This is a genomic window from Trinickia dinghuensis (assembly GCF_003367175.1).
Classification (GTDB): Bacteria; Pseudomonadota; Gammaproteobacteria; order Burkholderiales; family Burkholderiaceae; genus Trinickia; species Trinickia dinghuensis.
Genome location: NZ_QRGA01000006.1, coordinates 114,045 through 344,730, shown reverse-complemented (window position 1 = coordinate 344,730; position 230,686 = coordinate 114,045). Strand labels below are relative to the sequence as shown.

Here is a 230,686-nt window from a genome sequence, read left to right as displayed (position 1 = left end):
GGCCGACCTTCGCCGGGTCGAACGGCAGCTTTCGCTTCTCGATGTTGGCCGTCTGCAGAAATTCCATCGCGTCGAGCAGCTGTGTCTGGGCCGCTTCGTCGAGGCCGCCCGCCGCGCGTTGCCACAACGTCCACCATTCGGACCACACGCGGCTTTCGTGGATGTACTGGATGCCGTCGTCGAAGATCGACCAGATTTGCCCGACGCGCCAATCGTCGAGCGGATGGCCGAATCCCGGCCGCAGGCAGAATCCGGCGAGGTTGAGCCAGAGCCGCTCGTGATCGGCCGAACGCCGCCTGCGCTTCGCACGTTCCCAGAGGGCGTCGAACAATTCGCGCAACAGTGCGACGTCCCAGGTCTCGGTCGGCCCCAGCATCTGCGTCAGATGCGCGCGCAGCCGCTTGATTTCGGCAGGCGCCACCCCAGCGGCACGCGCGCCAAACACTCGCTCGATCAATCCGATGGCTTGATCGAGCGACGGATGCCGCTCGCCCTGCGATCGAGCATCGGCCCCATCGGCGGATGCCGCGGCTTCATCGCGCCGCAACTCGAATTGAAGCAGCCAGCGCTGCGCCGGATCGTCGATCGAAATGCAGTTCATCTCCAATGTGCCGACCTCCGTGATCGAGGTCGTGAGCCGCACGCGACGTTCGTCGGGATCGGAGGCGCGCTGACGTTGCACGACAGTCGCGAGCGGCGGCAAGCGAACAAAGTCGCCTTGCGAAAGATCGGCAAGCTCGCCCGCGCGAAACGTCGTGTCCGCGGACGTCGAGACGAGCGGAAAGCGCACCGGTTGGCCGAGCCGCAGTGCAAACGCGCGCTCGTCCAGATGAATTTCATGCGCTTCTTCGGTGCCGCGCGGCAGCAGGCAGATCCCTCGATCGCCATCGAGCACGAGAAAGTAGCTGCGCGCCGAGCCGCCGCCGATGCGCGGTGCAGAACCGGCGCGCGCGAGGACATAGGCGGCCGCGCCGCGCGCAACGGCCACGTCAGGATGATCGTTGTTCAGCACGTGCACCGGCGCGCCGCGCCATGCGCCGAGTGTCTGCGCCAGCCGTGCGGTCAAAGCCGGTGCCCGGAAAACGCCGCCGTTCAGCAGCAGCGTATCGGGTACCGGCAGTTTGCCGTCTTCGTCCGCTTCGACAGCGGCCCCCAACGCCTGTCGCGATGGCGTGGCGTGGCGGGCAAGAAACCCGGCTACGTGCCGCGTGACGGCCGGATCGCTCGCATAGGGCAGACCGAGTTCGACGATCGCCGCACGCGAGCGGCGGGGCGTTTCGTTCGCGGCCACTCGCGGGAAGAATCCGTCGACGACGACCTGCTCGACCTCCCCGCGAGTAAGGAGCGCGGTGCGCGCACCGCCGATCACGCGCGCACCGGCGCCGAGCAGCGTGATCGCCACGGACTCGGGCGCGTCGTGGGCCAGCAACCGCTCCTTCGCGACGCGGCAGCGTTCGACCAGTTGAGACAAGCTCGACGCGGACAGCCGCGCGCCTTCCTGTTGGCCCTGCGTAAGACGCGTCTCGACCAGCCGCGCAAGCGCGAGGTCCATGTTGTCGCCGCCGAGCATCAGATGATTGCCGACGCCGATGCGCGTGAGTTGCGGCGTGCCGGCGGCGTCCATCCGCACCTGGATGAGCGTGAGGTCGGTGGTGCCGCCGCCGACGTCGCAGATCAGCACGAGCCGCGTATCGGGCAACGCTTCCGCAAGACTCGTGCGGTGCTGATACAGCCAGTCATAGAAAGCGGCCTGCGGCTCTTCCAGCAAACGCAAGGCCGGCAGCTGTGCGAGCCGCGCCGCTTCGAGCGTCAAGGCGCGCGCGCCTTCGTCGAACGAAGCAGGCACCGTGAGCACCACGTCCTGCTCCTCGAGCGGCGCATCGGGAAAACGTGTGTTCCACGCGGCGCGCACGTGCGCGAGGTAGCTAGCGCTGGCTTCGACGGGGGAGACCTTCTCGACATCGTCCGGCGCACCCCAAGGCAGGATCGGCGCGAGCCGGTCCACCGCGGAATACGAGAGCCAGCTTTTTGCGCTCGCGACGAGACGCCCCGGCACCTGCGCGCCGAGCGTACGCGCAAGCTGGCCGACGATCGGAGGTGGGGTCTTGTCCGTGTCGTGGTTGTTGCGCTTGTCGTGCGTGCCTCGCAGCGCGGCATGGTGCCACGGCAGCCGCAGGTCTCCGGCGTTCAGCTCTCCCGCGGCGGGGTGATAACGCACGGACGGCAAGAGCGGACGTGTGCCGACCTCGCCGAGCGCGACGAATTGATCGACTTCGAACACACGAATGTCGTCCGAGCCCATTTCGATGAACGCGACGACCGTATTGCTCGTGCCGAGGTCGATGCCTACCGCGTAGCGCTTCATCCGTCGTGCCTTGCGATGAGATCAGTCCTGCGCCGCGCTGCCGCGAACGTCAAACTCGACCTTCCAGCGCTCGGACGACTCGCGCGGTACCGCCTCGAGCTGCAGCATGCCCGTCTCGGTCACGTACGCGTGCAATTTGACGGGGACGACGTCGCCGGCACTGCGGCCTTCCGTCGGGAGCGTGGCCTGGATCGCTTCGAGTTCTTGCAGCTCCTCGGGCGGCCAGTAATCGAGCATCGAGCCGACCTGGTCTTGTCGGCGTACGGACGAACCGAAGAAGCGAAACTGCACGGGCTCGCCCACGACGAGTCCGAACTCCTGCGCCGGCAGCGGTGCGCCGGTGCCTTCTTCCATGCCGAACGGTGCGACGCACAGTGCCGAGATGGGCGGCTCCAATCCCGGCACGGCGGGCATCGCCGATTCGATCGCGATGTAGTACGAACGCGCGGTGCCGCCGCGAATCCGCACGCCGCGGCCGCGCTTGACGAAACCGTAGTAAGCAGCGCCGCGTGCCACCGCAAGATCGAGGTCCGCGCCTTCGAGCAGACGTGCCGGTTCGCCGCCATCGGCCGCGAGCCAGCCGTTGAGTGCGGTCATGACCCGGTCGACGAGGAGCTGCGACTTGAACACGCCGCCGTTGAACAGGACGGCGGTCGGATGCAGGAACGTCGCGTTTGCGTTGAGCGCGAATTGCGCGGCCAATTGCGCCTCGCCGCCGAGCTCTTCCAGCGCGCCGACCTGGCGTGCGAGAAATGCCGCGAGATGGCGAGTCATGCCCGCGTCCTGCGCATAGGGCAGGCCCAGTTGCGTGAGACCGGCACGCGTGCGGCTCATGGGCCGCGCGCTCGCCTCCACTTGCGGGAAGAATCCTTCGAGGATCGTTTGCGTGAGTTCGTTGCGCGTGAGTTCGGTGCGGATGGAGCCGCCGATCAGCTTCGAACCCCGGCTCGGCACGACGAGCGGCACCGTGTCCGTCGAGGGGTCCGACAGCAGCGTTTCCTTCGCGCCGCGGCACGCGTAGGTGAGCGCGCGCAGTTGCCACGGGTCGGTCTGCGTGCCTTGCCCTGCGAGCTTGCGCGCGACGATGTGCGCGAGCGCGAGGTCCATGTTGTCGCCGCCGAGCAGGATGTGATCGCCCACCGCGACGCGATGCAGTTCGAGATTGCCGTCGCGCTCGATCACCGCGATCAGCGACAAGTCTGTCGTGCCGCCGCCGACGTCGACGACGAGGATGATGTCGCCGACCTTGACGCGCTTACGCCATGCGCCGCCGCTTTTCTGGATCCAGCTGTAGAGCGCGGCCTGCGGTTCTTCGAGCAGCGTCATGCGGCCATAGCCCGCGGCGTTCGCGGCTTCAGCCGTCAATTCGCGCGCGGCGGGGTCGAACGACGCGGGAATCGTGACCGTGACGTCCTGCTCGTCGAACGGGGCGTCGGGGTGGGCATGGTTCCACGCTTCGCGTAGATGGGTCAGATAGCGAACCGATGCTTCGAGCGGCGAGATGCGCGCGACTTCGGGCGGCGCATCGGCCGGCAGGATGGCTGCGCGGCGGTCGACGCCGGGATGGCAAAGCCAGCTCTTCGCGCTCGACACGAGGCGGATCGGTGTGCCGGCGCCGCGGCTGCGCGCCATTTCGCCAACCGCGAAGTCGCGCTCGCTCGTCCACGGCAGCGTGAGATCGCCGGGGGGCAACTCGCTCGCGTGCGGCAGGTAGAGGAACGACGGCAGCAGGTCGCGTTCCTCGATTGCGCCGGGCGCCGTCAATTGCGCGACGCGCATGACGCCTTGGGAAAGGTTTTCTCCGTCGCTGGTTGCGAGTTCGACGTATGACAGCGCGCAGTGCGTGGTCCCAAGATCGATACCGATCGAATAGCGCGGCTCGCTCATAGCTCGACCTCCGCCGGCGCGAGCACGCTGGTGTCATGGCTTTGCGTGAGCTTCGGCAGGCGCACGTCGGTGGCGCGCCACCCGCGATGGCTGATGCTGCCGTTGAACGGTGCCTTGCCCACGACGTTGCCGGTCAGGCGGATGGTGGACGCGTCGAAACCTTCGGCGATCGTCACGCGGCTGCCTTCGGCTTCTTCCCGCACAGGGCGGATCGTGAAGTGCTCGCGCAGCGTCGTGCGGCATCCGTCGTGCACGAGACGCGCGGCGGCACCGATGTCGGCATCGGAGTAGTTGGCGATGTCTTCTTCGATGAAGTCGATGAAGCGGGCGTCACGCTGGAGCAGGCCGAGCAGCTGCAGCGCGGCCTCGGGGGTGGCTTCTTTCAGCGTGGGAGCGGGGGCCTGGGCCGGAGCCGGGGTGGCCACGGGCGCGGCTGCCGCCGGGGCTGCGCCGCTGCGCAGGCGCTGCACGCCGGCGGCGAAGTCGCGATCGCCGAGGATGCCGAAGAAGGCGCCGATGGCGAGCGACAGCCTGCTCGTCCACGAGAGATTCGTGTCAGTCATGCGAGAGTGCTCCTTGTTCTGGCTGCGGCCACGGCTGCGACAGGCAGCGGGATTCGGCCGCGTGATGGACGGCAAGGCGGCGAGGCGCGTTCGACGCTCACGCCGGTCATCCGTCAAAACCCGTATTGTGCCTTGTTGCGGGGCGGGGCAGCCAAGCGCGGGCATCGTGCCGATGATAAGAAGGAACTCGTGCGGGAATGTGACCGCTTCACGCGATCCGATGGAGGTTGCCTGGCGCGGGGTGGTGTTTCTGCTTCATAACGCCTATCTTCGCGCAATTTTTGCCCCGAAATCGGTGTTTCCACGCACGCCTAACGAAATCTTATTTCGCGGGCTGGACCGTACACTGTCACGCACGTAACGGTTGGGTGGGAGTCGTCCTCCTTCGTAGACGGAAGGGCGCTTTCCACTTGGCGTACCATCGATTTTCTTCAAACAAGCGACTTGACCATGTTCGAACACGTTGACGCGTACCCCGGCGATCCCATCCTGAGCCTGAACGAGAACTTTCAAAAAGATCCGCGCGCGGAAAAGTTCAACCTCAGCATCGGCATCTATTTCGACGACGATGGCTGCTTGCCTGTCATGAAGGCGGTGCGCGAGGCGGAGACGGCCATGGCGAGCGATCTCGGTCCCAAGCCATATTTGCCGATGGCCGGCTATGCGCCTTACCGCGAAGCGGTGCAATCGCTCGTGTTCGGGGAGCAATGCGCCCCCCGCACCGAAGGGCGCATCGCGACGGTGCAAACGCTCGGCGGCTCGGGCGCGCTGAAGATCGGGGCCGACTTTCTCAAGCGCTATTTCCCGCAGGCGCAGGTTTGGGTCAGCGATCCGACCTGGGAGAACCATCGTTTCATTTTCGAGCGCGCCGGTTTTACGGTGAACACGTATCCGTACTACGACGATGCAACGGGCGGCCTCAAGTTCGACGCGATGCTCGCGGCGATCGATGCGTTGGAAAAGCGCAGCATCGTGGTGCTGCACGCGTGCTGCCACAACCCGACGGGCGTCGATCTCGATCGCGCGCAATGGGAGCAGTTGAGCGAAGTGCTGCAAAAGCGGGAACTGTTGCCGTTCGTCGATATGGCTTATCAAGGATTCGGCAGCGGCCTCGACGACGACGCGTTCGCCGTGCGCGAACTCGCGCGCCGCAACGTACCGATGCTCGTCGCCAACTCCTTCTCGAAGAATTTCTCGCTCTATGGCGAGCGTTGCGGCGGGCTTAGCGTGCTGTGTGAAAGCGCCGTGGAAGCCGATCGCGTCCTGGGCCAACTGACGGGTGCCGTGCGCTCGAACTACAGCAATCCGCCCACGCACGGCGCGAAAATCGTCACGAAAATCCTGACGACGCCGGCCTTGAACCAAATGTGGCGCGATGAGTTGGCGTCGATGTGCGGGCGCATTGCCGACATGCGCGCGGCGATCCACGAGCGCCTGAGCCGGCACGTGAACGGCGAATCGCTTTCGCGCTATATCAAACAGCGCGGCATGTTTACCTATACGGGGCTTGGCGCCGAGCAGGTCGATCGCCTGCGCGAGCAATACGGCGTCTACATTTTGCGTTCGGGCCGGATGTGCGTGGCGGGCTTGAATGCGCGCAATGTCGACCCGGTAGCCGAGGCGATCGCCAAGGTGCTGGTGTAAGGCGAGTAAGCGCTGGCCTGCGCTGCACCGAGTTCGAAGAGTGCTGACGCAACCGCCGCCAGCCCTGCCAAGGGCGGACGCCCGCCCTTGGCCCCATTGCGACGGGCGGCTTCTGCCTTGCTCGCGCTACGTGCGATCAACCCCGCCACGTCTCCCGCATCACCATCAGCCGGATCTCGGTCATATCCTCGATCGCATAGCGGATGCCCTCGCGTCCAAGGCCTGAATCCTTAACACCGCCGTACGGCATGTTGTCGACTCGGAACGACGGCACATCGTTGATCACGACGCCGCCCACTTCCAACCCGTCCCACGCCTGATGCGCATGGGCGAGCGAGTCCGTGAAGACGCCCGCCTGCAGACCGAAGTCGCTATCGTTGACGGCACTCAGCGCGTCGTCGAAGCGGTCGAACTTCTCGAGAATCGCAACGGGTCCGAACGCTTCCTTGCGGTACAGATCCGAGCCGCGCGGCACGCCCTCCAGCAGCGTTGCCTCGAACATCGCGCCGTCCACCTTGCCGCCCGCGATGATCTTCGCGCCTGCCTGCACCGCAGCCTCCATCCAGCCGGCAAGGCGATTCGACTCGGATTCGGAGATCATCGGCCCGACAAAGGTTTTCTCGTCCTTCGGGTCGCCCATCTTCAACGTCTTCACCTTGGCGATGAGCTTCTCGCGCAGCGTGTCGTAAATCGAAGCATGCACGAGAATGCGCTGCACGCCGATGCAACTCTGCCCCGACTGGTAGTACGCGCCGAACGCGAGGCGATCGACGACATAGTCGAGCTTGCCGCTTTGATCGCCGTCCACGATCGCGGCCGCGTTGCCGCCCAACTCAAGGATCACTTTCTTCTTTCCAGCCTTCCTCTTCAGATCCCAGCCCACCGCGGGCGAGCCCGTAAACGACAGCAGCTTGAAGCGCTCGTCGATGGTGAAGAGGTCGGCGCCGTCGCGGTGCGCGGGCAGGATCGAGAACGCACCCTTGGGCAGATCGGTTTCGGCCAGCACCTCGCCGATGATCAGCGCACCCACCGGCGTACGGCTTGCTGGCTTGAGCACGAACGGCACGCCCGCCGCGAGCGCGGGCGCGACTTTGTGCGCGGCCAGATTGAGCGGGAAGTTGAACGGCGAGATGAAGGAGCACGGGCCGATCGGCACACGCTTGACGTAGCCGTGGTAGCCCTTCGCGCGCGCCGAGATTTCAAGGTTCAGGACTTCGCCGTTTAGGCGCACGCTTTCCTCGGCGGCCACGCGGAAGGTGTCGATGAGCCGCGTGGCCTCGCCGCGCGAATCGTTGATGGGCTTGCCCGCCTCGATGCACAGTGCCATTGCCAGCTCGTCGAAGCGCTCGCGAAAGCGCGCGACGCAATGATCGATCACGGCCTGGCGTTTGAACGGCGGGAACGCGCGCATGGCGGGCATCGCCGCTTCCGCCGCCGCAATCGCTTGGTCGATCGCCTTCGCATCGGCAAGTGCGACGCGCGTGGCAACTTCGCCGCTGTATTTGTCGGTGACGGCTAGATCGGTGTTGGCGGCGACGGCCTCGTTTGCCAGGTAGTACGGATAGGTCGGTTTCAGCATGACGTGTTCTCCAAGTCATGAGCATGACGCCGCGCTCGCGCTTGCGGAGCGGCTTCGATGGAACTCGCATCGGCGCGCGCCGTGAGCCGCGCGCACCGATGCGAGCGGGTTCGTTCAAACCTGCGCCGAAAGCCGCTTGATCTCGCGATTGAGTACGCGCTCGTTGTCGGAGTAGTCGATCGCCAGATCGATCACGTGAACGCCCGGCGTCGCGAAGCAGTCGCGCACGAGCGGCGCGAACTCGGCCGCGGAAGCCACGCGATGGCCGTGCGCACCGTAGCTCTTCGCGTAGTCGACGAAATCGGGATTCTTCAGCGTCATCCCGTAGTCGGGGAAATTCATGTTTTCCTGCTTCCAGCGAATCATGCCGAAGGCGTCGTCGCGCAGGATGAGCACGACGAGATCGAGCTTTAGTCGCACCGCCGTTTCAAGCTCCTGCGAGTTCATCATGAAGCCGCCGTCGCCGCAGACCGCCATAACCTTGCGGTCGGGGTGCACGAGCTTGGTCGCGATCGCCGACGGCAGACCCGCGCCCATCGAGGCGAGCGCGTTGTCGAGCAGCAGCGAGTTCGGCTCGTGCGCGCGGTAGTAGCGCGCGAACCAGATCTTGTACATGCCGTTGTCGAGACACAGGATGCCGTCCTGCGGCATCGCCTCGTAGACGTCGTTGACGATCCGAACCGGATACATCGGGAAGCGATCGTCGTGCTGGCCCTTCGCCAGATGCGCGTCGAAATGCTCCTTGATCTCGATGAAGCGCGAGAAGTCCCAGTGCTCGCCCCGGCCCTTCAGGCTTTCCTTCAGTTGCCACACGGCGTTCGCGATGTCGCCAACCACCTCGATCTGCGGGAAGTACACCGGATCCACTTCCGCGCCGAGGAAGTTCACGTGTATCACCGTTTTGTCACCCGCATCGGCACTGCGCATGAAAAACGGCGGCTTTTCGATCACGTCGTGGCCGACGTTGATGATGCAGTCCGCGTGCTCGATCGCGCGGTGCACGAAATCGCCGTCCGACAGCGTTGCGTTGCCGAGCCAGAGCGGATGCGACTCGTCGATCACGCCCTTGCCCATCTGCGTCGTGAAGAACGGAATGCCGATCTGCTCGACGAATTCGCGCAGCATCTTGGTCGTCGTCTTGCGGTTGCCGCCCGCGCCGATCATCAGGAGCGGATGCCGCGCCGCGGTGATCGCCTCGACCGCGCGCGCCACGGCTTTCTCTTCGGCAACCGGCCGGCGGCTGTAGCTCTTCGGAATCGGTTTGCCGTCGCCTTCCTCGTCGGCGATGTCTTCGGGCAGTTCCAGATGGACCGCGCCCGGCCGCTCTTCCTCGGCACGGCGGAACGCCTCGCGAATCGCCGCCGGAATGTGGCCGATCGACACGAGCTGGCGCGTGTACTTCGTGAGCGGCTCCATCATCCGCACCACGTCGACGATCTGGAAATGCCCTTGCTTGCTGGTCTTGATCGGCTTCTGGCCCGTGACCATCAGCATCGGCATGCCTCCAAGCTGGGCATAGGCGGCCGCGGTAACGAAATTGGTCGCGCCGGGCCCGAGCGTGGCCAGGCATACGCCCGTGCGGCCCGTGAGCCTGCCGTAGGTCGCGGCCATGAAGCCCGCGGCCTGTTCGTGGCGCGTGAGGATCAGACGAATTTTCGAGCGCCGCAGCGATTCCAGCAGATCGAGGTTTTCCTCGCCTGGGATGCCGAATACGTGGTCGACACCTTCGGCTTCCAGCGACTTCACGAACAGATCGGATGCTTTCATGGATGGTCTCGCTTGATGTACGCGCGGTATCCCAAACCCGCGCAACGCGTTGCAAAGAACAGATGATCGCTGTTGGGAGGCTACACACGAATCGTGCGCGGCGCTAGCTGCAAATAGTCGGACGGAAGCCAGCGGTGCGGCAAAATTCGCGGGGCAGGTTGTCAGCCTGTACGACCTGCGCATCCGGTACCGAATCCCGTAGTTCGACAGGGCGCTGAAGCGGCGGCAGCAATCGAGATCCGGAGCCGTGGGTCAGTCTACGCCGTGAAAACAGCGCGTTTGCTACAATTTGGTGCAAAGCTTGCTATCAAAGCTAAGTAAAGCAGGAGCATCGCATCAATGGCAACACGCGCAGAAAACAAAACGCTGACAGTTTCGCACCCCGCATGCTTGATCGACGGTTCGGACCGCGAGTTCCGCCATCTCGTGAACGGCCTCCTGCCGTTCGCCGCGAGGCTGCTCTCCGTGCGGGACGGTTTCGGCAGCCTTATCGGCCTAACGGGCGTGCAGTACTCGCTGATCCGCTCGGTATCGCACCTATCGCAGCAAGGAGAGGTGACGGTCAACCAGCTAGCCGATCATCTGCACCTGAGCGGCGCGTTCGTCACGATCGAGACCAACAAGCTGAAAAAGCTTGGCCTGATCGACAAGAAGGCGCACCCCGAGGACAAGCGCAAGATGCGGCTGACCGTCACGACGGCCGGAGTCAAACTGCTGAACGAGTTGCTGCCGATACAGCAACGGATCAACGACGTATTGTTCGAAGGCGTTTCGCGCACCGAGTTCAAGGTGCTGTGTTCCGTTGTCGATCGGCTTGTCGCCAATGGAGATCACGCCTCGCTCGACCTCGGCCACTTATTGGCACGCAGGCAAGCGGACAAATCCGCATCGGAGCGGTAGCGACGGCAAGATCAGTGCGGGGCCCACTGGATGGTACTGACGTCGATTCCGTCCTGGTGCATTTCCCATAAGGGGCTGAGCGTGCGCAAACGGGACACGGTTTCGGTCACGACGCGGACGACCTCATCAACCTCCCGTTCGGTTGTATAGCGGCCCAGTGTGAAGCGGATCGAACTGTGTGCAAGCTCATCGCTGCGGCCGAGCGCACGCAGCACGAACGACGGCTCGAGCGAGGCCGACGTGCATGCCGAGCCTGAGGAAACCGCTACGCCCTTGATCCCCATGATCAGCGATTCGCCTTCGACGAAATTGAAGCTGATATTGAGGTTGTGCGGAACCCGGTGCTCCATGCTGCCGTTGACATAAACCTCCTCCAGCCGCTTCAGCCCGTGCAGTAGCCTGTCTCGCAGCTCGCCGACGCGATGGGCTTCCTCCTCCAGTTCCAATTTTGCGAGCCGGAACGCTTCCCCCATTCCCACGATCTGGTGTGTCGGCAACGTCCCGGATCGCATCCCGCGCTCGTGCCCGCCGCCATGAATTTGCGCTTCGAGCCGAATTCGCGGCTTGCGTCGGACGTAGAGTGCGCCGATGCCTTTCGGACCGTAGACCTTATGCGCCGTAACGGTCAGCAAATCGATTTTGAGCAGCGCTAGATCGATGGGCACCTTCCCTGCCGCTTGCACCGCATCGCAATGAAAAACGATGCCCTTTGAACGGCAGAGTTCTCCGATCTCGGCAACCGGCTGAATCACACCGATTTCGTTGTTGACCATCATCACCGATACAAGGATCGTGTCCTCGCGCATGGCTTGTTTCAAAGCGTCGAGATCGACCAACCCATCCTCCCGGACATCGAGGTAGGTGACTTCGAATCCCTGGCGCTCCAGTTCGCGGCAAGTATCGAGCACGGCCTTATGCTCGGTCTTGACGGTAACGATGTGCTTACCCTTGCCGCGATAGAACTGCGCTGCCCCCTTGATGGCCAGGTTGTTTCCCTCGGTCGCGCCCGACGTCCAGACGATCTCCCGCGGATCCGCATTGAGGAGCGCGGCCACGTGGGTCCGTGCATCCTCGACGGCCTCCTCGGCATGCCAGCCATAGGCATGGCTGCGCGAGGCCGGATTGCCGAATTGCTCATGGAGGAACGGCACCATCGTGTCGACGACTCTCTTGTCCACGGGCGTCGTCGCGCTGTAGTCCATATAGATCGGGAACGTATTCGGCCCGTTTTGCATGATGTTTTTGTCCTTACCGCACATAGGTGGGGGCCTGTCCTTAACACTCGACAGCCCAAGAAAAATTGAGCCGAGTCTAGCAGCGGGCCGGCACGGATCCGCCTTCCGCCATGTCGCCGATAGGGTTGCTTCGCGAGCATCTAGGCGTCCGTCAGCCTCTTTCAATCGTCGTCTGTCCGTCCTGGAACCCTTGCCCGTCAAAGGGTTCCGGGTCGCCCACTCTGCGCGGAGCACGTCGCGTCACCGATCTCATAGGGTTTGTTCTAGGTTGAATGGCAATGTTTATTAGCATTGAATAATAGCTAAGTAACAAAGCTAATCAACAAAGCAAATATCGACGGAAGAACATGCATAGGAGGCATCATGGCTGAATCTTCTGCCCTTTGCGGGGCCGATCAAGACGAGCGGCGCCACTTCAGGAACACGCTTGCGATGTTCGCCACGGGCATCGCCGTGATTACCGCGCCGCGCAATAGCGGGGCGCCCGTCGGGATTACCGTGGCCTCGTTCAACTCGGTTTCGCTGGATCCGCCGTTGATCCTGTTTTCCGTGGATCGCCGCTGCCAGAGTCTGGATGATCTTTGCGCGACGTCCGGGTACGCGGTCAACGTGCTCTCCGAGGCGCAGCAGGATCTGTCGAACCGATTCGCCAAGGCGAATTCCGGGAAATGGGATGGCATCGATGCCGCCGCACGGGCCATCCACGGCCACGTGCTGCTACCCGGTGCGTTGGCCACGTTCGAGTGCGAGCCCTACGCCCGCCATGACGGGGGCGATCACGTGATCTTCATCGGGCGCGTTGTTCGCCATCGAGCCCGGCATGACGGCCGGCCCCTTGTCTTTTTTGGTGGCAAGTATCGGGCGCTCGACGACAGTCCGATCACTGCCTGAACGAAGCGCATTCTGATTTTCAGGAGAACATGATGGTCAAGAACGGCAACCAGCACATCGCGATGCTGCGCGATGGACGCGAGGTTTATCTGGACGGCAAGCGGGTGCCCGACGTCACCGCACACCCGGCGTTTCGCAATTCGATCCGCAGCTACGCTAACTTATACGACTTCCAGGCTCGCCCGGAAAACGTCGAGAAGATGACGTTCCGGCCGGAGGGAACCGACAAGCAAGTCAGCCGCATGTGGCAACTGCCGACGAGCTATGACGAACTCGTCGAGCGTCGTGCCGCGCTCGAGGCGTGGACGGAACTGCACTACGGCTTCATGGGCCGCTCGCCCGATCACGTCGCCTCTTGCATCTCAGGAATGTATATGGGGATCGACGTGTTTGAACAGTACGACCCCGCACGCGCCGGAGCATTGCGCGACTACTACAAATATGCGCGCGACAACGACCTGTTCCTGACCTACGTCATCGTCAACCCGCAGGCGAATCAAGCGAAGGCCGCGCACGAACAGGAGGACAAGTACCTCGCGGTCGGCATCGTCGATCAGGACGCGGAAGGAATCACGGTTCGCGGCGCGAAGATGCTCGCCACGAGCGGCATCATGGCCAACGAAGTCTTTTGCAGCTGCGTTCAGCCGCTGCGTGAAGGCGACGAAATGTACGCGCTGTCGTTCGCGATTCCGATGAACGCGAAGGGCATGAAGGTGCTGTCGCGCAAGTCGTACGAGGAGAACGCGCAATCGATATTCGACAACCCGCTGTCGAGCCGCTTCGACGAAAACGACGCGGTGCTCTATTTCGATGACGTGAGGGTGCCCTGGGAGCGGATTTTCGTCGCGGGCGACACGGCGATGTGCGCAAAGCAATTCCATGCGACGCCCGCGCATGCCTATCAGAACTACCAATGCCAAGTTCGCTTGATGACGAAGCTTCGGTTCCTCGTCGGCTTGGGGTTGAAGATTGCCGAAGTCAACGGCACGAATGGCTTTCCGCAAGTGCGCGAAACATTGGGGCAACTCGCGGCGGAGGCGTCGATGGTCGAGGCCTACGTCTACGGCATGGAGGCGAAAGGACGCGTCGTCAACGGCTACTACGTGCCCGATCGCAACATGCTGTACAGCTCGCAGGTGCTGACTCAGCAGCTCTACTCGAAGATTTTGACGACGCTGCGCGAGCTTGCGGGCGGCGGAATGATCATGCTGCCGTCGAGCGTGCACGACTTCGAGAACCCCGAGCTGCTGCGCATCATCGAGAAGACGCAAAGGTCGCCCGTTTGCGGTGCCGAGGATCGCGTCAAATTCTTCAAGCTCGCATGGGATGCAGTCGGATCGGAATTCGCCTCGCGGCACAACCAATACGAACTGTTCTACGCGGGAGCCTCATTCGTGACGAAGGGCCATGCCTATCGGACCTATGACTGGCAGCACGCGACGGGCCTCGTCGACAACTTGCTGGGAACTTACTCGCTGGACGCCGAGCTTGCAACGCCGCGCGCCGCCTGAGCCTTCCGCCGGATTTCCGATTTCTTATTTCTTGCTTTGCATAACCGTACCTGATTGAGGAGCGCCTCATGGCAATCAATAAGCTTCACGACGAGTTTCATCCGCTGGACATGAGCGAAGGCTGGCAACTGCCTGAAGGATACGATCCGGCCTCCGGCGCGCAGGAGCTGATTCTGTCCGGCTCGCTCGATACCGACGGCAAGAAAGGTAGCCGTACGCGTCTTCTGCGTCTGCCGGCGGGGCTCTATACGAAGAAGCCCTTCGTCCACGACTACTGGGAGGAAGTATTTCTTGTCGAGGGCGATCTGACGGTCGGCAACGACGAGCACGGTAACGGCGGCGCGCCGTTCAAGGGGTACACCTACGCGGTGCGGCCGCCCGGGGCCTGGCACGGCCCGTTCAAATCGAACGACGGCTGTGTGCTGCTCGAAGTCCACTATTACGACCCGGCTTGATCATGTTCCCTACGATCGATGAATTGCGTGGTCGTCTCGCCGCGTCAAGCGTCAGTGCGAAAACGCTGCTCGCCGCCTGTGCAGCGCGGATCGAGAACGAGCAAGGCGAAGGGGCGCGGGCTTTCCCATACGGCGTGAGCAAGGCAGCCGCCTCGCAAGCCGCGGCGAGCGATGCGCTGCGGCGACATGGGGTTGCGGGCCCGCTCTCCGGGATTCCGATCTCGGTGAAGGATCTGTTCGACGTGCAAGGAGAGATCACGCGGGCCGGCAGCCGGATCCTGCCCGAGATGGCGGCAACGCGTGACGCGACCGCGATCGGCCGGCTGCGCGCGGCCGGCGCGGTATTCGTCGGCCGCACGAATATGACCGAGTTCGCCTATTCCGGGCTCGGCATCAATCCGCACTACGGAACGCCGGCGAATCCCTTCGACCGAGCCGTTGCTCGGATACCCGGCGGTTCGTCGTCGGGCGCGGCCGTGTCGGTCGCCGACGGGATGGCCGCGGCTGCGATCGGTTCGGATACCGGCGGCTCGTGTCGTATTCCGGCGGCGCTGTGCGGCATCGTGGGCTTCAAGCCAACCGCGGCGCGCATTCCATTGGCAGGTGCTGTCCCGCTTTCATCGAGTTATGACTCCGTAGGTTCGATGGCGACGAGCGTCGCGTGCTGTGCGGCGCTCGATTCGATCATGGCCGGCGGCACCGAAACGCTGCCGCTCGATCCGGTGCCGCTCCAGGGGTTGCGGATCGCGGTGCCGGCGAAATCGATGTTCGACGGAACCGACGCGCATGTCGCGGCGGCATTCGAACGCGCCATCGCGCGGCTCGCCGGCGCCGGTGCGATCGTTAGGGAGGTCGCCTTCCCTAGCTGGGATGGACTGGCGCAACTGGGCCAGAACGGAGGGCTGGTCGCGATGGAGGCGTGGGCGTGGCACGTCAAGCTCATGGCCGATCACCCAAGCGACTATGACCCGCGCGTGATCGCTCGTATCCGGCTCGGCAGCCAATCGAGCATCGCCGAATATTTGCGGGCCCGTGCGCGGCGCAGTGACCTTTGCCGGCAAGCCGACGACGAGTTGCGTTCGTTCGACGTGGTCGCATGCCCGGCCGTGCCCATCGTCGCACCGAGGATCGCCGAGCTGGACGATGAAGCCGCATACGCGTCGGCCAATCGGCTGCTGCTTCGCAATCCGGCCGTCGCAAACATGCTCGACCTGTGCTCGCTTTCGATTCCGTGCCACTCGCCGGGCGACGCACCGGTCGGGCTGATGTTGATGAAGCGGCACATGCACGATCGGGAGTTGCTGTCGATCGGCGCCGGCGTCGAAGCCGTACTGCGCCGTCTCGACTGACGGAGCAGGGCCTAGTCCATCCCTCAATCCAATACTTATGCTTCACAGGAGACAGCAATGTATAAGCGCATCGCATTTTCCGCCGTGGCTGCTGCCGCATGCTTCGGCATCGGCATCGGCGTCTCGAACGCCGCGTCGGCTGCCGATATCAAGGATGGCGTAGTGAAGATCGGCGTGCTGACCGATATGTCGTCGATTTTCTCGGACATTGGCGGCAAAGGGTCGGTCGTCGCCGCGCAGATGGCCGTCGACGACTTCGGCGGCAAGGTGCTTGGCGTTCCCGTCAAGGTGATCAGCGCCGATCACCAGAACAAGACCGACGTTGCCGCGACGATCGCGCGCGACTGGTTCGACAATCAGCACGTCGACATGGTCGAGGACTTGTTGCCGTCGTCTGTGGCGCTGGCGGTATCGAGCGTCGCCAAGGAGAAGCATCGAATCGCAATCGCAAGCGGTGCCGGCACGACGAAGCTGAGCAACGAGGCGTGCTCGCCGTACACGGTTCAATACTCTTACGACACATATGCGCTCGCCACCAATCTCGTGAAGTCGATGGCGCACGCCGGTGACACCTCCTGGTTTTTCGTGACGGTCGACTACGCGCTCGGGGCGTCGCTCGACAAGGACGCGCGAGACGCGTTGAAGTCGGCCGGCGGAACGATGACGGGCGATGTGAAGCACCCGATGAATACGCCCGACCTTTCGTCCTATCTGCTGCAGGCGCAGGCGTCGCACGCAAAGGTGATTGGACTTGCGAACGCGGGAGCGGATACGGTGAACTCGATCAAAACCGCGCGCGAATTCGGCGTGATCGGGCCCGGCAAGCAAAAGATCGCCGCCTTGCAAATGTTCATCAGCGACGTGCATAGCCTCGGTTTGCAAGCGGCTCAAGGCATGCAACTGACGACGCCGTTCTACTGGGATCGCAACGCGGCGAGCCGCGCGTGGTCGCAGCGGTTCTACGCGAAGACGGGCCGGATGCCGACCTTCATTCAAGCCGGCGTCTATTCGTCGACGCTGCATTACCTGCAGGCGGTACAGGCCGCCGGAACCGATGCGGCCGATCCTGTGATGGCGCAAATGAAGAAGATGCCGATTCACGATTTGTTCGCCGATAACGGGCGGATCCGCGCCGATGGACTGATGGTGCACGACATGTACGTCGTCGAGGTGAAGCGCCCGGAAGAATCCAAGAAGCCTTGGGACTACTACAAGATCAAGCAGACCATTCCGGCATCGGAAGCCTTTGCGCCGCTAAGCGCGAGCCGCTGCCCCCTCGTCGCGAGAAAGTAATCGATCAATCGCGGAGCGAGCATCGCTCGCCCGCTCGAAGGAGTTTTTGATGAAGACCATTACGTTCGCCGTCGAACACGGCACCGGCAAGACGGAACGCGCCATTACCGTCGACACGCTCGTCATCGCGGGCTGGACTGGGCGAGACACGGTCGCGATGGAAAGGCATATCCGGGAACTGGAGGAACTCGGCGTGAGGCGCCCGGAATATACGCCTGTTTTTTACCGCGTCGCGGCCGACCGTCTCGGGCCGTTCGCGCAGATGCAGGTGACGGGCGACGAAAGCAGCGGCGAAGTCGAATTCGTGTTGCTGCATGACCGGGGCGAGATCTTTGTCGGCATCGCTTCTGATCATACCGACCGTCAGGTGGAAACGTATGGAATCACGGTATCGAAGCAGATGTGCGACAAGCCGTGTGCGAATACGTTATGGCGGCTCGCCGATGTGGCTGACCATTGGGACGATCTGGTGCTGCGCTCGTACGCAACGATCGACGGCGAGCGTGTGCTGTACCAGGAGGGCAAGGTCACCGCCATGCGCTCGCCTGACGATCTACTCCGGCGATTCGGTTCGCGCGGCGGCCAATTTGCCGACGGCACGGCAATGCTGTGCGGCACGCTTGCGGCAATCGGCGGGATTCGTCCCGCGGAGCGGTTCGAGATCGAACTCCACGATCCGGTGCTCGGGCGCACGCTAAAGCACGGCTACGCGATCGAAACGCTGCCGGTTGCAGGCTGACACCGGTCAACCGAAGCAGGCATCGACTAGATAGGAGAGCCGCAATGGCAGGTGGAGATCTGATTTTGGAGACGAAGCGCCTGACCAAGGCGTTCAATGGCTTCACAGCGGTAAACGGCGTCGATCTGAGCGTGCGGCGCGGAGCGATACACGCATTGATCGGCCCCAACGGCGCCGGCAAGACGACGTGCTTCAACTTGTTGACGAAGTTTCTTACGCCGACCTCGGGCCAGATTTTCTTCGACGGTATCGAAATCACCGGCGCGGCGCCGGCTTCGATCGCGCGCCGCGGTGTGATCCGGTCGTTTCAGATTTCGGCTGTGTTCCCGCATCTGAGTCCGGTCGAGAACGTGTTGATCGGATTGCAGCGTGGGCTGGGCGTGTCGTTTCGTTTTTGGTCGAGCGGCCGCATGCTTGCCCGGTTGCGCGCACGAGCGCTCGAACTGCTCGATGAGGTCGGTCTAGCCCGGTATGCGGATGCGAAGACCGCCGACTTGTCGTACGGCCACAAGCGGGCGCTCGAGATCGCCACCACGCTGGCGATGGATCCGGTGCTGATGTTGCTGGACGAGCCGACGCAAGGGATGGGGCATGAAGACGTCGATCGTGTCACCGCGCTGATCAAGAAAGTGTCCGCCGGCCGCACGATCCTGATGGTCGAACACAACATGAAGATCGTCGCGCGTATTTCGGACACGATCACGGTATTGCAGCGCGGCGAAGTGCTGGCGGAAGGCAGCTATGCGGAGGTGTCCGCAGATCCGCGCGTCAAGGAAGCCTACATGGGAGCCGAGAGTGAATCGCTTGGATAACAGGGCGCTCGCGCTCGGCGTGGAGCATGCCCCGCAGGCGCTGAACGTCGAAGCGCTGCATGCGTGGTATGGAGAGTCGCACATTCTGCACGGGGTCAACCTTCGCGCCGGGCGAGGCGAAGTGATCACGCTGCTCGGGCGCAACGGTGCGGGCCGCAGTACGTTGCTGAAGGCGATCATGGGACTCACCGACACACGACGCGGTTCGATCCGCATCGACGGCCACGAGACGCTCGGGCAATCGCCCCAGCGCATCGCACGGCTCGGCGTCGGCTACTGCCCCGAGGAGCGAGGGATCTTCGCGGGGTTGTCCTGCGAGGAAAATCTGCTGCTGCCGCCGATGCGGCCGGATGCGGGACAAACGGCCATGTCTCTCGGCGAGATCTACGAGATCTTTCCGAACCTTTACGAGCGCCGGGCGAGTCCCGGTACGCGCTTGTCGGGCGGCGAACAGCAGATGCTTGCCATTGCGCGGATTCTTCGCACAGGCGCAAACCTCTTGTTGCTCGACGAGATTTCGGAGGGGCTCGCGCCTGTGATTGTGCAAGCGCTGGCACGTGTGATCGCGCTGCTCAAATCGCGTGGGTTCACGATCCTGCTCGTCGAGCAGAACTTTCGCTTTGCCGCTCCGCTCGCCGATCGCTTCTATGTCATGGAGCACGGCCGGATCGTCGAATCCTTCGAATCCGCAAGCCTTCCTGAAAAAGCGGCGACGCTACAGGCATTGCTCAACGTCTGAACGGGACCATCATCATGGAACTCTTGGGTATGCCGCTCGGCGCGGTTGCGAGCCAGCTCGTGCTCGGCTTGATGAACGGCTGCTTCTACGCGGTATTGAGCCTCGGCTTGTCCGTGATCTTCGGGCTGCTGAACGTCATCAATTTCACACACGGGGCTTTCTTCATGCTCGGTGCGCTGTTTGCATGGATGGGCACGAACTACTTCGGCTTCGGCTACTGGCCGATGCTGATCGTCGCGCCGCTGGCCGTGGGCGCGGTCGGCATGGTCATCGAGCAGACGATGCTGCGCCGAATCTACAAGCTCGATCCTCTCTACGGGCTGCTGTTGACGCTCGGCTTGACACTGATCATCGACGGACTGTCGCGTTCCGCATACGGCGTATCGGGCATGTCGTACGCGGGTCCGGACAGCCTGATGCGCGGACTCGACCTCGGATTCATGGTGTTGCCGGCGTATCGTGCGTGGGTCGTCGTGGCATCGCTCGTGGTCTGTGCGGGCACCAGGGGGGTGATCGAGCGTACGAACCTTGGCGCGCTGCTGCGTGCCGCGACTGAGAATCCGCGCCTTGTGGCGGCCTTTGGGGTAAACGTGCCGCGCATGGTGTCGCTGACCTACGCCGGCGGCGTCGCGCTCGCGGCGCTGGCCGGCGTGCTCGCCGCGCCGGTCGTGCAGGTCTCGCCGCTGATGGGGCAAAGCGTGATCATTACCGTGTTCGCGATCGTCGTGATAGGCGGGATGGGGTCGATCGCGGGTTCGGTGCTGACGAGCCTGGCGCTCGGTGCGATCGAGAGCTTGACGAAGCTTTTTTATCCGGAAGCCTCCGCGACGGTGGTGTTCGCGGTCATGGCGCTCGTACTCCTGGTGCGTCCCGCCGGGCTGTTCGGTAACTCGAAGTGAGGAACATGATGAGCAATCGATTTTCAGGTGTCGTCGTATTGGCAGCGCTCGTCGCGGCTCCGTGGCTTGGCGCCTATCCCGTGTTCTTGATGAAGTTGATGTGTTTCGCGCTGTTCGCGTGCTCGCTGAATCTGCTGCTCGGGTACGTGGGTTTGCTGTCGTTCGGTCATGCGGCGTTCTTCGGTGCGGCGGCCTATGTCGCGGGAGGCATGCTGCGCGATCACGGGATGCCGCCTGGAGTCGCGCTGCTCGCCGGCGTGGGCGTGGGCGCGGCACTCGGGCTCGTGTTCGGTTTGTTTGCAATACGCCGTAAGGGAATTTACCTCGCGATGGTCACGCTGGCGCTCGCGCAAATGGTCTATTTCGTCTGCGTGCAGATGCCGTTTACCGGCGGAGAGGACGGCTTGCAGGGCGTGCCGCGTGGAAAGCTGTTCGCTGCGCTGTCACTCGACAATGATCTGGTGCTGTACTTCGTCGTGCTAACGATTTCCGTGTCGGCGTTTTGGTTTATCGGGCGCGTCCTCGATTCCCCATTCGGCAAAGTGCTGGCCGCATTGAAGGAGAACGAGGCGCGCACCATCTCGCTCGGCTACGACGTCAATCGCTTCAAATTGCTTGCTTTTGTGCTCTCGGCTGCATTGGCAGGGCTTGCCGGGGCGATGAAAACGCTGGTGCTCGGGTTCGCGACGCTTTCCGACGTCTACTGGACGATGTCCGGAACGGTCATCTTGATGACGCTGCTTGGCGGGCTCGGCACGCGGCTCGGGCCGGTCGTCGGCGCGGTGATTGTCGTGGGGATGGAGTCGAAGCTCGGCACTTTCGGCGCATGGCTCGCGGACATCACGCATATCACGTGGTTCCAAGGTCTGGGCGAATCGGTCAGTCTGCTCACCGGTGTGATGTTCGTGTGCTGCGTGCTGCTGTTCCGCCGTGGGATCGTCGGAGAATGCCGGCATCGGTTTGGTCAAAGCGCCTTCGCTGAGCGTCCTGTGCTCGTCAACACCTAGCGTGCCGTTTGGCGGTGTGAAGAATTCGGCCTTCGCGATGAGCATCCCCATCGTCGACAGCATCGATTACCTAGGTAACCGATGCGTATAGACCTAAGTAATTTGAGCACCTACGCTGTTTTCAATGTCTGACTCAAAAGGGGGAGGATCATGACAGCGCGAGAAGCTCAAGAGGTCGATACCAAGACGCTAGGCCGCGTCATCGCGGCGGCATCGATAGGAAATTTTGTCGAGTGGTTCGACTTCGCCGCGTACGGATTTCTCGCAACGATCCTCACGCGCGAATTCTTTCCTAGCGGCGATCTACGGATCGGGCTTCTAAAGACGTTCGCGGTCTTCGCCGTCGCGTTCGCGCTCCGCCCGCTCGGGGGGCTTTTCTTCGGTGTTGTCGGCGACCGGATCGGCCGCAAGCGTACCCTCGCGTTCACCATTCTGACGATGGCCGGCGCCACGACGCTGATCGGCTTTCTCCCGACCTATGCCCGCGTCGGTTACTGGGCGCCGCTCTTGCTGACGGTCGTGCGCTGCGTGCAAGGGTTCTCCGCCGGCGGCGAGTATGCGGGCGCTTGCGCGTACGTGATGGAACACGCACCGCGTCGCCGCCGCGCGTTCTTCGGCAGTTTCCTGCCGGTGTCGACGTTCTCGTCGTTCGCGTGTGCGGCGGTCGTCGCTTCGGCACTCGAATCGTCTTTGTCGTCCGCGGCCATGGTCGATTGGGGGTGGCGCGTCCCGTTTCTTATCGCGGCGCCGGTTGGCCTCATCGGCGTCTATCTGCGCGTGAATCTGCAGGAAACGCCTGCGTTCAAAGCACTCGAGGGCAAGCACGAGATCGCGCATGCGCCCCTGGCGGAAACCCTGCATTCGCAGTCGTGGAACATGCTGAAGCTCGGTGCGTTCATATCGGTGACGGCACTATCGTTCTATACCTTCACGACGTATTTCTCGACCTATCTTCAAGTGGCCGGGCACTTGTCTCGCGTGACGTCGCTGCTCGTGACTGTGCTGGCGCTCGTTTTCGCAGCGGCTTTGTGCCCGCTCGCAGGCTTGTTCTCGGATTGGGTCGGACGCCGTGCGACGATCGCGAGCACGTGCATTTTCATCATCGTGTCCGTGTATCCGGCTTTCTCGCTGGGCGGTTCGGGCGTCTTGTCGAAGTCCTTGCTTGGCGTTGCGCTGCTTGCGATAGGGGCCGTCGTGTCCGGCGTCGTCACTGCGCCGCTTCTGTCGGAAGCCTTCGCCACGAAGACGCGATACACCGCATCCGCGATCACGTACAACGTTGCCTATACGATTTTCGGCGGCACCGCGCCGCTTGTCGCCACCTGGCTGATCTCCGTCACGGGCACGAATTTGTCGCCCGCCTACTACCTGGTTGCCGTTTCGATCTTCGCGATGATCGGCGGCCTGGCGCTGAACGAGACGTCGAAGACCTCGCTCGACAAAGCCGGGATCGCATCTGCCGATGCGAGCGATGCGACGCGGGTCGAGCATGCGATCAAGCGAACGATCTGAATGCTGATCTGACCCACCCGACCCATTAGGACCGTACGAGAGGTTAGATGAAATGAGTACGCTTCACGATTCGAGCATTGTCATCGACGGCCTGAATATTTCGAAATTCGAGCGCTCCGTGTTCGAGGACATGCGCAAAGGCGGCGTCACCGCCGTCAACTGCACGGTCTCCGTCTGGGATGACTTTCAGAAGACGATCGACAACATCGCGGAAATGAAGCAGCAGATCCGCGAGCATAGCGAGATCTTGACGCTCGTGCGAACGACCGACGACATCTTGCGAGCGAAGAAGGAGAACAAGACCGGCATCATCTTCGGCTTTCAGAATTCCTACGCATTCGAGGATAACCTCGGCTATATCGAAGTGTTCAAGGAACTGGGCGTGAATGTCGTACAGCTGTGCTACAACACGCAAAATCTGGTGGGCACCGGCTCCTATGAACCGGATGGGGGCTTGTCCGGATATGGCCGGGAAGTGATTCAGGAGATGAACCGCGTCGGCATCATGGTGGACCTTTCGCATGTCGGCGCCAAGACGTCGTCGGACGCCATCGCTTGTTCGAAGAAGGCCGTCACGTACTCGCACTGCTGCCCATCCGGATTGAAGGAGCATCCGCGCAACAAGACCGACGATCAACTGCGCGAGATCGCCGAGGCGAACGGTTTTGTCGGCGTGACGATGTTCATGCCTTTCTTGCGGCGAGGCGCGGATGCGACCGTCGAGGATTATCTCGAGGCAATCGAATACGTCATCGACGTGATCGGCGAAGACAAGGTTGGGATCGGCACCGACTTTACTCAAGGGTATAGCACTGAGTTTTTCGACTGGATTACGCACGACAAGGGCCGATATCGCCGCCTGACGGACTTCGGCAAGGTCGTCAATCCGGAAGGCATCCGCACGATCGGTGAATTCCCGAATCTAACGGCCGCGATGGAGCGGGCGGGATGGAGCGAATCGCGCATTAGGAAGGTCATGGGCGAAAACTGGCTGCGCGTGTTCGGCGAAGTTTGGAACGTCTGAGGCAAATGGCGCTGCGCCGTTGCCATTCACGTCGCTTGCCTTGACGGCTTCGCATACGCACTACAATCACATAGGAGACTACGTATCGAGCGTGCCGAGGGGTGAGACCGTCGCGGGCCTTGGCCGCACACCAGCCCACAGCGATGGAAAGCATGCCGAACATGACCGACACAACGCCCCATCTCGACTACGAGGATCTCTTCAGGCACCTGCCCGTCGCTGCCATCGTGGCGCGCGAAAGAATCATGGTGGACTGCAACGAGAGAGCGCTCGGACTTTTTAGAGCGGAGCGCAGCGATCTCATCGACCAGTCGTTTTCCGTGCTCTACCCGCAGCAGAAAGATTTTTCAACGACGGGCCGCCGCCTGGGGCCGCTCATCGCCAAGCGTGCGGTCTTTAGCGACGATCGCATCATGCGTCGCATTGACGGCAGTCATTTCTGGGTTACCGTACGCGGCTTCGGCTACAACCCGAAGCGGCCTTTCGAGCTGGCGGTTTGGACCTTCACCGACTTATCCGAGACCACGAAGCGGCCCGACGTCGTGAGCACATTGACGGAGCGCGAGCGGGATGTCGCCGCATTCGTCGTTCACGGCTTGACGAGCAAGGAGATCGGCAAGGAGTTGAACATCAGCCCACGCACGGTCGATATCCATCGCGCGAGCCTCTTGCGCAAATACGGCGTGCGGGCGACGCCCGATCTCATTGCTCGCTTGCTGGCTTGAAGCAGCCTTCAGACGCTCGGCGAAGATGATTGCAGCGTTGCGGAAGATTCGATCGCGTCGAGCGCGCTTTGCATCTCGTCGTCGTCGAACATGCCGATGAGAACGATCGTGGTGTCCGCGATATCGCGCTTGCCGTGAGCCGAAAGATGCCAGCGCTTGCCGACGACGTGGATCTCTGCGTAGGTGCCGTCCTCGAGACACACGAAACCCTTAGCGCGCAAAAGTCGATCGGAAAGCGACACGAGCGTCGTTTTGAGTCGCTTGCGATCGAAGCGCGCAGCGGAGCGGTAAGTGAAGCTGCGCAGGTTCTCGGGCAAGTGCGAGGGCAAGGAGTGAGAGAGGCGAAATGCCGTCTCATTCTCGGGAAGAGGCCTTGCTCCACCGAAAAAAAGTTCCCGCGGCACAGTGCCCTGGTGCGATTCGAAGACGAGGCGCGTGTGCGCAATGTCCCGCACGCGCTTATAAGCGTCATTCAAGTCCTGCCCGGCGATCAGGTCGGATTTTGTGAGTACGAGCGCGGTTGCGCCCACGATCTGCCGGCGCGCCATGTCGCCGACATAGGCATCGTCGAGGGTGATGCGGATTTGCTCCGCATCGACTGCGACGACGATGCCTTGCAATTGAAATGCGCGATCGAGCATGCCGATCTGCGCGATACGTACCGGGTCGGATACACCGCTCGCTTCGATCACGAGTAGATCGGGCCGCGACGCTCGCGCGCTGATTTCCAGCAGCGTCTCCACGAGCTTCCCGCCGATCGAGCAGCACACGCATCCATTTTCTAAGCCGATCACGTCGTCGCTGCGCTCGCGAATCAGCGTGGCGTCAATGTTGATCGAGCCGAAGTCGTTGACCAACACCGTGATGCGGTGCGCCTCCGCATGGGTTAGGAGCGCGTTGATCATCGTGGTTTTGCCGGCGCCTAGATAGCCGCCCAGCACCACGAGCGGAATCGGCGGCCGGGCGTCGGGGCAGGTGTTGCCGGATCGTGCGGTGGAATTCATGCGGGAGAACGAAAGACGCGCCCGCCTACGATCGTCCCCCACACCGCAAGCCGGTTGAGACGCTGCGGCGGCACTTCATAGGGATCTTCGTCGAGCACGGCAAAGTCGGCAAATTTTCCGATCTCGATGCTGCCGACCTGGGTGTCCATGCCGATCGTGAACGCCGCGCCGAGTGTGATCGCCCGAAGCGCATCGGCAACGGGCAGGCGCTCCGCTTCGCCCAACACCCTGCCGGATGCGGTCTGGCGCTGTACGGCGCACCACGCCGTGAAAAGCGGATTGAGCGGGGTGATGGGCGCGTCGGAGTGCAGGCCGAAGGTAATGCCGAGCGCGTTCGCCGTTCCAGCCGCGTTCATGCGGTTGGCGCGGTCGAAGCCCATGGTCTGGGCGTAATGCGCGTCGCCCCAGTAATAGATGTGGTTCGAGAAGAAGTTGATACACATGCCGAGGCGAGCGGCACGCGCAAGCTGACGGGCGTCGGCCATCTGGCAATGCTGCAGCGTATGCCGGTGATCGGCGCGCGGGTGCCGGTTCACGATCGTTTCTATCGCGTCGAGTACGAGCTCGGTCGCTTCATCGCCGTTCGTGTGAATGTGCAACTGCAGACCCGCGAGATGGAAGGGCAAGAAGGTTTCGACGAACTGTGCCGGCGGAATCAGCCAGAGCCCGTTCGGCCGGCCGTTCACATAGCCGGGCCAGCGCAGCCGCGCGGTGAAGCCCTGGATCGATCCGTCGACGATGAATTTCACTAGCCCGAACCGCAGCTTGTCCGAATTGGAGCGCGCGGCCTCGAGCACGCGCGGCGGACCGCCTTCGGGATTGCGCTGTGGTCCGAACGCCGGGACCAGCCGGATGGGAAATCGCTCGTCGGCCGTGATGTCGACGAGGTTTCGCATGGCCTTTTCGGAGAGATCGTTGAGCAGATCGGTGGCGGTGGTCACGCCGGCAAGCTGCGCAACTTTGCCGAAATTCCAGATTGCGTCCGGATTGTCGGCAGCGGACAGCGACAGCCTCGCACCGATTACACGATATACCGGAAACATGGCGGCGAACTCTTGCAACTCGCCGGTGAGCTTGCCATTCGCGTCGCGGTCGAGGCCGTCTATGTCGGCATCGTCGTCGATGCCGGCGGCATCGAGCATTGCCGAATTCACATTCATCAGGTGAACGCTTGCATGCAGGACCGCAATCGATCGAGTGGCCGAAACGCGATCGAGTTGCGTCACCGTGAGGCGTTCGCTGCCGAAGAAGATCGGATCGAAACCCCACGCGAGCAAGGGGGCTGAGGCATCGGTCATTTGCCGTTCAGCCTCCCGCAGACGCTCGATCACCGCGTCGAGCGTCCGCAGGCCCGGCCAGCGCTTGCCGTCCGGGCCGCGCCGCTCATAGTAGCCGACATACGCAGCGCTCCACATCGCGCCTTCCATCAGATGCGAGTGACCTTCGACGAGGCCGGGCATCAGTATTTTGTCGGAAAACGTCGAGTCGGGCTCCGCGTCGGTCCATTGACGCATCTCGTCTTGCGTACCCACGGACAGAATCCTCCCGTCGCGAATTGCCACGTGCGTGGCGACGGGTTGGTTCGGATTCATCGTTAGAATCTTGCGGGCGACGAGTACGGTTACGGCGTGACGATCGGTTTTGTCCATGGGGTGTTCGGGTTAAACGGATGTCGTCCGCTGTTGGGGGCACGCGTGGATGCCGGCTCTACGGCCGCGCGTGAACGTGATGGCTGCGGCCGATGCCCAGATTCACGGCAGTCGCGACCAGCACGTTCATCGCCAGGCACACGAGCCCCAGATTCAAGCCGGCCAGGTCCGGATTCAACTCATAGAGGACAATTGCCAGCAATTGCCCGGTCAAGAGACCTGAGGCGATGGCCCGCGCGCTCACGCGCAATCCGAACACGATCGCGATTACGCCGGGGAAAAACTGTGTGACGCCGTAATACGTCATGTTGATCAGCGTAAGCATCAGTTTTGGCGTGGCGAGCGTCATGCCGATCGATAGCAGCAGATAGATAACGATCACCACCTTGGCACCGGTCTTCTGGCGAGTTTCCGCCATTTTCGGCAGCAGGTTGCGCGTCACCACCGGCCCAATGGCGAGGCAGATGCCGGCTAGCACGAGCAGCCCGGAAAGCGATGCCCCGGCGGCGACCAGGCCGATCAGCCAGGGCGGCAGCAAATGCACGACCGCCGCGAAGAAGGCCTCGTTGGGCGAAGCGAGCTTGACGTTTTGAGCGATGGCGTAATACGACGCGACCACGAGGAACGGATACATCAGCATGTACAGCGGCATCATCACCTGCGAACGGCGGATCGTGTTGGCGCTCTTGGCCGTGAAGAAGTTCTGGACCGAAAACGGCATCACGTAAAAACCGAGCGACTGAAAGAAGATCGTGCTCATCGCAAAGGAGAGCTGATGCGTATTCATCGCGTTCGACACATGCTGGCTGGCTGCGCGGAACACGGGTTCGACGCCTGCCTCCCAGGCCACGGCGACACCTGTGATGACGATTGCCGAGACCATCAACAGATCTTTCAAAATCGCGATGTAGGCCGAGGCGCGTACGCCCGCGATAGCAATGTAGGTGAACGCGAGCAACGCCGAAATCGTGATGAGACCGACCGCGTTCACGTGCCAGCCTAGCCCCTTGAGGGCGGCGACGAGGCCGGTGAATTGCAGTTCGCCCCACGGCAGCAGGAAAATCAACGCGGAAACCGCGACGATGAGTTCGATCGCTCGGCTCTCGAAGTGGCCTTTGAACAGATCCGGCAGCGTGATGGCGTTGTAGCGCTTGCCGGCTTCCCATATCTTGGGGCCGATGAAATAGCCGACCGGATACGCGAGAAGGATGTAGCCGAGGAACCAGACACCGTAGGTCGGCCCCTTCGCATAGATTCCGCCGGGAAAGCCGACCATCGTGCCGATACTATAGATTTCGCCCGCTGCCAGAAAGAAGACGAGCCAAGCGCCGAACTGGCGCGATGCGACGCAGAAGTCATGCATGCTTTGCGTGCCGTGTCCCTTTCGGGCGCGGAGCGCGAGATACAGCGAGAACGCAATGAAGCCTAGGAATACTGTGGAAGCCATGCCGGTGTCTCCCCTGGGCGTGTCGGATTAGGGGTTTTGTGTTTCGGAGTGCTTGTCGAACAGCGTCCAGCACAGCATCAGGCAGCCCGACGTGAGAATGAACCACGCGAAGATCCACGCATAGATGAACGGGATGCCGGCTACATAGACGTCTTTCGATGCGGCCCACGGCAGCAAGCCGATCACGCCGATAAAAGGCAATCCCAGTCCGAGGAAGAGCTTGAGCATGTCGACTCCGTGTCGTTGACGGACCCACCCGAGACGCGCAACGCGCATCGGCGCGTGCCGCGAGGAGAGACGAACAGCCGCGAAGAGCGACGAGTAGCCACGAACAGCGGCGAGCAGCCGCGCGCTGTTGGGCGACGAACGTTCGCCTAGGGACCAGTATCCGCCGCCAAAAGGCGTTTCATAGGGCCAGCGGCGGTCAATCGCTGGTGCCAGTTCTCCTCGCGCCAATGGCCAAGGACATTCGCTCAATCTGGCGTGCTGGCCCGCCTGGATCTCGCCGCGAACAGCCTTTCGCCGATCCGAGGCTCGACTTCCCGCCCCAATCTCCCCGCTGAACCGTCGGCCCTATTTCCAAAATGAATAGCGATGATTCATAAAAGAAAGTTCGAGGAAATGGAAGGGCTCGCTATGCTGGCGGGAATTGACTTGATGGATACGCGATGGCCGAGCTCTATCTGGTGCGGCATGGACAAGCGTCGTTCGGCGCGGAGAACTACGATCGCCTCTCTGCATGCGGTGAGCAGCAGGGCGTCTGGCTCGGTGAATACTTTGCGTGCCAGGGAATCGCATTCGATCGCGTGATGTGCGGCACGCTGCTACGGCACGAGCAAACGGTCGACGCGATCCTGCGTGGGATGGGGTGTGCCGGCGCCGGATACGAGCGGCATCCGGGCCTGAACGAGTACGACTTTGGCGCGTTGTTCGCGGCGGCCGCCGGCGACTATCCGGAAATCGCGCAACTGGCGGCCGGATCGATGAAGGAGCATTACCGGGCGCTCAAACAGGTGCTGCAGCTGTGGTCGGAAGATAAGCTTCGCGAGCCCGTTCCCGAGACGTGGGCCGCGTTTCAGCAGCGCGTCGCCGACGCGCGCGAGGCGATCCGGAGCGGCCCCGGACTGCGGGTGCTCGCGGTGAGTTCGGGCGGCCCGATCGCCATCACGCTGCAGCAGGTGCTCGCGGCGCCGGCGGCGAGCGCGATCGCACTGAACCTGCAGATCCGCAACAGCAGCATCTCACGCTATTTCTTCAACGCCGATGCGTTCCACCTGGCCTCGTTCAACGGCATTCCGCATCTGGAAGATCCCGAGCGGCGCGAATACCGGACCTACGGCTGATCCGCACTGTACGAACCGCGAACGCAGCGAACAAACGAACGATCCGCACGATGACGAACATCTCGCAGCAACTCGACGTCGCCACGCTGGCGCGCTATCTGGAAAGCCATGTCCCCGGTTTCGAAGGCCCGATCGAGGCGGAGAAGTTCGCCGGGGGGCAGTCGAATCCGACGTTTCTGCTGAATGCAAAGAGCGGCCGCTATGTGTTGCGTCGCCAGCCGCCCGGCGAACTGCTGAAGTCCGCGCACGCGGTCGATCGCGAATACCGGATTCTGACCGCGCTGTCGGACACGGCTGTGCCCGTTGCACGTCCGTATCACCTGTGCGAAGACCGCGACGTGATCGGCAGCATGTTTTACATCATGAGCTTCGAGGACGGCAGGATCTTCTGGAATCCCGCACTGCCGGAATTGCCGAAGGAAGATCGCGCAATCTGCTACGACGCGGTGATCCAGACGATGGCCGCGCTGCACGACGTCGATGTCGACGCGGTCGGTTTGTCCGATTACGGACGCCCAGGCAATTATTTCGAGCGCCAGATCGGCGTATGGACGAAGCAGTACCGCGCGGCGGAAACGGAGCGCATCGATGGGATGGAAGCGCTGATCGCGTGGCTGCCGAAGGCGTGCCCGATCGATGCGGGCCGCGCGACGCTCGTGCATGGCGACTATCGGATGGACAACCTGATGTTCGAGCGCGGCAGCTACCGTGTGAAGGCGGTGCTCGACTGGGAGCTGTCGACGCTCGGCAATCCGCTCGCGGATCTAGCGTATTTCTGCATGTGCCTGCGTCTGCCCTCCAACGGTCTGGTACCGGGGCTCGCGGGCCAGGACCGTGCGGCGCTCGGCGTGCCGGAAGAAGTGCGCCTCGTCGCGCGCTATTGCGAGTTGCGCGGCATCGAGCCGATTAGGGACTGGCATTTCTATCTCGCGTTCAGCTTTTTCCGGCTTGCGGCGATCGCGCAAGGGGTGAAGGCGCGCGCGCTGCAAGGCAACGCGTCGAGCACGAAGGCGCTGCAGGTCGGCGAAATGGTCGCGCCGCTCGCCCAGGAGGCGATGCGGGTGATCGATGTGCATCGCTGAGGCCGCGTGATAGACGGCGAATACACACGGATCGCAAGGAAAATGGAATGATGGAGCGAAACATGGCAACGAATCTGTTCGACCTGACCGGCAAAATCGCGCTCGTGACGGGCGCGAGCCGCGGGATCGGCGAGGAAATCGCAAAACTGCTCGCGCGGCAGGGGGCACACGTAATCGTATCGAGCCGCAAGCTCGAGGATTGCCAGGCGGTTGCCGGCGAGATCGTCGAGGCGGGAGGCAACGCCGAGGCGCTCGCATGCCACGTCGGCAAGATGGAAGACATAGCGGCGACGTTCGAGCACATCCGCGGCAAGCATGGTCGCCTTGACATCCTAGTTAACAATGCCGCCGCCAATCCGTACTTCGGCCATATCCTCGACACCGACATCATGGCGTTCAACAAGACCGTCGATGTGAACGTGCGCGGCTACTTCTTCATGTCGGTCGAGGCCGGCAAGATGATGAAGGCGCAGGGCGGCGGCGCGATCGTGAACACCGCATCGGTGAACGCGCTGCAGCCTGGCGACAAGCAAGGCATCTACTCGATCACGAAGGCCGCGGTGGTGAACATGACGAAGGCGTTCGCGAAGGAGTGCGGGCCGTTCGGCATCCGCGTGAACGCGCTGCTGCCCGGCTTCACGAAAACCAAGTTCGCCGCCGCGCTGTTCGACAGCAAGGAGCTCTACGAACGATTGATGGCCGAGATTCCCCTGCGCCGTCACGCGGAGCCGCGTGAAATGGCCGGCACGGTACTGTACCTCGTATCCGACGCGTCGAGCTATACGAACGGCGAATGCATCGTCGTCGATGGCGGGCTGACGATTTGAGGGGGCTTGGAAGTTCCTCATGAAGATCCTCATTGCCATTGTGTAAGCCGCTGTCGCATCCCCATTTCCGGAACCCGCATATGAATTTCGAATACTCGCCCAAAGTCAAGGAGATGCAGGCGCGCCTGCTGGAGTTCTTCGATCGCAACATCTATCCGAACGAGCGCCGCTTCGAAGAAGAGGTGGCGGCGAATCGGCATGCGGGAAATGCGTGGGTGCCGACGAAGGTGATCGAGGAGTTGAAGCCGCTGGCGCGCCAGGCCGGTTTGTGGAATCTCTTCCTGCCGCGTTCGGCGCGTGCGCCGGAGGGGCTGTCGAATTTGGAATACGCACCGCTGTGCGAGATCATGGGGCGCGTGTCTTGGGCTGCGGAAGTCTTCAACTGCTCCGCGCCGGACACGGGCAACATGGAGACGCTCGAACGCTATGCCTCCGAGGCACTGAAGGACCGCTGGCTCGAGCCGCTGCTGCGTGGCGAAATTCGCTCGGCGTTCTTGATGACCGAGCCCGCGGTGGCCTCGTCGGACGCGACCAACATCGAGTGCAGCATCGAGCGCCAAGGCGACGAATATGTGATCAATGGGCGCAAATGGTGGTCCTCGGGTGCGGGCGACCCGCGTTGCGCGGTGTACATCGTGATGGGCAAGACCAACCCGGATGCGGGACGTCACGAGCAGCAGTCGATGATCGTCGTGCCGGCCGATACGCCGGGCATCACGGTGATCCGTCCATTGCCGGTGTTCGGCTACGACGATGCACCGCACGGTCACATGGAAATCGATCTGAAGGATGTGCGCGTGCCCGTTTCGAACATCCTGCTCGGCGAGGGCCGCGGCTTCGAGATCGCACAGGGGCGGTTGGGGCCAGGGCGTATCCACCATTGCATGCGCAGCATCGGTATCGCCGAGCGTGCATTGGAGCTGATGTGCAAGCGTTTGACGTCGCGCATCGCATTCGGCAAGCCGATCGCGCAGCACAGCGTCTGGCATGAACGGATCGCGGAAGCGCGCTGCATGATCGATCAAGCGCGGCTGCTGACGCTCAAGGCCGCTTACATGATGGACACCGTCGGCAACAAGGTCGCCAAGGCCGAGATCGCGGTGATCAAGGTGGTGGCACCGAACGTCGCTTGCAAGGTTATCGATTGGGCCATTCAGGCGCACGGCGCCGGGGGCGTGTCCGGCGACTTCCCGTTGGCGCTTGCCTATGCGCACCAGCGCACGCTGCGTTTTGCCGATGGCCCGGATGAAGTGCACCGCGCGGCGATCGCCAAGCTAGAGCTGGCGAGACACTCGCATACGCCGGGCGATGTGGCAGAGATGCCGGGGGCGCGAGGCGGATAGCCCGCGGTTGCGGAGCCGATGCGAAATCCGCCAACGTACTGCTCGCGACGATCTGAATCGATGTCGGGATGCCGAGCGCCGCCTCCGAGGCCATCGCTGCCGTCATTACCGGCATGGCCCTGAAGCGAGCGTCCGCTACGCGTATTTATCGCCAACCGTGCTACGAATCGGATGAGTGTCGTAGACGATGATCATCCGCTCGATGAGGCCGTCTTCATCGAACTCGAATACGTCGACACACTCGAAGCGCACCGCGGAACCGTCCTTGAGTTTCCAGTCGTAGATGAAATAGCCCGTGGCACGCCGAGCCCCCGTCGAGCTGACGCAGATATCGATCGGCGTGATCGTGCTCGCGCCTGACGCTGCGTCGACCTTCGCGAAGAACGGTGCCGGCGTCATCCAGCCGAGAAACGGCGACGAGATCTGCGCGTCGGGTTTGAACAGCGCGCAGATCGCGGCCACGTCGCCGCGTTCGAGGGCCTCGAGGTAAGTGCGAATCTGCCGCGTGTATAGTGCTTCCGACGATGAAGCCATGTTCATCCTCCTATCATTCGTTGAAATTCCGCCCGTTCGAGCGAACGAGAATCGGGTACGGACACAATAGCGACGCGCCGATGACTGAACAAACGAGAAATTCGCAAGCCGGGTATGCGTCGCCTGCATACCCGCCGGCGGATCTGACGCGTCCTCTCCCTCCGATTGCGGCATTCCTGGCGTAGTGCGCGGGGCAGGGCAGTGGGCAGGGCTGGAAGCCGTACCGCTGTTTGCGGAGACCCTCACGCCGATGTGCGCGACCGAGCTGGCTTCATCGCTGAAATTGGCGGACGATCTCGCTCGTATCATGTTGCTCCATCCGGGACCGAGCCGCGAGGAATGGCGATGCTGGCTCGATAGCGTGGGAGCGACAAAGCTGGATGTCGATGGCGGACTCGTTTTCGACACGCTCGAATTGACGCTCACGGCCGCCGCGCAAGGACACGGTGTCGCTATCGGCGATCCTCGGATGGCGGCCGAGCGGCTCCAGATGGGCGCGCTGACGAGGCCGTTCGGTCACGTGGTGCCGAATGGCCTCGGATACTTTCTCGTCTACCCGCCGCCGCGCGCCGCGCAGCCCAAGATCCGTGCGCTTGCCGATGCCCTGGTGAGGATGGCGTAAGAGGATCGGTCGATACCGTTGTGATCTGCCGAGTGCTGCATGAGGACATGACGGTTCGGTACGACAGTGCGCTCGCATTACTCGGTTTTGCGCGCGAGCACCGTCATACCACGTGCCTTGGCAACGTCGCCAAGCGCCACCTGGATCTCGACTGGATCGCCGCCTTCAAACGCTTCCGCCAGATACAGCCGGTAGTCGCTCTCATCCTTCAGGTACTTCGACACGTCAAACTCCATCAACTCGCTGACTTTCATTTCGGGAAAGGCTATGAGAAATGGGATGCATGAAACACCAAGTCGGCCTCGAAGAATCGTCACCGCGGAAAATTCAGACCGACGGAAGCCATCGGATTCAATCTCCGTTTGTGATCGTTGAGCGTTTCCCATCCTTACGCAGGAATCAACCCATCCCAGCACAGATATTTGACCTCCACGAACTCGTCGATCCCTAAATGCGAGCCTTCGCGTCCGAGGCCGCTTTGCTTCACGCCGCCGAACGGTGCGACTTCGTTCGAGATCAATCCGCAGTTGATGCCCACCATCCCCGATTCGATGCGCGCGGCGTTGCGCCAGATCCGCGCTGCATCGCGGCTATAAAGGTAGGCGGCGAGCCCGTACTCGTTGTCGTTTGCCATCGCGATCGCTTCGTCGTCCGTATCGAAGCGGAAGAGCGCCGCCACCGGCCCGAACGTTTCTTCATGCGCGATCTTCATCGCAGGCGTCACATCGGCGAGTACCGTCGGTTCGAAGAAGAATCCGCCGAGCGCATGCCGGTGCCCTCCATGCAGCAGCCGAGCACCGCCTGCGAGCGCGTCGCTCACGTGCTCTTCGACCTTCGCTACAGCGGCCGCGTCGATCATCGGTCCGAGTTCGACGTTCGGCTCCAGACCGTTGCCGACGCGCAGCTTCGCGACACGTTCGACGACACGCACGGCTAGTGCATCGTAGATGCTTGATTGAACCAGCACACGGTTCGCACTAATGCAGGCTTGCCCTGTGTTGCGGAATTTCGCGGCGACGATGCCGTCGGCGGCGGCATCGAGATCGGCATCGTCGAACACGATGAAAGGCGCGTTGCCGCCCAGCTCCATCGAACATTTCTTGACCGTCTGCGCGGCTTGCGTGAGCAATACCCGGCCGACTTCAGTCGAACCGGTGAACGTGATCTTGCGAACCAAAGGATTGGCGGTCAGCTCGCCGCCGATCGCGCGCGTATCGTTGCCGGTCACCACGCTGAGGACGCCGGCCGGTACCCCGGCGCGCTGCGCCAGCACGGCCAGCGCGAGCGCGGTCAGCGGCGTCTGGCTCGCGGGCTTCACGACCATCGTGCAACCCGCCGCGAGCGCCGGCCCGGCTTTGCGCGTGATCATCGCCGCCGGAAAATTCCACGGCGTGATGGCGGCGCATACGCCGATCGGCTCGCGCAGGGCGATGATCCGCTGCGTCTCCTTCACCCCGGGGATCACGTCGCCGCGCACACGCGTCGCTTCTTCCGCGAACCAGCGCAGGAACGAGGCGGCGTAGTCGATCTCGCCGCGCGCTTCGGCCAGCGGCTTGCCTTCCTCGAGCGTAATGAGGGTCGCGAGGTCTTCGCGGTGTTCCATCGTCAACGCGTACCAGCGCCGCAGCACTTCGCCGCGGTGCTTCGCGGTCGTCCGTCGCCAACCTCCGAAGGCTTTGTGCGCGGCGTCGATCGCGCGTCGTACTTCCGGCTCGCGGCAGCGCGGCAGCTCGACGAGCAGGGATTGGTCGACCGGATTTCGCAGCGCATAACGGCCATGTGACGTTTCATCAACCCACTCGCCGGCGATGAACGCGCTTTCGCGCCATAGGGCGGCGTCTTTCAGCAGATGTTTCATCGTTGTTCGCTCGCTCAGCAAGGGAAACGGCCCGCCATGAAGGCCGAATCGGGATCGGCGGTCACGGGCAGCCCGGAAGCGACGAGCCCCTGGCGCAGCGTCTTCATGATCCGGTCCGGCACGCGCATCGCCGGCGCACGCAGCGGGCCGCCGTTGAAGCCGGCCAGCCAATCCTGGTATTTCCACATCGTGCGGTTGAGCACGCCGGTGCCGCCCGCATAGGTCTGCGCCGCGGCACCGTTCGCGCTGCGCGCCGGGTTCACCTTCCAGTACATCGCCATCGCTTCTTCCCATTGCCCGTTGTGTGCGAGCTCGAACGCCCTCGGGTAATAGCCGCTCATCCAGGCGGTATTGCTGGTGCCGGAGAACTGGAGCTTCATGAGGCTCATGAGCGGAATCGCATCGCCTTCGATCGGGCAACTGATCACGACTTCGTCGCGGAAGTGGTGATACATCTCGCAGATGCCGGCCGGCAGCGGAAAGCCTTGCTCCGATTTGATCGCGGCGATGTTCGGGCAATCGTCGAGCAGGCGGCGCACCAGATTCAGCGACATGCCGGCGGGATGCACGCGCTCGAAGCCCCAGAGCGGAATCGGGAACAGCATCACCGCGAGGTCGGTCGCGTCGCAGAAGGTCTTCGTGTAGTCGTAGATCTCCTGTTCGGTGGTCGGCCAGAACTGCGGCGGATATGAGAGCAGCACGATGTCGGCGCCGGCTTGTTCCGCGAGCTTCACGGCTTCGATGTTTTCGGTGAGCGTGCCGAACGCGGCGTGGAAGAACAGGCCGAGCCGGTCGCCGGCCGTTTCGCGAGCCCACGCCGTGAACTGCGCGTTTTCTTCCGGGGTGATGGCAACTTCGCTGCAAAGCAACGTGTAGCGGAAGCCGAATTCCATCGCCAATTCGATGTCGTGACGGATGCCGCGCTCGTTGAGGCGCTTGAGGTCCGCGCTGTAGCTCGGAATCGTGACGGCCGAGCAGCCGGTGAGGTGTTCGCGCGCCCAGGCGCGGGCATCGGCCTTCTTGTAGCTAGCCATGAGGAAGCCTCTCCTTGAAAGAGTTTTTGAATGAGCTATCGAGCGATTGAGATATCGATCGAATCGCTGAATGAATTCGTGAGCGAATTCGTGGCGATCGGCGGGGCTATTTCGCCACCGGTGCGATGCTGGCCGGGAGCGGCACGCCGACACCTTGCTGAACGGCACGCGCCAGCAGCATTTCGGCGATCACGACGTCTTGCAGCGCGGACCCGACCGACTTGTAGAGAACGATGTCGCCGTCGGCACGGCGCGGAACGATGTTTCCCGCCGCCAGCGTGCTAAACGAAACAAGTTTGTCCATGAGCACCACGCCGGCACGCTTGGCGGCGATAGCATCGCCGGTGTCGTGCTCGACTTCTTCGGGCATGTCGGCGACGATGCACGCGGCACGCGCCATCGTTTCTTCGTCGACTTCGCGCTGCTCGGGCAAGGTCGAACCGAGCGAGACGACCGTGACGCCCGGCTGCAGCCAGGCCCCTCGCAACACCGGCGATTCGTCGCGGCTGCGCGCGGCGCAAATGACGACGTCGGCGTCTTGGACTGCGGCCTCGGGGTTGTCTGCCGCAGCGATGTCCATGGCGGGCCGGAAGCTTTCGGCGAAGCGTTCGCGGCTGGCAGGCGTGGGGCTGAAGACACGCACGCTTTGCAATGCCCGCACAGCGTTCAAGCAATCGAGTGCGCCGCGCGCCTCGAAACCCGAACCGATCACCGCGAGGCGCAGCGGCCGGTTCGGAGCCAGCAAGGTGACGGCAAGCGCGGCAGTGGCCGCCGTGCGCAACCCCGTCACTCGGTTGCCGTCGATCAGCGCGCGCAACTCCATCGTCTGCTGATCGAATAGCGAGATCAGATAGCTGGCTCGTCGCGCGACGATATTGGCGGCGATCAGTTTGCAGCCCATGTGCCCGCCGCTCGGCGAGACCGCGGTCAGGCTGCGCAGCCACATGCCTTCGCCACGCGCCATCGAGCGCGGCGGAACCATGGCGGTGGCGACGGGTTTGGCGTAGGCGTCGGCAAGTGCAGCGACGGCCGAAGGCCAGTCGGCGAGCGAGGCGACATCGGCATCGCTCAGGAAAAGCGTGGGAAAGGCGGATTCTGCGGTGACGGCGTCTGACATGGTGCGGGCCTGGAAGTAAGTGGCCGGCACACGATAGAACGCGCTGCCCGTTTCGGGCACTGCCCGAGGTCGATAGCAGCTATGACGAAGATCGATGGCTCGCTTCGCCGTCCTCCAGCGCTTCGGCTAGCCCGCAAACCAGGCGCCGCACGGCTCGCGTCGCTCGCGTATGCGGACGGCGAGGCGACTCGGCGAGCACGACGAACCGCTCGAGTACGGGGGCTACGATGCGCGACGAGGCGAGCCTTGCATCGAGCTTGCCGGGCAGTACCGAAGCAATCGCATAGCCGCCGCCCGCGGCCACGACTTCGTATTGGAGCCGTACCGAGTCGACCTCGACAGCGGCGTGCAGCGTCAAGTCATGTTGCGAAGCAAGACGGTCGAGCCGAGCGCGCAGCAAATGCGGCCGGCCCGGTACCACGAGCGGCAAGCCGGACAGCATGGCGAGCGGCACGTCTGCGCCCGCGACGACGGGATCGCCGCGAGGGCCGACCAAATGCAGCGGCACCCGAGCAAGAACGTGACTGTCGCCGACATGCGCTTCGTCTTCTTTCAAGACGACGGCCATGTCGAGGCGGCCTTCGCGCAGATGCTCTTCGAGTTGCGCGCTGGCGGCTTCCGTCAAATGAAGCCTGACGGCCGGCAACTCGGCGCGCACGGCCGCGAAGAGCGGCCCAGCGTAATGATTGACCGCCGACGGCAGCAGTCCCAGCAGCACCTCGCCGGCGGGCTGGCCGCGCGCGCTACGGATATCGTCCGCGAGTGCATCCGCTTCGGCCGCGAGACGCGTGACCCGCGGCAGCATTTGCTCGCCGAACTCGGTGAGGACGACCCCGCGCCCGGTCCGGCGAAACAGGCGCTCGCCACATTGCTGCTCGAGTTGGGCAACGTTGCGGCTGACCATCGATTGCGGCATGTCGAGCGCCGCCGCTGCGCGGCTCAGGCTACCCGAGGCCGACACTTGCAGGAAGACGAACCAGCGCGGATCGACGATGGTCGGCGCGCCTGGTGTTGTCGCTCGGGCCGGCCCGGCCTGACCGGTCGACGGTGCCGGCTTAACGAGCGTCATGACGCGCTTTGTCCATCTCGGCAACGGCCTCTTTCAATAGCCCACGCAACCAAGTGAGCCCAGGGTCCGAGGTGCGATGCTTGTGCCATTGCATCGACTGCTCCATCGTAGGGACCGCGATCGGCACGTCGCGCAGCACGATCGGCAGGCTGCGCGAGGCCTCTTCCGCGAGCCGGCGGTGCATGGTCGCGATGCGGTTCGTGCCGGCCAGCAGATAGGCCGGCGAAACGAAACTGTACGTACTCGCCTCCACGCGCCTCACGATGCCGAGCCGCTGCATGAACCAATCTTCGAGCGCCGTTTGCCCGTCGCCGACCTGCACGACGACGTGGCCGGCTGCCATGTAGCGCTCGTTCGTCATCTCGCCTTTCGCGAGCGGGCTCTGGTCCCATACGACGCAGCAGTACGTTTCTTCGAGCAGCAGGTCGGCCGGATGCTCGGTCGAGCAATATTCCTTGGGAATGATCAAGAGGTCCGCTTCCCCGCGTTCCAGCACGCGGTGCGGATAGGCGATCTGCGGACGCAGATCGAAGCGGATGCCGGGCGCCTGCTCGTAGGCGAGCTTGAACAGGTGCGGCATCAGTGTCGTCATCGTGTAGTCCGATACGAACAGGCGGAACAGGCGATTGGCTTGCGCCGGCACGAATTCAGGCTGCGCTGCCACCGTCGCGTCGACGCGCACGAGAATGTCGCGCACGTGGTCCCTGAGAGCTTCCGCGCGCGGCGTCGGCTCCATCTTGCGGCCGACCTGTACGAGCAACTCGTCGTTGAAGTATTCGCGCAGCCGCGCGAGCGCGTTGCTCATCGCCGACTGGCTCAGATGAATCTTTTCGGCAGCCCGGCTGATGTTCTGTTCGCTCAACAGCGCGTCGAGCGCCACGAGCAAGTTGAGGTCGAGCTTGTTGAACCGCATGCGTGCTGTCTCCGCTCACGCGTTTATCAGGGTTTAGCCTGAAAGTATTGACGCCATCGATATCGGCAATGGATCGAATCCATTTTTAGGATACCTCGACCTATCTTAACCTAGCCTCAATCCCGAAGCGATGACGCATTGAACATCGCATCGGGAGGCCAGCGTCAGGGCGTTTTCGGATCGAACGTACCGCTTGTGCGCCGTCCGTGGGCACCGCGCTTTCACTATTAAAGAGATGCCAGGCGGCGCGAGCGCCCCTAGGTTGAGGAGACAGCATGTCCAAGAAACTGATCGCGGCCGTCGTCGGCTGCACGGTGTTGGCCGCCGGATCGATGAACGAAGCACAAGCATTCGAAGGTGGGGTTTCTCCGTATCCCGCGGGCGCCGTGGGTACGAACATCGCCAACCTGCCGCCGATCCCGGGCCTGTTCGCGCTGGAGCAATTCAACTACACCTTCGCGAACGGTCTCTACGGCAACGACGGCAAGAAGCTGCCGATTCCGTTCAGTACGTCGGTTTACTCCGAAACCACGCGTCTGCTCGCGGCGTATCCGTTTCATCTGCTCGGAGCGAACGTCTATACGCAGTTGGTCATCCCGGTCGTATCGCTGCATACGAGCGTATTCGGGCAGTCGAGTACGCAAAACGGCCTTTCCAATATCACGCTGACACCGGTGCTGCTGCAATGGAACCTCTCGCCGAACCTGGCGATTGCCTCTGGCCTCGACTTCGCGTTCGAGACGGGTTCCTACAGCCCGGTCAAGTCGAGCGTCGCGGTGGGCTACACGTCGATCCAGCCGGTGTTCTCGGTTCGCTACAACGTGCCCAACGGTATCGACGTCGCCATCGCGAACCGCCTGCTGCTCAACTCGAAGAACGGCACGACGAACTACAGCTCGGGCGACGGCTACGTCGCCGAGTTCAATGCCGGCTGGAACTTCGGCCCGTGGAAGCTTGGCGTGGTCGGCGCGTATCTGAATCAGTTCAGTGACGACAAGGCGAACGGCGTGAACGTGGGCAATCGGATGAAGACCTTCGGCATCGGCCCGTCGGTGGTCTACGACGCCAGAAGCTGGAACGTCAACCTCAACTATCAGCAAGGCCTCTATGCCGCGAACACGGCCAAGAGCAGCAGCGTCTGGCTGAACATCGCCATCCCGTTGTGGCCGGGCTTCGGGCGAAAAGGCTGAGAAGCATCGCCGAGGCTTCGCGCGCGTAAGTGAAAGCGCCGTCGTAAGCGCCGCACTCGAGCAATCCGTCATTTCAACCAAGGCAATCAGGCATGTTTCGCTACTTTCCTACCAACTACGTTTGGGATCTGTCCGTCAATCTCGCGATCGAAATGGGCGCACGCATGGGCGAGATCGAAGCCATGTGCGGGCCGCTGCAGGAAGCGGCCAAGCAGCCCGACGCGGACGGCACGCGCGCATTTCGCGAGGCATGGGTCGAAACGGGCGATCGTCTCTGCGATCTTGCGCGGGACGATGAAGCTCAAGGGCGGCTGCTGTCGGCAGGCGAGAAATACAAGCGGGCCTCCATCTATCTGATCACTGCCGAGCGCATGCTTGCTCACGATGCGCCGGGCCGCATCGACTTGTACCGGCGCTCGCTCGATACGTTCGACAAGGGCGTCGCGCTGAGAGGCGACAACTGCGAGCGCGTTTCTATCCCGTACGGCGACAAGCATCTGTCCGGCCTCCTAGTGAAAGCGAAGCACGCCGGTGCGCGCAGCCCGCTGCTCGTCCAAGTGAACGGGCTCGATTCGACCAAGGAAATGAAGTACTTCGTGGGCTTGCCGGCGTGGCTCGCGGCACGCGGCGTATCTTCGCTGATCGTCGATCAGCCCGGCACCGGCGAAGCGCTGCGTTTGCACGGCATGCACGCCATGTACAACTCGGAGATCTGGGCAAGCCGGATCGTCGATTGGCTTGAAGGCCGTGACGATGTCGATGCAAAGCGGATCGGCATGGAGGGCGTCTCGCTGGGCGGCTACTACTGCCCGCGCGCCGTTGCCTTCGAACCGCGCTTTGCATGCGGTGTGGTGTGGGGCGCCAATCACGACTGGCGCGACGTCCAGAAAAAGCGCCTACAGCGCGAAGGCAACTTCCCCGTGCCGCATTACTGGAAGCACGTCTGCTGGGTCTGGGGCGCGAAGGACGTCGACGACTTCATGCGTATCGCCGAAGACGTGCATCTCGACGGCGTGCTCGATCGCATCAAGGTGCCGTTTCTCGTCACGCATGGCTCGAAGGATTCGCAAATTCCGGTTGCCTGGGCGCATCGCACCTATGAGCAGCTCGTGAACAGCCCGAAGCGCGAGCTGAAGATTTTTACGGAGCGCGAGGGCGGTGTTCAGCACTCGAGCTTCGACAACTCGATCAACGCGGGACACTTCATCGCCGATTGGATCGCCGAGACGCTCGGCGGATGCACCGCGCTTTGACCTATCCACTTTTTCAAGCTCAAGCAAGCACATCTCATGAATATCATCGGACCCGATACGCTCGTCTTCGGCGTGGACGACGTGGCTGCCTGCAACCAGTATCTGATCGACTACGGCTTGCTGCCGGTTCGCCGCGACGATAGCGGCGGCCGCTTCGAGGCGCTCGACGGGACGGGCATCGAAATCGCGCACCGTGACGATCCGAGCTTGTCGCCCGCGCTCGGCACGGCGAGCATGCTGCGCAAGACGATCTACGGCGTCGCCGACAGCGCGACGATCGATGCGATCGCCCAGGAACTGCTTCGCGATAGAGAAGTGCGCACGCTCGCCGACGGGTCGATCGAATCGATCGACGACATGGGCTTCGCGATCGGCTTCCAAGTGATCGCCCGCCGCGAGCTATCCCTGCCGGCCGAGCCTGTGAACGCGCCGGGTGCGCCAGCTCAGCGGGCACCGAACGTCGTGGCCGTGCGTGACGATGCCGTGCTCACGCCGCGCACGCTTTCGCACGTCGTCTACTTCGTGCCCGATGCCGCCAAGGCCGAAGCGTTCTATGTGGAGCGTCTCGGCTTTCGCTGCACGGACCGCTTCACGGGCGTCGGCCCGTTCCTGCAGCCGGCCGGCACGCTCGATCATCACACGCTGTTCATGATTCAGACGCCGCCGTTCATGAAGGGCTGCGAGCATTTCACGTTCCATATGGGCGGGCCGACCGAAGTCCTGCAAGCGGGCACGCGCTTCGTCGAGAAGGGCTACCAGTCGTTCTGGGGACCGGGGCGTCACCACTTCGGCTCGAACTGGTTTTGGTACTTCAACAGCCCGCTCGGCTGCCATGTCGAGTACGACGCCGACATGGATCTGCATGACGTGGCGTGGACGGCGCGCGAGGTGCCGATGGGCGCCGATGCGTCACAGCTGTTCCTGTTCCAGCACCGCGAGAAGTGGGCACCGGGCGGCCCGCCGCCGGCAGCCAACAAGGCGGATTGATGGCGGATAGCCGATAGCGCACCTCATACGCTCATGTCCAACCGATTCCCTTCGATTCGCCTTGCAAATGTCGGCGATCTGCCCGATCCCGGCGCGCGGGGCTTCGATCCAAGCGGAGACGGACACGACACGCTGTTCGTCGTGCGTCGCGGTGCGGAGCTTCGCGCGTATCGCGACGCATGTCCGCACTTCGGCGACACGCCGATGGCTTGGCGCAAGAACGCTTATCTGAACGGCGAAGGTACCCGCATCGTCTGCCACGCGCATGGCGCGCAGTTCGACATCGCGAGCGGCGAGTGCCTGCTCGGGCCTTGCCTCGGTCAGCGCCTCGAGCCCGTCGAAATCGAAGTGACGAGCGACGGCGACATTGTGCTGATCCCGGCATGAGCATGAAACACGTACACCAGAACCAGAACCGGATGTAACAAGGAGACACCCAAATGACCGCCCCTGTTCAACATGTCCTCGTCATCGGCGGAGGTTTCTCCGGCATGGCGACGGCGATCCAATGCGCGAAACTTGGCCTCACGGTCGACCTAGTCGAGATCGACCAAGGCTGGCGCTCGTATGGCGCGGGCATCAGCATCGGCGGCCCGACGCTGCGCGCGCTGCGCACGGTCGGCGTGCTCGATGCCTTCTTCGAGCGGGGCTACGGCGGCGACGGCGTGAATCTGTTCACTGCGGGCGGCCACCCGATCGGCACACTGCCGACGCCGCGCGTGGCCGGCGACGATGTCCCCGGAGGCGGAGCGATCATGCGCCCGGTGCTGGCGGACATTCTCGCCAAGGCGACGCGGGCGGCCGGTGTGCGCGTGCGGCTGGGCTGCACGTTCTCAGGGATCGAGCAGCGCGATGACCAAGTTCACGTGGCATTCACGGATGGCATGCGAGGCCGCTACGACCTCGCGATCGGCGCGGACGGTCTCTATTCGAAAGTGCGCGAAGCCGTATTCCCCGGCGCACCGAAGCCGCGCTATACCGGTCAAGGCGTGTGGCGTGCTGTGGTGCCGCGGCCCGCGGACATCGTCTGCGCGACGATGTGGCTCGGGCAGAAAGTCAAGGCCGGGGTCAATCCCGTCTCGCAGGAGGAGATGTATCTCTTCGTCACCGAGGATAGGCCGACGAACGAGCACATCGATCCCGCCGTGTGGCCGCAGATGCTGTCGGATCTGCTGGAGCCGTTCGGTGTGCCGCTGCTTCAATCGATCCGCGCGCAGTTCGGACCGCAATCGCAGTGCAACTATCGTCCGCTCGAAAGCTTGCTGCTGCCGCAGCCTTGGTTCAACTCACGCGTGGTGCTGATCGGCGATGCAGTGCACGCGACCACGCCGCATATGGCGGCCGGTGCGGGCATCGGGATCGAAGATGCGATCGTTCTCGCCGAGGAGCTGGGGCGTAACCCGACGGTGGAGGGCGCGTTGCAAGCGTTTCAGGCACGCCGCTGGGAACGCTGCCGCATGGTCGTTGAAAACTCCGGGCGTCTCGGCGACATCGAGATCGCCGGCGGCGACAAAGCGGAGCATCAGCGGATCATGCATGAGACGCACATGCGCCTCGCGCAGCCCATCTGACCGAGCGGAGGCACGATGAAGACGGATCTTTCTCCTACCGCCTCGGCGTCTCGCGATTTGGCGGCAGAATCCGACTCCGCCGCACGGCTCGGCACGCTCGGCACCGGCGCGCTGATGATCGCGCATTGCGCGGGCATGGTCGATCTGGTCGCATTGCCCGTTTGGGTCGGCACGTTGATCGGCTCGTATCGGCTCGATCCGCAGCAAGCAGGCTTGCTCGCCACGCTGTTTCTCGTCGGTGCCGTCCTGAGCAGCCTGTTTTTTTCGCCGCGCTTGAATCGCCTGCCGGCGCGTATGATGGCGACGATCGGCTTCGGTATCGCGACGCTCGCGTTTCTCGGTGTCGCGTCGATCGGCGGCTATCCGGCCATGGCCGTGCTGCATGCCGTCGCGGGCCTTGCCGTCGGATGCGCCTTGAGCTTCACGCACGGCACGATCGGACGCAGCCGCAATCCGCATCGCCTGTTCGCGATCGCAGGCCTTGCGCTCGGCATCTTCGCCATCGCGTTTCTCGGTGCGACACCGGGGCTGATCGCGGCGCATGGCGGCCCGACGCTGTTCCGCGTGTTCGCAGGCGTCATGGGCGTCGCGACGGTGGCATGTGCGCTCGCGTTTCCGTCGCTTCGCATGCGGCGCAGCACGGCGAAAACCGACGAGCCGCGCTTCGAGCGCACCGTATGGTTCGGCATGGTTGGCGTCAGCTGCATTGCGCTGACCCAGGCGATGTTGTTCAGCTTTGTTCAGCGCATTGGTCTCGACCGTGGATTCGGCTTCAACGCCGTGACGGCGACGCTGATTGCACTCGGCTTCGTCAACCTGTTTCCCGCGCCCGTCGCGGGGCTGCTCGAAACGCGGATTGCGGGCCGCCGGGTCGTGCAAGCGGGGCCTGTCGTGCAGGCCGTCCTCGCCCTGATCATCACGCAAAGCGCGACGTTCGTGCCGTATGCGGCAGCCACTGCGGTCTTCGCCGCGGTCATGATCTTCACGCATACCTTTGCGTTCGGCATGCTGGCCCGCATCGACCGAACCGGCCGCGCCGTTGCCGCGACCCCTGCCATGCTGATGACGGGCGCCGCGATCGGCCCCGTGCTCGGCGGCACGCTGATCAAGCAGTCGGGCTACGGCAGCCTCGGGGTAGCGGCGGTGCTGATCACCGTTGCGGCCGTGTTCTGCTTCTCGCGCCTCGAACGCCGCCCGTCTTTGTCAGGAGTCCAAGCTTGAAGCCCATTCGCCGATTCGTCGATCTCTCGATCTATCTCGAGAACGATGTCCTTTCCGATCCGCCGCCGCTCGCGCCGAAGATCACCTATCAGAAGCACGGCGACACGCTGCCTGAATTCATGGCGATGCTGCCGGGCACGAAGGCCGAAGACTATCCGGACGGAGAAGCGGCCGCCGCCGAGTGGGTCACGTTGACAACTCACAGCGGGACGCACCTGGATGCCCCCTGGCATTTTCATTCGACGATGGATGCGAGCCTAGGCGAGGCAAGGCCTTCCATCACGATCGATCAAGTGCCGCTCGAATGGTGCTTCCAGCCGGGCGTGAAGCTCGATTTCCGGCACTTCCCCGATGGCTATGTCGCCACCGCCGCCGATGTCGAGGCCGAATTGGCGCGCATCGGCCATAAGTTGCAGCCGCTCGATATCGTCGTCGTGAATACTCGGGCCGGCTCGCGCTACGGACATGGCGACTATGTCAACGCGGGCTGCGGCATGGGCTACGAGGCGACCATGTCTCTGCTGGAGCGCGGCGTGCGGCTGACCGGCACCGATGCCTGGAGTTGGGATGCGCCGTTTTCGTACACGGCGAAGAAGATTGCCGAGACAGGCGATACGTCGCTGATCTGGGAAGGGCACAAGGCGGGGCGTGACATCGGCTATTGCCACTTGGAGAAGCTGCACAACCTCGAAGCGTTGCCGCCGGCCGGCTTCATGATCAGTTGTTTTCCGCACAAGATTCGGGGTGCCTCGGCCGGGTGGACGCGCGCCGTTGCGATCTTCGATGCAAACGACACAGAGGTGGCGGCATGAGCTTTCCGGTGATACGTCGTGTGGTGACCGGCCACGATGCGGAGGGTCGCGCAGTCGTTGCATCCGATGGCCCGCTGCCGACGGTGGTCGAAATTGCAGCGATTCCGGGCACGGTATTCCACGAAGTGTGGAGTACGTCGGGGACGCCGGCTGCCGTGAACAACGCGCCCGACCCCACGACCGCGGCGCTGATGCTGCCGCCGCCGAAGCAAGGCACGCGGATGCGCTTCGTCGACATTCCGCCGGACACGCCGGAATTTCTCTCGCATGGTTCGACGAAGATGCACGCGGCGTTCAGCGAGGTCGGCGACGCCGATGCATCGACGGTGAAGGCCGATTCGCCGCATCCGCTGATGCATCGCACGGAGTCGGTCGACTATGGCGTGGTGATCGACGGCGAAATGACGTTGATTCTCGACGACGCCGAAGTCGCGCTAGCACCGGGCAGTGTGGTGATTCAGCGTGGGACTAATCATGCCTGGGCGAATCGCTCGGGCCGCCCATGCCGAATGCTGTTCGTCCTAATCGACGGTATCTACGATCCGGCAATCGCGGCCGCACTCGCGGCGACTGTGCAGCCTGCACGGCCTGCACTGGGAGCCGCACGATGAAATTCGCTACACTGTCCGATGGCGGTGCGCAAAACCAATTACTGATCGTGTCGCGCGATCTGCGTCATGCCGCCGGCGCTTCGCCGATCGCCTGCACTTTGCTCGATGCGCTCGAACGCTGGGACGAAGTCGCCCCCAGCCTGCAGGCGCGTTACGACGCACTGAACGCCGGCCGCGTGCCCGAGGCGCGACCGTTCGAGCCGTCTGCGTGCGCTGCACCGTTGCCGCGAAGCCCGCAGTGGTGCGATGCCTCGGCGTTTCTCAACCACGGCCGCTTGATGGAACAGGCGTTCAATACGCCGCCGATTCCCGAGTTCGATACGGTGCCCGTCATGTATCAAGGCGCGAGCGACGATTTCCTAGGCCCGGCCAGCGACGTGCCCATGCCCGACGAGGCCGACGGCATCGACTTCGAAGGCGAATTCGGTGTGATCGTGGGGCACGTGCCGATGGGCATATCGGCTTCCGAAGCGGTGCAGCGCATTCGCTTGATCGTGCAACTGAACGACTGGAGCTTGCGCGCATTCGGTCCGCGCGAGATGAAGACTGGTTTTGGGTTTCTACAGGCCAAGCCTTCCACGAGTTTCGCCGCGGTCGCCGTCACGCCTGACGAACTCGGCGAGCACTGGCGCGACGGCCGTGTTCATTTGAGTCTGCACGTCGAGTGGAACGATCGCTGGTTCGGTCATCCGCATGGCCGCGAGATGAATTTCGGTTTCGGTGAGCTCATCGCCCATGCAGCGCGTACGCGCAGGCTTTCCGCGGGGACGATCGTCGGATCCGGAACGGTGTCCAACGTCAGCCGCGATGCAGGCTCGGCATGCATCGCCGAGCGTCGTGTGATCGAGATGATTGACGAGGGGAGTGCGCGCACGAGCTTCATGCGCTTCGGCGATCGCGTCAGGATGACGGCTCGCGACGATGTGGGCCACGCGCCGTTCGGCACGATCGATCAGCGTGTCGTGCTTGCACCGCGCGCGGGCGCGGAGGAGCCGCAGTCATGAGAGTGCTGGTGACCGGAGCCGACGGATTCGTCGGGACTGCGCTCGTCGCGCGGTTGCTGCGTGACGGTATCACCCGCGCTGGCGATGTATCGGAGCTACTGCTGGTGGACCGGCAATTCGGCGGCCTGCGCTCGGGTGCGCCGCACGGCGACGTTCGCATGACCGAGCTTGCCGGCGATTTCAGTCGCCCCGAGATCCTCGAGCCGTTGCTGTCGAAGACCGTCGACGTCGTCTTCCATCTGGCCAGCATGCCCGGTGCGCAGGCGGAAACCGAACCCGCCGAAGGCGATCGAGTGAATATGTGGGGTACGCTGGCGCTGTTCGAGCGCCTCGCCAAGCAAGCAACGGAGCACGGGCGTGCCGCACGCGTCGTTTTTGCCAGCAGCGTTGCGGTTTACGGCGATTCGTTGCCGGCGACGATGGACGAGCACACCGCGGCGCGGCCGACGATCAGCTATGGCACGCACAAGCTGATCGGCGAATTGGTTCTTGCGGACTGGACGCGGCGCGGCAAGCTGGATGGCCGTTCGTTGCGCCTGCCGGGAATCGTGGCGCGTCCCGAACGCTCCTCAGGCCATGGCTCCGCCTTTATGAGCCAGATCTTTCGCATGGCACGGCAAGGTCAGGCCTATACGTGCCCCGTCTCGCCATCGGCGACCGCATGGTGGATGTCGCGCGGACGTTGCATCGATAATCTGCTGCACGCCGCACGCTTGTCTCAAGAAGGCTTGCATGCGGGCCGAGTCTGGACACCTCCGGTTCTCCATCTGTCCGTGGAGGAGATCGTCGATGCGTTGGTACGGCGCTTCGGTTCGTTCGAGCTCGACTATGCGCCGCTCGATTGGATCGAGCGGGTCTTCGGCCGGCAACCTCCGTTGATCGACCATCGAGCGGTAGAAGCCGGATTTCGGCATGACGGGACGATCGACGAGCTGGTTGGGAACGCGCTCGAACTGGAGTCGGTCCAGCCACGGCATCGACCCGGGCTGGCGTGACCCGCATCGAGGAGGCCGAACTCGCCATGGAAGGGAGTCCCATGGCGGGCGGCTGCAGGCAGGGCTATTGCGCTCGCGGTATGATCGCAGCGATCGAAAAGCGCTTCCGACAATGGCCAATACAACTTCACCGTCCGCGGTGGCAACCACCATCACCGGCATTGCGGCCGGCATGGCCCTTGTGCACTATCTCCAACCCGTGCTGGTGCCGTTCTTCCTTGCGGCATTGCTGCGAATATGGGGCGATGCCGTTGTCAAATCGACTGCGCGGATGCTGCCCAAAGCGCCCCTATGGGCGGTGCGGTTGGGGATCGGCACCCTGATGGTGGCAGTCATCGTGGTGATCTGTTATGTCCTCGCGGAAGGCGTCAGCTCGGTGATTCGTCAAGTCCCCGTCATCGTTTCTCGGCTCGATACCGAGTCTCTGCGAATCGCGCACGCGACCGGCATGAGAGGCGCAAAATTTTTCAGCAGGGCCGTCGGCCACATCGACGCGTCGGGCCTCGTTCAGTGGTTGGCTTCGGGCGTCAATGAGCCGATCGAGATCATATCGTTGACCCTGCTCATAGCGACCTTCATGCTGGCCGTGCCCAACGCGGAGGACAATCCAAAGATCGAAATTCTCGCCCGTCACGCGGCGCGAGCGGCGAGGCAGCGAGCGACCATCATCCACATTACAAGCAGTATCCAGAGCTACTTGAACGTGCAGTTCGCGATCAACGGGACGATCGGGATCGCCGTTGCCGGGGCATGCTACTCCTTCGGAGTGAAAGGCACGGCGTTCTGGGGCGCGATGGCTTTCATCCTTGCGTTCATCCCCGTCGTCGGCCCGCTGATCGCCAGCGCGTTGCCAGCGCTTTCGGCATTCGCGCAATTTTCGATGGTGTGGCACCCGATCGCCGTATTCGTAGCCTTGGAAGCGATATTCATCGTGGCCCACAACTTGATCCTGCCGAGGCTGCAGGCTAGAGGCCAGAACATCGATCCGATCGCCGGGCTGCTGGCGCTGGGTATTTGGACGCTGCTATGGGGCGTTTGGGGTGCGCTGCTCGCGACCCCGCTCACCATGTTGATCATGATCACCACCGCGCAATTCGAGAGCAGCCGGTGGTTTGCCGCGATCTTGTCGCATGATGGGCGGCCGGAGGCGGGTATCGATGCGTTCAGCGATAGCCGTGCGGATATGGATGTTTAGGTTGCCCCGGCCCTACTCGATCGCCTCATGAGGCAGCCCCACATAGTTCTCGGCGATCGTCCGGAGTCCCGCATTCGAACTCGTGTAGTACTCGTAGTCGATGCGTTGCATCTGTTTGTCGAAGCCGTCGCGTTCCGGAAACTCGTGCAGCAGGTTCGTCATGAACCACGAGAAGCGCACAGCTTTCCACACACGGCGCAGTGCGATTGACGAATACCTCTCGAGCCAGTCGATGCGGCCGTTTTCGTACACGCCGCGAAGAATCCGATACAGCGTCCCGACGTCGCTTGCCGCAAGATTGAGCCCCTTCGCACCGGTCGGCGGGACGATGTGCGCTGCGTCGCCGACTAGAAAGAGACGACCGTATTGCATCGGCTCGACCACATAGCTGCGTAGCGGCGCCACGCTTTTTTCGAGTGAATCGCCCGTTACGAGCGTGTCGGCGACGTCGCTCGGCAAGCGCGTTTTCAGTTCGCCCCAAAAACGCTCGTCCGACCAATCCTCCGCTTTCTCGGTCAACGGCACCTGCAGGTAGTACCGGCTGCGCGTGGTCGATCGCTGGCTGCAAAGTGCGAAGCCGCGCGGATGGTTGGCATAGATCAGTTCGTGGCTGACTGGCGGCGTATCGGAGAGCAGTCCAAGCCAACCGAACGGAAAGAGGCGCTCGTATTGCGTGAGGCGGTCCGCGGGTATCGTCTTGCGCGACACACCGTGGAATCCATCGCAACCCGCGATGAAATCGCATTCGAGCGTCACCGTCTCGCCGTTTTTCTCGAACGTGACGTAAGGCGTGTTGCTTTCGACGTCGTGCAATTGAACATTGCGGGCTTCATAGATCGTCGTACCGCCGCTGGCCTCGCGTGCCGCCATGAGATCGCGCGTGACTTCGGTTTGGCCATAGACGATCACGGTCGAACCGCCCGTCAATGCCTTCAGATCGATGCGGTCGCGCCGGCCGTGGAACGCGAGTTCGACGCCTTCATGCACGAGCCCTTCCGCATCCATGCGCGCACCGACACCGGCTTCGCGCATAAGATCGGCCGTGCCTTGCTCGAGCACGCCGGCTCGGATTCGCCCGAGCACGTAGTCGCCCGTTTGCCGTTCGAGGACGACGTTGTCGATGCCCGCTTGCTGAAGCAGTTGGCCCAGCAGCAGGCCGGACGGTCCGGCGCCGATGATCGCGACTCGGGTTTGCATGGCTATGTCTCCTGTGATGATGTGTCGTCGTTTGCTTGTATTTTTCGACGTTCATCCCGCGCAGAGAAGGCACGTTTGTGCAATAGAATAGGACTTTTCAAAGATTGCCGGATTCACCTCCGCGCGCAAGGCTCGCGGGGGAAGCGAGGGCATCGTATGGACTATTCGCCGCTCAAGAACATCCCCGTCTTCAAACTGTACGGAGAGGGGCACGATTGGCACACGCCCGATCTTCTGCATTGCGAATCGATTCCGGCGCGCAGCCGTCTGCACGATTGGGAGATCCGCGAGCATCGGCACGCGGATCTCGCTCAGATTCTGTATGTGCAGAAGGGATCGGCGATCATCGCCATCGAAGGCGAGCACACGGAGATTGCAAAACCGTCGATTCAGGTCGTGCCGCCCCTGTGCGTGCATGGATTCCGTTTCAGCCACGATATCGACGGCTTCGTGATTACGCTCGCCGCGCCGCTCGTCGATTGGCTTCAGGAGCAGATCGATGCACAGCGGCCCATCCTCCAATACCCTGCGTGTCATCCGGCGGGCAAGGATCGCGCTTATCTCGACACCTTATGTAGGACGCTCGATCTAGAATATGCCACCCCGGCCCCGTCGCGCGATTTGCTGCTGCGCTCGCTAGTCAGCGCACTCGTCGTGTGGGTCGCACGGCAAGAAGCGCGGCAGGCCAGCGCCGGCGAGCGGCGCGACCGCGGTCAATCGCACCTGCAAGCATTCTCCAAGCTCGTGGAAAAACACTACCGAGAGCATCTCGCCATCGCCGACTATGCGGCGCAACTCGGTATCACGGCCGTGCATCTGAATGCCGTGTGCCAGCGCCTCGTGGGTCAAAACGCGCTGTCGATCGTGCATCAGCGCCTGCTGCTCGAGGCGAAGCGCAACCTTGTCTATACAACGCTCAACGTCAGCCAGATCGCCGATCTGCTCGGGTTTTCCGAACCCGCCTACTTCACACGCTTCTTCAAACGGCTGACCGGCGGCACGCCGAACACGTTCCGCAAGCGTTAGGTGGGTGATTCGGTTCACCGCCAAACACCGGGCAAGAACCGATTGCGCGGATTCTTAATCCCTGGAGGATATGCCGGCGAGACGACCCGATATCTTTCCTATGAATCCCACTACGCCAACGTCTGCAACACCCGGCGCAGCTGTCGCCACCGGCGACGGCACGCTCGATTCGCCGTCGTTGAACCGGCATTTCGAGTGCGACGATGTGGATTCGCACGCCCAGAGCATGGATGGTTGGTCGCTTCATCTGGATCAGCTCTCTCCGGGGCCATTTCGGGGGGAGATTCACGAGATTCGTGTCGATGGCGTGCAACTGGTGCGCGAGCGCGTCAACCGCGCGCTGCTGAAGCGCGGTGAGGTGCGAGAGCGCGCCACATCGTTCAGCATCCCGTTGGAGGTCGAGGGAGCGGGGTATTGCGGCGGCGCACAACTCAGGGATCGGGTGACACTCGTCTCCAACAGCAGATCGCAGCCCGAACTGAGAACGCCCGAACAGCACGATGTAGCGATTCTGACGGTACCGGGCGACAAACTCGCATCGTTCGCTTCGCCCGACGGCCGCGAGGACGCCCGCGCGACCTACCTCGTTACACTCGGCGGAGCGCATTACGAGGCGCTAAAGGCTTTCCTGCTAGCGAGTTTCGAGGCGGCGGATGCGTCTACCGCGGCGTTCGCCTATCCGCATGCGCGCAAGGCATTACATGACACGTTGCTGCTCGAACTCGCGCATATTGCCGATCCCGAAAAGGCCCCGATCCGCCTGGACGAGACCGCGCGGCGGCGTGTTGTCGATCGTGTGCGTGAACTTGTGACATCAAAGCCCGACGTGCCGTTCACCGTGCTCGATGTCTGCCAAGCGGTTGGAACGAGCCGCCGCAAGCTGCAATACTGCTTCGAGGAAATCCTCGGCACGCACCCGGCCTACTATCTGCGCGTGCTGCGACTCAACGCCGTGCGGCGCGAGCTCAGGCGCCACTCGGAAGGGACTGCAACGGTCAGCGACCTCGCGTTCAGCTGGGGATTCTGGCACCTGAGCCGGTTCGCTACCCACTACCGGCAGCTCTTTGGCGAGCTGCCGTCGCAGACGCTCAAGCGCCCGCCTCGATAATTGCCAAAAGCGGATAACGCTCCAAATTTCAACGTTCTTAGACTCCGTACACACATTCCATAAATACGGAGACGGGAACGATGACAACCAGGAGACCCCGGCGGGCGGCCGTTCGACGCCGCACGGCCGATACCGCCGCCGCAATTGGCGCATGCGCGGCGATCCTTTTCAGCACGGCCGCTCAGGCCACGGAGAACGGGGCGCCCACCACCTCGTTCGGCGTATTCGATTTCGGCGCCGGCATCATGCCGCCGCCCACGCCCGATGGCACCTTGGCGACGCGCTTTGCGTTCTATTCGGCCCATACGCTGAAGGACGGCAATGGCAACGGCGTGCCGAACGCCTTCGCGCTCAACGTCGCATCGTGGAGCCTGGCTTATATCCGGATGACGAATACGAAGCTGCTCGGAGCGAATGTCGGCTTCGGTGCGGTCGTCCCGTTCCTGAACATGAACGGGCATTTGAATGCGTCGACGCCTGTCGGCACAATCCCGCTGTCCGCCGATCCGACCAACATCGGCGACGCCGATTTTCAACCGCTGATTCTCGCGTGGTCGTCGCGCAATCTCTTCGTCAACGTTGCGTTCCAGGTCCAGGCTCCGACCGGCTCGTATCAGGCATCGCGGCTCTTTAATCCCGGTTCGAACCACTGGACGTTCTCGCCGATCGTCGGCGCGACCTATATCACCAACAGCGGCTTCGAGGTCTCGACGAGCATCGAAATCGACCAGAACACGACTAACCACGCCACCGATTATCGCAGCGGGACGGAGTTTCGCGATGAGTTCGCGCTCGGGCAGCACATCGGTCCATTCACCGCCGGAGTGGGCGGTTACATCTACCGTCAGTTGAGCAACGATCACGGCCCGAACGTCGATGGCAACCGCTCGAGCGTCAACGCGCTTGGGCCCGCGATCAGCTTCTTCGAGCCGGGCAAGCCCGCATTGTGGCTGCATGCCTACAAGGAATTCGGCGCGCAGAACCGCAGCGAGGGTTATCAGATCGCATTACGCGCCGCCATTTCGTTTTGACACCGGAGTCAATCGATGAATCAGCTTTCCTCAATGGGCGAGGCGGCAGCCGTCGATCGTCCGAATCCCGGCGCCGCGCAAGGCGCGGTGCTGCTTCTCGGCAGCAGCCTGACGATCATGGGCGCGGTGATGATTGCGCCGATCCTCCCAAAGCTTGCCGCCGAGTTCGTTCCGAGCAATCCGGCTGCGGCTGCGCTCGTGCCGCTCGTTGCAACCGGCCCTGCGCTCGCGATCGCGCTGTGCGCGCCGCTCGCCGGCTGGCTTGCCGATCGCGTAGGCCGCAAGATGCTGCTGTTGCTGGCCACGCTCGTGTATGGCCTCGTGGGCGCGGCGCCGGCGCTGCTGAACGATCTCGGTGCCATCCTCGTGTGCCGCTTCGTGCTCGGTGCCGCCGAAGCGTGCGTGATGACGTGCTGCACGACCCTGATCGGCGACTACTGGCAAGGCGAGACACGCGTGCGCTACGTGAACCGGCAGGTCGTGACGATCGGCATCGTCGGCACCGCGTTTTTCGTGATCGGCGGCGCCGCGGGCGAGCATTCGTGGCGCTATCCGTTCTACCTCTATCTGCTGCCGATTTTGCTGGTGCCCGCGATCGCATCGGTGCTGTGGGAGCCCTTGCGTGCTGCGCGGACTGCGAGTTCGCACGACGACGGCGCATCGGCGACGAGCGTCAAGCTCGGGCCGACGCTCGCAATCGGCTATCTGCTCGTCTGCCTCGGGATGATCTGCTCGTTCGTCGTACCGGTGCAGATGCCGCAATTGATGATCGACATCGGCGAGCACTCGTCGACGATGATCGGGATGGCATCCGGCGTCGGCTTGCTCTCGACGCTCGGCGGTTCGATCGCCTGGCCGTTCCTGCGCAAAGGCGTCGGCCGCCGATTCGTCAACGTTATCCTTCTCGCGCTGCTCGCGGTGGGCCTTTATCTATTCGCCAATGCCCACACCGTGAAAGCAGTGCTGGTCGCGGTCGTGATTCATGGCTTCGGTGCGGGCTTGCTCGTGCCCAACTCGATCCTGCCGCTGATGCGAAAGCTGCCGCTGTCCACGCGCGGTCGTGGCCTGGGCGGCTTCACCGCGGCACTCTACCTCGGGCAGTTCGTGAGCCCGCTCGTCGTGCTGTCGGGCATGGGCGCTTTCGGTGGCTTGCGGCCGTCGATCGTCGCGATCGCCGTGGGTGCGGCCGTAGTCGCGCTGCTATGGCTGCCGAGTGCTCTGCGTTCGCGTGACGACGCGTGACGAACCGATGCTTCATTCTCTCGATAAGCGAAAACATCCATGAACGACTTTCGAACGCTCCTCGCCACGCATGACGGCATTGCGCTTGCCGAACTCGTGCGCGGCAAGGAAGTGACCGCGGCGGAGTTGCTCGCCGCCGCACAGGCTAACGTGGACGCAGTGAATCCGGTGCTAAATGCGCTGGCCGAACGGCTCGACGAGCCGGCGCGCGTGGCTGCGGCATCGGTTACCGGACGCGAAAGCGTGCTTGCCGGCGTACCGACATTGATCAAGGATTTGTTCATGCCGGTGCGGGGCGCACGCATGGCGAATGGTTCGCACCTGTTCGGCGAGTATCTCCCGGACTTCGACGGTGAACTGGTCGCGCGCCTCAAGCGCGCCGGCATCCCCATTTTCGGCACCTCGCTCTCGCCGGAATTCGGAACGTCGTACTGCACCTCGTCCGCTCGTTTCGGCACGACGCGCAATCCGTGGCATCCGGGCGTAACGGCCGGTGGCTCGAGCGGTGCCGCTGCGGCCCTGGTTGCCGCGCGTGCGATTCCGTTTGCTCACGGCAACGACGGCGGTGGTTCGTTGCGCGTGCCTGCATCGTGCTGCGGTGTGTTCGGGCTTAAGCCTACGCGTGGCCGCACGCCGATCGGGCCGATGGTCGGCGAGGGCTGGGCCGGCATGGGCATCAACCATGCGATTACGCGATCGGTGCGCGACAGCGCCGCGCTGCTCGATCTCACTGCCGGCGCCGACGTCGGTGCGCCGTACGCGGCTCCACATCAAGCCGATACATTCCTGTCTGCGACGCGGCGCGATCCCGGACGTCTGCGCATCGCCGTCATCGACCATGCGCCGCCATGGCCGGTGGCCCCCGCGTGCCGCGCCGCGCTCGAGCATACGGTGACGCTGTTGACTTCGCTCGGCCATCACGTCGAGCCGGTTGATAGTCCGGTCGATTCGCATGCCTTTTATAATCACGTGTTCGCGATCATCGGTGCGCAGACCAAGGCACTCTTTGAGGGTATCGCTCTTCAGCGCGGCTATCCCGTGCACGACGACGAGATCGAGGCACGCACGCGCATCATCGTGCGCGACAAGGGCGGGGTGTCGGGCGCGCAATACGCGGCAGCCGTCGATTGGATCCATGCACTCGGGCGGACGTTCGGGCGGCTCATGGAGCGCTATGACGTGTTGCTGACGCCAACGCTCGCGAGCCCGCCGCTGCCCCCGGCCGAACTTGCAGTCGACGACGACTCACTCACGCTGGACGAGGTCATCGATCGTTCTCATCGGTTTTCACCGTTCACCGCGTGGTTCAACGCAACCGGTCAGCCGGCGATGTCGGTCCCTCTGTACTGGAACGATGACGGTTTGCCGATCGGCAGTCAATTCGCGGGAGCGTTCGGTGCCGAAGCGCTGCTGTTCTCGCTTGCCGCGCAGCTCGAAACAGCCGCGCCGTGGGCGGCGCGCGTGCCGGGGATTCGAGCGGAATCCGCCATGCAAGCTCCCGTGGGAGCATCCGAATGAATCTCGGTCTTACCGGCAAAGTCATTGTTGTGACTGGCGGTGCCTCGGGCATTGGCAAGGCCTGCGCGCACGCGGCGCTTCAGGAAGGTGCGCGCGTCGCGGTTCTCGATGCCAACGTCGAGTTGGGGCAGGCTTTGATCGGCCAGTTCGGTGACATGAATTTTATGGTCGTTCCCACCGATGTCACCGACGAGCGGTCGGTATCCGCGGCAATCGGCGCTGTCGTCGATCGATTCAAAGCTATCGATTCGCTGATCGCGTGCGCCGGTATTTCCGGCCCCGTCGGCAAGCGCGTCATCGATATCGAGCAGAGCGAATGGGATCGCGTCATGGCGGTCAATATTCGCGGCGTGTTCTTGAGCGCTAAACATGCGCTGCCGTATCTCGAAGCGCGCGGCGGCAGCACTATCGTGCTCGTTGCATCCGATAGCAGCCTTTTCGCCACCGCCGGCATGACGCCTTACTGCACGTCGAAAGCGGCTGCGTTGATGCTGGCAAAAGGCCTGAGCGTCGATCATCCGTCCGTGCGTGTGAATAGCGTATGCCCGAGTGTGGTCGATACGCCGATGTCGCGTCGAGACCTTGGCGTCGAGGCGCGCGGCTTCGATGGGACCGGCATTCCCGCTATGGCGCCGGAGGACGTTGCACGCCACGTGCTCTTTCTTGCATCGCCGGTCAGCTCGCCCGCCAACGGGACGGCTGCGGTGCTGGACTTCGGCTACGCCGTGCGCTCCGGGTTTCCCGAGATTGCCTTCGACTGATCGAGGCGAGAACCCCTGATGGGCCTTCTACAAACCTCTCCGTTCAAGCTTCAATTTCTAGGGTGTTTTACATGAACGAAACCAACTGGATTTCCGTCGGCGACCTTGGCAAGAGCTTCGCCGAGTCGAGCAATGCACTGCGGCCGGTGGCCGATCTCGCCGGACATTCGTACGATATCGATTTCGGCTTCAACGTGGTCACGCATGCCTTCATCGACGATAAGACGTTGACCTGGACTGTCAAAGGAACCGGCGAGTCGGGCACCGATGCCTACCAGGCGACATCGCCGCGGCCCGGAATCTACTTCGTCGATTTCATCAAGTCGTCGGTACGGGCGACATCGGTCAGTCTGGTGCTCGATTTGCAACCTGGCATCGCGACGGTCGTCATCGGCACCTTGCCGGACGAGGCGAGCGCGAGCATTCCTGCCATCGAGCGGGTGCGGCGCAATCGCGAGCTGACCGCAGTGGACGCGCAGATATTCCCGGGCGTCATCGATGGTCGTTTCGATGCCGAATCTCCGACGCACGAAGCCACCGCCGAACTCGTCGGCAAACGCGTGCAGTACCGTTACAACCCGCACGAATGCTATGAGCACGTGTATTTAAACGAAGAGATGTACGTGTGGCATTGCGTTTCCGGCATCGAGAAAGGACTCGCCGATGCGGATCGCTGCCACTATCGCAAGATTCGCGATGGGCTTTATCTGTTCGTATGGCGCGAGAAGACCGTGCCGACGTTGGGCGTCATCATGATCGATCTCGATGCCGGAAAAACGACAGGCAAGATACTCGGCTACGCCGGAGACGATTTCGGCGAACTCGCCAACTTTCCGGTCGGCGCTTACGCGACGGTGCTCAACACGACCGAGGTGCAGCAATGAAGCCGCGTTTCGACGGTCGCGTTGCACTCATCACAGGTGGCGGGACGGGCATCGGCGCAGCAACGGCGGCAAGGCTACGCGACGAAGGGGCGCACGTCTACGTGCTGGGCAGGAGGAAGGCGCCGCTCGATGCAGTCGCGCGCGCAACCGGAGCGACTGCGCTGTGCGCCGATTCGGCGGACCCGGTTCAAGTGCGCGACGCACTGGCTCGGATTATCGCGCATCATGGACGGCTCGACGTCGTCGTGGCGAACGCCGGCGGCTTTGGTCTCGGCGCGATCGGCGACACCACCGACGAAGACTGGCGCCTAGCCTGCAGGGCGAACCTCGATACGGCGTTCGTCATCACGCGCGAAGCGCTGCCGATGTTGCTTGAAAGCCGCGGTGCAATCGTGGTCGTGAGTTCGATTGCTGGCCTTGCCGCCGGCCCCGACGCAGCCGGCTATGTCACCGTCAAGCACGCGCTGATCGGGCTTGCCCGCTCGCTCGCGCGCGACTACGGCCGCCGCGGTGTGCGCACGAATGCGGTATGTCCAGGCTGGGTACGTACCGAGATGGCGGACGGTGAAATGCAGGCGCTGATGGAGCTGCGCGGCATCGAGACGCTCGATGAGGCGTATGCGCTCGCTACGTGCGATGTGCCGCTCGAACGCGCCGCAGCCCCGAGCGAGGTTGCGTCCGTGATCGCATTCCTTGCCTCCGGCGATGCGAGCTATGTGAATGGCGCGGTCGTCGTTGCGGATGGCGGAGCGACTATCGTCGATGTCCCGACGCTTGCGTTTGCGGGCATGGGGTTCCCATGAGCAAGCTCGATTCCTGATTCGAGCAGAGTCACGTCAGAGATTTCCAAAGCAGACGTATTTCGACTCAAGATACTCGTCAATTCCGCAGTTCGATCCTTCACGACCGAACCCAGATTGCTGTTCCGCCGAAGGGTGCGACTTCAGTGAATACGAGGCTCTCGTTGATGCCGATCAAGCCACATTTGAGGGCCTCCATCACGCGGAACGCCCGAGCGATGTCCGAGGTGTAAAAATACGCAGCCAATCCAGTTTCGGTAGCGTTCGCCGACGCGATAACATCATCTTCTTCGCTGAATTTCGGTACGCTCGCAAGGGGGCCAAGCACCTCATCCTGCTTTCTGTCCCCGGGCGGCTAAGCCGCCCTTCTTCCTTTCAAACGGCTGCCGGCGGCAAGCCGAACGCCTTCCGCAAACGCGGCTGAGCGGCGCCTAGCGCTCCTTCATCACTTCCCCACCCATTCAGGCGCCGCGGCATCTCCGACCGCCGCCTCGCAGCGCTCTCCCATTGCCGGTCGCCCGCGTTCCGCGTTTTCCCTAGGAACCGCATGCTTGCAATTGCCTGCGTAAACGTTATGCTTTATAACAAATATCAAAAATAACTATATCGAACGCGGCAACAATTGGAGACATCGCATATGAACGACCCCCTTCAGCATGACACTGCCTACGAGCGCAAGACGCTGATCTTGCTCGGGCTCGGCTTTGGCCTGGTTGGCCTCGATCGTTGGATCGTCGCGCCGCTGTTTCCTCACATGATGCACGACCTTGGCCTCAATTTTCAGCAGCTCGGCAGTCTGATCGGCATTCTGAGCGTGGCCTGGGGTATCTGGGCGATTGCGATGGGCCCGGTATCGGACCGCATCGGCCGTAAAAAGATGCTCGTGGTGACGATGGTTGCTTTCTCGTTGCTTTCAAGCCTCTCGGGACTCGCGGCCAGCTTCGGGGGCTTGATGCTGATTCGCGCCATCATGGGCGTGGCAGAAGGGGCGTTCACGCCGGCCAGCGTCGCGGCGACGGGCGAGGCCTCGCTCCCTTCGCGGCGCGGCTTCAACCAAGGGCTGCAACTGAGCATGTTCTCGTTGCTCGGCCTTGGCTTCGCACCGATCATCGCGACGCAACTGCTGCGCATCGTCCCGTCGTGGCATTGGGTGTTCATGATTTCCGCTGTGCCAGGGCTGATCATCGCCGCGTTGATCGCCTTTGTGTTGCGCGAGCGCCCGAAAAACGAACTGCCGCATCCGGACGTTGTTCATGCGAAGGCGAAGTGGTCCGAGCTGTTCCGCAGCCGCAATGTGCTCCTGGCGACGCTCGCGATTCTCTGCGCGATGGCAGGCATTTTCGTCGTCAGCGCCATGGTCCCGACTTATCTCGTCGAAGTGCTCCATTTGGATACGCAAAGCATGGGCTTCGTCGTGTCGGCGCTCGGCTTCGGCGGCTTCGTCGGTTCGTTCGGTTTGGCAGGCGTATCGGATTACATCGGCCGGCGTCCCGTTGCAGTGATCTCCTTCATCGCCGCGGCCGTCCTGCTTTATGTGTTTTCCCGCACCGGTGCCAATCCGCAACTGCTGTTCGCCCTGTTGTTCGGCATCTCGGTGTTCGCCTTGGGCCTGCTCGGCCTGTTGAGCGGGCCGATCGCCACGGAAGCGGCGCCGCTCGGGCTGGTCGCTTCGTCGGTCGGGTTCGTATCGGGTACGGGCGAGATCTTTGGCGGCGGGCTCGCACCTGTCATCGCCGGCTTCATCGCGCAGCACTTCGGTTTGCCAGCCACGCTCAAGTTCGCGTTGGCCGGATTGGCATGCGGTGCCGTTGTGGCGCTGTTCCTCATCGAAACGGCCCCGCGGAAGCGCGCGTCCACCCAAGGAGAAACGTTCGCCGCATCGCGCGACGTCGCTTAACCGATCCCCCGTTCACCGACCAATACAAAGCCGCGGCGGCGACCGCGGGACCTATCCAGACCAGGCAAGGAGAATATTTCGATGAAGCGTAAAGCAGTCTTCGCGGCGGCCGGCGTGCTGTTCGCATCGCATGCGTTTGCCCAGAGCAGCGTGACGTTGAGCGGATTGATCGACGGCGGCGTGTCTTATATCAGCAATCAGGGCGGCAGCAGCGTCGTGAAGTTCGACGACGGTATCGAGGTGCCGAACCTGCTCAAGTTCGACGGCAAAGAGGATCTAGGCGGTGGTCTCAAGGCGGTGTTCGATTTGACCAACCAGTTCCAACTCGGCTCGGGTTCGTTCATGCCGGGGCAGAGCTTGTTCGGGCGCAACGCCTATGTCGGGCTCGACGATCAGAAGTGGGGCCGTTTGACGCTCGGCAATCAATATGACTTCATGGTCGATTCGCTCTTCTTCGGCTTTGACGACGCCGCGTTCTACGCCCAAGGCGTCTACGATTTTCGTAACGGGCCGTTCAACGGTCTGGCATTGCCGAACAACCCGACGGGCGGGTTCGACTGGGATCGGATGGCGGGCGAACGCGTACAGAACTCGGTCAAGTATTTGAGCCCGACGATTGGGGGTTTTTCCGCGGGAGTCATGTACGGGTTCGGCAACGTGGCCGGTTCGATCGGAGCCGGCAACGCGCAGAGCTTCGGGCTCAATTACAGCAACGGACCGTTCGGCGCGAATGCCGCCTATACGCTGACGAAGACCGCCGTCGCCGGTGTGCAGGACAGCGTGCGCAACTGGGGTGTTGGGGCGCATTATCACATCGGCCGGCTCGTCACGACGGCGCTCTTCACGACTGTACGCAACGAACTCAATGGCGCCGGCGTGTGGCAGGCCGAATTGGGCGCGGCGTACTCGTTCAACAGCCCGTGGCTCGTGAGCGGTGTCTATTCGTATATGAAAGGCAATCAGGCTGTGAACAACAACCATGCTCATCAGCTGACGGCCGAGCTGCAGTACAACTTCTCGAAGCGCACCAACGTCTATGTCGCTGCGGTTTATCAGCGGGCCAATGCGGGTGCCAACGCGCAAATCAACGATGTCATGGTCGCGTCCAGCAGTCCGTCGCAGTTCATCGGGCGCATCGGGTTGCAGACGCGGTTCTGATTTGAGCGCTTGCGTGCTCAGTCTGAGGTGGGCGCGGCGGCGGGTTCGTCGCGCCCGCCTTGCCGCAACCGCATTGGATCGATAACGATGAGCTATCTCGCGTTCGTGCTGCGCCCCGGTGTTGCCGTCATGCTTCGCCTATCGCTGGGCAAGAAACTCGCGCTGCTTGCGATGCCGTGGCTTGCGAGCCTGGGAGCGCTCGCATCGATGTCCGTGGGCGGCGGCTCGTCTTTGTTGACGGCCAACACCACGACTATCGCCATCGCCGTGGTCGGTGCGGTGCTGACCGTCTACCTCGTGGCGTGTTTGTACGCGAGTGTGCGCAGCGCCACTCGCGCGCTGGCCGACATCGTCGAGGCGGTGCGGCACGGCAATTTGCAACTCGCTCCGGTTGTGCCCGGACGTGACGAATTGTCCGAAATCGGGCGGGGCATGGACGCCATGATGCGGCAGTTCTCGAACCTCGTATCGAGCATCCGCAGCGAATCGGAGCTCGTGGCCATGGCCGGCGATGGGCTGCTCGAGAGTGCCGAGGCCCTCGCGCACCGTACCGACGAGCAGGCGGCGAGCTTGGGGCAAACGTCGGGAAACGTGGCGGCCCTTGTCGAGACCGTCGAAGTCAATGCGGGCGATGCGCAAACGGCAAGCGTGCTGACGGAGCGGATACGCGAGGCCGCCGAAGACGGCAAAGCTACGGTGGAATCGGCCGTGCAGGCCATGCAAGCGCTTTCTCAACGTTCAGGAAGGATGACGGACATCATCGATGTCATCGATGGGATTGCGTTTCAGACGAACATTCTCGCCTTGAACGCAGCGGTCGAGGCGGCGCGTGCGGGCGAAGCCGGACGCGGTTTCGCAGTCGTGGCCGCCGAAGTGCGCTCGCTGGCGCAACGGTGCGCGAGTGCGGCTTCGGAAGTGAAGCACTTGATCGAAGGGTCCACGGGGGAGGTCGGCGTCGGCATGCGGCTGATCCGCGATGCGGCCGTTGCGCTTACGGCCGTCGACGCCGGCGTGCGCGAAATCACGGGGAAGGCGCGTCTGATCTGTGCTGCCAGCACCGCGCAACTCGATGGCCTGCGTGGCATCGATGAATCGGTGCAGGGACTCGATCGCATTACGCACAGCAATGCGCGGATGGTCGAAACTTCATTGCATGCAGCCGAGCGGCTTCGTCAGCAGTCGCGGCAGTTGTGCGCCGCGGTGATTGCGATGAAGCTGCGTCAAGGTTGCGCCGATGAGGCGAGAGCGCTTGTCGAGCGAGCCGCGCAACTGCTCGAAAGCGCGGGATTGGCGGCGGCGGCCGAGCGCTTTCATCGCCGTGACGGCGGCTTCATCGATCGCGATCTGTTCGTTATCGTCCTCGATCGGAACGGCATGTTTCGCGCATTCGGAGCGGATCCGGCCAAGGCAGGCAAACCGGCCGTCGCTGCGCCCGGCGTGGACATCGACGCGCTCAATCGACAAACGTTCGAGCGCGCGGACCGCGGCGGCGGATGGATCGAATTTCGTAGCCTCCATCCCGTTTCGCGGCTGCCCGTCGATAAGATGGCCTATGTGCGCCCCGTGGGTGCGGCGCTGATCGTCATGTGCAGCGTCAACAAGACGGATGGGCTGCCGGCGGCGAACCGCTGAGCGGCTATTCGTCTATTGCCCGCCGCGGCGAATTCACTTCACGAAAATCTTGCGCAGCAGGGCTTTCAGTTGTTCGCGCTCGGCATCGCTCAGGTGTTGGAGCGCTTCCGAGTCCGCGGTGGCCGCTGCCTTCAGCGCGCGGCCATAGAGCCGCACACCTTGCGTCGTCAACTCGACGTGCTGCACGCGTTTATCTTCGGTGCTGCGCTGGCGTGCCACCAAGCCGCGCGCTTCCAGACGGTCCAGCAAGGTCGCCAGGTTCGGCGGCGCCACCGCGAGCGCGTCGGCTAGCGCACGCTGATTGATGCCGGGGTTTCCCCTGACGATGGACAGCACGGAGAACTCGGCCTGCCGCAAGTCGTGTTTTTCCATCTCCTGGTCGAACAACGCTTGGATGACGAGATAGGCGCGCCGGATGTTGTAGCCGGCGAGATCGAGCAACGCGGATTGATCCGCCTGCTCGCTCGCGTCATCGCCGGAAGAGGGCAGCATCAAAGACATGAGCGTTGGGGAAAGGTGATCGGAGGAGGAAAGTAAAGGTGCGTGGAAATGCCTGACGATCATAACATGCCATCCGCGTGCGGATGGCATGCTCGTCACGCTTCAAAACGCTTCGAAACTCCCGTCCAAGATCGTTTGCCGCGTCATCTAGTTATGTGTTATAACTATTTCTGTCGCTAACGAATAACCGCTTGGTGGTAGATATGACGCAACCCTCGTACGAATTCCTGAAGGTCGAGCGCACCGGCTCTCTGGCGTTCGTTTGCTTGAACCGGCCCGCGAAACGCAACGCGATCAGCGATCCGCTCGTCGCGGAATTGCGCCGGGCCTTTGAAACGATGCCCGACACGGTTCGCGCCATCGTCCTGCATGCCGAAGGCGAACACTTTTGCGCGGGGCTCGATCTTTCCGAAATGCGCGAGCGCGGCACGGTCGAAGCGATGCATCATTCGCGGATGTGGCACGCTGCGTTCGAGCAGATCCAGTTCGGCCGGGCGCCCGTCGTCGCGGTATTGAAAGGCGCGACGATCGGCGGCGGTCTTGAACTCGCCTCGGCTTGCCATGTGCGCGTGGCGGAATCGTCGGCGTTCTTCGCCCTGCCCGAAGGCAGCCGTGGGCTGTTCGTCGGCGGCGGGGCATCGGTGCGGGTGCCGCGGCTCATCGGCGTTGCGCGCATGACCGACATGATGCTCACCGGGCGTGTCTACGATGCGCGCGAGGGCTACGATGCAGGAATCGCTCAATACCTCGTCGGCAGCGGCGAGGGACTCGCCAAGGCGCGCGAGTTGGCCGAACGTATTGCCCAGAATTCGCCGACGACGAACTACGCGGTCACGCAGGTGCTGCCGCGCATTGCCGATCAATCGATTCAGGACGGGCTGCTGACCGAATCGCTGATGGCTTCGGTTGCACTGAGCGATCCGCAAACCCAAGATCGTCTGGCCGCGTTTCTGGAGCACCGCACGGCCAAGGTGTGGCCGAAATAGTTTCGTACTTGGTGCGTGCGCGTGTGCGTGACGTGATGCACCGCGGCGTCGCCCATAAGTGAACGTGCTCGACAAGACGGTCGATCAGGCCGCGGTCGGGGCAAGATGGAAGGAGACATTCGATGGCAGCCCACCCCTATCGGCGCGTGCAGTTTGGCGTCGGTCCTCTCGAAGTGACGGAAAACCGAGACGGCACCATGCGCGTGCGGTCGACGACCGAACTCGCGGCCTACCCCGAGCGCGTGATCGATCGGTTGTTCGAGCACGCGGCCGCCGCCCCCGAGCGCACGTTCATCGCGCGCCGCGGTGCCGACGGCCAATGGCAGCACCTCAGCTACGAGCAGGCGGCTCGTGCGGCGCGCAGCATCGGCGAGGCGTTGCTCGAACGTGGCCTCGATGCCGAGCGGCCCGTGGCGATCCTGTCGGGCAACTCGATCGAGCATGCGCTCGTTGCGCTTGGGTGCCTCTGCGCGGGCGTTCCGTATGCGCCGATCTCACCGGCCTATTCGCTGCTCGACAAAACCTTCGGCAAGCTGCGCCACATCGTCTCGCTCATTACGCCAGGGCTCGTTTTTGCGGATAACGGCGGGCGTTTCGCCGCGGCGATTGCCGAAGCCGTGCCCGCGGGAATCGAGATCGCGGTGGCCGAATCGGCTCCGGCAGGACGCGAGTGCACGACGCTTGCCGCGTTGCTCGATACGCGCCCGACCGCAGCGATCGATCGTGCAAGAGATGCGACGAGCGGCGACACGATCGTCAAGTTCCTCTTCACGTCCGGCTCGACCAAGATGCCGAAGGGGGTGATCAATACGAACCGGATGTGGTCGAGCAATCTCGTGATGGAGACGGCGGCATGGCCGTTTCTTGCCGAGGCGCCGCCCGTCTTCCTGGATTGGCTCCCCTGGCACCACACGTTCGGCGGCAATCAGAACTTCGGGCTCACGCTGTTTCACGGCGGCACGCTTTACATCGACGACGGCAAGCCCACCACCGACGGCATCGCTACGACGCTCGCCAACTTGCGCGAGATCTCGCCGACGGTCTACTTCAACGTGCCGAAGGGATGGGAAGAAATCGCGCGCGCGCTCGAGGCTGACGCAGCGCTACGCGAGCGCTTCTACGCACGGCTGCGCATGCAGTTCTACGCGGGTGCGGCGCTCGAACAGCCTGTCTGGGATCGGCTGCATGCAAGCGCGATGACGCACTGCGGTGAGCGGATCGTGATGAACACCGGGCTTGGCATGACCGAGACGGCACCGTCCGCGCTCATGATCGCCGAGACCGAGGTGAGCGCCGGCCAGATCGGCGTTCCGCTGCCGGGCATCGAACTGAAGCTCGTGCCGATCGGCGAGGGCGCGAGCCGCAAGCTCGAGGTGCGGTATCGCGGGCCGAACGTCACGCCAGGGTACTGGCGCGCGCCTGAGCAGACTCGGGACGCATTCGACGACGAAGGGTTCTTTCGCTCGGGCGATGCGGTGCGCTGGCTCGATCCCGCGAATCTGAACCGCGGGTTCGTCTTCGACGGCCGCGTGGCGGAAGATTTCAAGCTGAACACGGGAACCTGGGTCAGCGTCGGGCCGTTGCGGCAACGCGTGATCGCGGCGGGCAGCCCTTATGTCGCAGATGTCGTCGTCACCGGCCATGACCGTAATGAAGTCGGCGTATTGATCGTGCCGAATCTGCCGGCCTGCCGGTCGCTGGCTCAGGCACCGCATGCCGAAACAGCGCAGGTGTTTGCCGATGCGCGTGTGATCGAGGCGTTTCAGCAGATGCTCGACAAGCTCTACGCCGAAGGCACGGGCAGTGCGAATCGCGTGGCGCGCGCGGTGCTACTCGATCCGCCGCCCTCGCTCGCAACCGGCGAGATTACGGACAAGGGGTCGATCAATCAGCGTGCCGTCCTGATGCAGCGCGCGGCCGTTGTCGACGCGCTGCATCGCGGCGACGCAGCGATGCGAATCTGGTTGCCGCGACGCTAGAAGGACGCCGTTGGGAAGTCTCCACGAGTCAACAAGCTATTTAGGATGACTAATTAAGGAACTAAGCGTATGGACATCGACAATCTGATCGCGATCGATACGCACGTGCATGCGGAAGTGTCGTGCTGTCAGCCGCCGGACTTGTTCGGCAAGGAATTCGACGATGCCGCGGACAAATATTTCGGGACCGTGCTGCGCCAGGGGCGGCGTCCGACGATTCCCGAGACGATCGAGTACTACCGCGAGCGCAAGATCGGCTTCGTGATGTTTACGGTCGATGCGGAGAGCCAGATGGGGCGCCGGCGGATTCCGAACGAGGAGATCGCGGAGTTCGCCGCGAACAACCGCGACATCATGATCGCCTTTGCGAGCATCGATCCTCATAAAGGAAAGATGGGCGTGCGCGAGGCTAGGCGTTTGATCGAAGAGTGCGGCGTGCGCGGCTTCAAGTTTCATCCGACCGTGCAGGGTTTCTACCCGAACGATCGCATGGCGTATCCGCTTTACGAGGTGATCGCCGAATACGGGCTGCCGGCGGTGTTTCATAGCGGGCATTCGGGCATCGGCAGCGGTATGCCTGGCGGTGGCGGGTTGCGCCTGAAGTATTCGGAGCCGATCTACCTCGACGACGTGGCGGCCGATTTCCCCGATATGAAGGTTGTGATCGCGCATCCGTCGTGGCCTTGGCAGGACGAGGCGCTCTCCATTTGTCTGCACAAGCCGAACGTCTATATCGATTTGTCTGGATGGTCGCCGAAGTACTTTCCGCCGCAGCTCGTTCAATACGCCAACACGCTTTTGAAAGAGCGCATGCTGTTCGCCTCCGACTTCCCGCTGATTCGCCCCGACCGCTGGTTGGAGGATTTTCAGAAGGCGGGGTTCAAGCCCGAGGTGCATCCGCTGCTGCTCAAGGACAACGCCGTGAAGTTGCTGGGGTTGGGCGGCGCGTCGTCCACGTCGGCCGCTTGATTGGCCGAGCAATCCGGACTCGCAAGCAAAGGAGTAATCGATGCAAACGAAAGGACAAGCGGCGCTCGTGACGGGCGCCGCATCGGGACTCGGCGCTCAGACGGCACGCGCATTGGTAGCGGCGGGCGCACGCGTCACGCTGCTCGACATCAACGAAGCCGCGCTGCATGCGCTCGTGGAAGAACTGGGGCACGGCGTGGCACAGGCGGCGCAGTGCGATATCACGGATGCCGCGTCGGTCGAAGCCGCGCTGGATGCAGGCGAACGCGCGCATGGCGCGGCGCGCATGCTCGTCAATTGCGCGGGTATCGGCGGCGCGAAGCGCCTCGTCGGCCGCGATGGCAGCGCGATGCCGCAGGATGACTTCGCGCGCATCATCAATGTGAATCTGCTCGGCACATTCAATGTCATCCGGCTCGCGGCGGCGCGCATGACGCGTGCCGAACCGTTGGACGACGGCGAGCGTGGCGTCATCGTCTGCACGGCGTCGGTTGCGGCATACGACGGCCAGATCGGGCAGGCGGCCTACGCGGCGTCGAAGGGTGGGCTCGTTTCTCTGACGCTGCCGCTCGCGCGCGATCTCGCGCAATTCGGCGTGCGGGTCGTGACGATCGCGCCGGGGCTGTTTCTGACGCCTTTGCTCTATGCCTTGCCGGAGGAAACCCAGCAGTCGCTTGCGCAATCGATTCCGTTTCCGAAGCGGCTCGGCAAGCCCGAAGAGTTCGCGAACCTTGCATTGCACATCGTCGGCAATGTCGCGCTCAACGGCGAAGTCATTCGGCTCGACGGCGCGTTGAGAATGGCGCCGCGTTGAACCCGCGTTGAACGTATCCAGGCGTAGTTGTACGTCGAAGCGTCCGGCCATTTGTCGTGACGCTAAAAACCCGCCGCGCTATCATGCATTGCGCGGCGGGTTTTTGCTCTTGCTCTTACTTTCTCCTATTGCATCCTCACGATCGGCTTGATCGTCTTCCCTTCGAGCGAATCGGCGATCGCCTCGTTGATTTGATCGAGGGTGTAGAACTTCACCATGCGATCGAACGGAAACATCCCCAACTGATGCAGGCGGATCAGTGTCGGAATGAACGTGTCGGGCGTCGATTCGCCTTCGACGATACCCATCACACGCCGGCCGCCGCTCATGAAGTGCACCGCGTCGAGCGCGATTTCCGTACCGGGTGCCGAGGCGCCGAGTATGCCGCAGGTCCCATGCGGCGCCAGGCTGTCGGCGGCCTGCCGAATGACTTTCGCATTGCCTGTCGTATCGAGCGTGTAATCGACGCCGTAGCCGGTCAGGGCCGTCAAAGCCGCGACGACGTCGTCTCGCGCCGGGTTCAGCGTATGCGTTGCACCGACGCTGCGTGCGAAGTCGAGCCGTGCGTCGTGCAGATCGATCGCTACGATCGTCGTGGCGCCGGCCACGCGCGCGGCCATGACGGCCGACAGCCCGACCGAACCGGTGCCGAATACCGCGAAGGAAGCACCGGCCGGTACACGCAGCGCATTCATGACGGCGCCGGCACCCGTCTGCACGCCGCAGGCGAGCGGGCCGAGCAGCTCGAGCGGGGCGTCGGCCGGCACCTTGACGATGTTGCGTTCGTGGCACAGCGCGTGGGTTGCGAATGACGATTGCCCGAAGAAGTGGCCATGAATTCGCTCGCCGTCCTTCGAGATCGCGCTCGTGCCGTCCGCGCGTGTCGCAAAGAAATTGCGCGGGAAGAACGCGTGGCAATAGCTCTGCGCATGCGCGGCACAGGCCGGGCAGCCGCCGCACGAATCGTAGGTCATGACGACGGCGTCGCCGGGGGCGACTTTACTCACGTTGCGGCCGACACGCTCGACGATCCCGGCACCTTCGTGGCCGAGCACGACGGGATGCGGCGTCGGCAGCAAACCGTCGCGCACGACGACGTCGGTGTGGCAGACGCCGGTGGCCACGACGCGCACGAGGATTTCGTCGTCGCGCGGTTCTTCGAGTTCGAGCATCTCTATCGAAAGCGGGCCGCCTTTTTCGCGCGCCACCGCTGCTTTGATCTTCATTGTTTCGTCTCCAATCCCACTAAGACCGCCAAGACCATCGACACGGTCAATGATGTTCCAGGCCCGCAGTGCTTCGGCGGCGGCGCGCACGCAATGCAATGCGGCGCCCGCGCCGACGCCACCTCGGTTCTGAGCGACTTAAAACGGCGTGCGCTCCGCAGCGCCCTTGACCGTCACCCATTGCCATTGCGTGTATTCCTCGGCATCGGCGGGACCGCCCATGCTGCCGCCGTTGCCGGAATCGCCGCGTCCGCCGAACGGGTTCACGCATTCGTCGGCCACCGTCTGGCCGTTGATGTGCAGCAGGCCGCATTTGAGGCGATCGCCGATTGCCGTCGCGCGGTTCAAGGATGTGCCGATGACGGCGCACGACAAGCCGTACTCGGTGCGGTTCGCGAGTTCGACGGCTTCGTCGTCGCTGTCGAACGGCGTGACGACGGCGACGGGGCCGAAGATCTCCTCGTCGAATGCGCGCATGCCTGGCCGTACGTTCGAGAGCACGGTCGGTTTGTAGAAGAGCCGCTCGTAGGTGCCGCCGGCTTCGAGCACGGCCCCGGCTTGAACCGATGCGCGCACGATCGAATCGACGTTCTGCAACTGCCGCGCGTTGATGAGCGGCCCGATGGCCACCGTGCCGCTGGCCGGGTCTCCGATCGGCAACGTGGTGGCTTTCTCGACGAGGCGCCGGGTCAACTCGGCGGCGATCTTGCGATGCGCGACGATTCGGCCCGTCGCCATGCAGATCTGTCCTTGGTGGAAGAACGCGCCGAATGCAGCGTTGCTGGCGGCGAGGTCGAGATCGGCATCGTCGAGCACGATCAACGTGTTTTTGCCGCCGAGTTCGAGCGATACCTTCTTGAGCAATCGCCCGGCGAGTTCGCCGACCTTGCGGCCGGCGGCGGTCGAGCCCGTGAACGCAATCATCCGGACCTCAGGGGCCTCGACAACAGCCGCGCCTGCATCGGCATCGCCCGGGACGACCTGCAGCACGCCGGGCGGCAACCCCGCCTCTTCGAACGCGCGGGCAATCAAAAAGCCGCCGCTGACCGGCGTTTGCGGATCGGGCTTGAGCACGACGGCGTTACCCAGTGCGAGGGCCGGCGCGACCGAGCGCATCGACAGGATCAGCGGGAAGTTGAACGGCGAAATCACGCCGACAACCCCATGCGGCACGCGCCGCGCGTAACTTGTGCGCCCAACGGTGGATGGAAGAACCAGGCCCTGCGGCTGTAACGGCAGGCCTGCCGCGATATGAAGTTGCGTGGCGGCTTCCGCGACTTCGAGCTGTGCCTTGGCCGGGATGCCACCCGTCTCCCGGGCGACATAGTGCGCCGTGTGCTCGAGATTGCGCTCGAGTGCCGCGGCCGCGCGGCGCATGATCGCGGCTCGGTCGCGCGGGGGCAGTGCGGCCCATGCCGGTTGCGCCGCGGCAGCGGCTTTTGCGGCCCGCGCGACGTCCGCCGCACGGGCCAGCCCGATGTTCGTGAGTCGTTCGCCCGTCGCCGGCTCGGTCACGTCGCGCGTTTCGCCGGCTGTATACCAGCTTCCTTCCGCTCCGCCGAACAAGCGGCCGGTCCAGACGTCTTGATCGATGAGCGGATTGCGTGGGATGTCGGTCATGTCCGATGTCTCCGTGTTTGAAATCGTTCTTGGTTGCCGCCGGGGCGGCTGGTGCTCGGTACGCGACTCACGCCGACATGTCATGCATGGCGCCGTTGCCGCGTGGGTTCGATTGCCGTAAAAAGTTATATCACATAACAAATATGCCGACTATCGATTTTGTCGAGATGGGCGCTTATCCATCATAGGGACGCAATCGAGGCCGTTCGATTCCTAGTTGTTTACCCGAGACACTTCCTTCGGGGCTAGCAATCTTCGCTTCAATGTATACAATCATCGACGTTGAAGGCAAGATGTGATCTCGCGCTGGCGGCATGATGCGCTCGGAAAACTCGGAAATTAACGGTGTTTTTTCCTGGGTTAGGCGTTTGGTGATGTTACATCGGGCACGCTTGCGGATGATTATTGTATACAACTAGGGAGGCGATGGATGTTCTTGAAGAATGCTTGGTATGTGGCATGCACACCGGACGAGATCGCGGAAAAGCCGCTCGGCCGGCGAATTTGCAACGAACGCATGGTTTTCTTTCGCGGGTTGGATGGCGTGGTGTCGGCGCTCGAGGATTTCTGCCCTCATCGCGGCGCGCCGCTCTCGTTAGGTTTCGTCCGCGACGGCCAGTTGGTGTGCGGCTATCACGGCCTCACGGTCGACGTTCAGGGCAAGTGCGCGTCGATGCCTTGTCAGCGGGTGGGCGGCTTCCCGGCGACGCGCCGTTTTCCGGCTGTCGAGCGCTACGGTTTCATTTGGGTCTGGCCGGGGGATGCGGCGCTTGCCGACCCTGAAACGATTCATCCGCTCGAATGGGCCGACAATCCGGAATGGGCGTACGGCGGCGGGCTGTATCACATAGCGTGCGACTATCGGCTCATGATCGACAACCTGATGGACCTCACGCACGAGACTTACGTCCACGCGTCGAGCATCGGGCAGGCGGAGATCGAAGAGTCCGCTCCGCAGACGAAGATCGAAGGCGACACCGTCGTGACGAGCCGCTTCATGGAGAACATCATGCCGCCGCCGTTTTGGGCCGCGGCGCTGCGCGGCAACGCGCTGGCGGACGACGTCCCTTGCGATCGCTGGCAGATCTGCCGCTTCACGCCGCCGAGCCACGTGATGATCGAGGTCGGCGTCGCCCATGCGGGCCACGGTGGATATCACGCCGATGCGCGGCACAAGGCGTCGAGCATCGTCGTCGATTTCATCACGCCCGAGACCGAGACGTCGATCTGGTATTTCTGGGGCATGGCGCGCAATTTTCGTCCCGGCGATGTCGAACTCACGGAGACGATCCGAGAAGGCCAAGGAAAGATTTTTTCCGAAGACCTCGCCATGCTCGAGGCGCAGCAGCGCAATCTGCTCGATTATCCGGAGCGCAATCTCCTGAAGCTGAACATCGATGCCGGCGGCGTGCAGTCGCGCCGGGTGCTCGATCGCCTGATGACGGAAACCCAACCGGCCCTCGGCGCCGCTTCGTGAGATCGACCATGCAAGTCAAAATCGCCCGAAAATTCGCCGTGGCCACCGATATCTGCGCGTTCGAGCTCGTCCGGCCCGACGGTGGGGCGCTGCCCGCATTCTCGGCCGGCGCGCATATCGACGTCGTGCTTCGCGATGGGCTCGTGCGGCAGTATTCGCTTTGCAACGATCCGCGCGAATCGCATCGCTATTTGATCGCCGTGCTGCGCGATGCCGACTCGCGCGGCGGATCGGTTGCAATGCATGCCCTGGAGGAGGGTGGCTTGCTCGAAGTCGGCGAGCCGAAGAATCACTTTCCGCTGCACGCGCAGGCGCGGCATTCTCTGCTGCTGGCCGGCGGCATCGGTGTGACACCGATCATATCGATGGCCGAGGCCCTCGATCGTGATGGTGCATCGTTCGAGATGCACTATTGCACGCGCAGCGCTGCACGTACCGCGTTCCGCGATCGGCTCGCCGAGCCGCGGTTTTCGGATCGGGTTCATCTATACTTCGATGACGCTGGAGATGGCGAGCGGTTGCGGCTCGACGTATTGCTCGCGCAAGTTCGTGCCGATACCCATCTGTATGTCTGCGGCCCGTCGGGTTTCATCGCCGCTGCGATGGATGCTGCCAAAGCCGCGGGCTGGGACGATGCGAATGTGCACCGCGAGTTCTTCGCCGCGACGCCCACGCAAGAGGGCGGTGGGGCGTTTCAGGTAAAGCTGTCCAGCACCGGCAAAGTGATCGATGTCGCGCCTGGCGTGACCGTGGTCGCGGCGCTCGCACAGGCAGGCATCGACGTGCCGACTTCATGCGAGCAAGGCGTCTGTGGCACGTGTCTGACGCGAGTGTTGTCGGGCGAGCCCGATCATCGCGACGTCTATTTGATGGACGAAGAGAAGGCGGCCAACGATCAGTTTTTGCCGTGCTGCTCACGGTCGAAATCGCCGATGCTCGTGCTGGATCTATAAAGACAGCAAGGCGAGCGCGGAGCAAAAGATAAGCAAGAGGATTGGGATGGAGTCATTCGACGGAACGTCGAACGATGCGGCCGCATCGTCCGGTGCGTCGCAAACGGTCAAGGCGCAACTGGGGCTGCGCGAGCTGATTCTCGCGGGCGAGGTTGCGCCGGGCGCGCGTATCACCGAACTTTGGGCCGTGGACCGCCTCGGCATGTCGCGCACACCGGTGCGCGCCGCGCTCATGCGGCTGCAGGACGAAGGGCTGCTCGATGCCGTGCCGTCGGGCGGCTATTCCGTACGCTCGTTCAGCAGCGCCGAAATCTACGACGCAATCGAGTTGCGCGGCACGCTGGAGGGGATGGCGGCGCGGCTTGCCGCCGAACGGGGCGTAGCGCAGCCCTTGATGACCGAGCTGTACGAATGCGTGGACGAAATCGACGCACTGCTCGCTTCGCCGAAGCTGGGCGAGGCGAAGTTTTCGCGTTACGTCGAAGTCAACGAGCGGTTTCATCGTTTGCTCGCATCGGCCTGCAACAGCAGCGTCGTCGAGCGCCAACTTGCCAAGGCGATGGCATTGCCGTTCGCGTCGCCGAGCGGATTCGTCGAGGTACAGTCGGTCGCGCGCGATGCCTATCAAGTGCTGGTCGTGGCGCAGGCGCAGCATCGCGCGGTGCTCGATGCAATCGAGCGCCGCGAAGGGGGGCGTGCGGAAGCGTTGATGCGCGAGCATTCAAGGATCGCACAACGCAACCTCGAAAATGCGTTGAAGAGCCAAGCGGCGCGCTCGCGCCTATTCGGTGCCAAGCTCATTCGCTCGGATGAGGCTTCCGAATGAAGGCTTTTTAACCCCTATCGCAACGCAAATAAACAATCCGGATCTCGCGCTTGTTCTAGTCATGCCTTATATGGCATGATCCCGACGAGTTTTATCCCGCTCTATCTATTTCCAATGGCATCGCGCGCGCGTTGAGAGGCGCAAACGTAGAGCCGCCAATGCTTTGCGGCAAAAGGGGCGTGTGCCAGGGGTGGCAGCACGCGGACGAATTCGACGGTAATAACAAACGTTAAAAGAATCGAGGGTAAGGGGCTGTGCGCTTATCCCCGAGATGAAAAGCATGGGCCTCCTGAGATATCTGCTTCTTCTGCCGCTGCGCGTCGCGCGCGGCTTGCTCCGCTTCCTGGCGCTCGTCCTGCGTCCGATATTCGGCACCGTTTCTTGGTCCGCGCCGGCATGGGCTCCGGCCACGGGCGCCGCGATCCGCCGCCGGCCGCGGCAATTCGCGTTCGGCACGCTGGCCGCGGTGGCGCTCGTCGCGGCGGCATGGGGCGGCGGGTACTGGTACGTGCATCGTCCGAAGGCGCCCGAGCCCGAGCGCATCACCTTCCAGGTCAAAGCACCGCCCGTCACGAGCTACGTGCAGTCGGACGGCACCCCGAAGATCACGATTCATCCGCTGGAAATCGATCTCTCGCACTCGGGCGCGCCGATCGAATTGGTGGGCAAGACGGTCACCAAAGGCATCGTCATGAAGCCCGCGTTGAAGGGCGAATGGACTTGGGCGGACGATCGCACGCTGCGCTTCATGCCCGCTGCCGATTGGCCCATCGGCACGCATTTCGAAGTGAACTTCGACGTAAAGCAGGCTTTCGCGCCCCATGTACTGATGGCGGACGATCATATCGCTTTCGATACCGCGCCGTTCATCGCGCAGGCGGCCGACGCGGAGTTCTATCAGGATCCGCAGAACGCCACGGCGAAGAAAACCATCATGCCGGTGCGCTTCAACTACCCGGTCGACACGGCGCAGTTCGAAAAGCGAATCTCCCTCGCAATGGCGGGAACCGACGGCAAGTTCAATACACCGTTGAAGTTTTCCGTGGTTTACGACGCCACGAAGCTGACCGCATGGGTCCATTCGCAGCCGCTCGACCTGCCCCGAGACGACGGCTCGGTGCAACTGACGCTCGATAGCGGCGTACGCAGTTCGCGCGGCGGCGCGGGCACCAAGGATCCGTTGACGTCGGTGGTGCGCGTGCCGGGTCTGTACAGCCTCTCGGTGAAAAGCGTGAGCCCGACGCTCGTCGACAACGACCACTACGAGCCGGAACAGGTGCTCGTCACCGAGATCAGCGGCGCGGTGCGCGGCAGCGATCTTGGCAATGTGATCAAAGCGTGGGTGCTGCCGAAGCGAAAGCCGGGCGTCGATCAAAACGACGATGATCCGCCCTACGAATGGGATACGGCGGACGTCAGCGAAACCGTGCTGCGGCAATCGAAACCGCTCAGCCTCGAACTTGTCCCGACCGAGAACGAATTCGCCGAACTGCAGAGCTTCAAGTTCCACGCGGATCCGGGACAGCGCGTTTACGTGCGGATTGCGTCCGGTCTGAAGTCGTTCGGCGGCTACGTGCTCGGCAAGTCCACGGTTCAGACTTTCACCGTGCCCGACTATCCGAAGCTGTTGCGTTTCATGGCGGACGGCTCGCTGCTGTCGATGAGCGGCAGCAAGCGGATTTCGGTCGTGTCGCGCAACTTGCCGGGCATGAAGCTGGAGATTGGCCGCGTGCTGCCGGATCAACTGCAGCATTTGGTGAGCTTCAATCAGGGCACGTATACCCAGCCGGACCTCGGCTATAACTTCAGCGAAGATCATATCGTCGAGCGTTTCGAGAGCAAGCGCGTGTTCCCGAAGGCCGGCCCCGGCGAGGCGCACTACGAGGGCGTGGATCTCGGCCAGTATCTGAAGGACGGGAAACGCGGTGTATTCCTGCTGCATTTGTCGGCCTACGATCCGGTCGCGGAAAAGAAAAAGGCCGACAAGGCGGCACAGGCTGCTGCTGACGGTAATGGCAACGACAACGCCGACGACGGCAACAACGGCGGCGACGACGCGAGCAACGGCGACAGCAACGACAACGACGCATCGCCCACCGACACCCGCATGATCGTCGTGACGGATCTCGGCATGCTGGTCAAGCGCGCGCTCGACGGCAGCCAGGACGTGTTCGTGCAGTCGATCCATACCGGGCAGCCGGTAGGCGGCGCGACGGTATCGGTGCTCGCGCTGAACGGCCAGACCCTTTACACGCAGGACACGACGGCCGACGGGGTCGTGCATTTCCCGACGTTCAAGGGCTTGGACCACGAGAAGAAACCGATGCTGTACGTGGTGAAGAAGGACGACGACCTGTCGTTCCTGCCCGTGGGCGGCCAAGATCGCCAGCTCGACTTCTCGCGCTTCGACGTGGGCGGCGAGCGCAATCCGACGAGCGAGGGCCAACTGTCCGCGTATCTGTTCTCGGACCGCGGCATTTATCGCCCGGGCGATCTGTTCCATATCGGCCTGATCGTTCGCGCGGCAAGCTGGTCGCGCAGCCCGTCGGGCGTGCCGCTGCAGGCGGAAGTCGTGGATCCGCGCGGCATCACGGTCAAGCGCATGCCGGTCTCGGTCGACGATTCCGGTTTCAGCGAAGTGTCGTATACGCCGTCGGAGACGGCGCCGACGGGCACGTGGACGGTCAATCTCTACATCGTCAAGAACGGCAAGACCGATGCGCCGATCGGCTCGACCACGGTACAGGTGAAGGAGTTTCTGCCGGATCGCATGAAGGTCGAGGCGAAGCTGTCGCAGCAAGTGGCCGAAGGCTGGGTCAAACCCGATCAGCTGACGGGCATCGTCGATGCACAGAACCTGTTCGGCACGCCCGCGGCGGACCGGCGCGTCGAGGCGTCGCTGACGCTGCGCCCCGTGTGGCCGCAATTCCATAGCTGGCAGGACTATCACTTCTTCGACGTCCGGCGCGCGCAGGAGGGCTATACGACCAACCTGCAAGACGGCAAGACCGACGAGAAGGGCCACGCCCAGTTCGATCTCGATCTGAAGAAGTACGCGGACGCGACCTACCAGTTGTATTTCCTGGCGAAGGCCTATGAGCCCGAGGGTGGGCGCAGCGTGGCGGCGAGCGCGCAGACGCTCGTGTCCAACGACGACTGGCTCGTCGGCTACAAATCGATCGACGATCTGTCCTACGTGCAGCGCGGCAGCCCGCGCACCGTTCGCTTCGTGGCGATCGATCCGCAGGCCAAGGCGATGGAACTGAAGGGCCTGACGGCGCAGCTTGTTGAGCGCCGCTATGTCTCGGTGCTGACCAAGCAGGATTCGGGCGTCTACAAGTACGACTCGCGCCTGAAGGAAATCCCCATCAGCGAGAATCCGCTGACGATCCCGGCCGCGGGGCTTCAATACACACTGCCGACCGACAAGCCGGGCAACTACGCAGTGGTGATCCGCCGCGCGGACCGCACGGAAGTGAACCGCGTCGAATACTCGGTGGCGGGCGATGCGAACGTCTCCCGTTCGCTGGATCGCAACGCCGAATTGCAGATCAACCTGAGCAAGCACGACTACGCGCCGGGCGAACCGGTGGAGATCGCGATCCGCGCACCCTATGCGGGCAGCGGCCTGATCACGATCGAGCGCGACAAGGTGTACGCGCACGCATGGTTCCATTCCGATACGACGAGTTCCGTTCAGCACATCACGGTGCCGGCCGGCTTCGAAGGCAACGGCTACATCAACGTGCAGTACATTCGCGACCCGTCGTCCGACGAGGTTTTCATGAGCCCGCTGAGCTACGGCGTCGTGCCGTTCTCGGTGAGCATGGACGCGCGGCGCAATGCGCTGACGCTCGATGCGCCGCCCCTCGTGAAGCCGGGGCAGACGGTGACGTTCAAGCTGCACGCCGCGCATCCGACGAAGGCGGTGGTGTTCGCCGTCGACGAAGGCATCCTGCAGGTGGGGCGCTACAAGCTGGGCGATCCGCTGCAGTACTTCTTCCGCAAGCGCATGCTTGAAGTGGGGACGTCGCAGATCCTCGATCTGATTTTGCCCGAGTTCGAAAAGCTGATGCAGATGGCGGCGCCGGGCGGCGATGCGGACGACGCGATCGGCAGCCAGCTCAATCCGTTCAAGCGCAAACGCGACAAGCCGGTGGTGTACTGGTCCGGCATCGTCGATGTCGACGGCGAGAAGGACGTTACCTATACGGTACCGGACTACTTCAACGGGAAGCTGCGGGTGATGGCGGTGGCGGTGTCGCCGGACCAGGTGGGCACGGTCACGTCGAGCACCACGGTGCGGGGTGATTTCGTGCTGTCGCCGAACGTGCCGACCACGCTCGCGCCCGGCGACGAAGCCGAGGTCAGCGTTGGCGTGGCCAACAACCTGACAGGCCAAGGCGACAAGCCGATCCCGGTGACGGTGGCTTTGAAGACCGGCCCGCAGTTGCAGGTGATCGGCAATGCTTCGCAGCAGTTGAATCTGGCATCGATGCGCGAAGGAGCGGCGTTGTTCCACGTCAAGGCGACGGGCACGCTCGGGTCGGGCACTTTGACCTTCAGCGCCCGCTATGGCGGCAAGTCGGCGACGCAGAGCATTGACCTGTCCGTGCGTCCTGCCGCCGCGTATCGCACGCAGGTGGATATTGCGCGGGTGGGCGCGAACAGCAACGCGGACGTGTCGGGATTGCGCTCGATGTACGACGCGTATGCTTCGCGCGATGCGAATTTCTCGACCATACCGGTGGTGCTGTCGCAAGGGCTGACGTCGTGGCTCGTCAACGCGCAGAACTACTGCAGCGAGCAGCTTGTCAGCGAGGCGATGCCGAGACTGATTGCCACGAAGTGGCCGGCGGTTCCGGCGCTCACGCGTGCGTTGCAGCCGGCGGGCGGCGCCGCAACGCAGAGCAACGATCAGGCGCTCGCGCAGATGCTCGACGTGCTGCGTTCGCGGCAGAACAGCGACGGCGGTTTCGGCGTATGGACGGCCACGCCCGATGCGGATCCGTTCATTTCCGCCTACGCGATGCACTTCCTGCTGGAAGCGCGCGACCGCGGCGTGGCGGTGCCGAAGGACATGCTCGACGCGGGCAACCAGTATCTGCATCACCTGGCGAGCGACGACAGTTTGGATACGCTCGACGAGCTGCGCCAGCGGGCCTATGCGGTCTATCTGCTGACGCGCGAGGGGAACGTGACGACGAACGATCTGGCTGCGGTGCAGAAGCGCCTGCAGCAGGCGTTCCCGAACGACTGGAAGAACGACCTCGCGGCGGCGTGGCTCGCGGCGGCCTACGAGTTGCTGCAGCAGGACAAGGAAGCCACGACGCTGATTGCCGGGCCGCAGCGCGCGCTCGAAGGCAAGCAGGACGACAAGAACTTCGTCTACGGCTACTACAGCGATCCGTTGACGCGCGATGCGAGCGTGCTCTATCTGCTGGCGAAGTATTTCCCCGATCGTGCCAAGGCGCTGTCGCCTCAGGTCATGGAAAACATCGCCGGGCCGCTCTCGCGCAACGAGTTCAATACGTTGTCCGCGTCGATGACGGTGCTCGCGCTCGATGCCTATGCAAGCTTGAACGCGACCGGTTTGGACAAGCTTGCAATCGACGAGGTGCATGCGGACGGCAGCGTCAAGCCGATCTCGTCGTTGCAGGCCAACTTGCTGCAATCCGGTAGCTGGAGCGCGGCGGCGGCGAAGCTGCGGTTCGTGAACGGCAGCGGCATGCCGGCATGGCGGGTGACGAGCCAGTCGGGCTACGACCGCGGCGTGCCCGACAAGGCGATCAAGGATGGCCTCGAGATCGTGCGCGACTACACGGATGCCAACGGCAAGCCGCTCGACAAGATCACGGTCGGCGAGGAGATCGAGGTCCACGTCAAGATTCGCGCGACGGGGGAGCAGGCCGTGGGCAATGTCGCGATCGTCGATCTGCTGCCGGGTGGCTTTGACCCGGTGATCGAGCCGCCGCCGGCCCCGAGCCCATCGGACGACAGCGGTAACGGACAGGGTGGGCAGGGCGACCAGTCGGCCGATCAGTCCGGCGACCAGTCGAACCAAGACGGCGACAACGGAAGTAGCGGCGCGCAGAGCCCGCAGTGGCGTTCGCCGATCGGCTTGTCGACCTCGACGTGGCAGCCCGAGTATGCGGACATTCGAGAAGATCGCGTCGTGATTTACGGCACCGCGACGCCTGACGTGAAGGAGTTCGTGTATCGCATCCGGGCCGGAAACGCAGGCAAGTACATCGTCCCGCCGGCCTTCGGCGAGTCGATGTACGATCGCCGCATTCAGGCACGCTCGCCGAGCGGCGCTACGCTCACAGTGGAGCGTCCACAGTAATTCCGCGCCGGGTCACACGTCTATCGTTCGTGCTCGATGACGTGTCGCCCGGCGGGCCTCTGCTTCCGTTTCCGCTTCCGCACTTCCGCTTATTTCCTTATCGTGGTTTCAATCCGGTCCTTACGGTCTTTACTGCTGGCGTGCGGCAATTGGCTCCGGCGCCTGCAGAACTGGCTCGTCGGCGCGCTGCTCGTCGTCGGTGTCCTGGTTGCGTGCCGCCTATGGCCGCATCCGCCGCTGCGCGACTGGAAGCCGTCTTCCACGGCGGTGTATGACGACCGCGGCCGGCTGCTGCGCCTGACCCTCGCGAGCGACGACCGCTTCCGCCTGTGGGTACCGCTCGAGGACATGTCGCCGCAACTCGTCGATGCCGTGCTGTTGCACGAAGATCGGTGGTTTCGCTGGCACCCCGGATTCAATCCTTACGGGCTTGCGCGTGGCGCGTGGGTGACTTATGTGAGGCATGGCAATCCGCAGGGCGGGTCGACCATTACCATGCAACTCGCGCGCTCGCTCTGGCATCTCGGTACGCGTACGCCGTGGGGCAAGCTCGAGCAAGTGGCTCGCGCGGTCCAGTTGGAACTGTTCTATTCGAAGAAACAGATTCTCGAGGCCTATCTGAACGATGCGCCGTATGGCCGCAACGTCGAAGGCGCGGGCGCGGCGAGCATTGCGTATTTCAACTGTCCGGTGGGCGCGCTGAGCTTGCCGGAGGCGCTGGCGCTGGCTGTGATTCCGCAGGACCCGACCCATCGTTTGCCGAGCGTTCCTGCCAAAGAGGCCTCCGGCGCGGGTACCGAAACCGTGATCAACCATGCGCTTACCGTCGCGCGCAACCGCCTTTACGTGCGCTGGCTGGTGAGTCATCCGCGGGATGCTGCGTTGCGGCCTTTGTTCGCGCTGCCGTTGAGTATCCGGCCGCTGTCGGCGCTGCCGTTCGAAGCGCCGCACGCGGTCGATCAGGTGCTGACGGCGCTGCGGATGGACGGCGCCGACCACGAATCGCGCGTGCGAACGACGCTGGATCTGCGGCTTCAGCACGTTCTCGAGCGTGAGGTCACGCGCTTCGTGGCTCGCAATAACAACATCGGCATTCGCAATGCATCGGCCATACTCGTCGATACGCGCGACATGGGCATCAAGGCGCTGGTGGGCTCGGCGGATTATTTCAATCGCCCGATCCACGGGCAGGTGAACGGCACGTTGGCGCGGCGCTCGCCGGGGTCGACGCTCAAGCCGTTCATCTATGGGCTGGGTTTCGATCAGGGCGTGCTGCATCCGCAAACCGTGCTGCGCGACGTGCCCACTTCATTTGGGCCTTATGCGCCCGAGAATTTCGACGGCCACTTCCTTGGGCCTATCACGGCGACCGATGCGCTGAACCGGAGCCGCAACGTGCCGGCCGTGTGGGTCGCGTCTCAGTTGCATAACCCCGATCTTTATCAGTTCCTGCAGGAAGCGGGCATCGGCCATATGGCGAGTGAGCAGCACTATGGACTCGCACTGGTGTTGGGCGGGGGCGAAGTGTCGATGCAGGAGCTTGCTTCGCTCTATGCGATGCTGGCCAATCGCGGCTTGCTCGAACCGTTGCGGCTGCGCGCGAGCGATCCGCGCTCGCGCGGTATTCGCCTGCTGAGCGACGAGGCCAGTTTTATGGTCATGGACATTCTGCGGCAGCATCTGCGGCCGGACGAGACCACCGGCGCGCAGCCGTCGCATTTGCCCGTGTATTGGAAGACGGGTACGTCTTGGGCGTTTCGCGATGCGTGGACGGCCGGCGTATTCGGTCCGTACGTGCTCGTGGTGTGGGTCGGCAACTTCGATAGCACCGGCAATCCGGCCTTCGTCGGCGTGGAGGCGGGGGCGCCGCTGTTCTTTCAGATCGTCGATGGGCTTGAAGCCGAGTTTCCGCAACTGGCCGAACCGCCGCGGCCTAAACCTAAGAATCTCAAACGCGTGCAGATCTGTCTGGCGAGCGGGGATTTGCCGAACCAGTGGTGCCCGCAACGCGGATGGACCTGGTTCATTCCGGGCAAGTCGCCGATTCGCGTGAGCAATGTGCATCGTCCTTTGGTGATCGACGATGCGACTGGCTTGCCTGCGTGTCCTCCTTATGAAGGCAAGCACACGCACGAAGAGGTGTACGAGTTCTGGTCATCGGATCTGCAGCAGGTGTTCGCGCAAGCGGGGATTCCGCGCCGCAAGCCGCCGGTCAATCCGGAATGCCGCAATGCCGGCACGCCGGACGGCAGTCCGCCGCAAATTACGTCGCCGGTGTTCGGCAGCGTTTATACGATGCGGCTCACGCAGCCGGACAAGCAGCGGATCGCGTTCAGCGCGACGACGGATGCGGACGCGCACGCACTGTACTGGTTCGTCAACGATGCGTATGTGGGACGGAGTGCTCCCGGCACCGCGCTGTATTGGAAACCGGGCGCTGCGGGTAATTACAACGTGCGGGCGATCGACGATCATGGGCGAGTCGATCAACGCGCGTTGCAGGTGAGTTTGGTCGAGTAGGTGGGGGGCGAACCGATGTCGATCAGTCCTAGGCGTCAAGTCGTTGGCGAGCTTGCCTCGAGATCGAGCGAAGCATCACGCTGCGGCAGGGCGACATCCTCGGCCATCCGTGCACGCTGCGCGCTCGGTACAGCGATGGGGCGGTTCAAATAGCCCTTCGAGTTGCGAATTCGCGATCCAGGCGTCCAACATCGTCGTCGTGGGATTCGCGAGAATAGCGAGACGAAGACCCTGCTGTTTCATGTCCGTAAGCGCTGGGAGCGCATCGGGCCACGCCTTGACGCCAAGCCATGCCTGCATCAAGCGATCGCTTTTTTCCGGCGTCAGATTGAGCTTGACGAATTGAGCCGCAAAGCGAAGCGCATCCTCCGTAACGTGCCAGAAGTCGACATAGGTTCGCGTCAACGTACGGAGCCACGTGTACTCGAATTGCCGGGTGCGCCAGGCAACAATCAGTTCCTTCCCCTTGCTTGGAAATAGCTGTTCTGCAAGCTCCCCAACGGGCCGCGGATCGAAAAGCGTGAACGCGTCGAACGCAACAGCACCTAGACGCCCCCGCCGCCGAGGTCTCGCACGTCGATGCGCGTTTCATCGCCGATCCGCGGCGCGGACGCCGATATATCGACAGTGGAAGTTCATCAATCGAACTTGACCAAGTCTTTGAAGATCAGTTGACCCCAGCTTTTTCCGCACCCCTGCACAAGCAGTCCACCTTCCCCAAGCCCGCCAAGCTTGATCGGCGAGAAACCGAGATCTTCCGCAAGCGCACCGATCTCCGCTGCTGCGTTGTCATCGTCGCTCGTCAGGAACACGACTCTCCTGCCGCCATGAACGGCTGGGTCTTGGGCAAGGACCGCGGCGGCCAAATGATTGAAGCCTTTAACCAGCTTTCCGCCGGTGAAGGCCCGCGCGACGAACTTGGCCGAAGGTTGTCCGCCCAGTTCCTCGGGCGGCACGCCGTAGGCATTGGTCACATCGACGAATTCTCCTTAGGTTGACCACGCCCCGCGGGCTCCGGATGTCGAATGGAGCGACCGGCAGGGCGTAGCGCGTCAGATTTGCGCTAGGCCGCCGTCGACGGCGACCTCGCTGGCGGTCATGAAGCTGCTGTCCGGCGATGCGAGAAAGGCAGCCACAGCGCCGATCTCCGCCGGATCGGCCATGCGCTTGAGCGGATTGAGCGAGGCGAAGACCTTCATGCCTTCCTCGCCTAGCGCTTCCACCGCGAGTTCGGTTGCCGTCGGCCCGGGCGACAGCACGTTCACCCGAATGCCGGTGCCCTTCAGGTCCTCCGCCCAGGTCCGCGCGAGGTTGCGCACCGCTGCCTTGCTGGCGCTATAGGCGCTGAACGCCGGGGCGCCCGTGGTGCCGGCGCTCGATCCGGTCAAGATGATCGAACCGCCCTTGCCCATCAGCGGTAGCGCCTTCTGGACCGTGAAGATCGAACCTTTCACATTGGTGTCGAAGATTTCGTCAATGTGCTCGGCGGTGATCTTGCCGAGTGGCAGCTGGCTTCCCGCACCGGCATTGGCGAAGACGATGTCGAGGGTTCCGCGCTCGGATTTCACCGCCGCATAGAGCCGGTCGAGGTCGGCCGGATCGGAGACCGAGCCCTTTACCGCGCGGGCATTGGGCCCAAGGTTGGCCAGAGCGGCGTCGAGCGCTTCCTGCCGGCGGCCGAAGATGAAGACGAAGGCGCCCTCATCGATGAAGCGCTTTGCCGCTGCGCGGCCGATGCCGGTAGCGCCGCCGGTGATCACGGCGGTCTTTCCATTCAGTCTGTTCATGTCATGCATCCTTCGAAACAAAAGCGACAAACACCATTCTGGAGCGCTTGCTTCATGAAGCCAATTGACTAAATATCTATAAGTACCATCTACTTTTTGGATATCCATGCTCGACAACGTCACCATCAATCAACTCCGGGCTTTCGTCGCCGTATGTGACCAAGGAAGTTTTTCGGGGGCTGCACGGGAGCTGAAGCGTGCACCGTCGGCGATCAGTCACGCGATCAACGCGCTCGAGAGTGCCTTTGATGTGGTGCTGTTCGAGCGCAACACGCGCAAAGCGACGCTGACGGCCGCGGGCCGCAGCCTCCTGCCCGATGCTCGTGGGGTGATCTCACGCACCGAGGAAATGAAGATGCGCGCGGTTTCGATTGCCGAAGCCGGGGTCCCACAGGTCTCGATCGCCGTGGATACCTATTTTCCGCGTGCGCACCTGATTGAATGCCTGCGCACCCTGCAGTCGGACTTTCCGACGGTTGCAATCAATCTGCGTATGACGACCATGCCAGACGGGGAGCGTTTGGTTCTTGAAGGCACGTGTGGATTGGCGGTGACGATCATGGATGTGCCGGAGCTGAGCCCCGCTACCGTAGAAAGGCAGCATTTATGCGAAGCGCAAATGGTGACTGTCTGTGCGCCATCGCATCCGCTGGCCGCAATCGCGGGGCCGATCCCGCGGGAGGAATTTGGCCGGCACATCCAGCTCGTCGTAACCGACAATCAGCCCGATGCGGAAAAGACCCAACAGGGGGTTGCCAGTGAGCGCCAGTGGCGGGTGAATGACCTCGGCGCGAAGCATGATCTGCTCAGGGGGAGCTTGTGCTGGGGGCACATGCCGCATCATCTGGTGGCGGAAGACCTCGCGAGTGGAGCACTTGTCGAACTCCAAAGGCGCGCTTGGCACATGCGCCCGCTCACCTTCATGGTCTCGCAGCGGCGTGGGTATGCGTATTCCGCATGCGAGACACGGCTGATCGAGCTCCTTGCCAATCCTCGGCGCTTGCCAAAGGCTGCCGGCCAGCGCTCTGTCTCACGCAAAGGCAAAGACAAACACAAACACAAACACTGATAGCACGAACACTAGCGCGCCGATGGCCACGCTCACTGCAGGAATTTCGTGTCTATGGCGCGAGTGGGGATTCTGCGATGACGCAGGTGAATCGCGTGCTGTGCGGTCGCATCGATCAGCCGGCGTAACGGGAAGATCTAAAGCGCGACCTGCACGCCCAATTCAACGACATCCTGCGCGCGAAGCCCATAGTATTCGGCGCTGGGGGTGGAATGAAACGACATCTGTCCGAAGAGCGCTTCGCGCCAATGCATCATGCGGCCGTGCGAACGCTCATTGATCATTTCATCGCGCGGCAAGAAAAACGTGGTGCGCCGAGGATCGTAGCGCCAGCCGTCGAATCGTCCGGCCAGCGATTCGAGCAGCCGCGGCAAATTAGGACGCTCGACGAATCCATGATGCGCAATGACCTCGAAGCACCCGTTGCCGAGGTCTCGCACGTCGATGCGTGTTTTATCATCGATCCGCGGCGCGGACTCCGATATGTTGGCGAAGAAGATCGTCGTCTCGTGCAGCACGCGATTGTGCCGGATGTTGCTTTTGAATGCGGCCGGCGTCATTCCCGATACGTTTCCCGGATAAACGGCCGTGCCGGGCACGCGCGCCGGACGGTCAGGGCCCGCCAGCGCGTCGCGCAAAAACGCATCGAGCGGATCGGCGTCGTTCGCGCTCGTCGCGGCAATCTCGCGCCCGCGATTCCAGGTCGACATCAAGATGAAAAGGACCAGCCCCACGGCGATCGGAAACCAGCCTCCGGAAACGATCTTCGGAACGTTCGCGGACACCAGCATCAGGTCGACGACGAGCAGCGGTACGCTCACGAGCGCCACGCGATAGCCGGGCCAATGCCAGACGTTGCGCGACACGCTGATCATTTGAATGGTGGTGATCAGCATCGTGATGCCGACTGCAATACCGTAAGCCGAAGTCAGCTTCGACGAGCTTCGAAAAGTCAGCACGAGAAACAGCACGGCAACGAACAGGATGACGTTGACGGCGGGCGCATACACCTGCCCGCGTTGCTCCTTGGACGTTTCGATCACTCGCAAACGCGGCAGAAAGCCCAGTTCGATCGCCTGGCTCGTCATCGAAAACGCTCCGGAAATCACGGCTTGCGAAGCGATGATCGTCGCGAGCATCGCGATGATGACGCTAGGTATGAGCGCCCACGATGGCGCCGCGTGGAAGAACGGCTGACGAGCGGCGCCGGGCACGAACAATAGGGTCGCCGCCTGCCCGAAGTAACCGATGATGATCGACGGAAACACGATGACGATGAGCGCGATGCGGATCGCGCGGCGTCCGAAGTGACCGACGTCGGCGTACAGGGCTTCCGCTCCCGTCAGTGCGAGAATCACAGCGGCGAGAATCGTGAATGCCCATTGCGGATGGCCCGCCATCAGCGAAATGGCCCATCGGGGCGACAGCGCGCGCAATACTTCGGGATGTTGGGCGACCCGATACAGCCCGATCGCGGCAAGGGATAGGAACCATGCGGCCATCACGGGACCGAATGCTCGCCCGACGACCGAACTGCCGCGCCGCTGGAAAGAAAAGAGCGCGGTCAGGATGATTGCCGCGATCGGCACGATCCACGGCTCGAAAGACGGGCTGATTTCGCTCAGTCCTTCGACGGCCGACAACACGGATACGGCTGGGGTCACGATCGAATCGCCATAAAACATCGCGGCGCCGAAGAGTCCCGCGAGCAGCAGCGCTTGCGGCACCTTCCGCCCGGCCTCCTCGTAGCCCGATCTGACGAGGGCCGTCAGTGCGATGATCCCGCCTTCGCCTTCGTTGTCCGCGCGCATCACATACCACGCGTACTTCAGCATGACGACGATCACGACGGCCCAAACGATCATCGACAGCGCGCCCATGACGAGCTGCACGTCGATCGAATTCGCGTCGACGACGGCTTGACGCAACGCATAGATGGGGCTCGTGCCGATATCGCCGAACACGACGCCTAGCGCGCCGATTACGAGCGCGCCGCTGCTTGGATTGTGGTGAGGCGATGCGTTCTCGCTTCGATCCCGCTGCTGTTCAGGCATTTTTCCACGCGAGAGGATTGTGCGATGCCGTCGCAGCAATTTCCGGACCGATCGACGCGCTGTGTTGCCGCGCCCACTAAAGCGGCAACGTGGATCTCTTATGCTCGAAGGCTCGATGAGTTCTTTTAAAGCCTTACGCAAGGAGAACGACCATGCGCATGCTTCTGAACGTACATATCCCCCACGAGCCGTTCAATGCTTTCGTGCGCGACGGCACCATCGGGGAGGTGATGGCGAAGATACTCGATGCGATGAAACCGGAAGCGGCCTATTTTACTGAGCAAAGCAGAGGACGCGGAGCTGTCCTCGTCGTCAACCTCGATGATCCGTCGCAGATTCCCGCATTCGCTGAGCCGTGGTTTCTGACGTTCAACGCCGACTGTGAGTTTCGCGTCGTGATGCTGCCTGAAGACCTGCAGAAAGCCGGGTTGGAGGCGCTCGGCGCGAAGTGGAAATAGCACGGGCCCGCTGGCGATTCCCACTGCATACGGTGCCGCGGCACCCAGCCGCGGACTTCATTCCAACTTCGGCTCCAGCTCCAGCTCCAGCTCCAGCTCCAGCTCCAGCTCCAGCTCCAGCTCCAGCTATTGCGAGTCCGGAGAAGCGGGCTTGGCCGTTGCCGCGCGAACCATTCCAGCGATCTGGTAGAGCGCTTTCTCGAGCCCGTCGGCATTGAGCGTTTCCGATGGAATCATTGCCGCGGATAGCTCGAGGTTCTTCGCTACCTCGTCGGCACTGAGGACACCCTTCTCCTCGAGTTGCTTGACGAGTTGTGCATACGCCAGTTGTTGTGCGGTGAGCTGCGCGCCGATCACCTGCGCGAGCTTGGCAAGGGTTTGTGTATCGCTCATGAGCGCCTCGATAGTGGGGGAAAGTGAGGATAGAGCAGGGGCGAGTTCGCTCGGTTTCGAGCGGATTTCGGTGCGTCGCCGTCCATGCCTCTCAGGCGGAGCGGCGCTCCAACAGCGCCGCCTTGCGATCGGCATTGCGCTGAGCCACGCCCGCCATCGCCCAGATCCCTAGACCGGCGACGGCGAGCAGCGCGCCCACCCATCCCGGAGAAGTCCAGCCGAATCCGCCCGCGATCGCGAGGCCACCGAGAAACGGCCCCAGTGCATTGGCCGTGTTGAACGCCGAATGATTGAGCGCGGCGGCCAGGCTTTGCGCATCTTCGGCGACATCCATCAAGCGGATCTGCAGCACGGTGCCGAGCGAGCCGCCCACGCCGATCAAGAAGACGTCCGCCGAGATCGTCCAGATGTTGGGGGCCGCGAGCGGAAAGGCGAGCAGCGTCAGCGCACTCCAGACGAGCAGGAGCCCGGCCGTGCGCATCACCGCGCGATCCGCGAACATCGGCACGACGACGTTGCCGATCGTCATTCCGATGCCGAAGACACTGAGCACGAGCGACGAGGCGCCCACCGAGGCATGCGTGACGGACGTGAGCACGTTCGCTAGATACGTATAGACCGCGAACAGGCCGCCGAAACCGATTGCGCCGATGCCGAGCGTGTACCAGACCTGCGTGCGCTTGAGCGCGTTCAGTTCGCGCAGCGGGCTCGCATCGGCTGCTGGTGGAGTCGACGGTGCCCACAGCCGCACACACGTCATCGTGACCGCGCCCATCAACGCCGCGAAGCCGAAACTCCAGCGCCAGCCGAGGGCATGGCCGAGCCAGTTCGCGAACGGCACGCCGACGATCGTGGCGAACGTGAGCCCGAGGAACACGCGGCCTACGACCGCGGTGCGGCGGTTCGCTGGCACGAGCGAGGTCGCGACGAGTGCCGCCACGCCGAAATAGGCCCCATGCGGCAATCCGCTGATGAAACGGAACAGGAGCATCCAGTGATAGCTCGGCGCGAGCGCGCTCAGCGTATTGCCTACGACGAACAATGCCATCAAGGCAATCAGCAGATCGCGGCGGTCGAGCCGCGCGCCGAGCACGGCGAGTGCCGGTGCGCCGACCACCACGCCCAACGCGTAAGCGCTGATCACGTGGCCCGCCACCGGCGCACTGATGCCGAGCCCTTGGGCGAATAGCGGCAAGACGCTCATCGTCGCGAATTCGGTCACGCCGATCGCGAAGCCGCCGACCGCCAAAGCCAGGATGACCCAGGCCGTCTTGTTCTTTGCTGCTTCAATCTGGTGCATTGCCGACTGCCGTGATCAAGGGGTGTTTACCCGCAAAGCAGCAATTCTAGTAGGGCGGCGAGAAATTCGCTTGGGGCCGTGGAAGTTTTTTACTTTTATCTGCAATGCAGCTATCGGGCAAATACTCGTATTGCAGATATTTTGTAGCGTTGCAACCCTAGCCGGAAGGTGAAGCGCCCCCTAAAAGCGGGGGCAGCCGGGCGAAGGCTCAACCAATCAAGAGCCCCCCGACGGCGCCGTTTCCGGCACGTCGGGCGTCGGGGTCGGCGACGATCCCGCGCCTGCCGGCGGGAACCCGCCGGTCCCGTGCGGCGCACCGGTGGCCGGCAACTCGCCCGAACCCGGCGGCAGGATGGTCGGCGCAAGCTGCGGCGCCGCGCCGCCCGTCGCGCCTGGCGTCGCAGTCCCGGACGGGGCAGTCGGCGCACCGCTAGCCGGCACCCCGATCAGCGGTGGTTCGGAGGCAGGCAAGGGTGCCGGAGGCTGGGACGGTGAAGGCGGCAACCCCGACGAACCCGGCGCGACTGTGGAGGTCGGCGCTGCCGGAGAGGGAGCTGGCGCAGGCGATGGCGCCGAGGACGGCGCGACCGGTTTCACGACCGGCGGCGCATGATGCACCGGCGCTGGCGCGGCCGGTGCTTGCGGCTTCGACCCGGACAACCACGCCATCCACGCGCGCAGCTTGTCGCGGAACACCTCGAACTCGCTCGGCTGTACCTCGGTATCGAAGCGCACGCGCGAATCGATCAGCCGCGCGTGCAGCGCACGCTGAAAGAAATCGCCGACGATCGGCAACGCCGTGTGCGCGCCCTCGCTCAAATGATTGTTGCCGAGCGTCACGCGGCCGTCGTCGAAGCCGACCCACGCGCCGGCCACGAGTTGCGGCTGCATCAGGATGAACCAGCCGTCGGCATTGTCCTGAGTCGTGCCCGTCTTGCCCGCCACGTCCGCGCGAATGCCGAAGCGCGAGCGGATGCTCGCACCGGTGCCGCGATTGACGACGTCGCGCATCACGTCGATCAGCGTGCGATCCGCCGCGACCGGCAACGCCTGTTCCGGCGACGCAGGCTCGAACTGCGCGAGCACGTTGCCGTTGCGGTCGTCGATGCTCGTAACCATGCGCGGCTCGAGATACGCGCCGTCGTTAGCGATCGTCGCGTAGGCCGACACCATTTCCTTGACCGTCACAGGGCTCGTCCCGAGCGCGAGCGAGGGCACCGGATCGAGCGTGCTGTCGCGCACGCCCATCTTCCGAGCCAAACGCGCGACGCGATCCGGGCCGATCTGCTCGATCAGTTGCGCGGTGACGCGGTTGTTCGAGTACGCAAGCGCATTGCGCAGCGTCATCGGCTTATTGGTCGGCGGCTCGTCGTCGTTCGGACGCCAGATTTCGCCGCCCTTGAGCGGAATCTCGATCGGCTGATCGATGAACGTATCGGTCGGCTTCGCCCCGGCCGCGAACGCCGCGCCGTACACGAACGGCTTGAACGTCGAGCCCGGCTGGCGGCGCGCTTGCTGCACGTGATCGAACGGCTCGTCGGTGAAATCGCGGCTGCCTACCCAGGCCTTGATCTGCCCGTTGCGCGGATCGATGGCGAGAAAGCCCGCCTCGACCTCGGTCTTGTCGTGACAAAGCTTGTGCATGAAATCGCGGTCGGTGCCGAGCTGCTTCAGCGTGTCGGCATCGCTCTGGCCGGCGGCGAGCGCGCTGCGATACTCGGGCGATTCGCGCATGAACGTCTTGAACAGATCGTTCGACGGCGAGCATCCCGCGCGGCCGCTCCATTGTGCGTTCGCCATCGACTGCAACTGATTGCCTTGCAGCTTGACCGCCGCGTTCGCCATCGCCTGCAGGCGCGAATCGATCGTCGTATGGACGATAAGGCCGTCCGAGTAGATGTTGTAGCCGTTCGCATCGGCCCAGCCGATCAGCCATTTGCGCAGCTGCTGCGCGAAATGCGGCGCGGGCCCGGGCGCTTCCACCTGACGCTCGAAATCGACGGAGAGCGGCTTGACCTTCAGCTTCTCGAACGCGGCCGGCGACAGCTTGCCGTACTTGACCATCTGCGAGAGCACCGTGTTGCGCCGCTGCAGCGCACGCTCGGGGTTGATCACCGGGTTGTAGTAGCTGTTGCCCTTCAGCATGCCCGTGAGCGTCGCGGCCTCGAGGATGTTCAGATCGTCGGCGGATTTGTCGAAGTAGGTGCGCGCCGCCATCTCGACGCCGTACGCGTTGTACAGGAACGGCACCGTGTTCAGATAGGTCTCGAGAATCTGGTCCTTGCTGTAGGCCATCTCGATCTTTTCCGCGGTGATCGCTTCCTTGATCTTGCGCGTGAGCGTGGGCGCGCGGCCCACTTCGTCGGGGTACAGATTGCGCGCGAGCTGCTGCGTGATCGTCGAGCCGCCTTCTCGATGGCCCCCGAGCAGGTTGTGCAGCGCCGCGGACGCGGTGCGCTTCCAATCGATACCGTGATGCTGATAAAAGCGATGATCCTCGGTCGAGATCAGCGCATCGACCATGTGCGGCGAGATTTCCTTCAGCGTCACCCATTTGCGGTTCGACGGCTTGAACTCGGCCAGCAGCTTGCCGTCCGCCGAGAGGATCTGCGCCGGGCGATCGACACGCGCCTTGCGGATATCGCTGATGCTCGGCGTGAAGGGAATCAGCACGAGCACATAAAGCACGACGAGCGCGGGTGGTGTGGCAAGCGCGAGCAGCACGCCGCGCCGGGTCGGATGCCGCACGTGGTACCAGGCGCGGGCGAGCGCCGGTTTCGCTAGTTGCGCGACGAAGCCGATCAGCGCCGCCGCGAGATGGAAGCACGCCGCGGCCAACCCGGCTACGTGGCCAACCCACTTGCTGCAGAAATCCCGTACGTTCGTCATGAATCGGTGCGTCACGCTGCAGTTCGCTGTTGGCTTGTCATGGAAAGGCTGCATGGTACCAAACGGACTGTTGCGTTCAGGCGACGGTTTTCCGCCGTAAGCGTCAGCGTGCTTTACCCCGCGCGCGCTTCTTCGCGCTGCCCGGGCGCGGTATTTCCGCGACGGGTGGGGGCGCCGAGCCTACACCCGAGACTGGGCCGGCCAGTTGCTCCATCCACGACAGCGCCTCGGCGTACGACAGAAACTGCTGGAGGTAACCGGGAGATAGTTCTCGCATCAGCGAGAGGGCGCGATGCATGAGGCTGTTCGAATTGAGCGGGCCTGCTTTGTCCGGCACGTGTTCGAGGGACTGCCGCAATTGCTTCTCGGTGCTGAATTTCGACCACGTTTCGCGGAAGTAGTCGAGCACGGGCAAATCCGGCGAACGATCCTGCCGATGCGGATACAGTGCGTCGCGCGCGGCAGACGCTTCGTTTTGCGCGGCGGTGGTTGCTGTCGCGGCCCTCGCGCGACTCGCGAGCAGATCGACCAATTCTGCCAGTGCGCCGCGGCGCGGCGCGCATTGCGCCGGCACGCTGCCCGCGTCGGCAGGCGTGCCGCACGCAGGCTCGCAAGCGGCTGCCGCCGCATCAGTCTCGGCGCGGTGGACCTCAGCCTCATAATCTGCGATCAAAGTCGCCAGCTTTTCGTCCAGCACGTGGCGCACGTCGCCGTCATAGTTTGCCGCGCGCCGCTCCAGCGCATCGATGAAGCGAAAGCGCGCGGGGTTCACGCGATCGGCACGGTTGGCTCGCCACGCGTCGAGCGTTGCACGGGCGTCAATCGTTTGGGGCGCGGCGCCTTCGCCGTCCATGTCGCTACTCATGCTGCTCGGCCGATCCGGCGGAGCGCTTCGGCACCGGCGCGATCTCGACGCGGCGGTTCTTCGCCCGCCCGGCTTCGTCCGCGTTCGAACTCACCGGCTGCTGCGATCCGAATGCCGCGGCGAATACCGATTGAGCGGGAACACCCGCCTCGATCAGCGCGCGCGTCACGGTCAGCGCGCGTTGCGCGGACAGCTCCCAATTGTCGGCAAAACTGCGGTTGCCCGCGCGGACCTGATGATCGTCGGTGAAACCGCTCACCATCAGAATCTCGTCGTGCGAGCGCAGATAGACCACGAGCGGGCCCGCCAGCGACTTCAGCAGGTCGCGGCCCTGCGGCTGCAGCTGATCGGAGTTCAGCGCGAACAGCAGGCTGCCGCTGATGCCGATGCGGCCGTTCACGAGCGTCACCCGTCCCGCCGCGAGCGGGCCGGCGAGGGCCTCCTCGAGCGTCTTGCGCCGCTGCGCCTCGATTTGCCGCTGCTTCACCTGGTCTTCGAGGCGCACCGACAGTTCGAGCTGCAAGCCGATGACGCCCGCCAGAATCAGCACGAACGCGCCCACCAGCACCGACATCAGGTCGGCGAACGCGGCCCAGACCGGCGCGGTCGGCTCGATGCCGCCGTCGATCTCGTCGTTCATGCGGCTTCGGCTCCGCTCGAAGCTTGCTCGCGCTGCGACGCAAGGCGCTGCAGGTCTTCGACGATCTGCTTCTGCGACAGCATGCTCAGATCGATCACCTCGCGCGCTTGCGCCACGTAGTAGGCCAGTTGCTCGTCGCTGCGCGCGAGCGAGCGGTCGAGCGCGGATTCGATCCGCTGCAGATGCGTGACGAGCTGCTCGTTCGACGCGCCGAATTCCTGCACGGCCGCGCCGAACGCGTCGCCGAGGCTCGCGACTTCGACGGCGCTGCCCGTGATCTGCGCCGCGACGCCGCCGAGTTTGCGGGTTTCTGTTTCGACGGTATCGGAGAACTGCGTGCCGACCCGTGCGAGCAGATCCGCCGACGTGGACACGAGCGCATCGACGACGGTGCGCTGCTCGGTGGAGGCATGATTGACGGCGTCGAGCAGCGTGCCGAGGGTTTCGAGCAGACGGGCGCGCTCCTCGAGCATCGCGGTGTCGCGGACCATGCTGTCGGAGAGTTTTTGACGCAGTTCGGCAACCACCTCGGCCGCGGCGCGCGGCGCTTCCGATGCAGCCTGCACGAGGCGTGCGATCTCGGCGATCGTTCCGGCGGCGTGGGCTTGCGTATGCTCGGAGATGTCGCGCGCGGTCTGCGCGAGCGTGTCGCAGATCGCTTGCTGGCGGCTCGCGGTGTGTTCGCCGGTCCGCCGCCACTCGTCGCCCAGCGACTTAGCGATTGCGTCGAGCGTGCCCGTCCATGCGTGGAGCCGCGTTTCGTCACGGGCGGCCAGTTGCCGCTGCAGATCGGCATGCGATTCGTCGAGCGTGCGCAGCAGCGAAGCGGCGTGCTGCTCGAATGTCGCGATCGATGTCGCGAGCGCTTGCTCGTGACGAGCCGCCTGGGTCTCGCTTGCGCGTTCCTGCCGGGCCAGCGCGGCGTTCCATGCCGCCGATACGGTGCCTACGCCGGCATCGACGCGCGTCGACACGCCGTCCAGCAGTGCCGACGAACGTTGCTCGAACGTGCCGGTGAAGCGCTCCAGCGCGACGCGCAATTCGTCGACGAGCGCGTGGTCAACGCGCTGTTGCTCTTCGAGCGCTTGGGTCCATAGGTTCGCCACGGTCGCCGTGGCCGTTTCGAAGCCGCCCGACAAGCCGTCTAGCTGCCGTTGCACGGCGTTCTTCACGGTTTCCCCGAGCGCCGTCATTTCGTGCGACAACCCAGCCATCGTCGCCTGCACGACGGGCTGGATCGCGGCGCTCGCGCCCCGTGCGCTTTCGGCCGCGCTGTCGCGCAGCGAGCGGCCCACCGACGCCGCAAGCGCCGCGTACGTATTTTCGATCCGGGCGTGCAGCGCCTGCTGGTTCGCGAGTTGCTGCTCGTGCTGCGTGATGCTGTGCTGCTCCATCGCGCTCATCATCGTCTGCAAGCGGTCGACGAGTGCCGGCATGACATCGGCCTGGCGCTGCATCAACCTGAAGCTTTCCTCGCGCCGCCACGCCTGCGAGTACATCCGCAGTTTCGTGAGGATGCGCTCGTCGAGCCCGCGTGCGGCCACTAGCCGTTCGTGCCGGCACAACGCCGACAGCAGCCCGAGCATCGCGGAGGTCGCGACGCCCGCGATCGACGTGCCGAACGCAAAGCCCAACCCCCTGATCGGCGCGGCCAGCGACGCGCGGATCGCGGCGAGATCGGTCGCGCTGTCGAGCGCGGCGCCGGTGCCGCGCAGCGTCGCCACCATGCCGAGCAGCGTGCCCAGCATGCCCAGCAGGACCAGCAGCCCGACCAGGTATGGCGTCAGCGACGGCCCGGGCAACGCGGCGCGCTCGCCCTCGACGCGCAGCCGCACCGCGCCGCGCAGCGCGGGATGCAGACGCTCGAGCCAGGCATCGAGGCTCGCGGGCGGCACCGAGAGAGCGGCCACGGCCTGCGCGAGGCTCGAGGTGTTCTGGTGGTAGAGGCGTAGTTCGAACGCGCCCGCGACATAGCAAACGCCGATCAGCAGCGTGACGGCGAACGCGATCGGATTCGAGGCGGCGTAGCCCGCGCCGATCCAGAGAACGACGGCGAGCCCAGCGAGGAAGACGACAAGATCGAGGCGATATCTGGACATGGGGTCCCGGTTAGCAGGCACGAAGGGCGGCGCGCAGCCCTTCGACCGGTTGAAAACGAATCTCGAGTTCGGCCAGCAGCACGCTCTGCATGTCCTTGCGGAACACGTCGAGCCAGGGGCCGTCCACGACGGTCGGCGAATCCGCCGAGCGTGCTGCTCGTGCTGCCGGATGGGGCGCGCTTTGAACGGCGTTTCGCGCGGCGTCCGCCGACGCGCTTTCCGCGTTCGCATGCGCCGCGTGCCGTTCGAGTTCCGCGTCGCGCAGCCGTTCGTAGTGCACGGCAAGCAACCCAGGCACGGCGGCGAGCGCGTTGTGCTCGCGGATGCCGAGCACGCGTTCCATCACGGCATCCACCGCGGCGAGCCGCGACATCGCCGGCTCGCCGCGGGACGCGAGCATCCCGCGCAGCAGCGTGCGCAGATTGCCGATCGCGGTTTCCATCTCTTCCTGCAAAGACAGATAGCACTGACGAAACGCCGCGTATTCCGGTGCGATATCGGCCGTCGCATTGTCCTGACGATTGCGCGCGCGGCTGCGCAGGCGCTGCGGCGTGAGCGTGGCATCGCGGGCGATGGCATTCGTCAGCGACGTACGCACGCGCGTGCACAGTGCGTCTTCCGCGTGATCGGGCGCGAGGTCGCGGGCTACACCGGCTGACGGGTTGCCGCCCAGCGCCGAGGACAACGCGATCGCGTCGGTCCAGCCGAGCCATTGAACGAGTTGATCGGCGAGCGCAGGCCCGGACTCCGGGAAACGGGCGTCCGTCAGACGGGCGAGTAAGCGGATGAGCGCTGGGCCGGTGAAGGCCTGGCGACCGGGTACGTGCACCATTCCGGCAAACAAAAAGGCAGCAGTTTACACGTCCTCGGGGTGGGGGCGGTCAGTGCCCTATTAAAAGTGGGTGGTGGGGCACTGACGTAGAAGGTCTCACCCAGATCGCAACAGCGCTGTTCCCTGCATAGCCCTGGCGCACGGTAAACTCTTGCCACTAGTTTCAAAGGAGAGCATCGATGAAGCGCTATGGTGTCGAGGGTGGTAAGGGTACAGGCGGTCAGCATATGCCGTTCGCGCGTGCGGTCGAAGCAGACGGTTGGCTGTACGTGTCGGGTCAGACGCCGATGGAGAACGGAGAGGTCATCAACGGCGGCATCGTCGAGCAGTCGCACAAGACGCTCCAGAACTTGTTCGCGATTCTCAATGAAGCGGGGTACACCGCGGAGGATGTCGTGCGCTGCGGCGTATGGCTCGACGATCCGCGCGACTTCGCATCGTTCAACAAAGTGTTCCGCGAGTACTTCGGCGAACATCCGCCGGCGCGCGCGTGTGTTGTTTCGAGCATGGTCATCGACTGCAAGGTCGAGGTCGACTGCGTGGCTTATAAGAAGTCGCGCGGTTGAGGGCAGGGCGGCGGCAACAGTTCGGCCCGCCTGTGCTGCAAAAACCTGCGCACCGCGGGATCGCGTTCGAGGCCGATCGCAATATCGTAGGAACTGAGCGCCTCGTCCGTCGAACCCGCTCGCGCGAGCAGATCCGCGCGGGTCGCCCAATACGGTTGGTACTCCGATAAACGTGGATCGTCCGCATAGGGCGCAAGCGCATCGAGCGCCGCTTGCGGGCCTTCGCATTCAGCCAATGCGGATGCTCGGTTCACGGCAATCACCGGCGACGCCGCGATCGCAAGCAAGGCATCGTAAAGCTGCACGACTTCATCCCAGTTCGGTTGGCCTGTCCTGCAGCGGTATACATGTGCCGACTGCAATGCGGCCTCCAACTGAAAGCGCGCGATCACGTTGAACGTGCTCGCGTGCAGCAGCAGCGCATCGGCCGCGTCGAGCATCGGTGTATTCCACTTCGCGGGATCCTGCTCCGACAGCGGCACATACTCTCCCGCCGCATTGCGTCGCGCATCGCGCCGTGCGTGAGCAAACAAGATCAGCGAAAGCAGACCGAGCGCTTCAGGCTCCTCGGGCAGCAGTTCAACGAGCAACTGCGCGAGAAACAGCGCCTCCCCGGCCAGATCGTGCCGCACGGTATCGCCGCCGACCGGATCGCTCCATCCTTCCGCAAACACCGCGTAAACGGCTTCGAGCACCGCCGCCAGCCGCCCGGGCAGTTCTTCGCGCTCGGGCACGCAGAAGGGAATCCCCGCGTCGCGGATCTTGTTCTTCGCTCGAGCCAGGCGCTTTCCCATCGCCGCGGGCGACGTCAAGAACGCGGATGCAATTGTTTTTGCGTCGAGCCCCAGCACAACCTGCAACATCAGCGGCGTGCAGATCGTAGCCTCGAGCGCGGGGTGCGTGCACGCGAACAGTAGTGCTAGCCGCCGGTCCGGCAGTGCGCTTGGATCCTTATCATCGATCTCGTCGGCAAGGAGCACGAACTCGTTCATCAGTTCATCGCCGACGCGCCGGTGCCGCGCGGCATCGATCGCCCGGCGCCGCGCGACCGTCATCAGCCACGCTTCCGGATTCGCGGGACAGCCGCGCTTGGGCCAATCGACGAGCGCGGCCGCGAACGCATCGGCCAGGACGTCTTCGGCCGCGGCCACGTCGCGCGTACGCATCGCCAGCAGCGCGACGAGCTTGCCGTAGCTGCGGCGCGCGACCGCTTCCGCAACCTCGCGGGCGGCGTTCTCCGCTTCGCGGTCGCGGCCGGACGGGCTCATGCGGTTGGCGCCGGCTCGTAAGGCATCGTCCAGATCGGGCGCACTTCCATGATGCCGTGGCTCGCGCCCGGACAACGCGCCGCCCACGCGATCGCCGCATCCAAGTTCGGCACGTCGATCAGGTAGTAGCCGGCCAACTGCTCCTTCGAATCGCAAAACGGTCCGTCCAGCACCTGCGGCTTACCGTCGACGAGCCGCACGGTAGTCGCCGTATTCGTCGGCTGCAGCCGGTTCTTGCCGAGGACCACGTCCGCCTTCTGCAGCGATTCCGTATACGCCTGATACGCGGCGACTTTTTCTTGCCGGTCGCTTTCCGCCAGTCCGTGCCAGTCGATTTCCGCCGAGTAGATCATCAACAGGTATTGCATTTGAGCCTCCATGAGATTGGGTTACGGCGGATGCAACGACATCGAGCCGCCGTGACAATGACGCACGGGCGGCAGGCTGACGGACAAATAGCGGACAAATAGCGAAAAAAAGCGCCCCGAAAAAGCCTTCTCTACTTGGCGTCGTTATAGACGGTTGCGCGCGATACGCCCAGGTGCTGCGCGATCGTCTCCATCGATCGACGCAAATCCAAATATCCCTCTTCCTTAAGCGCCTGCATCAAAGCCCGGCGCTGATCTGTCCGAAGTGCCTGCGGCGTGGTGGCCAACCCGACGGCGAACCGGTCGATTCGCTCGCGAAGCGAGTCCGCCGTCGATGGATCCAGCGTTTCCTTGATCACCGCTGCATTCGGCACCGAGAACTGCTCGAGCAGCGTGGAGATGCTGCGGAACAGCGTCACGTCGACGTTCAGACAGAGCGCGGCGAAGTAATGCCCCTCCGAATCCTTGATTCCAATCGAAGTGCTTTTGGCCTGCCGCCCGTCGCTGAATCGATTCGCGTAGTTCGCGAGAATTTGCGGGTAGGAATCGTCCTCGATGCGCGCCAAACCGAGTTCCGTCGTCGGATCGCCGACCTGACGCCCGGACAGGTTGTTGTGAATCGCGAGGATGGAATGCTTCGGCGTGCGCAGGTCGTGGAGCACCACCTCGGTGAAGGGGGCCAATGTCTCGCCGAGCCCCGCCGCAATTTGCTTGACCTGCTCGAGGATCGCCTGCTGCTCGCCGGTCAGTTTTCTCTTAGCCATCTTGGACTCTTCGTCTAACTTTGATCGCATTGTATAGGCTCGAGCGCGTCGGCCGAGCCTTGCCGATTTCAAGACCCGGACGGCGGCGCGGGCCGACACGGGCCATCCGAGGGAGCCTCACCCGATGCCGCCGCTCGGATCTTGACTTTTCGTCTAAATTTGGACATACTGTATATCTGCTCGACCAGCACCGAACCGGAAAGCCTTTCGCGAACATGCCGACAGACGCCAAGCTTCTTCTCCTCGATCGCGATGTCGTCGCGCCGAGCCTTCAGCCCGACCGCGTGCTGGCCGCGGTGCGCGAAGCTTTCATCCTGCACAGTCAAAGGGCCGGGCGAGTGTTTCCTCTGGTTCGGACGAAGCTGCACACCGGCGGCGTGTTCGGAATCAAATCCGGAGATGTCGCAAGTCAAGACCTTCTTGGCTTCAAGGCAGCGGGATTCTGGCCGGGCAATCGGGGTCTAGGCGGCGATCTTCATCAAGCGACGATCGCATTGTTCGACCCGCATACCGGCCGCCCGCTTTGCATCATGGACGGCAATGCGGTTACCACGGCGCGCACGGGGGCGGCCGGCGGCTTGGGGACGCAGTTGCTTGCGCATCCCGAAAGCAGCAGAATTTGCGTTTTCGGAACAGGGGTGCAGGCGCGGGTTCAACTCGAATACGCGTTGATGCTGCTGCCGCAACGCTGCACGGTGCAATATGTGACGTCCGGCGGGGAGCTGGCGCCGTCGTTCGAAGCCGCATTTCAGGGCCGTTGCGCGATCAGTCTGGCGCGGGATCGCAACGATGCGGTCGCGGGCAGCGACGTCGTCATCACGGCCACGACAGGCGGCGGGGCGCTGTTCGATGCCGATGCGGTCCGACCGGGTACTCACCTGACTTGCGTCGGTTCAGACACCGTCGGCAAGCGCGAACTGCCGGAGGGGCTGTTGCAACGTGCCCGCATTGTCGTGGACGACCTGAATCAGGCGCGCAGCATCGGCGAGTGCCAATGGGCGCCGGAGTTGCCGTGTACCGAAATTGGAGATCTTCTGGCCGGGGCGGCATCCGCGGGCCGCTCCGCGAACGACATTACGGTATTCGACATGACAGGGCTCGCGCTCCAGGATTTAACGGTCGCGCGCTTCCTGTATCGGCAAGCTATCGAGAAAGGACTCGGAACCTCCGTTGCATGGCCTTGGTGAAACAGGGTGAATCGCCCCTTTGAAATCCGCCACGTGAATCTCATATGACTAACTTCGAACTTCCTACCTATGCCGACGTCGAGGCAGCGGCCGCGCGTATCGCCGGCGCGGCCAACCGGACACCGGTTCAAACGTCGCGCACGCTGAACGAGATTGTCGGCGCCGACGTATTCATCAAGTGCGAAAACTTTCAGCGCATGGGCGCCTTCAAGTTTCGCGGCGCCTTCAACGCGCTGTCGAAATTCTCTCCGCAGCAGCGCAAGGCCGGCGTCGTCGCCTTCTCGTCGGGCAATCACGCACAGGGTATCGCGCTGTCCGCGAAGATCCTGGGCATGCCGGCCACGATCGTCATGCCGCATGACGCCCCGGCGGCGAAGGTGGCTGCAACAAAAGGGTATGGTGCGAACGTCGTCGTATACGACCGCTATACGGAGGACCGCGAAGCCATCGGCCGCCGTCTGGCCGAGGAGCAGGGCCTCACGCTGATCCCGCCCTACGACCATCCCGACGTTCTGGCAGGGCAAGGCACCGCCGCCAAAGAGCTGTTCGAGGAAGTGGGCGCGCTCGACTACCTGTTCGTGCCGCTGGGCGGCGGCGGGCTGCTCTCGGGCACCGCGCTTTCCACGCGGGCGCTCGCACCGCAATGCGTGCTCTACGGTGTCGAGCCGGAAGCGGGGAACGACGGCCAGCAATCGTTCCGCAGCGGCAGCATCGTTCATATCGATACTCCGAAGACCATCGCCGACGGGGCGCAGACGCAACACCTCGGCAACTACACGTTCGCCATCATCAAGCGCGACGTCGATGACATCCTCACGGCGTCGGATGCGGATTTGGTCAGCGCCATGAAGTTCTACGCATCCCGTATGAAGATGATCGTCGAGCCTACCGGGTGTCTTGGGTTAGCCGGCGCCTTGAATGCCAAGGACTCGCTCAAAGGCAAACGCGTCGGTGTCATCATTAGCGGCGGCAATATCGATCTCGAACGGTTCTGCTCCTTAGCGGCTGCTTAAATGGCGCGGTGCGGCCTCACTACGGGTTTTCAGAAGGCGCTTTTCGCCGAACCTTGCTAAGCTGGCGCTCGCCAGCGCTAGAGCATCGATCGCGACGTCACCTGAAAACGCCGAGGCCCACCATGAACAGCCCAGAGCTTGCCGCTCCAACCGTTCCAGCAGCGCCCGAGGAGGAGATCCCGTACTCGTCGCTGGAACATCGGCGGCATCAGTTGTTTCCGAAGCTTTCCGCCGCCGAAATCACCAGTTTGCGGCGTTTCGCGAGACCGATGACGTTCAAGGCTGGCGATTTCGTCTTCGAAACCGGGCGGGTCGCACTGGGTCTGTTCGTCCTGCTTCACGGCCGTGTACGCATTTGTTCGCGCGACCGCTTCGGCAACTGGACGAAGATCGCCGAGCACGAAGACGGCAGCTTCATGGCCGAAATGGCTCAGCTCTCGGGCAAGCCGGCGCTTGTCGACGGCGTCGCCGAGACCGATTGCGAGACGCTGCTCGTCGAGCCCGACAAGCTGCGCGCGCTGATCGTCGCCGACGCGCAATTGGGCGAACACATCATGCGTGCGCTGATCTTGAGGCGCCTTGGCCTCATCGAACGAGGGCTCGGACCCATCATCGTCGGCGACCCGACCGAAGGGCGCGTGATCGCGCTCCAGGGTTTCTTGAGAAGAAATGGACATCCTTCGACGGTCCTCGACGCACGCGACGATCCGGAAGCGATTGCGCTATTGGCCGACATGACGATCGGGCCCGACGATTTGCCGCTCGTCCTGTGCCCCGACGGCTCCGTGCTGCGCGCCCCCGACGAAGTGCGGTTGGCCACCTGCCTGGGGCTCGTGCCCACGTTCCAAGCGGCTTGCGTCTATGACGTCGCGATCGTCGGCGCGGGCCCCGCGGGGCTCGCCGCCGCCGTCTATGCGGCGACCGAGGGATTGTCCGTCGCGGTCTTCGACCAGCGGGCGCCGGGCGGTCAAGCCGGGGCCAGCTCCCGCATCGAAAACTATCTCGGCTTCCCGACGGGCATCTCGGGACAGGCGCTCGCCGCACGGGCTTATCAGCAGGCGCTGAAATTCGGCGCGCATGTCGCGATTCCGGGCAAGGTCGTCGACGTCTCGGTTTCGCGTGAAGATCGCTGCTTTCGTCTCTCCTTGGCGGACGACCAGCACATCGGCGCGCGTGCCGTGGTGGTCGCGAGCGGTGCGGCGTATCGCAAGCCGTCGGTGTCGAACATCGATCGGTTCGAGGGGCGCGGGATCTACTACTGGGCGTCGCCGATCGAAGCCAAATTGACGAAAGGCCTGGACATCGTGCTGATCGGCGGCGGCAATTCCGCCGGCCAGGCCGTCGTCTTTCTCGCGAACTTCGCGCGCAGCATTCGAGTGCTGATTCGCGGCCGGTCGCTCGAATCCAGCATGTCCAAATACCTGATCGATCGAATCGGTGCCTTGCCGAACGTGTCGGTCTGCACCGGATGCGTGCTCGACGAGCTTGAAGGCGACGAAGCGGGATTGGCGCGCGTGGTGATTCGGCACAACGACGAGCGGGAAGTGGTCGAGTCGCGGCATCTGTTCTTGTTCATCGGCGCTGATCCGAAAACCGACTGGCTGGCCGCGAGCGGTGTTCAACTCGACCGCAACGGGTTCGTGACGACCGGATTCACCGGCAGCGGCGCCCGCGCGGGCGAGAGCCCCCTCTATCCGTTGGAAACGAGCGTGCCCGGCATCTTCGCGATCGGCGACGTGCGCGCGGAATCGACCAAACGCGTGGCTTCGGCGGTCGGCGACGGCGCTGCCGTCGTCAGTCAAATCCACGCTTATCTTCACGCTTTGTCGCGCCCGGCTCAGCTTAGCTGAACCCGCGCGCGGGAATCCGCCTCGCCGCGCGCGAGGGGCCGAATCCGGCGGCGCCCCGCGCACCGGCTACAATAGCGTTTTGCGCGTCGCCTGCGCCCCATCCGGGCGCGGATGCGAGGCGCGAGCGCCGGACGGCCGGTTGGCTCGAATTACCCTCCATCCTCGATTGAACGGTTTCCTTCATGAGTACTATTCTTGAAAGCCTCCCGACCGGCCAGAAGGTCGGTATCGCGTTCTCCGGCGGCCTCGACACGAGCGCCGCGCTGCACTGGATGAAGCTCAAGGGCGCCGTCCCGTATGCCTACACGGCCAACCTCGGCCAGCCGGACGAGGACGACTACGATTCGATCCCCCGCCGCGCGCTCGAATACGGCGCCGCCGGTGCACGGCTGATCGACTGCCGCTCGCAGCTCGTGGCCGAAGGGATCGCGGCGCTGCAATGCGGCGCGTTCCACGTCTCCACGGCCGGCGTCACCTACTTCAACACGACGCCGCTCGGCCGCGCGGTGACGGGCACGATGCTCGTCGCGGCGATGAAGGAAGACGGCGTCAACATCTGGGGCGACGGCAGCACGTACAAGGGCAACGACATCGAGCGCTTCTACCGCTACGGCCTGCTCGTCAACCCGAGCCTGAAGATCTACAAGCCGTGGCTCGATCAGCAGTTCATCGACGAACTCGGCGGCCGCGCCGAAATGTCCGAGTTCATGCGCCAATCGGGCTTCGCGTACAAGATGTCGGCCGAGAAGGCGTATTCGACCGATTCGAATCTGCTCGGCGCCACGCACGAAGCGAAGGACCTCGAAAGCCTCGAGTCCGGCATCAAGATCGTCAACCCGATCATGGGCGTGGCGTCCTGGCGCGACGACGTGCAGGTTGCCCGGGAAGAAGTGACGATCCGTTTCGAGGAAGGCCGTCCGACGGCGCTGAACGGCGTCGAGTACAAGGATGCCGTCGAGCTGATGCTCGAAGCGAACCGCATTGGCGGGCGTCACGGCCTCGGCATGAGCGATCAGATCGAGAACCGCATCATCGAGGCGAAGAGCCGCGGCATCTACGAAGCCCCGGGGCTCGCGCTGCTGTTCATCGCCTATGAGCGTCTCGTCACGGGTATCCACAACGAAGACACGATCGAGCAGTACCGCGACAACGGCCGCCGGCTCGGCCGCCTGCTTTATCAAGGCCGCTGGTTCGATCCGCAAGCCATCATGCTGCGCGAAACGGCGCAGCGCTGGGTCGCGCGCGCGATCACGGGCGAAGTGACGATCGAGCTGCGCCGCGGCAACGACTACTCGATTCTCAGCACGAAGTCGCCGAACCTGACGTACCAGCCCGAGCGCCTGTCGATGGAGAAGGTGCAGTCGACGTTCTCGCCGCGCGATCGTATCGGCCAGCTGACGATGCGCAACCTCGACATCACCGACACGCGCGAGAAGCTGCGCATCTACTCGCAAGTCGGTCTGCTCGCGCCGGGCGAAGCCTCGGCACTCCCGCAGATCAAGGGCGACGAGAAGTAAGCTTCGTACCCCCGGCTTGGAGCGACGGCAATGAGAAGTATCGATAACCCTTCCCAGGACCGGGAAGTCGGCGTGGCGGATGCGACGCAAGACACGACGCGCATCGACGACGTGCGCATCGGCGCCGTGCGTCCGCTGATCTCGCCGGCACTGCTGCAGGACGAGATGCCGGTTCCGCCGGACGTCCAAACGCTGGTGGAGCGCACGCGGATCGAGATCGGCGATATCTTGCATGGCCGCAACGACCGGCTCGTGGCCGTGGTCGGCCCATGCTCGATCCACGATCACGACCAAGCGCTCGACTACGCGCGGCGCCTTAGGGCCGTTGCCGAAGAACTGCGCGAGGACTTGCTGATCGTCATGCGCGTCTACTTCGAAAAGCCGCGCACGACGGTGGGGTGGAAAGGCTACATCAACGATCCGCGTTTGGACGGCAGCTTCAGAATCAACGAGGGGCTGCGGGCCGCGCGGCGCTTGCTGCTCGACGTCAACGGCATGGGCTTGCCGGCCGCGACGGAGTTTCTCGACTTGCTGGGCCCGCAGTACATCGCCGATCTCATCGCGTGGGGGGCGATCGGCGCGCGCACGACGGAGAGCCAGAGCCACCGTCAGCTCGCTTCGGGGTTGAGCTGCCCGATCGGCTTCAAGAACGGGACGGACGGCCGCGTGCAGATCGCGGCCGACGCGATCGTGGCCGCCCGGGCCAACCACGCGTTCATGGGCATGACGAAGATGGGCATGGCCGCGATCTTCGAAACGCGCGGCAACCAGGATGCGCATGTGATCCTGCGCGGCGGCAAGAGCGGCCCCAACTACGACACGGCGAGCGTCGAGGAATGCTGCGCCGTGCTCAGAGCGGCCGGGCTGCGCGAGCAAGTGATGATCGATTGCTCGCACGCCAATTCAGGCAAATCACACGAACGGCAGATCGACGTCGCGAACGACATCGCCGCGCAATTGGAACAAGGCGAGCAGCGCGTCGTGGGCGTCATGGTCGAAAGCCACCTCGAAGCCGGGCGGCAGGACTTGAAGCCCGGCGTGGCGCTGCGCTACGGCGTGTCGATTACCGATGCCTGCTTGAGCTGGGCTCAGACGGAGCCCGTGCTCGATACGCTCGCGCAAGCGGTTCGGCGCCGGCGCGCGGCGCGCGTCAAATAATCAGCCGGGAGATCTTCGTCCCTTCGAGCGACACGCCTGCCATCAAGCCGGCGTTCGTGAGGACGAATGCTTCGACGGGCTTCGTCGCCGTCGACGTATCGACGTTGCCGTTCGCACCGATGTTCACGACGGCGACCGTCGCATCGACGCCGGCGGCCCAGCCTTGGCTGCTCGTGAATTGATCCAGTGCTTCTTGCGTCATGAACAGCATGACGATCGCTTTCGATTGCGCGCCGATCTGCAGGCCGAACGAGCCGCCCGTGATGCTGTAATAGCCGTTCGTTTGCTGGCCGATGCGCAAGGCCCCCTTGCCGTACTGCGCGCCGAACCAGAAACCGGCCGCGATGACCGACGGAAACACGAGCACGCCGCGGGCGCTTCCAACGAGTTCGCGCGAGCCGTGCACGGTCGAGTAGAGCCGCGTCAGCGTGGCCTCGACATCGGCGTCGATCGTCGCGCGCCGTCCGGCATTCGCGTCCGGCGTACCTGACGTGGAAAGGGGCGTGGTCGTGCATCCGGTCAGCGAGAGGCCGCTCGATGCGAGTACGGCCCCGGTCATTGCGATGAATCGACGGCGTTGCATAGCGTCTCCTGACAAGCGAACAATGCGGTCACGGCACGCGCGGACAGCGGGCATGCGGCGAGTGCTGTGATCTACTGCAGACAATCTTGACGGTCCAGTAGTTCCGGGCGAGGCCATTCAAGGATCGGAGTTGAGTTCACTATGAACGAAGCGGATGTCGATTTCGCGTGTACGATTTGCTCGAAGTGTTGCCGCGATCTGCGGCTGCCGCTCACCGTGGACGAGGCGGTCGATTGGCTCTCGCGAGGGGGATCCGTTCAGCTTTTATGCGAGGCGGTGCCTTGGCTTGCAGACCCGCCTCCTGAGAACTTGTGGGCCGCGCATAAGCTTCGCCGGTCGTTCGCGGGCAGGAGCGGCGATTTGCCGGTGCGGGTCGTCGTCATTCTGGCGGCCACGTTCACGGGGCCTTGCCCAAACCTGCAACCGGACAATCGGTGCGGCATTTACGAAGAGCGGCCGCTCGTCTGCCGCATCTATCCCGCGGAAATCAATCCTTTCGTCGAGTTCGATTCGCGGAACAAGCTGTGTCCCCCCGATGCCTGGGCAACGGGTTCGCCGGCGCTCTTTCGAGGCGGACGTTTGGTCGATGCGCGCACAGTCGAATTGATCGAACGTTCGCGCGAGGCCGATGCAAATGAGGCGCCGGTCAAGGCCGAACTGTGTCGAGTGCTGGGCATCGACCGAGCCGCGATCGCGAACGAGGGCTTCGCTGTCCATTCGCCGAACGGCGGCGTTTTGCTCGAAGCGCTGCGGAGCGTGCGAGCACAGGCGTCGAAAGATGGCCCATCGGCTAGGCCATCCGGGGCTTCCGGCGAATGGCGGTTGGTCTCGAATCGGCGAGCAAGTGTCGATGCGCTTGCTGCTGTCGGTGCCGTGAGCGAACTCGCGGGCGATCACGCGCATGCTTCGTTCGAGTACTTGGGGCTCTCCGATCCTACTGCTTGAAGAGGGAAGGAGGGAGCCGGCGTATGACGCAGCATGGGCCGGTGCATCGGCCCATGCGATCGAGACGATCTTCCCTGATGAGTCGGCCGGACACCGCGGCGTGAACCGGAGGTCCGGGCCATGGCCTAGTGCGGCACGTTCACGACGCCTCGGCTGACTTCGATCGCATTGCTGCCCGGATTCAGCGCGATGGCCGGCAGATTCGCTGTGGTGAGTGCGGGTGCGGCACCTGGCGTACCGCCGCGCGGAACGGTCCGGATGACTTGCGAAGGCGGCAGCGGGGTGCCTTCCTTCAGGTGATCCCACATCAGATTGAGTGCCTGCAGATAGTAGTAGTGCACGGGGATGAAGCGGGTATCGAATCCAGGAAAGGGCAGAAATGCATCGAAGTGCTGGCCGTTCATCACTTCATAAAGCGACACCTCGCTGTTTGCGCCTTCCCTCGCGCTGTTCGCCGCGAGGTAAGCGCGCGACGCATGATTGATCGGCACCAGGGCATCGCTGCGGCCTTGCACGAGAATGGCCGGCTTGCCGTGCAGATCGGCTTCGACGCGGATGGCCCGCACGCTTTCCATCATGCGCGGATCGCGCTGCGTCCATAAGCGCCGCATGCACACAGCGCCTGCGAAGCTCGCATCGGGCGTGGCGAACCGGTGATCCGCGGCACCGTTCGGGCCGTTGTCATAGACGAGGTTGATGCCGTTGGTGGGCGGAACACCGTTGCCGAGCCCGAACACAGTCGGCATCGGCGGCACGGTCGGCGGCACGCCGGCCGCACCGGACGCTTCGTTCGTCGGGCCGAAGCTGAAGCCGCACAGATTGTCGAGTACGCTCGAACGCGTGTAGGCGTTCGCATAGGTGACCGCGACGGCCGGTACCGCTTGCGAATCCCACATCGGCGCTTGCAGTAGATCGGAATCGGTCTCGTAGCCGGCGGCATGCAATTGCGCGAGCGCATCGTTCGCTTGGCTCTGCAGATCCGTGCCCTTCACGTATCCGGCGGCCGCCAGCGACGCGCAACGCGCTTGCCGGATCGACGTCGTTTGAGCGACGGGAAGCGCCGTCAGGTAGGGCGCTCCCGCCGCGGCCGGCGCGAGTGCGGCACACGGCTGCAGCAAGTTGGCCAGGGTCATGTAATCGGCGAGCGGCTTGCCGGCTTCCTCGATCGGCTGCCCGCCTTCGAGCACGCGGGCGCGACGCGGCATGCGCACGTTCACCTGCGGCTCGCCGACGACGACGGCCGTGATCCATCCGCGCGTGTCCTGTTCGGCTGCTTCGAGCGAGGCGCCGCCGCCGTTGCTGACGGAAGCGGCGATCGTCGTGATGCTGCCCGGTTCATAGCGGACGCGATGAGGCGAGCCTGCCGTGACCGTGCCGAATTGATGGTTCAGCACCCAATAGGCGAACTGGACGGCCTCGAGCGTGTCCTTGCCCCAGTCCTGCTCGGGGTTCTGTTGCGAATGGGCGTGCTTGAACGCGTAGCGATAAGGGAACGCCGCGTTGTAGCGGGCGATGTCGCCGCTGCTTGCATTGACGGTGAAGAGGCTGTCGTGCCCGGCGCCGGCCGCGCTTGCCAAGCGCCCGTCCATCAGCGTGACGGTGCCCGTCATCAGTTCTTGCGCGCCGTTGCCGGTGCCTTTGTCGTTGTAGGCGACGGCGCAGCCGCGCTTCAGCCCCCATTCGCCGGCCGCCGACACGGCGCCGTAGACGCCGCGCGATCCCGACGACGTTGCCGTGACGATGCATGGATTCGCCGGATCGAAGTGCGCGGGCACTTGCACCATCAGCGTGACGTTTTGTTTGCCGCTGCCGTTGTCCGCATAGGCGAGGTATTCGGTGCCTGGGATCTTACCCTCGCCGAGCGTGTCGTTTCCGTTCAAATCGACGTTGGGCCCCCAGAAGCGGCCGTACCCGCCGTTCGGTGTGATATCGACGAGCGCGCGATAGTTCGACCAAATCGCGAGACGGCGCAATTCTGCGGCGGTCGGGCTTGCCGGATTCGCAATCGCGGGCGCCGCGCCTTCGAGCCCGGTCTTGCCGAGGCCGCCCGTCAACAGATCGTCGCTGACTCCGTCATACGTCGTGGTTCGAAGGCTGCCAGCGACGACGAACGACGGCAACCGGTTCGTGCTCGATTGCGTGTTTTGATTGTCGTCGGCGTGGGCGGGCGAGAAGAGAAACGCGCCGGCGATCGCGGCGCTGGTCAGTAAGGCTGCACTTCGAGCTGCAAGAGGAATGGCTTTCATCGCGTCTCCTTGCTTGGCGTGGCGCGCGTTGCGCCGTTTCGATTGCGAAGACCCTGCGTGACACTGCCATGACATCGATGCGGAAGGATCAAAGTCCATGCGCTGCGCGCGCACGGTCCCCGCTCGACCTCGCGATTGTGAGGAAGCCTCGTGCGGTTATCAAGCTTCGAATCTCGTAGATTGACGCCCTTTGCTCGAGTTGATCGGCCTAGCGCGGCAAGATGCGTTTGCGCGGATCGACGCAGCGCCGCGGATCGACAGGCTCCGCGTGATGGTGCTTCTCGGTAGGTGGGCCGGATGAAAGCACCTGATCGGCGAGTTTCGCGATTTCGAGGAGCAATTCGATGCCCCCCATCGGCGCCGCGTGCGACGGCTCGGATGCCGCCGCGAGCGCATCGGAGGCTAGCTCGGCCGTCGTTTCCAATACGTCCGCCCGGGCAGCGCTGCCCGGACGATGCGACGTTTTCTCGCGCTGCTTGTTGCCGCGATCGGCCATCTCCATGATCTCCTCAGCGAATCGGCGGTTCACGCCGGAATCTGGGTTTGACACAAATTCCGTATAAAATGTAGCATACGTAAAAATGATTGATGGATCGTAACACAAGATGGCCCGTGGACTTGGTGCGCCGAGGACTGAATTGATCGACTTGCTGACGTCGCCGCTCGGCGGCCTCGTCGCGCGCCGGATCGACCAGGCGCACGCCGGGGCACCCGTGCCGGGGTGGGACGGCGCGAGTCTCGAACAGGCGGCGGCACACGTGGCAGCGCTCGTTCGCGGAATGAACCGAGATCAACTCGAGAACTGCGACGAGGATTTGAACGTCTTTTTCGGGGCGGTGCCGTTTAGCTTGACGATTCCGGTCGCCGTCGCCATCGAACTCAAATGGCCGCATCACATCGACACGCTGCCGGAGGCGAGCGGGCGGATCGAACTCGTGCGAAAGGCCGGCCAATATGCCGTGCTCTTTAGCGCGGAGCGCGTTGCCGACGTCCTGTCCGCCGTCAACAAGCGCGAAGCGAGGGGGTAGCGTGCCTTATCTGCCGTTTCCGCCGATGCCCCAACAGACGTTCGACTACTGCGTGGCACAGGCCGAGCAGAAGTACCAAGTTCCGTCGTGCATTCTTCAAGCCGTCCATCAGATCGAGTCCGGCGGGACCTTGCGGCCGGGGCTCGTGCATGGGAACAGCAACGGCACGAAGGATTACGGCGTTACGCAGATCAACACCGTCTGGGCCGACTACTTTCAGCGCAAGTTCGGCATCACCGCGCCCCAGTTGGCTGACAACGCGTGTCTGGCGGTGAACGGGTCAGCCTACATCATTCGCTACGAGATCAACGCTACGGGCAATTTTTGGGCTGGGGTGGGCAACTACCATAGCCGCACGCCGGGCGAGCGCGACCGGTACGTGATGCGCGTCGCGCGTGCCGCCGAGGAGTACGGATGTCGGATCAGGTGAGCCAGCGCAGTTCGACGCCCGTCGCATTCATCGCCGCCGTCGGGTTCGGCTGTGCGCTGTTCGGGCTCTGGCGGTTGAAGCACGACGTTATCGTCCGCGTGCTGATGACCTTATGCGACTACGAGGCGCGGCCCCTATCGAGTTGGTCGACCGTCGCGAGCGAGCTTCGTCAGCGCTTGGCCGTCTATTTTCACTATTCGAAGGTCGTCTCGTTCCCGGAAGCCTTCGTGCTGGCCTGGCAGATCGGGGCCTTCTACCTCGGCATTCCGATCGCATTCGCCGGATGGGCCGCCCGGCGCGCGATGCGCCATCCGATCGTGCGCGCTCGGCGCGTACACAGCGTTCAGACGCTGCTCGAGGCGCAGAGCAAAAGCTTTTCCGCGGTTGCACCGGTGCTGCGGCGCGACTTGTCGAACGATCGCTCGAGCGAATGGGCATCGTCGATTCACCCCGAGGAATGGGTCGCCCAGCATCGCCTCATCGGCGATGGAAAATTCGACGCCGATCGGGCCCGAGCGCTGCTCGCAGCGCAGCTCGGCAAGCCGATCGAGTCATTCGCAGAACTAAGCGGTGTCGAGCGCGCGCTTTTCGCGGTCTTTGGGCTGAGAGTGTTCTTCAAGGAAGTCGAAGCATCGAAGGCGCTCGTCGATGCTCTCAACTACAGCGCCGACAATCCGCAATCGAAACCGAATCTCAAACTCGCCGACGATGCCTTCAAGCGTTGCGCGGGTGCCGACCAGGCGAAACGCTGGCTGCGCAAGCACCGCTATCCGCGAACGCTCCTGATGGCGCTGTTGATCGAGGCGCGGCAGCTCGGCGTGCTGCCGTCGTCGACGTTCATTTGGCTCAAGCCGCTCGACCGCGCGCTCTGGTATCCGCTCAATACGGCGGGCCGCAAGGTGCCGTTCATGGAATCGGCCGGCGTATTCAACCATTGGCAGGCTGAGCAAGTCGCGTCGGAAAACGACTGTGAGCTGAGCCGCCCTCATGTCGAGGACGCGCTCGTCGGCTTGCGTCGATATATCGAGGACACCGGCTTGCTGGCGACGCCGCAATCGGATCAACAATAAGGAACCCCTATGCGACTGAAATTCGAACGGAGCGCGGCTCGCACGCGTGATGTCGTACTGATCGAAGCCGATGGGACGGTGTATTCATCGTTCTCGAAGACGGGCTATCTGCGTGCCGCCACGCGCACGCGTTTTGCCTGCGGGACGACGGCGGCGACGGGGGCGTTCTCGATTTCGCGCGGCCAGCCGCAGACGCTCGAAGGCGGGGCGCAAGGGCCGGCGAACCACGGGCTCGTCTTCATCAGCGAAGTCGACGGCGAAGAGAAAATCGCACTGATCGAACGTTTCGCGAGCGAAGCGGACGCCGAGCAAGCGCTCGGAATGATCGAGACGGCGCTGCGTCGCTCCGCGGTTGCACAACGAGGATTGCGTCTCTGGCGCAGCTTGCTCTGCTGGGCAGGGGCGCCGTTTCTTATTTTCATCGTGTCGATGTCGGGCGTGCAGTTTCTCAATTCGCACAATGCGGCATTGGATGACCTGAACAAGCTCGCGCACTTGGCGCAGCAAAACCCGAGCATATTCGGCATTCCGGCGGTGACGCTGCCGGCGACGGCTGCAGCTGCTGCGTCGCCTGCAAGTCAAGCGTCGCCGATTGGGCTGGCATCGGCGCTTCCTTCGGAACCGTCGTTCGCACTCGCATCTACGCCGGCGAGCGCGCCGGCCGATACCGCCGCATCGACATCGACATCGGCGGCCGTCGCCGCGATGCAAACAAGCGCTCACGGGATGGCGCAGATCCATTTCGGACTCGACAATCAGCCGGCTAAGCGCACGCTATACGTTTACTCGGACCCCAACTGCCCGGCCTGCCGGCGATTCGAAGCGCACATCAACGACTTGTCTCGCGATTTCTCGATCTACGTCATTCCCGTCGCGTACCAGCACGGATCGGCGACGATCGCCTCGCAGATTCTGTGCGCGGCCGACGACAAGCAGAAATGGATCGAGACGATGAGCCGCGCGAAGACGACCGATAAGGTAGAGGGCGAAGACTGCGAGCGAGGATACGCGGGCTTGAAGGAGAACATGGCGATGTTCAATTCGCTCGGCTTCGATTCGACCCCGCGCGTCGTCGACGGCGACGGTGCCGTGTTCCCGGCGGGCGCGACGGCCAGCGCGATCCGCATCCAAGCCGCCGCGCGGTAAGCGACGTTCATGGCGCAGCGATACGGCCCTTCGCGCTGGCAGGAAATCGATCAGCAGCGGATCACACTGGATCCGCGCACGCTGTCCGAACGCTTTGCCGGGTGGCTGCTCGAACCGCGCAACTATGCAAGGTTCCAGATCGGCATGGCGGTGGCCGCCTGCGCGCTTGCCGTCGTCTGGCTGCCGATCACGATTGCGATGCTGCTGACCCACCTTTGGTTTGCGATGCAACGGCAGACGTTGCCGATGCGTTACCCGAAGGATCTCGGCGGCATCGACCCGACGCTCGACGTCGAAAAACCGAATCCGAACGGCAAGGGCGAGCTGGTCGAACGTCGCTCGGCCGACGGCATTCTCTATCTCGGCAACCAACGATCGAGCGATCGCGACGAGCACCTGAAGGAGCTTTGGGCGACGAACGACGACGCGCGCACGCACATGCTGCTGATGGGCACCACCGGCTCGGGCAAGACGGTGACGTTGCTGTCGCTCTGTTTCAACGCGCTGGCTTGGGGTTCGGGTTTCTTCTACTCCGACGGCAAGGCCGATTCGAGCCTGCATGCATCGGTGTGGGGGCTGTGCAGGCGAGTTGGGCGGGAGGACGACTACCTCGTGCTCAATTTCATGACCGGCGGCGCGGACCCCTACGGCAAGCGGCGTTCGACGGAAAAGACGTCGAACGGCACGAATCCCTGGTACGAGGGCAGCCCCGACTTCTTGTCGCAACTCTCGTCTTCTCTGTTGCCGAAGGCGACGGGAGACGGGGCGCAATGGCAGCAGAAGGCCGTCAACATGATGGACGCGCTGATTCGTACGCTCTGCTACGAGCGCGCCGTGGGCAATTTGACGCTGTCGATCGGCGTCATCCGCGAATATCTCGCGCTGCCCAATCTCGTCAAGCTATACCTCAAGGGAAAGCGGGGCGAGATTCCCGAGTTCGCGTTCCTGCCGATCAAGGCTTATCTGGAGACGGGCTTGCCTGGTTTTCGTGCCGAGTACGCCGAAAAGCCCGAGAAATGGGATCAAACGGTTTGGGATCAGCACGGCTATCTGACAGGACAGTACGCGCGCACGCTGTCGATGCTCACGGATACTTACGGTTCTGTCTTCAAAGATAAGTACTCCGAAGTAGACATGATGGACGTGCTGCTCAATCGCCGTGTCTTGGTCGTCATGATCCCGACCCTCGAGAAGTCGGCGCAGGAAGCGGCGAACCTCGGCAAGCTCGTCGTGTCGAGTATCCGGCTCATGATGGCGATGAACCTCGGTCACAAGCTGGAAGGAACGTACGCGGAGGTCATCGATACGAAAGCGACGCGTTCCCCTGCGCCCTACATCATCACGATGGACGAGCTCGGCTACTACTTTGCCGAAGGGATCGCACTGATGTTCGCGCAGGCGCGCAGTCTCGGCTTCATGATGATCGCGGCGGGGCAGGATATTGCCGCCATGGCTAAGGGGGATAACAAGGAGGAAGTCGATTCGATGATCGCCAACACGAAGATCAAGTATTCGCTGGCGCTCGAGGATCCGGACAAGACGCTCGATGTGTTCAAGAAGGTGGCCGGCGAATCGATTTCGGTCGAAGTTGGCTCCTTCGAAGGGGCGACGAGCCACTTCACGTCTGCGCATTACCGGCGCAATCTGACGGGCTCGATTCAGCGGCGCGACCGCATCGATCTGCAGGAACTCAAGGCGCTGAAAGAGATGGAAGGCGTGCTCATCTTCAAAGATCAAGTCACGCGAGCGCGCAGCTTCACATGGTTTCATTCGGTCGAAAAGACGAAGCTGCCGTTTCGTCTCAATCGATTCCTGCAGGTCGATCGTCCGCGGCTCGGCGATTTGCCGGTGCGCAAGCGGGCGAGCAATCGAGCGCCGGGGAAAGCGAGTTCGGCGGCCCGGATCGAGGAGATGTTGCGCACGGGTCGAGCGCCCGCCTATCCGCGAACCGTGGATCCGATCGTCGATGCCGTTCGTGAAACATACCGTAACATTCAAGCGAATGGGAGCGGCGCATCGTCGAGCGAACGCGGCATCGCCTACTACGTCGCGGCCGTCGAGGCGATGAAGGCCAGCCGTGTCGATGACCGCGGCCGGTTCTGGCGTATCGCCGGCGAATCGAGCGATCCGCCTACTTCGAAGCCTGCCGCTCCAATGCAAGCGCCGACGGCCGTCGATGATGGCGAAGTGCGCGCGGATGCACGTCGCCGCGCAGAAGCAAGCGTTGCCGCGCAGGCTCCATTGCAGGAGACGGTGCATGAGGCGGCACATGCAGCGGCGCACGCGAGCGGGCCGGCTCCGGCTCGCAACGCGCTCTATCAGAATCCGCCGCTGTGCGAGAAGGCCGGGAAGGACACAACGGAAACCGCGACGATCGGCTTTACCGACGAAACCCTCGATCGGCTCACGGAGGTCGAGGTAGCGCTCGGACGGCACGACCCGAGCGCTTCGGCGCGGACGATCGAAGCGCAAGTGTCGGCCCAGCTCACCTGGTCGAAGCCGCCGGTCGCAGTGGCGGAGCGCGAACTGCATGAACTGCTGGCCCGTATCGAGGCAATGGCGGGCACCGGGAAACGAGGTCAATCGTGATACTAGGACGACGTGCGTTTTGCAAATCGTTTGCGGCGGCCGTGGGGATGGCGCCGTTCATGACCCCGGCCCGTGCCGCCGTGGAGGCGGCCGGCGCCCCGCCCACGCTGCTGTGGGTGCGCCGCGGATCGGACGAAGCGACGATCGACTACTCGACCGACGAAGGCTTCCGTGCAATCGCCTGGATGTTGCGAGACGTTCGCGCGGGGATCGTCGGCGTGCCGGCTTGGCGTCTTCTGCAACAATGGTCGTGGATGCAGGCATGGCTTGCCGCCTACGGACGGCACGTCCGGTTCGACATTCACTCGGGCTTGCGCACGAAAGGGACGAACACCTATTACGAAGGCGCCTTGGCCTCCTATCATCTGCCCGACGAGAAGCTCGTCTTTCGCGCTGGCGACTTCAGCACGCCGTCGATTTCGAGCGAGTACATGGGGCGTCTGGCCTATCTGTCTCAGCAAGGCGGGGTCGGCTTCTATATGCGCGACTTCATCCATACCGACGTACGGGGGCATGCGGTTGCGTGGCGGTCCCGATGAGGCACGCCCACCCGCGTGAAGACGTTTTGTTCATAGGAATATGGCCGATCTGTCCGTGCCGATCATGTTCAACTCAACGGCGCGGATGCGTATAATGTGGCGGATACATAATCGAACAGGGAGCGCCGCATGATTTGCAGTAGTGCAAGATCAGGGTTCGAATGCGTTTTCACGATGCTTGCGCCATGACGCAAAAAAACAGTGCAGCGACACCGATCCTCGCACTCGACCTCGAAAAATTTCGTGTGAAATACGGCCTCTCGATCAGTTCGGCGTGCGAAATCTTCGGTCTGCAGCGAGCCAAATGGACTGCGCTTCAGAAAAATCCGTCGACGGTGCTGGCCGACAACACCGTTTGCATTTTGTTGGATTTCTATGAGCGCAATCCGTCGACGATTCCGATCCGGCGCGTCATCAACATCCGGCAACACATGGTCGATCTCGGCTACGACCCGGACAATCCGACGGACAAGGCGCTGTTCGCGACCACGCATGGGCGGGAGAAGGCAGCCTCATATCGATGGGACGGCGGGCAGGGCGGCATCAGCAAGCCGGTCGAGCGGCTCATCGAGGCCACCGATCGATTGCCGACGGAATCCGGCAAAAAGAAGCGCCAGGTGCTCGAAACGATCGCACGCGATGTCGCGGCGAGGCAGGGCATACGCGATCCGCTGGCACGAGGCTCGTGGCGCAAGGATGACTAGACGAGGAGCGAATGATAAAGGCTAAGCGTCCAGGCATCGACGTTAGCGTGGTGGTGTTCCATAAGCCGGGCAATTTACCGGCGACGCTGAACGTCTCTGAGATCACAGTCCCGCTGGCTCGGCGCATATCGGGCTACATGACGGGCCTCTCCGGGCATCAGCGGATGGAGAGCATGATGTACGCGCGGCAATATGCCGATTCGAAGCGGCTCGAGATGATCGTCGTCGATCTGCTCGTCGGTTTCGAGTTGCCGCTCTATCCTAAGGTGCTGCCTCCCGAACTCGTCAAGGATCATGACGTGCTCAACCTCTTCCGGGCCTCGAAAGAGTTGATTGCATGGATTGCCGAGTATTGGCAGCAATGGGTCGTCGACGACGAAGGGCAGCGTGCCAAGACGCGCTATGAATGGACGAAGCCCGCGGATTTCGTTGCGCGCCGGCCCGACTTGCTGCCGCGTCTGCTCGAACTCGAGCCGTTCCGCCACATCCATCTCGTCACGCACCCCGTCATCACGGGCTACCACGACAAGCCCCTGACTGCGACGTCGTTCCGCGTAGGGTATCCGATGATCGAACGCGCTTCCGCGCGCTTTCATCCCGACATCGAAATCGTCGTTTAGCTCGCTCGCCCGTCCCACAAGCGCCCCGGCATCGTACCGATGCACGGGGCCACTCGTGCGTCGAGTGTGCCGGCGACGCGGCCGGGACCGCGAGCGTCTCGCACGGGCGCCAACATCCGCTTGCTTTCATATTTTTCATTGCGTATGATGCATTCGATACGAAATTAGATTCGACGTGCGATATGCGCCCCTTTGGCGCGACAAGAGAGGTCGAGGCACGAATGGAAAACACACTGCAAAACGCAGGGGCGGTCGATAGCGGAAGACGCGAGACGAACGCCGTCGAGTTGACCGCGGCCGGGCGATTGCTGATCGCAGCGGCGATTGCCGCCGCGGGATTCGGCGGCTGGCGCGCCTATCAGCATTACGGCGCTTTTGAGGCGCCGATGGCGGTAATGCATCCGACCGTTGTGCGTTCGGCATCCGTTCCTCGCGCGCGTGCTGCGAATGCCGCCGCCGGCGCAGGCACGTCGAGTACCGCCAGCGACGCTGGTATTGGCAGCACGGCGAGCGACTCGGCCGTATCGAAGCTTGCACAGGTGACGGACTTGCTGCAGCAAGAGCGCGCGCAGCGCAGTACCCAAGCGGCAGCTTGGCGATCGGTCGCCGATACGAGCCGGCAGCAAATCGCCGCGCTGTCGTCTCAATTGCAAGCGGTTGAATCGAAGATCGACGCCTTGGAAAAGGCGGCCAGCGCATCGCGGGCGTCGCATGAAGTGGTTGCCGACGTGGCGGCGAGCGCTAGGGCGGTTCGTCCCGCGCTCGATGCGGCCAAGAGCACCGCGCAGGTCGACGTCGCCTCGCTGCCCGTCGAGACCATCTCGGCGCAATCGCTGAACCTGACGGGCCTCGGTAACGGCGTCATCCAGATCGGCAATCAAAAGCTCGCCGTCGGCCAGGCGCTTGCACCGGGCGAAACCATCGTTGCCGTCGACCCGGTCAGCCGCTCGATCGTCACGAATCGACGCATTCTCAATGTTACGAACTGAGGTCCCGATGAACGAACCCGGCTTTCTTGTGCGCGTAGCGCTCGGTATCGGCTTGGCGAAGCGTACCGTACCGGCAGCCCGTATGCAGTCCGTGAATGACGCGACGGCCGATGCGCCCGCACCCGCGCAAGGCAAACGTCCTCAGCCGGTCCCGGCATCTCAAGCGCAGCAACCCGTGCAATCCGCGCAGCCGGCGATGCGTTCTCAATCCATGGGAATCTCGCCCCGAACCGAGCACGGTGCGGCGCCGCGGCCCGCGCAAACGGCTACCGGCGCGGCTCCGAGGCCGCAGCAGTCGTTGTCCGATGGCTTGCCGACTCGCGCCAAAGCCACCGATATCGGCACCGTGATGCCCGCGGCCGCGCAATTGACGGGCGATCTCGAGATCGAAGAGAGCATCGTCCTGCAGTGCGTCGTACGAGGCAACGTCACCCAAACGGGCGATCATCAGGTGGTGCTCAGCGCGACGGGCGGCATTCACGGCGTGCTTCGGGCGCATACCGCTGTGATCGGCGGCACGGTCGAAGGGGATATCTTCGCCGATCGCGTCGTGCTGCTCGAAACGGGCGTCGTTCACGGCAACATCGAGTATTCGACTATCGCCATCAAGGAAGGCGCAACGGTCAACGGCGTGTTGATTCGGGTCGTACCGAATGTGATTGGCGGCGGCGACGACAGCACGCAGGTCGAACCGCCGCGCGCGGAAATCTCCGGCCTGCGCGCGGTGGGATCCGCTGCCGATACCCGTGAGCGTGCCGCTTGACCATGCAATCTCGCTTCACCTTGAAATATTGGAGCGCGCTCGCGGTTTGGAGCGTGCTTTGCGCAGTCCTGTCGCAGTGGCATTTTCCTCACGTGCTGTTCATTTGCGAGCACGTCGAGGCGTTTTATCGCGGCGCGGTCGACGACGCGACGTTGACGCGCGTCATGCGCACGCTCGTGGCCATCGTCTGGACCGTCGGCGCCGCGGGATTGACGGTTTGTTGGCAGGTATTCGGTCTGGCGCGCTGCGCTTCTTAGAGATGAAACGTTTGCGCCTCGGATACGGGGAAATTTTTTTCGTAGTCCTAATCGTCTTGACTGTTGCCGCGCGCATCGTTGACGCATGGCCGGCTTCCTCACGCGAAATCGACGCCGTGAGAACACTGGCGGCGTCGAACGGCGCGGCTCGCTCGTTCGTGACGGCGAGCCTGTCGGCGGAGGGTAGCCCGAGCAGAAGAGAGGTTAGACGATGGCGGGTGCGGGTCTTGGCGATCGACGCCGCCGCAACGCGCTCGGGATGGAACGCATCCGGGCAGGCGACGCGTAGCGCCGAGCAGGGCGCGGAGATCGGCGCGGAACACAAATAGAGGCTTACACATGGCATTGGACGACAACATCGACGCGGTTCGGGATCTGCAAGATTCCGGCAACCACGCGGCTCGCTTGTTGGGGTACCTGAACATCGGGGTGCTGCCGAGCCGAGAAAACATCGCGCAGGCGCAGCAGTGGCTTAACCGAGCTACTGACAAGTTGGAACCCGTGCTGAAGGAAGCGGAGGCCGATCGTGCCTCGCAGCGCTTCCAACCGGGGCCGAGGGGCTAGTGCGCGTTTCGCGCGGGATTCGATTTACGGAGGAATGCTTCATGGGCATGCGCAAGATCGGTGGCCTTCTGTCGATCGCGGCGATCGTCGCGACGGTAGCCGAGCCGGTGATGGCTCAGTGCTCGATGCAAAGCCAGATGCAGGCCGCGCAGCAGGCGGAGCAGCAAAGACGATTGCTGGCCATCCAGGCGAACATGGCGACGCTCGCGCTGCTGAACAAGCTCCAAACGGCATGTATGCAGGGATTTCAAATGATTCCGACCGAGAACCTGCCGGATGGTTCGATCGTTTTCAGTGTGCTCACCAGCATCGAGCAGTCGGCCTGCAAGGGACTTGCGGATCAAGTGCGCAATACTGCGCAATCGGGCATGGCCGCGGCTCAGGCCGCGGCTCAACAGCAGATCGACAACATTGCCGCTAGCGTCAGCAAGGCGGCCGGAGGCGGCGGCTTGCTCGCTCCGGCGCAGTCGACCTCGTCCTCCAGTAGTAGCGGATGGGGATCGGCCGTTGCGAACGCCATGTCGAGGATCTTCCAATGAGAAAGAAAATCGCGGCGCCGGCTGCGCTGTGCCTTGCGCTCGGGCTTTCCGCGAGCACGAATGCGTATGCGATATGCGACGGATGCGTAGTTGCCGCGGTGACCGCGGCGAACGTGGCGATCACCGGCGCCATCGGTTCGCTCGGATCCGCATTGGAATTGCAATTGCGTTCCATCGATAGCGACATCGAGGCGAGCGGCGGCAAAAATTCCGCGGCTAGTGCGATGGGCGCGAGCACGCAGGGCGAAATGACGGCTCAAGCAGCGCAACAGCAAGAAACCGATTCGATGCTTCAACAGACGGAGCTGCCGCTCGATCCTTGTGCGACATCGGGTAGCGAATACGCGATGGAGGCCATGCACAGCGTCAATACCACGGCGTCCAGCTTTCGACCGGGAGGCGGTGCGACTGTCAACAGTTCGGCATTGCATCAAGCGCTGAACGGCGCAACGCCTTCGATTGAAGCCTCGCGCCGCGCGTCTACCGCAATTCACGAGGACTACTACTGCGATTCGAACGAAACGATGCTGGGATACCCGGGATGCAAGTCTACGTCGATGCCGGACGGCGATGCGAGCGCCGATTCGCTCTATAGCGGCGCGGGGATGCCGGGCAAGGATGCCGATTTGACGTTCAGCCCCCAGCAGATCGACGCGGCCCGCGCATACGAGCGGATGTCCATCGATCCCGAGCCGCCGCAATACATCACGAAGGCCGAGGCGAATACCGAGGTCGGCAAGCTCTACATTGCCATGCAGAAGGCGTACATGGCGAACATGACGTCGGCCGAGAACACGCTCAATAACGTTATTGCGTCGCGTGTGCCGTTTCCTGGCAGCAATAAATTGATCGGCGACATCAACGCATCTTCCGACTCGGCGCAACAGTATTTCAACGCCAATGCGTCGCCCGGTGCTAAAACATCGGGGACGATGAGCCTCGCGGAGCTCGAGGATTTCGAAGCTGGACGCCGTTGGCGCAATCCGTATTGGCAGATCGAAATGGGTGCGGTGGCCGATCCGACCAAGCTCGCGCGCGAGCAGCTCTACACCACTGCGTTCATGGCCGATATGATTTATCAGAGTTACAAGCGATCGCAGCATATCGAGGTGCTGCTGAGTCAGATTCTGGGCGTGATGGAGCGTACCGGCGAGCGGCCGATGCTCGAAGCGCAACTTCGGCGCGTGCAGGCTACGAATGCGAGGTGAATATGGAAGGCAAGCGATCGGGCGAATGCTTGGGCCGGCATTCCCCCGTTGAGCTCATCGACAAACTGACTCTGGAGGACCGGGGGCAGGCGCTGAAAACGCTTTACGTCATCAACGGCGTGATTGTGTACAGCGGGCTCGTTCGACGCTTGTTTTGGGAACAGCGTTCACTCGTTGCGGAATCGTTCATCGAAGGCGCTACCCTGACGTTCAATGAGCGCGACGGCAGTCTCTTGCACTATCGGATCGCGGACGTGATGCGCATTACGCGGGCACCGCGATACGCCGCATGGCTCGAGCAAGTGGATTTGCTCGCACAGGCTCAATGGAATGAGTACGACTACACGAGGAAATCCGGCGCCCATACGCCCGGCGATTCGTGGATCGAGCAGTATCTCGACGGGTTGTCGCCCTTCGAGGCTTGGGAAATAGAAATGCGGGCCGCGTTGATATGGGACGATGCACCGGATTTAGTCCTGGGTGCCGTTAATGCGGCCCGTTGCAGTCGCATGTCGCCGAGCGGCGTTATGCGATAAACTCGCGCGATTTCCACCCATTCAAGATTACAAGACCGGGGGCCGATGTGAAGTTGCGTGAAATTGGGATGTTGCTGGCGATGACGGGGGTATTGTGCATGACGAACGCGACCGCAGCAGAAGCCGGAGGTCCGCCGACGCCGAAGCTCGAGCGGACGATTTCGTTGGGGCACGCGCCGTTGCTGGGCCTGGGGGCGTTAGCGGGGAAATTTGCGCCGATCGTCAAGAAGATGAGCTTTAGTCCGGATGGGCGCTATCTCGGGCTTGTGGAGACGACTAGTGAGAGCGCTACCGATATTGTTGTCTGGGACATAGCTGCTAATAAAGAGCAAGCGCGGATTCATTGCGACTTTAACTACGCGGACCTACCTTGGGAGAAACTGCTTTGGCTGCAAGGCGGGAAAGTCGTTACGTTCGGTGACGGGGCGCAGTGGGACGCGATGTCAGGAAAAGCACTTCCTGATAATCCGGCAAGGGGACGAATGGCTCGGTTGAACAAGGATGGCACGAAGATGCTGGGCATCTCTGGAACCATCGGCGATCCTTCCACGATCTTCGTTTATGACACCAGAACCTGGGTGGAGCACAAGATCGATGTTGATGGGCTGTACGTGGGCGCTGCGGCCTGGACTGCCGACGATAAGATCATTGCCCTTGTGAGTGAAACTGCCGATTCACGGGGAAAGGTGGCGAACGGACATGACGTCAAACCATACGACACTGCAATTCGACTGATCGATCCGTCGGGAAAGACATCTACGCGCGATGTTTGGTTTGCGGGGGAACGGACGGGTAATCCACAAATTCCGTTGCGAGACGCGTTTTCTGTTGAATCCGACATGGAGCCGAACTTTGCAAAGAATGAGGTTTTTCTCGACTCTGGGCGTGTGATTGACGGCACAACGCTTGCCGTTCGTCCGTACGCCCTTGAAGAGACGGCGGGGATCGCTATCAGCCCGGACGGGCGATGGTTATTTGCGAAGGGGATGACATCTGTCGACCCGACGCTCAAGCCTGTGTTGAACACGATTGTAGACACCGCATCGGGAAGAGCGATATCGCAGTTTTCCGGCGGCATGGAGCATTTAGGCGGTATAGCTGCTAGTCCGAATGGTCAGTGGCTGGCAATTGGCGATGAGAATTCTGTATTTTTATTTAATCTAAAATAAACGACCGATAAGCTGTATTATAAATGGGGATCTGCGCCGATGAGTCAGTCAACACCCTCTGCGACGGTTATGGATATGTTGACGGCCGACGTTGCCGCTTACTGCGATCCTGATGGCCCGAAACTAGGTAGTCAATGGACGCCGGTCCCGCGCGAAGGGTTTGCGGAACAGTCTTTTATAAAGACTATGGATCAAGCCGGCTATCTCGGGCAGATCTATGTCAATGTAAATACGGGCGAAGTAATCATCGCGAACCGAGGTACGCAAAACCTGGCTAACGTCAAGACCGATGGGGGCGTCGCTTTAGGCATGGTGGCGAACGTGCAGCCGATTGCTGACGAATTTGCGAGGGAAGGGCTGCGAGCGGCTAAGAAGGTGTTGGCGAATGCTGGCGTCAAAATGAGCGCGTTATACACCACCGGGCATTCGCTGGGCGGTGCGGAAGCCGAGGGGCAGGCGCAGATGCTTAGCGCGCAAAATGGCGTTCATGCACTCTTGCCCGCCGACGTACACATCACCAACTTCTCCATCGATGCACCCGGCATCAGCGACCGCGCGCACCAGGGTGATAAAAGCCGGTACACGAGCTATAACCTCTCGGCCCAGGGCGATGTCGTTCACAAGGCAGGCGGCGATCAGTTGGAGGGCACCGTTCAAGTACCACTGCCGATCGGCCCTCGGATCGCTCAAACGGAAGGGATGATGCTGGCCGGTGCCGCTACCGCCATCGAACTTCCCTTTGTCGGTCTGCCGATGATCGCATACGGTGCGGATAAAGCGTTGGAGGCGCACCGGAGCACCTTGATTCTCGACCAGGTGACCGGCACCGTGCTTGCGGGCATCAAGCTGACTGAACTTGGCACGTCGAGCGCCGCTATCCTGGCGGCATTCAAAACCAAGCCCACAACGCCAGAGCCAGTCACCGCGCAAGTGCAAACCGATACTAAAGCGGCGAACGATACGCACGCGGCACCGGTCAGCAGCGATCACCCCAACATCTGGGGACTCGACCCGAAGGGAAACATCGATCCTGCTGCATTGAAAGGCGATTCGAATGTCGTCTATGCCGAGCAGTGGCTCGATGTGAATGGGTACCGGTCGAAGGCTCGTCCGCAATATCGGAACGCTTAGCACCGGCCCCAGCGGAGATGTCCAATATTTACATCATATGGTCGCGGCGACATCAGATTGTTCTTTGAGTAGTCGCGATGCCGGATTGTTATTTGAACTGGATTCGCTGCCCTAGCCGATCCGCAATGTTTTTGATGCGAAGCATCTCGCCATTTCTCAGTCGTAAAATCGCCGGTGATGCCACCACGCGCGTCCGTGGACGACCGAGCCGCGCAACCTGTGGCGGATCGCACGCATCAGGACAGGCAACGTATAGCCTTTTCGCTCCATCAGATAGAAGGCGACGATCGCCAGCCCCGCGACGCTGAACGTCCAGGCGCGCGGATAGTACAAGGCGATCAAAATGGGAAAGTAGCCGCGGGCATCGATGCCCATGATGCGCGGCGTCAGCGATGCATCGCGCCATATCGATCTGCGCACTTTCATTCGTTGGATTCCCCCGCGTAACGTCGGAACGATTTCTCGTCGATGAGGCCCGCATCGAGCAGAGCGTGCAACCCCGTCGTCATGTCTTGCTTCTGCTCGGCAACGACCTTGCGCAGGAACGCGCCCCACTGCGTGTAAGGCATGTCGCTCATCTGGCGTTTCGTGTTGCTGTCGAAATAGAGGTACTCGCGCACCGCGCGGCGATTGCCGTCGAGCGTCGGTACGAGAATCTGCACGACGATGAGACGCAGCGATCCGAGAATCTTCGAGGCGATCGCCGAATGCTCGCCGGCGGGGAACACCTGGATCGCGCGGCTGATCGTTTCGGAAACGCTTTCGGTGTGCATCGTTCCATACGCGCCGTGCCCGGTCAGCGCCGCCTCCACGAGCGCACCGATCGTTTCGGCATCGCGTGCTTCGCCGATGCCGATCAACGTCGGCTTGCAGCGCATGGCATTGCGAATGCCGCGCGCAAAACTCGGAATGTGCCGGCCGATCTGCATCTGGCGAATCTTCGGCCCCTTGTTCTTGACCTTCGTGAACAGAAATTCGATCGGGTCCTCGTACAGCAGGATCTTGGTGTCGCCGTTGCCTTCCGACACGTCCGCATAGAACGAGGACATCAACGTCGTCTTCCCCGAGCCGGTCGGGCCGCAAATGAGCACGAGCCCGCGCGGCTGAAACAAGTTCTCGCGAATGCCGGCCGGTATGTCGAGCGCGTCGAGCGGCGGTGGGATTTCGGGAATCGTCCGCATCGTGATCGACAATCCGTCTTCGGCATCGCCGATTTGGGCGCCCGCGATATTGACCCGGTAGCGGCTCGTGTCGCGCTCGATGACGAATCGATAGGGTCGATCCGCGTCGTTACCGCTCTTGATGACACCGATCAACTCGCTGCCGAACGAAACGGCGAGCAGGGTTTTGATCTCGCCATCCTTGATCGTGCGCTCGGTCAAGGGGATCTGACGGCCTTTGATCTCGCCCCAGACGACATCGCCTGTTTGGAACACGATGTCCGAGGCGCCGACTTCGGTGCAGTAGGCGAGAAAGGCCTGCAGCTCGTGGGCGCCAAAGTTGGCTTCGAGCTTGAACGGCTCCGGCACAGTCATCATTGCCAGGCCTCCAGGTGCTTGGATGTGGATAGTTTCATACGAAATAATGACTAGAACTAGGCGATAAAAAGAGAAGGGCGTGTCCGGATGACGTAATCGACAAGTGCAAGCGCAATTAGTAGCCGAATAGCGCTGCCTTTACGACGCCGCTGACGTAGCCGTTCTTGAGCCCCCGGCTGTAGTTGCCGGTGTTGTAGGCGGACAGCGCCGCGAGTAGTGCGGCCTGATCGCTCGGAAGCGTCCTGGCAGCTTGCACGTAATTTCGCGTCAACACCGTGCCGCCCGCATAGACGTTCGTGCAAGGATCGAACACGCGCTCGACGGTCAGGCCGAGGCTCGACATCGTCTTCGAATTGATTTGCATCAGGCCCATATCGATGTTCGCGCCGCTTGCGATCAATCGCTTGGATTCCGCAACGGCCTCCTCGTACGAGCTGGCCTTCCGATAGCGCTGACTGCCGTTCACGTTAATCGCCCAAGGATTGCCGCGCGACTCCTGGTGGATCACCGCGAGCATCGTGTTTGCCGAGACGAACGGAGCGCACGCCATGACCAGCGTGATCAAATCCATCACCGGCCCCGTTGTGTCGCCGCAAAGCGATTCTGGGCCATGTCCGTGAGCCGGCAGAAGTCCGTTAGGTCCTGCGCCGGAATGGCTCCCGAAAGCAGGTAGCCTTGCCAGGAGTCGCATCCCAGTTCATGGAGCTGTGCTAGCTGCTCGTCGGTTTCGACGCCTTCGGCAAGCGTCGTCAAGTTGAATTCGCGCGCAATCGCGATGATCGCCCTCACGATACGTCCGTCGAACTCGCCGGCTGTCGAGCCGATGAACGAACGGTCGATCTTGAGCGTATCCACCGGGAAAGTCTTCAAGTAGTTCAGCGACGACCAACCCGTGCCGAAATCATCCAGTGCCACGCGTACGCCGAGTTCGCGTAGTGAGCCCAAAATTCGCACGGCTTTCTCCGTGTCCGTCACGAGAAAGCTCTCGGTGAGCTCAAGCTCGAGCAGCTCCGGTGGAAAGCGGTTTTCCTCCAAAACGGCCTTCACGCGATCGGCCAGCGAATCGCCGAACTGCCGCCCCGACAAATTCACCGCGACGCGAAGGTCGAGGCCCATGTCCTGCCATCGGCGGCCCTGGCGCACCGCTTCGCAAAGCACCCAATCTCCAATGGGCGCGATGAGATTCGTTTCCTCCGCCACTCGAATGAAGGACGACGGCGGGATGACGCCTCGCGTCGGGTGAACCCACCGAATGAGCGCTTCGGCCCCTACGATGCGCCCGGAATGCACGCAGAACTGCGGCTGGTAGTGCAGAACGAAATGTCCGTCGCGCAGCGCGTCTCGCAACTCGGCTTCCGCCGTTGCGCGCGCTTTCGCTTTCTCGTTCATCTTTGCATCGTAGAAGCGGAGGGTATTGCGGCCTTCTCCCTTGCTCGTGTACATCGCCATATCGGCGTTCTGCAGCAGCTCGTCGACGGTTTGCCCGTCACTCGGCCACACCGCTACGCCGACACTCGCGCTGATTTGAAATACGTTCTCACCAACCACGATCGGCTGTGAGCACGCATCGAGAATCCGCTCCGCGACGATTGCCGTATCTTCCGTGCAGCGTAGATTGCACAACAGAACGACGAACTCGTCGCCTCCGAGCCTGGCGACCGTATCGGTATCGCGTAGGCATCCGCGCACGCGCTGTGCGGCTTCCACGAGTACTGCGTCTCCCGCCGCGTGACCGAACGTATCGTTGATTTTCTTGAAACGATCGAGGTCGACGAATAGCACGCCGAGCAGTTCCTGTTTCAAGCGACGAGCCAATCGAATCGCCTGCTCCATTCGGTCGCGCAGCAGTTCTCGGTTCGGCAGACCGGTCAACGGATCGAACTGTGCGACCTGCCAACGCTCGTCGACCGCATTCCCGTCGTCACGCAACGGGCGGATGAAAAACGCTGTGCCTTCGGCTACGTTCGAGCGTACGATGAGTGCCTTGACTTTCGACTCGGGCTGCGCCGCTTCCTCCTTTGCAGGCTTGCCGAGCGCATCGAAGAAGACTTCCGCTGCTTCGTCGCCGGAAGCGAGAAACACATCGAACTTTTCGCGCTCTTCATCGTTCGACAGGAGATCGTGCATGCAACATTGATCGAGCTGAGTCCGCGAGAAAAGCCGTTGCGCCGCGTCATTGGCATAAGTGATTGCCTCTTGCCCGGTTTTGACGAACAGCAGGGCGGTAGGCAGCTTTGAAAGAATTTGCCGGTACATGCTGGGCCTCGTCAATAGAGAAGGTCGATCATGACAACGCCGTCGCGCCCTGGGCCCGCGGTCACACATGTGCCCATCTCGGTGGGGCTTACATAGCAACCGAAAATTGACATCCCTCCTCCGGAACCGTAGCCGAACGGAGTCAACGCACCCGGGATGTAGCCGCTGGCAAGCGTCGCGCTGCCATAGGAGGAGTAGCCCTCCGCGCCCTGGTTACCGATGTTGCCGCCAGTGCACCCGCCGGGCGAATTTGGATATGTATAGGGGCCGGATGCTTGACGACTGCTCCACGGCTCGGGAAACTTCGGAAAGCCGGACGTAGCCACTGCGGCGCCCATGGGTTGCCCGGAGCCTAAGGGCCCCGGAACGGGCGGCCCGTTGTAGTTATCGATGCCACCGAAAGTCGCTCCGCTGCCACCGTCGCACTCCAGCAAAACGCCATTGTTGCCCTCGGTTGTATCTGGAGCAATGAGCATACTCGCGGTGCCCGGGTATCCCGCCGTGCCATCGTCGTTCGAGGGGGCCGCGAACACGTAGTAAGGGTAGCTCGAAACGGTCACTGGCTGCTGGGTCTGCGTGGGTCCGGCGCCTGCAGCCCCTTTCCCAACGACAATGGTCATAGTCTCGCCCGCTACTAGATTTACCGGATAGGAAAAAACAAATCCCCCTGAATGGCCCGCTATGTACTGTCCGGCGAACCGCCAACCGACTCCCGAACCGCCGCCGCCTGCCATTGTGACCATCGCGCTCTTCACGCCAGCCGGGACCGTCCAGCTGCAAGGCGTCGGACACGTTGCCGATGTATAGGTGATCCGAGTCGCGCTCGGCATGTCGGTCGCTTTGCCCCAGACCGTGCCATTGCACGAGAGCAGCTTCCCCTCACTATTTGCAGCGATCAATCCAAGCTGGGAGCACGAATTTCCTTCAACGGCAAGGCCCGTCACATCGAGCGTGCCCGTGACCGTGTTGTTGGCGTTGACGGTCCCGGCATGGTCGATGTTGTGTTCCACGCCGGCGTCGTCCTGCATGTTGATGTCACCGGTCATAGGCAGGGTGCCGTCGCGGCGAGCGAACGCCATGAAACCCGAGGCGTCGTAGCCGTTGCTGATCGAGATTAGGCCGGCCGTGCCGCCCGGGTTGGTTCCGGTTTGCGTTCCGTTCTGCGTGACGAAGATGTTCGGGTTGCCGCCGAATGATGTCGGCATGGAAACGCCGGCATTGCCTGGGCTGGCCGTGTTAGCTGCAATGGTCGAGCGGCGAATGTCGACGGCATTGGTGCTCGGATCGGTCAGCGGAGTCGTGGTCGTAATCTGAAACGGCAAATTGCACGTCGGAATCGTGCATCCGCTGGACGTGTCGACTGCGATTTGAATCGTGAAGCCGACGGATTGCCCGTTGTACACAACCGGGTTCACATCCTTGCTCGCCAAAAAGCCGAGCCCGTTCAAGTCGGTTGTCGTCGGCGTCAACAAGCGCGCCGCGGGTAGCGTATAGCCGTTGCGCGTGACGCTCTGGCCTTCTTGAATCTCCGCGAAGTAGGTCGTCGTGTAGGTCTTCGTCGCGTCGTTGATCGCGCCGAGCATTGTCCCGACGAGCCGTGCCCTGTCGTCCCGGCTTTGATTCACCGTGGTCCGCCAATACTGCTGCCCCACGTACGCCAATACGATGGTAAGCAGCGTCACGAAGATGGCCATTTGCCAAAGCAAGAACCCGCCTTGCTTTTGCTTGAACGACGAATGCACGACTCGTTTTTCTGGTTTCATGATCCCGTTTTCTCTACAGGTTCTTTAATTGCATGCTTTCGACTTCCTGCGTCAGCGCGGCGAATTCGCCTTGCTTGATGTGCGCGATGACCTTGTTCTCGCGAGCCAGTGCCGACGCAACCAGCTTTCCCTCGAGGTCGAAACGCTGATGAACGGCAAGCTGCAGACTGGCGGCGATCAGGTCGTTCGCGTTTTCCTCGCCCGCGGCCCGCGCCAAAGCCGACAAGCGTTGCAGGCCGGCGGGGATCGTCTTGGAGTGCATCGTCACGAGTACGAGATGCCCGTCCACCGCCACGCGAAGCAACTGCGCGGCTGTTGCGCTGTCGCGCACTTCCCCGTAGCCCAGCATCGACGAATCCTTCGCCGGAAAGCAGCGCAGTGCGGCATGAATCGCGTTCTCGTAGCCGCCGACTTCATCGGCGTCGATCTGCTCGCAGTAGCCGACGCCGTGCTCGCCTTCCAGCAGATCCTCCGGCGGATCTTCGATGGTCAGGCAGTACCCGCCGTGCAGACGAAGCCGGGCCGCGATGGTGGCCGAAAACGTCGTCGTCTTCCCGGCCCCGGTGAGCCCGCAGATGACGACCAATCCGCCGGCCTCGCGCATCTTCGAACCGAGCAGCAGCGCCTTGATCCATTGCGGCAGCCCCAGCGCGTCGATATCGGGGCAGGCGTCGCGCATGCGGCGAAGGGCGTAGCGCCCTTCGCGCATGCGCTGAATGCGCCAGCGGCTTGCATCGGCCAACTTCACCTTCTTTCGGCTCGGATTCCCGGTAATGGCAGCGACCAGCTGCTCCATCAAAGGTTGATGCTCCGGCCCGGCGGGCCTTTGGCCGGGAAACACGATCGGCCTGCCGTGACCGTCGATTGAAAGGTGGACGTCGGTAATGAGCGGCATCGTCATCGGTGATCACGCCCGTCCGAAAGTGAACACGATCGTATTGGTCGTAGCCGAGCTGCACTGCGTACCCACTGTCGTCAAGTCGACGTTATTGGGCCCGTTTTTTACCGCGGTGCCGTCGATCGTTGCGGTCAGGTACAGATCGTTCGTGAAATTGGTCCCGATCTTCACGCACTCCTTCGTCGGGATATTGTTCAGCGTCACTTGGCCCTGTGCGTTGGACGCAGCAGGAACGAATACGATCGTTCCCCACTGAGTGTCCAAATTGCCGTCGGGAGTGCCATTCGACATCTCCACGAAGCTGTCGTCGAGCCAGCCGTTTTGCGCCACCTGTGCGGTGGTTAGATTGGCAAACGAGGTTTGGTTTTGATACGCCGTCTGAATCGAAGGGATTGCCTCGTTGAACGCGTCGATGATCTTGCCCGCGCGAATGCTGGCTAGGACGCGTGGCACCACCACCATGGCCGCCGCTGCAATCAGCGCGATGATGCCGAGCACGATCGCGAGCTCGGTCAGCGAGAAGCCGTTTTGCCGGCTTCGCCTCGCACGCTTCGATCTCCCGGGGATTTTGCGGGCCGTGAGTTCGGCGCCGCCTGCGCCTACTGATTGAAACTTCATCGTCATCGAATGTTCTCCTGAGTTAGCGAATGGATTGGACATAGGTTTCCATCGCATCGTTGAATTCAAAGCTTCCCAACACGATCACGCACAGCACCATCGCAACGATGCCCATCGCCAGGAAGCCGCCGAGGATGGCGCGGCGCTCCGCCGCCTCGACGGCTTTGTCGCCGTGATCGAATGCAATCATGCGCAGCGCCTTGAAAAAATTGGTTCGTTCGGAGTAGTCCTCGATGCGATCCATCACGCGATACGAGAACAACCCCGTGTCCAATGCGCGTGCCGGGCTGTCGGGCGTCAGCGCGAGGCGCTTGAGCATCAGCGTGATGTGCCACCCGAGCCACGGGCTCGCGAACTGCCGCATCCGCTCCAGCGCTTCTTTCATACCGTGGTTGTTCGACTGCAGAAGAATGGCGAGTGAGACGAGAAAGTTGTTCGCCTCGTTTTCTCTGTATGAACTCCATGGCAGAAGGGGAATCTGATCGATCTTCGTGCGAATACGGCCTCGCCAATTCGGCCGGCTCCAAAGTACGAACCAGACTGTGCAGATCAACCCGAAACCGAATAGCGCCCCATGCCGAACGATGGCGTTCGAGATGTCGTATAGCTGGCGACTTACGATCGGCCACCGCGCAAGCGGAAGCGATTGCAGGTTCTGCGGAGCGATCACGAGCGCATACGCGATAAAAAAGCCGATGATCGAAACGAAGGCCATCCCCGGCGAAATCAGCGACATGAAGTAGGTCGACTTGATCTTGCCCGTGAGCCGGATCGCGCGCCCGAGGTAGACCATCGCTTCGTCCAGGCGGCCGTCTTCCTCGGCCGCCGTCAATACCATGACTTCATAGGCGGGCACGGTGTGCTGGAGTGCGTGCCCGAACGACATCCGTCGCATCTTCCTGAGCCAATGCTCATAGAGCGGGGCCCAGCCGGTTCTGCGCCGGCGCGAGCGGGCGGCCATCTTTCGCAGGCGTTCGTTGCTCGCGGCTCCGTCGCGCAGGGCCGAGGCGAAGTCCTCGTAGAACTCCTGACGGTTCGAATCGAAGGTGTTGAAAAGAAGCCGGCTCAGCTTGAACGCGAGGTTCATATCGCAACCTCCACGAGTTCGTAGGTCTCGAACGGCTCGAATTCCTGCTCGACGTCGCGCGGATCGATGCGCCCGCAGGCGATCTTGTACAGGGCATGCTCGAAGGCGGTTTTCCCCGTCATGTCCGAATCGGCGAAGTCGGTGCGCCGGCTGCCGCGCCAGTACAGCTCGGCTTTTTCGTCGAAGCCCTCGGCAATGTGCTGCCGAATCACCTTGTCGGGCACCACGATCTCCGCAACCACCGTGGAGCCGACGATGCCTCGCTGGTGGCAGTGCGGACAGCCCGTCTCGTCGGTGCAATAGATCGTGTCGAGGCGCAACCCGAATTTGCGTTCGAGCAGGTGCTGTTTGTCCTTCGGCAGAACGTCACGCGCGGGCTTTTTGCAGTGATCGCAAAGCACGGGCAACAGACGCTGAAACATCAGCGCCGCGATGAACTGCCTGTCGGCGAGCACGTGCCGGTCCAGGCCCAGGCGATACAGGCGCAGGGCGGCGCCGATCGCGGAAGCCGTGTGCAGCGTCGTATAGATCTTGTGGCCAGTCAGCACGAAGTCGGCCAGCATTTGCGCGGTGGTCTTGTCTCGTGTTTCGCCGACCATCACGTCGTTGGGGTCGCCGCGCAGGATGTCCCGCAGCACGCCGATGGCATCGGTGTCGCTGCCGTCGTCTTCGTCGTGATCGCTGCGTTGGCGGGAAATCTGGCTGACGCCGAAGATCTTGTATTCGACGGGGTCCTCGACCGAATAGCGCTTTTTCAACAGCCGCTTCGGGTCGAACTCCATCATGGTCTTCAGCGTCGTCGATTTTCCGGAGCCGGTCGGGCCCGTAATCGCGATCAAGCCGATCGAGCGGCCGACGGCCAATTCGAGTTGCTTGACTTGCGATGTCTCGTAGCCTCTCTCCGCGAATGTCGGGGTACGCTGGCCGGGCGTTTCCACCGGCAGCACACGAATGACCACGTCCCATCCGTCGACGACGCGGATGAACTTGTAGCGAAGCTTATAGCTGGTCCCGCTGACCGTGGTCCGAATCATGCAGCTCAGCGATTTCGCTTCCAATGCGAACGACCCCTGGCTTCGCGAACGGCCTTCGGCCATTTCCGTGAACAGAAAGCCGGCGATCTGCTCGCACGTCACGACGTCGAAGCCGCGATACTGATAGAGGCGGCTGTGGATACGGAACAGCACCATTCCGCTGCGCTCGCGGCAGCAGATATGAATGTCGGTCGTTTTCTCGGTGATGGCGTCGCGGATCATTTCCTCCACGAGCGGGCGAACGTCGCTTGCCTTGTTGTCGGCGCCGTCCTTGGAAATGGCGTTGTTGACGTCCAGGATCAAGGCCACGTCCGCCAGGCGCTCTTGCGCGAGCTTGTAGCCGGCGCTCAGCACCCGGCGCCGCAACTCCAGATGCAGCCGCTGGCCGACCGAGCTTTCCGACACCAGGATGACGGCCTCCCGGCCGCCGAGATCCACTGCCGCCACGGCCGACAGATCGTTGCCGGTGATGCCGTGCGTCTTCGTCATCGGCGCCCGGAAGGCCGGCAAATCGTCACGTGTCTTGACGCGCCCGGATTGGCGCATGTGTCCAACGAGCTTCGCGACCTGCCGCCTCGCATCATCGGCGGGCGAGGCTGCTCCCTCATGACCGTTCAGAAAGCCAAAGCCCTTGTTGAACATGTTCGCTCCCTCGAGTCAGCGCACGGCTGCCGGCGCCGCCATCGGCCGCGGCACGATCGGCATGGATCGCATGGATGGCATCGCCGGCGACGACGTCGCGACCTCGCTGCCTCCGCTGCCTTGCCAATCGAGCATCACGGACTTGCGCTGGATGACCCGGTTGCCGCTCATGCGAACCAAGACGATTGCGTACGGTTGGATGCTTTCGAGCTTCCAGCCGTCGATCTTCGAGATATACGGTTCCTGCATCGAGACGGGTATGCTGCGGCCCTTGTAGTTGACCTCCGCCACTTCCTTGCCGACCAACCCCCAGATCGCTTCGACGGTCGGTTCCTTGTCGTTCACGTCCTGCTTCACGCCGGGCAAGGGCGTCGCGGCGGTAGGCGCGGGCGCGCCGGTCGCCTGGGCCTGATTAGCGCGAATCTTCGCGTCCATTTCCGATTCGATCAGCTGCTGTTGCTTCGCGAGCAGCTGGCCGAACGTATCCATGGAGGTGTCGGTCGGCGCCGCATCGCCGGCGCGTGCGAGCGTCGGCAGGAGCAGCATCAAGACAGCAACGTCACGGATTCGCATACGCTTCCCCTTTCAGGTCAAAAGTCATTTTTTCGTCGAGCTTGAACGACACGCTGCGCACGCCCGCATCGGCTGGCAGGCGTAGCGCCAGGTCCTTGAGCAGCACGGCGGAGCCCGTGGCGCTAAAGCCGGTTCTCAAGGGCACCCAGCTGTCGTCGACGTTCGTCGCTTTCGCCACTACCCTGTCCCAGCCGCCTTGAAGCGTGACCGTCAAGCCCAGAGGCCTCGCGATCTGGGCGAGATTGCCCAGGTCCAGCTGCACTTTGTCGCGCTGCGTGAGCGCGTGCGCGACGCGCGGCGCGATCGAGGGGAGATGCACAGGCACGCTTTGCACGACTCGCTGAATGTCTCCGTCGAGCGAGGGCGCCGGCCAGTCGGCAGGCTTGGCCTTGAGGTAGCCGTTCCAGGTGGCGAATGCCTGCGATTTGTAGGTCAACGTGCAGTCGGGTCCTTCGCACTCGATTGCCGATAGCCGCCATCCCGAGATCAGCGCGGGCACGTCGCGCAATGCGTCCACGTACGCCGGCACCACGATCCGGGCCGGAGCGGCGGCGTTGATGGCCGCGCCCACCCGGCTCGCCAGTTCTTTCTTGCGCTTCGCCAGCTGGCGCCGGTGCAACAGCGCCGCGTGTCTGCGCGCCGCGTCGTCGGCTTGGTCCTGGTAGTACGCATAGCCGCCAGCCAACGAAGCCAACAATGCGACGGCTACGATTCCGGCAACAGGAATCGTCGAGTGCCGCGCGAACGTCGCCTTGGAGAAGTTTCGTTTCTTGATCGAATGCCCGAGAATCTCGAGCGAGAAGGGTCGAATATCGAGGCCGTAGGGCAGCGTTTCGAACAGTTCCGGTTTGTCGGTATAGATCGGCGCCTTGCTGGGATCGGGCAGCGACGTCAGGAAGTCGCGCACCTGACCCATCAAATCGATCGCATCGGCGACGCGATCCATCCTGTTCACGGGCATGCCGTCGGACACCGCGAACACCCATAAGCGTCCCTCGCCCAAATCGACCAGGGTGAGATAGGTGTCCTCCGAAATTGCCGCTCGAACCAATGCGGCGGCGGCCGCGGGGCGCTTCTTGACCTCGCCCTTGGAGACGAACGCAACGTACTCGCCGTCTTTCCCCTTCACGCTCCAGATGTATTGCCACGCCGCATTGACGCCCCGGCCGAGCTGCTTGACTTCCGTGCTCTTGCCGTCCAGGCCAGGCAACTCCAGCCAGTCCAGGCCGGCGACCGCCTGGCCGAATCCCGGAATCGGAACGGGGATCGCGGCGGACATCAGTTCACCCCTTCGATGATCTGAGGCGTGAGCAGCACCAGCACCGCATGGCGCGTCGTGGACGTGGAAATCCCGCCGCCCAGGAGCGGCGTGAGCGTTCCGTCGAGCGACTTGTCCGTCGACTGCTGCTGCAAGTCGTCGAGGCCCGCCAGCACGGCAGTCTCGCCGTTTACGACGCTCGCATAGATCTGATACTGATTCGCCGTGGATTGGGGGTATTGCAACGTGATGCCGTTGGCGCTGAACGTGGTTGTGTCGCCGCGCAGCGAGGCGTCCATCGAGAACTGCACGATCACCGAGCCGTTCGGTTGAATCGACGCGCGCATATTCAAAAACGTGCCCGTCGTGAGTTCGCCCGGCTCGACGCCGGGCACAGACGTGGTCGAATTCGCCGTGGTGACGGCTGCCGTCGATTGCGCCGGATAAATGAAGTTTTCGGTGTTGGCGATCGACAGCGGGCGATTGTTCAGCATCGTGTACGTCTCATCCTTGCGGATGTTGACCTTTCCGACGCTCGCCAGAGCCTGTAGAAAGGTTTGCGCCGACGAGCCGTTGGAGCCGTTGCGGATGACGCCCAATTGGCCGAACCCGGTGGAGCCGCCGGGCAGGCCGGCCGGCGAAAAGAAATTCACATTCCATCGCTTCGCGGCCTGATTGATCACCCACGACCAATCGACGCCCATGTCGTTGTTCGTCGTCGCGGTCAGGTCCACGATTTGCATCCGCATCCGCACCTGACGCCCGACTGACTTGTTCTCGGCTTCGACCAAGTCCCGAATCTGGTCTTGAACCTCGCGCGTGTCGGTCACGGTGATGACGCCCGACGACGAAATCGAATATTTGCCGATCCCGTTCGGCGTCAGCGCGGCTTCGATGGAGGCTTTCAGATCCTTCACCACGTCGACGGACGCGCTCAATTTCGACGAGACGTCGGACGACGACGACGCGCTGCCGGCCTGCGTTGTGATGCTGCCGGTTCCGCCGCTGCTACCGCCGCCTCCTCCTCCGCCGCCTGACGAGTCTCCCGTCGACGCGGTCTTCGCAATGGTGGCGGTGACGTCGTTGGTGTCCGTGATGGATGCGATTTGATAAGTGCGCGTGACGAGGCGCGAAATCAGAATCGCACCGTCCTTGTAGTCCCAACCGACCCCGAACTTGTCCGAGATTTGGTCAAGCAACTCGCTCAACGTGCCGCCGAACGGGGTGGTTTGGTCGATGATGAACGACCTTGCGGGAGCCATGGACTGATAGCTGCCCATCATCGACATGCTCGGCGCGTATTGGCCGATGGGCCCGGACTGCAGAGGCATCGCTACACCCGCCGGCAGCCGCACGCCGTTTGCCGCGGCTAGACCGCCGGCCCCGGATTGCATCATGCCGCCCATCATCGTGCCCATGCGCTGCGCCGAGAACATCTCGATCGGAATCAATGCATCGGCGCTGACCCGCACCGGCATTCCCACGATTTTGCTGATGCGATCGGCGATGACGGTGAGCGTCGGCTGCCCCGGAAACGCAAAACGGATCGGCTGGCTGAAGACGGCAGGCAGTTCGGCATCGCGCGACACCTTGACGGTCTTTTCCCCGAGCCAAACGCCGTTGATCTCTCTCACGACGGCCGCTTTCTGCTGATCGTCCTGACGCAGCTGCGTCATGCGATCGCCCACGGCTTGATTGCCTTGGGTGTAGTCGCTTCGGATCTGGTTGCGCTCCATGACGGTCCCGCAACCGGCGAGCAACGCGATCATCGCAAGTACAAGGCTTCGTTTCACATTCGACGTCATTCTTCGTGTTCCTTGGTTTATTGCGCGCGCTGGCCGGTTTCGGTGACTCGAAGGACGTGATTGCCCGTGTACATGAGGGCGCTCAGGTTGACGTCGGCCGCGGACAACGACGAAAAGAGCGCTTTCACGGCACTGCGAAAATCGCCGTCGAACGTCGCGCTGACCGTCACCGGAACGTCGACGGATGCATCCCATACCAATTGCCAACCGGCTTGCGTAGCCCATTTCGCCAACGCATGCCGCAACGTGCTGTCGGACGGCGACACGATCCAGCTCTCGGTGGGGGGCGCGACGCTCGCCGGGGACGACGCGGGGGCGAATGCCGCGGCCGGCGCGGGCGAAGCGTCGCGTGCCGCACCGCGATACAACGCGACGGTGTGGGCGTTCCAGTCGAAAGTCACGTGCACGTCCGACAACGGTGCGAGCGCATTGGTCAAGACCGTGTCCCACGGCAAACCGCCGCTCCACGTGACCGGTAACGTCGTGTCCACGTTGGTCGTGTCCACGCGGTAGTCGTGCGGCACGACGACCGGCAGCATGTCGGACAAGGCGACGTTGCGGCCTTGCCCTCGCGGCATGTAGAGGTCGTTCGGGCTGAAACCGATCTCCGTGACCTTCTTGCCCGTGGACACCGGGGGTGTCCGGTCCAACGGCTTGACTGTGACGTCGGGCGTAGGCATAGGCGCAGCGGCCGAAGCAGAAGCCGTTGCCGGCGGCGGTTCGACCGGTGCTTCGTTGATGAAGCCGGCCCGCGCCGTGGCGGCGCAGGTTAGGCCGATGCTCGCCACCGCCAGCGTCGCGACGATCCGTGTCTTGTGCATCTCGCACCCTTTCATTCGTAAAATCTCCGGTGATGCCACCCAGCGCGCCCGTTGCTCATTTGATGTTCTCCGCGCTTGCTGCTTCCGGTGCCGATGCCGGTACCGGTGCCGTGACGCTTGCTTGCCACTTCGTCGGATCGGTCACGAAGCCGCCATGGTCGGTGACGCGATAGAGCGTGTCGCCGACGTCGATGTGATTGCGATCGCCCGAGACGATGCGAGGCGCCACCGCGACTTCCGGCTCCGACACCATGCCGCGGTTGAGCAATTCGGAGTAGCGCAGCATGCCCGTGTAATCGCGATTCAAGCGGGCAAGATTCGTCTCCAGAATCTGATCGGCAAGCGCGCGGCCCTGTGCATAGCCGAGGTCGACCTCTTGCTTCCAGTACGCGCGCTCGGCCGCCGTTTTCGGCAGCATCGAAGAGAACGGGAGCGTGTCGACTTGCGCTTTGATGCGCAGGCCGACGTACAGGTAATCGCGCCACGAGGGCGGAATGGCGGCGAAGCGTGCGGGCACGACGATCTTGTACATTGCATCGGCGCGGCGGACCTGATCGTTGCTTGCTTCCACGGCATCGCGCGCTTCGGTGATGACGGGCGGCAGCACGCCCTTGCGCGTCATGAGCGCGCCGAAGCGATACATCGTGTCGAGCCGCGAGGCGCGCGCGTCGAGCGCCGCGATGAGTTCGGCCGATCGATCGGCGAGGCCCTTGTGGCTGCCGAGCGGCAGCGCGGCTTCGCGCAGCGCATCGGCGCGGGCCGGCGTGATCGCAGCCGCCGCGGGCGCGCTATCGGCGGATAGATTCGCGATGTCTTGGATCGACATGTGCGACGTATCGGGCGCGCCGTCTTCCGCCAGCGCGTGTGCGCAGGCCATACCGAGCGCGCACGAAGCAAACACGCGCACGAGGGCCAGGACGGACGAGGGCAGCCTATATCGCACGGTAGCGCAGCTCGAGAGAATCGCTCTTGAGGATGACGTCGCCGCGTGCGCCCAATTGCGTTCCGATGTTTTCCAGCACCGACACGAAATCCGTGTTCGTCGCGTCGATGGCTATCGGCGCAGCGACCGGTTTGCCCGAAATACTGAATTTCAAGCCTTTTGCCTCGGCAATCTTGCGCAGCACTTCGGGCGCGTCGCCGTTCCAGCGGACCGTGATGAAATCGCCCGTGACGAGCACGACGCCATGCTGCGGCGCGACCGCTGAGATGCCGCCGGCGCGCGAGATGTCTCCCAGCAGCGTATCGATCCGGTGCGCGGAATCGTTCAATTGCGAATCGAGCATGCGCCCTGTCGGGTCGACCGGCTCGGTCTGGGTCGCACAGCCCGCGAGCACGCAGGCCAGCACTGAAACCGCAACTCGTACCAATTGCATGAGGATGCTCTTTTCTCTTGAAAACGCCCAAGTACCCGGGGTGTATCTAAATTCCGTATAAAGGCTATCATACGAAACCAATCGAATGCAAGAGAAGTCCGTATGCTATGGTTCATACGAAATTTTTAGCGGAAGGACCAACATTCCAATTTTCTTTCAATGCTTTCAAATTGACGGTGAGTGCCATGCGATCGTGCGTAACAAAGTGCAACGCCCCTTGACCGGTTGAAATTGCTTGACAGGCAAAAAAAAGTGACCTCATAATTGCGTACCGTTATAACGATATAGAAATGGTAACCGGGGAAATGAGCGTAGAATCGAGACCACTTACGCTGCTCAAGGCGTATCGAATCGTCCACAATCTGGATACGAACAAGATCTGCGAGCAGGCGAAAATCTCGCGCTCGTATTTGACGAGGGTCGAGCAGGGCGCCACGCCAAGCGCCGAGATCGCAGCAAGACTAGTGGAAGTGTTGACGAACGTCGATTGCGTGCGCGCATCGCAGCCGTCTAATACGCGAAATCAACTCGAAACGTTCGAAAGTGCGCGTCGCCTCCTCGATCGCATTAAGGTGCTGCATACGGAATTCGCCCGGGAGGGCCTGCGCGAAATCCATCTGCTGTACCCGAAGCGCTTTCAGTTGGGGGAGGGCGAACATGTCCTCGCCTAAAGCCAATGCCGCTGCTACGGCCCGCAGCGCGCTCGAAGTCCATCCCGCCGTCCGGCTCGTTTCCGAGACGTTCCTCTATAAGTTCAGTTGGCCTAAGTTGCTCGGCACGACGCTGATACTCGGGATTGCTTTACTAGTATCGATCTGCGCCAACGTCGTATTGATGACACGCAATGTGTCCCCCGTTTATTTCGCCATCACGCCCGACGGTCGAATGACGCGGCTCTCGCCGTTGTCGGATCCGCTCGTTTCGCCCGAGGAAGTGACGCAGTTCGTACAGAACTGCGTGACGCGATCGTTTTCCCTCGATTTCGTTGCGGACCAGTTGCGCAGCAAGCTCGAATCGTTGCACGACTGCTATACCGACGAAGGCTTCCACGCGCTGATGATGGCGTTCGACAAGAGCAATCTGCTGTCGAAGATTCGCGACGGGCGGCTCGTGTCGTCGGCCGTCGCCACGGGGGCGGGAGTGATCACCGCGATCGACGCTCACGATCCGAAGGGGTACAAATGGACGGTACAGCAGCCGATTGCCATCACGCTCGTGAACCAGACGGAGCGTCGCTCCTACAGCTACATCGTCGAGATGCACATCCAGCGTGTGCCGACTGTCGACAATCCCAAAGGGATCTCCGCGACGGCGCTGCAGTTCCTTGGCAACGGTCAAAACAATTAGGTGACGGCATGACTGACGGCTTCAAACCCTTTCCTACGGCGATAGACATCGCTGCGGAATCGAAGGAAAAGGACGGCACTCACCCGCTGGCCAGCGTTGAGGGCACCGACTGGCATCTCGAGTTCGAACTGATCGATCCGTTCATCGCGACACGCAAGGAACTCGAGGAGCTGTGGGAGAGCGCGCCGAATCGGCGCGCGCAAGATTGGCTCACGGGAATCATGGATACGCGCCGGATGTACGCGGTCGTGACGGGCAATCCGTTTTGAGGCGGCATCGATGAGCAGCCCGTTTTGGAGGTCCACTTGCTTGGCCGTGCTGTTGCCGCTGCTCGGCGCCGCGCATGCCGCTCATGCGCAAGCGGCGCGTGCGGCCCGGCCCGCTGGGCCCGGTGCCGCCGGCAGCGTCTATGCCAACCCGAACGCCCCGCGCCCATTGCCGCCGCTCACGCAATCGGACACGAACTTCAATGCCGCGGTCGATCTCATCACGCCGTTGACGCCCGATCAGATCCGTGCGCTTCGCAAGCGCATCGACGAAGCGAAGCGGGCCGCATCGGCCAGTCCGACGCGGCCACCGAAACCGGTGTACTCCGTGCAAACCGTCGACCTGTCTCCGGGCGCTCCGCCGCCGATCGTACGCGTGAGCGATCTCGGTTCGGCAGTGACGTTCATCGACAATGCCGGCGAGCCGTGGGACATCACGGAGGTCGACAATATGGCGAAGGGCCGCTTCGAAGTGCTGCGGCCGGTCCCCGGCGTCCCGACGATCACCATCACTGCGGACGGCACTTACGTCGAGGGCGACGTGGCCGTGTTTCTTAAGGGCTTGCCGTTTCCTGTCGTCGTCAAAATGATCGCGGGGCAACGCGAGACCGATTATCGACAGGACATTCGCATTCCGCGGCGCGGACCGAACGCGCAAGCGCCGGTGGAGGCGACTCCGGCCATTTCCTTGCCGGGCGACAGCATGCAAGCGATCCTCGACGGCACCGGTACGCCCGGCGCTAAGCCCATCAAGATCGAAAATCCGCCTTCCGGCATGACAGCATGGCAGATCGGCGAGCACATCATGGTGCGAACGAGCCTGTTCCTGAGCGACCCGGCGTATTACGGCGCGCTGACGGGTGCGGATGGTACGCATGTTTACGACATCCCGTGCACGCCGGTCATCACGGTCAGCGAAAACGGCATGAGCCGCAACGTCGTATTGGATTTGGAGTAGCCGATGGCTGATGAACAGCGCCGTAAGATGCACCCGGGTTTTCTGCGCAATGCCAAGGTCATTGCCGTCATCGTCACACTCGCGGCGGTTTGCGTGGCCGTCGCTTTCTTCGCGATGAAGCACCGCTCCGGCAAGGCACCCGATGTGGACGTGCCGGTTGTGAGTGCGCAAGGCGGCACGCCGCAGGCGGAAACGCAGCGCTACTCGCAATCGCTCAACCAAGCGAACAAGGAAGGGCTGGCTCAAGCGCAACAAACCGGGGCGACATTCATCCCCGCATTTTCGGATCGCAATGCGCAAATCGAAACGGCACTGGCCGATCGCTCTGCGCAAGCTGCGGCGCAGCCGGAAAAGATCGACTATCAGCATCCGAACGGATTTCCGCCGGGACAAACGGCGCCTGCTCAGCAGCCGCTGCCCAGTCTGCCTTCGCCGACGCAGGGCGTCGGCTTGCAAGTGCAGCAGCTCGTCAATCAATGGGATACCCCGCCGCAATCGCAGGAAGTGCTCGGCTTGCAGAAGGAAGCGCAGGCCGCCGCGTCGGCCACGGGCGTAACGGCAGCCGCTGCGAGTCCCGCGCAGGTAGCGGCGGCGCAGACGAAGCCGGCCACTATTCATTCCAGCGATCGCTTTTACGCCCATCTCGAGAACGCGATCGACACCGATACGCCCTCCGATATCCTCGCGGTGCTCGACCAAGGACCTTGCAAAGGGGCGGAGCTCATGGGCAACGGCAAGCTGAGCAGCGATACTGTGACAGCCTCGTTCACTTCGATGCGCTGCGGCGGCAAAACCGTCCCGGTCACGGCGGTTGCGCTGAACGATCAAACGCTGAGCAATGCATTGCCGGCCGACATGGACCACCATTTGATGGCGCGCGTCGCGGTGCCCGCATTGCTGGGGGCGCTCGGCGCAGCCGGCAGCGTGTACAGCAACGCCGGTGCAACGGTGTCGAACAACTTGCTCGGCGGCACCACGACGATTCAAAACCCGAATCCGAGCCCCAAACAACTCGAAGGGGCGGCAGTCTCGGGCGGCATGACCGGCATCCAAGGCGTCATTCAGCGGGAGGTCTCGGCAGTCCCGCCGGTAACCGGCCACGTCGAGGCCAATACGCCGCTCATCATTCTTTTCAAGGCCGATGTCGTCCTCTAAATAGATGTCGTCACGTCGATATGTTTACGTATAATATGTTCGATACGAACTAAAACGCTCCGGCCATCATGAACGAACACGATCACTTTTCCAGCGTGCTGGACGTCGAGGCAATCGAGGAGTCGCTCGATTCTCACTTCGACGAGGGCCATTCGGGGATGGCGGCGGACAGCGACGAGGCGCAGGCTCACGAGCCGCAGGCGCCGCGCAAAAAGCCTATTCCGAAGGCGCTGTTGCTGGTTGGCGGGATGGTGGCATTCGTGGTGCTGGGCGCCGGATATCAGCATTTCTTCGGCGCGCATCCGCAATACGCCGCGTCGCCGGGGATGACGGGTAGCGGTACGGGGGGACCCGATGCCGGCGATACGCCGTTGCCCAGCGGCACGGCCATTACGCAGCAGACACCGCAAGGCGGGATGCTGACGAGTGGCTCGGCGCCGCCGTTGCCGAACCAAATGCAGGGCCAGGCCTCGGAGCCGATCGGGCCTGTTCCGTCGCAGCAGAGCAGCCGCGATTTGTTCGCCAATGCAGCCATGCCTGCGTCGACGGGCGCTGTGCCGGGGGCGCCCCGCGGGGCGCCGAGCGACGTCGCGTCGCGCAGTGGAGCGATTGGAGTCGCACCGGCGGCAGCCGCGCCCACGGCCCCGTCGCCATCTCCGGCCCCGACGTTCGGTAACGCAGCCGTCCCCGGTTCTGCCTCATTGATCCAAACTTCGGTTGAGCACGGGGCTCCGCTGGGTGGCTTGGCGACTGGGTCGACTGCGCCCGCTGTCGCAGAGTCCTCGTTGGCGATGAACGCGGCACCTGCGCCGGACCCGAGAGACGTCGAGATTGCCAAGCTGCAGGCGGAGGTCGATGCGTTGCAACGGCGCGATGGTGTCACCGGCGCCGGGCCCGCTCCGGTTCGTGCGCCCGTTCATCGCACGGCCAAACATCTGAGTCGCGGTTCACGTGTCGCGAAGGAGCATTCGCGGAGCGGCGCTTCGACGAACTTGATTGCGGGCGCGCACACCTCGACCGATTCGAGCACGGCTGATACGTCGAATGGCACACAAGCTGCGGTGGCCGATACGACGCCGAGCGCCGGTGCGCCCGCATCGGCGAAATCCGTGGCGAGGCACGCGGGCAAGCGTCACTCCGCGCGCCATGCACAGCACGGCAAGCACCCGGAAGCCGAAGTACTCGCCGGGTATTCGATCAAGCAGGTCATTCCGGGGCAGGGCTGGATCGAGGACGAACAGAGCGGCCGCCAGCAAGTCGTCGCGGTCGGCGACGTCATCGGCACCGCGAAGGTCGTGCGCATCGATCCCGACAATTACCGAATCGTGACGACGGCCGGGGTCATTCAATAATGGACTTGACCACGATCGTCACGAGCATTTCCTACGACATTCTTGCGTTCCGCGATCTGGCGCAGATGCTGGCGATCGGCATCGGGATTCTCTATTGCGGCAATTCGCTGCGTCAGGCGATTCGCAAGTCGGCCTCGCCCGGCATCGACGTCAGCGGGCAAAGCATCTTCGCGTCGTTTTTCATCGGTGCGCTGATCGTCAATTTCGCGAGCACGATGGACAGCACGCTCGGCTCGATGGGCCAGACCGATACGTCCTACGGCGACTTCATCGCGTATGTGAACCTTTCCTCAGCAGGCCAATTCGCGCCCGTGATCGCGGCCATTCTCACGATTGTCTCGACCTTCGGCTGGTGGTACGCGCTCAAGGGCTGGACGATGCTGCGCAAGGCATCGAGCGGCGGTGTAGGCGGCGGGTATGAAGACTACGCCTGGAAGGGCTTTATCCACATCCTGGGCGGCGCGGCGCTCGTCAACATCAACGAAACACTCGCGGCGTTCCAGGGAACACTCGGCATCAGTTCATTCAACTAACGGAGCAACCACCTCATGCCACAAGCAATTCTCATCCACCCGTTCGCTCGCCTGCATCTGTATGCGACCGAGCACGCGCGCACGTTCATTGTGGGGGCCATGATGCTCGCGGGCATCGGCCGTCTGATGATGACGGACATGCCGCTTGCGGTGGCCGCCGTTCTGTTCGTCGCCACGGCGCTGTGGCACGCCTCGCTGCCGAGTGCAACGCGGCTGTCGAACAAGCAGCTCGCGTTGACGGGCCTGATGCTGTTCATCGTGACGAGCCTCGTGTTCTCCGGCCTGGCCCACGCGCAGTCGAGCGGCAGCACGCTCGGCGGCATGGCGACGAGCCTGAAGAACGACATGGCGTCGGTCTACAACATGATCATCTATGCGTTCTACGGCGGCGGCATCGTCAGCACGGGCATCGGCGTGAACAACGGCATCAAGAAGTCGAAGGGCGATCAACAAGTCACGACGGGCTCGATCTTCGGTTACGGCTTGGGCGGCCCGGCGCTCGGCATGGTGGGCTACATCATGAATTCGGCCGCCGGCTCGATGGGCGCGAGCTCGAGCAACCTCAACGCGCTGCCGGCGGCCGCGCATTGACGATCGGCCGGCCTCGGCGAGCGAGCGGACTATGACTCAGGTCGACGACGACGGGTTCGGCATGCTGGGCGTCCCCCTATCCTCGGGTGCCCGGCATCTCGACGAAGTGGGGCGGGCCAAGCATGGCGTGCTGATCGAGATCGCGGGCTTGCCGCAAGCCGAGGTCAATCATTTGCAGCGCGCGATCGCGGTTGTGCTCGAGGCCGGCAGCGACGCGCAACGGGCCGAGGCGAACGCTTTGCTGCAGCATCTCGCGAGCCGCGGCGAAATCGTCGCGGGCGCGTGGGGCAGCGCCAATCCGAGCGATTTCACCCGCGCGTTGGCAGAAGCGGCCGAAGCGGCGGATCGCGCAGCCGCCGCGACGGCGGCATTGGTGCTGCTTTACCGGCCGGCCCGTTTCGGCGGAGCGGTCAAGCAGTGGATCGAGGCGGCTTACCGATCGCTGCCCCTCGATACGTGGAAAGACATCTACGCGCGCATGACGGCGCGCACGGCGCGTTAGCGCATGGATCGGATCCTTCCGATACCGTCCGCGGGAGAATAGCTTCATGAGCGTAATAAATGCGCTTCTCGAGAATGTCGAGGCGTTGATTGCCTGGATCTCGAGCCACGCTTTGGGAGCGGATTTACCTTCCTATTGCCAACTCGAGACGGCGATCGGCCTCGATTTCGACGATCCGCGCGCTAGGCAAATGGCCGCGATCGATCCGAAAGGGGCACGCCCGTACATTTTGATCACGCGTCAATGCGCGATGCTGACCGTGTTCGAATTGACGGGCTCGATGGACGTGGTGGGCGAGGTCGAATTCGAGCAGATTACCGACGACCTCCGGCGTGCGCTGACCTCGTACTTCCAAAAAGCCGGGCACTCGGTCGAATTGTCGTTCGAACGCGATCCGGAGATGATCCGGCACAAGGTCAAGACGCTCATGCAGCCGTCATACGATACGTGCGAGCGCATCGGCCTCGATCTGAAGGACATGCTCGACGACCGATGCGAACGCGTCGCCTCGCTTTGTTCGCACGAGTCGTGCTACGTGCTCCTGTACACGCACCTGTCCTCGCTCACCCCTGACGAACTGAAACGCGAGATGGAAACGCATCGGCTGCGCATGAAGGAGCACAAGGTGCAGCCGATGCTCGAGGCGCAGTCGGTCACGGCGATCTTGAAGGGTCTGCTGAGCCGACACGAGACGTTCGTCGATGCCATGGAGCGAGACTTCGTGCACGCGAAGCTGCACGTCGAGCGTTTGTCGACGCACGAGGCGGTGCGCGCGATCCGGCAGTCCTACGACCGGCAAAGAACCGATCACAAATGGAAGCCCGTCTTGCCGGGGGATCGCTACACGCCCCGCGCCACGCGCAACGCTTCCGTATCGGGGCTCTATCTGCCGAAGCTCTCCGAGCAGATGTGTTCGGGCAAGGTCCACACCGAGGGCGACTTCGTCTATATCAACGGCGAATACCACGGCTCCGCTTATATGGAAGTCGGGCCGCAGGAAATCCACGACTTCATGATGCTGTTCAATCGCGTGGGCAAGGAGATCCCATGGCGCGTGAAGTTTTCCATCGAACCGGGCGGACTCGAAGCGGCGAAGCTGAAGAATTTGGCAGTCAGCATCATCGGCTTCATGGGCAGCACGAACAAGGCGATCAAGCGATCGTTCGACGCGCTCGAGCAAGCGCAGCGCGACGGGGAGTGCAACGTATCGCTGCGGCTGACCGCGGCGACGTGGGGCCCGGACAAGAAAATATGCGAGGACAGACTATCCGCCCTCGTGGCGGCATTGCAGGGGTGGGGCGTATCCCAGGTCAGCACGGATACCGGCGATCCGGTGCAAGGTCTTGCCTCCACGGTGCCGGGCTTTACCGATAAGTCGGTGGCGCCGAGGATGATCCCGCCGCTCAGCGATCTCGTGCGCCTGCTGCCGATCCAGCGAGCCGCGTCGCCTTGGTTCGCGGGCGGCTCGATCCTGCTGCGGACGCTCGACGGCAAGGTGTACCCGTTTCAGCCGAATTCGTCGCTTCAAACCGCGTGGATCGATTTGATCTGGGCCGTCATGGGCTCCGGCAAATCGGTTTGGCTCAACACGCTCAATCTCGGCGCGATTCTTTCACCGGGCCTCAAGCGTTTGCCGCTCATCACGATTATCGACGTCGGTGTGAGTTCGAGCGGCTTGATCGAATTGATTCAGAACGCGCTGCCGGATGATCGCAAGCACGAGGCGATCTACGTGCGCTTGCGCAATACCGGCGAGTTTTCGATCAATCCTTTCGATACGTTGCCGGGCTGCCGCAAACCGACCGCGTTCGATCGCGAGTTCCTGATCTCGCTGCTCACCGCGCTTGCGACGCCGGTTGGACAGAAGCAGCCGTACGCGAATTCCTCGGAGCTGGCGGGCATGGTCGTGGACGAAGTCTACGAACGCTACTCGACGCGCGGCTCGGAAAAGCGCTATGAGCCGACCATCGACGCGTTCGTCGACGAGGCGCTGGCCAAGACGGGTCACGTGCACGACGAATACACGTCGTGGTGGGACGTGACCGATCACCTGACCGCAACGGGCCATGCGCGCGCGGCGCGGCTTGCGCAGCGGTTCGCGGTGCCGGTGCTGGCCGACCTCATCGAATCGTTCGGCGCCGAGCGGATTCGCAGCGTGTTCGAGCCGAAGGAGGATTCGAAAGCGCGCGTCGACAACGGCATGACGCTGCTCGATGCGATGCGGATGGTGATCACGTCCGCCTTACGCGATTTTCCGATCATCGCGTCGCATACGCGCTTCGAGCTGAACGAGCAATCGCGCGTGGTCGCGCTCGACTTGGAAGAAGTCACGCGCGGCGCCGGCGAGGACGGGGAGAAGCGCGCCGAAATCATGTACGTCTTCGCCCGCCAGATCGCCGCGCGCCAATACTATCTGCCCGAAAGCATCGCCGAGCTTGCCCCGGCGATGTATCACGAGGCGCACCGCCAGCGCTACGAGGACATCAAGGACGAGATGAAGGCGATCTGCGTGGACGAGGTGCACCGGACGGCCGGTAAGAAATCGTTCCGGCGGCTGCTGTCGCTCGATCGCCGAGAAGGCCGCAAGCACGGCATCCGCGTTTCGCTCGCGAGCCAGTTCATGGCCGACTTCGAAACGGACGGCGAGTCGATCACCGAGTCGGCGTTCTCCGCATACATCATGAACGCCGGTAGTCCGAATTCTCGTGCGGACGCGCAGCGGATGTTCGGCTTGTCGAATTCGGCGATGACCGCGCTGCAGCGCGACGTGCGGGGCGCGGGGAGATTCCTCGTGTGGCACCAGACGAAGAGCGGTGTCGTCACGCAGGTGCTGCACAACGCTCCGGGTGCGATCGAGCTGTGGGCGTTCTCAACGACGGCGAAGGACGTCGGCTTGCGGCGGCGCTTGTATCGGCGCACGTCGCCCGCCGTGGCGCGGCGCATTCTTGCCAAAGAGTTTCCGAGCGGGACCGCGGCGAATTATTTGGAAAGCCGACAGGCGGAGCAAGGCGCACGCGATGACGACAACATCATCGATACCGTCGTGCACGAACTCGTCGTGAAGTACGGCCTCGAGCGGGCGGGGGCGCCGGCATGAGCGAATCCGATCGGCCCGAAGACAAACCCCGTCCGAAATATCGCGCCGCGCGCGCCGGGTTGTATCTCGTGCCCGGCTACCCGGTGATCAAAGCGATGGCGTCGATGAAAGACGCCGCGGCAGGCGGGATGCGGACGATCGCGGATCGTCACCGCGAGCTTGCCGCGCAACGGGTCAACCCGCGTTCGCGCACGTTCAACGAGGCGATGGCGCTGCGCCGCCCCGACGCTTTGCCGCTTGCGGCGATCGAGCGCTCGTGTCTACGCAGAAAGCAAGTGTCGATGGCCGTTGCTTTCGTGTCGGCGAGTTTCGTCGTCGGCAGCATCGGCGGGCACAACGTTTTCGGTGCTTTCCTCGGGCTGCTGTTCGTCGGCCTTTGCGGCTTGTTCGCGCTCAAGTACGAGCACCGCATCTGGCAGATCGAAGCGGGGCGTGCGGCACCCGACGAACCGCTCGGCGGATATGGACGGTTCTTCGCGAGCAAAGGCGCGCTCAAGCGCTTGCTCAATCCCCGTCTGTTCAACTGATGTTCGCCGATCCCAAACCATTCGGAGCAATGAGATGACGGCAATCGCTCGACGAGTGCGCGGCCTTGCCGCGTTCGCCTTGCTGTGGGCGCTCTCGGGTGCGGCCCTCGCCCAAGCGGCGTCGACGCAATCGATCGGCTCGATCACGAATGCCGCGTCGAACGGCACCGACAAGTCGATGTCGGCGCTGCAACTCATTTACGGGGCAATCGCTTCGAACCCACTGTCCGGCGGCTCGGCCACGACGGGTACGGCGTCAAGCGGGCTGATCTCGCAAGTTTTCCTCGTTCTGAATTCGTGCATTCTGGCCGTGGGCGTGCTCTGGGCGATGTACCACTTCGGCTCGGCGATGATCGCGACCGGGCAGGACGGCGAGTTTCTGGGGCAAAAGAAATCGTCGCCTTGGTTCATCATCCGGATGGGCCTGGGCTTTACCGGGCTCGTGCCGATGTTCGGCGGCTATTGCGGCGCGCAAGTCATCATGTTGTGGGCGACGATGATGGGCGTCGGCATCGCGAATCTTTCGATGACGTCCGCCGTTGCCGTATTGACGAACGGCGGGACGCTGATTGCGACGCCCGTCGTACCGCAGGTCACCGCGATCGCGCAGAGTCTGTTCGTATCGAATCTGTGCGCCGCTGCCGCGAACCAAGCCGTCGCGAATTTGGAGGGCGATACGAGCCTCGACAGCCAAGATGCCCCTGACGCCGGCGAGACCTTCAGCGCGAACACGGCGGGCGCGAAAGTCGTGCTGATGAATCAGAACGGGCTATCGTGCGGGGGCGCCGAGATTCTGGCGAACACGCAGACATCGTCGGGCACGTCGTCCGGGTCCGGCTTGTCGGCTTATTCGGCCAATATGGCTTCGGCGCAGCAGCAGCTTTTGGCGGCCCAGGCACAGGCGCTCTTTTTGATGCAGGCGACGCTCTCGAGCGCGGCTCAGGCCTATGTGACAGCGGTTAACGATCAAACTCAGCCGCAGGACCCGCAAGCCACTGTCGACCAGGCGGCGCAGGCGTATCAAACCCAAATGCAAGCCGCGGTGACCACCGTTTCGAGTTCGCTCACGGGGGTTGCCGGCGACATCGGGACGGAGTTGGCGCGCGACGGCTGGATCATGCTGGGATCTTGGTATCAAACCTTCGCGCAGACGAGTTCGCAGCTCGAGGATTTAGCCGATGCGGTTCCGGCGCCCGTGCCGGGGACGGATCCTTCCAATCTGCCCTATCCGCAGCTTTATCAGAGCGTGATGGCGAGCTACGAGTTGCAGCTCGAACAGGATGAGTCGACTTCGACCGCCGCGTCTACGATGGACACGTCGACCAACTTGTTCTCGGGAAACGTGACGCAACGCATGGTCGAGCAGCAGCCGACGGATATCAATTTCCTCGCGAAATTATTTCCGGGCACGAATCTCGTCGAGCAGATCAAGGATGTGATGACGAGCGCCACTCAATCGGTCAACGGCTTGCCGCTCAATCCGCTCATCGTGATGAAGAGCGTGGGCGACAGGATCATCCATGGTACGGGGGGGTACCTCAACAATTATCTGGGTAGTCTTGCCCCGAGCACCGGCAATTCAAACGCCAAGACTTCTGCGGGTTCATCGACGGGCAGCGCTGTCACGACGCCCCCCGCGGGGCAAGGAAGTGCCGCGGGTCCGATCGGCCCGCTCATTGTGGCGATGGCCGTCACGCTGTTTTTCTTCGGTGTGATGCTGTCCGTCTATATGCCGATGTTGCCGTTCATTGTCTGGTTCGGCGGGGTAGTGTCGTGGTTCATGGTCGTGGCCGAGGCGATGGTGGCTTCCCCCCTATGGGCGATGACTCACCTCGACGGCGACGGAGAGGGGCTCGGACAGCGAACCCAGCACGGCTATGTCTTCCTGTTGAACGTCATGCTGCGCCCTGTCGTCATGGTGTTCGGCTTTTTGCTCGCAGGGGCGGGCGTCATCGTGCTCGGCAGTTTGCTCAATACGATGTTCGGCATCGCGGTGCAAAACACACAGTATGGTTCGACGTCGGGGCTCGTGACGCTCATCGGATTCATCGTGCTTTACACGGGGATGTGCCAGACACTCTGCAATTCGGCATTCAGCCTCGTGCATACGCTTCCCGACAATCTGTTCTCATGGATCGGCGGGCAATTGGCGTCCGCGCGCACCGGTTTCGGCGAAGGCGTCAAACAGGGTTTCGACTCGCATGTGAATCAAGGCAGCGGGGATGCGCATTCGTTGGAGAGCATGGGGAGGGGCGGCCAGAAGCCGCCCGGCGTCGGGGCTGCCGCGCGGCAGCAGACATAGCGGGTGAGAGACAGCGACTAGCGACGGCGATGCGCGGCAGCGGCCTACGGCTGCCGCGCCCGCATCGTCAAATGATCGACGAGCCGCCTCGCTGCCGGCTGCAATCCTTCGTAGTCCTTGAAACAAATCGCGAAGCGCCGCGTCGCCCACTCATCTGTTAGCGGCACGATCTTCATATCGAAGACCCGCGCGTAGGTGCGGCCCACTTCGACAGGTACGACGCTGATTCCGAGATTGGCCGCCACCACGCGAAACGTTGCGTCGAAGGTCGAAACGATCATGCGGTACGACACACCGCGTCCGATCGCCCCCGCGGCGCGCCGTAGCATCGTATGCACGGCGGTGGACGGCGGCATGCCCACGTGTTCGAAGTCCAGCGTCTGCTCGAGCGAAACCGAGGCGAGGTGCGCGAGCGGATGCCCCGGATGTACCGCCAGCGCGAGGTGATCCTCCCGATAGGGCCGATGCGTGAGCCCATGAAGATCCACGGTGTCCCAGCACACGCCGATCGAAGTCTCGCCGTCTCTCACTCGGCGTACGATTTCGAGCGAGATCAATTCCTCGACGCTGACTTTCACGTTCTCATGCTCGGGCTGCCGCATGAACGTGGCGATGTCGTCGAGCAGTGTCTCGGCGATCGCCGATGCCGAAGCGCACACCGACACGCTGCCCACGAGTCCGCGCTTGAAGCCGGAAACGTCGGTGGCGATGCGCTCCATCGTGAACAGGGCGTTGCGGGCATGTTCGAGCAGCACGATGCCGGCCGGCGTGGGTTGTACGCCTCGGCGCGCCCGGACGAGCAGGGGCACGCCGAGATCGCTTTCGAACTGGGCGATGCGCTTGCTGATCGCCGACGGCTCGATATGCATCTCCTGCGCGGCGCGCGCCATGTTGCGGTGCTCGCAAACGGCGACGAATAGGCGCAGCGTCTTCAGGTCGATGTCGCGCATCGAATGTCCGGCTCCAAATGGCGGGGTTTGCGGAGGCATGTACGTTTCATGTGGGTTTCCCGTTCGGAATGTTTCCGGTTCCGAAATAACGCTTGATGGATCGTAGGGAATGTCTAAAGTTAGCAAGCATGGAGCCGGCGCGCAAGCCGTCGGCGGACCCAAAGGAGACATTGCTTATGCTTAAGACGTCGTTCCCATCGCGTGCCGTCATCCGAGAAGTCGGATTGCGCGACGGTTTGCAAAGCATCCAGACGATTCTGCCTACCGAGTTGAAGTGCGAGTGGATTCGTCGGGCTTATGAGGCCGGCCAGCGTGAAATGGAGGTCGGTTCGTACGTTCCGGCTCGCTTGCTGCCGCAACTGGCCGATACGGCCGAGGTCGTCGCGTTCGCGAAGACGCTGCTGGATCTCGTGGTGTCGGTGCTCGTGCCGAACTTGAAAGGCGCGGAGCGCGCTTTGGAAACGGGCGCGCATGCCATGCTCGTCCCGCTCTCTGCCAGCCACGCACATAGTCTCGCGAATCTGCGCAAGACTCCCGACGAAGTCGTGGCCGAAATCGCGCGCATGCGCGCGGTGCGCGACGCAGCCGGATCGAAGACGCGGATCGAGGTGGGCATCAGCACGGCGTTCGGCTGCACGATCCAGGGCGAGGTGCCGCATGAAGAAGTGCTGCGCTGCTTGCAGGCCGTCCTCGATGCCGGCGCCGACCAGGTCGGATTGGCCGATACGGTCGGCTATGCGGGGCCGGGCGCGGTGCGCGAATTGTTCGAAAAGGCACGGCGCATTGCAGGAGATCGGCTTGCATGCGCGCATTTCCACGATACGCGCGGGCTGGCGCTGGCCAACGTCCATGCGGCGCTCGAAACCGGCATCGAGCGGTTCGATGCGTCGCTGGGCGGCATCGGCGGATGTCCGCACGCGCCAGGGGCAAGCGGCAACGCCTCGACGGAAGATCTGGCGTTCATGCTCGACGAGATGGGCATCGAGACAGGGCTCGACATCGTGGCATTGCTGGCATTGCGAGCCGATCTCGTTCGCTGGCTGCCGAACGAGATGCTGCACGGCAGCTTGTCGCGCGCCGGTTTGCCCAAGACGTTTACCGTTCGCTCCCCTAACGATTCGACTGCGGATATCCGATGAGCACGGCTGCCTCGCTTCCTCTCGACGGCATCCGTGTCGTCGAATTCACGCATATGGTCATGGGGCCGACGTGCGGCATGATCCTCGCCGACCTCGGAGCCGAGGTCATCAAAGTCGAGCCGCCCGGCGGCGACAAGACGCGCCGGCTGCCGGGGCTCGGGATCGGCTTTTTCCGTACATTCAATCGCAACAAGAAGAGTGTCGTCATCGACATCTCGACGCCCGCTGGGCAGGCAGCGGCGGCCGATCTGATCGGCGAGTGCGACGTGGTGATCGAGAACTTCCGGCCTGGGCTCATGCGCGAGTTCGGGCTCGATTACGAGACCTTGGCCAAGCGTTATCCGCGGCTCGTGTACGCCTCGCATAAGGGCTTTTTGCCGGGGCCGTACGACAAGCGGCTCGCGCTCGACGAAGTCGTGCAGATGATGGGCGGGCTGGCGTATATGACCGGGCCCGTGGGCCGTCCGCTGCGCGCGGGCGCATCGGTGAACGACATCATGGGCGGCATGTTCGGCGCGATCGGCATCTTGGCCGCATTGCGCGAACGCGATCTCACGGGGCGCGGGCAGGAGGTGCAGAGCGCGCTGTTCGAAAACTGCGTGTTTCTGTGTTCGCAGCACATGATGCAATACGCGATGACGCAGCAGCCGCTGCCGCCGATGCCGGCGCGCGTTTCCGCTTGGAGCGTGTACGACGTTTTCACGCTTGCGCAGGACGAGCAACTATTCATCGGCGCGGTCAGCGACAAGCAGTTCGTCGCGCTTTGCGGCGTGCTCGGGCGCGCCGATCTTGCTGCGGATCCTCGCTTTGCCACCAACTCGGAGCGAGTGGCGACGCGTGCCGATTTGATTCCGATGCTCGCCGAGATTCTGAAAGACCATCGCGTCGACGATCTCGTGCCCAAGTTCGAGGCGGCGGGGATTCCTTATGCGCCGATCGTCAGGCCCGAGCAGTTGCTCGACGATCCGCATCTGAAAGCGAGCGGGGGGCTCGTGCCGATGACGACCGAAGACGGCGGGACGACGGACACGGTATTGCTGCCGCTCTCGATGGGCGGGCGGCGCCCTGGCGTGCGGCGCGCGCTCGCCAAGATCGGCGAGCATACACAGGAAATCTTGGGGCGGTTGAAAGCAAAAGCGAGCGAAGGCGGCAAGGAGTAGGTAGCGCGACTTCCTGACGGCCGCGTGGACATATCGGTTCGCGCTGCTGTCTATCGGAAATAGATCGTAGTCCTAATTAATGAGCGATTCCGCCTCAGATGCGGGGCGCTACGGAGACAGACATGCAGCCCACATTGCAAAGCAGTGCGCCGCCGCTTGCGCGGACGGTAATCGAAGACGATGCGCTCGCGGCCGCTCGACTCGCGGCTCGCATCGACCGCCTTCCAGTGTCGCGGCATCTGTGGCGGCTTGTCTTTTTGATATCGATCGGAGGTTTCTTCGAGGTCTACGATTTGATCTTCACGGGCTATGTCGCACCGGGCATGGCCAAGAGCGGTTTGCTGCAGACGACGACAGCGGCATTTTTCGGCATGAACGGCATCGCGGGTTTCATTGCCGCGACGTTCGCGGGCTTATTCATCGGCACATTCGCGCTGGGTTGGCTGCCGGACCGCTATGGGCGCCGCTCCGTGTTCACGCTTTCGTTGCTTTGGTATTCGGCCGGCTCGATCGCGATGGCGTTCCAGCACACGTCGGCGGGGCTCGTGCTATGGCGCTTCGTGACGGGCATCGGCGTCGGCATCGAGATCGTGACGATCGACAGCTATGTCACGGAACTCGTACCGCAGTCGATGCGCGGCCGTGCGATGGCGTTCAACCAGGCTGTGATGTTCATGGCTGCGCCCGTGGCGGCGATTCTTTCATATTGGCTCGTGCCCACGCATATGCTGGGTTTGGAGGGGTGGCGATGGGTAGTACTGGTCGGAGCCGTGGGTGCGGTACTCGTTTGGTTTGTTCGTCGGGCCGTGCCGGAGAGCCCGCGCTGGTTGGCGGCGCATGGCCGCGTCGAGCAGAGCGAGGCGATCGTGTCGGGCATGGAGCGAGATGCCGAAGCGGTATTGCGCGGCGAATTGCCAGCACCGGCGCAGGTGCTGGAGTTACCGGCGCACCGGCGTGCTTCGCTGGCTGAATTGTGGCGTCCGCCTTATCGGTCGCGCCTGATACTGCTGATCGTTTTCAATTTCTGTCAGGCAATCGGATATTACGGGTTCGCGAACTGGGTCCCGACCTTGTTGATCGGGCAAGGCATCACGGTTACGAAGAGCCTGTTCTACTCGTTCGTCATCGCCGTCGCGCTGCCGGTCGGGCCGGTGCTCGGCATGCTCGTGGCCGATCGTATCGAACGGAAATGGCTCATCGTCTCGTCGGCATTTGCCGTCATCGTATTCGGTTTGCTGTTTGCGAAGGGCGGCCCCGTGGTGTGGCTTGTCGTACTTGGTGTGCTGATCAGTCTCGCGGGGCAGATGATCTCGGTTTGTTACCACGCCTATCAGGCCGAGTTGTTTCCCACCGCCGTGCGTTGCCGCGCCAACGGCATTGTCTATTCCGCGAGCCGAGTCGGGGCGATGCTGTCGGGGTTTGTGATCGCGTCGTTGCTGCGCGACTTTGGCGTGACGGGGGTGTTTGCCGGCATCACGGCCTGCATGGTGGCCGTGATGATTGCTATCGGCGGGTTCGGGCCGCGGACCAACGGGGTGCGGCTGGAGGTGTTGTCGCGGTGAGGGGCGCCTATGCCTTCCGAATCACCTCGATCCGCAGCGCTTTCCCCCCGGCCACGACCTCCAGCAGTCGATCGACGTTGGGATGCGCGCCGGGACGGTTCCGTGCGTCGGCCGTATGTTCGGCGAATACCGCGAGGCCGTGCTCGGCCGCTTGTGCGTCGAGCTTGCCGAACGCTTGCCGCAGGTAGTGATACACCGCCAGCGAGCCTTGTTTGCCCGGCTTGTTTTCGATGCTTGCCGCGACGGCACCCGTCTCGTCGACGAGATCGACGCGCTCGACGGCATCGATCGAGGGCAGCAGGGAGAGGTTGTCTTTGAATACGTTGGTCGGTTCGATCACTGAGAGGCTCCGCTCATCGGGGGTTAAATTGCGGGCCGTATATTAGCCGATCGTCAGCGCCCCGTGCTTTCCGCATCCACGGGCGTATCGACCTTGCTATGCGGCGTCAAATAGCGCGGCAGCGATGGGATCTCCCGTTTCGGCAGCGGCCTGCTATAGAGGAAACCTTGCGCGATCTCGCAACCGTACACATTGAGAAACGCCGCTTGCTCCATCGTTTCGACGCCCTCGGCTACGACGCGATGCCCAAGACAGCGCGAGATCGACAGGATCGCCTTGACGAGTTCGGCATGGCGGGGATCGGTCGTCACCTTCTGCACGAAGCTCCGGTCGATCTTGAGCGTATCGATCGGGAAACGCGTCAGATAACTGAGCGCCGAGTAGCCCGTGCCGAAATCGTCGATCGCGATCGAGAGTCCGATGCGCTTGAACGCGGCGAGCGCATGCGCCACCGTGTCGTCGTCGTCGAGCAGCAAGCTCTCGGTAATCTCGAACTCTAGCCACTCGGGGCGGCAACCCGTTTCGGCAAGGATCTTCTCGACCATCTGCACCAGGCCGCGCGACTGAAACTGCCGAGCGGACAGATTCACGGCGACCACATGAACCGGGCCGCCACGCCCATTCCATTCCGCCGCGGCCCGGCAGGCTTCGCGCAGCACCCACCGGCCGATCTCGGCGATCAAGCCCGTTTCCTCGGCCACCGGAATGAACTGTTCGGGCGAGATGAAGCCGAATCCTGGACGATGCCATCTCAACAACGCTTCGGACCCCAGCACTTCGGCATCGCGAAACGCGACTTGAGGCTGGTAATACAGTTCGAGTTCGCCGCGGTCGATCGCGCGCCGAAGCTGCGATTCGAGCTGAAGGTTGGCCGCGGCCTCGACCGTCAGATCGTGCGTGTAAAAGCGGAAGCCGCGGCGGCCCGAGCGCTTCGCCAAATACATCGCAGAATCCGCGTACTTCAAGAGGTCGTCGGCATCGGCGCTGTCGATCGGATAGAGCGAGATGCCGAGGCTGCACGAGATGAAGACCTCCTTCCCGTCCAGCACGAAACGCTCTCCGAGCCGCTTGATGATCGTGGCCGATATCTGCTCGATCGTCCTTCGGTTGCCGACGTCGGGAAGCAGAACGGCGAACTCGTCCCCGCCGAAGCGCGCAACGGTGTCGCCGGGGCGCACGGACGACAGCAAGCGGGCAGCCGCTTCTCGCAGCAGCTCGTCGCCGACCGCGTGACCCATCGTATCGTTGACGCTCTTGAAGCGATCCATGTCGATCATCATCACGGCCGTCAAACGATCTTGCGCCTCGGTGGACGTGAGCCGCCGCAGCTTCTCGTTGAACGACGTCCGATTCGGCAGTCCCGTCAGCGCATCGAAATACGCCATCCGATGAATCTTTTCTCGCGAAACGTGCAGCTCGGTGATGTCGCGCCCCACCGCGAGGACGGTTTCCACCGTGCCGTCGGGTCCAAGCTCGGCTGTCAATCGAATGAGGTGACAGAGTTGCTCGCCGTGCGCCGGCAGCCACCGCAATTCGAATTGCCGATCCGCTCCGCTGATGAATACTTGGGCAAGCTCGTGTTCGTATACGACCGTGCTCGGGCCGCCCGGATACTCCGACGGCGTTTTGCCGAGCAAGGCTTCCACCCCGCCCGCGGCTAGCCCCGCGAACGTGGGATTGACGTAAAGGCGCCGAAGGTTCTTGTCGTAGCGGGCCACCGTGTCGGGCGAGTGCTCGACCAGGGTGCGGAACTCGCGCTCGCGTCGGGCCAGCGTTTCGTCGAAGCGCCGGCGCTCCGTGATGTCGCGTGCCACGCCCAGCACGCCCGTGACTTCGCCTTGCGCATCGAAGACGGGAAGCCGGCGTGTCTCCAGCAAGACGGATTCACCGGTCGCGGGGCTGATCACCCATTCGTCGTTGACGCAGATCCGCATCGCGTCGATCGCGGCCTTTTCCCGTTCGCGGAAAAAGTCGGCCAATCCCGTTTCGAAGAACGCGTAGTCGGTTTTGCCCAGGATGTCGGTTTTCGATTTGCCGACGAATCGCTCGACGCCATGATTGCACAGCGTGAACACGCCGCTCGTGCTCTTCAACCAAACCATATCGGGAATGGTGTGCAGCACGTTCATCAGATGCGCGCGCGCTTCCGACAGTTCGCGCGCTTTGTCTTCGAGGCGCTTGTTGAGCTGCAGAATCTTTTCGTACTGCGAACGCAACTCGGCTTCCGCCCGCTTGCGCTCGGTAATGTCCATGATCGCGCCGATTATCCCGGCCTGCCTGCCTTCGGCATCGTGAAAGACCGCCTTGGTGTACTCCACCTCGCGGTCCTCCTTTTGGGCGTTCCGAGCCCTGAATTCGTATCGCTGAATCCCTTCGGACGCGAACAGCTCCTCGTCCTTGACGAAGTAAACCTTGGCCAGTTCGTAAGGGTTGATCTCGAACACGGACTTGCCGACGAAATGCTCCTTGGGGACGCCGAGGAACTCTTGAAAGGCCTTATTCAGCTGGAGATAGCGTCCCTGTCTATCCTTGGAGAAAACAGGAATGGGAATCGTATCGAGCAGCGATTCGAGAAACGATTCGCGCTCGCGCAGCTTGGCCTCGGCGCGCTTGCGCGGGCTGATGTTGAAGCAGAGCGCGAGGACGCCCGAATCCTGGTCTCGAACCGGATCGGTCACGAGCTGCACGAGGTAATGCTCGCGCTGCTCTTCGGGCAGTGCGTCGAACGTCAACTCCATCTCGCGCGTCAGGCCGGTCGACGCCACTTCGGCGACCGCGTCGAGATAGCGCTGGAGCGTCGGGGGCGACAGCAATTGCGCTTCGGGGAGGACGACCCGCGAGCCGTCGACCAGCACGCTCATCATGTCCGTCGCGGCGCGGTTCATGTAGCGCCGCCGGCCGTACGCGTCGTACCGGATGACGGCGACATGCAGCTCGCCGACAGGCACGCGGTATTCGTCTTCGTTGTCGATCCCAGGGTTTTCCATGCCGTCAAAAGACTGAGTGTCCATGCATTGCCGCCCGAGTCTAGGATTGCGGGGCGGTATGGCGCCTGCGCGCGAGCGCGCGCCAACTGCATGGATAACGGCTAAACGTGGGAATTCTGAAGCGCTGGATTGCCCTGAGAGCACCCGTGCCGGACGCCTCACTGCCGAAACAGCGATACGGCACGGTCGTTCGGATTTCTTTGCTGGGGTTTCAGTTGTCGAACGTACCGCGATATTCGGGGGCGGCATCCGAGCGCGTATTGATTTCGAACAATATTCCACCCGGTTCCGCGCAAAAGAAGCGCGAGCCGCGTCCGTTATTGAAGATTTCCGTCTTCAACTCGATTCCTTCCGCCTTGAAGCGATCGTATAAGTCTTGAACTGCCGGCAGGCTCGGCAATTCGAATCCAAGGTGAAAATTCGTCGGCCATTGCGGAATATTCTCCGGAATATCGTCGCCGACGTGTTCGATCACGACGTCAAAACCGGGGCGTTTGAGGATATACGATCGGTCCCAGGTCCCCGCAACCGTGAAACCCAGTTGCCGTTCGAAGAATTGGGCCGTGGTGGCCGCGTCGGCCGAAGGAAAGCTCAGGTGATTGAGCTTCATCGCTGTCGTAAAAGCAGTCATCGTTCATCTCTCATATCGTGGCGCCGGCCCGATGCCGTGTGCCGCTCGAGGACTTCAGAATATAAGTAAAAGCTCACATTCAACAACTCGCATTCCGAGCGCCGTCTGGGCGCCGGCGCAATGCTCATGCATAGGGGCTGCGGCGGCCGATGGCCTCGGCTCGCCTGCCGCGGTTGCTCGCATTTGCGGATGCGACCGCTGCGTATCGCCTATCGCCTATCGCTTATTGCCTGGTCCTTGCCGATCTTGGACAGGTATCCGAACACTGCGGCTCGCAGCCGGTGCTCCAGATTTTCGATGTCGGTCTCGCCGCGCTCGCCCGCGGCATCGACCATGCCTCGGGTAATGGCGAACAAATCGCCCGCCGCGACTTCGGGATGGGGATGCTTGGGTATCGCGCGTTGGATGACGGTCGCGAACAAGTTTTCCAATTCAGGCTTGCCGACCTCGCCGCGCAATCCGGGGCGGCTTTCTTCGATGTCGAGCAGTTTGGCCAGCATGGGCCGCTGCAACTGCTGTCTTACCGCGGCGCCGATCAGGTACTCCAGTGCGGCCTTGCCGCCGCGCTTGGTGAGCGCGACGGCCATGTCGTCATAGAAGCGCTTCGTTTCGCGTTGAATGAGGGCGACGGTCAACGCGTCTTTGCCTGGGAAATATTGATAGAGCGATCCGATGCTCACGCCGGCGCGGCGCGCGACCGCATTCGTGTTGAATCCTTCCAGCCCCTCGCTTTCGAGCACCTGCGCGGCTGCCTCGACGATCGATGCCACGGTTTCTTCCGCGCGGGATTGGCTCGGCGCCTTGCGAGGTTTGAATTGCTTTTGCGCTGATCGTTCGGTCATCGTTGTTCTCGTCGGAGCGGGAGGCACACGCAATACGCAACGCCGGCAGCGATAGGCGGGTGCCTCGCTGCTTGTCGCCTACTGCTTGGCCTTTTTCGGTTTTGCTTTTGCCTTGGCGCTGGACGCATTGAGTTCGACGGCCTCGCGGATGAGTGCCTTGAACGCCTTCTCGTCGATTTGTTCGCCCTCGTGGATGTCGATGGCGCGCCTCGCGTTGCCGTCGAGGCTCGAGTTGAAGAGCTTCGACGGGTCCTTCAGCGACGCGCCCTTCATGAACGTCAGCTTGACGATCGCCTTGTAGGACTCGCCGGTGCAGAGGATGCCGTCGTGCGACCAAACGGGCGTACCCATCCATTTCCATTCTTCGACGACACCGGGTTCGGCTTCTTTGATGAGCCCGCGCATTCTGCTCAAGGTTACGCCGCGCCAGTCCTTGAGACTGTCGATGCGCTCGTCGATCAACTCGGATGCCGGCTTGGTTTCGGCCGTACTCGTTTTTGTCATGATGTTTCGACCTCAGCCTGGTTTCGTGGGTTAGGGCAACGGCGCCTAGGGGGCTTAGGGTGCCTAGATCCCGAATTGCTTGGCGTACTCTTCGTTCAAGCGCGGCCACTCGAACTTCATCGCTTCACCGCCGACGATACGCCCGATCGGTTCGTCCCCGACAAGGCGATCGAGTACGTCGAGGCAGATGTGCCAGCCCGCCGCGCCCATCGCAATGAAGCCGCGATCGATGTTGTGCCATAGCGTCAGGCGCGTGCCGGCGCCGCGCGCCTCGAGCGTCCAACGCATATCGTTGTTGCCCCAGCGGTATTCGAGCACGCTCGGCGCATCGGCGCGTGTCACGTAGGTATCGCTCACTGTGGGCGTCGGGGCGCCGACCGTCGATAGCTTGACCGGCCCGACCGCGGCGAGGCTTTCGTCGGCATCGTACGGCGCCCATTCGCGCAGGCTGGCCGGATCGGTCAGCGCGACCCAAACCTTCTCGGGCGAGTGGCGCAGTTCTCGCACGACGACGAGCGTCCATTTATCGCCGTCTTTCTGGACTTCCGCCCCGGCCGCGGCGCCGGGCTTGTATTCATCGCGCTTGCTCATGGCTACTTACCTCTTCGGTTTGGTGGGGGATTCGTTTCATCGAGATGGCGTTCGAGTGCGTCGAGATGCGTGGACCAGAACTGACGGAACGGGGCGAGCCAGGCGTCGATTTCCATCAACGGTTCGGGGCGGATGCGATAGAGGCGTCGTTGGGCATCGATGCGCGATTCCACGAAGCCCGCTTCGCGAAGCACCCGCAAATGCTTCGAAACCGAGGGCTGCGAGAGGTTCAGTTCCTGCTCGATGTCGCCCACCGAGCGCTCGGATGCGGCGAGCAGACTCAGGATGGCGCGGCGGCTCGGTTCAGCGATGACGGCAAATGTGGATTCCATGGGTCAAAATATACTCATGAGGTTATATGAACGTCAAGGAATATTTAAATCGCCAATCGAACCGGGCGAACCGAGCGAACCGGGCGAACCGAGCCTCGCATCGTGCGCTTTTAGGCAAGCTTGGGATAGCCGGCCCGCAGGGCTTCGTCTTCCATATCGAGGATAGTCCGGTGGGCATCGGACGAAATCGTCACTAGGCCTCGTAGGCGCAGCCTGGCCGCAAGGGCGGGGCGGGAGCCGATGATGTCCGCCAAGGTCGGCGCAAGCAGACGGAGCGTTTCGGGACCGAGGCTTCGCGATGCGATGAAAGGCAGGGCGGGTGCCGAGCGCGTATAGCCCAGCACATGAAGGTCGCGCGTCGTATCCGGTAGGGGATCGCCGAAAGGCTCGAACCGAGCCAAAGCGGCGGGCAGTACCAACTGGGAATACGAGTGCCGCATTGCACAAATTTGCCGCCGTGTGACCCTGGTCCGCCGGAAGAGCAAAAAAGTATCGAAAAATAGGCGTAAAGTTGGTGGAGCCAAGCTGACGATCGCCCTAAATTTCAGTCAACGCGACGATCGATCGTAGTTCCGCGAAAGAGCGAAAGAGCGAAAGAGCGAAAGAGCGAAAGAGCGAAAGAGCGAAGAGCGGAACCCATAGCTTCGAAAAGTGGAGACAGCCATGATGCGGCCGGATCTTGAGGTGGTCGAAGTACGACGTGACGAATCGTTCAAGGTTTGGTCGCACGGTTATCCCTATCGGACGATCCGCTGGCACTTCCATCCGGAGTTCGAGCTGCACTTGATCGTGGCGACGCAAGGCAAGTATTTCGTGGGCGATCACATCGGTTCGTTCGGCCCGGGCCATCTCGTCCTGGTCGGTCCGAACCTGCCGCACAACTGGGTGAGCGATGTCGCGGAGGGCGAAACGATCGAGCGCCGCAATATCGTCCTTCAGTTCAGTCAAGACTTCGTGCGCCGCTGCATGGACGCATTCCCGGAATGCCGAGAGGCGCAGAGCCTGCTTGACGACGCGCATCGAGGCGTCGCGTTCGACGAAGCGACCGGCGTAGCCGTCGCGCCCCTCCTCGAAGAACTGCTGACCGCGCATGGGATACGCCGCACCTCGCTGTTCCTGCTGCTGCTCGAGCAGCTTTGCGGCGCCGCGCAGCGCACGGCGCTCGCGAGTCACGCGGCTAGCCAGCCGAACGCGGCTTCGACACGGCTTAGCCACGCGCTGTCTTATATCGGCAAGAACCTCACGTCGGAACTACGCGAATCGGACCTGGCTCAACTCGCGGGACAGAGCATCAGCGCATTTTCGCGAGCGTTCCATCGCCACACCGGCATGCCTTTCGTGCAATACGTGAACCGCCTGCGGATCGAATCCGCCTGCCAGATGCTGCTGGCCGACGACGCGAGCATCACCGAAGTGTGCTTTCAATCCGGGTTCAACAACGTATCGAACTTCAATCGTCAGTTTCGCACGGCGAAGGGCATGTCGCCCTCCGAGTTCAGATCGCTGCAGCGCCTTAACGCTCGCAGTCGTGATGTCGCGGTTCACGTGGCCGGGGACGAAGCCGACGCCTTCGACGGCGTCTCGCTGCCAGGCAGGCCGCAGAACGCAACCCGTCCCGCGGTAGCCGCGCCTCCAGGCTGACGTCAGCGCCGTTCCTTTCCCGTTTCAGTTTCAGTCGTTCCCAGACCGCCGTGCCGTTTCGGGCGCGGGGGTTGCACACACCCTCAATAACCAAAAAGCTTCATACAACCGGAGACAGACGATGACCCAATTTCCCACCCGACTCATTGGCGCCGGCGCGCTGGCGCTGAGCCTGCTCGGCAGCACGGCGGCGTTTGCCGCGCCCAGCGGAACGGTTGCCTTCCTGATGCCCGACGAGGCTTCGACGCGTTACGAACAGCACGATTTCCCCGGCTTCGAGGCAGCGATGAAAAAGCTTTGCCCCGACTGCAAGCTGCTTTACCAGAACGCCAACGCCGAGGTTGCGCAGCAGCAGCAACAGTTCAACTCGGCGATCGCTCAGGGGGCCAAGGTCATCGTCCTGGACCCGGTGGACTCGACGGCCGCCGCGTCCCTGGTGCACATGGCGCAGAGCCGTGGCATCAAGGTGATCGCCTATGACAGGCCGGTGCCTTCGACGCCGGCCGACTACTACGTCTCGTTCGACAACGAAGGCATCGGCAAGGCAGTCGCGCAGTCGCTCGTCGAACATATGAAAGCCACGGGGGTGTCGACCGCCAAGGGCGGCGTGCTCGAGGTCAACGGCTCGCCGACCGACGCCGCCGCCGGGCTCATCCGGAAAGGGATCCACGAGGGGCTGCAGGGTAGCGGGTACAAGACGCTCTCCGAGTACGACACGCCGGACTGGGCGCCGCCGAAGGCGCAACAGTGGGTCAGCGGCCAGATTACGCGCTTCGGCTCGCAGATCGTCGGCGTCGTAGCGGCCAACGACGGGACGGCCGGCGGGACGATCGCCGCTTTCAAGGCCGCGGGGGTCAACCCGGTGCCGCCCGTCACCGGCAACGATGCGACGATCGCGGGGCTGCAACTGATCATTGCGGGCGATCAATACAACACGATCCTGAAGCCGAGCGAAATCGTCGCGGGCGCCGCCGCGAAGGTCGCCGTCGCCTTCCTCTCGGGTCAGACGCCGAAGGCCGAGACGACGCTCTTCAAAACGCCCACCCAGCTCTTCAAGCCGGCGGTCATCACGCAGGAGAACCTCAAGGCGGAAGTCGTCGACAAGGGCATTGCCACGGCCGCGCAGCTGTGTACAGGCCGTTATGCGGACGGCTGCAAGAAGCTCGGAATCACGCACTGATGCTGATCCGGTGATCCGGCGCGATGGCGGAGAAGCCCGGCGCTGCCGGGTCCTCCGGAAACGAAGAGGTACCGTCTCATGACTGAAAATCCAAGGGCGCGCGCAAAGGCCGGCGAGTTGGTGCTGAGCCTGCGCGGCGTCTCGAAGCACTTCGGGGCGGTTTCCGCCCTGACCGATATCGAACTGGACGTGCACGCCGGCGAGGTGGTCGCCTTGGTCGGCGACAACGGGGCCGGCAAATCGACCCTCGTGAAAGTCCTTGCCGGTGTCCACCAGCCGAGCGCCGGCACGATCACCTTCGGCGGCAGGGAAGTGGCCTTGTCCGATCCGGGCACGGCGCTCGATCTCGGCATCGCCACCGTGTTCCAGGATCTCGCGCTCTGCGAAAACCTCGATGTCGTGGCGAACATCTTCCTCGGACGAGAGATGGCGCCGTGGCGGCTCGACGAGGTCTCGATGGAGGTCCGGGCGTGGACGCTCCTGAACGAACTCTCCGCGCGCATCCCGGACGTGCGCGACGTCGTCGCCTCGCTGTCGGGCGGGCAGCGCCAAACCGTCGCGATCGCGCGTTCGCTGCTGCTCGACCCGAAGCTGATCATGCTCGACGAGCCGACGGCGGCACTCGGCGTGGCCCAGACGGCGGAAGTCCTGAACTTGATCGAGCGGGTGCGCGACCGCGGTCACGCGGTGATCATGATCAGCCACAACATGGAGGACGTGCGCGCCGTGGCCGACCGAATCGTCGTGCTCCGGCTTGGCCGCAACAACGGCGTCTTCTATCCCGACTCTTCGAACCAGGAATTGGTCGCGGCGATCACCGGTGCGACCGAGAACGCCGTGTCGCGCCGCGCGGGCCGACGCCAAGCCGAACAGGCGGCACGGACAAAGGAATGACCATGAGCCATCGAACGCCACCTGCTCCGCAACATGGAGCGCAACCGGCCCCGGCCTCACCCGCCCCCACGCCCCTTGACCGTAGCGATGTCCGGGTCAAGCACGCCGCCAGCATCGGCGACGTCGTCGCCGCCTTCATCGATCGAGTACGGTCGGGCGACCTGGGATCGGTGCCGGTCATCGTCGGCCTGATCATCATCTGGACCGTGTTCACGAGCTTGAACCCGGTGTTTCTCTCGGCCGACAACCTCGTGAACCTGCTGTTCGATTGCTCGACGGTCGGGGTGATCTCCCTGGGTATCGTCTGCGTGCTGCTGCTCGGGGAGATCGATCTGTCGGTCGGCTCGATGAGCGGCTTTGCTTCGGCCCTCGTCGGCATGCTTTGGGTGAATCACGATTGGCCTGTCTGGCTCGCCATTGTCGTGGCGATCGCCGCCGGCGCGCTGGCGGGCGGCTTATACGCCCTGCTGTTCAATCGGCTCGGGATGCCGAGCTTCGTCTCCACGCTGGCCGGGCTGCTTGCGATTCTCGGGTTGCAGCTTTACGTCCTGGGTGCCGCGGGGTCGATCAATCTGCCCTACGGCTCGCAACTCGTGAGCCTCGGTCAACTCATGATCATTCCCCCGATCGTGTCGCATCTGCTCGCGCTGCTGCCAGGCGTGGCCATCCTGCTCGTGGGCATGCGCACGCGGTCGCGTCGCCATGCCGCGAACCTGTCCGCGCAGTCGGTCGCGGGCCTGCTCGTTCGCGCCGGCGCGCTGACGGTGTTCCTGGAGATCGTCGTCGCCTACCTGAACCGAGGGCGCGGCGTTCCAGTGATGTTCGGGATCTTCCTCGGCTTGACCGTGCTGATGCACTACGCGCTGACCCGCACGCGCTGGGGCCGTTCGATGAACGCCGTCGGCGGCAACCGCGAAGCCGCGCGGCGGGCTGGCATCAAGGTCGGCGCCATCTACACCAGTGCCTTTGTTCTGTGCGCGAGTCTCGCCGCGCTCGGCGGCGTACTGACCGCGGCGCGGCTGGCGTCGGCCAGTCAGCAGGCCGGCACCGGCGATGTGAACCTGAACGCGATCGCCGCGGCCGTGATCGGCGGGACCAGCCTGTTCGGCGGCCGCGGCAGCGCGTATTCGGCCGTCTTGGGGATCATCGTGATCCAGTCGATCGCCAGCGGCCTCACGCTGCTGAATCTGTCGTCGTCCTTGCGTTTCATGATTACCGGGGCGGTGCTTGCCATCGCGGTGATCGTCGATTCGCTCGCGCGGCAGTCCCGCGTTTCGCACGGCCGCGCGTAATCCCTGCAATCTAGGAGAGCAGTGAATGTCTGAATCGTTGAAGGGAAAGGTCGCCGCCATCACCGGCGCGGCATCGGGAATCGGCCTGGAGTGCGCGCGCGCATTGATTGGGCAGGGGGCGAGGGTTGTCTTGATCGATCGCGCCAAGGCGAGGCTCGATGCATGCTGCGCCGAACTCGGCCCCGATGCGCTGCCGCTCGTCGTCGATCTGCTGCAGCCGCCGGAGGTTTCCGCGCTGCTGCCGAAGATACTCGGCCTCGCCGGCGGGCTCGACATCTTTCACGCCAACGCCGGCGCTTACATCGGCGGCGAGGTGGTCGACGGCAATCCGGACGAGTGGGACCGCGTGCTCAATCTCAACATCAACGCCGCATTCCGATCGGTCCACGCGGTGCTGCCGCACATGGTCGCGCGCAAGGCCGGCGACATCGTCTTCACCAGTTCGATCGCCGGCATCGTGCCGGTCGTCTGGGAGCCGATCTACACTGCGTCCAAGTTTGCGGTTCAAGCGTTCGTCCACACGACTCGGCGCCAGGTGGCCAAACATGGGGTGCGTGTCGGCGCCGTCGCGCCGGGCCCCGTCGTCACGGCGTTGCTGGACGACTGGCCGAAAGCGAAGATGGAAGAGGCGCTCGCGTCCGGCAGCCTGATGCAGCCGGTGGAAGTTGCCGATGCCGTGCTCTTCATGTTGACGCGGCCTCGCAACGTGACGATACGCGATCTGGTGATCCTGCCGAACAACGTGGATCTATGATCTTCGACGTTGGCGAAGCGGCTCAGGTCCCTCAGGTCCAATTGTGATTCGTGGAGTGGAGATCCCATGGAATACGTGATCGGTATCGACATCGGCACACAGAGTACCAAGGCACTGCTCGTCGATCGCAACGGCGAGATCGTCGCCCACCATGCGTCGAGTTATCAGCCCGACACGCCGAAGCCGCTTTGGGCCGAGCAATGGCCGTCGGTCTGGTTCGATGCGGTGCTCGAATGCATCGTGCGCTGCGTCGAGTCGGCCAGAGAGCGGGAAATCGACGCGTCGGCGATTCGCGCGATCTGCGTGAGCAGCTTGTATGGCGGGTCGGGGATTCCGGTCGATAACGATATACGGCCGCTGCATCCGTGCCTCATCTGGATGGACCGCCGCGCGACCGCGCAAGTCGACTGGGTGCGCGAACGCGTCGATCTCGACCGGCTGCTCGAAATCACCGGCAACGGCGTCGACAGCTATTACGGCTTCACCAAGATGCTGTGGCTGCGCGAGCATCGGCCGGACGTGTGGGCCAACACGCGCTACTTCTTGCCGCCCAACGCGTACGTGATCTACCTGCTCACCGGCGAGATCGCCGTCGATCATAGTTCGGCCGGCAATATCGGCGGTGTCTACGACGTCGCGCGGCGCGACTGGTCCGACACGACCCTCGACATGCTCGGCATTCCCGCAACGATGATGCCGGAGCGGCTCGTCGAATCGACGGACGTCGTCGGCGGATTGTTGTCGCAATGGACGGAGCGCCTTGGGTTGTCGGCCGGCACGCCCGTCGTCGCGGGCGGCGTCGACGCGGCCGTCGCGACTTTCGCCGCCGGGGCCACGCGCACGGGGCAGCATGTCGCGATGATCGGCACCAGCATGTGCTGGGGGTACATCAACAGCCAAGTCGATGCGCGGCATGGCCTCGTCAGCATGCCCCACGTGTTCAACGGCCGACGTGACCTCTATGTGTTCGGGGGGGCGATTACGGCGGGTGCGTCCGTGACTTGGTACCGCGAGCAGTTCTGCCAAGCGGAAATCGAAGCCGCGCGCGCGCTGCCGCACGGCGATCCGCACCGGTTGCTGGAAGACGCCGCCGCAACGATTCCCGCCGGCTCGGAGGGCGTGATGTTCCTGCCCTATCTCATGGGTGAACGCAGCCCGATATGGGACGCCAAGGCGAGTGGAGCATTCGTCGGACTCAATCTCGTCCATACGCGCGCTCATCTTTATCGCGCCGTGCTCGAAGGGGTGTCGTTCGCCCTAAAGCACAACATCGAAGCGGGGCGGCGAGGGGCGCAGTCGCTCGACGACAGACTCATCGTCGTCGGCGGCGCCGCGCATTCCAAATTGTGGATGCAAATCATCGCGGACATCACCGGCTACCCGGTCTGGACGATCGAGCAGGAAGTCGAAGCAGCGATGGGGGCGGCGCTGCTGGCTGCCATCGGGGCCAAACTCGTGTCGCATGACGTTGCGCAGGGCGGATGGGCCAAGCTGGTCGAGCGCGCGCGGCCGGACGCCGGCCGCCACGCTATGTATACCCAGCGTTTCGGCGTCTATACGGATCTTTACCCGGCGCTGAAGCCGCTCATGCACAGGCTGCAACCACCGTCTTGAGCGCGCGTATCGACGACACGATTAATTAATCTGACTTTTCGGTAATTTCCCTTGAGTCGACATTTGAAAAAATAATCCGCACTCCGAATTAACCCCACCTGCAGAATTGCCGGCGCGCGCCGTTAAACGATGAGAAACCATTGTTTATGACCTGCCGGCGGCAATCGCACCAGCGATGTGCATCGGCTCTGCCTGCGAGGAAAGTGTGGATCGTCTGACACTAAGTAAGAAACTGGGGCTGGCCTTGCTCGTCATGTGGCTCGGCTTGTTGTTCTTCGGGGGCTGGGCCGCCGTGCAAACCCGCGAGACGATGTTGGCCGGGCGCAAGGCAGCGATCCGCAACATCGTCGAGGCCGGCACGAGCGTCGTCGCCCAGTACGAGCAAAGGGTCGAGCGCCACGAACTGTCGGAGGACGAAGCCAAGCACCGCGCGATGGCGACGCTCGCCGCGATGCGCTACCCGGGCAACGGCTATCTGTTCATCACGAATGCGAACACGGTCGTGATCATGCACCCGGTCCTGCCGCAGCTCGTGGGCAAGGACCAGAGCAATTACAAGGACGTCAACGGCAAATACCTGTTCGTCGATCTGCTGAAGATCGCTAGGGCCGAGGGCTCGGGCTTCGTCGATTACATGGCGCGGCTGCCCGGCAAAACGACCGAAGTGCCGAAGATTTCCTACGTCAAGCGTTTCGAGCCCTGGGACTGGTATATCGCGTCGGGCGTCTATATCGATGACATCAACTCGGCCTTTCGGGTGCGCCTGTTCAGCAATTTCCTCGCGATCCTCCTCTTGGGCAGCCTCAGCTCTATCGCGCTCGTGATGATCATCCGCAATGTGAAGCGCAGCCTCGGCGGCGAGCCCGCCTATGCGGCGGGTGTTGCCGAACAGATCGCCGACGGCGACCTGACGCACGACGTCGTCGTGAGAGAGGGCGACAACGGCAGCATGGTGTTCGCGATGCAGCGCATGCAGCATCGCCTCGCGGAGACGATGCACCGCATCCGCGGGGGCACCGAGACGATCAACGACGCCGCGCAGCAAATCGCGGCCGGCAATCTCGACTTGTCCTCCCGTACCGAGCAGCAAGCCTCCTCGCTCGGCGAAACGGCGGCGAGCATGGAGCAGCTCACGGCCACGGTCAAGCAAAACGCGGACAACGCACGCCAAGCCAATCAAATGGCGGCGGACACGTCGCGTATCGCAGGCGAAGGCGGCGAAGCGGTGCAGCAGGTCGTCACCACGATGCAGAGCATCGCGGCGAGTTCGGCACGTGTCGTCGACATCATCTCGGTCATCGAAGGCATCGCATTCCAGACGAACATCCTTGCACTGAACGCAGCGGTCGAGGCCGCGCGCGCCGGCGAGCAGGGGCGCGGCTTTGCGGTGGTGGCCGGTGAAGTGCGCAACCTCGCGCGCCGCAGCTCCGAGGCGGCCAAGGAGATCAAGGGGCTGATCGAGGAATCGGTCGGCAGCGTCGAAGACGGCAAGACGCTCGTCGAGAGCGCGGGCAGCAAGATGCAGTCGCTCGTGCATTCGGTCAAGCGCGTGACCGACATCATCAGCGAAATCTCGGCCGCGTCGGAAGAGCAAAGCCGCGGCATCGAGCAGGTGAACATCGCCATTGCGCAGATGGACCAGACGACGCAGCAAAACGCGGCCATGGTCGAGGAGGCGGCCGGGGCCGCGCAGTCGATGCAAGAGCAGGCGCGCTTGCTGGCCGACGTCGTACACACGTTCCGTGTGAACGCTGCGACGCGTTGATTAAAGCGTACTGAGTGGCAGAGCACTGAGGGGCGCAAGGCAACCGGCGCGACCCCGAAGGCAGAGCGGCGATGCGCTACGCGCTCGCCGCTCTTTTTGTACTTCGTTCACATCCCCAAACGCTCGAGGAGCGCTTTTGCTTGGGCATCGATGTCGGCGTCGTTGGGGCGCAGCTCGAACGGCAGCGCGCGCGGCAGTTCGACGAAGTGCCCCTTGCTGCTGCGCGCGTAAGCGGGATCGTAATGCAGCGCGATTAGCTCGCCGAAGAGTTCGGCTCGCTCGTTTGCGTCGATCAGGCTGCACCAGCGGGCCACGCGTTCGTGACTGTGCAGCCCGACCAATTTCCTCAGTTGGCCTTTGAACGCATCGGGTTTCTCGAAGAGGTGCGCGTAGTCGTCGAGCAGGAATGCAATGCGCTCGCTCTCCGTCGCTTGGACCGAGACGCAGCGGGATCGATGCATGGCCCCGAGCAGTGCGTCGGGCAGTGCGACGCGGCCGATGGTGCGGCTCTCCGCTTCGATGAACACGGGCCGATCGGCCTTGAAACCGCGCAGCGTTTGCACCAGTGCCGTCTCGAACGCCTTTTGCGAGGGCTGCGGCGCCCCTTTGACCGCGCCGAGCAAGGACCCGCGATGCGCCGCAAGCTGTTCGAGGTCGAGCGCCTGCGCGCCGGCATTCCCGAGCGCGCGCAATAGCCGCGTTTTGCCGCTGCCCGTCGAGCCCGTCAGCACGATGTATTCGAATTGCGGCGGCAACGCGGCGAGCGTATCGAGTACCGACCGGCGGTAAGTTTTGTAGCCGCCGTCGAGCTTGCGTGCTTGCCACCCCATCAAATTGAGCCAGACGGCCAGCGATTCGGATCGCTTGCCGCCGCGCCAGCAATAAACGAAGGGGCGCCACCCGCGAGGGCGGTCGGCGAACGTCGTTTCCAAATGCCGCGCGATGTTGCGTGCGACCATCGCCGCGCCGATGCGCGTTGCTTCGAACGGCGAGGATTGCACATAGAGCGTGCCGACGACGACGCGTTCTTCGTTGTCGAGCACGGGGGCATTGATCGCGCCGGGGATGTGGTCTTCGGCGAATTCGAGCGGGGTGCGCACGTCGACGATTTCGTCGAAATCGGCCAAGCGATCGAGGCTGACGCTGATGTCTTTCAAGGGCTAAGAGAAGCGGATAAATAGAGCGAACGTGACGGCGATTATGACACGGCCGGTGGGGGCGGTAAGCGCGACCGCGGGGATGGCGGCGCTGCCGGCGGTGGAACGGCCTGTGCTCCCTTAAGGCAGGGTCGCAGGCTCCACTCAGCGGCTGCCGCGGCTACGCCGTGGAGACGCGGCGTTCGCCGGCTCCGGCGCTTCCAGCATTCGCTCGATGCCGGCGATCGTGACTTCGACATGGGCATTGAACGCCGATTCCATCGGCACTTCGCTGCCGCTTTGCCACCGAACGATGAACGCTTTGTTGGCGAGCGCCGGTAAATGCCGCGCCAGCGTCGGAAACTCCATCGCGCGAATGGAATGCACGCGCTCTTGAAGCTGTGCGGCCCAGTTGGCCGAGTCGTCGGTGGGGAGCGGCGCGAATTCGAGGGTCACGAAACCGACCATGCCTGCGATCACGACGTTGTACATGTCGGCGAGGTGGTCTTCCGGACAGCCGGCGGCCAGCAGCACGCACAGGATGCGGTCGATCAGCAGCGGGCTGAGGTTCGCATTGCTCACGAGTTGCGCGCCGACGAGTTGCGCGACGTTGGGGTGCTGGCCGACGGCTTTTCGGTAGCGCACGAATAGCTCGCGCAGCCAGTCTTGCCAGGTCGCACTGCCGAGATCTGGCGTGACACCGGACATGGTCTGTTCGACCACGGCCGCCAGCAATGCGTCGCGGTTCGGGACGTGCCAGTAGATCGCAGTGGGATAGACGTCGAGTTGACGAGCTACTTCCCGGACAGTCAGCGCAGCGAGTCCGTGGCGATCGATCTGCTCGAGCGCGACGGCAACGATCCGGTCCCGGCTCAATGCCTTGTCGTCCTGCACGACGTCGTTTCGCGCCGCGTCCGCGCGCGCGCGTTTGACGGCCGGTGCGTTAGCGGGCTTTTTGAGCGCTGCACGCCGCGACGATGTCGGCGCGGCAGGTTTGCTTGCTTTCGAAGTCACGTGAAGGTCTGCTGATAACCGTATTCGCCGGGCCGGCGCGATTGGATTTCGGACAAGTCGGGATTGTACCCTGCACAGGGAGAACGACTGCTGCGTTCGTGGAAGCGGACGGCGATCGAGGGGCGCCGTGCCACCACATCGAAGGGCGGCACGGTAGGAGGGCGGATGTAATCGGCTAGACGAGCGACGTGGCCGGCGAGCCTGCGATGCGATCGCCCGCAAGCGAAGGCGGGGCCGTGACGATCGACGTGAGCGCCGGTGCGATCGTCACGGTCCGCAGTTTTTGCAGGTCGGGACGCGGCCGCGCGAGCGCGGGTGACGATGCGAACGCGTGTTCGAACGATTCGGCGATGTCGAGTGCTTTCGTGTCCGCGCGAAACCGTCCGATCAGTTGGATCCCGAACGGCATGTTTGCATGGTCGACGCCGCAAGGCAGCGTCACGACCGGATTCGCGAACAGCGTGACGACATAGGTGAGCGCAAGCCAGCGATAGTAGTTCGTCTGCGTTTCTCCGCCGACGACGGGCGGAAACATCGATGTCCATGCGAACGGCGACACGGGAGTGGTCGGCGCGAGGATGACGTCGCAGTGTTCGAAGAGCGTCTGAAAGCGCCGCGTCAATGCAGTCTGCGCGGCATGCGCCCACGCGGCGTCGGCGAGCGTCATTTGGGCGCCGAGTTCGTAGTTCGCGCGTGTGTTCGGGCCGAGCGAGCCGGGATCCCTCTCGTACTGCGCGCGGAGTCCGGCGACGAAACTCTCGGCTCGAATCACGTCGAAAACGCGATGCGCATCCGCGCAATCGATCGATACCTGTTCGCAGCTTCCAAACATCGAACGCATCGCCGACAGCTTTTCGCGGAACGTTCGGCGAATGTCGTCGTCGACGGCGCACACGCCGAAGTCCTCGGTCCAGCCCACTTTCAGTGTAGCCAGGTCGATCGGACGGTGTTGCGCGAACGCGTGCGGCGAAAGCGGATAGCTGAGCGGATCGCCGTGATCGACTCCAGCCGTCGCCGCCAATTGCAGACGCGCGTCGGCCACCGAACGGCCCATCGGCCCGACCACGGAAATCGGGGTCCAGCCGAGCAGCTTCCGCGGGCTCGGCACCAGACCCGGCGATGGACGAAATCCGACGACACCGCACAGCGCCGCCGGAATGCGTAGCGAGCCGCCCGTGTCCGATCCGGTGCAAACGGGCAGCATGTCGCAGGCGAGCGCCGCCGCCGAGCCGCCCGACGAACCGCCCGCGGTCATATTCGGATCGAACGGATTGCCCGTCGCGCCCCAAACGGGATTGCGCGTGTTCGCGCCGGCGCCGAGTTCCGGCACGTTGGTCTTGCCGACGATGATCGCGCCCGCCTTGCGCAGGCGCGCGACGAGCAGGTTGTCGGCGCTGGGCACGTCGTTGCGGTAGAGCGGCGAGCCGTGCGTGGTCAACAGTCCCGCGGTGGCCTCGAGGTCCTTGATGCCGGCGGGCAGGCCGTGCAGCAGTCCATTCCGTTCGCCGCGCAATACCTGCACTTCGGCGGCGCGGGCGGCAGCGCGCGCGGTATCGAAATCGGTCGCGGCGATCGCGTTGACGAACGGATTCAGATCCTCGATCCGAGCGATGCATGCGTCCAATAGTTCGACCGGCGAGATGGCCTTGCGCGCGATCATCTGCCGCAGTGTCGCGGCGCTCAAAGTAACGAGTTCGTGCGCGGTCGTCATAGCGTTTCGCGCGGCAGGAGATTGCGGTACCGATCGATGAAGCTCGCCACGGCCCCGTCGAAGCGCTCCAGTTCGGCACTGCCGACCGGCAGGCTCAGCACGACATAGCCGCGCCGCGCGATGTACACACCGTGCTCGATCAAGTGGAAGAAGAACAAATCCTTAATGTCGTTCCGCGACGCATCGATGTCGCGCACGGAGCGGATCGTGCGCGCGGTGATCTGCAGATTCATCAGCGATCCGATGCCGTTGAACCGTATGTCCAACGATGCTTCTTCGAAACGCGTGTTGAGCGTTGCACGTAGACGCTCGCCGCGAGCGTTGAGCTCAACCGCAGCCTGCGGAGTATAAACCGACGTGAGGCCCGCGTAGCCCGCGGCCATCGTCAACACGTTGTTGTTGAACGTGCCCGCGTGCTGAAGTGCGTTGCGAATGCGCGGATCGAACAGGCTCATGATGTCCTTGCGTCCGCCGAATGCACCGAATGACATTCCGCCGCCGATGTATTTGCCGACCGACGTCATGTCCGGCGCGATGCCGAGTACGGATTGATACGCGGCCGGCGCGAGCCGGGAAGTCATCACTTCATCGAACAGCAGCAAGGTGTCGTGCGCCGATGTCAGTTCGCGAAGCCCCGCGAGAAACGACGCCTCTGCGACGATGCAGCCGGAGGCGCCCTGCATGGGCTCGACGAGCACGGCGGCGACTTCGCCGCGATGCTCGTCGAACAGACGCCGCACGCTGTCAAGATCGTTGTATTCGGCGTAGAGGAACTCGTGCGGCACGTTCACGCTGCTCGGCCCGCGCGCGAACGTCAGCACGCCGCCGTGATAGCCGCCGATGAACACGATCACCTTTTGCCGCCCGGTGAAGGCCTTGGCCGCGGCCAGCATCATCAGATTCGCTTCGGTGCCCGAGTTGGTGAAGCGCACCGATTCGATCGACGGAAAGCGCTCGCAGAGGGCCTGTGCGAGGCGCGCTTCGAGCAGATTGTGGCCGCTCAGATTGATGCCGTCGTCGAGCGCCTTGTCGATCGCGGCGCGAATCGACGGATTCGAATGGCCGTATATGCCTGCGCTGAATTCCGCGATGAAGTCGGCGTATTCATGGCCGTCGACGTCCCAAAGGCGGCAGCCTTCTCCTCGCGCGATCGCAAGTGGGAACGGCTCGTAGAACAACACGGAGCGCGTGTTGCCGCCGGGCATGACCTCGGTGGCTTGTCGATATTGACGCTCGCTTTGCGGGTTGGCGGCGATAAATCCTTGGCGCGCGGATTCGAGCGCGACGGCGAGCGGAGCAGTGGATGTCATCACGATAGGAGGCGGTGGATTGGATTTTCGCCAGCGTTCGAGAGAGCGCCGGTAATGCGTTGGACAATTAAATTATTGTACGGTGAACAATGAATTTTCACAAACACTCAGATCGCCGTCGCGCGAGCGCGATCCTTCATCACCAGCAAGGCGGGCAGCGTAATCGTCGCGCTCGCGGCGAGCAGCCATCCGGCCGAGGCCGGTGCGGTGGTCAGCGAAATCGTCCACGTCGTCAGGAAAGGCGAGAAGCCGCCTAGGATCGTTGCCAGCGCGCCGCCGACGGAAACGCCGGTCGACCGAGACCGTGTCGGAAACATTTCGGCGAGCGCCGCCGGGCCCGCGCCGGAGAACATCGTGAAGACGACGTTCATCACTAGTTGGACGCAGAAGAACGTCATGAAGTCCGTCGTCGCGGTGATCAGCCGGTAGAGGGGGTACGACAGCACGAGAAAGAAGAGGCAGCTCGCGAGCAGCACCGGTTTGCGTCCGATGCGATCGGACAGCGCGCCCATCAGCGGCGCCGCGACCGTGACGATCGCCAGCGACAACGAACTGGTCCACAGCGCTTGCGAGCGCGAGATATGACCATATTTGCTCGCGAAGGTCGGCATGTAGACGGCGACCATGTACGAACTGACCGCCCAGAAGATCACGAACGCAAACGCATGGAAGATCGATCTGGAGAATGCCGCGCCGTCGGCTTTCGTGTAAGCGCTCGTATCGTTCTCATACATCGGAGAATCCTGTACGTGGCGGCGCACGTACATGCCGACGGGACCGAGCACCGCACCGAGGACGAACGGAATGCGCCAACCCCACGATTCGAGCGCGTCGGAGGTGAGCGTCGTGCTTAGCACGGCTGCGGTTAGAGAGCCGAGCAGAAGGCCCGCTGCGATGCTCGATTGCTGGAACGCTCCAAAGAAGCCGCGCCGGCTGGCGCCACCCCATTCGACGAGAAACGCGGCCGCCGTGCCCCATTCGCCGCCCGCGGCGAAGCCCTGAATCAACCTTGCGGCGACGAGCAGTACCGGTGCCCAAATGCCGATGCGCTCGTAAGTCGGAAGCAGACCGATGGCGACTGTGCTGCACGCCATCAGGATCATCGTCATCGCGAGCGTGAGGTGGCGCCCTTGCAAATCCGCGAGACGTCCGAGCACCAGAGAGCCGATCGGGCGCGAGATGAAGCCGACTCCAAACACGCCGAACGAAGCGAGCAGCGACGTGACCTCGTTTGAAGCCGGAAAGAAGTTGTGCGCGATGACCGCGGCGAGAAAACCGTAGGCGCCGAAGTCGAACCATTCGAGCACGTAGCCGACCGTGCCCGCAATGATGGCGCGCCGCTGCTCGCCGTTGCCGGAGATGACGTGCGGCGTTTCCGATCCCGCCGCCGAGTGCGAAGTGAGATTCATGATCCTTACCGTTGTAGTGCCCGCCGAAACCGCGCGGACGCGTGTCAGAACTTGTGACGGATGCCGATGCGCAGCGCGAGCTGCTTCTCGGTGCTCGAAGACGGCAGCGTGACGAGCACCGCGCGGGCGCCGCCGGAAGCCTTGTCATAGTTGGCCGTGACGTAGACGTCGGTGCGTTTGGAGAGCAGGTAATCGACGACCGCGCTGAACTCGTTCCATCGATATCCCGACATCCTCGAATAGTCGTAGCCGCCTGCGATCACGATGTCCGGTCGCACGGAGTAGTGCGCGACGGCATCGATACTCTGGAGCGTTTGCGCGTTCGTAGCGGTTTCGTAGCGGGTATTGCTATAGAGGCCCGAAACGCCGAACGTGCCGAACGAGTACGAAGCGCCGATGCCCGCCGTGCGGTAGCGATTCACGACGACGGTTTGCGACGAGAAGTCGACGGCTGCGCCGAGAAAATTGGCGACGCCGAGACTGCTGCCCGGCGTCACCGCATAGTCATGGATGCTCGTCGTCGCCGCACCGATGCTGAACGGACCGTTGGCATAGCTCGCGCTAAGACTGTAGGCAGGGCCATAGCCGTTGGATGGCGCGCCCAGCGAATTCAAGCTGTATTGGGCGTTGAACGTCAGACCTCGAAGGTTGGGGCTCGTGTACGAGATCGCATTGTTTAGCCAGTTTCCGGAAATGCGATCGTTGTCGCCGATGTTGAACGCGTAAATTCCGCTCCAGTAGCCGGGGTGATACTGGATCAGCGTGGTGGTCATCTGATCGTAGGTGCGCCCGAGGCGCAGGGTGCCGTACGCATCGCTTTGCAGGCCGACGTACGCCTGCCTGCCGAACTCGAGGCCGCCTTGCCGCAATGCGCCGGTATTCGGATTGAACCCGTTTTCGAGGTTGAAGATCGCCTTGAGGCGGCCCCCGAGGTCTTCGGCTCCACGCAGGCCGAACCGGTCGCCTTGACTGATGCTGTCGTCCATTCGGTAGACCGAATGGCCTTGCTGGTTGTTCACATACGTCAGGCCGTCGTCGATGACGCCGTACAGCGTGACGCTCGACTGCGCATGCGCGAAAGCGGAGAGCGTGAACGCTAGTCCGCCACCGAAAGTTTTCCAATCCATGAATGTCTCCGATGCAGCGATGGTTGTTATCGTCCGGCAGGAATTCCGCCGCCTGTCGTTAGGAACGCGAATCATTGTTCACTGAACAGGAAAACGTTATATGACGAACAAAAACGATTGGCAACGAAATTCGTCGATTTCTCTAGCGATGGGGAAAGGTGTCGGGAGGGGAAAAGCGAGAAGGCAAAGCGCGAGCGCATCCGGTCGCCCTCGCTGAAGACAACGAGTTCGATGGATGCGCGGTGACTGCCGTGGGGCGCGAAGCGCGCCCTTCAAGTTCAAGCGAGCGCGAGCAGGCGTCGAGGCGTATCGATCAGCAGCGTGTCGATTTCATTTTGAGTGAAGCCGCGGCGAAGCATCCTAGGGACGATGTTCGAGAAGATATGCTGATATCCGTGTCCTCCGTATCGGCTCAATCGGGTGCGTGTGCAGATGTCGTGGCTGATGAGAATGCGTTCGCCATGACCGCGGTCGAACAGCAGGCGCACCATCCGCATGCGCGTACCGTCGTTCGGCATGTCGATGTCCGACATCGGATACGCGCATTGCTCCCATCCGAACAGATCGAATTCGATTACGCATCCGCTGTCGGCGAGGCGCAGCAAGCGGTCGTCGTCGAAAATCGTGCGGTCGATATGACTCATGATCGCGCGCTCGACCGGAAAACCGAGTTCGCGAATCCGGTCGACGACTTCCCGTGGCTGGTCCGGATGACGGCCGGGATGGACGTTCAACGCCGCGCCGGTTTCCTGCTGAGCGATCAGCGCGCCATGCAGGACGCGCTGTTCCTGCTCGGTCCACGGCGATTGGCAGCCGATTTCACCGATGATGCCCGCGCGCACCTCTGTGCCCCAGGCGCCGATCGTCATGTGCTCGATCATCTCGCCGGCGAAATCGTCGACCGTGCGACTTGCGTTGCGTGGGTGCTGATATTCGTGCACGTAGTGGCCGCAGCCCATCACGACAGGGATACCCGTTTCACTCGAGATCTGTGCGAGGCCCCGCGGGTCCGGTTTGAGGCCGCCTGTCGTTAGATCGACGATCGCGCGCCCGCCGGCGGCCTTCATCTCGAGAAGTTCTTCCGCTGCGACGTCTTTCTGATTCAACCGATAGTTCTTGAGCGCGCGCTGTTGACCATAGTTGATCTTCCAGCAGTTGCACAGATCGATCTCGGTCTGATCGCGATCGGCGTCTTCCGCGAGGCTCGGCGGCACGAGATCGATCAGCAGATGCTCGTGCATCAACGTGGGGCCGAGGCTTTCGGGTTCGATCGGCCCCAGCACGGTCTGGATCTTGCCTTTGCAGGCGACGGGTTCGGTCATTGGAAGCGCTTTCTCGATCGTGAAGGATGACGTTGCGCGAAGCGGGACATTTCCGATTCGTTTCGGCCAGTCAGCGACGTTCAACGTGGCGCGAACTCGGGTCTTGGACTGCTCCCGCGGGGCAGCCCCATCATGTCCCGCGCTTCCGCGGGCGTTGCCGGTTCCATATCCATTTCGCGGATGATTCGGACGATGCGTTCGGTGAGCTGCAGGTTCGTGGCGAGTTCGCCATGCCGGAAATACAGGTTGTCTTCGAGACCGACACGTGCGTGTCCACCGAGCAACAAGGACGCGACGTTGGCTTCCAGCTGCGACGGGCCGATGCCGCTCACGCAGAAGATGCTGTTCGGCGGCAGCGTGTCGACCATCTGTTGAAGGTAGCGTACGGAGAAGGGCATGGCGTTTTGGAAGTTCCGATGCACGTTCATCACGAGGTTGACGAAATGCGGCGCTTCGTCGTGCCCCTCGCCGATCAGCGTGGTGACGTCCTGCAGCACATGCGTGTGATTGAAGACTTCCCACTCGGGCTTGATGCCGCGTTCCTTCATGCCTCGCGCGAGCGCGCGGCCTTTCGATATCGGCGTATCCATGAGGATTTCCCGGTCGCCGAACGTGAGATTCAATGTCGTCGCATCGAGCGTGCACATCTCCGCGCCCGCGTCCATGCCCTTGATGCGTTCCTCCCACGCGATCTCCCACCGGTCGCCCGGTAGCGCGCGGATCATGTCGCCATGAACGCCGCCTCCGGTCGAATTGTTCAACACGACGTCACAGCCGGCATCGCGGATACGTCGATTGATCTCGCGGTAGATCGACGCGTCGCAGGTTGCGCCGTCGTCGGGACGGCGCGCGTGGATCGCCGCGACGCTTGCGCCGGCTTTCCAGCATTGCACGACGTCGTCGGCGATTTCCTCGGGTTGGGTCGGCAACTGCGGGTTCTGCGATTTGTGCGCCATCCCGCCGGTCGGGGCGATCGTGACGATGACCTTGCGTTTTGCCATGGTGTCTCCGTTTGTGATGGGCCGACCGGGGAGGCGCGTGCTGTGTTCTTGCCCGAAGCGTCATCGACACCACGGCACCGGCCGGCTTTCCAGTGCAGTAAGATTCTTCATCCTCCGCATGCGCCGATCAGTCATCGCGACGACAATCTGCGCCAGGGTTAACGCGTATCGAGCGCCGGCGCGCGCCGCACATTCACATGTCCCTCTCGAAGCAGCCTTCCCGTCACCGCGCGAGCGTGTCGAATTCACCCTCTCAGGCACGAACGCTCGATGCTTTGCTTGCGCAGTCGGTTTGGTACGTGGGGCTGAGCGAGCCGGCTCGCTCAGAAGTACGGGCGCGCATTCGCGAACTGGATGTATCGATGGGGCATGCGCTGTGCCGGCGCGGCGACAAGCCGCGATACTGGTACGGCACGATCGACGGTCTGCTGAAGTGGTCGGTCACGCGCGACGACGGACGCTCGGTCACGCTCGGCGGGCTATCGACGGGAAGCTGGTTCGGCGAAGGCACCCTGATGCAGGGCCCCGCGCACAGCGCGGACATCATCGCGCTGAAGCCGAGCCGCGTGGCGCTATTGCCAGCCGATACGTTCGCTTGGCTGCGTGCGAACGAAACCTCATTCGGCGAATTTCTGCTGCGTCAGATCAACGAGCGGATGCAGTGGTTTCTCGGCAATTTTGCCGCGCATCATCTGCTCGACACCGACGGCAACGTCGCACGCGCGCTCGCGGGCCTCTTCCATCCGTGGCTGCATCCGCTCAGCGATCCGCACCTGCGTGTGTCGCAGGAGGAAATCGCGAATCTATCGGGGCTGTCTCGGCAACGGTGCAATGCGGCCTTGCGCCGCCTGGCCGAAGCCGGGTTGATCGAGATCGAGTACGGGGGAATCGTCGTCATCGATCTCGACGGGTTGCGAAGCCGAACGGCGCTGCGATAGTGCGGCGCGGCCTGCCTTAACCGCTGGAGCACTTCACCCCAAATCGAGCGCCCGCGTCAGATCCCCCGGCGGCGTCTCGCCACGTTCCGCGAACGCATGATTGCGTGCCGCGACCCCATCGAGCGGCTGCAAGCCGTGAACGCGATCGATGAAGCGCAGGATCGAGTTCGTGTCGTAGAACGTGTGATCGACGTATCCCTTCTTCGCGAACGGTGCGATCACGAGTGCCGGAATGCGGGAGCCGGGGCCCCAGCGGTCGCCTTTGGGCGGCGCGACGGGATCCCACCACCCGCCGTTCTCGTCGTGCGTCATCACGATGACCGTTTCCTTCCACTGCGGCCCATTGCGGATGTGATCGATGACGTTCGCGATGTGCTTGTCGCCCGATTCGATGTCGGCATAGCCCGCGTGCATGTTGAGATTGCCCTGCGGCTTGTAGAACGAGACGGCGGGCAGGCGGCCCGCGTCGATATCGGCGATGAAGCGGTTTGTCGATGCGTCGTCGCCGACGCCCGCGTCGCGCAAATGCCGTGCGCGGGCCTCGGTGCCGGGCGCGTAGCGGGAGAAGTAGTTGAACGGTTGATGATGGTATTGAAAGTCCGGCCTCATGCCCGTATCGCGATGCTCGAGCGCGTATTGCCAAGCGCCGCTGTACCAGGCCCAATCGACGCCTTTGTCGGAGAGGCGGTCGCCGATGGTCGCATACGCTTGCGGCGGCATGACCTTGGGATTCGCCGGATCGGCCAACGTTGAATCGCCCCCCGGCGCGGGTGCGACGAAGCTCGGCTGGTAAGGCGGGGCCATCGTGTTGACGGCATATCCGTCCGGCGTGAACAGGCCGTCGCGAACGAACTTCGGCGGCCCGTCGAGCGCCGACGCTTTAGCGTTGGGCGCGATCTTGAGCCGCGTGCCGAGCGGATCGTTGCCTTCGAGCACCGACACCAAATGCTGCGCGGGGCTCGCCGCAATGTTCGGGTAGAACGGCGCTTGCGCGGAAATCAGGAAGATGTGATTGAGCCAAGAGCCGCCGAACGCGGCCATGAAGAAGTTGTCGCACAGCGTGTATTGCTGCGCGAGATTCCAAAGCCGCAGCGTTTGCGCCGAATTGCGGTAATGGCCCATCACGAGCGCGCCCGAATCGGCCCAGGCGACGAATTGATCGTTGCGCCCGCCGTTGATCTGCATCTGATTCTGATAGAAGCGGTGCCATAGATCGCGCGTGATGACGGCGTTCGGCAGCGGCTTGCCTTCGGCATCGGACACGACGAACGGGCGATTCGGGAAGTGCGTGATGTCGTCCTGGCCGATCATGTAGCGCGTCATGCCGACTTGCTGCGCTTGCGGCACGAGCCCGCCCCAGATCTTCGGCAGATAGGGCAGCGGGGTCTTGCCGTCGCGATCCAACTGCAACGGGGCCCGCGCGGCGGCGGCATCGATCGGCTGCAGCACGCCGGGGAAGTGGCCGTACAGATTCGTGAAGCTGCGATTCTCGGCGTAGATGACGACGACGTGGCGCACGCGCGCGTGCAAGGCGGCGTCGAGTTTTTCTTCCGCGGCTGTTCTTGCGATGGCTCGGCCGGGTTGCGCCGCATGGCTCGTCGGGGGCGTGCAGGCGGGCAAGGCAAGCCCCATGCCCATTGCTGCGAGGCCACCGAGCACGCGGCGGCGTTCGGGGCTTGCCGGCCGGTCTTCGTCGTTCGATTCCGGCGCTGCGTGGGGCGGCACTTTCGGCGTTTCGTCTTGCATCGGCTTTCTCCGTCGATCATTGCGCGGATGCGCATTGGCGCGCCAGGACATAGCGCGTTGGCGGCCTCGCCAGGCGATAGCGGTGCGCGGAGAGGCGATGCTGCTTCATCCGACTGATCGAGCCATGCGTATCGACCGGATGACGCCGGGCGCGGGGTAGGCTACCGCCGCGCCCATCGAGATCAACGTTTGCTACCGCTCGCTCGGGCAGTCTTCTTGGCTGCTACCGTTTTCGCTCGCGGTGATTTGGCGGTCGCGCTCGGCTTCTTGGGTGCCGGCATCGGCACCGATGCCGGTACGGCGGCCGTCTTCTTTGCCGTCACGGCGCCGCGGCCCTTCGGCGTGCGCGAGAGCGGCGTGAATTCTGCGTGGCCGTCGTCGAACAGCGGTAGCGTGCCCACCGCGATGACTTCGGCCGGCCCGGGGCCGACGTTGACGACGCGGTGCCGATGCTGGGCATCGAAATGCAGCGAATCGCCCGCCGTCAGTTCGTAGTCCTTCTTGCGCAGCGTGTAGCGGACTTTACCGGACAGCACGTACACGAACTCGTCGCCGCCGTGCGCCACCCATTCGGAAGCGTAGCCTTCCATCATCAGCACTTTGACGGCGTTGAGCATGCTGCCGTCGAACGTCGTGGAAAGCCGCTCGTACTTTTGCCGCATCGGCCCGACTTGGTACGATTCGCGCCGCCCTTCGTGCGAATCGGGCTGAACTTGACGGGGATGCTCGAGCAGCGAGCCGAGCGGCACGTTCAACGCTTTCGCGACGTTGACGAGCGACGATATCGAAATGCCGGTCAGGTTGCGCTCGACTTGCGACAAGAATCCCACCGACAAGCGCGACGCCGTGGCCACTTCGAGCAGCGTCATCTTCGATTCCCGGCGCAGCCGTCGAATGCGCTGGCCGATGTGATTGATATCCGAATCCATGAATCCTCTTGAAGGCGATTGCCGTAAGCCCGTCGAGCCGGCGATCGGCGCGGTATGACAGACCGACTGCGCGCCGGCGCGGATCGGCGCGTCGGCGGCTGCCCGGCAGCAACTTCGGCGCATTGTACCGCGCTGTTCGCGCCCTGGAACCGGTGCGGCCGGCGCGCGGTGCGAATTCGCGTAGGGGGCCGCGCGGGATATGGCCGGTGCTTTCAAAGCCTACAAGTTCTGGTGGGGCATGGGCATGGGTCCGCAGTCCCTAACCGACATTCGAAGCATTGCCGCGTAACGACTACGGAAGAGCCGGCTCCGGCTGCGTGGCGCGTGCCCAATACTCCAAGCGGATCGACCGGTCCACCTAGTCGGCGCGTTTGCTTCGTCTACTTCATCACTTCTTCCAACCGGAGTCGGAAGGCGCGTCGCCGTCAAGCCATCAGGAATTTAGGAGAATCATCGTGTCTTATATGGCAGATCCGCTCGGCGCCGGACGCATGCTACCGTCTTCCCTCCAGTCATTCGCGGACAGGCCCGTGCCGCCCGATCCCAACACGGGGCCCAATCCCTGGCCGGCGTCGGGTGTCACGGCAGGCAACGCCAATTTGGTTTGGACCGCCAGCGGCGACGGCCAGATCGCAACCGCGACGGTCAAGAACAGCCAGGATCAGATCGTCGGCCAAGTCGCGGTCGACAGCAGCAACAATACGGTCTCGGTGACGAAATACGATCCGAGTACGGGGAAGCCCGACGTCGATCCCTCCTCGGGAAAGCCGCTCTCGTCGACGTTTCATTACGACTCCGACGGCAGTCTCGTCAACGATGGGAATCTCGCATCCGAGGACCTCTCTCAGGTGCCCTTGGACGGCGATAACCAACGCAATCAATTGGTGACGCTGCAAGCGCAAAGCGGCGATATGGCGGCGATTTCCGTCGATATCGCCCCGGATCTTCGGAACCCGGCGAGTCACTCGCTCGCGGCGGTGATCGTTGCGCCCACGCGCGATTCCGCCGGCGACGCCGAGGGCCAACTGCTGTACATGAAACAAGGCAGCGTGCAGGACGATGGCTCCGCGGGACCGAAGCAAGTGTCCGCCTGGTACGAAGGCCGAGACAACGAGACCCTGGCGCCGATCGATCAAACGTACACGACGCCGCCCTTGGCCGTGCCGCCGGCACAACTGCACGAGCAGGGCTGGTTCCACCAGTTGCTTGGCTCGCTATAGCGCATAGCGCGCGGATTCTCGAAGCGGCCCGTCATCCGGCCGGCTCGGTTCGCATGGACCGAAGGGGCTGGATGCCCTTTCGATCCTCGCATCGCTCGGGTCGACGTCCCCAATCCATCCCATTCTCGAGCCACAGGTCGCGCAGCACGCGCTCCGGCAGTCTCCGTCAAAAATTTTAGTCCCACAAAAATTTTAGCTTGACTTAAATTATCGTCGGCGGTAGTTTTCACGATGGGGGCAGCCGCGAGCGCTGCGAGCGTGGACCGACCGAGCAGATCCGATGATCGACCGACTTGAATACAACTTTTCCGATCTTCCGTCCTACGAACCTTCGGTAGCGCAGATGCATGCGCGTCTCGGCACGTTCATCGAACGTCTCGAACTCGACGCGCTTGTCGTCACGTCGCAAGACGAATTCATTTCCGAATACGTGCCGCGCCGAAATAGCCAGCGTTTCGCGCTGTCGGGCTTCGACGGCTCGGCGGGATCGGGCATCTTCCTCAGCGAAGCGGCGGCCGCGCGAATCGGCGTACCGCGGTTCGTGCTGTTCGTCGACGGCCGCTATCACCTGCAAGCCGAGTCGCAGTGCGACAAGGCGCACGTGCATCTCCAAAAGCTCGAGCTCGGATTGCCGATCTGGTCGGCGCTCGCGATGTGGCTCTCGACGCACGCCGGCGTGCTGCGCTCCGTGGGTTACGACGCACTGCGCGTGAGCGTCGCGCAACGCGACCGGCTGTTCGCCGACACGCGGCACGGCGCGCTCCGATGGACGGGGCTCACGTCACGCGAGATCGATCGCGCGATCGACTTGCCGGGCTGGCAGGTCGATCGGCCGATCTTCGAGTTGCCCGAGTCGATGACGGGTACCGCCGTGGCCGGCAACATCGCCGCGCTGAACGACCGCTTGCGCGGGCATCTCGGCAACGCCGGCGCCCGCGTTTGCTGGATGACGTGCGCGGCCGACGACATCGGCTACCTGCTCAACAGCCGCGGCTATCACATGCCGAACGCGTCGTCGCATCTCGGGTATTTGTTCGTCGTCGGCGATCAGGTGGCGCTGTATTTGCCCGAGGGCTGCGAGCGCTGCCCGGTTCAGCTTGAGGCTTATCCGAAGCTGCAAGTGTTCCGCAACGACCTGGCCGCGCTGGGCCGTTTTCTCGCGCTGTTCGACGTCGATCATGTCTGCTACGGTGCCGAGTCGGTCAATTGCGCGATGCCCGATGCGTTGGGCCGCGTCTGGCCGCATGCGCGCCACTCGAACTTCAGTCCCGTCGAATCGATGCGCGTGTCGAAAACGCCGCAGGTGCTGGCGCAGTTTCGCGATGCATTCGCGCGCAGTAGCGCCGCGATCGCGCAGACGATGCGTTGGGCGAAATACGGCGAGGCGGGGCAACGGCATTCCGAATACGATCTCGCGCGCAAGATCAACGATGCCTACGCCGCGCGCGGCGCCGTAGGGCTATCGTTTACGACGATCGCCGCGCACGGCGCGAACAGCGCATTGGCGCATTATGCGGCGGCGAGCAAGGACATCGCGCTCGACGACGGCGAATTGCTGCTGCTCGATAGCGGGGCCTACTACGAAGGCGGCTTCGCGACGGACTGCACGCGTGTCGTGCTGCGCAAGACCGACGCCGGCACGCAGGCCCAGCCGTGGCAGCGCGAGATCTATACGACCACGCTCAAGGCCTGCATCAAAGGGCTGATTACGCCCTTCCGCGCCGACCTCACGGGCGAGGAGGTGGACGAAGCGGTGCGCGACGTTTGCCGCGCGCGCGGCTACGACTTCAATCACGGCACCGGCCACGGCATCGGCATTCACGTGCACGAAGGCGGTGTGCGTTTTGCGCCGGGCTCGAAGTACGGCCTCGTTCCGAATGCCGTCATCTCGGTCGAACCGGGCATCTATGTGGCCGGCAAGGGCGGGGTTCGCATCGAGAACATCGTCGTCATCCATCCGAGCGCGAGCGATCAAGGAAAGGTCGAATTCGAAAATCTCGTTGCAGTCGGATACGACTGGGATTTGATCGACATCGACATGCTCGACGACGACGAGCGGCGCTACCTGCGCGAGTATGAACAGCTATGCGCGGAGCTCGGCAACAGCGTCACGGCTTGCCCGTTGCTGCAATCCGGCAGCCCGGTAGCGCATAGCCATAGCCCTCTAGCGCAGTGATGCGCTGAATATCGCTGGTGCAAGCGGGCGGCGCCTCGCTTGCACGAACTTCGCTGCGCAAAACCGCAAAACAAAACACTACGCGCCGTCGCCCTCCAGCGATGCCATGAAGCCGCGCGTGAGCGAGGCCACTTCATCGCAGGCCTCATCGAGCGCAAAGTGCCCCGCCTCTAGCAGGTGAACTTGCGCTTCGGGTACGTCACGCAGATATGCGTGGGCGCCTTCGACCATGAACGACGGATCGTGCTTGCCCCATACGACGAGCATCGGCGGCCGATGCTCGCGCATATATTGCTGCCACCGCGGGTAGTTTTCGACGTTCGTTCGATAGTCGTAAAAAAGTTCGGTCTGAATGTCGATTTGTCCGGGGCTCGACAGGAACGCGAACTCGTCGTGCCATGCGTCCGGGTCGTATCGCTCGGGGTGCGGCGTACGGCCGACGTGCCGCAGCCGCGTCGCATCGAACGAAAGCAGATTCGCCCGCAATGCGGCTTCGTGCCGGGGCCGATCGGCCCAGAACGCCTTGCGTGTATCCCACAGCGGCCCGAGCCCTTCTTCGTGCGCCACCGCGTTTTGCACGACGATTCCGCGAATGCGCTCGGGTTGGGCTTGCGCCATCCGGAATCCGACAGGGCCGCCGTAATCTTGTACGAACAACGCAAAGCGATCGAGTTCGAGCCGATTGACGAATGCAGTCATGACTTGAGCGAGCCGATCGAACGTGTAGACGAATTCCGTCGGCGGCAAGGAGGTGCTTAGGCCGAAGCCTGGGTAGTCGGGTGCAATGAGGCGATAGCGGTCGGCAAGCGGCGCCAGCAGGGTTTCATACATTCGCGACGATGACGGAAAGCCATGCAGCAGCAAAAGCACCGGGGCATCCCGCGGGCCGGCCTCGCGGTAAAAGATGTCCAGTCCGTCGACGGTGACGGTCTTATATCGGATGTTTGCGCGGGTCCAATTCATTTGATTCTCCTAGGCAGGTATGCGTGAGTCAGGACGGCGTGCGATCTCGATGCGTCATATGAATCAGTGCGGCGGCAGCGAATGCCATGAGTGTGACACTACTCACGCCGAGCCATCCGATCGAAGCAAGCGTCGGACCGGACAACGCGGCACCGATTGCGCCACCGACGAAGAATAGCCCAGTAAAAAGACCGTTGACGCGTCCGCGCGATTCGGGCGCGAGCAAGTTGATCGCGCGGCGTCCCAGTGCCTGATCCGCGATGACGCCGGCATCGAGCAGAAAGGCCGCGGCAGCGGCGATCGCGATTGCAAGCGTGTGCGGTATCGGCGCGGTCAGCGCCCAAGCGGCCGTGACGATGGCGACAATCGCGATGACGTGTGCCGTCTGCTTGGCTCGCCGCGCATGGCCGCGATCGGCCGCCCGTCCGGCGATTGGCGCGGCCACGGCACCGCCCGCGCCGGCAAGCGCGAACACGGCGATTTGCGTCGCGCTGCAATGGAACGGCGCACGCGAGAGCACCACGGCAACGCTCGTCCAGAACGTGTTGAAGCCAATCATTAGGAGTCCTTGATAAAGTGCATGCCGGCGCAAGGTATCGATGGACACGACCAGATGTCCGAGCGAGGCGATCAGCGACCGATAGGACGGCTTGCCGATGGGCAGGAGCGGAGGCAGGCGGGGCACCGCGCACAACGCGACGACGGCGAGCAGAGCGGCGTCGGCGAAGAAGAAGCCGCGCCATCCGAGCGCGCGCGTCGCGATGCTGGCAAGGGGGCGTGACAGCAGAATGCCGAGCATGAGTCCGCTCATGACGTTGCCGACCACCGCGCCACGCGCTTGCGGCGGTACCAGCGAGGCGGCGGCGGGCACGAGCATTTGGATCGCGCTGGCCGTGACACCGATCGCGAACGATGCCGCGAGGAACACGATAGGCGTTGGCGCAAGCGCGGCAGCGGCGAGACAAACCGCTTGTGCCGCGAGCGTCGCGCCGATGAGCGGACGATTCGGCAGCCGATCGACGAGCGGAACGAGCGCGACGAGTCCCACGGCATAGCCGAACATCGTGAGCGCGGTGACGAGCGTGGTCCACGCGCGCAGGTGCAGCGAGGCATCGAGCGCGCCGAGCATCACTTGCGATGCGTACAGCGGCAGCACCGTCACGCCGACCAGCGTGGCGAACAGCAAGATGGGAACGCCCTTGCTGCTCGACGCCGGAGCCGAAGCAGGCGAGGGGGGCGACGTTGCGGTTTGCGGGCACAGGTCCATGAGAACACCTCGTTTTTTAGTTAAGTACGAATACTTCTTGGTGCGTCCGAATTATCTTGGTACGTTCTGCGACGTTCATATCGAGAGCCCGATCGATGCTACTCTCTCGATTCGCCGTCGTAATCGGCGATAAGGTAGAGACATAATCCACAAAATCGGGAGAATGACGATGCAGTCGCTGCTCGAACTGGAGACGTTCGTTGCGATCGCGGAGGAGAGAAGCCTTACGGGCGCGGCGCGGCGGCTCGGTCGATCGCTGCAGGCCGTGAGCCGGGGGTTGCAGACGCTCGAGAGCGAGATGGGCGCGACGCTCGTCGTGCGCACCACGCGCACGTCTCGGTTGAGCGACGCCGGAGAGCGGTTCTATAAGCGGGTGAAGGCGATACTCGCCGATCTCGAGATTGCCCAGACGGAACTCGCGGAGGACGCCAGACGCTTGACGGGACGGCTGCGCGTGAACGCGCCGACGCTGTTCGGGCCGCGCTTCGTCGTGCCGCTCGTCTCGGAGTTCCTGCAGCGCCATCCGGATCTGAGCGCCGCCGTGACGCTCTCCGACGAGTTCAACGATCCGGCGACGAGCGGCGCGGACGTCACGGTGCGCATCGGAGCGACGCCGGACTCTCGTTTAGTGGCACGTAAGCTTGCCGATGTGCGGCGCGTGGCGTTCGCGTCCGCGTCCTACCTCGCCGCGCATGGACACCCGCGCACGCCCGAGGATCTCGCCTCGCATGCGTGCGTCGTGCGAACGGGGATGCAAAATCCCTATCGTTGGAATTTCAAGGCGCGCACCGGGGCCGAGGTGTCGGTCGCCGTGGGGGGCCGCTTCGAGAGCGATCAAGTCGCCGCCGTCAATGGGGCGGTGCTGGGCGGGCTTGGAGTCGGGCTCGCCGCATTCTGGCAGATCCGCGACGCGCTCGACGCGGGCCACGTGAGCGTCGTGCTGCCCGAGTACGAGCCGTCGCCGCTTCCTTTGTTCGCGTTATGGCCGCGTACGCGCAAGATGCCGGCGCGCACGCGCCTGCTGATCGATTTTCTGGCGGCTCGGCTGGCCGGGGAGAAACTTTGAGCTTGCAGCCAAGTTGTAAAGATCGGAGGCTCTTCCGAGCGCCCGCTCCGGCCCGCATGCCGGCGCATCGGCGTCGATCGGCGTAGAATGCGCGACGTTGCCGTCCGCGTGTCAGTAGCGTGTCAGTGTTATCGTCGTCGATGTATCGTCAAAGGAGCCGCCGCTCATCATGACCGAATCGTCTGCTTCGTCCGCTTCGATTCGACTACCCGAGCCTTCGTTTCATGAGCCGGCTTCCAGCGCCGCGGCCATCGACGCCCTGAGCGAGTTCGCCGCATCGCACAAGCGGCTGTTCGTCTTGACGGGCGCGGGCGTCAGCGTCGCGTCGGGCATCCCCGGCTACCGCGATCTGAACGGCGATTGGATGCGCGCGCAACCGATTCAATGGCAGGCCTTTCGCGATTCCGAGCATGCGCGGCGCCGGTATTGGGCCCGCAGCATGGTCGGCTGGCCGATGCTCGCCAAGGCGCGGCCGAACGCGGCCCACTGCGCGCTGGCGCAGCTAGGCGCCGCGGGCCGTATCGGCCGTCTCGTGACACAGAACGTCGACGGGCTTCATCAGCGCGCGGGCAGTCTCGACGTTGTCGAACTGCACGGCAGCATCGACGACGTGGTCTGCCTAGGCTGCGGGACGCGCCATGCGCGCGCCGAGATCCAAACGCTGCTGTTGCGCGATAATCCCTCCCTCGCCGATGCGAGCGCCGCGGTTTCCGCCGACGGCGACGCACACCTCGAATGGGATGGGCTCGACGTCTTTCGCGTGCCGACCTGTTCGCACTGCGGCGGCATGCTCAAGCCCGACGTGGTGTTTTTCGGCGAGAACGTGCCGCGCGAGCGAGTCGAGGCGGCAGGCGTTGCGCTCGAGGCTGCCGATGCGATGCTCGTGGTCGGTTCGTCGCTGATGGTTTTTTCAGGCTATCGCTTTTGCATGTGGGCAGCGAAGGCTGGCACGCCGATTGCCGCGATCAATATCGGGGTAACACGGGCCGACGCGCTGTTCTCGCTGAAGGTGCAGGCGCCGTGCGGCGAGGCGTTGGCCGCGTTGGCCGCGCGCGTCGCGCCTTCGGTTTCTTCTGTTTCCTCTGTTTCTTATCGTTGACGGTCGTTCCGTCGTGACGTGCGCGGCGCGATCCGCCGGCACGTCGGCCTCTTCTCTTGGAGAATTCGACAAATGGGCAAACCAGCCATCGGCGTCGTCGGACTTGCGGTAATGGGCCGCAACCTCGCGCTCAACATCGAAAGCCGCGGCTATACGGTCGCGGTCTACAACCGCACCCGCGAGAAGACGGACGAATTCGTCGCCCAATTTCCCGATCGCAAGCTCGTGCCGGCCGCGTCGCTCGAACAGTTCGTCGATTCGCTCGAAAAGCCGCGGCGCATTTTGCTGATGGTCAAGGCCGGTGGGCCGACGGATGCGACGATCGCGGCGCTCAAGCCGCTGCTCGACAAGGGCGACGTGCTCATCGACGGCGGCAATACGCATTTCACCGATACGATCCGCCGCAACCAGGAACTCGCGCAGGCGGGGCTGCACTTCATCGGCACGGGCGTGTCGGGCGGCGAGGAGGGCGCGCTCAAAGGGCCCGCGATCATGCCGGGTGGCCCGCGCGATGCCTACGATCTCGTCGCGCCGATCTTGACGCAGATCGCGGCGAAGGCGCCGGATGGAGAGCCCTGCGTGGCCTATATCGGCCCCGACGGCGCCGGTCACTTCGTGAAGATGGTGCACAACGGCATCGAATATGGCGACATGCAATTGATCGCCGAAAGCTATGCCGTGCTCAAGCAGGTCGCGGGGCTGACCAATGCGGAGCTGGGGAAGGTCTACACGGAATGGAACGAGGGCGAACTCGATAGCTACCTCATCGATATCACGGCCAAGATCTTCGCCAAGCGCGACGAGGAAACGGGCAAGGACCTCGTCGACGTCATCCTCGACCGCGCGGCGCAAAAGGGGACGGGCAAGTGGACGAGCCAGAACGCGCTCGATCTCGGCGTGCCGCTGCCGCTCATCACCGAATCGGTTTTCGCGCGCGTGCTGTCGTCGCTGAAAACGCAGCGCGTCGCCGCGAGCAAAGTGCTCTCAGGGCCGCAAGCCAGACCGTTCTCGGGCGATCGCGCGGCCTTCATCGAAGCCGTGCGCCGCGCACTGTACTTGAGCAAGGTGATCTCCTATGCCCAAGGCTTCGCGCAATTGCGCGCGGCTTCCGAAGAGTACAAATGGAGCCTCGACTTCGGCGGTATCGCCAAGATTTTCCGGGCAGGCTGCATCATCCGGGCGCGATTCCTGCAGAAGATCACCGACGCTTACACGCACGATCCGGCGCTCGCCAACCTGCTGCTCGACCCGTATTTCCGCGAGATTTCGGAGCACTATCAGGCTGCGTTGCGCGAGATCGTCGTGGCCGCCGTCACGGCCGGCGTGCCCGTTCCGACGTTCGCCTCGGCGATCGCCTATTTCGACGCCTACCGCTCCGAGCGGCTGCCGGCGAACCTCGTGCAGGCGCAGCGGGACTTCTTCGGCGCGCACACGTTCGAGCGTATCGACCGCGAGGGTAGCTTCCACGCGACGTGGGCTTAGTTTTGCACATGAAACGCGGTGGCCATGGTTGGAACTGTTGCTTCTTTAGAAATTCTATTTCGTCAAATTAGTGGTTTTCCCTAGATGTTCGGCCGAATAAACTGTGATTAATCGCTGCGGCACTCCCGCATGCGGCGAATCACAGTTTCGGAGGTTGATCATGAAGTCACTCGTGTATGCAATGGTTGCGGCTTCCGCTTTGTCGATTCCGCTGGCCTCGTTCGCTCAATCGACCGACAACGGTCCCGTCACGCGCGCTCAAGTGCGTCAAGACCTGATCAATGTCGAACAAGCGGGTTACAACCCCGCTGCAAAGAGCCCGTACTATCCGGACGACATCCAAGCGGCCGAGCAGCGCGTGAACTCGCAGCAAGCCTACGGCGGTGTCGCGGCGGGTACGTCGCAGGCCGGCGCGCCGATCCAGATGGAGCGGGCGCACGCGGCGGACGACAGCGGCACCCCGTCGTTGTTTTTCGGCCGCTAAGGGCCCGACAAGCACTGGATAGGGCTCGGATCAGCATCGGATCAGCACCGTCGACGGAACGCGATCGCACCCTGCGGGTCACACCGTAGCGATCGGTTAGCGGCACTCACTGGCTCGCGGCCCCCGCAAGGGGGCGCGAGCCGGTTTCGTTTTTGGCCTCGCGTGTCGTGTACGATGCTCGGCTAGTACGATCGTGAAGAATGAAGAACGAAGAACGATAGGCGCCCGTCTCGTCGCGCAAGCCGTTTGTCAGGCTGCCGTCGAATCGGGTTCGGAAAGCAGCATCGCATCGATCGAGGGCCGAGGGTGAAGACGGTACGCATTCCTGCACGACAGCGCCGCGCGTGGGCGCGGACGGCGTTGGCATTGTCCGGCGCGATGTTTCTGGGAGGCTGCGCGACGGGCGGTTGGATGGGCCAATCGCCGTTCGAATCGCAATCCCAATCTTCCCAGCCGGCGCGCGTGCCGGCCGGTTTCTATCGCGTCAACCCCGGCGATACGCTGCCCGGTATCGCGGCCGCGTTCGGCCAGCGCGTGGACGACCTAGCCGCATGGAACAACCTGCCGCGCACGGCGATGCTGACGCCGGGGCAAATCCTGCGCGTCGCGCCTCAGCCGGGGGTGAATCCCGCTTCGAACGAAGGGCTCGTCGTTCGGCCGGCCTGGCCGGCGTACGGGCAAGTTACGCGGGTGACCGATGCGGGCAGCAACAACGTCAAAGGCATCGTGATCCTCGGGCGCCCCGAGGAAGCCGTCAAAGCGTCGGCCGACGGCAGCGTGATCTACGTCGGCACCGGCGTGGATCAGTACAAATCGCTCGTCGTCGTCAAACATGGCGGCGATGTCGTGACCGGCTATGCCGTGAACGGCGATGTCCTCGTGAAGGAAGGCGACACCGTCAAGAAGGGCCAGCCCATCGCGCAGATGGGGGCCGACTCTTCCGGGCGAGGCACCGTCGAGTTCGAAATCCGCCGGGCCGGCAAGCCCGTCGATCCCCTCGCCTACCTGCCGCGCTGATCGTATCCGCCTGCCTGGCACCGGTTGTGCTGGGGACCTTGCCGGGCACCTAGGACATCGACGTCAGCAGGATCGACAGCCGCTTCACATGAGTACGGAACGCCTCGAGCGTGTCGCGTTCGCCCGACACGCTCGGCTGCGGCTGCGTCGCGAGTTCCGCGTGCGCTTTCAATTCGTCGGCGATTCTGCCTCGCATGTCGGGCGGTAGCGCGCGGATAACCGAGAGCGTCAGCAGTTCTTGCGCGTGAAGCATGCCGATGACCGAATGGATGTTCGTTTGCGTTGTCATATCGACTCCGAGGGTCGCCGCCGGTCCTTTCATACTAGACCGGCGCTCGTCGGCACGCCAACGCCGCACGCGTGCGCGAGCACGGCGCACTCGCGCGGAGCAAGGCGCGTGCTGTTGTAGCGCGGTGCCCAGTGCTCGGAAACGCCGACTTCATGTCCGCTCGAAATGGCGTAATCTGAATAATCCCGCGGTAGGTGTCTTGGGGCCGCGCGTCAGCAAGGCACATGCCGCTGCTTGCCAGAGGAGGAACTCGATGACAGCCGTCGATCTGGAATTCGACCAGCTCAACAGTACCGTCGATGCGCTCAAGCGCTCCATCTCCAACCGGTTGATGTACGGCGTCGGGAAAGATGCCGTCACGGCTCGGCCGCAGGATTGGCTCAACGCCGCGGCGCTCGCCGTGCGCGACCGGCTCGTCGCCCGCTGGATGAAAACCACGCGCGAGCAGTACGAGCAAGACGCCAAGCGCGTCTACTACTTGTCGATGGAATTTCTCATCGGCCGCACGTTCACGAATGCTTTGCTCGCGCTGGGCATCTACGATCAGATGAAGGAAGCGCTGGCGCTTCTCGGCGTCGACATGGAGGCCGTGATCGACCTCGAGCACGACGCCGCGCTGGGCAACGGCGGCCTCGGCCGGCTGGCGGCTTGCTTCCTCGATTCGATGGCGACGCTCGCGATTCCCGGCTTCGGCTACGGCATTCGATACGACTACGGCATGTTCCGTCAGCAGATCGTTCAGGGAGAGCAGGTCGAGACGCCCGATTATTGGCTGCATGCGGGCAATCCGTGGGAGTTTCCGCGCCCCGAGGTGCAGTACATCGTTCACTTCGGCGGACGTACGATTGCGCGAGACGGACACGTCGAATGGGTCGAGACCGAGCACGTCAATGCGATGGCATTCGACACGGTGATTCCGGGGTTCGGCACGAGCGCGACGAACACGCTGCGTTTGTGGTCCGCGCGTGCGACGGAGGAGCTCGATCTGTCGGCGTTCAATCAGGGCGACTATCGCCGTGCCGTCGAAGCCAAGGAGCACTCCGAGAACGTGTCGAGACTGCTGTACCCCGACGACTCGACGCTCGCCGGCCGCGAGTTGCGGCTGCGTCAGGAGTACTTCTTCGTATCCGCGACGATGCAGGACCTCATTCGCCGCTATCAGCGCACGCACAGCACGTTCGGGCGTTTCACCGAGAAGGTCGCGATCCATCTGAACGACACGCACCCGGTGCTCGCGATCCCCGAACTCATGCGCTTGCTCGTCGACATCCACCATGTGCCTTGGGACCGCGCCTGGAAGATGGTGCATCAGGTGTTTTCGTACACGAATCACACGTTGATGCCCGAAGCGCTCGAGACCTGGGACGTCGACATGCTCGCGCGTTTGCTGCCGCGGCACCTCGAAATCATCTTCGAGATCAATGCCGATTTTCTGAAGAGCGCGAGCGAGCATTTCGGGCACGATATCGAGGTGATACGTCGTGTCTCTCTCGTCGACGAGTACGGTCAGCGGCGTGTACGCATGGCGCACCTCGCCATCGTCGCTAGCCAAAAGGTCAACGGTGTCTCGCAGCTCCATTCGCAATTGATGGAACGCGAATTCTTCAGCGAGTTCGCGCGTGTGTTCCCCGAACGATTCACGAACGTGACCAACGGCATCACGCCGCGGCGCTGGCTCTCGCAGGCGAATCAGCCGCTGTCGAAACTGATCGACAAGCACATCGGCAAGCGCTGGCGCACGGATTTGTTCGAGCTGTCGAAGCTGCGCTCGCTCAAGGACGATCCGGCCTTCACGTCCGAGTTTCGTACGGCGAAGCGGCGCAACAAGATTCGGCTCGCACAGCGCTTTCTACACGAGACCGGCTGTACGATTCATCCCGATGCGCTGTTCGATCTGCAAGTGAAGCGGATCCACGAGTACAAGCGGCAACTGCTGAACGTGCTGCACGTGATCGTCCGCTACAACCGCATTCGCGCCCGGCCGAACGACGATTGGGTGCCCCGCGTCGTCATCTTCGCGGGCAAGGCGGCGTCGGCCTACAAAATGGCGAAGACGATCATCAAGCTCATCGGCGACGTCAGCGAGAAGGTCAACCACGATCCGGTCGTGGGTGATCGTCTGAAGGTCGTGTTCGTGCCGAACTACGGCGTCAGCGTGGCCGAGCTCATGATCCCGGCCGCCGATTTGTCGGAGCAGATTTCGATGGCCGGCACCGAAGCGTCAGGCACCGGGAACATGAAGCTCGCGCTGAACGGCGCGTTGACGATCGGCACGATGGACGGCGCCAACATCGAAATATGCGATGCGGTAGGGCGGGAGAACATGTTCATCTTCGGGCTCACGGCCGACGGCGTTAGCGATTTACGCGCGTCGGGCTATCGGCCGCGCGAGATCTACGAGCGCGATCCGGAATTGCGGCTGGCACTCGACCAAATCCGCAGCGGCTATTTCTCCGACGGCGACCCGCATCGTTTTTCGGACATCTTCCACACGCTCGTGGATTGGGGCGACCACTACATGGTGCTGGCCGATTTCGCCGCGTTCGCGGCCGCGCAGAATCTTGTCGACGCGCGCTTTCGCGACCCGCGCGCGTGGACGGCGAGTGCGATCGAGAACGTGGCCGGGATGGGACGGTTTTCGTCGGACAGGACCATCGGCGAGTACGCGACGAAGATCTGGCGCGTCAAGCCGCTGTCGTTGGAGTGAGCGACGCGCGCGAGTTCTGGAGTGCTTGCTCGACGCGCTTCACGAACTCGAGATCGGGGCTGATCAATGCTTCGCGATCCCCGCCTTGCGTCCGCACCATGAGCCGGTGCTTGATGTCCTGGGTGGTCCACGCGAGGTAGCCGACGACGAGCAGCATCACGCCGATCGTCATCGCCGCGCCGGAGACCGAAATCCCGCCGCCGATGGCGACGGCTAGGCCGGACAGCGAAAGCGAGAGTGGCAGGATCCTGTTCTTTTGAATCGTCTCGACGCGTGCGTTTTGAATCTCGCGCAACGAAAAAATCTGGCCGCCCGCGCTCAGCCCGTTGCGCGTGATCATGACGCCACGCTCGTTGAAGGTGTTGTCCATCGAGAAACGTTGGAAAGGAAATAAAGAAATAACGGTGGTGATTCGCAAGCCTAGCAGAGATCGCGCCAATGCGTCATTGGGCGCGATGTCGCGGCATGACGGTCATGCTGCTCGGCACCTGAAGTGAGGGTAACCGACGGCGTGGTGCCGGGTTTGCGCTGCGTGGGTGCTTGGGTCCTTGGGTTCTTGGCGCTCAGCAGACTTCTTCGGCGTATACGCGCCCGGGAACGTGGGATGCAACGAGGCGCGCGATATCGGTATCGGTGTACTCGGCCGGGACGACGCAGCGGTACGAAGGGGAATCCTTATGCATGGTCCACTCGACCAGCCGGTAGGTACGCCCCCAAGGGCGCTGCACGGGCGTCGAGACGCGGCAGCTTTGGACCGGTAGCGCATGTTCGCGCTTGAGCATCGTGCGCAGATGCTTGAACACCGTATCTTCGATCATCGCCGTTTCCATTTACGGCACCGCACGCGCTGTGCGGCAGCCACGCGTAGGGGACAAAAAGACGCCGCCGATGCTCCGGCGGCTCAACAGGGGTGGTATGGGTGCATAGTCGCAGTCCAGAATTAAGCCAAACTTAAGAGGCGGAAAAAAGACGAACGCCCGCGTGGAGCGGGCGTGCGGGCGATGCGAAACGAGGGCGAACGAAGCGAAAGCGAGGCGCCCGGGTACTCAGGCGGCGACATACTGCAACGCGCAGGTACCGAGGCGCCCAGCTACCGATGCGTCAGGCGGACAATAACGAGCCGCCGCGCAGGGGCGTCGCGCCGGCGATGCGCGCCACTTCCATGCCGGCCGTGGCGAAGCGGGTGCGATGTCTCGCATATAGGACGCCGGCCGTGCCTGCCCTGACCGTTTCGACGCGATCGGTCAGCGGATCGACGATGTCGGCGATTTCCTGGCCTTTCTCGATCCAAATGCCGGCCGGTGTCCGGAACACGAGCACGCCGGAGATCGGGGCGACGAGCGGTTCGGTGCCGGCGAGCGGCGTGGCGGGGAACGCGAGCGGCGGCATGTGAGCCGGCGTACCCTCGATCAGCCCGCGCTGCGTCAAGTATTCGACGATCGCTTGCGAGTCGTGCTCGGCGTGCGCATACGACACGTCGGCTTGGCCGCGCAGTTCGACCGTCACCGAAATCGAGCCGTTGGGAATCGGGAAGCGGCTGCCGAAACGCGCGCGCAACTCCGACCAGCAGAAGCTGTGAATTTCGTCGAACGGATTGCCGATCGAATTGAGCGCGAGCAGCGAGGCCTTCGCGTCGAGGTAGCGCGCGAGCGGTTCGACGTCGGCCCACAGCTCGGGGTTCGTGTACACGTGCATCGCGCCTTCGAAATCGCAATGCAGATCGAGCACGATGTCGGCGTCGTACGAAAGCCGCTGCAGCGCGAGGCGTTGCGATTCGAGTTCCGTGCGCGGCGTTTGCGCATCGAGCGCTTCGCGCATCGACTCTCGCACCGCGCGCAAGTTCTCCTTGGCATCGCCCGTCAAACGGCTCTCGATGCGTGGTATCACGAGCGCGGCGAGGTCGTAGAAGTTGCGGTTGAAGTTCGTCGCCGTGTTCGCTTCGAAGCGGCCGATCATTTGGCCGAGCACGTGCTGATTAAGCCCGATCGGATTCGGGACCGGCACGACGACAATTTCGCCGCGCAGCTTGCCGGCGGCTTCGAGGGCGCCCAGCTTGCGGCGCAATTCCCAAGCGGCGAGCATGCCCGGCAGTTCGTCCGCGTGCAGCGACGATTGCACGTAGACCTTTTGCCCGCCTGCGGGGCCGTAATGGAAGCTCGTCAACGTGCGCTCGGTGCCGAGCGAAGGCGAAATCAGCGGATGGATCTTCTTTTGCATGGCGATTCACGGCGCCGTTCCCGCGCGCCGCGCAACGAGTCGATGGTGTTCGATTGTACGTCGGCGCGAGCGCGGCGTTCCATGCGGGAGGCGACGCGCAAAATAAAAAAGGCTCCGCTGCGAACGCGGAGCCTTTTAGCCGGCTGAAGCTTCACGACAGGGCTGCGGTGCGCCCGTAGCGGACGGTCAGCCCGGCGTGGGCTTTCAGCTCTTCGGCGCGACGTCGAAGTCGAAGTACTTCTTCTCGAGCTTCTGGTACGTGCCGTCCTTCATCATGCCGTCGATGGCCTTGTCGACATCGGCCTTCAGATCCGTATCTTCCTTGCGCATTCCCATGGCGGCGGAACCGCTCGCGATCGAATCGCCGACTTGCTGGAATTGCGCGCCGCGCGGCTGCTTCAGGAAGCCGATGTCAGCCTGTACCTTGTCTTGCAGCGCTGCGTCGAGACGGCCCGAGATCAAGTCTTGATAGACCTGGTCTTGGTTCTGATAGGGGACGACCTTGACGCCGGCCTTTTCCCAGTTGTCCTTCGCATACGTTTCCTGGATCGTGCCTTGCTCGACGCCGACCGACTTGCCCTTCAGCGAATCGGCCGTGGGCAGCAGGCCGGAACCCTTCTTCGCGACAAGCGCAGTCGGCGTGTCGAAGAGCGGCTTGGAGAAGGCGATCGCCTTTTCGCGCTCAGGCGTGATCGTCATCGACGACAGCACGCCGTCGAACTTCTTGGCCTTCAAACCGGGGATCATGCCGTCGAAGTCGTTTTCGACCCACACGCATTTGGCATGCATGCGTTTGCAGATCTCGTTCCCGAGGTCGATATCGAAGCCGACGAGCTTGCCGTCCGCGGCTTTCGATTCGAAGGGGGCGTAGCTCGCGTCGACACCGATACGAATTTGCTTCCAGTCTTTCGCTTGCGCGACGCCTGCCGATGCGGCGAGCGTGGCGATGGTCACGGCGGCTAACAATTTTTTCACGTTGACTCCTCGAGTGGTCGATCGTCCCCGATCCGGCATCGGCCGAATCGGGGTGCCGCTGCTCGTGGCAGGCGGCCGGTGGTTTCCCGGGCTGCCGTAGGCCGGCAGCGCGGCGCACAGCATACCGCGACAAAATAGTGGCGCCGCTAATGAAACACCGGATGACGACGAAACGCAACATCTTGAAAGGCCCGCAACGCCCGCCCGGTCAGGGGTTTGACATTGCGTCGCCCATCAAAGAATCAATCCTCGAAAGTCCATGACGCAATTGCGATATTTGCTAAATTGGAAATAATCCGCCGATGTCGAATCGAGATTCGACTTAATTCGACCCAATCCGACTCAAATGCCCATGCACAAATACTTGACGACGACGTATTCGTCGATCCCGTAGTGCGATCCCTCACGGCCGAGGCCAGATTGTTTGACACCGCCAAACGGCGCGACTTCGTTCGAGATCAGGCCTGTATTTATACCGACCATTCCGTATTCCAGCGCTTCGGCCACGCGCCAAACGCGGCCGATGTCGCGGCTGTAGAAGTACGCGGCGAGGCCGAATTCGGTGTCGTTCGCCATGCGCACCACTTCATCGTCGCTCCCGAACTTGAACAGCGGCGCCACCGGGCCGAACGTTTCCTCCTTCGCAACCATCATCGATGACGTGACGCCGGTCAGGATGGTCGGCTCGAAGAAGTGGTGGCCGAGCGCATGGCGCTTGCCGCCGGTCACGACTTGCGCGCCCTTGGAAAGCGCATCGGCAATGTGCGCTTCTACCTTCAGCAAGGCCGCTTCGTTGATGAGCGGGCCCAGGGTCACGCCGGGTTCGGTGCCGCGGCCGACCTTCAGTTGCTGAGCGACGGCGGCCCGCAGCTTTTCGGCGAATGCGTCGTAGACTTTCTCGTGCACATAGATGCGGTTCGCGCAGACGCAGGTTTGGCCGCTGTTGCGGTACTTCGATGCGATCGCGCCGACGACGGCCGCATCGAGGTCGGCGTCGTCGAAGACGATGAACGGCGCATTGCCGCCGAGTTCGAGCGAGAGCTTCTTGATCGTCGGCGCGCTCTGTGACATCAGCAGCCGGCCGACCCCTGTCGACCCCGTGAACGAGAGCTTGCGCACCAGCGCGTTGCTCGTCATCTCGGCGCCGATCGCCTTCGGATCGCCCGTCACGACGCTAAAGATGCCGGCCGGCACGCCCGCGCGCTCGGCCAGCAGCGCCAGCGCCAATGCCGACAGCGGCGTGGCCTCGGCCGGCTTGACGACCATCGGGCAGCCGGCTGCCAGTGCCGGGCCGGCCTTGCGCGTGATCATCGCGGCCGGGAAATTCCACGGGGTGATGGCGGCGCAGACGCCGATCGGCTCCTTGACCACGACGAGCCGCCTGTCGGCCGCCGGGCTCGGAATCGTGTCGCCGTAGACGCGCTTGCCTTCCTCGCCGAACCATTCGAGGAACGAGGCCGCGTACTGGATCTCGCCCTTGGCTTCGGCGAGCGGCTTGCCTTGTTCGGCCGTCATGATGGCGGCGAGATCGTCGGCGTTGGCCAGCATCAGCTCGTACCATTTGCGCAAGATGGCCCCGCGCGCCTTGGCTGTTTGCGCGCGCCAGGCGCCCCAGGCCGCGTTCGCCGCCTCGATGGCGCGGCGCGTCTCGGCGGCGCCCATCTGCGGCACTTGCGCGAGCGCGCCGCCCGTGGCTGGATTGCGCACTTCGAACGTGGCGCCGCTATCGGCGTCTTGCCAGTTTCCCGCGATAAATGCCTTCGTCTGCAGCAGCGACGGGTCCTTCAGATCGATCGATTCCAGGTTTTGCATGTCGACTCCAACGGCTTGAAACGGGAGAGCGTAGAGACGCTTTAAAAGGACAGCATAGGGAAGCCAGCTTACGAAATTCGCTTATGCCAACGCGCCGACGCTTTCCTTCAACACTTCTTCGAGCACCCCGAGCGCTTCGTCGAACACCGCCGTTTCGATGGTGAGAGGAAACAGGAAGCGAATGACGTTGCCGTAGGTGCCGCAGGCGAGCAGCAGTAGGCCGCGTTCGAGCGCGCGCCCCTGCACGCGTTTGACGAAGGCTGCATCGGGTTTGTGCGTGCCCGCTTCGAGAAACTCAGCCGCGACCATCGCCCCAGGACCGCGGATGTCGGCCAGTTGCGGGATGGCGCCGCGCAACGCTTCGAGACGCGCCTTGAGTGTGTCCCCTAGCTGCACCGCCCGCTCGCAAAGACGCTCTTCGTCAATGACGTCGAGCACCGCAAGCGCCGAGGCCAGCGCGAGCGGGTTGCCCGCATAGGTGCCGCCGAGCCCGCCCGGCGCGGCCGCATCCATCAGATCGGCCCGGCCCACGACGCCCGACAGCGGCATGCCGCCGGCCAGGCTCTTCGCCATCGTGATCAGATCGGCCGTGACGTCGTAGTGCTCCATCGCAAAAAGCTTGCCGGTGCGGGCGAAGCCGGTCTGAACTTCGTCGGCGATCAGGACGATGCCGTGTTCGTCGCAGATGCGGCGCAGGCCGCGCACGAACTCGGGAGGGGCAGCGTTGAAACCGCCTTCGCCTTGCACCGGCTCGAAGATGATCGCGGCCACGCGGGCCGGCTCGATGTCCGCCTTCAGCAGCGTTTCGACGGCATGCAGCGAATCGGCCGCCGTGACGCCGTGAACGCGGTTCGGAAACGGCGCGTGATAGACGTCGGACGGGAACGGGCCGAAGCCGGCCTTGTACGGCGCCACTTTGCCCGTGAGCGCCATGCCCATCAGCGTGCGCCCGTGGAAGCCGCCGGCGAAGGCGATGACACCCGGGCGGCCCGTTGCGGCGCGCGCGATCTTGACGGCGTTTTCGACGGCCTCGGCGCCCGTGGTGAAGAAGGCTGTCTTCTTCGGATGCGCGCCGGGCGCGCGGGCGTTGATCTTCTCGGCCAGTTCGACGTAGGAAGCGTACGGCACGACCTGGTAGGCCGTGTGCGTGAAGCGCTCCAACTGATCGCGAATCGCGGCGACGATGCGCGGATGACGATGGCCCGTGTTCAAGACGGCGATGCCGGCGGCGAAATCGATGAAGCGTCGGCCCTCGACGTCCCATAGCTCCGCGTTCTCTGCGCGCGCCGCGTAGAAGTCGCACATCACGCCGACGCCGCGCGGCGTGGCGGCGTTCTTGCGGGCTTGAAGATCGGAATTGTTCACGCTGTTCTCCTGAGTCTTGCCGGATCGACGATGGCTGGGCCGGCGCGCTTTTACTGCCGACCCCATACGGCGACTATAGCCAGCTTTGGCTCTTAACTTCAGAGCCATTTAAGGCAATATGATGGAGCCACTCTCAATCTAAAGGGGACGGTGCCGCGTCGGCGGCGGAGGAGAAAAACGTGCGAAAGACGCTCTGAAAGCCGCGCAAAACGGCCTATATTGAGTAGATTGTCCGCCGCGGCGGTTCTCCCTCCTTCGATCTCCCCCGGTTGTAAGCGATGACCGCCGTTCTTCCCTCGTTGCCCGAGACTACGTTCGCCGAATACGAAGAGCTGAAAGCGATTCTCGATGCGGGCAGCCGACAGATGGTGGCCAGCGTCGCCTGCGAGGTCACAACCCTCGGACGCACTTTCCCGATCTACGTCGCCACGCTCGGCTCGCTCGATCCGCAAGCGCCCGCCATCGGTTTCTTCGCGGGCATCCATGGGCTCGAGCGGATCGGCACGCGGCTATTGCTCGATTACATGCGCTCGCTAGTGGCTCGCCTCGAATGGGACGAACTGCTGCAGGAGGAGCTGCGCTCGGTCCGGCTCGTGTTCATGCCGATCGTCAATCCCGGCGGCATGTGGGCCATGAGGCGCTCCAACCCCAACGGCGTCGACCTCATGCGCAATGCGCCGCAGAACGCGGAAGGCCGCGTGCCGTTCCTGGCCGGCGGCCAGCGGATCGGCTCGTGGCTCCCTTGGTATCGCGGAGCGAGCGGGGCACCGATGGAGGTCGAGGCGGCGACGCTGCTGCGTGTCGTGGAGCAGGAGTTGCTGACACGGCCGCTCAGCTTCGCGCTCGATTGTCATTCGGGCTACGGCTTTCGCGACAGCATATGGTTTCCTTACGCGAAGTCGACAAGGCACATCGGGCATTTGCCGGAGATGTTCCTGCTCAAGGCGATGTTCGAGCAAGCGCACCCGCATCACGGCTATGTGTTCGAGCCGCAGAGCATGCAGTACCTCGCGCACGGCGATCTGTGGGACTACGCGTACGACAAGCGCGGCACATCGTCGATCTTCTTGCCGCTTACGCTCGAACTCGGCTCGTGGCTTTGGATCAAGAAGAATCCGCTGCAGATCTTGCGCAGGGAAGGGATGTTCAATCCCATCAAGGCCCATCGTACGGAACGTGTGCTGCGCCGGCATACGAACCTGCTCGACTTTCTCGCGCGCGCCGCCTATGCCTCGCAGCGCTGGCTCCCGAGCGGCACGGGACGCGAACGCTTGATGACGCGCGCGGTCGAGTATTGGTACCGGAGGCCGCGAGCATGAGCGCATGGATCTTGCTGCGCGGGCTGACGCGCGAGGCGAGACATTGGGCGCAGGTTCCGGAGCGGCTGCGAGCATGCGGCCTGGGCCGGGACGACGCGATCGTGTGTCCCGATCTGCCCGGCAGCGGGCAGCATGCAGGCGAGCGCGCGCCTGCATGCATCGCCGCGACGACGGACTTCGTGCGCGCGCGGCTCGCGCAGGGCGGGCATGCGCCGCCGTATCGCATCGTCGCGCTTTCGCTCGGGGCGATGGTGGCCGTCGATTGGGCGCAGCGTTTTCCGCTCGAGATCGAGCGGCTCGTGCTCATCAATACGAGCATGGGCCGCTTCAACGGATCGTTCGAGCGGCTGCGGCCTAGTGCGTGGCCGCTCGTTTCGCGCGCGGCGTGGCATTGGCGCGCGAGTACGAGGCGCGATGCGGAGCTTGCGATACACGCGTTGACGTGCCGCCGCGTGGACGAGCGCGAGGCCGATCTGGCGGCATGGACCGCCATCTACGACAGTGCGCCCCCGACCCGCGCGAATACGCTGCGGCAGCTCGCGGCCGCGGCGCGTTTTCGCGGTGCGCCGTCGGTGCCGCGCTGTCCCGTGCTCGTGCTCGTTTCGCGCGCCGACGCGCTCGTGCATCCCGCTTGCTCCGCAAAGCTGGCGGCTCGCTGGGGCGTCCCGCTGATCGAGCATCCTTGGGCGGGGCACGACTTGCCCCATGACGATCCCGCATGGCTGGCCGATACGATCACGGCGTGGGTGGGGAATGCCTTGGCTGTCCCGGCGCCGTCGACGAGCGCATAATCGCGCTCACGTAGCCGAGCCCCACTTTCACTGTCGAGCATCGTCACCCGCCTGCGGAGGCACCATGCTATCGAACAACGAAGAAGCCGTCGCTCACCTGCTTACGGATGTCGTCGAGTACGCGCGAGGGCGATGGTCGGAGACCGCCTTCGGCCCGATCGAATCGTTCCTGCGTTTTTACTTCGAACTCGCCGACGTGCAAGATTTGCAAAGCCGCAGCATCGCCGATCTCTACGGCGCGGCGATGGCGCATTGGCAAACCGCCCAGCGATTCGCATCGGGCGCCGCCGCGCTGCGTGTCTACAACCCCGTGCTCGACGAGCAGGGTTGGCACTCCGATCACACCGTCATCGAAATCGTCAACGACGACATGCCGTTCCTCGTCGATTCGGTGACGATGGAGGTGAACCGCTGCGGGCTCACGCTGCATTCGGGCATTCACCCGGTCTATCGCGTCTGGCGCGACGTGCAAGGCGCGATCGTGCGCATCGAGCCGGGCGGCGCGGCGAGCGAGGAGGACGACACGGCGCATCGCTCGCGTCTCGAGTCGTTCATCCACTTCGAGATCGACCGCTGCAGCGAGGCGGCGAAATTGGCCGAGCTGCGCGCCAACATCGCGCGCGTGCTCGGCGACGTGCGGGCCGCCGTGGAGGATTGGTCGAAGATGCAGGCCGTTGCCAGGGAGACGATCAAGGCACTGGCCGCGCGCGAATCCGGAGACGACGCGATCGAGGCGCGTGCGTTTCTCGAATGGATGGTGGCCGACCATTTCACGTTCCTGGGCTTGCGCGACTACGCGCTCGTGCCGTACGACGGCGGCTTCGCATTACGCGGCGTGGAAGGTACCGGAACGGGTATTTTGCGAGAGAGCTTGCGCAGAGCGGAGGCGCCCGATCTGACGCCGCTGCCGCGCGCGGCAGCGGAGATCATCGACGGACCGTCGCCGATCTTTCTCACGAAAGCCAATTCGCGAGCGACGGTGCATCGGCCCGGCTATCTGGACTACGTCGGCGTCAAACTGTTCGGCCCCGACGGCAAGCTCGTCGGCGAGCGCCGGATGCTCGGCTTGTACACATCGACGGCCTACACCGGTTCGATCAACGACATCCCCATCGTGCGGCGAAAATGCGCGAATCTCATGCGGCGCGTGGGCTTCCTTGCGAAAGGGCATTTGCACAAATCGCTGGTGACCGTCCTCGAGCAGTACCCGCGCGATGAGCTGTTTCAAACAAGCGAAGACGAGCTTTACGAGATCGGGCTCGGGATCCTGCGTCTGCAGGAGCACCAGCGCACGCGGGTGTTCGTGCGGCGCGACCGGTTCGAGCGATTCGTCTCGTGCCTCATCTTCGTCGCCCGCGAAAAGTACAACACCGACTTGCGCCGGCGCATAGCCAAGCTGCTGGCCGACGCGTTCAACGGCACGAGCGTGGAGTTCACTCCGCTACTCTCGGAATCGCCGCTCGCGCGCATTCACATCGTCGTGCGCACGAATAACGGCGCGCTGCCCGAGGTCGACACGCGCGAACTCGAAACGCGGCTCGTCCAAGCCACGCGCCGCTGGCAGGACGATCTCGCCGACGCATTGCTCGAACGCTTCGGCGAAGAAGAGGGCAATCGTCTGCTGCTGCGCTACGGCGATTCGTTTCCGGCCGGCTATCGCGAAGACTACGCGGCGCGTACGGCCGTGCGCGACATCGAACTCGTCGAAGCCGCCCACCGCGGCGAAACGCTTTCGATGAATCTGTACCGGCCGATCGAAGCGGCGCCGCGCGCGTTTCGATTCAAGGTCTATCGCACCGGGCAGTCGATCGCGCTGTCGCGCAGCTTGCCGATGCTGGAACACCTGGGCGTGCGCGTCGACGAAGAGCGTCCCTATCTGCTCGAGCCGGCCGGCTCGATGCCGGCTTGGGTGCACGACTTCGGCCTGGAATTGACGGACGACGTCGAGTTCGACATCGAGCGCGTCAAGGCGTTGTTCGAGGAAGCGTTCGCGCGCGTCTGGGCTGGGGAGGTCGAGAACGACGACTTCAACCGGCTCGTGCTGCGCGCCCAACTCGCGGCGCGTGAGGTGTCGATTCTGCGCGCCTATGCGAAGTATCTGCGGCAGGTGGGCTCGACGTTCAGCGACGCCTATATCGAACGCGCGGTGACGGGCAATCCGGCGCTCGCGCGCGGGCTCGTCGATCTCTTTCTGACGCGCTTCGATCCGGCGCTCGGGCCCGCGCGCGCCATGCGCACCGAGTCCTTGCTGCAAGGCATCGAGGCCGCGCTCGATCAGGTCCCGAACCTAGACGAAGACCGCATCTTGCGGCAGTTCCTCGGCGTCATCAATGCGACGATACGGACGAATTACTTTCGCCGCGGCGCGGACGGCGAGCCGCTGCCTTACGTCTCGTTCAAGCTCGATCCGTCGCGCGTGCCGGGGCTGCCCGAGCCCAAACCGATGTTCGAGATCTGGGTGTATTCGCCGCGCGTCGAAGGCGTGCATCTGCGGGGCGGGCGCGTCGCGCGCGGCGGCTTGCGCTGGTCGGATCGCCGCGAGGATTTTCGCACCGAGGTGCTCGGGCTCATGAAGGCGCAGATGGTCAAGAACACGGTCATCGTGCCGGTGGGCTCCAAGGGCGGCTTCGTGGTCAAGAATCCGCCCATCGGCGGCGATCGGGAAGCGGCGATGCGCGAAGGCATCGCCTGCTACCAGACGTTCCTGCGCGGCCTGCTCGACGTGACCGACAATCGCCTAGCGGGCGCGATCGTCGCGCCGCCCGACGTCGTGCGCCACGACAGCGACGATCCTTACCTCGTGGTCGCGGCGGACAAAGGCACGGCCACGTTCTCCGACTACGCGAATGCGATCGCGCACCAGTACGGATTTTGGCTCGACGATGCGTTCGCGTCGGGCGGTTCGGTCGGCTACGACCACAAGAAAATGGGCATCACGGCGCGCGGCGCCTGGGAATCGGTCAAGCGCCACTTCCGCCAGATGGGCGTCGATACACAGACGACCGACTTCACGGTCGTCGGAGTCGGCGATATGTCGGGCGACGTGTTCGGCAACGGCATGCTGCTTTCGCGCCACATCCGGCTCGTGGCCGCGTTCGATCACCGGCATGTCTTTCTCGACCCGAATCCCGATCCGGAGGCGAGCTTCATCGAGCGCGAGCGGCTGTTCGGGCTCGAGCGCTCGAGCTGGGCCGATTACGATCACACGAAGATCTCGGCCGGCGGCGGCATCTTTCCTCGAACGGCGAAGGCGATCCCGATCTCGCCCGCCGTGCAGGCCGTGCTCGGCATCACGGCGACGGCGCTGGCGCCGAACGAACTCATTCGCGCGATCCTGCTCGCGCCGGTCGATTTGCTCTACAACGGCGGCATCGGGACTTACGTGAAAGCCACGCGCGAAACGCACGCGCAGGCGGGCGACCGTGCGAGCGACGCCGTGCGCGTGAACGGCGCGCAATTGCGCGCGAAGGTGGTCGCCGAGGGCGGCAACCTGGGGCTGACGCAATTGGGCCGCATCGAGTATGCGCAGAAGGGCGGACGCATCAACACCGATGCGATCGACAATTCGGCCGGCGTCGATTGTTCGGATCACGAAGTCAACATCAAGATCCTGCTCGGACTCGTCGTGGCCGACGGCGAGATGACGGAAAAGCAGCGCAACGTGCTGCTGGCTGAGATGACCGACGAAGTCGGGCTGCTCGTGTTGCGCGACAACTATCAGCAGACGCAGGCGCTCGCCATCGGCGGACGCTATGCGAGCGAGCTGTTCGAAGCCGAAGTGCGGCTCATGCGTTCGCTCGAACGCATCGGCCGCTTGAACCGGACCATCGAGTTCTTGCCGAACGACGAGGAAATCGCCGAGCGGCAGGGGGCCAAGGCCGGGTTGACGTCGCCCGAACGCGCGGTGCTGCTGGCCTACAGCAAAATGTGGCTCTACGACGAGCTGCTCGATTCCGACCTGCCGGAAGACGCGCTCGTCGCCGACATGCTGCGCGAGTATTTTCCGAAGCCGTTGCAGACGCGCTTCGCCGATGCGGCCTCGCGGCATCCGTTGAAGCGCGAAATCTTGGCTACGCACGTGGCCAATGCGCTCGTCAATCGCGTGGGCTGCGCGTTCGTGCAGCGCCTGCAAGAGGAGACCGACGCCAAGGCCAGCGACATCGTGCGTGCCTGTATGATGGCGCGCGACGTGTTCGATATCGACGACGTCTGGCTCCGGATCGATGCGCTCGACAATCGCGTCGCCGACGACGTCCAGGCACGCATGTTCGTCGACGTGGCGCGGCTCATGGAGCGCGCGGCGCTCTGGTTCCTGCGACAATTGCAAACCGAGCAGAATACGCGCGACGGTTCGAGCGTCGCCGCGCTGATCGATCGCTGCCGTGAAGCGGCGTCGCGGCTGGCGCCGAGGTTGCCGGCGCTGCTGCCGAGCGCCGAACTCGAGGCGCTCGACGAGCGCCGCGGTACGCTCGAGCAGGCTGGCGTGGATACGGAGCTGGCGGGACGCGTCGCGAGCGGCGAAATCTCGGTGGCGGTGCTCGATGTCGCCGAAGTCGCCGCGAACGTCGCGCAGCCGATCGAGCTCGTGGCGGGCGTCTACTTCTCGCTCGGAACCATGCTCGACTACGGCTTCATCGCCGAGCGGGCGAATTCGTTGCCGACGCACACGCATTGGGACATGCTTGCGCGCGCCGCGGCGCTGGCCGAACTCGCCCGGCTCAAGCGCGCGCTGACGGTCAGCGCGCTCGCCCGCGCGCCCGAGCGCGCGACGGCCGAGGCGATCGGGGAGGCTTGGCGCGAACAGCGTGCACCCCAACTCGCGCGCTTCGCGCAACTGGTTGCCGAACAGCGCGCGTCGGGCGGTGCGAGCTTGTCGATGCTGCTCGTGCTCGTCCGTGAAATGACGGTATTGGAAAGGGGTTGATTCAAGGAATGAAGGAAGCAATGAACGATCGACACGATGCGGGCGGCGCGGTGCCGCGTTTGACGAGCCTTTCGCACGGCGGCGGCTGCGGCTGCAAGATCGCGCCGGGCGTGCTGGCCGAGTTGCTTGCCACGCAGGCCGCGCCGCTGCCCACCGCGGCTTTCGCCGATTTGCTCGTGGGCAGGGAGACGGCCGACGATGCCGCCGTCTATCGGCTCAACGACGAGCAGGCGATCGTCGCGACGACGGATTTTTTCATGCCGATCGTCGACGATCCCTACGACTTCGGCCGCATCGCCGCCACCAATGCCTTGTCCGATCTCTATGCGATGGGGGCGCGGCCGATTCTCGCGCTCGCGCTGGTGGGCATGCCGATCAACGTGCTGCCGAGGCAGACCATCGCTGCCATCCTGCGCGGCGGCGAAAGCGTCTGTGCGGAGGCCGGCATTCCGGTGGCGGGCGGACATTCGATCGATTCGGTCGAGCCGATCTACGGCTTGGCGGCGCTCGGCGTCGTGCATCCGGCACGCGTCAAGCGCAACTCGACCGCGCGCGCCGGGGACGTCCTCGTGCTCGGCAAGCCGCTCGGCGTCGGCGTGTTGTCGGCCGCGCTGAAGAAAAACGAACTCGATCAGGCCGGATATGCCGAGATGATCGACTCGGCCACCCGGCTGAACCGTCCCGGCATCGCGCTCGCCGACATGCCGGACGTTCACGCGCTGACGGACGTGACGGGCTTCGGCTTGCTCGGGCACGCGCTGGAACTCGCGCGCGGCGCGTCGTGCGGCATTCGTCTGCGCTATCGCGACTTGCCTTGGCTGGCTGGGGTCGAAGCATTGGCCGCGCGCGGCATCGTGACGGGGGCATCGGCACGCAACTGGACGTCGTATGGTGCCGAAGTCGAACTCGATTCGGCGCTGCCCGAGGCGGCACGTTCATTGCTCACCGATCCCCAGACCTCGGGCGGCTTGCTCGCGGCGTGCGCGCCCGGCGCGGTCGACGACGTGCTCGCCTGCTTTCGCGCCGAGGGCTTCGCCCGAGCCGCGGTGATCGGAGAAATGACCGGCGGGGCGCCGCGCATCGAGGTGGTTTGACGGTCGAAGGCGACCGGCGGCAAGTTTTCGGGATCGTTCGGGTAAGAACGGAGTCAGATGGGGATCGAGCGCGCTGCCACGGTCTATTCGCGGCTTGCGCTCCCTGTCTTTGGCGTTTCTTCCTCACGTTTCTATGCGCAAATTTCTGTCCGCCTGCTTACTCTGCCTATTGTTCTTATCGTATTGCGATTCTTCCGCGTATGCGGCGCCGGCTTCGGCGCCCGCGGCGGCGCAGCCCGTCTCCAACCCTTCCACGGTCGTTCTGACACCCGAGCAGGCCAAGCACGCGCTGCAAGTGCTCGGCGATCCGAAGTCGCGCTCGCAGATGGAAGACACGCTGCGCGCCATTGCGGCGGCCGGCGCGCTTGCCACGCCGCCCGCCGCCAGCGCGCCCGCGGCCGCGCCCCCCAAAAGCGCATCGGCCGTCCTGTCGGCGATCGCCTCGAACGGGCTCGTCTCGCAGATCTCTCACTCCACCGTCAACTCCATTCGGAAGGTTGGGACATCGTTGCGCCATTCCGCGGGCGCCTTGCTCGACGTGCGCTCCGTGCGCGCCTGGTGGGGCTACGAAATCACGAGCAAGGAGGGGCGCGCACAGCTCGAACAGTTGGGCTGGACGCTCGTGGCCACGCTTGTTCCCGCGTGGCTCGTGAGTTGGTTCTTCACTTGGCTGCTTAGAAAGCGCGTGGCCGCGCTGGCCGTCGGCAAGGCCGAAGGCCAGAGCGAAGCGGGTGCGAACGGTGGAACGGATGCCGCGAACGCCGCCAACGCGCGGGCCGACGCCGAGGTGAGCACGCTCAATGCGAACGTGCCCGCCGCGAGCATCGACGAACACGCGCTGCGCGCGGCTCGCAATCAGCGCAACGCGGCCCACGCGGGCCAGCATTGGTCGGTGCTGCAGCGCCTGCCTTATGCCTTGCTGCACACGCTGCTCGAAGCGATTCCGCTCGCGGCGTTCATCGGCGTGGCAGTTGTCGCGATGTCGCTGCTGACGGATGACGGCACCCAGGAAGCCGACGTCGTGCAGACCGTGATCGAGGTCTATGCCGTCGCGCGAGCGGTCCTGCTCGCGAGCGGGTTCTTGTTCGCCGGCGATGCGCCGAGGCTGCGCCTGCTGCCGCTCGGCGACATCTGGGCCGCCTTTAGCGAGCGCTGGATCCTGCGTCTCGTCGTCGTCCTCGGGGGCGGCGTCGCGATGTCCGAGACGCCGGTATCGCTCGGCCTGACGGCGGAGGCCCACCTTGGGATCCAGAAAGCCGTGGCGCTCATCGGCCACGTGATGATCGCGATTCTGATCTTGCAGATTCGCCGCCCCGTTGCCGGCTGGATCCGATCGAAATGCGCGAAGTCCGGACTGCTGCGTTTCCTGGCCAATTGGCTCGCCGATGTTTGGGCGGCGGTCGCCGTGTTCCTGGTGATGGCGCTGTGGTTCATCTGGGCGCTCGACGTGCGCAACGGCTACCAAGCCTTGCTCGAGCACGGCGGGCTGTCGCTTTTGATTCTCATCTGCGCGCGTGTCATAGCGATCGTAACGTTCGGGATTCTCGGCCGCATCTTCAAGCCGAACAACGGCCAGCCTGCCTCGATCGCGCTGCAGCGCGCCCAGCGCTACTACCCGTGGCTGCGCCGCTTGGTGTGGCTCGTCATCCTCATCGTGGGCGTCACGCTGATCCTGCGGGTGTGGGACATCCATGCCTTGCACCTCTTCACCGGCAACTTCATCGGCCGCCGATTGATGTCGGCCTGCGTGACCATTGCCGTCGCCGCTTTCATCGCGCTGCTGGTTTGGGAGGTCATCAATACGTCGATCGAGCGCCGTCTGCTGCGCTGGACCGACGCGGGCGACCTCATGCGGGCGGCGCGCTTGCGAACGTTGCTGCCGATGCTGCGCACCGCGCTGCTCGTCGGTATCGCCCTCGTCATCGGGCTGACGGGCCTGAGCGAGATCGGCGTCAACATCGGGCCGCTGCTGGCGGGCGCGAGCATTTTCGGCGTGGCGCTCGGCTTCGGCTCGCAAAAGCTCGTGCAGGATTTCATCACGGGGATGTTCCTGCTGATGGAAAACGCGATGCAGGTCGGCGATTGGGTGACGCTCGCGGGTGTGTCGGGAACGGTCGAGTATCTGTCGATACGGACCGTACGCTTGCGAGGCGGCGACGGCGCACTGCATACGGTGCCGTTCAGCTCGGTCTCGACGGTGACGAATTCGAACCGCGGGCTCGGCAATGCGGCGGTCAAGGTCAGCATCGCCTATGGACAAGACATCGAGCTTGCCACGGCGACGCTGAAGGAAATCGGCGCTCAACTGCGCGACGATCCGAAGTTCAAGGACGGCATCATCAGCGATTTCAGCTTCTGGGGCGTCGATCAGGTTGACGGTTCCATGGTGACGCTCGTCGGTCAGGTCCAGTGCCGCGACTCGGCACGGTGGCCGATTCAGCGCGAATTCAACCGCCGCATCGCCGAACTGTTCCGCGAGCGCGATATCGTCATCGCGAATCCGCTGCGCAACGTGCTGGTGCCGCCGAAGGATCGCAGCGCGCCGCCGCCGGACGACATCAAGGGCGATGCCGACGCCGCGGCCGGCCAAGCGCAAGCGGCAAAAACCGAGGCGGAAGGAACGAACGAAGCGAACGAGACCAACAAGGCGAACGAAAAAGGGCGAGGCGAGGCACCTTCCGCAGACAAATAACGAGGGATGGGCGTCCCTCTTCTATACTGACGCGCGCAGTACCCGCGTCAGCAAGCGATTCTCTCCAACAATCACGAATCCAAAGGAACGCCCATGCTTACTCGCACCATCATGTCGATCGGCGCCATCGCGCTAACGGCTTGCGCGGCCACGGCCTCGAACGCGCAAGACAACGACTCGAGCTTTGCCGAAAACGGCTCTCACGGCCGCCACGTCAAGGTCATGATCATTTCGATGTTTGCACCGGAAGGACAGGTCTGGCTAGATAAACTCGGCCCGTGGGAGTCGATTCCGGTTGCGGGCTTGTCGCCCGATTATCCCGACGTCCATTGCAACAAGCAGGACATCTGCGTGATGACGACCGGCATGGGACACGCGAACGCCGCCGCTTCCACGATGGCGCTCGCGTTCTCTCCGCGTTTCGATCTGCGGCACACCTACTTCTTGATCGCCGGGATTGCCGGCATCGACCCACAGCAGGGCACGATCGGCTCCGCCGCTTGGGCGAAATACCTCGTCGACTTCGGGATCCAGTGGGAACTCGATGGGCGTGAAATTCCCCCGGGTTGGAATACGGGCTATCTCGGCATCAATACGACAAGCCCGACCCAGAAGCCTCCGCTCGATTACAAGACCGAGGTGTTTCAGCTGAATACGAAGCTTGCCGATGCCGCGTACGCGCTGTCGCGCAATGTCGTGCTGACCGATAGCACGCAAGCGCAATCGGCGCGCGCCAAGTTCGGCTACGCACCGGCAAACCAGCCGCCCGCGGTCATCCAATGCGACACGCTTGCCGGCGATACCTGGTTTTCAGGCACGGACATCGGCCAGCGCGCACGCGACTGGATGAAGATCATGACCGACGGCAACGGGACCTACTGCACGACGCAGCAAGAGGACAATGCGACGTACGAAGCGCTGACGCGCGCCGCGAATGCGCATCGCGTCGACCTCTCGCGCGTCGCCGACCTGCGTGCGGGATCCGACTTCGATCGTCCCTACGCGGGCCAGACGAGCGCCGACAATCTGCTGAACTACGCCGCGCAAGGCGGCTTTACCGTTGCGCTCTCGAACCTGTACTTGACGGGCAACCCGCTCGTGCAGGCGATTGCGACGCATTGGAGCGAATGGCGAGACGGCGTGCCGCAGCACTGAGCGCGTCGGCCGCGGCGGCGTTTTGCCGCCGCGGCACGAACGGCGTCCAGACCGGCGTGTCGCTGTCCCAATGATCGAGTACGGAAGTGGCTACGTCGAACATTTAGGACTCCTTATAGTTAGGGGTGCGGAGTTGGCCCACTAAAGCTGCAACTGAAACCGAAACTGAAACTGCTCGAGGCTTAGTTGCCTGCGCGAGCGACTTGGACGCCCGAATTGCCGTGCTCGTTCATCGCATAACGCTCCGCTTGCGCTTGGCCGGCAAGGCTCAGGTCCGGATAGCTTTGCTTGTTCATCGACGGCAACGTACCGTCTTGACGCGCGGCGACGATTTCGGCCCGGACTTCGGCGCGCGTCTTCGTGCTCGTGCTGGCCACGGGGGCGTCTTGGTACGAACCGTTATGGCCGATGCTGCCGCCGGCGAACGCGGCGGTGCTGGCGAAAAGCGAAACAAAAAGGGCGGCGATGAGAGTGCGCTTCATGATATTGCTCCTGTCGATTCGATGTATCGGGTGCGTTGCCGGTGATCGGCGTCGCGACAGGTGCAAATGTAGGCGCCCCAGGAATCAGGATAAACCCGAGTTTTGCGAAATAATTTGTCAGTGTGGCAGAACAATCGCGCTCCAGCACGCCGGGCGGGGCGCTGGAGGCATTCGATGCGGCCTTGGATGTAGGCGCTAAGCTGCGCTAGACCGCGCAGACTGCGGTAGGTCGAGTTAAACCACCCACTCCGTGAGCACCGGCGTATCGAGTGCCGGCGCGTTTTCCCGTTCTTCCGGCGTGCGCTTGCTGCACACGGTGTCGAGGCTTTCGCGCCCGCTCAGCAGCGGGCAGCGATCGAACACTTCGGCCACCCAGTCTACGAATACGCGTACCTTTGGCGAAAGATGGCGGCTGTGCGGATAGACGGCCGAAATCGGCATCGGCAGCGGCTTCCATTCGGGCAGCACTTCCTTGAGCGCGCCCGAGCGCAGATGCGGCAACACCATGAAATGCGCCATCTGAATGAGGCCGAAGCCTTCGAGCGCGCAGGTCACGTAGGCGTCTGCATCGTTGACGGAGACGGAGCCGGGCATCTTCACCTCGACTTCCTTGCCGTCGACGAGAAACGACCAATCGAAAGTGCGGCCCGTCTTGCTCGAGAAGTAATTGACGGCTTGGTACTGGGTCAATTCCTCGAGCGTGCGCGGCTCGCCCGCGCGGGCGAGGTACTCGGGCGAGGCACACGTGACGCCTTCGAACAAACCGATCCGGCGCGCGACGAGCGACGAATCCTGCAGGGCGCCGACGCGCAGCACGCAATCGACGTTTTCTTGCAGCAGATCGACGGGCCGATCGGAGAAGCCGAGTTGCAGATCGATGTCCGGGTAGCGCGTGCGGAATTCGCAGAGCGCCGGAATGACGATCGTGCGCCCGAGCGAGCCCGGCATGTCCACGCGCAATTTGCCGTGCGGTTTCTTGCTGCCGTTTTGCAGGCTGCTCTCGGTTTCTTCGACGTCCGCCAAAATGCGCACGCATCGCTCATAATAGGCGGCACCGTCGGGTGTGAGGCTCAGCCGCCGCGTCGTACGATGCATGAGCCGCACGCCGAGGTGCGACTCCAGGTTCTGAATGATCGTGGTGACCGAGGCACGCGGCAGATCGAGCGTCTCCGCGGCCTTCGTGAAGCTGTTCGTGTCGACCACACGTGTGAAGACTTGCATGGCCTGAAGGCGATCCATCTTCGTTCTCCGATAGAAGAATGAATGACTCACCGCCTTTGCACACCGGGGTTGCCGAGATGCTGCCCAACATTCCCAATTAATGAGATCTATTGTTCGGGCGCAGTGAATTGTGTTGCCGGATTATAGGCATTTATCCGGAACTCTGCCGAACACACAATTCGCAACATCGTGAAACTGTTGCGCTTTGCGCGTTCGAACATGCGAACTACGCCTTCCCGTGGTCTGCCGGCGGGGTCGCCTTGGGGCACACACCCGCTCGAGGTCAACGAGGCACAGATTGCCGGTTATGAAAGCAATATCCAGGTACGGCTTTATCGCCGCGCCGGGGTAGGCTCGTTGCCGGTCATGCTTTATTTTCATGGCGGCGCATTCGTCGGCGGCTCGCTCGACGACGGCGATCTCGCCGCGCGGCATTTCGCCGAGCACCTGCCGGTATTGGTCATCTCCGTAGGCTATTCGCTCGCGCCGAAGCATCCGTTTCCGGCCGCGCTCGAAGACGCCTACCGCGCGGCGCGCTGGGCGGAAGGCGCGGGCAAGGCGATCGGCGGCGATGGTAAGCGGCTGTTTGCCGCGGGCCATTGCGCGGGCGGGCACGTCGCGAACGGTCTCGCGTTCATGGCGCGCGATCGCGGCGACGTGCGCATCGGCGCGCTGGCGATGTTCAGTCCCATGCTCGATCCGAGCATGACGTGCCTGGCCGACGAGCGCATCGTCGATTCGGATATCTCGTCGCGCCAATGTCTCGCGAGCTACCGCGCCTATTTGCCGAAGGCCTCGCAGCGCATGCATCCGTACGCGGCGCCGCTCGAATCGGCGCGGCTCGCGGGCTTGCCGCCCATGTTCATCGCGACGGCGCGCAACGACGTGCTGCACGTCGAAGCGGAAACGTACGCCGCCCGGCTGATCGGCGCGGGCGTGCCCACGCAGGTCATGCGCTACTCGAACGCGACTCACGAGCGAATCGCGTACGATCCGCAAGCTTTGCAAGATGCGTCGCGTTTTTTCGAATGCCATCTTCGGGCCCGCGCTGTCACAGCGGGCTGAGTTCGAACGTCATACAACAAGTCACCACACCCCGGAGCCTCGACAATGTCCAAGAAACCTCTTTCTCGAAATCGCATCGCCTACGCGGTCCTGGCCGTGGCCGCGGTTGCCGGTATCGGTGCGTTCAGTGCGATTCGCGTCAATGCGAGCGCGCCTGCGCAAGCCGCACCGATGGCGCCGGAGGTCGACGTCGCCAACGTCCTGAACAAGACCGTCACCGATTGGCAGTCGTACTCGGGCCGGCTCGAGGCCGTCGACAAGGTCGACATTCGTCCGCAGGTGTCGGGCACGATCGTGGCGGTCGACTTCAAGGACGGCGCGCTCGTGAAGAAAGGGCAAACGTTGTTCGTGATCGATCAGCGCCCCTATGCGGCCGAAGTCGATCGCACCCAGGCGCAGCTTGCCGCGGCCAAGGCGCGCGAGAGCTATGCACAAACCGACTGGCAGCGCGCGCAGCGCCTGATGGCCGACAACGCGATCGCCAAGCGCGACTACGACGAGAAGCAGAACAACGCCCTGTCGGCGGCCGCCGATGTGAAAGCGGCGCAGGCCGCGCTCGAGACCGCGCAGATCAACCTCGGCTATACGACGATCACGGCGCCCGTCGCCGGCCGCGTGTCGCGTGCTGAGATAACAGTGGGCAACGTGGTCTCGTCGGGTGCGAACGCCGCGCCGCTGACGACGCTCGTTTCGGTTTCGCCGATCTACGCGTCGTTCGACGTCGACGAGCAGACGTACCTCAAGTACATCGGGCGCGCGCGCAACGGCACGGACGTACCAGTCGATCTCGGGCTCGCCGACGAAACGGGCTATTCGCGCAAGGGCGTGATCGCATCGGTCGACAACCGGCTCGATACGTCGTCGGGCACGATTCGCGTGCGCGCGCGTTTCGACAATGCGGACGGCACGCTCGTGCCGGGCTTGTATGCGCGCGTCAAGGTGGGCGGCGGCGAGCCGCACTCGGCTCTCCTGATCGACGAAGCCGCGATCGGCACCGACCAAGACAAGAAGTTCGTACTGGCCGTCGACGCGCAAGGCAAGGTCGCTTACCGCGAAGTGAAGCTCGGCTCGGAGCACGGCAATCTGCGCGTGATCACGGCAGGGCTGAGCGTGGGCGACCGCATCGTCGTCAACGGTGTCCAGCGCGTGCGTCCGGGCCAGACCGTGCGGGCGCACATGGTGCCGATGACCGACGATCCGACGGGCGGCAACGCTAACGCGAGCTCTGACGCGGGCGGCCAATCGACGAATTCCTGAGATATCGCTTCGAAGCGAGGCGTTTCAATTACTCAGAAAGCGACATGAACATTTCTAAATTCTTTATCGACCGACCTATCTTCGCAGGGGTGATGTCGGTCCTGATCCTGCTGGCAGGTGTGATCTCGCTGTTCCAGCTGCCGATCTCCGAGTACCCCGAGGTGGTGCCGCCGTCAGTCGTCGTTCACGCCCAGTATCCGGGCGCGAACCCGAAGGTGATCGCGGAGACCGTGGCCTCGCCGCTGGAAGAGCAGATCAACGGCGTCGAGAACATGCTCTATATGCAGTCGCAGGCGAACAGCGACGGCAACTTGACGCTGACCGTCACGTTCAAGCTCGGCACCGATCCGGACAAGGCTCAGCAGCTCGTGCAGAACCGCGTCTCGCAGGCGCTGCCGCGTCTGCCCGACGACGTGCAGCGGCTCGGCGTGACGACGATCAAGAGCTCGCCGACGCTGACGATGGTCGTGCACTTGATCTCGCCGGACAACCGCTACGACATGACGTATCTGCGCAACTACGCGCTGCTCAACGTCAAGGATCGCCTCGAGCGGATCTCGGGCGTCGGCGAAGTGCAGCTGTGGGGCTCGGGCGACTACGCAATGCGGATTTGGCTCGATCCGAACAAGCTGGCCGAGCGTAACCTGACGGCGAGCGATGTCGTCAACGCCATTCGCGAGCAGAACGTGCAGGTGGCGGCCGGTGTGATCGGCGGCTCGCCGTCGCTGCCGGGCGTGCCGTTGCAGTTGTCGGTGAATGCCCGCGGCCGCTTGCAGACCACGGATCAGTTCGGTGCGATCGTCGTCAAGACCGCGCCCGACGGCGGCGTGACCTATCTGCGCGACGTTGCGCGCGTCGAGCTGGCCGCGTCCGAGTATGGCTTGCGCTCGCTGCTCGACAACAAGCCGGCCGTCGCGCTCGCGATCAACCAGCAGCCCGGTGCGAACTCGCTCGCGATTTCGGATCAAGTTCGCGCGGACATGGCCGAGCTCAAGAAGGATTTCCCGGCCGGCGTCGACTACAGCATCGTTTATGACCCGACCCAGTTCGTGCGTTCGAGTATCGAGGCGGTGATTCACACGCTGCTCGAAGCGATCGCGCTCGTCGTCATCGTTGTGATCGTGTTCTTGCAGACGTGGCGCGCGTCGATCATTCCGCTCGTCGCGGTGCCCGTGTCGATCGTGGGGACGTTCTCGCTGCTGCTCGCGTTCGGCTTTTCCATCAATGCGTTGTCGCTGTTCGGGATGGTGCTGGCGATCGGGATCGTCGTCGACGATGCGATCGTCGTGGTGGAAAACGTCGAGCGGAACATATCGGCGGGCCTAACCGCCAGAGCGGCAACGTATAGAGCGATGCGCGAGGTGAGCGGGCCGATCATCGCCATTGCGCTCACGCTCGTCGCGGTGTTCGTGCCGCTCGCGTTCATGAGCGGCTTGACGGGGCAGTTCTACAAGCAGTTCGCGATGACGATCGCGATCTCGACGGTGATCTCGGCGTTCAACTCGCTGACGCTCTCGCCGGCGCTGTGCGCGATCTTGCTGCGCGGCCACGATGCGCCGAAGGATTGGCTCACGCGTGCGATGGACCGTGTATTCGGCGGCTTCTTCAACCAGTTCAACAAGGTCTTCAAGCGCGGCTCGCAGAAGTATGGCCGCGGCGTGACGGGCGTGCTCGGCCGCAAATCGCTGATGCTCGGCGTCTACGCGGTGCTGCTCGGCGCAACGGTGCTGATCACGCACGTCGTGCCGGGTGGCTTCGTGCCGGCGCAGGACAAGGAGTACCTGATCGCGTTCGCGCAATTGCCGAACGGCGCGACGCTCGACCGCAGCGAGGAAGTCATTCGCGAAATGGGCGACATCGCGATGAAGCAGCCCGGCGTCGAGCACGCAGTGGCGTTCCCGGGCTTGTCGGTGAACGGTTTCACCAATAGTTCCAGCGCGGGCATCGTGTTCGTGACGCTCAAGCCGTTCAAGGACCGCGGTTCGAAGGCGCTGTCGGCCGGCGCGATCGCGGGTGCGCTGAACATGAAGTACGCCGGGATCAAGGGGGCGTTCGTCGCCGTGTTCCCGCCGCCGCCGGTGCTGGGCTTGGGGACGCTCGGCGGTTTCAAGCTGCAGCTCGAGGATCGCGGTGCGCTCGGTTACGCGCAGCTCGACGAGGCAACGCAGGCGTTCATCAAGCGTGCGCAGCAAGCACCGGAATTGGGTCCGCTCTTCACGAGCTATCAGATCAACGTGCCGCAGTTGAACGTCGATCTGGACCGCGTGAAGGCCAAGCAGCTCGGCGTGTCGGTTACCGACGTGTTCGACACGATGCAGATCTATCTCGGCTCGCTGTACGTGAACGACTTCAACCGCTTCGGCCGCGTCTATCAAGTGCGGGTGCAAGCCGATGCGCCGTTCCGCGCGCATCCGGACGACATCCTGCAGCTGAAGACCCGCAACGCGTCGGGCGAGATGGTGCCGCTCTCGTCGCTCGTGACGGTGTCGCCGACGTTCGGTCCCGAGATGGTGGTGCGCTACAACGGCTACACGGCGGCCGACATCAACGGCGGCCCCGCGCCGGGGTACTCGTCGGGTCAAGCGCAAGCGGCGATCGAGCGTATCGCGAAGGAATCGCTGCCGCGCGGCGTGAAGTTCGAGTGGACCGACTTGACGTATCAGCAAGTGCTGGCCGGCAACTCGGCGATCTGGGTGTTCCCGATCAGCGTGCTGCTCGTGTTCCTCGTGCTTGCCGCGCTGTACGAGAGCTTGACGCTGCCGCTCGCCGTCATCCTGATCGTGCCGATGAGCGTGCTGTCCGCGTTGACGGGTGTGTGGCTGCTGCACGGCGACAACAACATCTTCACGCAGATCGGCTTGATGGTGCTGGTGGGCTTGGCATCGAAGAACGCGATTCTGATCGTCGAGTTCGCACGTGAACTCGAGCATGACGGACGCACGCCGGTCGCCGCGGCGATCGAGGCGAGCCGTCTGCGGCTGCGCCCGATCTTGATGACGTCGATCGCCTTCATCATGGGTGTCGTGCCGCTCGTGCTGTCGTCGGGCGCGGGCTCGGAAATGCGCCATGCGATGGGTATCGCGGTGTTCTTCGGGATGCTGGGTGTGACGCTGTTCGGTCTCATGCTGACGCCGGTGTTCTATGTGGTGCTGCGTAAGCTGGCCGGCGGCACGATCCATGTGGCGGGCAAGGACTCGCAAAAGGAATCGGACCTCGAACCCGAGATGTCGGATGCTTGAGGCCAGG

The 230,686-nt window shown here is 63.2% G+C and carries 197 protein-coding genes and 3 pseudogenes (1 of these 200 running past the window's edge); 117 read left to right on the top strand and 83 right to left on the bottom strand.

Annotated elements, in window-relative coordinates:
• The 3 genes in view from DWV00_RS11390 to DWV00_RS11380 are tightly spaced (at most 21 nt apart) and all read right to left on the bottom strand, a layout consistent with a single transcriptional unit that may run on beyond the window.
• A protein-coding gene (locus DWV00_RS11390; RefSeq protein WP_115533675.1) for an Hsp70 family protein crosses the window boundary here: on the bottom strand, positions 1-2,365 show its 5' portion. 467 nt of this gene lie to the left of the window's left edge; 2,365 of the gene's 2,832 nt are visible here — the first part of the coding sequence; the start codon lies at positions 2,363-2,365; its stop codon lies off the left edge, out of view.
• 21 nt (positions 2,366-2,386) lie between these two features.
• Positions 2,387-4,252 (bottom strand): Hsp70 family protein, encoded by a 1,866-nt coding sequence (locus tag DWV00_RS11385; RefSeq protein ID WP_115533674.1) that lies wholly within the window; start codon positions 4,250-4,252, stop codon positions 2,387-2,389.
• Entirely contained in the window at positions 4,249-4,815 is a 567-nt protein-coding gene (locus tag DWV00_RS11380) for a DUF2760 domain-containing protein (protein ID WP_115533673.1), read from the bottom strand. The genes DWV00_RS11385 and DWV00_RS11380 overlap by 4 nt, the downstream gene beginning before the upstream one ends.
• A gap of 450 nt (positions 4,816-5,265) precedes the next feature.
• Here DWV00_RS11380 and DWV00_RS11375 point away from each other — a divergent pair, with 450 nt between their 5' ends.
• Positions 5,266-6,459, top strand: a complete 1,194-nt coding sequence (locus tag DWV00_RS11375) for an amino acid aminotransferase (protein WP_115533672.1) — start codon at positions 5,266-5,268, stop codon at positions 6,457-6,459.
• Between the two features lie 136 nt (positions 6,460-6,595).
• Here DWV00_RS11375 and DWV00_RS11370 read toward each other — a convergent pair whose 3' ends face one another.
• The gene (locus tag DWV00_RS11370; protein ID WP_115533671.1) at positions 6,596-8,038 is read right to left on the bottom strand and encodes an aldehyde dehydrogenase family protein; all 1,443 of its coding nucleotides are present in this window, start codon (positions 8,036-8,038) and stop codon (positions 6,596-6,598) included.
• Between the two features lie 114 nt (positions 8,039-8,152).
• A complete protein-coding gene (locus DWV00_RS11365) occupies positions 8,153-9,805 on the bottom strand; it encodes an acetolactate synthase large subunit (RefSeq protein WP_115533670.1) in 1,653 nt (550 codons plus the stop codon).
• 339 nt (positions 9,806-10,144) lie between these two features.
• On the opposite strand from DWV00_RS11365, the gene DWV00_RS11360 reads away from it, so the two are divergent.
• A complete protein-coding gene (locus DWV00_RS11360) occupies positions 10,145-10,705 on the top strand; it encodes a MarR family winged helix-turn-helix transcriptional regulator (protein WP_115533669.1) in 561 nt (186 codons plus the stop codon).
• A gap of 11 nt (positions 10,706-10,716) precedes the next feature.
• Here the strand turns inward: DWV00_RS11360 and DWV00_RS11355 are convergent, their stop codons facing one another.
• Positions 10,717-11,940: an IscS subfamily cysteine desulfurase gene (locus DWV00_RS11355; RefSeq protein ID WP_115533891.1), complete on the bottom strand. Its 1,224-nt coding sequence runs from the start codon at positions 11,938-11,940 to the stop codon at positions 10,717-10,719.
• 363 nt (positions 11,941-12,303) lie between these two features.
• On the opposite strand from DWV00_RS11355, the gene DWV00_RS11350 reads away from it, so the two are divergent.
• The 13 genes from DWV00_RS11350 (at position 12,304) to DWV00_RS11290 (ending at position 24,896) form a co-directional block, all read left to right on the top strand.
• On the top strand, positions 12,304-12,831 hold the full coding sequence (locus tag DWV00_RS11350; protein WP_115533668.1) for a flavin reductase family protein: 528 nt from the start codon (positions 12,304-12,306) through the stop codon (positions 12,829-12,831).
• Between the two features lie 32 nt (positions 12,832-12,863).
• Entirely contained in the window at positions 12,864-14,342 is a 1,479-nt protein-coding gene (locus DWV00_RS11345; protein ID WP_115533890.1) for a 4-hydroxyphenylacetate 3-hydroxylase family protein, read from the top strand.
• A gap of 68 nt (positions 14,343-14,410) precedes the next feature.
• On the top strand, positions 14,411-14,797 hold the full coding sequence (locus DWV00_RS11340) for a cupin domain-containing protein (RefSeq protein ID WP_115533667.1): 387 nt from the start codon (positions 14,411-14,413) through the stop codon (positions 14,795-14,797).
• Positions 14,798-14,799: 2 nt separating this feature from the next.
• Entirely contained in the window at positions 14,800-16,146 is a 1,347-nt protein-coding gene (locus DWV00_RS11335) for an amidase (RefSeq protein ID WP_115533666.1), read from the top strand.
• 57 nt (positions 16,147-16,203) lie between these two features.
• On the top strand, positions 16,204-17,439 hold the full coding sequence (locus tag DWV00_RS11330; protein ID WP_115533665.1) for an ABC transporter substrate-binding protein: 1,236 nt from the start codon (positions 16,204-16,206) through the stop codon (positions 17,437-17,439).
• A 49-nt stretch (positions 17,440-17,488) separates the two neighbouring features.
• A complete protein-coding gene (locus DWV00_RS11325) occupies positions 17,489-18,178 on the top strand; it encodes a DUF2848 domain-containing protein (protein ID WP_115533664.1) in 690 nt (229 codons plus the stop codon).
• Positions 18,179-18,222: 44 nt separating this feature from the next.
• Positions 18,223-18,990, top strand: a complete 768-nt coding sequence (locus DWV00_RS11320; RefSeq protein ID WP_115533663.1) for an ABC transporter ATP-binding protein — start codon at positions 18,223-18,225, stop codon at positions 18,988-18,990.
• The gene (locus tag DWV00_RS11315; RefSeq protein WP_425452747.1) at positions 18,974-19,729 is read left to right on the top strand and encodes an ABC transporter ATP-binding protein; all 756 of its coding nucleotides are present in this window, start codon (positions 18,974-18,976) and stop codon (positions 19,727-19,729) included. Before DWV00_RS11320 ends, DWV00_RS11315 begins: the two co-directional genes overlap by 17 nt.
• A gap of 14 nt (positions 19,730-19,743) precedes the next feature.
• Positions 19,744-20,628, top strand: a complete 885-nt coding sequence (locus DWV00_RS11310; RefSeq protein ID WP_115533661.1) for a branched-chain amino acid ABC transporter permease — start codon at positions 19,744-19,746, stop codon at positions 20,626-20,628.
• A gap of 8 nt (positions 20,629-20,636) precedes the next feature.
• Positions 20,637-21,635, top strand: coding sequence for a branched-chain amino acid ABC transporter permease (locus DWV00_RS11305; protein WP_115533889.1), 999 nt, complete (start codon positions 20,637-20,639; stop codon positions 21,633-21,635).
• 150 nt (positions 21,636-21,785) lie between these two features.
• Positions 21,786-23,147, top strand: a complete 1,362-nt coding sequence (locus tag DWV00_RS11300) for an MFS transporter (protein WP_115533660.1) — start codon at positions 21,786-21,788, stop codon at positions 23,145-23,147.
• 52 nt (positions 23,148-23,199) lie between these two features.
• A complete protein-coding gene (locus DWV00_RS11295) occupies positions 23,200-24,171 on the top strand; it encodes a dipeptidase (RefSeq protein WP_115533659.1) in 972 nt (323 codons plus the stop codon).
• 152 nt (positions 24,172-24,323) lie between these two features.
• Positions 24,324-24,896, top strand: a complete 573-nt coding sequence (locus DWV00_RS11290; RefSeq protein WP_115533888.1) for a PAS and helix-turn-helix domain-containing protein — start codon at positions 24,324-24,326, stop codon at positions 24,894-24,896.
• An 8-nt stretch (positions 24,897-24,904) separates the two neighbouring features.
• Here DWV00_RS11290 and DWV00_RS11285 read toward each other — a convergent pair whose 3' ends face one another.
• From DWV00_RS11285 to DWV00_RS11270, 4 genes are read right to left on the bottom strand one after another with little or no spacing between them, the layout of a single operon-like run.
• Positions 24,905-25,900 (bottom strand): CobW family GTP-binding protein, encoded by a 996-nt coding sequence (locus DWV00_RS11285; protein WP_115533658.1) that lies wholly within the window; start codon positions 25,898-25,900, stop codon positions 24,905-24,907.
• Positions 25,897-27,549, bottom strand: coding sequence for an amidohydrolase (locus DWV00_RS11280; RefSeq protein ID WP_115533657.1), 1,653 nt, complete (start codon positions 27,547-27,549; stop codon positions 25,897-25,899). Before DWV00_RS11280 ends, DWV00_RS11285 begins: the two co-directional genes overlap by 4 nt.
• Positions 27,550-27,607: 58 nt before the next feature.
• Positions 27,608-28,996 (bottom strand): sodium:solute symporter family protein, encoded by a 1,389-nt coding sequence (locus tag DWV00_RS11275; RefSeq protein ID WP_115533656.1) that lies wholly within the window; start codon positions 28,994-28,996, stop codon positions 27,608-27,610.
• A gap of 27 nt (positions 28,997-29,023) precedes the next feature.
• Complete coding sequence (locus tag DWV00_RS11270; protein WP_115533655.1) at positions 29,024-29,224, bottom strand: DUF3311 domain-containing protein; 201 nt, start codon at positions 29,222-29,224, stop codon at positions 29,024-29,026.
• Positions 29,225-29,664: 440 nt separating this feature from the next.
• Between DWV00_RS11270 and DWV00_RS11265 the strand changes: the two genes are divergently transcribed.
• The 4 genes from DWV00_RS11265 (at position 29,665) to DWV00_RS11250 (ending at position 33,591) form a co-directional block, all read left to right on the top strand.
• Positions 29,665-30,339, top strand: a complete 675-nt coding sequence (locus DWV00_RS11265; RefSeq protein ID WP_115533654.1) for a histidine phosphatase family protein — start codon at positions 29,665-29,667, stop codon at positions 30,337-30,339.
• Between the two features lie 50 nt (positions 30,340-30,389).
• Entirely contained in the window at positions 30,390-31,421 is a 1,032-nt protein-coding gene (locus DWV00_RS11260) for a phosphotransferase (protein ID WP_115533653.1), read from the top strand.
• Between the two features lie 62 nt (positions 31,422-31,483).
• On the top strand, positions 31,484-32,248 hold the full coding sequence (locus DWV00_RS11255; RefSeq protein WP_115533887.1) for an SDR family oxidoreductase: 765 nt from the start codon (positions 31,484-31,486) through the stop codon (positions 32,246-32,248).
• Between the two features lie 80 nt (positions 32,249-32,328).
• Positions 32,329-33,591, top strand: a complete 1,263-nt coding sequence (locus DWV00_RS11250; RefSeq protein ID WP_115533652.1) for an acyl-CoA dehydrogenase family protein — start codon at positions 32,329-32,331, stop codon at positions 33,589-33,591.
• Positions 33,592-33,726: 135 nt separating this feature from the next.
• Here DWV00_RS11250 and DWV00_RS11245 read toward each other — a convergent pair whose 3' ends face one another.
• Complete coding sequence (locus tag DWV00_RS11245; RefSeq protein ID WP_181885430.1) at positions 33,727-34,125, bottom strand: nuclear transport factor 2 family protein; 399 nt, start codon at positions 34,123-34,125, stop codon at positions 33,727-33,729.
• A 181-nt stretch (positions 34,126-34,306) separates the two neighbouring features.
• On the opposite strand from DWV00_RS11245, the pseudogene DWV00_RS11240 reads away from it, so the two are divergent.
• Positions 34,307-34,747: pseudogene (locus DWV00_RS11240) on the top strand (LysR substrate-binding domain-containing protein); the annotation flags it as partial.
• An 83-nt stretch (positions 34,748-34,830) separates the two neighbouring features.
• Here the strand turns inward: DWV00_RS11240 and DWV00_RS11235 are convergent.
• The 6 genes and pseudogenes from DWV00_RS11235 to DWV00_RS11210 form a co-directional block, all read right to left on the bottom strand.
• Positions 34,831-35,001: pseudogene (locus DWV00_RS11235) on the bottom strand (addiction module antidote protein); the annotation flags it as partial.
• Positions 35,002-35,135: 134 nt separating this feature from the next.
• Positions 35,136-36,605, bottom strand: a complete 1,470-nt coding sequence (locus DWV00_RS11230; RefSeq protein WP_115533648.1) for an NAD-dependent succinate-semialdehyde dehydrogenase — start codon at positions 36,603-36,605, stop codon at positions 35,136-35,138.
• A gap of 14 nt (positions 36,606-36,619) precedes the next feature.
• Positions 36,620-37,639, bottom strand: a complete 1,020-nt coding sequence (locus DWV00_RS11225) for a dihydrodipicolinate synthase family protein (protein ID WP_115533647.1) — start codon at positions 37,637-37,639, stop codon at positions 36,620-36,622.
• Between the two features lie 106 nt (positions 37,640-37,745).
• Positions 37,746-38,756, bottom strand: coding sequence for an ornithine cyclodeaminase family protein (locus tag DWV00_RS11220; protein ID WP_115533886.1), 1,011 nt, complete (start codon positions 38,754-38,756; stop codon positions 37,746-37,748).
• Positions 38,757-38,835: 79 nt separating this feature from the next.
• Entirely contained in the window at positions 38,836-39,825 is a 990-nt protein-coding gene (locus DWV00_RS11215) for a LysR family transcriptional regulator (protein WP_115533646.1), read from the bottom strand.
• Positions 39,812-40,738 (bottom strand): LysR family transcriptional regulator, encoded by a 927-nt coding sequence (locus DWV00_RS11210; RefSeq protein ID WP_115533645.1) that lies wholly within the window; start codon positions 40,736-40,738, stop codon positions 39,812-39,814. The genes DWV00_RS11215 and DWV00_RS11210 overlap by 14 nt, the downstream gene beginning before the upstream one ends.
• A 275-nt stretch (positions 40,739-41,013) precedes the next feature.
• On the opposite strand from DWV00_RS11210, the gene DWV00_RS11205 reads away from it, so the two are divergent.
• The 11 genes from DWV00_RS11205 to DWV00_RS11155 all read left to right on the top strand — a co-directional run bounded on the left by DWV00_RS11205 (position 41,014) and on the right by DWV00_RS11155 (position 51,577).
• Positions 41,014-41,928, top strand: coding sequence for a SphA family protein (locus DWV00_RS11205; RefSeq protein WP_115533644.1), 915 nt, complete (start codon positions 41,014-41,016; stop codon positions 41,926-41,928).
• A 92-nt stretch (positions 41,929-42,020) separates the two neighbouring features.
• The gene (locus tag DWV00_RS11200) at positions 42,021-43,181 is read left to right on the top strand and encodes an alpha/beta hydrolase family protein (RefSeq protein ID WP_115533643.1); all 1,161 of its coding nucleotides are present in this window, start codon (positions 42,021-42,023) and stop codon (positions 43,179-43,181) included.
• A 36-nt stretch (positions 43,182-43,217) separates the two neighbouring features.
• Entirely contained in the window at positions 43,218-44,168 is a 951-nt protein-coding gene (locus DWV00_RS11195; RefSeq protein WP_115533642.1) for a VOC family protein, read from the top strand.
• A 33-nt stretch (positions 44,169-44,201) separates the two neighbouring features.
• Positions 44,202-44,555, top strand: coding sequence for a Rieske (2Fe-2S) protein (locus DWV00_RS11190; RefSeq protein ID WP_115533641.1), 354 nt, complete (start codon positions 44,202-44,204; stop codon positions 44,553-44,555).
• A gap of 53 nt (positions 44,556-44,608) precedes the next feature.
• Positions 44,609-45,739, top strand: a complete 1,131-nt coding sequence (locus DWV00_RS11185; RefSeq protein WP_115533640.1) for an FAD-dependent oxidoreductase — start codon at positions 44,609-44,611, stop codon at positions 45,737-45,739.
• Between the two features lie 15 nt (positions 45,740-45,754).
• Complete coding sequence (locus DWV00_RS11180) at positions 45,755-46,960, top strand: MFS transporter (RefSeq protein WP_115533639.1); 1,206 nt, start codon at positions 45,755-45,757, stop codon at positions 46,958-46,960.
• Complete coding sequence (locus DWV00_RS11175) at positions 46,957-47,772, top strand: cyclase family protein (protein WP_115533638.1); 816 nt, start codon at positions 46,957-46,959, stop codon at positions 47,770-47,772. Before DWV00_RS11180 ends, DWV00_RS11175 begins: the two co-directional genes overlap by 4 nt.
• Complete coding sequence (locus DWV00_RS11170) at positions 47,769-48,383, top strand: cupin domain-containing protein (RefSeq protein WP_115533637.1); 615 nt, start codon at positions 47,769-47,771, stop codon at positions 48,381-48,383. Before DWV00_RS11175 ends, DWV00_RS11170 begins: the two co-directional genes overlap by 4 nt.
• Complete coding sequence (locus DWV00_RS11165) at positions 48,380-49,387, top strand: fumarylacetoacetate hydrolase family protein (RefSeq protein ID WP_115533636.1); 1,008 nt, start codon at positions 48,380-48,382, stop codon at positions 49,385-49,387. The genes DWV00_RS11170 and DWV00_RS11165 overlap by 4 nt, the downstream gene beginning before the upstream one ends.
• A complete protein-coding gene (locus tag DWV00_RS11160; protein ID WP_115533635.1) occupies positions 49,384-50,382 on the top strand; it encodes an NAD-dependent epimerase/dehydratase family protein in 999 nt (332 codons plus the stop codon). Before DWV00_RS11165 ends, DWV00_RS11160 begins: the two co-directional genes overlap by 4 nt.
• Positions 50,300-51,577, top strand: a complete 1,278-nt coding sequence (locus DWV00_RS11155; RefSeq protein ID WP_115533634.1) for an AI-2E family transporter — start codon at positions 50,300-50,302, stop codon at positions 51,575-51,577. The genes DWV00_RS11160 and DWV00_RS11155 overlap by 83 nt, the downstream gene beginning before the upstream one ends.
• A gap of 12 nt (positions 51,578-51,589) precedes the next feature.
• Here the strand turns inward: DWV00_RS11155 and pobA are convergent, their stop codons facing one another.
• Positions 51,590-52,774: a 4-hydroxybenzoate 3-monooxygenase gene (gene pobA, locus DWV00_RS11150; protein ID WP_115533633.1), complete on the bottom strand. Its 1,185-nt coding sequence runs from the start codon at positions 52,772-52,774 to the stop codon at positions 51,590-51,592.
• 156 nt (positions 52,775-52,930) lie between these two features.
• Here pobA and DWV00_RS11145 point away from each other — a divergent pair, with 156 nt between their 5' ends.
• The 8 genes from DWV00_RS11145 (at position 52,931) to DWV00_RS11110 (ending at position 61,147) form a co-directional block, all read left to right on the top strand.
• Positions 52,931-53,800: a helix-turn-helix domain-containing protein gene (locus DWV00_RS11145; RefSeq protein WP_115533632.1), complete on the top strand. Its 870-nt coding sequence runs from the start codon at positions 52,931-52,933 to the stop codon at positions 53,798-53,800.
• A 100-nt stretch (positions 53,801-53,900) separates the two neighbouring features.
• On the top strand, positions 53,901-54,908 hold the full coding sequence (locus tag DWV00_RS11140; RefSeq protein WP_115533631.1) for a helix-turn-helix domain-containing protein: 1,008 nt from the start codon (positions 53,901-53,903) through the stop codon (positions 54,906-54,908).
• Positions 54,909-54,988: 80 nt separating this feature from the next.
• On the top strand, positions 54,989-55,939 hold the full coding sequence (locus tag DWV00_RS11135) for a SphA family protein (protein ID WP_115533630.1): 951 nt from the start codon (positions 54,989-54,991) through the stop codon (positions 55,937-55,939).
• Between the two features lie 15 nt (positions 55,940-55,954).
• Positions 55,955-57,181: an MFS transporter gene (locus DWV00_RS11130; RefSeq protein WP_115533629.1), complete on the top strand. Its 1,227-nt coding sequence runs from the start codon at positions 55,955-55,957 to the stop codon at positions 57,179-57,181.
• A gap of 39 nt (positions 57,182-57,220) precedes the next feature.
• Complete coding sequence (locus tag DWV00_RS11125; protein ID WP_115533628.1) at positions 57,221-58,699, top strand: amidase; 1,479 nt, start codon at positions 57,221-57,223, stop codon at positions 58,697-58,699.
• A complete protein-coding gene (locus tag DWV00_RS11120) occupies positions 58,696-59,460 on the top strand; it encodes an SDR family NAD(P)-dependent oxidoreductase (protein WP_115533627.1) in 765 nt (254 codons plus the stop codon). Before DWV00_RS11125 ends, DWV00_RS11120 begins: the two co-directional genes overlap by 4 nt.
• 71 nt (positions 59,461-59,531) lie before the next feature.
• Positions 59,532-60,344 (top strand): molybdenum cofactor biosynthesis F family protein, encoded by an 813-nt coding sequence (locus DWV00_RS11115; protein ID WP_115533626.1) that lies wholly within the window; start codon positions 59,532-59,534, stop codon positions 60,342-60,344.
• Positions 60,341-61,147 carry an SDR family NAD(P)-dependent oxidoreductase gene (locus DWV00_RS11110; RefSeq protein WP_115533625.1) on the top strand — a complete coding sequence of 269 codons (807 nt, stop codon included), beginning with the start codon at positions 60,341-60,343 and terminating at the stop codon, positions 61,145-61,147. Before DWV00_RS11115 ends, DWV00_RS11110 begins: the two co-directional genes overlap by 4 nt.
• Before the next feature lie 97 nt (positions 61,148-61,244).
• Here the strand turns inward: DWV00_RS11110 and DWV00_RS11105 are convergent, their stop codons facing one another.
• Positions 61,245-61,472, bottom strand: coding sequence for an aldehyde dehydrogenase family protein (locus tag DWV00_RS11105; protein ID WP_245964824.1), 228 nt, complete (start codon positions 61,470-61,472; stop codon positions 61,245-61,247).
• A gap of 309 nt (positions 61,473-61,781) precedes the next feature.
• Here DWV00_RS11105 and DWV00_RS11100 point away from each other — a divergent pair, with 309 nt between their 5' ends.
• From DWV00_RS11100 to DWV00_RS11090, 3 genes are all read left to right on the top strand, one after another.
• Complete coding sequence (locus DWV00_RS11100) at positions 61,782-63,041, top strand: MFS transporter (RefSeq protein WP_115533624.1); 1,260 nt, start codon at positions 61,782-61,784, stop codon at positions 63,039-63,041.
• Between the two features lie 81 nt (positions 63,042-63,122).
• Positions 63,123-64,199, top strand: coding sequence for a porin (locus tag DWV00_RS11095; protein WP_115533623.1), 1,077 nt, complete (start codon positions 63,123-63,125; stop codon positions 64,197-64,199).
• A gap of 87 nt (positions 64,200-64,286) precedes the next feature.
• The gene (locus DWV00_RS11090; protein ID WP_115533622.1) at positions 64,287-65,831 is read left to right on the top strand and encodes a methyl-accepting chemotaxis protein; all 1,545 of its coding nucleotides are present in this window, start codon (positions 64,287-64,289) and stop codon (positions 65,829-65,831) included.
• A 33-nt stretch (positions 65,832-65,864) separates the two neighbouring features.
• On the opposite strand, the gene DWV00_RS11085 is transcribed toward DWV00_RS11090, so the two are convergent.
• Complete coding sequence (locus DWV00_RS11085) at positions 65,865-66,323, bottom strand: MarR family winged helix-turn-helix transcriptional regulator (protein ID WP_245964823.1); 459 nt, start codon at positions 66,321-66,323, stop codon at positions 65,865-65,867.
• Positions 66,324-66,535: 212 nt separating this feature from the next.
• Between DWV00_RS11085 and DWV00_RS11080 the strand changes: the two genes are divergently transcribed.
• From DWV00_RS11080 to DWV00_RS11065, 4 genes are all read left to right on the top strand, one after another.
• Positions 66,536-67,318: a crotonase/enoyl-CoA hydratase family protein gene (locus tag DWV00_RS11080; RefSeq protein WP_115533620.1), complete on the top strand. Its 783-nt coding sequence runs from the start codon at positions 66,536-66,538 to the stop codon at positions 67,316-67,318.
• Positions 67,319-67,440: 122 nt separating this feature from the next.
• The gene (locus DWV00_RS11075) at positions 67,441-69,297 is read left to right on the top strand and encodes a feruloyl-CoA synthase (protein WP_115533619.1); all 1,857 of its coding nucleotides are present in this window, start codon (positions 67,441-67,443) and stop codon (positions 69,295-69,297) included.
• Positions 69,298-69,366: 69 nt separating this feature from the next.
• Positions 69,367-70,266, top strand: a complete 900-nt coding sequence (locus DWV00_RS11070) for an amidohydrolase family protein (RefSeq protein WP_115533618.1) — start codon at positions 69,367-69,369, stop codon at positions 70,264-70,266.
• A 40-nt stretch (positions 70,267-70,306) separates the two neighbouring features.
• Positions 70,307-71,080, top strand: a complete 774-nt coding sequence (locus tag DWV00_RS11065; RefSeq protein WP_115533617.1) for an SDR family NAD(P)-dependent oxidoreductase — start codon at positions 70,307-70,309, stop codon at positions 71,078-71,080.
• 125 nt (positions 71,081-71,205) lie between these two features.
• Here the strand turns inward: DWV00_RS11065 and DWV00_RS11060 are convergent, their stop codons facing one another.
• Complete coding sequence (locus tag DWV00_RS11060; protein ID WP_115533616.1) at positions 71,206-72,306, bottom strand: NAD(P)-dependent alcohol dehydrogenase; 1,101 nt, start codon at positions 72,304-72,306, stop codon at positions 71,206-71,208.
• A gap of 138 nt (positions 72,307-72,444) precedes the next feature.
• Complete coding sequence (locus DWV00_RS11055; protein WP_115533615.1) at positions 72,445-73,926, bottom strand: benzaldehyde dehydrogenase; 1,482 nt, start codon at positions 73,924-73,926, stop codon at positions 72,445-72,447.
• A 430-nt stretch (positions 73,927-74,356) separates the two neighbouring features.
• Here DWV00_RS11055 and DWV00_RS11050 point away from each other — a divergent pair, with 430 nt between their 5' ends.
• The 5 genes from DWV00_RS11050 (at position 74,357) to pbpC (ending at position 86,048) form a co-directional block, all read left to right on the top strand.
• Complete coding sequence (locus DWV00_RS11050; protein ID WP_115533614.1) at positions 74,357-75,403, top strand: aromatic ring-hydroxylating oxygenase subunit alpha; 1,047 nt, start codon at positions 74,357-74,359, stop codon at positions 75,401-75,403.
• Between the two features lie 8 nt (positions 75,404-75,411).
• Positions 75,412-76,356 (top strand): PDR/VanB family oxidoreductase, encoded by a 945-nt coding sequence (locus DWV00_RS11045; protein WP_115533613.1) that lies wholly within the window; start codon positions 75,412-75,414, stop codon positions 76,354-76,356.
• Positions 76,357-76,402: 46 nt separating this feature from the next.
• Positions 76,403-77,182, top strand: coding sequence for a GntR family transcriptional regulator (locus DWV00_RS11040; RefSeq protein WP_115533612.1), 780 nt, complete (start codon positions 76,403-76,405; stop codon positions 77,180-77,182).
• 280 nt (positions 77,183-77,462) lie between these two features.
• Entirely contained in the window at positions 77,463-83,528 is a 6,066-nt protein-coding gene (locus tag DWV00_RS11035) for an alpha-2-macroglobulin family protein (protein ID WP_115533885.1), read from the top strand.
• Between the two features lie 102 nt (positions 83,529-83,630).
• Positions 83,631-86,048 carry a penicillin-binding protein 1C gene (pbpC, locus tag DWV00_RS11030; RefSeq protein ID WP_245964822.1) on the top strand — a complete coding sequence of 806 codons (2,418 nt, stop codon included), beginning with the start codon at positions 83,631-83,633 and terminating at the stop codon, positions 86,046-86,048.
• 638 nt (positions 86,049-86,686) lie between these two features.
• Here the strand turns inward: pbpC and DWV00_RS11020 are convergent.
• Together DWV00_RS11020 and DWV00_RS11015 are read right to left on the bottom strand one after the other, a co-directional pair.
• Positions 86,687-87,028, bottom strand: a pseudogene (locus DWV00_RS11020) (NAD(P)-binding domain-containing protein); the annotation flags it as partial.
• Between the two features lie 72 nt (positions 87,029-87,100).
• Positions 87,101-87,835 (bottom strand): SDR family NAD(P)-dependent oxidoreductase, encoded by a 735-nt coding sequence (locus DWV00_RS11015; protein WP_115533610.1) that lies wholly within the window; start codon positions 87,833-87,835, stop codon positions 87,101-87,103.
• 106 nt (positions 87,836-87,941) lie between these two features.
• Here DWV00_RS11015 and DWV00_RS11010 point away from each other — a divergent pair, with 106 nt between their 5' ends.
• Complete coding sequence (locus DWV00_RS11010; protein ID WP_115533609.1) at positions 87,942-88,904, top strand: LysR family transcriptional regulator; 963 nt, start codon at positions 87,942-87,944, stop codon at positions 88,902-88,904.
• A gap of 137 nt (positions 88,905-89,041) precedes the next feature.
• Here the strand turns inward: DWV00_RS11010 and DWV00_RS11005 are convergent, their stop codons facing one another.
• Positions 89,042-90,958 (bottom strand): potassium transporter Kup, encoded by a 1,917-nt coding sequence (locus tag DWV00_RS11005; protein ID WP_115533608.1) that lies wholly within the window; start codon positions 90,956-90,958, stop codon positions 89,042-89,044.
• Between the two features lie 152 nt (positions 90,959-91,110).
• Between DWV00_RS11005 and DWV00_RS11000 the strand changes: the two genes are divergently transcribed.
• Positions 91,111-91,416 carry a panthothenate synthetase gene (locus DWV00_RS11000; RefSeq protein WP_115533607.1) on the top strand — a complete coding sequence of 102 codons (306 nt, stop codon included), beginning with the start codon at positions 91,111-91,113 and terminating at the stop codon, positions 91,414-91,416.
• 126 nt (positions 91,417-91,542) lie between these two features.
• On the opposite strand, the gene DWV00_RS10995 is transcribed toward DWV00_RS11000, so the two are convergent.
• The 7 genes from DWV00_RS10995 to DWV00_RS10965 form a co-directional block, all read right to left on the bottom strand.
• Complete coding sequence (locus tag DWV00_RS10995) at positions 91,543-91,809, bottom strand: hypothetical protein (RefSeq protein WP_115533606.1); 267 nt, start codon at positions 91,807-91,809, stop codon at positions 91,543-91,545.
• Between the two features lie 91 nt (positions 91,810-91,900).
• Entirely contained in the window at positions 91,901-93,109 is a 1,209-nt protein-coding gene (locus DWV00_RS10990) for an MFS transporter (RefSeq protein WP_115533605.1), read from the bottom strand.
• 216 nt (positions 93,110-93,325) lie between these two features.
• Entirely contained in the window at positions 93,326-95,998 is a 2,673-nt protein-coding gene (locus tag DWV00_RS10985; protein ID WP_425452746.1) for a penicillin-binding protein 1A, read from the bottom strand.
• Positions 95,999-96,101: 103 nt separating this feature from the next.
• Positions 96,102-96,863, bottom strand: coding sequence for a DUF2894 domain-containing protein (locus DWV00_RS10980; RefSeq protein WP_115533603.1), 762 nt, complete (start codon positions 96,861-96,863; stop codon positions 96,102-96,104).
• The gene (locus DWV00_RS10975; protein ID WP_115533602.1) at positions 96,856-97,503 is read right to left on the bottom strand and encodes an OmpA family protein; all 648 of its coding nucleotides are present in this window, start codon (positions 97,501-97,503) and stop codon (positions 96,856-96,858) included. The genes DWV00_RS10980 and DWV00_RS10975 overlap by 8 nt, the downstream gene beginning before the upstream one ends.
• Positions 97,500-99,602: a DUF802 domain-containing protein gene (locus DWV00_RS10970; RefSeq protein ID WP_115533601.1), complete on the bottom strand. Its 2,103-nt coding sequence runs from the start codon at positions 99,600-99,602 to the stop codon at positions 97,500-97,502. The genes DWV00_RS10975 and DWV00_RS10970 overlap by 4 nt, the downstream gene beginning before the upstream one ends.
• 10 nt (positions 99,603-99,612) lie before the next feature.
• Entirely contained in the window at positions 99,613-100,434 is an 822-nt protein-coding gene (locus DWV00_RS10965; RefSeq protein WP_115533600.1) for a DUF3348 domain-containing protein, read from the bottom strand.
• Positions 100,435-100,613: 179 nt separating this feature from the next.
• Between DWV00_RS10965 and DWV00_RS10960 the strand changes: the two genes are divergently transcribed.
• On the top strand, positions 100,614-101,000 hold the full coding sequence (locus DWV00_RS10960; protein ID WP_115533599.1) for a RidA family protein: 387 nt from the start codon (positions 100,614-100,616) through the stop codon (positions 100,998-101,000).
• Here the strand turns inward: DWV00_RS10960 and DWV00_RS10955 are convergent.
• From DWV00_RS10955 to DWV00_RS10945, 3 genes are all read right to left on the bottom strand, one after another.
• Positions 100,979-102,268 (bottom strand): RNA polymerase sigma factor, encoded by a 1,290-nt coding sequence (locus DWV00_RS10955; RefSeq protein WP_115533598.1) that lies wholly within the window; start codon positions 102,266-102,268, stop codon positions 100,979-100,981. The two genes, DWV00_RS10960 and DWV00_RS10955, sit on opposite strands and share 22 nt — an antisense overlap.
• Positions 102,265-102,636: a YciI family protein gene (locus DWV00_RS10950; RefSeq protein WP_115533884.1), complete on the bottom strand. Its 372-nt coding sequence runs from the start codon at positions 102,634-102,636 to the stop codon at positions 102,265-102,267. Before DWV00_RS10950 ends, DWV00_RS10955 begins: the two co-directional genes overlap by 4 nt.
• Before the next feature lie 131 nt (positions 102,637-102,767).
• A complete protein-coding gene (locus tag DWV00_RS10945; protein ID WP_115533597.1) occupies positions 102,768-103,400 on the bottom strand; it encodes a helix-turn-helix transcriptional regulator in 633 nt (210 codons plus the stop codon).
• A gap of 215 nt (positions 103,401-103,615) precedes the next feature.
• Between DWV00_RS10945 and DWV00_RS10940 the strand changes: the two genes are divergently transcribed.
• The 5 genes from DWV00_RS10940 (at position 103,616) to DWV00_RS10920 (ending at position 110,125) form a co-directional block, all read left to right on the top strand.
• Complete coding sequence (locus DWV00_RS10940; protein WP_115533596.1) at positions 103,616-104,587, top strand: ornithine cyclodeaminase family protein; 972 nt, start codon at positions 103,616-103,618, stop codon at positions 104,585-104,587.
• Positions 104,588-104,631: 44 nt separating this feature from the next.
• Positions 104,632-105,600 (top strand): threo-3-hydroxy-L-aspartate ammonia-lyase, encoded by a 969-nt coding sequence (locus tag DWV00_RS10935; RefSeq protein WP_115533595.1) that lies wholly within the window; start codon positions 104,632-104,634, stop codon positions 105,598-105,600.
• Positions 105,601-105,722: 122 nt separating this feature from the next.
• Positions 105,723-107,450: an FAD-dependent oxidoreductase gene (locus DWV00_RS10930; protein WP_115533594.1), complete on the top strand. Its 1,728-nt coding sequence runs from the start codon at positions 105,723-105,725 to the stop codon at positions 107,448-107,450.
• 182 nt (positions 107,451-107,632) lie between these two features.
• The gene (argG, locus tag DWV00_RS10925; RefSeq protein WP_115533593.1) at positions 107,633-108,967 is read left to right on the top strand and encodes an argininosuccinate synthase; all 1,335 of its coding nucleotides are present in this window, start codon (positions 107,633-107,635) and stop codon (positions 108,965-108,967) included.
• Between the two features lie 30 nt (positions 108,968-108,997).
• Positions 108,998-110,125, top strand: a complete 1,128-nt coding sequence (locus DWV00_RS10920) for a 3-deoxy-7-phosphoheptulonate synthase (RefSeq protein WP_115533592.1) — start codon at positions 108,998-109,000, stop codon at positions 110,123-110,125.
• On the opposite strand, the gene DWV00_RS10915 is transcribed toward DWV00_RS10920, so the two are convergent.
• Positions 110,118-110,708: a BPSL1445 family SYLF domain-containing lipoprotein gene (locus DWV00_RS10915; protein WP_115533591.1), complete on the bottom strand. Its 591-nt coding sequence runs from the start codon at positions 110,706-110,708 to the stop codon at positions 110,118-110,120. The genes DWV00_RS10920 and DWV00_RS10915 overlap by 8 nt on opposite strands.
• Positions 110,709-110,849: 141 nt before the next feature.
• Between DWV00_RS10915 and DWV00_RS10910 the strand changes: the two genes are divergently transcribed.
• Positions 110,850-111,653: a YkgJ family cysteine cluster protein gene (locus DWV00_RS10910; RefSeq protein ID WP_115533590.1), complete on the top strand. Its 804-nt coding sequence runs from the start codon at positions 110,850-110,852 to the stop codon at positions 111,651-111,653.
• Between the two features lie 125 nt (positions 111,654-111,778).
• Here the strand turns inward: DWV00_RS10910 and DWV00_RS10905 are convergent, their stop codons facing one another.
• Both DWV00_RS10905 and DWV00_RS10900 read right to left on the bottom strand, forming a co-directional pair.
• On the bottom strand, positions 111,779-113,899 hold the full coding sequence (locus tag DWV00_RS10905) for a D-(-)-3-hydroxybutyrate oligomer hydrolase (RefSeq protein ID WP_115533883.1): 2,121 nt from the start codon (positions 113,897-113,899) through the stop codon (positions 111,779-111,781).
• 208 nt (positions 113,900-114,107) lie between these two features.
• Complete coding sequence (locus DWV00_RS10900) at positions 114,108-114,401, bottom strand: hypothetical protein (RefSeq protein WP_115533589.1); 294 nt, start codon at positions 114,399-114,401, stop codon at positions 114,108-114,110.
• 103 nt (positions 114,402-114,504) lie between these two features.
• Here DWV00_RS10900 and DWV00_RS10895 point away from each other — a divergent pair, with 103 nt between their 5' ends.
• From DWV00_RS10895 to DWV00_RS10810, 17 genes are all read left to right on the top strand, one after another.
• On the top strand, positions 114,505-114,927 hold the full coding sequence (locus DWV00_RS10895) for a hypothetical protein (RefSeq protein ID WP_147297876.1): 423 nt from the start codon (positions 114,505-114,507) through the stop codon (positions 114,925-114,927).
• Position 114,928: 1 nt separating this feature from the next.
• Complete coding sequence (locus DWV00_RS10890; protein WP_181885429.1) at positions 114,929-115,357, top strand: lytic transglycosylase domain-containing protein; 429 nt, start codon at positions 114,929-114,931, stop codon at positions 115,355-115,357.
• Entirely contained in the window at positions 115,342-116,427 is a 1,086-nt protein-coding gene (locus DWV00_RS10885; RefSeq protein ID WP_115533586.1) for a secretion/conjugation apparatus DotM-related subunit, read from the top strand. Before DWV00_RS10890 ends, DWV00_RS10885 begins: the two co-directional genes overlap by 16 nt.
• Before the next feature lie 9 nt (positions 116,428-116,436).
• Positions 116,437-117,573: a thioredoxin fold domain-containing protein gene (locus DWV00_RS10880; RefSeq protein WP_115533585.1), complete on the top strand. Its 1,137-nt coding sequence runs from the start codon at positions 116,437-116,439 to the stop codon at positions 117,571-117,573.
• Positions 117,574-117,582: 9 nt separating this feature from the next.
• Positions 117,583-120,162: a type IV secretory system conjugative DNA transfer family protein gene (locus DWV00_RS10875; RefSeq protein WP_115533584.1), complete on the top strand. Its 2,580-nt coding sequence runs from the start codon at positions 117,583-117,585 to the stop codon at positions 120,160-120,162.
• Positions 120,163-120,221: 59 nt separating this feature from the next.
• A complete protein-coding gene (locus DWV00_RS10870; RefSeq protein ID WP_181885428.1) occupies positions 120,222-120,701 on the top strand; it encodes a D-Ala-D-Ala carboxypeptidase family metallohydrolase in 480 nt (159 codons plus the stop codon).
• 185 nt (positions 120,702-120,886) lie between these two features.
• Positions 120,887-121,405 (top strand): hypothetical protein, encoded by a 519-nt coding sequence (locus tag DWV00_RS10865; protein WP_115533582.1) that lies wholly within the window; start codon positions 120,887-120,889, stop codon positions 121,403-121,405.
• Between the two features lie 11 nt (positions 121,406-121,416).
• Positions 121,417-122,025: a hypothetical protein gene (locus DWV00_RS10860; RefSeq protein ID WP_147297874.1), complete on the top strand. Its 609-nt coding sequence runs from the start codon at positions 121,417-121,419 to the stop codon at positions 122,023-122,025.
• A gap of 221 nt (positions 122,026-122,246) precedes the next feature.
• Positions 122,247-123,014, top strand: coding sequence for a hypothetical protein (locus tag DWV00_RS10855; protein WP_115533580.1), 768 nt, complete (start codon positions 122,247-122,249; stop codon positions 123,012-123,014).
• Positions 123,015-123,021: 7 nt separating this feature from the next.
• Entirely contained in the window at positions 123,022-123,777 is a 756-nt protein-coding gene (locus DWV00_RS10850; protein WP_181885427.1) for a bactofilin family protein, read from the top strand.
• The gene (locus DWV00_RS10845) at positions 123,774-124,034 is read left to right on the top strand and encodes a hypothetical protein (protein WP_147297873.1); all 261 of its coding nucleotides are present in this window, start codon (positions 123,774-123,776) and stop codon (positions 124,032-124,034) included. The genes DWV00_RS10850 and DWV00_RS10845 overlap by 4 nt, the downstream gene beginning before the upstream one ends.
• Before the next feature lie 339 nt (positions 124,035-124,373).
• Positions 124,374-124,598 (top strand): hypothetical protein, encoded by a 225-nt coding sequence (locus tag DWV00_RS10835; RefSeq protein ID WP_115533576.1) that lies wholly within the window; start codon positions 124,374-124,376, stop codon positions 124,596-124,598.
• A 41-nt stretch (positions 124,599-124,639) separates the two neighbouring features.
• Positions 124,640-125,137, top strand: a complete 498-nt coding sequence (locus tag DWV00_RS10830) for a hypothetical protein (protein ID WP_115533575.1) — start codon at positions 124,640-124,642, stop codon at positions 125,135-125,137.
• Positions 125,134-126,345, top strand: a complete 1,212-nt coding sequence (gene traW / locus DWV00_RS10825) for a conjugal transfer protein TraW (RefSeq protein WP_115533574.1) — start codon at positions 125,134-125,136, stop codon at positions 126,343-126,345. The genes DWV00_RS10830 and traW overlap by 4 nt, the downstream gene beginning before the upstream one ends.
• Positions 126,346-126,347: 2 nt before the next feature.
• Positions 126,348-126,881 (top strand): hypothetical protein, encoded by a 534-nt coding sequence (locus DWV00_RS10820; protein ID WP_115533573.1) that lies wholly within the window; start codon positions 126,348-126,350, stop codon positions 126,879-126,881.
• A gap of 47 nt (positions 126,882-126,928) precedes the next feature.
• The gene (locus DWV00_RS10815; protein WP_115533572.1) at positions 126,929-128,050 is read left to right on the top strand and encodes a WD40 repeat domain-containing protein; all 1,122 of its coding nucleotides are present in this window, start codon (positions 126,929-126,931) and stop codon (positions 128,048-128,050) included.
• Between the two features lie 39 nt (positions 128,051-128,089).
• On the top strand, positions 128,090-129,181 hold the full coding sequence (locus DWV00_RS10810; protein ID WP_147297872.1) for an alpha/beta hydrolase family protein: 1,092 nt from the start codon (positions 128,090-128,092) through the stop codon (positions 129,179-129,181).
• A 156-nt stretch (positions 129,182-129,337) separates the two neighbouring features.
• Here DWV00_RS10810 and icmT read toward each other — a convergent pair whose 3' ends face one another.
• From icmT to DWV00_RS10735, 15 genes are all read right to left on the bottom strand, one after another.
• On the bottom strand, positions 129,338-129,607 hold the full coding sequence (gene icmT, locus DWV00_RS10805) for an IcmT/TraK family protein (protein ID WP_115533570.1): 270 nt from the start codon (positions 129,605-129,607) through the stop codon (positions 129,338-129,340).
• Positions 129,604-130,719 (bottom strand): type IV pilus twitching motility protein PilT, encoded by a 1,116-nt coding sequence (locus DWV00_RS10800; protein ID WP_115533569.1) that lies wholly within the window; start codon positions 130,717-130,719, stop codon positions 129,604-129,606. The genes icmT and DWV00_RS10800 overlap by 4 nt, the downstream gene beginning before the upstream one ends.
• Positions 130,720-130,834: 115 nt before the next feature.
• Positions 130,835-131,290 carry a lytic transglycosylase domain-containing protein gene (locus DWV00_RS10795; RefSeq protein WP_181885425.1) on the bottom strand — a complete coding sequence of 152 codons (456 nt, stop codon included), beginning with the start codon at positions 131,288-131,290 and terminating at the stop codon, positions 130,835-130,837.
• Complete coding sequence (locus DWV00_RS10790) at positions 131,290-132,975, bottom strand: sensor domain-containing protein (RefSeq protein ID WP_181885424.1); 1,686 nt, start codon at positions 132,973-132,975, stop codon at positions 131,290-131,292. The genes DWV00_RS10795 and DWV00_RS10790 overlap by 1 nt, the downstream gene beginning before the upstream one ends.
• 11 nt (positions 132,976-132,986) lie before the next feature.
• On the bottom strand, positions 132,987-134,669 hold the full coding sequence (locus DWV00_RS10785; protein WP_147297871.1) for a glycine-rich domain-containing protein: 1,683 nt from the start codon (positions 134,667-134,669) through the stop codon (positions 132,987-132,989).
• An 82-nt stretch (positions 134,670-134,751) separates the two neighbouring features.
• On the bottom strand, positions 134,752-135,639 hold the full coding sequence (locus DWV00_RS10780) for an ATPase, T2SS/T4P/T4SS family (protein ID WP_115533565.1): 888 nt from the start codon (positions 135,637-135,639) through the stop codon (positions 134,752-134,754).
• A gap of 6 nt (positions 135,640-135,645) precedes the next feature.
• Positions 135,646-136,260, bottom strand: coding sequence for a type 4 pilus major pilin (locus tag DWV00_RS10775; protein WP_181885422.1), 615 nt, complete (start codon positions 136,258-136,260; stop codon positions 135,646-135,648).
• A gap of 16 nt (positions 136,261-136,276) precedes the next feature.
• Positions 136,277-137,341: a type II secretion system F family protein gene (locus DWV00_RS10770; protein ID WP_115533563.1), complete on the bottom strand. Its 1,065-nt coding sequence runs from the start codon at positions 137,339-137,341 to the stop codon at positions 136,277-136,279.
• Positions 137,338-139,017, bottom strand: a complete 1,680-nt coding sequence (locus DWV00_RS10765; RefSeq protein WP_115533562.1) for a GspE/PulE family protein — start codon at positions 139,015-139,017, stop codon at positions 137,338-137,340. The genes DWV00_RS10770 and DWV00_RS10765 overlap by 4 nt, the downstream gene beginning before the upstream one ends.
• A gap of 15 nt (positions 139,018-139,032) precedes the next feature.
• Entirely contained in the window at positions 139,033-139,590 is a 558-nt protein-coding gene (locus DWV00_RS10760) for a hypothetical protein (RefSeq protein WP_115533561.1), read from the bottom strand.
• A complete protein-coding gene (gene pilO2, locus DWV00_RS10755) occupies positions 139,577-140,869 on the bottom strand; it encodes a type 4b pilus protein PilO2 (RefSeq protein WP_115533560.1) in 1,293 nt (430 codons plus the stop codon). Before pilO2 ends, DWV00_RS10760 begins: the two co-directional genes overlap by 14 nt.
• Entirely contained in the window at positions 140,869-142,653 is a 1,785-nt protein-coding gene (locus DWV00_RS10750; protein ID WP_115533559.1) for a hypothetical protein, read from the bottom strand. The genes pilO2 and DWV00_RS10750 overlap by 1 nt, the downstream gene beginning before the upstream one ends.
• A 17-nt stretch (positions 142,654-142,670) precedes the next feature.
• On the bottom strand, positions 142,671-143,489 hold the full coding sequence (locus tag DWV00_RS10745; protein ID WP_115533558.1) for a toxin co-regulated pilus biosynthesis Q family protein: 819 nt from the start codon (positions 143,487-143,489) through the stop codon (positions 142,671-142,673).
• A 40-nt stretch (positions 143,490-143,529) separates the two neighbouring features.
• Positions 143,530-144,417 carry a type IV secretory system conjugative DNA transfer family protein gene (locus tag DWV00_RS10740; RefSeq protein ID WP_147297870.1) on the bottom strand — a complete coding sequence of 296 codons (888 nt, stop codon included), beginning with the start codon at positions 144,415-144,417 and terminating at the stop codon, positions 143,530-143,532.
• Positions 144,407-144,850: a DotD/TraH family lipoprotein gene (locus tag DWV00_RS10735; RefSeq protein ID WP_115533556.1), complete on the bottom strand. Its 444-nt coding sequence runs from the start codon at positions 144,848-144,850 to the stop codon at positions 144,407-144,409. Before DWV00_RS10735 ends, DWV00_RS10740 begins: the two co-directional genes overlap by 11 nt.
• 305 nt (positions 144,851-145,155) lie before the next feature.
• Here DWV00_RS10735 and DWV00_RS10730 point away from each other — a divergent pair, with 305 nt between their 5' ends.
• The 12 genes from DWV00_RS10730 to DWV00_RS10675 all read left to right on the top strand — a co-directional run bounded on the left by DWV00_RS10730 (position 145,156) and on the right by DWV00_RS10675 (position 157,480).
• On the top strand, positions 145,156-145,521 hold the full coding sequence (locus DWV00_RS10730) for a helix-turn-helix domain-containing protein (RefSeq protein ID WP_115533555.1): 366 nt from the start codon (positions 145,156-145,158) through the stop codon (positions 145,519-145,521).
• The gene (locus DWV00_RS10725; protein WP_115533554.1) at positions 145,508-146,197 is read left to right on the top strand and encodes a DotI/IcmL family type IV secretion protein; all 690 of its coding nucleotides are present in this window, start codon (positions 145,508-145,510) and stop codon (positions 146,195-146,197) included. The genes DWV00_RS10730 and DWV00_RS10725 overlap by 14 nt, the downstream gene beginning before the upstream one ends.
• Before the next feature lie 8 nt (positions 146,198-146,205).
• Positions 146,206-146,466, top strand: a complete 261-nt coding sequence (locus DWV00_RS10720) for a hypothetical protein (protein WP_115533553.1) — start codon at positions 146,206-146,208, stop codon at positions 146,464-146,466.
• A gap of 10 nt (positions 146,467-146,476) precedes the next feature.
• Positions 146,477-147,421 (top strand): DotH/IcmK family type IV secretion protein, encoded by a 945-nt coding sequence (locus DWV00_RS10715; protein WP_115533552.1) that lies wholly within the window; start codon positions 146,477-146,479, stop codon positions 147,419-147,421.
• A 3-nt stretch (positions 147,422-147,424) separates the two neighbouring features.
• Positions 147,425-148,576, top strand: coding sequence for a DotG/IcmE/VirB10 family type IV secretion system protein (locus DWV00_RS10710; protein WP_115533551.1), 1,152 nt, complete (start codon positions 147,425-147,427; stop codon positions 148,574-148,576).
• A gap of 68 nt (positions 148,577-148,644) precedes the next feature.
• Entirely contained in the window at positions 148,645-149,928 is a 1,284-nt protein-coding gene (locus tag DWV00_RS10705) for a hypothetical protein (protein ID WP_115533550.1), read from the top strand.
• Positions 149,928-150,461, top strand: coding sequence for a conjugal transfer protein TraQ (gene traQ / locus DWV00_RS10700; protein ID WP_115533549.1), 534 nt, complete (start codon positions 149,928-149,930; stop codon positions 150,459-150,461). Before DWV00_RS10705 ends, traQ begins: the two co-directional genes overlap by 1 nt.
• Positions 150,462-150,476: 15 nt before the next feature.
• Entirely contained in the window at positions 150,477-151,052 is a 576-nt protein-coding gene (locus DWV00_RS10695) for a hypothetical protein (protein ID WP_115533548.1), read from the top strand.
• Between the two features lie 31 nt (positions 151,053-151,083).
• Positions 151,084-151,554 (top strand): hypothetical protein, encoded by a 471-nt coding sequence (locus DWV00_RS10690; protein ID WP_115533547.1) that lies wholly within the window; start codon positions 151,084-151,086, stop codon positions 151,552-151,554.
• Positions 151,555-151,600: 46 nt separating this feature from the next.
• Positions 151,601-154,651: a calponin homology domain-containing protein gene (locus DWV00_RS10685; protein WP_115533546.1), complete on the top strand. Its 3,051-nt coding sequence runs from the start codon at positions 151,601-151,603 to the stop codon at positions 154,649-154,651.
• Complete coding sequence (locus DWV00_RS10680; RefSeq protein ID WP_115533545.1) at positions 154,648-155,178, top strand: hypothetical protein; 531 nt, start codon at positions 154,648-154,650, stop codon at positions 155,176-155,178. The genes DWV00_RS10685 and DWV00_RS10680 overlap by 4 nt, the downstream gene beginning before the upstream one ends.
• Before the next feature lie 34 nt (positions 155,179-155,212).
• Complete coding sequence (locus tag DWV00_RS10675) at positions 155,213-157,480, top strand: DotA/TraY family protein (protein ID WP_245964821.1); 2,268 nt, start codon at positions 155,213-155,215, stop codon at positions 157,478-157,480.
• A gap of 44 nt (positions 157,481-157,524) precedes the next feature.
• On the opposite strand, the gene DWV00_RS10670 is transcribed toward DWV00_RS10675, so the two are convergent.
• Positions 157,525-158,430, bottom strand: a complete 906-nt coding sequence (locus DWV00_RS10670; RefSeq protein WP_115533544.1) for a LysR family transcriptional regulator — start codon at positions 158,428-158,430, stop codon at positions 157,525-157,527.
• 176 nt (positions 158,431-158,606) lie between these two features.
• Here DWV00_RS10670 and DWV00_RS10665 point away from each other — a divergent pair, with 176 nt between their 5' ends.
• The 3 genes from DWV00_RS10665 (at position 158,607) to DWV00_RS10655 (ending at position 162,291) form a co-directional block, all read left to right on the top strand.
• The gene (locus DWV00_RS10665; RefSeq protein ID WP_115533881.1) at positions 158,607-159,569 is read left to right on the top strand and encodes a hydroxymethylglutaryl-CoA lyase; all 963 of its coding nucleotides are present in this window, start codon (positions 158,607-158,609) and stop codon (positions 159,567-159,569) included.
• Complete coding sequence (locus tag DWV00_RS10660) at positions 159,566-160,729, top strand: CaiB/BaiF CoA transferase family protein (RefSeq protein WP_115533543.1); 1,164 nt, start codon at positions 159,566-159,568, stop codon at positions 160,727-160,729. Before DWV00_RS10665 ends, DWV00_RS10660 begins: the two co-directional genes overlap by 4 nt.
• A gap of 122 nt (positions 160,730-160,851) precedes the next feature.
• Positions 160,852-162,291, top strand: coding sequence for an MFS transporter (locus tag DWV00_RS10655; RefSeq protein WP_115533542.1), 1,440 nt, complete (start codon positions 160,852-160,854; stop codon positions 162,289-162,291).
• Positions 162,292-162,298: 7 nt separating this feature from the next.
• Here DWV00_RS10655 and DWV00_RS10650 read toward each other — a convergent pair whose 3' ends face one another.
• The 8 genes from DWV00_RS10650 to DWV00_RS10615 form a co-directional block, all read right to left on the bottom strand.
• Positions 162,299-162,631 (bottom strand): DUF2322 family protein, encoded by a 333-nt coding sequence (locus tag DWV00_RS10650; protein WP_115533541.1) that lies wholly within the window; start codon positions 162,629-162,631, stop codon positions 162,299-162,301.
• A gap of 53 nt (positions 162,632-162,684) precedes the next feature.
• Positions 162,685-165,642: a bifunctional diguanylate cyclase/phosphodiesterase gene (locus DWV00_RS10645; protein WP_181885421.1), complete on the bottom strand. Its 2,958-nt coding sequence runs from the start codon at positions 165,640-165,642 to the stop codon at positions 162,685-162,687.
• A gap of 187 nt (positions 165,643-165,829) precedes the next feature.
• On the bottom strand, positions 165,830-166,249 hold the full coding sequence (locus DWV00_RS10640) for a VOC family protein (RefSeq protein ID WP_245964820.1): 420 nt from the start codon (positions 166,247-166,249) through the stop codon (positions 165,830-165,832).
• A 209-nt stretch (positions 166,250-166,458) separates the two neighbouring features.
• A complete protein-coding gene (locus DWV00_RS10635) occupies positions 166,459-167,091 on the bottom strand; it encodes a TetR/AcrR family transcriptional regulator (protein ID WP_115533538.1) in 633 nt (210 codons plus the stop codon).
• A gap of 78 nt (positions 167,092-167,169) precedes the next feature.
• Positions 167,170-167,595 carry a DUF1801 domain-containing protein gene (locus tag DWV00_RS10630; RefSeq protein ID WP_115533537.1) on the bottom strand — a complete coding sequence of 142 codons (426 nt, stop codon included), beginning with the start codon at positions 167,593-167,595 and terminating at the stop codon, positions 167,170-167,172.
• A gap of 63 nt (positions 167,596-167,658) precedes the next feature.
• Positions 167,659-168,186: an SRPBCC family protein gene (locus DWV00_RS10625; RefSeq protein WP_115533536.1), complete on the bottom strand. Its 528-nt coding sequence runs from the start codon at positions 168,184-168,186 to the stop codon at positions 167,659-167,661.
• Positions 168,187-168,188: 2 nt separating this feature from the next.
• Positions 168,189-168,518: an ArsR/SmtB family transcription factor gene (locus DWV00_RS10620; protein WP_115533535.1), complete on the bottom strand. Its 330-nt coding sequence runs from the start codon at positions 168,516-168,518 to the stop codon at positions 168,189-168,191.
• Positions 168,519-168,628: 110 nt separating this feature from the next.
• Positions 168,629-168,958, bottom strand: coding sequence for a hypothetical protein (locus DWV00_RS10615; protein WP_147297869.1), 330 nt, complete (start codon positions 168,956-168,958; stop codon positions 168,629-168,631).
• A gap of 223 nt (positions 168,959-169,181) precedes the next feature.
• Between DWV00_RS10615 and DWV00_RS10610 the strand changes: the two genes are divergently transcribed.
• The 7 genes from DWV00_RS10610 (at position 169,182) to DWV00_RS10580 (ending at position 177,658) form a co-directional block, all read left to right on the top strand.
• Positions 169,182-170,159, top strand: a complete 978-nt coding sequence (locus tag DWV00_RS10610) for an AraC family transcriptional regulator (protein WP_115533533.1) — start codon at positions 169,182-169,184, stop codon at positions 170,157-170,159.
• 121 nt (positions 170,160-170,280) lie between these two features.
• Positions 170,281-171,339, top strand: coding sequence for an ABC transporter substrate-binding protein (locus DWV00_RS10605; RefSeq protein WP_115533532.1), 1,059 nt, complete (start codon positions 170,281-170,283; stop codon positions 171,337-171,339).
• 78 nt (positions 171,340-171,417) lie between these two features.
• Positions 171,418-172,233, top strand: coding sequence for an ATP-binding cassette domain-containing protein (locus DWV00_RS10600; RefSeq protein ID WP_115533531.1), 816 nt, complete (start codon positions 171,418-171,420; stop codon positions 172,231-172,233).
• 2 nt (positions 172,234-172,235) lie between these two features.
• On the top strand, positions 172,236-173,525 hold the full coding sequence (locus DWV00_RS10595) for a sugar ABC transporter permease (protein ID WP_115533530.1): 1,290 nt from the start codon (positions 172,236-172,238) through the stop codon (positions 173,523-173,525).
• A 25-nt stretch (positions 173,526-173,550) separates the two neighbouring features.
• Positions 173,551-174,279, top strand: a complete 729-nt coding sequence (locus DWV00_RS10590; protein WP_115533529.1) for an SDR family oxidoreductase — start codon at positions 173,551-173,553, stop codon at positions 174,277-174,279.
• 66 nt (positions 174,280-174,345) lie between these two features.
• The gene (locus tag DWV00_RS10585; protein WP_115533528.1) at positions 174,346-175,893 is read left to right on the top strand and encodes an FGGY-family carbohydrate kinase; all 1,548 of its coding nucleotides are present in this window, start codon (positions 174,346-174,348) and stop codon (positions 175,891-175,893) included.
• A gap of 205 nt (positions 175,894-176,098) precedes the next feature.
• Positions 176,099-177,658, top strand: coding sequence for a methyl-accepting chemotaxis protein (locus DWV00_RS10580; RefSeq protein WP_115533880.1), 1,560 nt, complete (start codon positions 176,099-176,101; stop codon positions 177,656-177,658).
• A gap of 107 nt (positions 177,659-177,765) precedes the next feature.
• On the opposite strand, the gene mnmH is transcribed toward DWV00_RS10580, so the two are convergent.
• From mnmH to DWV00_RS10540, 8 genes are all read right to left on the bottom strand, one after another.
• A complete protein-coding gene (mnmH, locus tag DWV00_RS10575; RefSeq protein WP_115533527.1) occupies positions 177,766-178,815 on the bottom strand; it encodes a tRNA 2-selenouridine(34) synthase MnmH in 1,050 nt (349 codons plus the stop codon).
• Positions 178,816-178,959: 144 nt separating this feature from the next.
• On the bottom strand, positions 178,960-179,808 hold the full coding sequence (locus DWV00_RS10570; RefSeq protein WP_245964819.1) for a TetR/AcrR family transcriptional regulator: 849 nt from the start codon (positions 179,806-179,808) through the stop codon (positions 178,960-178,962).
• 175 nt (positions 179,809-179,983) lie between these two features.
• Entirely contained in the window at positions 179,984-181,519 is a 1,536-nt protein-coding gene (locus tag DWV00_RS10565) for an amidase (RefSeq protein ID WP_115533526.1), read from the bottom strand.
• Positions 181,516-182,829 (bottom strand): aspartate aminotransferase family protein, encoded by a 1,314-nt coding sequence (locus tag DWV00_RS10560; RefSeq protein WP_115533525.1) that lies wholly within the window; start codon positions 182,827-182,829, stop codon positions 181,516-181,518. The genes DWV00_RS10565 and DWV00_RS10560 overlap by 4 nt, the downstream gene beginning before the upstream one ends.
• 107 nt (positions 182,830-182,936) lie before the next feature.
• On the bottom strand, positions 182,937-184,238 hold the full coding sequence (locus DWV00_RS10555) for an MFS transporter (protein WP_115533524.1): 1,302 nt from the start codon (positions 184,236-184,238) through the stop codon (positions 182,937-182,939).
• A 44-nt stretch (positions 184,239-184,282) separates the two neighbouring features.
• The gene (locus DWV00_RS10550) at positions 184,283-185,365 is read right to left on the bottom strand and encodes a porin (protein ID WP_115533523.1); all 1,083 of its coding nucleotides are present in this window, start codon (positions 185,363-185,365) and stop codon (positions 184,283-184,285) included.
• 278 nt (positions 185,366-185,643) lie between these two features.
• A complete protein-coding gene (locus tag DWV00_RS10545) occupies positions 185,644-186,687 on the bottom strand; it encodes a phosphotriesterase family protein (RefSeq protein WP_115533522.1) in 1,044 nt (347 codons plus the stop codon).
• 80 nt (positions 186,688-186,767) lie between these two features.
• Positions 186,768-187,688, bottom strand: coding sequence for a beta-keto acid cleavage family enzyme (locus DWV00_RS10540; protein ID WP_115533521.1), 921 nt, complete (start codon positions 187,686-187,688; stop codon positions 186,768-186,770).
• 197 nt (positions 187,689-187,885) lie between these two features.
• Between DWV00_RS10540 and DWV00_RS10535 the strand changes: the two genes are divergently transcribed.
• The gene (locus DWV00_RS10535) at positions 187,886-188,626 is read left to right on the top strand and encodes a Crp/Fnr family transcriptional regulator (RefSeq protein ID WP_115533520.1); all 741 of its coding nucleotides are present in this window, start codon (positions 187,886-187,888) and stop codon (positions 188,624-188,626) included.
• Between the two features lie 33 nt (positions 188,627-188,659).
• Here the strand turns inward: DWV00_RS10535 and DWV00_RS10530 are convergent, their stop codons facing one another.
• Complete coding sequence (locus DWV00_RS10530) at positions 188,660-190,372, bottom strand: acid phosphatase (RefSeq protein ID WP_115533519.1); 1,713 nt, start codon at positions 190,370-190,372, stop codon at positions 188,660-188,662.
• 182 nt (positions 190,373-190,554) lie between these two features.
• Entirely contained in the window at positions 190,555-191,301 is a 747-nt protein-coding gene (locus DWV00_RS10525; protein WP_115533518.1) for a helix-turn-helix domain-containing protein, read from the bottom strand.
• A gap of 455 nt (positions 191,302-191,756) precedes the next feature.
• Between DWV00_RS10525 and DWV00_RS10520 the strand changes: the two genes are divergently transcribed.
• Positions 191,757-192,521 carry a hypothetical protein gene (locus DWV00_RS10520; protein WP_147297868.1) on the top strand — a complete coding sequence of 255 codons (765 nt, stop codon included), beginning with the start codon at positions 191,757-191,759 and terminating at the stop codon, positions 192,519-192,521.
• A gap of 280 nt (positions 192,522-192,801) precedes the next feature.
• Complete coding sequence (locus DWV00_RS10515; protein WP_115533516.1) at positions 192,802-194,697, top strand: M24 family metallopeptidase; 1,896 nt, start codon at positions 192,802-192,804, stop codon at positions 194,695-194,697.
• Positions 194,698-194,775: 78 nt separating this feature from the next.
• On the opposite strand, the gene DWV00_RS10510 is transcribed toward DWV00_RS10515, so the two are convergent.
• Together DWV00_RS10510 and DWV00_RS10505 are read right to left on the bottom strand one after the other, a co-directional pair.
• Complete coding sequence (locus DWV00_RS10510; RefSeq protein WP_115533515.1) at positions 194,776-195,660, bottom strand: alpha/beta fold hydrolase; 885 nt, start codon at positions 195,658-195,660, stop codon at positions 194,776-194,778.
• Positions 195,661-195,688: 28 nt separating this feature from the next.
• Positions 195,689-196,927 (bottom strand): MFS transporter, encoded by a 1,239-nt coding sequence (locus DWV00_RS10505; RefSeq protein ID WP_115533514.1) that lies wholly within the window; start codon positions 196,925-196,927, stop codon positions 195,689-195,691.
• 163 nt (positions 196,928-197,090) lie between these two features.
• On the opposite strand from DWV00_RS10505, the gene DWV00_RS10500 reads away from it, so the two are divergent.
• The 5 genes from DWV00_RS10500 to DWV00_RS10480 all read left to right on the top strand — a co-directional run bounded on the left by DWV00_RS10500 (position 197,091) and on the right by DWV00_RS10480 (position 202,075).
• A complete protein-coding gene (locus DWV00_RS10500) occupies positions 197,091-197,993 on the top strand; it encodes a LysR family transcriptional regulator (protein ID WP_115533513.1) in 903 nt (300 codons plus the stop codon).
• A gap of 169 nt (positions 197,994-198,162) precedes the next feature.
• Positions 198,163-199,092: an NAD-dependent protein deacetylase gene (locus tag DWV00_RS10495; protein WP_115533512.1), complete on the top strand. Its 930-nt coding sequence runs from the start codon at positions 198,163-198,165 to the stop codon at positions 199,090-199,092.
• A 72-nt stretch (positions 199,093-199,164) separates the two neighbouring features.
• Positions 199,165-200,574: an NADP-dependent phosphogluconate dehydrogenase gene (gene gndA / locus DWV00_RS10490; RefSeq protein WP_115533511.1), complete on the top strand. Its 1,410-nt coding sequence runs from the start codon at positions 199,165-199,167 to the stop codon at positions 200,572-200,574.
• Between the two features lie 160 nt (positions 200,575-200,734).
• Entirely contained in the window at positions 200,735-201,058 is a 324-nt protein-coding gene (locus DWV00_RS10485) for a DUF4148 domain-containing protein (RefSeq protein ID WP_115533510.1), read from the top strand.
• Positions 201,059-201,364: 306 nt separating this feature from the next.
• Positions 201,365-202,075 carry a peptidoglycan DD-metalloendopeptidase family protein gene (locus tag DWV00_RS10480; RefSeq protein WP_245964818.1) on the top strand — a complete coding sequence of 237 codons (711 nt, stop codon included), beginning with the start codon at positions 201,365-201,367 and terminating at the stop codon, positions 202,073-202,075.
• Positions 202,076-202,124: 49 nt separating this feature from the next.
• Here DWV00_RS10480 and DWV00_RS10475 read toward each other — a convergent pair whose 3' ends face one another.
• Entirely contained in the window at positions 202,125-202,364 is a 240-nt protein-coding gene (locus DWV00_RS10475) for a hypothetical protein (RefSeq protein WP_245964817.1), read from the bottom strand.
• A gap of 253 nt (positions 202,365-202,617) precedes the next feature.
• Here DWV00_RS10475 and DWV00_RS10470 point away from each other — a divergent pair, with 253 nt between their 5' ends.
• Positions 202,618-205,071 carry a glycogen/starch/alpha-glucan phosphorylase gene (locus DWV00_RS10470; RefSeq protein ID WP_115533509.1) on the top strand — a complete coding sequence of 818 codons (2,454 nt, stop codon included), beginning with the start codon at positions 202,618-202,620 and terminating at the stop codon, positions 205,069-205,071.
• Here DWV00_RS10470 and DWV00_RS10465 read toward each other — a convergent pair.
• From DWV00_RS10465 to gabT, 6 genes are all read right to left on the bottom strand, one after another.
• Positions 205,049-205,441, bottom strand: a complete 393-nt coding sequence (locus DWV00_RS10465) for a DUF6232 family protein (RefSeq protein WP_115533508.1) — start codon at positions 205,439-205,441, stop codon at positions 205,049-205,051. The genes DWV00_RS10470 and DWV00_RS10465 overlap by 23 nt on opposite strands.
• 193 nt (positions 205,442-205,634) lie before the next feature.
• The gene (locus tag DWV00_RS10460; protein WP_115533876.1) at positions 205,635-205,889 is read right to left on the bottom strand and encodes a DUF2866 domain-containing protein; all 255 of its coding nucleotides are present in this window, start codon (positions 205,887-205,889) and stop codon (positions 205,635-205,637) included.
• Positions 205,890-206,172: 283 nt separating this feature from the next.
• Positions 206,173-207,288, bottom strand: coding sequence for a succinylglutamate desuccinylase/aspartoacylase family protein (locus DWV00_RS10455; protein WP_115533507.1), 1,116 nt, complete (start codon positions 207,286-207,288; stop codon positions 206,173-206,175).
• A gap of 204 nt (positions 207,289-207,492) precedes the next feature.
• On the bottom strand, positions 207,493-208,263 hold the full coding sequence (locus DWV00_RS10450; protein WP_115533506.1) for an ABC transporter substrate-binding protein: 771 nt from the start codon (positions 208,261-208,263) through the stop codon (positions 207,493-207,495).
• A gap of 342 nt (positions 208,264-208,605) precedes the next feature.
• The gene (locus DWV00_RS10445; RefSeq protein ID WP_115533505.1) at positions 208,606-210,075 is read right to left on the bottom strand and encodes an NAD-dependent succinate-semialdehyde dehydrogenase; all 1,470 of its coding nucleotides are present in this window, start codon (positions 210,073-210,075) and stop codon (positions 208,606-208,608) included.
• Between the two features lie 81 nt (positions 210,076-210,156).
• The gene (gabT, locus tag DWV00_RS10440) at positions 210,157-211,440 is read right to left on the bottom strand and encodes a 4-aminobutyrate--2-oxoglutarate transaminase (protein WP_115533504.1); all 1,284 of its coding nucleotides are present in this window, start codon (positions 211,438-211,440) and stop codon (positions 210,157-210,159) included.
• A gap of 278 nt (positions 211,441-211,718) precedes the next feature.
• On the opposite strand from gabT, the gene DWV00_RS10435 reads away from it, so the two are divergent.
• From DWV00_RS10435 to DWV00_RS10410, 6 genes are all read left to right on the top strand, one after another.
• A complete protein-coding gene (locus tag DWV00_RS10435) occupies positions 211,719-212,759 on the top strand; it encodes a M14 family zinc carboxypeptidase (protein WP_115533503.1) in 1,041 nt (346 codons plus the stop codon).
• Complete coding sequence (locus tag DWV00_RS10430) at positions 212,756-213,550, top strand: alpha/beta fold hydrolase (protein WP_115533502.1); 795 nt, start codon at positions 212,756-212,758, stop codon at positions 213,548-213,550. The genes DWV00_RS10435 and DWV00_RS10430 overlap by 4 nt, the downstream gene beginning before the upstream one ends.
• Positions 213,551-213,614: 64 nt before the next feature.
• Positions 213,615-218,474 carry an NAD-glutamate dehydrogenase gene (locus DWV00_RS10425; protein ID WP_115533501.1) on the top strand — a complete coding sequence of 1,620 codons (4,860 nt, stop codon included), beginning with the start codon at positions 213,615-213,617 and terminating at the stop codon, positions 218,472-218,474.
• 20 nt (positions 218,475-218,494) lie between these two features.
• Positions 218,495-219,568 (top strand): selenide, water dikinase SelD, encoded by a 1,074-nt coding sequence (gene selD / locus DWV00_RS10420; RefSeq protein WP_115533875.1) that lies wholly within the window; start codon positions 218,495-218,497, stop codon positions 219,566-219,568.
• A 169-nt stretch (positions 219,569-219,737) separates the two neighbouring features.
• Positions 219,738-222,260, top strand: coding sequence for a mechanosensitive ion channel family protein (locus tag DWV00_RS10415; RefSeq protein ID WP_245964816.1), 2,523 nt, complete (start codon positions 219,738-219,740; stop codon positions 222,258-222,260).
• A 93-nt stretch (positions 222,261-222,353) separates the two neighbouring features.
• A complete protein-coding gene (locus DWV00_RS10410; protein WP_115533499.1) occupies positions 222,354-223,415 on the top strand; it encodes a purine-nucleoside phosphorylase in 1,062 nt (353 codons plus the stop codon).
• Positions 223,416-223,597: 182 nt separating this feature from the next.
• Here DWV00_RS10410 and DWV00_RS10400 read toward each other — a convergent pair whose 3' ends face one another.
• Together DWV00_RS10400 and DWV00_RS10395 are read right to left on the bottom strand one after the other, a co-directional pair.
• The gene (locus tag DWV00_RS10400; RefSeq protein ID WP_115533497.1) at positions 223,598-223,897 is read right to left on the bottom strand and encodes a DUF4148 domain-containing protein; all 300 of its coding nucleotides are present in this window, start codon (positions 223,895-223,897) and stop codon (positions 223,598-223,600) included.
• Positions 223,898-224,131: 234 nt separating this feature from the next.
• Entirely contained in the window at positions 224,132-225,136 is a 1,005-nt protein-coding gene (locus tag DWV00_RS10395; RefSeq protein ID WP_115533496.1) for a LysR family transcriptional regulator, read from the bottom strand.
• A gap of 201 nt (positions 225,137-225,337) precedes the next feature.
• Between DWV00_RS10395 and DWV00_RS10390 the strand changes: the two genes are divergently transcribed.
• From DWV00_RS10390 to DWV00_RS10380, 3 genes are read left to right on the top strand one after another with little or no spacing between them, the layout of a single operon-like run.
• The gene (locus DWV00_RS10390) at positions 225,338-226,183 is read left to right on the top strand and encodes an alpha/beta hydrolase (protein WP_115533874.1); all 846 of its coding nucleotides are present in this window, start codon (positions 225,338-225,340) and stop codon (positions 226,181-226,183) included.
• 45 nt (positions 226,184-226,228) lie between these two features.
• Positions 226,229-227,440, top strand: a complete 1,212-nt coding sequence (locus DWV00_RS10385; protein ID WP_115533495.1) for an efflux RND transporter periplasmic adaptor subunit — start codon at positions 226,229-226,231, stop codon at positions 227,438-227,440.
• Between the two features lie 44 nt (positions 227,441-227,484).
• On the top strand, positions 227,485-230,679 hold the full coding sequence (locus DWV00_RS10380) for an efflux RND transporter permease subunit (protein ID WP_115533494.1): 3,195 nt from the start codon (positions 227,485-227,487) through the stop codon (positions 230,677-230,679).
• Positions 230,680-230,686: the final 7 nt, after the last annotated feature.

Bases quoted from the DNA above. Each gene is read 5' to 3' on its own strand.
- DWV00_RS10760 (WP_115533561.1), bottom strand. From the start codon at position 139,590: ATGCGAATCCGTGACGTTGCTGTCTTGATGCTGCTCCTGCCGACGCTC.
- DWV00_RS11075 (WP_115533619.1), top strand. From the start codon at position 67,441: ATGGCAGCCCACCCCTATCGGCGCGTGCAGTTTGGCGTCGGTCCTCTC.
- DWV00_RS10395 (WP_115533496.1), bottom strand. From the start codon at position 225,136: ATGGATCGCCTTCAGGCCATGCAAGTCTTCACACGTGTGGTCGACACG.
- DWV00_RS10430 (WP_115533502.1), top strand. From the start codon at position 212,756: ATGAGCGCATGGATCTTGCTGCGCGGGCTGACGCGCGAGGCGAGACAT.
- DWV00_RS10660 (WP_115533543.1), top strand. From the start codon at position 159,566: ATGAGCACGGCTGCCTCGCTTCCTCTCGACGGCATCCGTGTCGTCGAA.
- DWV00_RS11095 (WP_115533623.1), top strand. From the start codon at position 63,123: ATGAAGCGTAAAGCAGTCTTCGCGGCGGCCGGCGTGCTGTTCGCATCG.
- DWV00_RS10675 (WP_245964821.1), top strand. From the start codon at position 155,213: ATGACGGCAATCGCTCGACGAGTGCGCGGCCTTGCCGCGTTCGCCTTG.
- DWV00_RS10870 (WP_181885428.1), top strand. From the start codon at position 120,222: ATGACCCCGGCCCGTGCCGCCGTGGAGGCGGCCGGCGCCCCGCCCACG.
- DWV00_RS10605 (WP_115533532.1), top strand. From the start codon at position 170,281: ATGACCCAATTTCCCACCCGACTCATTGGCGCCGGCGCGCTGGCGCTG.
- DWV00_RS10590 (WP_115533529.1), top strand. From the start codon at position 173,551: ATGTCTGAATCGTTGAAGGGAAAGGTCGCCGCCATCACCGGCGCGGCA.
- DWV00_RS10610 (WP_115533533.1), top strand. From the start codon at position 169,182: ATGATGCGGCCGGATCTTGAGGTGGTCGAAGTACGACGTGACGAATCG.
- DWV00_RS10485 (WP_115533510.1), top strand. From the start codon at position 200,735: ATGAAGTCACTCGTGTATGCAATGGTTGCGGCTTCCGCTTTGTCGATT.
- DWV00_RS10865 (WP_115533582.1), top strand. From the start codon at position 120,887: ATGACGCAAAAAAACAGTGCAGCGACACCGATCCTCGCACTCGACCTC.
- DWV00_RS10915 (WP_115533591.1), bottom strand. From the start codon at position 110,708: ATGCAACGCCGTCGATTCATCGCAATGACCGGGGCCGTACTCGCATCG.
- icmT (WP_115533570.1), bottom strand. From the start codon at position 129,607: ATGAAAGTGCGCAGATCGATATGGCGCGATGCATCGCTGACGCCGCGC.
- DWV00_RS10425 (WP_115533501.1), top strand. From the start codon at position 213,615: ATGCTATCGAACAACGAAGAAGCCGTCGCTCACCTGCTTACGGATGTC.
- DWV00_RS11260 (WP_115533653.1), top strand. From the start codon at position 30,390: ATGACGAACATCTCGCAGCAACTCGACGTCGCCACGCTGGCGCGCTAT.
- DWV00_RS10960 (WP_115533599.1), top strand. From the start codon at position 100,614: ATGAAGCGCTATGGTGTCGAGGGTGGTAAGGGTACAGGCGGTCAGCAT.
- DWV00_RS10640 (WP_245964820.1), bottom strand. From the start codon at position 166,249: ATGACTGCTTTTACGACAGCGATGAAGCTCAATCACCTGAGCTTTCCT.
- DWV00_RS10655 (WP_115533542.1), top strand. From the start codon at position 160,852: ATGCAGCCCACATTGCAAAGCAGTGCGCCGCCGCTTGCGCGGACGGTA.
- DWV00_RS10400 (WP_115533497.1), bottom strand. From the start codon at position 223,897: ATGAAGCGCACTCTCATCGCCGCCCTTTTTGTTTCGCTTTTCGCCAGC.
- DWV00_RS10555 (WP_115533524.1), bottom strand. From the start codon at position 184,238: ATGAATCTCACTTCGCACTCGGCGGCGGGATCGGAAACGCCGCACGTC.
- DWV00_RS11110 (WP_115533625.1), top strand. From the start codon at position 60,341: ATGAAGCCGCGTTTCGACGGTCGCGTTGCACTCATCACAGGTGGCGGG.
- DWV00_RS10990 (WP_115533605.1), bottom strand. From the start codon at position 93,109: ATGCACCAGATTGAAGCAGCAAAGAACAAGACGGCCTGGGTCATCCTG.
- DWV00_RS11310 (WP_115533661.1), top strand. From the start codon at position 19,744: ATGGAACTCTTGGGTATGCCGCTCGGCGCGGTTGCGAGCCAGCTCGTG.
- DWV00_RS10820 (WP_115533573.1), top strand. From the start codon at position 126,348: ATGGAAGGCAAGCGATCGGGCGAATGCTTGGGCCGGCATTCCCCCGTT.
- DWV00_RS10690 (WP_115533547.1), top strand. From the start codon at position 151,084: ATGACTCAGGTCGACGACGACGGGTTCGGCATGCTGGGCGTCCCCCTA.
- DWV00_RS10685 (WP_115533546.1), top strand. From the start codon at position 151,601: ATGAGCGTAATAAATGCGCTTCTCGAGAATGTCGAGGCGTTGATTGCC.
- DWV00_RS10735 (WP_115533556.1), bottom strand. From the start codon at position 144,850: ATGCAATTGGTACGAGTTGCGGTTTCAGTGCTGGCCTGCGTGCTCGCG.
- DWV00_RS11345 (WP_115533890.1), top strand. From the start codon at position 12,864: ATGGTCAAGAACGGCAACCAGCACATCGCGATGCTGCGCGATGGACGC.
- DWV00_RS10720 (WP_115533553.1), top strand. From the start codon at position 146,206: ATGACTGACGGCTTCAAACCCTTTCCTACGGCGATAGACATCGCTGCG.
- DWV00_RS11365 (WP_115533670.1), bottom strand. From the start codon at position 9,805: ATGAAAGCATCCGATCTGTTCGTGAAGTCGCTGGAAGCCGAAGGTGTC.
- DWV00_RS11190 (WP_115533641.1), top strand. From the start codon at position 44,202: ATGTCCAACCGATTCCCTTCGATTCGCCTTGCAAATGTCGGCGATCTG.
- DWV00_RS10625 (WP_115533536.1), bottom strand. From the start codon at position 168,186: ATGAGCAAGCGCGATGAATACAAGCCCGGCGCCGCGGCCGGGGCGGAA.
- DWV00_RS10950 (WP_115533884.1), bottom strand. From the start codon at position 102,636: ATGCAATACCTGTTGATGATCTACTCGGCGGAAATCGACTGGCACGGA.
- DWV00_RS10560 (WP_115533525.1), bottom strand. From the start codon at position 182,829: ATGACATCCACTGCTCCGCTCGCCGTCGCGCTCGAATCCGCGCGCCAA.
- DWV00_RS11265 (WP_115533654.1), top strand. From the start codon at position 29,665: ATGGCCGAGCTCTATCTGGTGCGGCATGGACAAGCGTCGTTCGGCGCG.
- DWV00_RS11350 (WP_115533668.1), top strand. From the start codon at position 12,304: ATGGCTGAATCTTCTGCCCTTTGCGGGGCCGATCAAGACGAGCGGCGC.
- DWV00_RS11135 (WP_115533630.1), top strand. From the start codon at position 54,989: ATGACAACCAGGAGACCCCGGCGGGCGGCCGTTCGACGCCGCACGGCC.
- DWV00_RS10985 (WP_425452746.1), bottom strand. From the start codon at position 95,998: ATGACGAACGTACGGGATTTCTGCAGCAAGTGGGTTGGCCACGTAGCC.
- DWV00_RS10715 (WP_115533552.1), top strand. From the start codon at position 146,477: ATGAGCAGCCCGTTTTGGAGGTCCACTTGCTTGGCCGTGCTGTTGCCG.
- DWV00_RS10460 (WP_115533876.1), bottom strand. From the start codon at position 205,889: ATGATCGAAGATACGGTGTTCAAGCATCTGCGCACGATGCTCAAGCGC.
- DWV00_RS10680 (WP_115533545.1), top strand. From the start codon at position 154,648: ATGAGCGAATCCGATCGGCCCGAAGACAAACCCCGTCCGAAATATCGC.
- DWV00_RS10540 (WP_115533521.1), bottom strand. From the start codon at position 187,688: ATGGCAAAACGCAAGGTCATCGTCACGATCGCCCCGACCGGCGGGATG.
- DWV00_RS10860 (WP_147297874.1), top strand. From the start codon at position 121,417: ATGATAAAGGCTAAGCGTCCAGGCATCGACGTTAGCGTGGTGGTGTTC.
- DWV00_RS11290 (WP_115533888.1), top strand. From the start codon at position 24,324: ATGCCGAACATGACCGACACAACGCCCCATCTCGACTACGAGGATCTC.
- DWV00_RS11145 (WP_115533632.1), top strand. From the start codon at position 52,931: ATGGACTATTCGCCGCTCAAGAACATCCCCGTCTTCAAACTGTACGGA.
- DWV00_RS10835 (WP_115533576.1), top strand. From the start codon at position 124,374: ATGGCATTGGACGACAACATCGACGCGGTTCGGGATCTGCAAGATTCC.
- DWV00_RS11230 (WP_115533648.1), bottom strand. From the start codon at position 36,605: ATGAAACATCTGCTGAAAGACGCCGCCCTATGGCGCGAAAGCGCGTTC.
- DWV00_RS10795 (WP_181885425.1), bottom strand. From the start codon at position 131,290: ATGGATTTGATCACGCTGGTCATGGCGTGCGCTCCGTTCGTCTCGGCA.
- DWV00_RS11330 (WP_115533665.1), top strand. From the start codon at position 16,204: ATGTATAAGCGCATCGCATTTTCCGCCGTGGCTGCTGCCGCATGCTTC.
- DWV00_RS11000 (WP_115533607.1), top strand. From the start codon at position 91,111: ATGCGCATGCTTCTGAACGTACATATCCCCCACGAGCCGTTCAATGCT.
- traW (WP_115533574.1), top strand. From the start codon at position 125,134: ATGAGAAAGAAAATCGCGGCGCCGGCTGCGCTGTGCCTTGCGCTCGGG.
- DWV00_RS10785 (WP_147297871.1), bottom strand. From the start codon at position 134,669: ATGGCCATCTTCGTGACGCTGCTTACCATCGTATTGGCGTACGTGGGG.
- DWV00_RS10975 (WP_115533602.1), bottom strand. From the start codon at position 97,503: ATGAACGACGAGATCGACGGCGGCATCGAGCCGACCGCGCCGGTCTGG.
- DWV00_RS11320 (WP_115533663.1), top strand. From the start codon at position 18,223: ATGGCAGGTGGAGATCTGATTTTGGAGACGAAGCGCCTGACCAAGGCG.
- DWV00_RS10770 (WP_115533563.1), bottom strand. From the start codon at position 137,341: ATGAACCTCGCGTTCAAGCTGAGCCGGCTTCTTTTCAACACCTTCGAT.
- DWV00_RS10955 (WP_115533598.1), bottom strand. From the start codon at position 102,268: ATGAGCCCGTCCGGCCGCGACCGCGAAGCGGAGAACGCCGCCCGCGAG.
- DWV00_RS11275 (WP_115533656.1), bottom strand. From the start codon at position 28,996: ATGGCTTCCACAGTATTCCTAGGCTTCATTGCGTTCTCGCTGTATCTC.
- DWV00_RS10455 (WP_115533507.1), bottom strand. From the start codon at position 207,288: ATGCAAAAGAAGATCCATCCGCTGATTTCGCCTTCGCTCGGCACCGAG.
- DWV00_RS11080 (WP_115533620.1), top strand. From the start codon at position 66,536: ATGACGCAACCCTCGTACGAATTCCTGAAGGTCGAGCGCACCGGCTCT.
- DWV00_RS11205 (WP_115533644.1), top strand. From the start codon at position 41,014: ATGTCCAAGAAACTGATCGCGGCCGTCGTCGGCTGCACGGTGTTGGCC.
- DWV00_RS10665 (WP_115533881.1), top strand. From the start codon at position 158,607: ATGCTTAAGACGTCGTTCCCATCGCGTGCCGTCATCCGAGAAGTCGGA.
- DWV00_RS10695 (WP_115533548.1), top strand. From the start codon at position 150,477: ATGCCACAAGCAATTCTCATCCACCCGTTCGCTCGCCTGCATCTGTAT.
- DWV00_RS10830 (WP_115533575.1), top strand. From the start codon at position 124,640: ATGGGCATGCGCAAGATCGGTGGCCTTCTGTCGATCGCGGCGATCGTC.
- DWV00_RS10945 (WP_115533597.1), bottom strand. From the start codon at position 103,400: ATGGCTAAGAGAAAACTGACCGGCGAGCAGCAGGCGATCCTCGAGCAG.
- DWV00_RS11055 (WP_115533615.1), bottom strand. From the start codon at position 73,926: ATGACCGACATCCCACGCAATCCGCTCATCGATCAAGACGTCTGGACC.
- DWV00_RS11355 (WP_115533891.1), bottom strand. From the start codon at position 11,940: ATGCAAAACGGGCCGAATACGTTCCCGATCTATATGGACTACAGCGCG.
- DWV00_RS10535 (WP_115533520.1), top strand. From the start codon at position 187,886: ATGTCCCTCTCGAAGCAGCCTTCCCGTCACCGCGCGAGCGTGTCGAAT.
- DWV00_RS11045 (WP_115533613.1), top strand. From the start codon at position 75,412: ATGCAAGTCAAAATCGCCCGAAAATTCGCCGTGGCCACCGATATCTGC.
- DWV00_RS11255 (WP_115533887.1), top strand. From the start codon at position 31,484: ATGGCAACGAATCTGTTCGACCTGACCGGCAAAATCGCGCTCGTGACG.
- DWV00_RS11215 (WP_115533646.1), bottom strand. From the start codon at position 39,825: ATGACGCTCGTTAAGCCGGCACCGTCGACCGGTCAGGCCGGGCCGGCC.
- DWV00_RS11180 (WP_115533639.1), top strand. From the start codon at position 45,755: ATGAAGACGGATCTTTCTCCTACCGCCTCGGCGTCTCGCGATTTGGCG.
- DWV00_RS10635 (WP_115533538.1), bottom strand. From the start codon at position 167,091: ATGACCGAACGATCAGCGCAAAAGCAATTCAAACCTCGCAAGGCGCCG.
- DWV00_RS10525 (WP_115533518.1), bottom strand. From the start codon at position 191,301: ATGGATTCGGATATCAATCACATCGGCCAGCGCATTCGACGGCTGCGC.
- DWV00_RS10495 (WP_115533512.1), top strand. From the start codon at position 198,163: ATGACCGAATCGTCTGCTTCGTCCGCTTCGATTCGACTACCCGAGCCT.
- DWV00_RS11070 (WP_115533618.1), top strand. From the start codon at position 69,367: ATGGACATCGACAATCTGATCGCGATCGATACGCACGTGCATGCGGAA.
- DWV00_RS10465 (WP_115533508.1), bottom strand. From the start codon at position 205,441: ATGGACAACACCTTCAACGAGCGTGGCGTCATGATCACGCGCAACGGG.
- DWV00_RS11130 (WP_115533629.1), top strand. From the start codon at position 55,955: ATGAATCAGCTTTCCTCAATGGGCGAGGCGGCAGCCGTCGATCGTCCG.
- DWV00_RS11245 (WP_181885430.1), bottom strand. From the start codon at position 34,125: ATGGCTTCATCGTCGGAAGCACTATACACGCGGCAGATTCGCACTTAC.
- DWV00_RS10935 (WP_115533595.1), top strand. From the start codon at position 104,632: ATGACTAACTTCGAACTTCCTACCTATGCCGACGTCGAGGCAGCGGCC.
- argG (WP_115533593.1), top strand. From the start codon at position 107,633: ATGAGTACTATTCTTGAAAGCCTCCCGACCGGCCAGAAGGTCGGTATC.
- DWV00_RS10445 (WP_115533505.1), bottom strand. From the start codon at position 210,075: ATGCAAAACCTGGAATCGATCGATCTGAAGGACCCGTCGCTGCTGCAG.
- DWV00_RS10920 (WP_115533592.1), top strand. From the start codon at position 108,998: ATGAGAAGTATCGATAACCCTTCCCAGGACCGGGAAGTCGGCGTGGCG.
- DWV00_RS10615 (WP_147297869.1), bottom strand. From the start codon at position 168,958: ATGCGGCACTCGTATTCCCAGTTGGTACTGCCCGCCGCTTTGGCTCGG.
- DWV00_RS11120 (WP_115533627.1), top strand. From the start codon at position 58,696: ATGAATCTCGGTCTTACCGGCAAAGTCATTGTTGTGACTGGCGGTGCC.
- DWV00_RS11225 (WP_115533647.1), bottom strand. From the start codon at position 37,639: ATGGCTAGCTACAAGAAGGCCGATGCCCGCGCCTGGGCGCGCGAACAC.
- DWV00_RS10470 (WP_115533509.1), top strand. From the start codon at position 202,618: ATGACAGCCGTCGATCTGGAATTCGACCAGCTCAACAGTACCGTCGAT.
- DWV00_RS11285 (WP_115533658.1), bottom strand. From the start codon at position 25,900: ATGAATTCCACCGCACGATCCGGCAACACCTGCCCCGACGCCCGGCCG.
- DWV00_RS11295 (WP_115533659.1), top strand. From the start codon at position 23,200: ATGAGTACGCTTCACGATTCGAGCATTGTCATCGACGGCCTGAATATT.
- DWV00_RS11385 (WP_115533674.1), bottom strand. From the start codon at position 4,252: ATGAGCGAGCCGCGCTATTCGATCGGTATCGATCTTGGGACCACGCAC.
- DWV00_RS10910 (WP_115533590.1), top strand. From the start codon at position 110,850: ATGAACGAAGCGGATGTCGATTTCGCGTGTACGATTTGCTCGAAGTGT.
- DWV00_RS10565 (WP_115533526.1), bottom strand. From the start codon at position 181,519: ATGACGACCGCGCACGAACTCGTTACTTTGAGCGCCGCGACACTGCGG.
- DWV00_RS11155 (WP_115533634.1), top strand. From the start codon at position 50,300: ATGACGGGACGATCGACGAGCTGGTTGGGAACGCGCTCGAACTGGAGT.
- DWV00_RS10515 (WP_115533516.1), top strand. From the start codon at position 192,802: ATGATCGACCGACTTGAATACAACTTTTCCGATCTTCCGTCCTACGAA.
- DWV00_RS11170 (WP_115533637.1), top strand. From the start codon at position 47,769: ATGAGCTTTCCGGTGATACGTCGTGTGGTGACCGGCCACGATGCGGAG.
- DWV00_RS11035 (WP_115533885.1), top strand. From the start codon at position 77,463: ATGGGCCTCCTGAGATATCTGCTTCTTCTGCCGCTGCGCGTCGCGCGC.
- DWV00_RS10545 (WP_115533522.1), bottom strand. From the start codon at position 186,687: ATGACCGAACCCGTCGCCTGCAAAGGCAAGATCCAGACCGTGCTGGGG.
- DWV00_RS10800 (WP_115533569.1), bottom strand. From the start codon at position 130,719: ATGATGACTGTGCCGGAGCCGTTCAAGCTCGAAGCCAACTTTGGCGCC.
- DWV00_RS10710 (WP_115533551.1), top strand. From the start codon at position 147,425: ATGGCTGATGAACAGCGCCGTAAGATGCACCCGGGTTTTCTGCGCAAT.
- DWV00_RS10670 (WP_115533544.1), bottom strand. From the start codon at position 158,430: ATGCGCGACATCGACCTGAAGACGCTGCGCCTATTCGTCGCCGTTTGC.
- pobA (WP_115533633.1), bottom strand. From the start codon at position 52,774: ATGCAAACCCGAGTCGCGATCATCGGCGCCGGACCGTCCGGCCTGCTG.
- DWV00_RS11300 (WP_115533660.1), top strand. From the start codon at position 21,786: ATGACAGCGCGAGAAGCTCAAGAGGTCGATACCAAGACGCTAGGCCGC.
- DWV00_RS10730 (WP_115533555.1), top strand. From the start codon at position 145,156: ATGAGCGTAGAATCGAGACCACTTACGCTGCTCAAGGCGTATCGAATC.
- DWV00_RS11115 (WP_115533626.1), top strand. From the start codon at position 59,532: ATGAACGAAACCAACTGGATTTCCGTCGGCGACCTTGGCAAGAGCTTC.
- DWV00_RS10930 (WP_115533594.1), top strand. From the start codon at position 105,723: ATGAACAGCCCAGAGCTTGCCGCTCCAACCGTTCCAGCAGCGCCCGAG.
- DWV00_RS10965 (WP_115533600.1), bottom strand. From the start codon at position 100,434: ATGGTGCACGTACCCGGTCGCCAGGCCTTCACCGGCCCAGCGCTCATC.
- DWV00_RS10970 (WP_115533601.1), bottom strand. From the start codon at position 99,602: ATGTCCAGATATCGCCTCGATCTTGTCGTCTTCCTCGCTGGGCTCGCC.
- DWV00_RS10995 (WP_115533606.1), bottom strand. From the start codon at position 91,809: ATGAGCGATACACAAACCCTTGCCAAGCTCGCGCAGGTGATCGGCGCG.
- DWV00_RS10385 (WP_115533495.1), top strand. From the start codon at position 226,229: ATGTCCAAGAAACCTCTTTCTCGAAATCGCATCGCCTACGCGGTCCTG.
- DWV00_RS10725 (WP_115533554.1), top strand. From the start codon at position 145,508: ATGTCCTCGCCTAAAGCCAATGCCGCTGCTACGGCCCGCAGCGCGCTC.
- DWV00_RS11165 (WP_115533636.1), top strand. From the start codon at position 48,380: ATGAAATTCGCTACACTGTCCGATGGCGGTGCGCAAAACCAATTACTG.
- DWV00_RS11185 (WP_115533640.1), top strand. From the start codon at position 44,609: ATGACCGCCCCTGTTCAACATGTCCTCGTCATCGGCGGAGGTTTCTCC.
- DWV00_RS11210 (WP_115533645.1), bottom strand. From the start codon at position 40,738: ATGCGGTTCAACAAGCTCGACCTCAACTTGCTCGTGGCGCTCGACGCG.
- DWV00_RS10895 (WP_147297876.1), top strand. From the start codon at position 114,505: ATGGCCCGTGGACTTGGTGCGCCGAGGACTGAATTGATCGACTTGCTG.
- DWV00_RS11270 (WP_115533655.1), bottom strand. From the start codon at position 29,224: ATGCTCAAGCTCTTCCTCGGACTGGGATTGCCTTTTATCGGCGTGATC.
- DWV00_RS11195 (WP_115533642.1), top strand. From the start codon at position 43,218: ATGAATATCATCGGACCCGATACGCTCGTCTTCGGCGTGGACGACGTG.
- DWV00_RS10435 (WP_115533503.1), top strand. From the start codon at position 211,719: ATGACCGCCGTTCTTCCCTCGTTGCCCGAGACTACGTTCGCCGAATAC.
- DWV00_RS10530 (WP_115533519.1), bottom strand. From the start codon at position 190,372: ATGCAAGACGAAACGCCGAAAGTGCCGCCCCACGCAGCGCCGGAATCG.
- DWV00_RS11375 (WP_115533672.1), top strand. From the start codon at position 5,266: ATGTTCGAACACGTTGACGCGTACCCCGGCGATCCCATCCTGAGCCTG.
- DWV00_RS11335 (WP_115533666.1), top strand. From the start codon at position 14,800: ATGTTCCCTACGATCGATGAATTGCGTGGTCGTCTCGCCGCGTCAAGC.
- DWV00_RS10850 (WP_181885427.1), top strand. From the start codon at position 123,022: ATGAACGAACCCGGCTTTCTTGTGCGCGTAGCGCTCGGTATCGGCTTG.
- DWV00_RS10775 (WP_181885422.1), bottom strand. From the start codon at position 136,260: ATGACGATGAAGTTTCAATCAGTAGGCGCAGGCGGCGCCGAACTCACG.
- DWV00_RS10510 (WP_115533515.1), bottom strand. From the start codon at position 195,660: ATGAATTGGACCCGCGCAAACATCCGATATAAGACCGTCACCGTCGAC.
- DWV00_RS11060 (WP_115533616.1), bottom strand. From the start codon at position 72,306: ATGAAGATCAAAGCAGCGGTGGCGCGCGAAAAAGGCGGCCCGCTTTCG.
- DWV00_RS10550 (WP_115533523.1), bottom strand. From the start codon at position 185,365: ATGGATTGGAAAACTTTCGGTGGCGGACTAGCGTTCACGCTCTCCGCT.
- DWV00_RS11050 (WP_115533614.1), top strand. From the start codon at position 74,357: ATGTTCTTGAAGAATGCTTGGTATGTGGCATGCACACCGGACGAGATC.
- DWV00_RS11340 (WP_115533667.1), top strand. From the start codon at position 14,411: ATGGCAATCAATAAGCTTCACGACGAGTTTCATCCGCTGGACATGAGC.
- DWV00_RS10780 (WP_115533565.1), bottom strand. From the start codon at position 135,639: ATGACGATGCCGCTCATTACCGACGTCCACCTTTCAATCGACGGTCAC.
- DWV00_RS10620 (WP_115533535.1), bottom strand. From the start codon at position 168,518: ATGGAATCCACATTTGCCGTCATCGCTGAACCGAGCCGCCGCGCCATC.
- DWV00_RS10810 (WP_147297872.1), top strand. From the start codon at position 128,090: ATGAGTCAGTCAACACCCTCTGCGACGGTTATGGATATGTTGACGGCC.
- DWV00_RS11040 (WP_115533612.1), top strand. From the start codon at position 76,403: ATGGAGTCATTCGACGGAACGTCGAACGATGCGGCCGCATCGTCCGGT.
- DWV00_RS10585 (WP_115533528.1), top strand. From the start codon at position 174,346: ATGGAATACGTGATCGGTATCGACATCGGCACACAGAGTACCAAGGCA.
- DWV00_RS11005 (WP_115533608.1), bottom strand. From the start codon at position 90,958: ATGCCTGAACAGCAGCGGGATCGAAGCGAGAACGCATCGCCTCACCAC.
- DWV00_RS10885 (WP_115533586.1), top strand. From the start codon at position 115,342: ATGTCGGATCAGGTGAGCCAGCGCAGTTCGACGCCCGTCGCATTCATC.
- DWV00_RS11200 (WP_115533643.1), top strand. From the start codon at position 42,021: ATGTTTCGCTACTTTCCTACCAACTACGTTTGGGATCTGTCCGTCAAT.
- DWV00_RS10905 (WP_115533883.1), bottom strand. From the start codon at position 113,899: ATGAAAGCCATTCCTCTTGCAGCTCGAAGTGCAGCCTTACTGACCAGC.
- DWV00_RS10390 (WP_115533874.1), top strand. From the start codon at position 225,338: ATGCGAACTACGCCTTCCCGTGGTCTGCCGGCGGGGTCGCCTTGGGGC.
- DWV00_RS10875 (WP_115533584.1), top strand. From the start codon at position 117,583: ATGGCGCAGCGATACGGCCCTTCGCGCTGGCAGGAAATCGATCAGCAG.
- DWV00_RS10750 (WP_115533559.1), bottom strand. From the start codon at position 142,653: ATGACGTCGAATGTGAAACGAAGCCTTGTACTTGCGATGATCGCGTTG.
- DWV00_RS11125 (WP_115533628.1), top strand. From the start codon at position 57,221: ATGAACGACTTTCGAACGCTCCTCGCCACGCATGACGGCATTGCGCTT.
- DWV00_RS10505 (WP_115533514.1), bottom strand. From the start codon at position 196,927: ATGGACCTGTGCCCGCAAACCGCAACGTCGCCCCCCTCGCCTGCTTCG.
- DWV00_RS10900 (WP_115533589.1), bottom strand. From the start codon at position 114,401: ATGGAGATGGCCGATCGCGGCAACAAGCAGCGCGAGAAAACGTCGCAT.
- DWV00_RS10475 (WP_245964817.1), bottom strand. From the start codon at position 202,364: ATGACAACGCAAACGAACATCCATTCGGTCATCGGCATGCTTCACGCG.
- DWV00_RS10745 (WP_115533558.1), bottom strand. From the start codon at position 143,489: ATGAAAGGGTGCGAGATGCACAAGACACGGATCGTCGCGACGCTGGCG.
- DWV00_RS11325 (WP_115533664.1), top strand. From the start codon at position 17,489: ATGAAGACCATTACGTTCGCCGTCGAACACGGCACCGGCAAGACGGAA.
- DWV00_RS11305 (WP_115533889.1), top strand. From the start codon at position 20,637: ATGAGCAATCGATTTTCAGGTGTCGTCGTATTGGCAGCGCTCGTCGCG.
- DWV00_RS10765 (WP_115533562.1), bottom strand. From the start codon at position 139,017: ATGTTCAACAAGGGCTTTGGCTTTCTGAACGGTCATGAGGGAGCAGCC.
- traQ (WP_115533549.1), top strand. From the start codon at position 149,928: ATGGACTTGACCACGATCGTCACGAGCATTTCCTACGACATTCTTGCG.
- DWV00_RS11140 (WP_115533631.1), top strand. From the start codon at position 53,901: ATGAATCCCACTACGCCAACGTCTGCAACACCCGGCGCAGCTGTCGCC.
- gndA (WP_115533511.1), top strand. From the start codon at position 199,165: ATGGGCAAACCAGCCATCGGCGTCGTCGGACTTGCGGTAATGGGCCGC.
- DWV00_RS11015 (WP_115533610.1), bottom strand. From the start codon at position 87,835: ATGAACAGACTGAATGGAAAGACCGCCGTGATCACCGGCGGCGCTACC.
- DWV00_RS11250 (WP_115533652.1), top strand. From the start codon at position 32,329: ATGAATTTCGAATACTCGCCCAAAGTCAAGGAGATGCAGGCGCGCCTG.
- DWV00_RS10980 (WP_115533603.1), bottom strand. From the start codon at position 96,863: ATGAGTAGCGACATGGACGGCGAAGGCGCCGCGCCCCAAACGATTGAC.
- DWV00_RS10940 (WP_115533596.1), top strand. From the start codon at position 103,616: ATGCCGACAGACGCCAAGCTTCTTCTCCTCGATCGCGATGTCGTCGCG.
- DWV00_RS10410 (WP_115533499.1), top strand. From the start codon at position 222,354: ATGCTTACTCGCACCATCATGTCGATCGGCGCCATCGCGCTAACGGCT.
- pilO2 (WP_115533560.1), bottom strand. From the start codon at position 140,869: ATGTCCGCCGCGATCCCCGTTCCGATTCCGGGATTCGGCCAGGCGGTC.
- DWV00_RS10630 (WP_115533537.1), bottom strand. From the start codon at position 167,595: ATGACAAAAACGAGTACGGCCGAAACCAAGCCGGCATCCGAGTTGATC.
- DWV00_RS10855 (WP_115533580.1), top strand. From the start codon at position 122,247: ATGGAAAACACACTGCAAAACGCAGGGGCGGTCGATAGCGGAAGACGC.
- DWV00_RS11360 (WP_115533669.1), top strand. From the start codon at position 10,145: ATGGCAACACGCGCAGAAAACAAAACGCTGACAGTTTCGCACCCCGCA.
- DWV00_RS10380 (WP_115533494.1), top strand. From the start codon at position 227,485: ATGAACATTTCTAAATTCTTTATCGACCGACCTATCTTCGCAGGGGTG.
- DWV00_RS10790 (WP_181885424.1), bottom strand. From the start codon at position 132,975: ATGTACCGGCAAATTCTTTCAAAGCTGCCTACCGCCCTGCTGTTCGTC.
- DWV00_RS11160 (WP_115533635.1), top strand. From the start codon at position 49,384: ATGAGAGTGCTGGTGACCGGAGCCGACGGATTCGTCGGGACTGCGCTC.
- DWV00_RS10595 (WP_115533530.1), top strand. From the start codon at position 172,236: ATGAGCCATCGAACGCCACCTGCTCCGCAACATGGAGCGCAACCGGCC.
- DWV00_RS11010 (WP_115533609.1), top strand. From the start codon at position 87,942: ATGCTCGACAACGTCACCATCAATCAACTCCGGGCTTTCGTCGCCGTA.
- DWV00_RS10880 (WP_115533585.1), top strand. From the start codon at position 116,437: ATGCGACTGAAATTCGAACGGAGCGCGGCTCGCACGCGTGATGTCGTA.
- DWV00_RS11370 (WP_115533671.1), bottom strand. From the start codon at position 8,038: ATGCTGAAACCGACCTATCCGTACTACCTGGCAAACGAGGCCGTCGCC.
- DWV00_RS11280 (WP_115533657.1), bottom strand. From the start codon at position 27,549: ATGGACAAAACCGATCGTCACGCCGTAACCGTACTCGTCGCCCGCAAG.
- DWV00_RS11100 (WP_115533624.1), top strand. From the start codon at position 61,782: ATGAACGACCCCCTTCAGCATGACACTGCCTACGAGCGCAAGACGCTG.
- selD (WP_115533875.1), top strand. From the start codon at position 218,495: ATGAACGATCGACACGATGCGGGCGGCGCGGTGCCGCGTTTGACGAGC.
- DWV00_RS11065 (WP_115533617.1), top strand. From the start codon at position 70,307: ATGCAAACGAAAGGACAAGCGGCGCTCGTGACGGGCGCCGCATCGGGA.
- DWV00_RS10500 (WP_115533513.1), top strand. From the start codon at position 197,091: ATGACGATGCAGTCGCTGCTCGAACTGGAGACGTTCGTTGCGATCGCG.
- DWV00_RS10600 (WP_115533531.1), top strand. From the start codon at position 171,418: ATGACTGAAAATCCAAGGGCGCGCGCAAAGGCCGGCGAGTTGGTGCTG.
- DWV00_RS11090 (WP_115533622.1), top strand. From the start codon at position 64,287: ATGAGCTATCTCGCGTTCGTGCTGCGCCCCGGTGTTGCCGTCATGCTT.
- DWV00_RS11220 (WP_115533886.1), bottom strand. From the start codon at position 38,756: ATGTCAGACGCCGTCACCGCAGAATCCGCCTTTCCCACGCTTTTCCTG.
- DWV00_RS11380 (WP_115533673.1), bottom strand. From the start codon at position 4,815: ATGACTGACACGAATCTCTCGTGGACGAGCAGGCTGTCGCTCGCCATC.
- DWV00_RS10645 (WP_181885421.1), bottom strand. From the start codon at position 165,642: ATGGACACTCAGTCTTTTGACGGCATGGAAAACCCTGGGATCGACAAC.
- DWV00_RS10705 (WP_115533550.1), top strand. From the start codon at position 148,645: ATGAACGAACACGATCACTTTTCCAGCGTGCTGGACGTCGAGGCAATC.
- DWV00_RS11085 (WP_245964823.1), bottom strand. From the start codon at position 66,323: ATGCTGCCCTCTTCCGGCGATGACGCGAGCGAGCAGGCGGATCAATCC.